This window comes from Gordonia aichiensis NBRC 108223 (assembly GCF_000332975.1).
Classification (GTDB): domain Bacteria; phylum Actinomycetota; class Actinomycetes; order Mycobacteriales; family Mycobacteriaceae; genus Gordonia; species Gordonia aichiensis.
In genome coordinates this window covers 230,686-461,371 of record NZ_BANR01000003.1, presented here as the reverse complement: position 1 = coordinate 461,371, position 230,686 = coordinate 230,686, and the positions used below count along the sequence as shown (strand labels likewise).

The 230,686-nt window shown below is 65.7% G+C and carries 184 protein-coding genes and 1 pseudogene (2 of these 185 running past the window's edge); 76 read left to right on the top strand and 109 right to left on the bottom strand.

What is annotated here, in order from left to right; translation table 11 throughout:
- A pseudogene (locus GOACH_RS03510) lies at nt 1-962 on the top strand (nucleobase:cation symporter-2 family protein); it begins 738 nt to the left of the window's first position.
- 35 nt (nt 963-997) lie between these two features.
- Here GOACH_RS03510 and GOACH_RS03505 read toward each other — a convergent pair.
- Complete coding sequence (locus GOACH_RS03505; RefSeq protein ID WP_040517551.1) at nt 998-1,336, bottom strand: DUF2200 domain-containing protein; 339 nt, start codon at nt 1,334-1,336, stop codon at nt 998-1,000.
- Between the two features lie 136 nt (nt 1,337-1,472).
- Here GOACH_RS03505 and GOACH_RS03500 point away from each other — a divergent pair, with 136 nt between their 5' ends.
- The 4 genes from GOACH_RS03500 to rsgA all read left to right on the top strand — a co-directional run bounded on the left by GOACH_RS03500 (nt 1,473) and on the right by rsgA (nt 4,563).
- Entirely contained in the window at nt 1,473-1,700 is a 228-nt protein-coding gene (locus tag GOACH_RS03500; RefSeq protein WP_005170614.1) for a hypothetical protein, read from the top strand.
- A gap of 61 nt (nt 1,701-1,761) precedes the next feature.
- Nucleotides 1,762-2,148 (top strand): VOC family protein, encoded by a 387-nt coding sequence (locus GOACH_RS03495; RefSeq protein WP_005170611.1) that lies wholly within the window; start codon nt 1,762-1,764, stop codon nt 2,146-2,148.
- Nucleotides 2,149-2,192: 44 nt separating this feature from the next.
- A complete protein-coding gene (aroA, locus tag GOACH_RS03490; protein WP_005170609.1) occupies nt 2,193-3,458 on the top strand; it encodes a 3-phosphoshikimate 1-carboxyvinyltransferase in 1,266 nt (421 codons plus the stop codon).
- A gap of 67 nt (nt 3,459-3,525) precedes the next feature.
- Entirely contained in the window at nt 3,526-4,563 is a 1,038-nt protein-coding gene (gene rsgA, locus GOACH_RS03485) for a ribosome small subunit-dependent GTPase A (RefSeq protein WP_005170607.1), read from the top strand.
- A 38-nt stretch (nt 4,564-4,601) separates the two neighbouring features.
- Here rsgA and GOACH_RS03480 read toward each other — a convergent pair whose 3' ends face one another.
- Nucleotides 4,602-4,817: a TOBE domain-containing protein gene (locus GOACH_RS03480; RefSeq protein WP_005202233.1), complete on the bottom strand. Its 216-nt coding sequence runs from the start codon at nt 4,815-4,817 to the stop codon at nt 4,602-4,604.
- 65 nt (nt 4,818-4,882) lie between these two features.
- Nucleotides 4,883-5,827 carry a LysR family transcriptional regulator gene (locus GOACH_RS03475; protein ID WP_245551794.1) on the bottom strand — a complete coding sequence of 315 codons (945 nt, stop codon included), beginning with the start codon at nt 5,825-5,827 and terminating at the stop codon, nt 4,883-4,885.
- Between the two features lie 69 nt (nt 5,828-5,896).
- On the opposite strand from GOACH_RS03475, the gene GOACH_RS03470 reads away from it, so the two are divergent.
- A complete protein-coding gene (locus tag GOACH_RS03470) occupies nt 5,897-7,195 on the top strand; it encodes an MFS transporter (protein ID WP_052003900.1) in 1,299 nt (432 codons plus the stop codon).
- Nucleotides 7,196-7,274: 79 nt separating this feature from the next.
- Complete coding sequence (locus GOACH_RS03465; protein ID WP_005170600.1) at nt 7,275-8,024, top strand: YoaK family protein; 750 nt, start codon at nt 7,275-7,277, stop codon at nt 8,022-8,024.
- A gap of 45 nt (nt 8,025-8,069) precedes the next feature.
- Here the strand turns inward: GOACH_RS03465 and GOACH_RS03460 are convergent, their stop codons facing one another.
- The 7 genes from GOACH_RS03460 to GOACH_RS03435 all read right to left on the bottom strand — a co-directional run bounded on the left by GOACH_RS03460 (nt 8,070) and on the right by GOACH_RS03435 (nt 16,110).
- Entirely contained in the window at nt 8,070-9,278 is a 1,209-nt protein-coding gene (locus tag GOACH_RS03460; protein ID WP_005170599.1) for a fatty acid desaturase family protein, read from the bottom strand.
- A 111-nt stretch (nt 9,279-9,389) separates the two neighbouring features.
- Nucleotides 9,390-10,724, bottom strand: coding sequence for a fatty acid desaturase family protein (locus tag GOACH_RS03455; protein WP_005170598.1), 1,335 nt, complete (start codon nt 10,722-10,724; stop codon nt 9,390-9,392).
- A 187-nt stretch (nt 10,725-10,911) separates the two neighbouring features.
- Complete coding sequence (locus GOACH_RS24475) at nt 10,912-11,037, bottom strand: hypothetical protein (RefSeq protein ID WP_281168875.1); 126 nt, start codon at nt 11,035-11,037, stop codon at nt 10,912-10,914.
- Nucleotides 11,038-11,442: 405 nt separating this feature from the next.
- Nucleotides 11,443-12,549, bottom strand: a complete 1,107-nt coding sequence (locus GOACH_RS03450) for a GNAT family N-acetyltransferase (protein WP_005170597.1) — start codon at nt 12,547-12,549, stop codon at nt 11,443-11,445.
- Nucleotides 12,550-12,682: 133 nt separating this feature from the next.
- Complete coding sequence (locus GOACH_RS03445; protein WP_005170596.1) at nt 12,683-13,807, bottom strand: ferredoxin reductase; 1,125 nt, start codon at nt 13,805-13,807, stop codon at nt 12,683-12,685.
- Between the two features lie 153 nt (nt 13,808-13,960).
- Entirely contained in the window at nt 13,961-14,527 is a 567-nt protein-coding gene (locus tag GOACH_RS03440) for a DUF6912 family protein (RefSeq protein WP_040517682.1), read from the bottom strand.
- A gap of 110 nt (nt 14,528-14,637) precedes the next feature.
- A complete protein-coding gene (locus GOACH_RS03435) occupies nt 14,638-16,110 on the bottom strand; it encodes a wax ester/triacylglycerol synthase domain-containing protein (protein ID WP_005170594.1) in 1,473 nt (490 codons plus the stop codon).
- A 214-nt stretch (nt 16,111-16,324) separates the two neighbouring features.
- Between GOACH_RS03435 and GOACH_RS03430 the strand changes: the two genes are divergently transcribed.
- Entirely contained in the window at nt 16,325-17,404 is a 1,080-nt protein-coding gene (locus GOACH_RS03430; RefSeq protein WP_005170593.1) for a 2,3-butanediol dehydrogenase, read from the top strand.
- 13 nt (nt 17,405-17,417) lie between these two features.
- Here GOACH_RS03430 and GOACH_RS03425 read toward each other — a convergent pair whose 3' ends face one another.
- From GOACH_RS03425 to hpf, 3 genes are all read right to left on the bottom strand, one after another.
- Nucleotides 17,418-18,107, bottom strand: a complete 690-nt coding sequence (locus tag GOACH_RS03425; protein ID WP_040517547.1) for an Rv3235 family protein — start codon at nt 18,105-18,107, stop codon at nt 17,418-17,420.
- A 113-nt stretch (nt 18,108-18,220) separates the two neighbouring features.
- A complete protein-coding gene (gene secA / locus GOACH_RS03420; RefSeq protein WP_005170587.1) occupies nt 18,221-21,097 on the bottom strand; it encodes a preprotein translocase subunit SecA in 2,877 nt (958 codons plus the stop codon).
- Nucleotides 21,098-21,268: 171 nt separating this feature from the next.
- Nucleotides 21,269-22,033: a ribosome hibernation-promoting factor, HPF/YfiA family gene (gene hpf / locus GOACH_RS03415; RefSeq protein ID WP_005170583.1), complete on the bottom strand. Its 765-nt coding sequence runs from the start codon at nt 22,031-22,033 to the stop codon at nt 21,269-21,271.
- 473 nt (nt 22,034-22,506) lie between these two features.
- On the opposite strand from hpf, the gene GOACH_RS03410 reads away from it, so the two are divergent.
- On the top strand, nt 22,507-23,202 hold the full coding sequence (locus tag GOACH_RS03410; protein WP_005170578.1) for a ComF family protein: 696 nt from the start codon (nt 22,507-22,509) through the stop codon (nt 23,200-23,202).
- A gap of 33 nt (nt 23,203-23,235) precedes the next feature.
- Here the strand turns inward: GOACH_RS03410 and lpqB are convergent, their stop codons facing one another.
- From lpqB to mtrA, 3 genes are read right to left on the bottom strand one after another with little or no spacing between them, the layout of a single operon-like run.
- Nucleotides 23,236-25,047, bottom strand: coding sequence for an MtrAB system accessory lipoprotein LpqB (gene lpqB, locus GOACH_RS03405; protein ID WP_040517544.1), 1,812 nt, complete (start codon nt 25,045-25,047; stop codon nt 23,236-23,238).
- Nucleotides 25,047-26,888, bottom strand: coding sequence for an MtrAB system histidine kinase MtrB (mtrB, locus tag GOACH_RS03400; protein WP_005170571.1), 1,842 nt, complete (start codon nt 26,886-26,888; stop codon nt 25,047-25,049). The genes lpqB and mtrB overlap by 1 nt, the downstream gene beginning before the upstream one ends.
- Nucleotides 26,885-27,562: an MtrAB system response regulator MtrA gene (gene mtrA / locus GOACH_RS03395; RefSeq protein ID WP_005170551.1), complete on the bottom strand. Its 678-nt coding sequence runs from the start codon at nt 27,560-27,562 to the stop codon at nt 26,885-26,887. The genes mtrB and mtrA overlap by 4 nt, the downstream gene beginning before the upstream one ends.
- A 95-nt stretch (nt 27,563-27,657) precedes the next feature.
- Between mtrA and GOACH_RS03390 the strand changes: the two genes are divergently transcribed.
- Both GOACH_RS03390 and GOACH_RS03385 read left to right on the top strand, forming a co-directional pair.
- Nucleotides 27,658-28,308, top strand: coding sequence for a dTMP kinase (locus GOACH_RS03390; protein ID WP_040517541.1), 651 nt, complete (start codon nt 27,658-27,660; stop codon nt 28,306-28,308).
- 91 nt (nt 28,309-28,399) lie between these two features.
- A complete protein-coding gene (locus tag GOACH_RS03385) occupies nt 28,400-29,365 on the top strand; it encodes a hypothetical protein (RefSeq protein ID WP_005170544.1) in 966 nt (321 codons plus the stop codon).
- 94 nt (nt 29,366-29,459) lie between these two features.
- On the opposite strand, the gene ahcY is transcribed toward GOACH_RS03385, so the two are convergent.
- The 13 genes from ahcY to GOACH_RS03320 form a co-directional block, all read right to left on the bottom strand.
- The gene (gene ahcY / locus GOACH_RS03380) at nt 29,460-30,932 is read right to left on the bottom strand and encodes an adenosylhomocysteinase (protein ID WP_005170542.1); all 1,473 of its coding nucleotides are present in this window, start codon (nt 30,930-30,932) and stop codon (nt 29,460-29,462) included.
- 266 nt (nt 30,933-31,198) lie between these two features.
- Nucleotides 31,199-32,779 carry an APC family permease gene (locus GOACH_RS03375; RefSeq protein ID WP_005170539.1) on the bottom strand — a complete coding sequence of 527 codons (1,581 nt, stop codon included), beginning with the start codon at nt 32,777-32,779 and terminating at the stop codon, nt 31,199-31,201.
- 199 nt (nt 32,780-32,978) lie between these two features.
- Nucleotides 32,979-33,935 carry a cation diffusion facilitator family transporter gene (locus GOACH_RS03370; protein WP_005170537.1) on the bottom strand — a complete coding sequence of 319 codons (957 nt, stop codon included), beginning with the start codon at nt 33,933-33,935 and terminating at the stop codon, nt 32,979-32,981.
- Nucleotides 33,936-34,117: 182 nt separating this feature from the next.
- Complete coding sequence (locus tag GOACH_RS03365) at nt 34,118-34,414, bottom strand: WXG100 family type VII secretion target (RefSeq protein WP_005170534.1); 297 nt, start codon at nt 34,412-34,414, stop codon at nt 34,118-34,120.
- Between the two features lie 154 nt (nt 34,415-34,568).
- Complete coding sequence (locus tag GOACH_RS03360) at nt 34,569-34,898, bottom strand: WXG100 family type VII secretion target (RefSeq protein WP_005170532.1); 330 nt, start codon at nt 34,896-34,898, stop codon at nt 34,569-34,571.
- Between the two features lie 126 nt (nt 34,899-35,024).
- On the bottom strand, nt 35,025-35,870 hold the full coding sequence (locus GOACH_RS03355; protein WP_005170530.1) for an ESX secretion-associated protein EspG: 846 nt from the start codon (nt 35,868-35,870) through the stop codon (nt 35,025-35,027).
- Entirely contained in the window at nt 35,867-36,916 is a 1,050-nt protein-coding gene (locus GOACH_RS03350) for a PPE domain-containing protein (RefSeq protein ID WP_005170528.1), read from the bottom strand. Before GOACH_RS03350 ends, GOACH_RS03355 begins: the two co-directional genes overlap by 4 nt.
- Before the next feature lie 97 nt (nt 36,917-37,013).
- The gene (locus tag GOACH_RS03345) at nt 37,014-37,319 is read right to left on the bottom strand and encodes a PE family protein (RefSeq protein ID WP_005170525.1); all 306 of its coding nucleotides are present in this window, start codon (nt 37,317-37,319) and stop codon (nt 37,014-37,016) included.
- 45 nt (nt 37,320-37,364) lie between these two features.
- The gene (locus tag GOACH_RS03340; RefSeq protein ID WP_005170521.1) at nt 37,365-38,762 is read right to left on the bottom strand and encodes a hypothetical protein; all 1,398 of its coding nucleotides are present in this window, start codon (nt 38,760-38,762) and stop codon (nt 37,365-37,367) included.
- On the bottom strand, nt 38,759-39,067 hold the full coding sequence (locus tag GOACH_RS03335) for a type VII secretion target (RefSeq protein WP_005170518.1): 309 nt from the start codon (nt 39,065-39,067) through the stop codon (nt 38,759-38,761). Before GOACH_RS03335 ends, GOACH_RS03340 begins: the two co-directional genes overlap by 4 nt.
- Before the next feature lie 118 nt (nt 39,068-39,185).
- Nucleotides 39,186-39,500, bottom strand: a complete 315-nt coding sequence (locus GOACH_RS03330) for a YbaB/EbfC family nucleoid-associated protein (RefSeq protein WP_005170517.1) — start codon at nt 39,498-39,500, stop codon at nt 39,186-39,188.
- Between the two features lie 104 nt (nt 39,501-39,604).
- Nucleotides 39,605-39,997 (bottom strand): hypothetical protein, encoded by a 393-nt coding sequence (locus tag GOACH_RS03325; RefSeq protein WP_005170515.1) that lies wholly within the window; start codon nt 39,995-39,997, stop codon nt 39,605-39,607.
- A gap of 204 nt (nt 39,998-40,201) precedes the next feature.
- Entirely contained in the window at nt 40,202-40,984 is a 783-nt protein-coding gene (locus GOACH_RS03320) for a DedA family protein (protein ID WP_040517535.1), read from the bottom strand.
- Nucleotides 40,985-41,173: 189 nt separating this feature from the next.
- On the opposite strand from GOACH_RS03320, the gene GOACH_RS03315 reads away from it, so the two are divergent.
- From GOACH_RS03315 to GOACH_RS03305, 3 genes are all read left to right on the top strand, one after another.
- On the top strand, nt 41,174-42,268 hold the full coding sequence (locus tag GOACH_RS03315; protein WP_005170511.1) for an alpha/beta fold hydrolase: 1,095 nt from the start codon (nt 41,174-41,176) through the stop codon (nt 42,266-42,268).
- 82 nt (nt 42,269-42,350) lie between these two features.
- Nucleotides 42,351-42,905 (top strand): TM2 domain-containing protein, encoded by a 555-nt coding sequence (locus tag GOACH_RS03310; RefSeq protein ID WP_005170509.1) that lies wholly within the window; start codon nt 42,351-42,353, stop codon nt 42,903-42,905.
- 46 nt (nt 42,906-42,951) lie between these two features.
- Nucleotides 42,952-43,443, top strand: coding sequence for a hypothetical protein (locus tag GOACH_RS03305; protein ID WP_005170507.1), 492 nt, complete (start codon nt 42,952-42,954; stop codon nt 43,441-43,443).
- Between the two features lie 73 nt (nt 43,444-43,516).
- Here GOACH_RS03305 and truA read toward each other — a convergent pair whose 3' ends face one another.
- The 8 genes from truA to infA form a co-directional block, all read right to left on the bottom strand.
- A complete protein-coding gene (gene truA, locus GOACH_RS03300; RefSeq protein WP_174320800.1) occupies nt 43,517-44,368 on the bottom strand; it encodes a tRNA pseudouridine(38-40) synthase TruA in 852 nt (283 codons plus the stop codon).
- 66 nt (nt 44,369-44,434) lie between these two features.
- On the bottom strand, nt 44,435-45,064 hold the full coding sequence (gene rplQ / locus GOACH_RS03295; protein WP_005170504.1) for a 50S ribosomal protein L17: 630 nt from the start codon (nt 45,062-45,064) through the stop codon (nt 44,435-44,437).
- Between the two features lie 61 nt (nt 45,065-45,125).
- Entirely contained in the window at nt 45,126-46,178 is a 1,053-nt protein-coding gene (locus GOACH_RS03290; RefSeq protein ID WP_005170501.1) for a DNA-directed RNA polymerase subunit alpha, read from the bottom strand.
- Nucleotides 46,179-46,333: 155 nt separating this feature from the next.
- Nucleotides 46,334-46,939 carry a 30S ribosomal protein S4 gene (gene rpsD, locus GOACH_RS03285; protein ID WP_005170499.1) on the bottom strand — a complete coding sequence of 202 codons (606 nt, stop codon included), beginning with the start codon at nt 46,937-46,939 and terminating at the stop codon, nt 46,334-46,336.
- Between the two features lie 24 nt (nt 46,940-46,963).
- Complete coding sequence (gene rpsK / locus GOACH_RS03280; RefSeq protein WP_005170497.1) at nt 46,964-47,371, bottom strand: 30S ribosomal protein S11; 408 nt, start codon at nt 47,369-47,371, stop codon at nt 46,964-46,966.
- Entirely contained in the window at nt 47,371-47,739 is a 369-nt protein-coding gene (gene rpsM / locus GOACH_RS03275; protein WP_005170495.1) for a 30S ribosomal protein S13, read from the bottom strand. Before rpsM ends, rpsK begins: the two co-directional genes overlap by 1 nt.
- A 287-nt stretch (nt 47,740-48,026) precedes the next feature.
- Nucleotides 48,027-48,140: a 50S ribosomal protein L36 gene (gene rpmJ / locus GOACH_RS03270; RefSeq protein WP_005207978.1), complete on the bottom strand. Its 114-nt coding sequence runs from the start codon at nt 48,138-48,140 to the stop codon at nt 48,027-48,029.
- An 89-nt stretch (nt 48,141-48,229) separates the two neighbouring features.
- Nucleotides 48,230-48,451 (bottom strand): translation initiation factor IF-1, encoded by a 222-nt coding sequence (infA, locus tag GOACH_RS03265; protein WP_005170487.1) that lies wholly within the window; start codon nt 48,449-48,451, stop codon nt 48,230-48,232.
- Between the two features lie 422 nt (nt 48,452-48,873).
- Here infA and GOACH_RS03260 point away from each other — a divergent pair, with 422 nt between their 5' ends.
- Together GOACH_RS03260 and GOACH_RS03255 are read left to right on the top strand one after the other, a co-directional pair.
- On the top strand, nt 48,874-50,211 hold the full coding sequence (locus GOACH_RS03260; RefSeq protein WP_005170470.1) for an inorganic phosphate transporter: 1,338 nt from the start codon (nt 48,874-48,876) through the stop codon (nt 50,209-50,211).
- Nucleotides 50,212-50,332: 121 nt separating this feature from the next.
- Entirely contained in the window at nt 50,333-50,728 is a 396-nt protein-coding gene (locus GOACH_RS03255; protein WP_040517677.1) for a phage holin family protein, read from the top strand.
- A 55-nt stretch (nt 50,729-50,783) separates the two neighbouring features.
- On the opposite strand, the gene GOACH_RS03250 is transcribed toward GOACH_RS03255, so the two are convergent.
- Nucleotides 50,784-51,641 (bottom strand): LLM class F420-dependent oxidoreductase, encoded by an 858-nt coding sequence (locus GOACH_RS03250; protein ID WP_040517675.1) that lies wholly within the window; start codon nt 51,639-51,641, stop codon nt 50,784-50,786.
- 130 nt (nt 51,642-51,771) lie between these two features.
- Between GOACH_RS03250 and dtd the strand changes: the two genes are divergently transcribed.
- The 6 genes from dtd (at nt 51,772) to GOACH_RS03220 (ending at nt 56,612) form a co-directional block, all read left to right on the top strand.
- Entirely contained in the window at nt 51,772-52,221 is a 450-nt protein-coding gene (dtd, locus tag GOACH_RS03245; protein ID WP_040517674.1) for a D-aminoacyl-tRNA deacylase, read from the top strand.
- Nucleotides 52,222-52,247: 26 nt separating this feature from the next.
- Nucleotides 52,248-53,144 (top strand): formate dehydrogenase accessory sulfurtransferase FdhD, encoded by an 897-nt coding sequence (gene fdhD, locus GOACH_RS03240; protein ID WP_005170460.1) that lies wholly within the window; start codon nt 52,248-52,250, stop codon nt 53,142-53,144.
- Nucleotides 53,141-53,323 (top strand): DUF1059 domain-containing protein, encoded by a 183-nt coding sequence (locus GOACH_RS03235; RefSeq protein WP_005170458.1) that lies wholly within the window; start codon nt 53,141-53,143, stop codon nt 53,321-53,323. The genes fdhD and GOACH_RS03235 overlap by 4 nt, the downstream gene beginning before the upstream one ends.
- The gene (locus GOACH_RS03230; protein WP_005170456.1) at nt 53,316-54,485 is read left to right on the top strand and encodes an EAL domain-containing protein; all 1,170 of its coding nucleotides are present in this window, start codon (nt 53,316-53,318) and stop codon (nt 54,483-54,485) included. Before GOACH_RS03235 ends, GOACH_RS03230 begins: the two co-directional genes overlap by 8 nt.
- A 73-nt stretch (nt 54,486-54,558) precedes the next feature.
- Nucleotides 54,559-55,131, top strand: a complete 573-nt coding sequence (locus GOACH_RS03225; protein ID WP_217999509.1) for a TetR/AcrR family transcriptional regulator — start codon at nt 54,559-54,561, stop codon at nt 55,129-55,131.
- Nucleotides 55,128-56,612, top strand: coding sequence for an MFS transporter (locus tag GOACH_RS03220; RefSeq protein ID WP_005170451.1), 1,485 nt, complete (start codon nt 55,128-55,130; stop codon nt 56,610-56,612). Before GOACH_RS03225 ends, GOACH_RS03220 begins: the two co-directional genes overlap by 4 nt.
- Here the strand turns inward: GOACH_RS03220 and GOACH_RS03215 are convergent.
- The 13 genes from GOACH_RS03215 to rpsH form a co-directional block, all read right to left on the bottom strand.
- Nucleotides 56,530-57,597 (bottom strand): ABC transporter ATP-binding protein, encoded by a 1,068-nt coding sequence (locus GOACH_RS03215; RefSeq protein ID WP_005170449.1) that lies wholly within the window; start codon nt 57,595-57,597, stop codon nt 56,530-56,532. The genes GOACH_RS03220 and GOACH_RS03215 overlap by 83 nt on opposite strands.
- A 40-nt stretch (nt 57,598-57,637) precedes the next feature.
- Complete coding sequence (locus tag GOACH_RS03210) at nt 57,638-58,951, bottom strand: ABC transporter substrate-binding protein (protein ID WP_005170447.1); 1,314 nt, start codon at nt 58,949-58,951, stop codon at nt 57,638-57,640.
- A gap of 79 nt (nt 58,952-59,030) precedes the next feature.
- The gene (locus GOACH_RS03205) at nt 59,031-59,837 is read right to left on the bottom strand and encodes a carbohydrate ABC transporter permease (protein WP_157227523.1); all 807 of its coding nucleotides are present in this window, start codon (nt 59,835-59,837) and stop codon (nt 59,031-59,033) included.
- Between the two features lie 107 nt (nt 59,838-59,944).
- Nucleotides 59,945-60,859: a carbohydrate ABC transporter permease gene (locus GOACH_RS03200; protein WP_005170442.1), complete on the bottom strand. Its 915-nt coding sequence runs from the start codon at nt 60,857-60,859 to the stop codon at nt 59,945-59,947.
- Nucleotides 60,860-61,087: 228 nt separating this feature from the next.
- Nucleotides 61,088-61,882, bottom strand: coding sequence for a type I methionyl aminopeptidase (gene map, locus GOACH_RS03195; protein WP_005170438.1), 795 nt, complete (start codon nt 61,880-61,882; stop codon nt 61,088-61,090).
- 13 nt (nt 61,883-61,895) lie between these two features.
- Entirely contained in the window at nt 61,896-62,450 is a 555-nt protein-coding gene (locus tag GOACH_RS03190; RefSeq protein ID WP_005170433.1) for an adenylate kinase, read from the bottom strand.
- Nucleotides 62,447-63,766 carry a preprotein translocase subunit SecY gene (gene secY / locus GOACH_RS03185; RefSeq protein WP_005170428.1) on the bottom strand — a complete coding sequence of 440 codons (1,320 nt, stop codon included), beginning with the start codon at nt 63,764-63,766 and terminating at the stop codon, nt 62,447-62,449. The genes GOACH_RS03190 and secY overlap by 4 nt, the downstream gene beginning before the upstream one ends.
- Nucleotides 63,767-64,086: 320 nt before the next feature.
- Nucleotides 64,087-64,527: a 50S ribosomal protein L15 gene (gene rplO / locus GOACH_RS03180; protein WP_005170425.1), complete on the bottom strand. Its 441-nt coding sequence runs from the start codon at nt 64,525-64,527 to the stop codon at nt 64,087-64,089.
- 5 nt (nt 64,528-64,532) lie between these two features.
- Nucleotides 64,533-64,712: a 50S ribosomal protein L30 gene (gene rpmD, locus GOACH_RS03175; protein ID WP_005170421.1), complete on the bottom strand. Its 180-nt coding sequence runs from the start codon at nt 64,710-64,712 to the stop codon at nt 64,533-64,535.
- Between the two features lie 5 nt (nt 64,713-64,717).
- On the bottom strand, nt 64,718-65,359 hold the full coding sequence (rpsE, locus tag GOACH_RS03170; RefSeq protein ID WP_005170418.1) for a 30S ribosomal protein S5: 642 nt from the start codon (nt 65,357-65,359) through the stop codon (nt 64,718-64,720).
- A gap of 46 nt (nt 65,360-65,405) precedes the next feature.
- Nucleotides 65,406-65,810, bottom strand: a complete 405-nt coding sequence (gene rplR, locus GOACH_RS03165) for a 50S ribosomal protein L18 (protein WP_005170415.1) — start codon at nt 65,808-65,810, stop codon at nt 65,406-65,408.
- A 3-nt stretch (nt 65,811-65,813) separates the two neighbouring features.
- Complete coding sequence (gene rplF / locus GOACH_RS03160) at nt 65,814-66,350, bottom strand: 50S ribosomal protein L6 (RefSeq protein WP_005170413.1); 537 nt, start codon at nt 66,348-66,350, stop codon at nt 65,814-65,816.
- Nucleotides 66,351-66,365: 15 nt separating this feature from the next.
- On the bottom strand, nt 66,366-66,764 hold the full coding sequence (rpsH, locus tag GOACH_RS03155) for a 30S ribosomal protein S8 (RefSeq protein ID WP_005170410.1): 399 nt from the start codon (nt 66,762-66,764) through the stop codon (nt 66,366-66,368).
- Between the two features lie 420 nt (nt 66,765-67,184).
- Here rpsH and GOACH_RS03150 point away from each other — a divergent pair, with 420 nt between their 5' ends.
- Together GOACH_RS03150 and GOACH_RS03145 are read left to right on the top strand one after the other, a co-directional pair.
- Entirely contained in the window at nt 67,185-67,934 is a 750-nt protein-coding gene (locus GOACH_RS03150) for a DUF2127 domain-containing protein (protein WP_040517526.1), read from the top strand.
- Nucleotides 67,935-68,062: 128 nt separating this feature from the next.
- Nucleotides 68,063-68,392: a cupin domain-containing protein gene (locus tag GOACH_RS03145; protein WP_005170404.1), complete on the top strand. Its 330-nt coding sequence runs from the start codon at nt 68,063-68,065 to the stop codon at nt 68,390-68,392.
- Here the strand turns inward: GOACH_RS03145 and GOACH_RS03140 are convergent.
- The gene (locus GOACH_RS03140) at nt 68,373-69,488 is read right to left on the bottom strand and encodes a tellurite resistance/C4-dicarboxylate transporter family protein (RefSeq protein WP_005170401.1); all 1,116 of its coding nucleotides are present in this window, start codon (nt 69,486-69,488) and stop codon (nt 68,373-68,375) included. The two genes, GOACH_RS03145 and GOACH_RS03140, sit on opposite strands and share 20 nt — an antisense overlap.
- 223 nt (nt 69,489-69,711) lie before the next feature.
- On the opposite strand from GOACH_RS03140, the gene GOACH_RS03135 reads away from it, so the two are divergent.
- From GOACH_RS03135 to GOACH_RS03115, 5 genes are all read left to right on the top strand, one after another.
- Complete coding sequence (locus tag GOACH_RS03135) at nt 69,712-73,437, top strand: nitrate reductase subunit alpha (RefSeq protein ID WP_005170398.1); 3,726 nt, start codon at nt 69,712-69,714, stop codon at nt 73,435-73,437.
- On the top strand, nt 73,437-75,176 hold the full coding sequence (gene narH / locus GOACH_RS03130) for a nitrate reductase subunit beta (protein ID WP_005170395.1): 1,740 nt from the start codon (nt 73,437-73,439) through the stop codon (nt 75,174-75,176). The genes GOACH_RS03135 and narH overlap by 1 nt, the downstream gene beginning before the upstream one ends.
- Nucleotides 75,173-75,877, top strand: a complete 705-nt coding sequence (narJ, locus tag GOACH_RS03125; RefSeq protein WP_040517523.1) for a nitrate reductase molybdenum cofactor assembly chaperone — start codon at nt 75,173-75,175, stop codon at nt 75,875-75,877. The genes narH and narJ overlap by 4 nt, the downstream gene beginning before the upstream one ends.
- Nucleotides 75,878-75,887: 10 nt before the next feature.
- A complete protein-coding gene (gene narI, locus GOACH_RS03120) occupies nt 75,888-76,637 on the top strand; it encodes a respiratory nitrate reductase subunit gamma (RefSeq protein WP_040517672.1) in 750 nt (249 codons plus the stop codon).
- Nucleotides 76,638-76,837: 200 nt separating this feature from the next.
- Complete coding sequence (locus tag GOACH_RS03115; RefSeq protein WP_040517671.1) at nt 76,838-77,923, top strand: esterase/lipase family protein; 1,086 nt, start codon at nt 76,838-76,840, stop codon at nt 77,921-77,923.
- Nucleotides 77,924-78,205: 282 nt separating this feature from the next.
- Here GOACH_RS03115 and GOACH_RS03110 read toward each other — a convergent pair whose 3' ends face one another.
- Genes GOACH_RS03110 through rplN form a run of 4 tightly spaced genes read right to left on the bottom strand, consistent with a single transcriptional unit; the run spans nt 78,206 to nt 79,682 of the window.
- Nucleotides 78,206-78,391, bottom strand: coding sequence for a type Z 30S ribosomal protein S14 (locus GOACH_RS03110; protein WP_005170384.1), 186 nt, complete (start codon nt 78,389-78,391; stop codon nt 78,206-78,208).
- On the bottom strand, nt 78,391-78,993 hold the full coding sequence (gene rplE / locus GOACH_RS03105; RefSeq protein ID WP_005170382.1) for a 50S ribosomal protein L5: 603 nt from the start codon (nt 78,991-78,993) through the stop codon (nt 78,391-78,393). The genes GOACH_RS03110 and rplE overlap by 1 nt, the downstream gene beginning before the upstream one ends.
- 1 nt (nt 78,994) lies before the next feature.
- Nucleotides 78,995-79,312 carry a 50S ribosomal protein L24 gene (gene rplX, locus GOACH_RS03100; protein ID WP_005170381.1) on the bottom strand — a complete coding sequence of 106 codons (318 nt, stop codon included), beginning with the start codon at nt 79,310-79,312 and terminating at the stop codon, nt 78,995-78,997.
- A gap of 1 nt (nt 79,313) precedes the next feature.
- Nucleotides 79,314-79,682 carry a 50S ribosomal protein L14 gene (gene rplN / locus GOACH_RS03095; RefSeq protein ID WP_005170372.1) on the bottom strand — a complete coding sequence of 123 codons (369 nt, stop codon included), beginning with the start codon at nt 79,680-79,682 and terminating at the stop codon, nt 79,314-79,316.
- A 441-nt stretch (nt 79,683-80,123) separates the two neighbouring features.
- On the opposite strand from rplN, the gene GOACH_RS03090 reads away from it, so the two are divergent.
- From GOACH_RS03090 to GOACH_RS03060, 7 genes are all read left to right on the top strand, one after another.
- The gene (locus GOACH_RS03090) at nt 80,124-93,953 is read left to right on the top strand and encodes a non-ribosomal peptide synthetase (protein ID WP_005170369.1); all 13,830 of its coding nucleotides are present in this window, start codon (nt 80,124-80,126) and stop codon (nt 93,951-93,953) included.
- Between the two features lie 3 nt (nt 93,954-93,956).
- Complete coding sequence (locus tag GOACH_RS03085) at nt 93,957-94,202, top strand: MbtH family protein (RefSeq protein WP_005170366.1); 246 nt, start codon at nt 93,957-93,959, stop codon at nt 94,200-94,202.
- Nucleotides 94,203-94,248: 46 nt separating this feature from the next.
- Nucleotides 94,249-95,307 carry an ABC transporter ATP-binding protein gene (locus tag GOACH_RS03080; RefSeq protein WP_083859017.1) on the top strand — a complete coding sequence of 353 codons (1,059 nt, stop codon included), beginning with the start codon at nt 94,249-94,251 and terminating at the stop codon, nt 95,305-95,307.
- Entirely contained in the window at nt 95,297-96,079 is a 783-nt protein-coding gene (locus tag GOACH_RS03075) for an ABC transporter permease (protein ID WP_005170359.1), read from the top strand. Before GOACH_RS03080 ends, GOACH_RS03075 begins: the two co-directional genes overlap by 11 nt.
- A 95-nt stretch (nt 96,080-96,174) precedes the next feature.
- Nucleotides 96,175-96,789 (top strand): sigma-70 family RNA polymerase sigma factor, encoded by a 615-nt coding sequence (locus GOACH_RS03070; protein ID WP_005170356.1) that lies wholly within the window; start codon nt 96,175-96,177, stop codon nt 96,787-96,789.
- Nucleotides 96,782-97,708: an anti-sigma factor gene (locus GOACH_RS03065; RefSeq protein ID WP_005170355.1), complete on the top strand. Its 927-nt coding sequence runs from the start codon at nt 96,782-96,784 to the stop codon at nt 97,706-97,708. The genes GOACH_RS03070 and GOACH_RS03065 overlap by 8 nt, the downstream gene beginning before the upstream one ends.
- Before the next feature lie 140 nt (nt 97,709-97,848).
- Nucleotides 97,849-98,841: an alpha/beta hydrolase gene (locus tag GOACH_RS03060; RefSeq protein ID WP_005170352.1), complete on the top strand. Its 993-nt coding sequence runs from the start codon at nt 97,849-97,851 to the stop codon at nt 98,839-98,841.
- A gap of 49 nt (nt 98,842-98,890) precedes the next feature.
- Here GOACH_RS03060 and GOACH_RS03055 read toward each other — a convergent pair whose 3' ends face one another.
- Nucleotides 98,891-99,277 (bottom strand): LuxR C-terminal-related transcriptional regulator, encoded by a 387-nt coding sequence (locus tag GOACH_RS03055; RefSeq protein ID WP_245551793.1) that lies wholly within the window; start codon nt 99,275-99,277, stop codon nt 98,891-98,893.
- A 251-nt stretch (nt 99,278-99,528) separates the two neighbouring features.
- Here GOACH_RS03055 and GOACH_RS03050 point away from each other — a divergent pair, with 251 nt between their 5' ends.
- Nucleotides 99,529-100,275, top strand: a complete 747-nt coding sequence (locus GOACH_RS03050) for an acetoacetate decarboxylase family protein (RefSeq protein ID WP_005170346.1) — start codon at nt 99,529-99,531, stop codon at nt 100,273-100,275.
- A 100-nt stretch (nt 100,276-100,375) separates the two neighbouring features.
- The gene (locus tag GOACH_RS03045; RefSeq protein WP_005170345.1) at nt 100,376-101,389 is read left to right on the top strand and encodes a pirin family protein; all 1,014 of its coding nucleotides are present in this window, start codon (nt 100,376-100,378) and stop codon (nt 101,387-101,389) included.
- Nucleotides 101,390-101,434: 45 nt separating this feature from the next.
- Here GOACH_RS03045 and GOACH_RS03040 read toward each other — a convergent pair whose 3' ends face one another.
- Entirely contained in the window at nt 101,435-102,100 is a 666-nt protein-coding gene (locus GOACH_RS03040) for a CE1759 family FMN reductase (RefSeq protein WP_005170344.1), read from the bottom strand.
- Complete coding sequence (locus GOACH_RS03035; RefSeq protein ID WP_005170343.1) at nt 102,097-103,200, bottom strand: LLM class flavin-dependent oxidoreductase; 1,104 nt, start codon at nt 103,198-103,200, stop codon at nt 102,097-102,099. Before GOACH_RS03035 ends, GOACH_RS03040 begins: the two co-directional genes overlap by 4 nt.
- Before the next feature lie 188 nt (nt 103,201-103,388).
- On the opposite strand from GOACH_RS03035, the gene GOACH_RS03030 reads away from it, so the two are divergent.
- Together GOACH_RS03030 and GOACH_RS03025 are read left to right on the top strand one after the other, a co-directional pair.
- Nucleotides 103,389-103,895 carry an MTB12 C-terminal domain-containing protein gene (locus GOACH_RS03030; RefSeq protein WP_005170342.1) on the top strand — a complete coding sequence of 169 codons (507 nt, stop codon included), beginning with the start codon at nt 103,389-103,391 and terminating at the stop codon, nt 103,893-103,895.
- A 178-nt stretch (nt 103,896-104,073) separates the two neighbouring features.
- On the top strand, nt 104,074-104,637 hold the full coding sequence (locus tag GOACH_RS03025; protein ID WP_005170341.1) for a DUF4190 domain-containing protein: 564 nt from the start codon (nt 104,074-104,076) through the stop codon (nt 104,635-104,637).
- 58 nt (nt 104,638-104,695) lie between these two features.
- Here GOACH_RS03025 and GOACH_RS03020 read toward each other — a convergent pair whose 3' ends face one another.
- The 4 genes from GOACH_RS03020 to GOACH_RS03005 form a co-directional block, all read right to left on the bottom strand.
- Nucleotides 104,696-105,001: a hypothetical protein gene (locus GOACH_RS03020; protein ID WP_005170339.1), complete on the bottom strand. Its 306-nt coding sequence runs from the start codon at nt 104,999-105,001 to the stop codon at nt 104,696-104,698.
- A 259-nt stretch (nt 105,002-105,260) separates the two neighbouring features.
- Entirely contained in the window at nt 105,261-105,518 is a 258-nt protein-coding gene (locus GOACH_RS03015) for an MbtH family protein (protein ID WP_005170337.1), read from the bottom strand.
- Between the two features lie 123 nt (nt 105,519-105,641).
- Nucleotides 105,642-138,392 (bottom strand): non-ribosomal peptide synthetase, encoded by a 32,751-nt coding sequence (locus GOACH_RS03010; RefSeq protein WP_217999508.1) that lies wholly within the window; start codon nt 138,390-138,392, stop codon nt 105,642-105,644.
- A gap of 122 nt (nt 138,393-138,514) precedes the next feature.
- The gene (locus GOACH_RS03005) at nt 138,515-146,509 is read right to left on the bottom strand and encodes a non-ribosomal peptide synthetase (protein ID WP_005170335.1); all 7,995 of its coding nucleotides are present in this window, start codon (nt 146,507-146,509) and stop codon (nt 138,515-138,517) included.
- 448 nt (nt 146,510-146,957) lie between these two features.
- On the opposite strand from GOACH_RS03005, the gene GOACH_RS24700 reads away from it, so the two are divergent.
- The 4 genes from GOACH_RS24700 to GOACH_RS02980 are packed head-to-tail and all read left to right on the top strand — an operon-like array spanning nt 146,958 to nt 150,964.
- Nucleotides 146,958-148,421: an ATP-binding cassette domain-containing protein gene (locus tag GOACH_RS24700; RefSeq protein ID WP_005170334.1), complete on the top strand. Its 1,464-nt coding sequence runs from the start codon at nt 146,958-146,960 to the stop codon at nt 148,419-148,421.
- Nucleotides 148,418-149,215, top strand: a complete 798-nt coding sequence (locus tag GOACH_RS02990; RefSeq protein ID WP_005170333.1) for an ABC transporter permease — start codon at nt 148,418-148,420, stop codon at nt 149,213-149,215. The genes GOACH_RS24700 and GOACH_RS02990 overlap by 4 nt, the downstream gene beginning before the upstream one ends.
- Entirely contained in the window at nt 149,215-150,063 is an 849-nt protein-coding gene (locus tag GOACH_RS02985; protein ID WP_005170332.1) for an ABC transporter permease, read from the top strand. The genes GOACH_RS02990 and GOACH_RS02985 overlap by 1 nt, the downstream gene beginning before the upstream one ends.
- A 46-nt stretch (nt 150,064-150,109) precedes the next feature.
- Nucleotides 150,110-150,964, top strand: coding sequence for a glycosyltransferase family 2 protein (locus GOACH_RS02980; RefSeq protein ID WP_005170330.1), 855 nt, complete (start codon nt 150,110-150,112; stop codon nt 150,962-150,964).
- 6 nt (nt 150,965-150,970) lie between these two features.
- Here the strand turns inward: GOACH_RS02980 and GOACH_RS02975 are convergent, their stop codons facing one another.
- Entirely contained in the window at nt 150,971-151,837 is an 867-nt protein-coding gene (locus GOACH_RS02975; protein WP_040517511.1) for a glycosyltransferase family 2 protein, read from the bottom strand.
- Nucleotides 151,838-151,970: 133 nt separating this feature from the next.
- Between GOACH_RS02975 and GOACH_RS02970 the strand changes: the two genes are divergently transcribed.
- Nucleotides 151,971-152,327, top strand: a complete 357-nt coding sequence (locus GOACH_RS02970; RefSeq protein ID WP_040517664.1) for a GNAT family N-acetyltransferase — start codon at nt 151,971-151,973, stop codon at nt 152,325-152,327.
- Nucleotides 152,328-152,709: 382 nt separating this feature from the next.
- Here GOACH_RS02970 and rpsQ read toward each other — a convergent pair whose 3' ends face one another.
- Genes rpsQ through rpsJ form a run of 11 tightly spaced genes read right to left on the bottom strand, consistent with a single transcriptional unit; the run spans nt 152,710 to nt 158,016 of the window.
- The gene (rpsQ, locus tag GOACH_RS02965; protein WP_005170322.1) at nt 152,710-153,000 is read right to left on the bottom strand and encodes a 30S ribosomal protein S17; all 291 of its coding nucleotides are present in this window, start codon (nt 152,998-153,000) and stop codon (nt 152,710-152,712) included.
- Nucleotides 152,997-153,230 carry a 50S ribosomal protein L29 gene (gene rpmC / locus GOACH_RS02960; protein WP_005170321.1) on the bottom strand — a complete coding sequence of 78 codons (234 nt, stop codon included), beginning with the start codon at nt 153,228-153,230 and terminating at the stop codon, nt 152,997-152,999. The genes rpsQ and rpmC overlap by 4 nt, the downstream gene beginning before the upstream one ends.
- The gene (gene rplP, locus GOACH_RS02955; RefSeq protein ID WP_005170319.1) at nt 153,230-153,646 is read right to left on the bottom strand and encodes a 50S ribosomal protein L16; all 417 of its coding nucleotides are present in this window, start codon (nt 153,644-153,646) and stop codon (nt 153,230-153,232) included. The genes rpmC and rplP overlap by 1 nt, the downstream gene beginning before the upstream one ends.
- Before the next feature lie 3 nt (nt 153,647-153,649).
- On the bottom strand, nt 153,650-154,462 hold the full coding sequence (rpsC, locus tag GOACH_RS02950; protein WP_005170317.1) for a 30S ribosomal protein S3: 813 nt from the start codon (nt 154,460-154,462) through the stop codon (nt 153,650-153,652).
- 2 nt (nt 154,463-154,464) lie between these two features.
- Nucleotides 154,465-154,875, bottom strand: coding sequence for a 50S ribosomal protein L22 (gene rplV / locus GOACH_RS02945; RefSeq protein WP_005170314.1), 411 nt, complete (start codon nt 154,873-154,875; stop codon nt 154,465-154,467).
- A complete protein-coding gene (gene rpsS, locus GOACH_RS02940; RefSeq protein WP_005170311.1) occupies nt 154,875-155,156 on the bottom strand; it encodes a 30S ribosomal protein S19 in 282 nt (93 codons plus the stop codon). The genes rplV and rpsS overlap by 1 nt, the downstream gene beginning before the upstream one ends.
- An 18-nt stretch (nt 155,157-155,174) precedes the next feature.
- On the bottom strand, nt 155,175-156,011 hold the full coding sequence (rplB, locus tag GOACH_RS02935) for a 50S ribosomal protein L2 (RefSeq protein WP_005170308.1): 837 nt from the start codon (nt 156,009-156,011) through the stop codon (nt 155,175-155,177).
- Nucleotides 156,012-156,040: 29 nt separating this feature from the next.
- On the bottom strand, nt 156,041-156,346 hold the full coding sequence (rplW, locus tag GOACH_RS02930) for a 50S ribosomal protein L23 (RefSeq protein ID WP_005170305.1): 306 nt from the start codon (nt 156,344-156,346) through the stop codon (nt 156,041-156,043).
- Between the two features lie 2 nt (nt 156,347-156,348).
- Nucleotides 156,349-157,035, bottom strand: coding sequence for a 50S ribosomal protein L4 (rplD, locus tag GOACH_RS02925; RefSeq protein ID WP_005170302.1), 687 nt, complete (start codon nt 157,033-157,035; stop codon nt 156,349-156,351).
- On the bottom strand, nt 157,032-157,691 hold the full coding sequence (gene rplC / locus GOACH_RS02920) for a 50S ribosomal protein L3 (protein WP_005170300.1): 660 nt from the start codon (nt 157,689-157,691) through the stop codon (nt 157,032-157,034). Before rplC ends, rplD begins: the two co-directional genes overlap by 4 nt.
- Before the next feature lie 19 nt (nt 157,692-157,710).
- The gene (rpsJ, locus tag GOACH_RS02915; protein WP_003938093.1) at nt 157,711-158,016 is read right to left on the bottom strand and encodes a 30S ribosomal protein S10; all 306 of its coding nucleotides are present in this window, start codon (nt 158,014-158,016) and stop codon (nt 157,711-157,713) included.
- Nucleotides 158,017-158,521: 505 nt separating this feature from the next.
- Between rpsJ and GOACH_RS02910 the strand changes: the two genes are divergently transcribed.
- Genes GOACH_RS02910 through GOACH_RS02900 form a run of 3 tightly spaced genes read left to right on the top strand, consistent with a single transcriptional unit; the run spans nt 158,522 to nt 162,074 of the window.
- The gene (locus tag GOACH_RS02910; protein ID WP_005170203.1) at nt 158,522-159,289 is read left to right on the top strand and encodes a succinate dehydrogenase cytochrome b subunit; all 768 of its coding nucleotides are present in this window, start codon (nt 158,522-158,524) and stop codon (nt 159,287-159,289) included.
- A gap of 1 nt (nt 159,290) precedes the next feature.
- A complete protein-coding gene (locus tag GOACH_RS02905; RefSeq protein ID WP_005170201.1) occupies nt 159,291-161,306 on the top strand; it encodes a fumarate reductase/succinate dehydrogenase flavoprotein subunit in 2,016 nt (671 codons plus the stop codon).
- Between the two features lie 18 nt (nt 161,307-161,324).
- Nucleotides 161,325-162,074, top strand: a complete 750-nt coding sequence (locus tag GOACH_RS02900; RefSeq protein WP_005170199.1) for a succinate dehydrogenase/fumarate reductase iron-sulfur subunit — start codon at nt 161,325-161,327, stop codon at nt 162,072-162,074.
- A 96-nt stretch (nt 162,075-162,170) separates the two neighbouring features.
- On the opposite strand, the gene GOACH_RS02895 is transcribed toward GOACH_RS02900, so the two are convergent.
- Nucleotides 162,171-163,706 carry an anion permease gene (locus GOACH_RS02895; RefSeq protein WP_005170196.1) on the bottom strand — a complete coding sequence of 512 codons (1,536 nt, stop codon included), beginning with the start codon at nt 163,704-163,706 and terminating at the stop codon, nt 162,171-162,173.
- 36 nt (nt 163,707-163,742) lie between these two features.
- Between GOACH_RS02895 and GOACH_RS02890 the strand changes: the two genes are divergently transcribed.
- The 13 genes from GOACH_RS02890 to GOACH_RS02830 all read left to right on the top strand — a co-directional run bounded on the left by GOACH_RS02890 (nt 163,743) and on the right by GOACH_RS02830 (nt 179,163).
- Nucleotides 163,743-164,252: a hotdog fold domain-containing protein gene (locus GOACH_RS02890; protein ID WP_005170194.1), complete on the top strand. Its 510-nt coding sequence runs from the start codon at nt 163,743-163,745 to the stop codon at nt 164,250-164,252.
- A gap of 81 nt (nt 164,253-164,333) precedes the next feature.
- Nucleotides 164,334-166,136 (top strand): N-acetylglutaminylglutamine amidotransferase, encoded by a 1,803-nt coding sequence (locus GOACH_RS02885; RefSeq protein ID WP_005170192.1) that lies wholly within the window; start codon nt 164,334-164,336, stop codon nt 166,134-166,136.
- Between the two features lie 11 nt (nt 166,137-166,147).
- Complete coding sequence (locus tag GOACH_RS02880; RefSeq protein WP_052003893.1) at nt 166,148-168,187, top strand: S9 family peptidase; 2,040 nt, start codon at nt 166,148-166,150, stop codon at nt 168,185-168,187.
- Between the two features lie 8 nt (nt 168,188-168,195).
- Nucleotides 168,196-168,894, top strand: coding sequence for a GntR family transcriptional regulator (locus tag GOACH_RS02875; protein ID WP_040517659.1), 699 nt, complete (start codon nt 168,196-168,198; stop codon nt 168,892-168,894).
- A gap of 152 nt (nt 168,895-169,046) precedes the next feature.
- The gene (locus GOACH_RS02870) at nt 169,047-169,718 is read left to right on the top strand and encodes a FadR/GntR family transcriptional regulator (RefSeq protein ID WP_005170189.1); all 672 of its coding nucleotides are present in this window, start codon (nt 169,047-169,049) and stop codon (nt 169,716-169,718) included.
- The gene (locus tag GOACH_RS02865) at nt 169,715-170,833 is read left to right on the top strand and encodes an acetamidase/formamidase family protein (RefSeq protein WP_005170188.1); all 1,119 of its coding nucleotides are present in this window, start codon (nt 169,715-169,717) and stop codon (nt 170,831-170,833) included. Before GOACH_RS02870 ends, GOACH_RS02865 begins: the two co-directional genes overlap by 4 nt.
- A complete protein-coding gene (locus GOACH_RS02860; RefSeq protein WP_005170187.1) occupies nt 170,833-171,585 on the top strand; it encodes a YoaK family protein in 753 nt (250 codons plus the stop codon). Before GOACH_RS02865 ends, GOACH_RS02860 begins: the two co-directional genes overlap by 1 nt.
- Before the next feature lie 141 nt (nt 171,586-171,726).
- Nucleotides 171,727-173,397, top strand: coding sequence for an NCS1 family nucleobase:cation symporter-1 (locus GOACH_RS02855; protein WP_005170177.1), 1,671 nt, complete (start codon nt 171,727-171,729; stop codon nt 173,395-173,397).
- Between the two features lie 91 nt (nt 173,398-173,488).
- The gene (locus tag GOACH_RS02850) at nt 173,489-174,217 is read left to right on the top strand and encodes an aspartate/glutamate racemase family protein (RefSeq protein WP_040517505.1); all 729 of its coding nucleotides are present in this window, start codon (nt 173,489-173,491) and stop codon (nt 174,215-174,217) included.
- A 135-nt stretch (nt 174,218-174,352) separates the two neighbouring features.
- Nucleotides 174,353-174,937 carry a sigma-70 family RNA polymerase sigma factor gene (locus tag GOACH_RS02845; RefSeq protein ID WP_005170173.1) on the top strand — a complete coding sequence of 195 codons (585 nt, stop codon included), beginning with the start codon at nt 174,353-174,355 and terminating at the stop codon, nt 174,935-174,937.
- A 209-nt stretch (nt 174,938-175,146) separates the two neighbouring features.
- Nucleotides 175,147-175,884: a DsbA family protein gene (locus GOACH_RS02840; protein WP_005170171.1), complete on the top strand. Its 738-nt coding sequence runs from the start codon at nt 175,147-175,149 to the stop codon at nt 175,882-175,884.
- A 55-nt stretch (nt 175,885-175,939) separates the two neighbouring features.
- Nucleotides 175,940-176,656, top strand: a complete 717-nt coding sequence (locus GOACH_RS02835) for a vitamin K epoxide reductase family protein (RefSeq protein ID WP_005170168.1) — start codon at nt 175,940-175,942, stop codon at nt 176,654-176,656.
- Between the two features lie 215 nt (nt 176,657-176,871).
- Nucleotides 176,872-179,163, top strand: coding sequence for a heavy metal translocating P-type ATPase (locus tag GOACH_RS02830; protein ID WP_085950578.1), 2,292 nt, complete (start codon nt 176,872-176,874; stop codon nt 179,161-179,163).
- Between the two features lie 56 nt (nt 179,164-179,219).
- On the opposite strand, the gene GOACH_RS02825 is transcribed toward GOACH_RS02830, so the two are convergent.
- The 7 genes from GOACH_RS02825 to mftE all read right to left on the bottom strand — a co-directional run bounded on the left by GOACH_RS02825 (nt 179,220) and on the right by mftE (nt 187,564).
- The gene (locus GOACH_RS02825) at nt 179,220-179,846 is read right to left on the bottom strand and encodes a zf-HC2 domain-containing protein (protein WP_005170163.1); all 627 of its coding nucleotides are present in this window, start codon (nt 179,844-179,846) and stop codon (nt 179,220-179,222) included.
- 60 nt (nt 179,847-179,906) lie between these two features.
- Nucleotides 179,907-181,907, bottom strand: coding sequence for a cytochrome c oxidase assembly protein (locus tag GOACH_RS02820; protein WP_005170161.1), 2,001 nt, complete (start codon nt 181,905-181,907; stop codon nt 179,907-179,909).
- Between the two features lie 139 nt (nt 181,908-182,046).
- A complete protein-coding gene (locus GOACH_RS02815; RefSeq protein WP_005170159.1) occupies nt 182,047-183,303 on the bottom strand; it encodes a CynX/NimT family MFS transporter in 1,257 nt (418 codons plus the stop codon).
- On the bottom strand, nt 183,300-183,977 hold the full coding sequence (locus GOACH_RS02810) for a FadR/GntR family transcriptional regulator (protein WP_005170157.1): 678 nt from the start codon (nt 183,975-183,977) through the stop codon (nt 183,300-183,302). The genes GOACH_RS02815 and GOACH_RS02810 overlap by 4 nt, the downstream gene beginning before the upstream one ends.
- A gap of 98 nt (nt 183,978-184,075) precedes the next feature.
- A complete protein-coding gene (gene mftG, locus GOACH_RS02805; RefSeq protein ID WP_005170155.1) occupies nt 184,076-185,386 on the bottom strand; it encodes a mycofactocin system GMC family oxidoreductase MftG in 1,311 nt (436 codons plus the stop codon).
- Nucleotides 185,387-185,408: 22 nt separating this feature from the next.
- Nucleotides 185,409-186,857, bottom strand: a complete 1,449-nt coding sequence (gene mftF, locus GOACH_RS02800; RefSeq protein WP_005170153.1) for a mycofactocin biosynthesis glycosyltransferase MftF — start codon at nt 186,855-186,857, stop codon at nt 185,409-185,411.
- On the bottom strand, nt 186,854-187,564 hold the full coding sequence (gene mftE, locus GOACH_RS02795) for a mycofactocin biosynthesis peptidyl-dipeptidase MftE (RefSeq protein WP_005170150.1): 711 nt from the start codon (nt 187,562-187,564) through the stop codon (nt 186,854-186,856). The genes mftF and mftE overlap by 4 nt, the downstream gene beginning before the upstream one ends.
- A 220-nt stretch (nt 187,565-187,784) precedes the next feature.
- Between mftE and GOACH_RS02790 the strand changes: the two genes are divergently transcribed.
- Nucleotides 187,785-188,936 (top strand): CaiB/BaiF CoA transferase family protein, encoded by a 1,152-nt coding sequence (locus GOACH_RS02790; protein ID WP_005170149.1) that lies wholly within the window; start codon nt 187,785-187,787, stop codon nt 188,934-188,936.
- 52 nt (nt 188,937-188,988) lie between these two features.
- Complete coding sequence (locus GOACH_RS02785) at nt 188,989-189,804, top strand: mycofactocin-coupled SDR family oxidoreductase (RefSeq protein WP_005170146.1); 816 nt, start codon at nt 188,989-188,991, stop codon at nt 189,802-189,804.
- Nucleotides 189,805-190,088: 284 nt separating this feature from the next.
- On the opposite strand, the gene mftD is transcribed toward GOACH_RS02785, so the two are convergent.
- The 4 genes from mftD to mftA all read right to left on the bottom strand — a co-directional run bounded on the left by mftD (nt 190,089) and on the right by mftA (nt 193,256).
- Entirely contained in the window at nt 190,089-191,291 is a 1,203-nt protein-coding gene (gene mftD / locus GOACH_RS02780; RefSeq protein WP_005170143.1) for a pre-mycofactocin synthase MftD, read from the bottom strand.
- Between the two features lie 91 nt (nt 191,292-191,382).
- Nucleotides 191,383-192,663, bottom strand: coding sequence for a mycofactocin radical SAM maturase (gene mftC / locus GOACH_RS02775; protein ID WP_005170141.1), 1,281 nt, complete (start codon nt 192,661-192,663; stop codon nt 191,383-191,385).
- Between the two features lie 90 nt (nt 192,664-192,753).
- Nucleotides 192,754-193,173 (bottom strand): mycofactocin biosynthesis chaperone MftB, encoded by a 420-nt coding sequence (gene mftB / locus GOACH_RS02770; RefSeq protein WP_005170140.1) that lies wholly within the window; start codon nt 193,171-193,173, stop codon nt 192,754-192,756.
- Nucleotides 193,173-193,256 (bottom strand): mycofactocin precursor MftA, encoded by an 84-nt coding sequence (gene mftA, locus GOACH_RS24155; protein ID WP_245551809.1) that lies wholly within the window; start codon nt 193,254-193,256, stop codon nt 193,173-193,175. The genes mftB and mftA overlap by 1 nt, the downstream gene beginning before the upstream one ends.
- Nucleotides 193,257-193,417: 161 nt before the next feature.
- On the opposite strand from mftA, the gene mftR reads away from it, so the two are divergent.
- The 5 genes from mftR (at nt 193,418) to GOACH_RS02745 (ending at nt 198,276) form a co-directional block, all read left to right on the top strand.
- The gene (mftR, locus tag GOACH_RS02765) at nt 193,418-194,044 is read left to right on the top strand and encodes a mycofactocin system transcriptional regulator MftR (protein WP_040517502.1); all 627 of its coding nucleotides are present in this window, start codon (nt 193,418-193,420) and stop codon (nt 194,042-194,044) included.
- A 143-nt stretch (nt 194,045-194,187) separates the two neighbouring features.
- The gene (locus GOACH_RS02760) at nt 194,188-195,357 is read left to right on the top strand and encodes an alpha/beta hydrolase family protein (protein WP_005170135.1); all 1,170 of its coding nucleotides are present in this window, start codon (nt 194,188-194,190) and stop codon (nt 195,355-195,357) included.
- A gap of 132 nt (nt 195,358-195,489) precedes the next feature.
- Nucleotides 195,490-196,545, top strand: coding sequence for a ferredoxin--NADP reductase (locus GOACH_RS02755; protein ID WP_005170134.1), 1,056 nt, complete (start codon nt 195,490-195,492; stop codon nt 196,543-196,545).
- A 1-nt stretch (nt 196,546) separates the two neighbouring features.
- Entirely contained in the window at nt 196,547-196,939 is a 393-nt protein-coding gene (locus GOACH_RS02750; protein ID WP_005170133.1) for a DoxX family protein, read from the top strand.
- A complete protein-coding gene (locus GOACH_RS02745) occupies nt 196,936-198,276 on the top strand; it encodes a ClC family H(+)/Cl(-) exchange transporter (protein ID WP_005170132.1) in 1,341 nt (446 codons plus the stop codon). Before GOACH_RS02750 ends, GOACH_RS02745 begins: the two co-directional genes overlap by 4 nt.
- An 8-nt stretch (nt 198,277-198,284) precedes the next feature.
- Here GOACH_RS02745 and GOACH_RS02740 read toward each other — a convergent pair whose 3' ends face one another.
- The 11 genes from GOACH_RS02740 to GOACH_RS02690 form a co-directional block, all read right to left on the bottom strand.
- The gene (locus GOACH_RS02740) at nt 198,285-199,028 is read right to left on the bottom strand and encodes a DNA alkylation repair protein (RefSeq protein ID WP_040517499.1); all 744 of its coding nucleotides are present in this window, start codon (nt 199,026-199,028) and stop codon (nt 198,285-198,287) included.
- Nucleotides 199,029-199,076: 48 nt separating this feature from the next.
- On the bottom strand, nt 199,077-200,291 hold the full coding sequence (locus GOACH_RS02735) for an NAD(P)/FAD-dependent oxidoreductase (RefSeq protein WP_005170126.1): 1,215 nt from the start codon (nt 200,289-200,291) through the stop codon (nt 199,077-199,079).
- Nucleotides 200,292-200,394: 103 nt separating this feature from the next.
- Nucleotides 200,395-200,940: a hypothetical protein gene (locus tag GOACH_RS02730; protein ID WP_005170123.1), complete on the bottom strand. Its 546-nt coding sequence runs from the start codon at nt 200,938-200,940 to the stop codon at nt 200,395-200,397.
- A complete protein-coding gene (locus GOACH_RS02725) occupies nt 200,937-201,566 on the bottom strand; it encodes a hypothetical protein (RefSeq protein ID WP_005170121.1) in 630 nt (209 codons plus the stop codon). Before GOACH_RS02725 ends, GOACH_RS02730 begins: the two co-directional genes overlap by 4 nt.
- Nucleotides 201,563-202,093 (bottom strand): hypothetical protein, encoded by a 531-nt coding sequence (locus GOACH_RS02720; protein ID WP_005170120.1) that lies wholly within the window; start codon nt 202,091-202,093, stop codon nt 201,563-201,565. Before GOACH_RS02720 ends, GOACH_RS02725 begins: the two co-directional genes overlap by 4 nt.
- A complete protein-coding gene (locus GOACH_RS02715) occupies nt 202,090-202,722 on the bottom strand; it encodes an Rv1363c family protein (RefSeq protein ID WP_005170119.1) in 633 nt (210 codons plus the stop codon). The genes GOACH_RS02720 and GOACH_RS02715 overlap by 4 nt, the downstream gene beginning before the upstream one ends.
- A gap of 98 nt (nt 202,723-202,820) precedes the next feature.
- Complete coding sequence (locus tag GOACH_RS02710) at nt 202,821-203,420, bottom strand: TetR/AcrR family transcriptional regulator (protein ID WP_040517650.1); 600 nt, start codon at nt 203,418-203,420, stop codon at nt 202,821-202,823.
- 50 nt (nt 203,421-203,470) lie between these two features.
- Nucleotides 203,471-204,805: a cytochrome P450 gene (locus GOACH_RS02705; protein ID WP_005170109.1), complete on the bottom strand. Its 1,335-nt coding sequence runs from the start codon at nt 204,803-204,805 to the stop codon at nt 203,471-203,473.
- An 85-nt stretch (nt 204,806-204,890) separates the two neighbouring features.
- Complete coding sequence (locus tag GOACH_RS02700; RefSeq protein ID WP_245551808.1) at nt 204,891-205,820, bottom strand: o-succinylbenzoate synthase; 930 nt, start codon at nt 205,818-205,820, stop codon at nt 204,891-204,893.
- A gap of 83 nt (nt 205,821-205,903) precedes the next feature.
- On the bottom strand, nt 205,904-206,674 hold the full coding sequence (locus GOACH_RS02695; RefSeq protein ID WP_005170104.1) for an alpha/beta fold hydrolase: 771 nt from the start codon (nt 206,672-206,674) through the stop codon (nt 205,904-205,906).
- Nucleotides 206,675-206,744: 70 nt separating this feature from the next.
- Nucleotides 206,745-210,530: an NACHT and WD repeat domain-containing protein gene (locus GOACH_RS02690; RefSeq protein ID WP_005170102.1), complete on the bottom strand. Its 3,786-nt coding sequence runs from the start codon at nt 210,528-210,530 to the stop codon at nt 206,745-206,747.
- Nucleotides 210,531-210,723: 193 nt separating this feature from the next.
- On the opposite strand from GOACH_RS02690, the gene GOACH_RS02685 reads away from it, so the two are divergent.
- Nucleotides 210,724-211,023, top strand: a complete 300-nt coding sequence (locus GOACH_RS02685; RefSeq protein ID WP_005170098.1) for a response regulator transcription factor — start codon at nt 210,724-210,726, stop codon at nt 211,021-211,023.
- A gap of 193 nt (nt 211,024-211,216) precedes the next feature.
- On the opposite strand, the gene GOACH_RS02680 is transcribed toward GOACH_RS02685, so the two are convergent.
- The 8 genes from GOACH_RS02680 to GOACH_RS02645 all read right to left on the bottom strand — a co-directional run bounded on the left by GOACH_RS02680 (nt 211,217) and on the right by GOACH_RS02645 (nt 220,559).
- Nucleotides 211,217-212,149, bottom strand: coding sequence for an alpha/beta hydrolase (locus tag GOACH_RS02680; RefSeq protein WP_005170090.1), 933 nt, complete (start codon nt 212,147-212,149; stop codon nt 211,217-211,219).
- Between the two features lie 345 nt (nt 212,150-212,494).
- Nucleotides 212,495-213,685 carry an elongation factor Tu gene (gene tuf, locus GOACH_RS02675; RefSeq protein WP_005170087.1) on the bottom strand — a complete coding sequence of 397 codons (1,191 nt, stop codon included), beginning with the start codon at nt 213,683-213,685 and terminating at the stop codon, nt 212,495-212,497.
- A gap of 150 nt (nt 213,686-213,835) precedes the next feature.
- On the bottom strand, nt 213,836-215,941 hold the full coding sequence (fusA, locus tag GOACH_RS02670; RefSeq protein ID WP_005170084.1) for an elongation factor G: 2,106 nt from the start codon (nt 215,939-215,941) through the stop codon (nt 213,836-213,838).
- A gap of 148 nt (nt 215,942-216,089) precedes the next feature.
- Entirely contained in the window at nt 216,090-216,560 is a 471-nt protein-coding gene (rpsG, locus tag GOACH_RS02665) for a 30S ribosomal protein S7 (protein WP_005170081.1), read from the bottom strand.
- A gap of 6 nt (nt 216,561-216,566) precedes the next feature.
- A complete protein-coding gene (rpsL, locus tag GOACH_RS02660) occupies nt 216,567-216,938 on the bottom strand; it encodes a 30S ribosomal protein S12 (RefSeq protein ID WP_005170078.1) in 372 nt (123 codons plus the stop codon).
- A gap of 491 nt (nt 216,939-217,429) precedes the next feature.
- Nucleotides 217,430-218,071, bottom strand: a complete 642-nt coding sequence (locus GOACH_RS02655) for a hypothetical protein (RefSeq protein ID WP_005170071.1) — start codon at nt 218,069-218,071, stop codon at nt 217,430-217,432.
- 149 nt (nt 218,072-218,220) lie between these two features.
- Complete coding sequence (locus GOACH_RS02650; RefSeq protein WP_040517494.1) at nt 218,221-219,111, bottom strand: exodeoxyribonuclease III; 891 nt, start codon at nt 219,109-219,111, stop codon at nt 218,221-218,223.
- Nucleotides 219,112-219,191: 80 nt separating this feature from the next.
- Nucleotides 219,192-220,559, bottom strand: a complete 1,368-nt coding sequence (locus tag GOACH_RS02645; protein ID WP_052003892.1) for a carboxylesterase family protein — start codon at nt 220,557-220,559, stop codon at nt 219,192-219,194.
- Nucleotides 220,560-220,659: 100 nt separating this feature from the next.
- Here GOACH_RS02645 and GOACH_RS02640 point away from each other — a divergent pair, with 100 nt between their 5' ends.
- From GOACH_RS02640 to GOACH_RS02625, 4 genes are all read left to right on the top strand, one after another.
- A complete protein-coding gene (locus GOACH_RS02640) occupies nt 220,660-222,300 on the top strand; it encodes a sigma-54-dependent Fis family transcriptional regulator (protein WP_005170064.1) in 1,641 nt (546 codons plus the stop codon).
- Nucleotides 222,301-222,524: 224 nt separating this feature from the next.
- A complete protein-coding gene (locus GOACH_RS02635; protein WP_005170063.1) occupies nt 222,525-224,021 on the top strand; it encodes an aldehyde dehydrogenase family protein in 1,497 nt (498 codons plus the stop codon).
- A 65-nt stretch (nt 224,022-224,086) separates the two neighbouring features.
- Nucleotides 224,087-225,199 (top strand): NDMA-dependent alcohol dehydrogenase, encoded by a 1,113-nt coding sequence (locus GOACH_RS02630; RefSeq protein ID WP_005170062.1) that lies wholly within the window; start codon nt 224,087-224,089, stop codon nt 225,197-225,199.
- A 109-nt stretch (nt 225,200-225,308) separates the two neighbouring features.
- On the top strand, nt 225,309-226,106 hold the full coding sequence (locus GOACH_RS02625) for a hypothetical protein (RefSeq protein WP_174320793.1): 798 nt from the start codon (nt 225,309-225,311) through the stop codon (nt 226,104-226,106).
- Nucleotides 226,107-226,111: 5 nt separating this feature from the next.
- Here GOACH_RS02625 and GOACH_RS02620 read toward each other — a convergent pair whose 3' ends face one another.
- On the bottom strand, nt 226,112-226,477 hold the full coding sequence (locus GOACH_RS02620) for a VOC family protein (protein WP_005170060.1): 366 nt from the start codon (nt 226,475-226,477) through the stop codon (nt 226,112-226,114).
- Nucleotides 226,478-226,573: 96 nt separating this feature from the next.
- Here GOACH_RS02620 and GOACH_RS02615 point away from each other — a divergent pair, with 96 nt between their 5' ends.
- A complete protein-coding gene (locus GOACH_RS02615) occupies nt 226,574-227,353 on the top strand; it encodes an alpha/beta fold hydrolase (RefSeq protein WP_005170059.1) in 780 nt (259 codons plus the stop codon).
- 22 nt (nt 227,354-227,375) lie between these two features.
- On the opposite strand, the gene GOACH_RS02610 is transcribed toward GOACH_RS02615, so the two are convergent.
- Nucleotides 227,376-228,782, bottom strand: coding sequence for an MFS transporter (locus tag GOACH_RS02610; protein ID WP_040517490.1), 1,407 nt, complete (start codon nt 228,780-228,782; stop codon nt 227,376-227,378).
- A 118-nt stretch (nt 228,783-228,900) separates the two neighbouring features.
- Here GOACH_RS02610 and GOACH_RS02605 point away from each other — a divergent pair, with 118 nt between their 5' ends.
- Complete coding sequence (locus GOACH_RS02605) at nt 228,901-229,545, top strand: TetR/AcrR family transcriptional regulator (RefSeq protein WP_005170054.1); 645 nt, start codon at nt 228,901-228,903, stop codon at nt 229,543-229,545.
- Between the two features lie 51 nt (nt 229,546-229,596).
- Nucleotides 229,597-230,229: a Pr6Pr family membrane protein gene (locus GOACH_RS02600; RefSeq protein WP_040517488.1), complete on the top strand. Its 633-nt coding sequence runs from the start codon at nt 229,597-229,599 to the stop codon at nt 230,227-230,229.
- Nucleotide 230,230: 1 nt separating this feature from the next.
- Here the strand turns inward: GOACH_RS02600 and GOACH_RS02595 are convergent, their stop codons facing one another.
- On the bottom strand, nt 230,231-230,686 hold the 3' portion of the coding sequence (locus GOACH_RS02595) for a TetR/AcrR family transcriptional regulator (protein ID WP_005170045.1). 174 nt of this gene lie beyond the right edge of the window; 456 of the gene's 630 nt are visible here — the last part of the coding sequence; its start codon lies beyond the right edge, outside the window; the stop codon is at nt 230,231-230,233.

Below are 230,686 nucleotides of genomic sequence, written 5' to 3'. Positions count from 1 at the left end.
TCCCCAGCTTCGACGTCAGCTCGATCATCGCGATGATCATCGTCGCACTGGTGATCATGACCGAGACCACCGGTGACATCGTGGCCGTCGGCGAGATCGTCGACGAGAAGATCACCCCACAGCGACTTGCCGACGGCATGCGTGCCGACGGTGTGGGCACCGTTCTCGGCGGCATCTTCAACACGTTCCCCTACACGGCCTTCGCCCAGAACGTCGGGCTCGTGGCCATCACGAACGTCAAGTCACGCCACGTCGCGACCTGCGCCGGCGTGATCCTCGTGATCCTGGGACTCGTCCCCAAGATGGCAGCGATCATCGAGGGCATCCCGCAGCCGGTCCTCGGCGGCGCAGGCGTCGCATTGTTCGGCATGGTTGCCGCCAGCGGTGTGCGAACACTGACCAAGGTGAAGTTCAACAACTCCAACATCCTGGTGGTCGCGATCTCGGTGGGCGTCGCGATGTTGACGGAGGCGAGCCTCTCGTACACCAACGACGCAGGTCAGGACATCGCTCTCGACCTGTACGGCAGGTTCCCCGACTGGTTCCAGACGATCTTCCACTCCGGTATCTCGGCAGGCGCGATCTGCGCGATCGTGCTGAACCTCGTCTTCAACTGGCGCAGCACGTCCCCCGATCCCGTCGACTACCACAACACCGGCGAAATCGACGTCGCGGGCGACAACGTCGGCATCTCGGGTTCCGACGCGCCACGCGGCGCTGCGTTCGACCCACGCGACGCACTCGCCGCCGCAGACCCCAACACGAGCCCGGAGACCCTGAAGATCCTGGCCGAGCACGACGCCGGGCTGCACCCGTTCATCGTCACCAATCCGTCGGCGCCGAAGGAACTCTGCGACTGGATCCGGGCACAGGGCGACCCGAAGGTGGAGCGGCTCTTCGACAAATGGGACGACGTCACCGACGGCAAGTTCTCCAGCCGCGGGCAGGACGCGCCCAGCTGAGACCCGCCCGGTCCCTTCACCGTCAGCCGAGGCGGCTACCGCAGTACCTTCTCCATCGCCTTGCCCTTGGCGAGTTCGTCGACGAGCTTGTCTAGGTATCGGATCCTGCGCATGAGCGGGTCGTCGATCTCGTGAACTCGTACGCCGCACACGACACCGGTGATCAGTTCGGCACGTGGGTTCAGGTGCGCGGCATCGAAGAAGTCGCGGAACGTGGTACCGGCGGCGAGGTGGCGCGCCAATGCCGCGTCGTCGAATCCGGTGAGCCATTCGATGACCTGGTCGAGTTCGGCCTTGGTCCGCCCCTTGCGCTCGAGCTTCGCGACGTAGAGCGGGTAGACGTCCGACACACTCATTCCGAATACGCGTTCCATGGCGGACACGGTAGCCGTAGTCGTCTCGGGGATCTCGTGTCGTCTCGGGGATCTCGTGTCGTCTCGGGGATCTCGTGTCGTCTCGGAGATCTCGTGGTTGCCCGCACGCCGGAGGGAACAGACCTATCGTTGATACATGTCAGACAGCCCTGAATTGGACGGTGTCGACCCGCAGGTCGACGACCCGGACATCCCACACGACCAACCACACGAATCGGCCTTCGCCTTCGGCGATGCCAAGGCCATCGGCGAGACCGACCGCATCGCCCGGGAGAAGGCCATCTACGAGGCAGGCCGCCACGGCAATACGGTCAACAGGGGCCACGCCCTCGGTGGAACCAGCGGCACCACCGAAGGCCAATAGCACCTCGACGCGCCGTCGCCGCTGATGTCCGACTCGCGGGTAACCGTGTAGACACGACGTCATGGAGGTTCTGAGCAGTCGCGTCCTGTTGCGTTCCCGCGACCCCGAGACACTTCAGCACTTCTACCGGCACAAGCTGCACCTCGCCGTCGCACGCGAGTACCCGGGCGGACTCGTCTTTCACGCGGGCAACGGCTTGATCGAGGTGCCCGGCCACATGAGCACAGATCTACCCGACGGCCACGCCAATGGCGCCGCACTCTGGATTCAGGTTCGTGACATCACCACCACCCAGCGCGAGCTGAGGGCCGTTGGCGTGGAGATCGTCCGGGAGGCGTTGACCGAACCGTGGGGCCTGATCGAGATGCACATCGCCGACCCTGACGGACGAACCCTCATTCTCGTCGAGGTGCCCGCCACTCATCCGTTGCGGCTGGACAACCGCTGACCTGGACGTCCGGGTGCGAGACAGCGACATGCGAGACTGAACGCATGAGTATCTGGACGGCTCCCGTCGCCGACGGTGTCCTCAGCGCCATCGTGGACCTGCCCGGCTCGAAGTCCATCACGAACCGTGCGCTCGTGCTGGCCGCGCTCGCCGACGGCCCGTCGACCGTCACCGGAACCCTGCGCAGCCGCGACACCAACCTCATGCTGTCGGCGCTCACCGAGCTCGGGATCGGTGTGCGCGTCGACCCGGCCGATCCGACGACCGTCTCCATCGAGCCGCGGCCCATGCACGCGGGCGAGGTGTTCTGCGGGCTGGCGGGCACAGTCATGCGGTTCCTTCCACCGGTGGCAGCGTTGGCCGGCGGCGACGTGGCATTCGACGGCGATCCGCAAGCCAGGCAGCGCCCGCTGGCCACCATTCTCGACGCCCTGCGCCATCTCGGAGTGGGCGTCGACGGTGACAGTCTGCCCTTCGTCGTGCACGGCGACGGGCATGCCGAGGGCGGCACGGTCACCATCGACGCCTCCGGATCGTCACAGTTCGTCTCGGGTCTCCTACTCGCCGCCGCCCGCTTCGACAACGGAATCACGGTGCGGCACGTGGGCCCACCGGTTCCGTCGTTACCGCACATCGACATGACCGTCGAGATGCTGGCCACCGCAGGGGTCGTCGTCGACACTTCAGTCCCCGATACCTGGCAGGTTCCCCCGAGCATCATCAAGGCCGTCGACGTCGCCGTCGAACCCGACTTGTCCAACGCGGCAGCGTTTCTCGCCGCTGCAGCCGTCTCCGGAGGAGAGGTAGGCATCCCCCGCTGGCCTGCCACGACCACGCAGCCGGGCGCACAGATCGCCGACATCCTCGCCGAGATGGGTTGCACCGTCGAGCTTCTCGACGGTGTGCTGACGGTCCGGGGACCCGAGCGGCTCTCGGGTATCAGTCGGGACCTGCGCGACGTCGGTGAACTGACACCGACAATCGCCGCGGTGTGCGCTCTCGCCGACGGCGAGTCGGTGTTGACGGGTATCGCACATCTGCGCGGCCACGAGACCGATCGGCTCGCAGCACTGGCCACTGAGCTCAACAAGCTCGGCGGTGACGTGACCGAGACCGACGACGGACTGATCATCAGGCCGGTGCCACTCCATGGCGGACAGTGGAATTCGTACGCAGACCATCGTATGGCGACTGCGGGCGCGATCATCGGATTGATGGTTCCGGGTGTCACCGTCGACGACATCGAGACCACGTCGAAGACACTGCCCGACTTTCCCGGAATGTGGCAGCAGATGGTCGGACACCCGTGACCGGCAGCGCGGCAATGCTTTCCGCTTCGATTTCGCTCCGCACAGCAGATTCGGAGCGAGGACGCAGATGAGTCGCCGCGCGAGCAGTTACGACGAATCCGACGTACGGATTCGTCCGGGTAAGGGGAGCCGGCCGCGCACGAAGACCCGACCGTCGCACGACGACGCGCAACAGGCGATGGTGGTCTCCGTCGACCGGGGTCGGTGGGGGTGCGTGATCGACGACGATCCCGCGCACCGCGTCGTTGCGATGCGCGCCCGCGAGCTAGGCCGAACACCCGTCGTGGTCGGCGATCAGGTCTCGCTGGTGGGCGACCTGACCGGAGACGCTGGGAGTCTTGCGCGAATCGTGAAGGTCGCGGAGCGTCGAACAGTGTTGCGGCGCACCGCAGATGACACCGATCCGTACGAGCGGATCGTCGTCGCGAACGCCGACCAACTACTGATCGTCACGGCGATGGCCGACCCTCCCCCACGCACCGGATTCGTCGAACGCGCGCTCGCTGCGGCATACGTCGGGGGGCTCTCGCCGATCCTCTGCCTCACCAAGACAGATCTGGCGTCGTCGGACGAGTTCGCTGCCGCCTTCGCCGATCTCGACCTGCCCGTCGTCCGCGCGGGCCGCGACGATCCGCTCGACGACGTGCTCGCGATTCTGGAGGGGCATCTCACCGCACTCATCGGGCATTCGGGCGTCGGGAAGTCGACGCTGGTGAATCGACTCGTGCCCGACGCGGAACGGGCGACCGGCGTGGTCAGCGGAGTCGGCAAGGGACGCCACACGTCGACGCAGTCGGTCGCCCTGCCACTGCCCGGCCCTGACGATAAGCCGCGGGGATGGGTGATCGACACCCCCGGCATCCGCTCGTTCGGCCTGGCCCACGTGAGCGCCGACGACATCGTCAACGCATTCGACGACCTTCACGAGGCGATCGAGAACTGTCCTCGCGGGTGTACCCACCTCGGACCACCGTCGGATCCGGAGTGCGCGCTCGACGCACTGACCGGACACTCGTACCGGCGCGCCATGGCCGTGCGGCACCTGCTGCGTGCGGTGTCAGGGGGCGACACCAGCGACCCGGGGACCGAGTCCGACACGACGTGAGTCCGGTGCCGGCGGCGTGAATCCGGGTGCCGTCGGCGCTAGTCGGGAACCCCGATGCTGACCTCGGATGCCTTCACGAGAGCGAATACCCGCGAGCCCTCGGCGAGGCCGAGCTCTTCGGCCGCCTCCTTCGTGATCGAGGACGTCACGATCTGATCGCCGCCGTCGAGGCGGACCTTGATCGTCGCGTTGACGGCGCCGAGCGTCACCGAGACCACCTCGCCTGCGAGCTGGTTGCGGATGGAGAGTTTCATCGCGGGTCCTTCCGATTCGATGTGCAGCGTGTCGTCGATGTGCCGTGTCCTCATGCGGCTGTCGTTCACGCTGTCACATCCGAGGGCGGCCCGCACACCTCTCGGACGATGTCGAGTACCGCGCTCGCAGCAGTCGTCAAACTCCTGCTGTCGGAGTGCGCCACGTAGATCACCCAGGTGAGATCGCGGTCGGCGCACGACGCGACCCCGGCGTCGGTCTGGACCGCAGCGACACTGGCGGGTACGGCGGTGACCCCGAACCCACTGCGCGCCAACTGGATACCGAATACCTGATCGGCAACCTCGATCACCGAGTCCCGCCGCGGGATCTGCCTGTCGATGATCGTGCGCGTCCCCCATCCCGGCGGGTAGTCGATGACGCGCTCATGTTCGAGGTCGTCGGCGACGAATCGTCCCGCGCGTGCGAGCGGATGGTCGGGGTGCGTGACCAGCACCAGCGGCTCGGCGGCAAGCGGATAAGCCGTGATACCCGACTGATCCTCGACGTCGCCACCGAGCAACGTCAGGTCGAGGCTTCCGTTCCGCAGGAGACGCACGTTGCCCGCGCTCCCCTGGGGGCTCTGCCGCATCGCGATCGAGATGCCCGGATGGCGCTGGTGGATGACCTCGAATGCGCCGGCCAGGTCGATCGTCGCGACGTTCACGAGCGCACCGAGCACAACGTCACCACGGACCTCACCACGCAGTCCGGCGATCGCGTCGCGCACCTCGTCTCGCGCACGCAGTGCCTCCCGGGCAGGAAGGATCGCGGCACGGCCTGCATCGGTGAGCACCAGCACAGTGCGCGTGCGGTCGAAAAGTCGCACGCCGAGTTCGCGTTCGAGTTTGGCCACGCCCGTAGAGACCGCAGACTGCACCACGTGCAGCGATCGGGCCGCCGCGGTGAACGTCCCCTGGTCGCAGCAGGCGAGGAAGTATTCGAGTTGACGCAGTTCCAAGCTGATTCTCCCGGCGCTATCGAGGACAACAGGATCGGACGTCGAGTTCATCAACAGACGAGATGTCCGTATCGAAATCCATCGCTTTTCATCATGCCGCACACCGCTCACCATGGACGTATGCCCTCTTCAGACTGTGCAGCCTCGTCGTCAGCGGAAGTGTCGAACACCGCCGCGCCGACGTCGTCGACCTCGCGACTGAGTCGGCTCGTCGTACTGCTCTTCGCGATCACCGCGGGGTCGTCGGCGGGCTGTCTCTACTACCTGCAGCCCCTGCTGCACGAGGTCTCGAACGACTTCCACATCTCCACTGCCGCAGCGGGTCTCGTCGTGTCGATCACACAGGTCGGCTATCTGATCGGACTCGCCCTGGTCGTGCCGCTCGGCGATTTCGTCAATCGCAGGGCTCTGGTCGGCGGGCTGCTCGTGGTCTCGTGTGCCGCATTGGCCGTGGCGGCGTTCTCGCCGTCGTACGCGGTCCTGATGATCACAGTCTTCGCGGTCGGCATCTCGGCGTCGGCTGCACAGATCGTCGTCCCGTGGGCGGCGGCAGTCGCCGCTCCGGGAGAGCGCGGAGCCATCGTCGGCACCGTGATGAGCGGTCTGCTCGTGGGCATCCTCCTCTCGCGGGTGTTCAGCGGATTGGTCGCACAGCTGGGCGGCTGGCGCACGGTGCTCGTCGTCGCCGCCGTCGTCCAGCTCGCGATGGCAGCTGCGGTCTGGTGGTTCGCGCCGCGCACACCGGTCACCGCGACGTCGACCGGTTACGCCCGTGTGTTGTGGTCCATCGTCACGCTGATCCGTACAGAGAATGTGCTGCGTCATCGCATGCTGCTCGGCGGACTCAACATGGCCGCGTTCAGCGGTATGTGGACGGCCATCGCATTCCTGCTCGCGGGGGCGCACGGCTCGGACTATCACTTCTCCGACGCCGCGATCGGACTCTTCGGCCTGGCGGGGGTAGCCGGCGCGCTGGCCGCTCCGCGCGTCGGAAAGCTCGCCGACCGCGGCTACCTGCGGCACACGCAATACGGCGTCTGGGCCGTCGAACTCGCCGGTTGGGCGCTGCTCTACTGGGGTGCACACCAGGTGATCGTCCTGATCGTCGCGCTGCTGGTGTTCGACTTCGGGGTGCAAGGGGTGCAGATAGCGAACCAGGCTGCCGTCTACTCACTCGACGACGAGGCACGATCCCGACTGACCACCGCGTATATGGTGGCCTACTTCGCGGGCGGCGTCCTCGGTTCGGCCTTCGGCGGGTGGGCCTACCAGACCGGCGGCTGGGCGCTGGTGTGCGCGACGGGCGCAGCCACGGCGATCGCAGGCATGGTCCTGTGGTCGGTGTTCGCCATCACCGAACGCGACCACCCGATCCAGGGCGTCGTCGCGCACAGCCGGTTGCGCGCGGGCACCTCGTAGAAGTCGCCCGAGAAGTACCCGTCTGACCGGTATACGACCGGCGGGTACACGAGCGGCAGGCACCAGGTAGGAGACGAGCATGACGACCACCATGAACATCCACGTCAGGGAAGCATGGGAAACGATCGCGCCACCCGCGGACGGCAAGCACGGACCGCTGCCCGCACTGCTGCTGGCGATGACATTCGTGACAGGCGTCGTCGACGCCTTCAGCTATCTCGCGCTGGGTCGCGTATTCGTGGCGAACATGACCGGAAACGTCGTCTTCCTGGCTTTCGGTCTGGCGGGTGCGGCCGGATTCGCGGCGTGGGCGTCGATCACCTCACTCCTGACCTTCGCCTGCGGCGCAGCGATCGGCGGACGAATACTACGCATCCACAACACCCATCGGGGCAAGCAATTGCGCACGGCACTCGTCGGGCAGTGCGCACTGATGGTGGCCGCCACCGTCGTCGCGTGGACGTGTCCGCATCCCTACGATCGCGCGGCTTCGGCCGCCCTGATCGCGCTGGTTTCGGCGGCGATGGGCTTGCAGAACGCGGTCGCTAGGGGGCTGGCCGTCCCCGACCTGACGACGACAGTGCTCACGTTGACCATCACCGGTGTCTTCGGCGACAGCCGCGCCGGCACGGGCGGCGGGAGCAAGGCGGGACGTCGAGGACTCTCTATCGCGGCGATGTTTCTCGGCGCGGTGGTGGGAGGTGTCCTCGTCATTCACGATCTCGCTCCGTGGGCGGTGACGATCGCCGCGGCCTGCATCGCGGGCCTTGCACTGGCGTCACGCCCGCTCGCCCGCGCGACCAGCGCGTGGACGGCCACTGGACGCTGAGCAAGAGGACTGGACTGGCAAGAGAACTGAACTGGGCAAGAAAACCTAGCGTCGGCTCCGACGCAGCCGTCGTTGACGACGCACCTCACCCAGGGCGGTCTTGAGACCCATCGCCTTGTCGAGACCGGCGAAGCGGCGTTCGGACGCGGTCTCCGGTGCGTCGTCGGCCGAATCACGCAGAAAGCGGTCGGGCAGAGCGAGCTTGTTGATCGTGCGCAACGTTTTCAAGTACTGCACCCACAGCGATCCGGTGGTGTACGGGAGGTCGTACTTGTCGCAGAGTTCGCGCACGCGCACCGAGATGTCGGCGAGCCTGTTGCTCGGCAGATCCGGGTACAGGTGATGCTCGATCTGATAGCAGAGATTGCCCGACATGAATGCCATCGCCGGCCCGGCGTTGAAGTTGGCCGAGCCGAGCATCTGCCGCAGGTACCACTGGCCAGGCGTCTCGTCGTCGAGGGTGTCGACCGTGAATTTCTCTGCGCCATCAGGGAAATGGCCGCAGAAGATCACGACGTATGCCCAGAGGTTACGGATCACGTTCGCAGTGGCGTTGGCAGTGAGCGTGTGCACGAAGTTGGGACCGGTCAACGCAGGAAAAAGAACGTAGTCCTTGCCCACCTGCTTGCCGATCTTGCGCAGAAATTCCTTGATCTGCGGTATCGCCACTTCCTTCGGCTTCTCGCCCGAGATGACCTCCTTGAGCGCGAGATCGTGCAAGCCGATCCCCCACTCGAAGGTGGCCGCCAGGAACACATTGGCCAGTGGTTGGAAAGCACGACGCGGCTCCCACGGCTCGTCGCGGGTGACACGCAGGATCTTGTAGCCGACGTCGTGATCCATGCCGACGACGTTGGTGTACTTGTGATGGATGTAGTTGTGCGAGTGCTTCCAGTGGGGAGACGCGCACACCATGTCCCATTCCCAGGTGGTGGAATGCACCTCGGGGTCGTTCATCCAATCCCACTGGCCGTGCATCACGTTGTGGCCGAGTTCCATGTTCTCGATGATCTTGGCCAACGCCAGCGAACCGGTACCGAGCAACCACAGCGACCGCCGATGGGAGCCGAACAGAGCGAGTCGGCCCGCCACCTCGAGCGCCCGTTGCGCGAGGATCGTGCGACGCAGATAGCGGACGTCTCGTTCGCCACGCTCGGCCTCGATCTCGCGTCGAAGCGCATCGAGTTCAGCGCCCAGGGCATCGACATCCGCGTCGGTGAGATGTGCGTATTCGTTGATGTCGGTGATAGCCATTGCACTCCATTATGTCGCACTCACCTGATGCGCGACAGTCACGCTACCGACGAGTATCCGCCGGTAGCGTGACTAGTCGCGCCCACGCCTCATGCGCAGGCAGGTTCACGATCAGGCAGCGCGCGATGTCGCTGCCACATCGCGTGAAGGCGCGGTGCGCCCACCACGACGCCGACGATCGCGCAGAGACCGGATCGCGGTACGCAACCCTCGCCGACGGCCGCTGGCAGGGTCGACCACGGCGTGCAGTCGCGTTCCCTCGGGCAGGTCCGACTTGAATCGACGCTCCGATGCCGTCTCGGGGGCGTCGTCGACGGTTGCCTTGAGGTACTTGTCCGGCAAGGACAGCTTGGCGATGGTCCGCCACGACTTGGCGTACTGCAGCGGGAACGATCCCGTCGTGTACGGCAGATCGTATTTGTCGCACAGAGCCTGCACACGGACGGCGATCTCGGCGAGCCGATTGCTCGGCAGATCCGGGAAGATGTGGTGTTCGATCTGGTACGAGAGATTTCCGCTCATGAACGCGAGGAGGAAGCCGCAGCGGAAGTTGGCCGATCCCAGCATCTGCCGCAGGTACCACTCGGCCTGCGTCTCACTGTCGACGTCCTGCTTGGTGAACTTCTCTGCGCCGTCCGGGAAATGGCCGCAGAAGATCACCGCGTTGCTCCACACGTTGCGGATGATGTTCCCCAGCGCGTTGGCGGTGGCGGCCTTGCCGAATGCGCGGGCCGACGCGCGGGCATCACCCTTGGTGGCGGCGGCGGTCGCTGCAGCAACGAGCCCCGGATAGATGACGTAGTCCTTGCCGACCTGGCGGCCGATCTTGTTACCGACGTCGGCGAGGTCGCGTCGGAACGCCTCCTTGGCCTCCGGCGTCCGACGCTTCTTGCCCAACTCGAGATGCTGTGCAGCAACACCCCATTGGAAGAACACCGCGAGCAACGTGTTGTAGACCAGGTTGCCGTAGTTGAACGGGCGCCACCGCTGATCGCGCGTGACGCGGAGCAGTCCGTAGCCCACGTCGTCGTCCATACCGAGGACGTTGGTGTACTTGTGGTGAATGTAGTTGTGGGTGTGCTTCCAATGCGCCGACGGCCCGGTGTTGTCCCACTCCCAGGTGGTCGAATGCACCTCGGGATCGTTCATCCAATCCCATTGCCCGTGCATGACGTTGTGACCGAGTTCCATGTTCTCGACGATCTTCGCGACGCCGAGTGCGGCGGCACCCGCCCACCAGCACGAACGGCGCGTCGAGCCGAAGATGAGTCCACGGCCGACGAGCTCGAGACCACGCTGGAAACGGATGGTGTTGCGCAGATAACGCGCGTCCCGTTCGCCGCGGTCGGCTTCGATGTCGGCACGGATCTTGTCGAGTTCACGGCCGAGTTCTTCGATATCGGCCTTGCTCAGGTGCGCGTACTCCGGAATGTCGGTGATGGCCATGGCGTCCTCACTAGTCGCGGATGGTCGGCTCGACGGGAGCGTCGGAAGGCGGTGGCTACGCCTACGTTCCCGTAACTTACGCCATCGTAGGTTAGTGGGATGGAAGTGTCCAGCGATAGTGCTCGCGCTTGCGCCGATGAGAAGCAAGGAATCGCGCTGAGGTCACGAACCGTCGCGGCGTCGGATATCACCGATTGAAGTCGACGCCGCACGAGGTGAACACACTCATCGGCAGTTCGTCGGCGAGCACCGCGAAGTCGTAGAGCGACAGCGCCGTTGGCGTCGCGCATCTGCACCAGGACGAAATCATCACTCTCGGAATGGTATTCGACTGTCGCCCTGTAGAACTCGTGAAGTCGCACGCGGTCGACCGTCACGTCCCGGCACTGCGTCAGGTGGTCGACGACCTCCTACCGGGCGGCAAGGTACTCAGGCTTCCGACGCAACTCCCACGCGATGTCCCTGGTGAACAGTTGGTACGTTTACTGAAGGCGCACAGAGGGATACGTGTCTCGCCACATACCACCGGACCCAGCGCGACACGGCACCGGTCGCACCGGCGACCGAACCATCTGATGTCGGAAAAGTCTAGATTCGCCGAGCAGCCAGGTCGATGAGGGTATGACAGGCAAACGGCGCCGTGTCCGTCAAACGACGGACACCACCACGACCGACACCACTACGAGAGACCCGGGCCTGAAGAGCGCGAGCCAACGCTCTACTGCGTGTCGGCCAGCAACTCGTATCCGACGAGATCCTCGATCTTCCCCGCCGAACTCGCGGCGAGCGGCTGGATACCGAACTCGTTGAACCCCGCTCGCAGCGCGAGGCGCTTGCTGCCCTCGTTGGAGTCGGCAGCGAACATCGTCAACCTGCGGAGGCCGAGAACGTCGAAACTGTGCTGCACCGACGCAGGAAACGTCTCCCCCAGCACGCCAGAACCGCGCGCGTCGGGATGCGTGTAGAAGCCGATCTCGGCGCCCACGACGGGGTCGATCTTGAACAGCGAGATGTCGGCCAGGTAGGTGTCGGTCTCGCGGTCGGCGACGGCCCAGGTGCAGGTCTCACCACGTGCAGCCGTCCACCACTTTCGGGTGCGTTCGGCCGCAGCATGTTCGACGGTCAGCGGATCAGGCCTTCCGAAGAGGTACTTGCGCGAGATCGGGTCGTCGAGTGTCTCTCGGATACGCTCGTCATCCTTGGCCTCGAGTGGCCGCAGCCGGAAGCGTTCGGTCTCGAAAGTCGTTGCATGCCATGTGGTTTTCGGCTCGAAACTGTCGCCGGCATGCCACTTTCCGCACCACGCGTCGACGACGCCACTATTCATCTCGAGCCAGTCGGGAAGCCTCCCGACGAGTGTGAAGCCTGCGGCGTGCGCGGCTCGAAGGCTCGTCAGGTTTCCTTCGGCGGCCTCCCAGCGCACCACCTCGACATCGCGCTGCTCGACGGCATAGCGCATCGCCAGCGCCATCGCGCGGCGGACGAGACCCTCCCCGCGGGCGTCAGGATGCAAGCCGAATCCGATGTCGACGATCCGACCGGGGCCACGGAGGTCGATACTGCCAACGAACCGGCCGTCGTGCTCGATCGCCCAGATCATCGACGTTCCGTTGCGCCATCCCTGCAGCGCGTTGATGATGAAGCGCTCCGCGTCGGATCGCCCGTAGGGCGAGGGCATCTTCGCCCATCGCATCGTCAGCGAGTCGGTGGCGTATCCGACGATCCGATCGACGTCGTCGGTCTGATGTGCCCGCAGTGTGATGGTGCCATCGGTCAGCACCGGCACATCACTCGTCGCGGTCAGTTCGATCAGTTCAGCTCGCACGCGGATTTCCCTCCGTGGTCGACAGCCTCACCACAGAGCCTAACGCGTCCACTCTGCCCACGACGGGCAACGCCCGCGCCGCGCCGTGTGGCATGCCGCGACCTCGACGAACACCGTCACCCGCTGCGGTGTGTCATACATCGAGCGTGCAGTCGCCTGCCGCGGCGCTCACGCATGTCTGTATGCGCTCACCCTCGACGTGCTCGTCTCCCGAGCGAAGATCGCGCACGCAGCCCTTGTCGAGCATGACGACGCAACTCTGACAGATGCCCATGCGGCAGCCGAACGGCATCAACACGCCCGCCTGTTCACCGGCCTCGAGCAACGTCGTCGCACCGTCGACCGTTGCGGTCTGTCCCGACCGCCCGAACGTGACCGTCCCGCCCTGAGCACCGACCACTCCGCGCTCGAGAGCGAAACGCTCGATGTGCAGTCGGTCGGCGACGTCCGCCTGGGTGAACGCAGCGTCGACCATCTCGAGGAAACCACCAGGACCGCACGCCCACGTCTCCCGGATACGCCAGTCGGGGCACAATTCGTCTAGCGATTGCTCGGTGACCTTGCCGTCGGTCCGCGTGTACTGCACGTGCAGATCGATCAGGCCGCTCTCGTCCATCTCGGCGAGCTCGTCGGCGAACATCAGGTCGTCGGGGGTCGGAGTCGAATGGATGACCCGCACATTCGTGGACTGACCGCGGTGACGCATCATGCGCAGCATCGAGATGATCGGGGTCAAGCCGCTGCCCGCGGTCAGGAACAGCACTGTCGCGGGCAGTGGTTCAGGTAGGACGAACTCACCCTTGGGTGCCGCCAGCCGTACCACGGTTCCCGGTTGCAGCCCTCTGACCAGATGAGATGAGAGAAACCCCTCGGGCATGGCCTTGACAGTGATCGCGATTGTGCCCTCGGCCCGCGTCAGGTCGGGCACTGAGGTCAACGAGTACGACCGCCACGTCCAGCGCCCCTCGATGAGCACCCCGATACCGATGTATTGCCCCGGCGCATAGTCGAGCGAGAATCCCCATCCGGGCTTGATGCGGATGGTCGCGGAGTCGTCGGTTTCGGGCGTCACCGAGACCACCTGCCCGCGCAGCTCGCGCGCCGACCACAGCGGATTGGCCAGATGCAGGTAGTCGTCCGGGAGCAGCGGCGTCGTGATCCGCGCCACAGCGGCGCGTGCCCACCGCGCCGCACTACTGCGGCTGGCGACACCCGACACCGGTTCCTCGAAACGTTCGCGCAACTCTCGCAGGTTCACTGGTGCGACTCCCTCGATCCGCGTGGCGGGGGTCCGATGTCGGACCCCCGTAGATCTCACGCGAACACTCTAACCTACGCAACCGTAGGTTAGAGACCCGGAACCATCCGACCAGTGCGGCCGGTGAAGGTCAGCTGCGAAGAGCGTTGGGTGTCAGAGGAGTTCGAGGAGAAAAGGAAGTTCCTGGGTCGCATACCACCCGAGATCGTGGTCTTCGACGTCGCCCACCGCGAGCTCGGCGTCCTGATCTCCCATGTCGGCTGCGTCGATGGCGACAACGGCCGACCGGACCGCGTTCTGCGCATCGGCGCCGTCGACGAGCACGGATGCGATCGCCGACGTCGGGACCGGACCGGAGACCTTCACGACGGCGTCGTCGAGGTCGGGGCGCAGAGTGGCGTCATCGACGTCGGCGGCCACCACGACACGGCGAGGCGGGAGCCGCGGGGTATCACCGGGTTTGGTCGTCGCCTCATCGGCCGCGAGGTCGGACTCGGCGTCGGAGTCGCCCGGCTCCGGCGCCTCACCGGCCAGCAGTCGCAGCGACGCACGTGCAGCCTCACGGATTGCAGCCTCTGCCAACTCCTCGTCGTCCCCGGAGACGTACGACTCGCGCAGGGCCGGGGTGAGTGCGAAACCGGTTCCGCCGACCGGACGGAACAGGCCCGCCTCATCGAGCTCGAGCAGCATGGTCAGCGTCGCGGGAAAGTAGACCCTCATCGTGCGCATGTCCTCCTACGCCATCGCGTGCACCCGGCTGTGAGCGCCCGTGCTGTGAGTACCCTCGGCATGGCGACCCACAGGGGCGACCATGCACTCCGTCGCCAACACTAGTGTGCGTCGGCGAGTTCCTCGTACGACTCGCGGACGTAGTCACGGATGAGCGTGGGGTCGTCGATCACGCCGCGGTCTGCGGTGAACCCGAACCCGATGGAGCCCGCGTACTCGCACACACCGACCGCAAGCGCACGCCCTGCGACCAGGGCGGGCACGACGAACAGCTCCGACACCTTGTGTCCCAGAACGAACTGGGGCGGGATCGGCACGGTGTTCATCGCGACGGGCACGTTGTAGGCGCGACGGTCGAGTGATCGGAATGCGCGGGAACTGAACTCCGCGAACGGCACGACGCCGAGTTCGCTCAACAACGGCTGCGACGCCGGTGATACACGTCGCGACGACTGCGCGTACCGATTGGCCAGCCCGGCGACCTGCGCGAGTCGCACCAGCGGATTGGCCTCTCCCACCGGAAGGTCGGTGACAAACCGCGGCTCGTCGGTGACGATCCACGTCTCGGGCGAGTCCTCTTGTGCGAGAACCCCGGACTGGCGCGCACCCAGTGGCAGCACTGCACGCACGGTGTCGCCGAAGGCTCCCTCTGCGTCGGTCGACAGCAGCCAGTGACGCATCGCGCCGGTGATGATCGCGAGTTCGACGTCGTTGACGGTGCACTCGTTGCGCTCGGCGATCTTGGCCACGTCTCGGCGGGGCACCGACGCCGAACTGAACGTGCGGGTCGACGACCCCGACGTGTTCAGCAGGCTCGGCGGCGCGGAATCGGTGAGCTGCTGCACGAGGCGGCCGGCACGGCGAAACGTACCCGCGACCAGTGATGTCGCCTCGCCGAGCAATCCGTTGCCGCCGATGACCGAGTCGATCAGCTCCCCCGGACGTGCCAACGCCTCGGCAAGCGCACCGATCGCCAGCGACGCCGACCCCGGTGGTGGTCCCGGCATCCACACGTCGGCGGGCAGTGTGGCGACGTCGGGCACGTCGTCGCAGATCACTTCGCTCATCTCAGCGCCGCCACCCTCGATCAGGCAGCGATGCGACTTGGTCAGGATCGCGAACCCGCCATCCTCGAGTCCCTCGATCAAATACATCTCCCACAGGGGCCTACTGCGGTCGAGTGGTCGCGACATCACCCTGGACACCAGATCTTCGAGATCGGCCATCGTCCCAGGGGACGGCAATCCGGAGCGTCGGATGTGGAAGTTGATGTCGAAGTCGGGATCGTCGGCCCAGACCGGTCGCGCCAGCCCCAGCGCGACCTCGACGACCACCTTCCGGTACCGCGGCACCAACTGGAGGCGATTCTCGACGAGTCGCACCAGCCCCGGGTAATCGAGAACCGGCGGATCCGGCTTCTTCGCACGTACGCGCGTTGTCGCCAGATCCTTTGCTGCAGAGCGTTTCTTGCCGGAGTTTCCGGGAAAGAGCAGAACGGCGCCGAGGTGGTTGGTGGCGCCCGCGCCATCGAGGAAATAGGACATCGCCTCGCGGGGAGACAGCCGGTTAGCCACGCACTGATCCTATCCCCGATCGTGTACGGTCCAGCGTCGGTCCTCATCCTGCACGGCCGACCCGACGTCGCCGATCGCCGGGGGTTCGACAGTTGTCGTCGCAACCCCTTGCAACCGTTGCCACGACCACCACGACGACGGTGGACTCGACACGGGCCGGAGTCGACTCGAGGAGGTCTCGGCGTCGCGCCGCCCCCATCCACGAGGAGACCACATGCGAGCAGCACGCTATTACGACCGCGGCGACATCAGGATCGAGGAGATCGACGCGCCGGTCGTCGAACCCGGCACGGTCGGTATCGATGTCGCATGGTGCGGGATCTGCGGAACCGATCTGCACGAGTACGCCGACGGACCGATCTTCATCCCGCCTGCAGGACATCCACATCCGCTCAGCGGCGAGAGCGCTCCGGTCACACTCGGGCATGAGATGTCGGGCGTCGTGTACGCACTCGGCGAGGGCGTCACCGATCTCGAGGTGGGCGACCACGTGGTGGTCGAGCCCTACATCATCGCCGACGACGTCGACACCGGACCGGACAGCCACGACTACCACCTCTCCCACGACATGAACTTCATCGGACTCGGAGGCTGTGGCGGTGGCCTCGCAGAGAAGATCGTGGTGCGCCGCCGCTGGGTCCACAAGGTGTCTGACTCGGTACCACTCGACCAGGCCGCTCTCATCGAACCACTGTCGGTCGGCGTTCACGCCGTCGAACGCAGCGGCGCCACCGCAGGCGCGGTGGCGCTGATCGCGGGCGCAGGGCCGATCGGCCTTCTCACGGCAGCGGTCTGCAAAGCACGGGAGATCACCACCATCATCAGCGAGCCGAGTCCGCTGCGTCGTTCAAAAGCGTTGGAGGCCAAGGTCGCAGACCACGTGATCGACCCGTCGACCGAGTCCGTGGCGGAACGCGTTCGCGAACTGACCGGCGGTGCGGGCGCCGACGTCGGATTCGAATGCACATCGGTCCAACCAGCGCTCGATGCACTGTTCGACGCACTCAAGCCGACCGGCGTGCTCGTCGTGGTATCGATCTGGGGCCACCCCGGAGCCGTGGAGATGCAGAAGCTCGTCCTCAAGGAGATCGACATGCGCGGCACCATCGCCTACGTGAACAATCATCCGGAGACGATCGAGTTGGTGGAGAGCGGACGAATCGACCTCAGCCCGTTCATCACCGGCCGCATCGGCTTGGACGATCTGATCGACGAGGGCTTCGATACCCTGATCAATCGCAACGAAACCGCGGTGAAGATTCTCGTCTCGCCGTCGGGGGCCGGCCTCGGCTGACCGCCCGACGCACTCACCCAAGCGTCAGCACGACAAGCTGCCAGCGGTACTCCACGCGGGTGGCCGCCGGGGCGTACCTGCCGCGAGGCGCCTGCCCGACGACGCGAACCCGGCACGGCACCCGCTCGATACGGCCCGCGAAGGCCCGCGACCTGCCCTGCCGCGAGTAGGTTCCGAATATCTCCGCGGTGCCCGCATCACACATCTGCACGTGGACGCGTCGGACCGTGGGTATGCAAGTGTCGTCGCCGCCCGCTGCCCTGGTGCGGGCGAGTGCGCCGATCTGGTCGTTCACCTGCGCCCCGACGCGATGCAGCAGATGGCCGGAGGGACGACGCCTGGCGATGACCTCGAAGATCATGGTGAGCGTGCCCACCGAGAATTCGCGTGCCGCGATGGCGGCAGCCGCACGCGTCTGGGTGCGAGCGCCACCGGCAGACGCGCCTGCGGGAGAAGGGGTGCCGGGCGAGGGCGCTGCGGGAGAAGGGACAACGGGCGTCGTCGCGGCCGCGGCGGTAGGAGTCGCGTGGGCACAGCGCTCATCCACCCGCGGACGAGCGGTGAACTCGGTCGGGGCCTCGTGACTGATGTCGGTGATGGTCGACCCGCAGGGTTCATAGCGAGGCGCGGGGACTATCCGGATACGCCTCGACGTCGGATCCGATTCGATGTGCGACGAGGAATCAATGCAGGTGTTGGTCATGGAAACTCGGACGCACCAGCGGTGCGTCCGGTTCCATGAATCTCAGATCTTTCTCGAATGCTGCCGAGCTCGAATGCTGTCGAGGTCTCCGACGATCACGTAACCGCGACCGGCTAGCGTCGACGCCGCTTGGACTTCGGAGGCTTCGCGCCCTCACGCTTTCCGCTGGCGCGTGCCGCCGCTCGCCGCTCCCGCCGCGAGGCCGACACCAGCGCCGGGTCATCGAGTTCCTCGTCCTGCGAGTGCACGGACGTGCCGCCGTCCTCATCAGGGCCGGAGTACGTCATCGGGACATCGGACCCGGACTCGACGCCGACCGCGCGCAACGCGGCCGGGGCCTCACTGCCGCCCGGGGCATTGTTCTCGGAGGCGTTGCTTCCCGAGGCGCCGGTCTGAGATGCTGTCGCGCCTGCCATCGCGGGTTGCCTGGCTGCAGCCGCGGCTGCGGTCGCCGCAGCCGACGCGGGCGTGACCGTTGGAGCGGGCTCGGCCTGCACCTGCACGTTGTACAGATACTGGAGTGTTTCCTCCTTGAGACCCTCGAGCATGCCGACAAACATGTCGTAACCCTCGCGCTGGTACTCCACCACCGGATCACGCTGGGCCATCGAGCGCAGATGAATACCCTCACGCAGGTAGTCCATCTCGTAGAGGTGATCGCGCCACTTCCGGTCGAGAACACTGAGCAGGATGGTCCGCTCGAGCTGCCGCATGGCGTCCTCACCGCCGATGGCAGTGATCTCCTCCTCGCGCTTCTCGTAGGCCTTCTGCGCGTCGTCGACGAGGATCTCTTTCAGTTCCTCTGCCGAGATGTCGTCGCGCTCGCCGAACTCGTTCTCGCCCATCACTTCTCGCGGATCGAGTTCGATCGGGTAGAGCGCGCGCAGTGCGGTCCACAGCTCGTCGATGTCCCAGTCCTCGGCGTAACCCTCCTCGGTCGCGCCGTCGACGTAGGCTCCGACGACCTCGGCGATCATCTGCATGATCTGCTCGCGGTGCTCGGTTCCCTCGAGAATGGTGCGGCGCTCGGCGTAGATGACCTTGCGCTGCTCGTTCATCACCTCGTCATACTTGAGGACGTTCTTGCGGACCTCGAAGTTCTGCTGCTCGACCTGTGTCTGCGCGCTGCGGATGGCCTTGGTGACCATCTTCGCCTCGATCGGTACATCGTCGGGCAGGTTGACGCGGTTCATGATGGTCTCGAGCGCAGCACCGTTGAAACGTCGCATGAGCTCGTCGCCGAGCGAGAGATAGAACCGCGACTCACCCGGGTCACCCTGACGACCGGATCGACCACGCAACTGATTGTCGATTCGACGGGATTCGTGGCGCTCGGTTCCGAGCACGTACAGCCCGCCCGCCTCGCGCACGGCGTCGGCCTCCTCCGCGGCCTCACGACGTGCGAGTGTGATCGCTTCCTCCCACGCCTCCTCGTACTCGTCGGGGGTGTTGACCGGGTCGAGCCCGGCCTTGCGCAAGCGCGTGTCGGCGATGATGTCGGGGTTGCCGCCGAGCACGACGTCGGTACCACGACCGGCCATGTTGGTGGCAACGGTGACGGCGCCGAGCCGCCCGGCCTCGGCCACGATCTGTGCTTCCTGCTCGTGGAACTTGGCGTTCAGCACGCTGTGCGGGATGTCGCGCTTGGCGAGCTGCCGGGACAGATACTCCGACCGTTCGACACTGGTCGTACCGATCAGAACCGGCTGACCGATCTCGTGGCGCTCGGTGATGTCGTCGACGACGGCAGCGAACTTCGCCTCTTCGGTCTTGTAGATCAGATCGCCCTGGTCCTTGCGGATCATCGGCTTGTTGGTCGGGATCGGGAGCACACCGAGCTTGTAGATCTGGTCGAACTCGGCGGCCTCGGTCTCAGCGGTGCCCGTCATGCCCGAGAGCTTGTCGTACATGCGGAAGTAGTTCTGCAGTGTGATCGTCGCGAGCGTCTGGTTCTCGGCTTTGATCTCGACGCCTTCTTTGGCCTCGATCGCCTGATGCAGACCCTCGTTGAAGCGTCGCCCGTCGAGTACACGACCGGTGAACTCGTCGACGATGAGCACGTCGCCGTTGCGGACGATGTAGTCCTTGTCGCGGTGGAAGAGTTCTTTGACCTTGATGGCGTTGTTGAGATAGCTGACGAGCGGCGAGTTGGCGGCCTCGTAGAGGTTGTCGATGCCGAGCTGATCCTCGACGAACTCGACACCCGCTTCGTGGACGCCGATGGTCTTCTTCTTGATGTCGACCTCGTAGTGGACGTCACGCTCGAGTAGCGGCGCGATGCGCGCGAACTCGGTGTACCACTTACTCGATCCCTCGGCAGGCCCCGAGATGATCAGCGGGGTGCGCGCCTCGTCGACCAGGATCGAGTCGACCTCGTCGACGACGGCGAAGTTGTGGCCGCGCTGCACGAGTTCGTCGAGCGAGTGCGCCATGTTGTCGCGCAGGTAGTCGAACCCGAACTCGTTGTTGGTGCCGTAGGTGATGTCGGCGGCGTAGGCCACCTTGCGCTGCTCGGGGGTCATGCCGGTCAGGATCACGGCGGTCTCGAGACCGAGGAACCGGTGCACACGGCCCATCCACTCGGAGTCACGCTTGGCGAGGTAGTCGTTGACGGTGACCACGTGCACGCCGTCGCCGGACAACGCGTTGAGGTACGCGGGAAGCACACAGGTCAGGGTTTTACCCTCACCGGTCTTCATCTCGGCGATGTTGCCGTAGTGCAGTGCGGCGCCGCCCATGATCTGCACGTGGAAGTGCTTCTGGTCGAGTACGCGCCACGCGGCTTCGCGAGCGACCGCGAACGCCTCAGGCAGCAACTCGTCAAGCGTCTCGCCCTCGGCGACGCGGTCCTTGAACTCGCCGGTCTTGGCCTGCAGTTCGTCATCGGAGAGCGATGCGATCTCGTCTTCCAACGTCTCGACGTGCGATGCGATCGCATCGAGTCGCTTGACCATGCGGCCTTCGCCGACGCGCAGCAGCTTGTTCAGCACCGTGGATCGAGTCCCTTACTCATGTCGACTACTCACGAAATACGGCCTGTGCATGCGAGTGCATGAACGCAGGCCGTATTCCATGGTAGCGACGTCGCCTGAAGGGAGGCTGATCGGTGCCCCGGCCACACCGACGACGCCGGGTCGAGGAACCCGATCAGACGAGCCCGATCAGACGAGGCGGATCAGTCCGTAGTCGAAGGCGTGGCGGCGGTAGACCACCGACGCCTGATCGGTCTCCTTGTCGTGGAACAGGAAGAAATCATGTCCCACCAACTCCATTTCGTAGAGCGCGTCGTCGACGGTCATCGGAACCGCCGGGTGCTCCTTGACCCGGACGATCTGGCCTGGCGTGTGGTCATCAACACCGTCATCCCAGGTCTGCGCACCGTCGAGGTTGTCCCGGTCGGGAATGCCGTCGCCGGTCAACTGATCGACGCGTAGTGGTGGCGCACCCACCTCGGTTGCCTCGGCCACCGACAGCGGCCTGCGGTTGCCGTGGTGCACTCGCTTGCGGTCCTTCACACGGCGCAACCGCGAGTCGAGCTTGTCCAGCGTGGCCTCGAGCGCGGCGTAGAAGTTCTCAGCGCACGCCTGTGCACGGACCACCGGGCCCTTGCCGGTAGCCGTGATCTCCACCTGCTGGCACGCCTTGGCCTGTCGGCGGTTGCGTTCATGATTGAGTTCTACGTCGAACCGGTAGACGTTGAGGTCGAACCGCTCGAGTCGCGCGAGCTTGTCGCGGACGTAGATCTGATAGTGCTCGGGGATTTCGACATTCCGCCCGGCGAAGACGACCGTGGCGTTGGGTTCGGCCGGCTCTTCGGACTCGACCGTTCCGGGGGGCCGCACAAAGGCGAACTCGGCGTCGTACTCGTCGGTGGTGGCACCGACCTTTGGTTCACGGCGACCCTTGCGATGGACGACTTGCGACATTCGACTACCTCCTGGGTGTGGTGCCACTGCCCGCCCGTCGAACGTCGTCCTCGTCGACAGTGGGACCCGGCGATACGACTACCCGTTCGGGAACCATGTCGAGACGATCTCGGAGATTCGAAAGCCGTTGTGCGCGAGGTGATGTGCTGTGACTCGCAACCACCTGACGATTTGCGGCGACAAAGGTCGGGGAATGGCTACTCATTCATGCCAACCGGCGGCTGACAACCACTGTCAGGGGCTTCACCTCCCGTACCGAGACTCGGCTACCTCCTGCACCCTTGACCGTAGTCGGAAGTTTGTCTGTTAGCCATCGTTCCGACGCCTTGTCGTCGCGATGTGTCGAACACGGGACGAAGGACCCACCGGTACTGTCGCGCCGACTGTGCACAGTCCGGCGACAGTCCACAGCCGAACGTCGGATCGGTGTCACACGGCAGTCGCAGCGGCGTAGGCGTGACAGGGTCGACGACATGCCGGGAGCCGCGCGACGCCACGTCTCGGCGATCGCACGCGCGGGCGTCGATCTGATGATCCCGATGACGTGCGGAGGATGCGACGCCCCCGGCTCACGTTGGTGTATGCGGTGCGCCGACTTGCTCGCCGACACACCGATCCCGCTCTCCCCCCGCGTCCGTGTGGGCGTCGGCGTGTGGGCGCTCGGGCGCTATCGAGGACCTCATCGCGCAGCGGTGATCGAACTGAAAGAACACGGGCGCCGCGATCTCGCGTCGCCACTCGGACATGCGCTTGCCGCAGCCCTGCGCACCCTCGGCCGCTGGGGTGAGATCCCATCCGCATCGCGACTGCTACTCATTCCCGCCCCGACGCGCCCGATCGCGGCGCGCCGCCGCGGCGGTGACACCGTCACTTCCATCGCCGAGCACGCCGCCGCCGAGCTGGGAGCTCGGATCTCGGTGCGCCCGATGCTGACCATCCGCCCGGGCGGACGCGATTCCGCGGGACTCGACGCCAGGGCACGACGACGCAACCTCGCACATCGAATCGCCGTCCGGTCTCCGCCGACGCGGACCGACCGCTCACCGCGCACGGCGACGGTGTTGGTCGACGATGTGCTCACCACCGGCGCCACCGCCGCCGAATCGGTGCGGGTACTCGCTGCACACGACGTACACGTCGATCTCGTCGTGGTCATCGCAGGCGCGTGAGTTGACGTAGTGCGAGTTCAGGCAGGACGCGGTTCAGGGCAGCACCGGGATCGCCGTCGGCGACATCGCGGGCTCGACCTCGGTCCAGTACTGGTCCGGCTGCCCGTTGGTGCTGCCCAGCCGCAGCACCCCGCGCTGGTCGCCGATGTACACGGTGCTCGCATCCGCGGTGACCGCACGCACCGGCGGCGCCACATTGCCGCTGATCAGCCCGGATGCCGGCGCGCCGTTGATGGGTAACTGCACCACCGGGGAGTCGGACGCCTCGCGGGCAACCATGAGCGTCGACGCGGTCGCCCACGCCAGCGACACCGCCTGGTTACCGACGTTGAACGCTGCGATCCGCGGATGGGACAGCGTCACCTGGCCGTCCTCATTAGTCGCGATGACGGCGAGCAGCACCTGTCCGCCGACGATCAGCGCGACGCGAACACCATCGGGCGACACCTGCAGTTCGGTGATCGGTCCGCGGGCCACCGACGCGATCGACACCGCGTCGACCGCCGAGACCACTTCGGTGGAGTTCTGTGAATCGCGCACCGCGCGGACCGGTTTCCCGTCGATCACAGCCCAGACGGTGTCGTTACCCTGACTGCCGGCGAACGACGGCCGGGTGATCGACGTACCCGACGCCAGTGCCGAAACGTTTCCGCCGTAGGCTCCCGACACCAGTTGCAGACCGGGTCCGCCACGCCCGGCGACAACGGCCGCAACGGCGTCGCCGTCGGACGAGATGGACGCCGAACGGACGTCGCGACCCGTTCCGAGCGCTCCGCCCGACGGAGTGGTGCCCGTGTCGGTGACCTTCAGCAGCGAGCCGTCGCGCACGATGTTGAGTCCGACGTCGGTGGTCGGCGTCGCGAGCGGATCGAACGCTTTGACGTCGGCGGGCTGCCAGCCTGCACTTCGCTCCGGGACGAGCGGAGCGCCGTCGGCGTTGATCACGTACGGACCCCCGATGTCGGCGGAGTTGAGAGTCCAGATGATCTGCGCGGCAAGCGATGTGCGGTCACGCACTCCGAGAGTTCCGAGTCCGGTCAGTTCGATGCGCACACCGCCGCCGGAGAGCTGTGCCGCCTGCCCGCGCAGTGACGAGCCGGACGGAAATCCGTTGTCGACCCCCGCCGCGAGATCCTCGGCCGGTCCTGCGATCAATCTGTTGAGCAGGACCGTCGGATCGGCATCCTGGTTGCCGTACAACCACCGCGGATCGGCCACGAGATGCTGATGGGTGCGATCGGTGAAGTACAACGACACCGATCGGTATGTCGCGACGAACCTACTCCGGTCGATCATCGCCCCATTCGGCAGCGGACCGTCGATCAACCATTGGTCGCCGTTGCGGACGAGGCTGATCGTGGTCTCCACGCGCCCGCTGGCCGGCAGGAGTTGCCCGTTGGACTTGAGCACCCCGACGTTGTCGCCGACGAGCCGCATACGCACCGAATTCTGACTGCGTTGATCGACGAACGTGTTGATCTCGTCGAGGATGATCGCGTCGCCTCGCTCATCCCATTGCTCCGATGACGGTGCGGTGAGGAATCGCCGCGCTGCGGCGTGTCCGTCTGATGGTGAGGCCGTGGCCTCGAGGAAGGCGCGCACCAATGCCTCAGGGTCCATGTCGGACTGCGGGACCGGCACCGCGTTGGTCGGCCCCTCCCTTTTGAAGGATTGGATGGGCTGCGGGGACGAATTGTCGGGAACTCCGCCGCAGGCAACGAGAACGACGGCCGTCACGAACAGTCCGATCAACGAGACGAGGCGTTGCCGGGTGCGCCTGCTCCGCGCTCTCGTCCGCCGGGTGCGTGCTACACCTTGTCGCGCAACCGCGTTCGCGCGCGCCATCACCGCGGCTCCCTGTCGTCGGCATCGGCCGGGTCCGACGATGCGCTCGCACCCGATGACGCCCCCGGCCCATTGCTTTTCCCGCTCGTCGCCGGATCGTGGACAACCGACGTGGAGTCGGAGTGCTCGGACTCGTCGAGTTGCTCGGGCTTGTCGAGTTGCTCGGGCTTGTCGAGTTGCTCAGACCGACCGATGCTCGGCTTGGCAGGCTTCGGTGGCAGACTGCGGACCGACTGGCCCACGGGTTTGAGCGGCAATGGACTACCGAGAACCTTGTGGCCACGAATCAGCGGGATGGTCAGCCGGAAGCACGCGCCTTTGCCTGGCTCCCCCCACGCATCGAGACGCCCCTGGTGAAGCCGGGCGTCCTCGATACTGATCGCAAGGCCGAGTCCGGTACCGCCCGAGCGTCGGAACCTCGACGGATCGGACCTCCAGAAACGGTTGAACACCAGCTTCTCCTCGCCTGGCCGCAGCCCGATCCCCTGGTCACGCACCGTGATCGCCACGGCGTCACCGTCGGATCGCATGGTGAGTGTGATCGGTTTGCGTTCGCCGTGGTCGATGGCGTTCGCGAGCAGATTGCGCAGAATACGTTCGACGCGCCGCGGATCGATCTCGGCGATGACCGGTTCGGCCGGGAGGTCGAGGATGATCTCGGTTCCCGTGTCCGAAGCCAGGTGCGAGACCGTCGCCAACGCGCCGTCGATGGGGATGGCCATGTCCATCCGCTCGGCGGCGAGTTCGGCCATGCCTGCGTCGTGTCGGGAGATCTCGAGGAGCTCGTTGAGCAAGGTCTCGAAGCGGTCGAGTTCTTTGTCGAGCAGTTCGACCGAGCGCTTGCGCACCGGGTCGAGTTCGTCGCGGCCTTCGTAGAGGACGTCACTGGCCATGCGGACAGTGGTCAGCGGCGTACGGAGCTCATGGCTGACGTCCGAGGTGAACTGTCGCTGCAGTCCGCCGAACTCCTCGAGGTGGGTGATCTGCTTGGACAGGCTCTCGGCCATGTCGTTGAACGACATCGCAAGCCGGGCCATGTCGTCCTCGCCGCGCACCGGCATCCGTTCCTTGAGGCGACCGTCGGCGAAGCGCACGGCGATCCTCGACGCCGAGCGAACCGGCATCACCGCCTGTCGTGAGACCAGCCACGCGATGGCCGCGAGCAGACCGAGCAGCACCACGCCGCCGGTGAGCAGCGTGCCGCGCACGAGGTCGACGGTGTTCTGTTCGGTGGTCAACGGGAAGACCAGATACAGCTCGAGCCCCGGTACCGAGGAGTTGGTGGGCGTTCCGACGACCAGCGCGGGGATCGATCCGCCTGCAGCGTCGGCGACGCGCGTGTACTGGTAGGCGACCTGCCCACCCTGCACCATGTCGCGCAGGTTGCGTGGGATCTCCGAGATCGGGCCGACGCCGAACTGTGAGCCGTCGCTGCCCGATCGCGGCACGATGAGCACGCTGTCGAAGGTGCCGACTGTTCCCGACGTCTGACTGGTGTCTACGTCACGGTCGGTCAGCAATGACCTCGTTTGGCGGAGCCTGTTCTGCACAGAGGTGTTGCCGTCGCCGCTCGCCAGATCTCGTTCGACGGCCACGCGTGCCCGCTCAACCTCTTCGGTTGCGGCACCTAACTTGACCTCGAGCAGGCGGTCGGTGATCTGACTCATCAGGACGAACCCGAGGATCAGCAGCACGACAAAAGACAGTGCAAGTGTCGAGACGACGACGCGCAACTGCAGAGAACGCCGCCACATACGTCCGAATGCCCGGCCGATGCCGCCCGCCGCGCGGGTGAACCGACCGAGAGTGCTGTTGACGCGACGTCGAGAACGACCGATCACGGCGGGCCGGCCTTGTAGCCGACCCCCCTCACCGTCAGCACGACCTCGGGGTTCTCCGGGTCGGTCTCGACCTTGGCGCGTAGACGCTGGACATGCACGTTGACGAGTCTAGTGTCCGCCGGATGCCGGTAGCCCCAGACCTGCTCGAGCAGCACGTCGCGCGTGAACACCTGCCGCGGTTTGCGGGCGAGTGCGACGAGCAGATCGAACTCGAGCGGCGTGAGCGAGATGGGCACCCCATCGCGGGTGACCTTGTGCGCGGGCACATCGATCTCGACCGGGCCGATCGACAGCAGCTCGGCGGGTTCCTCGTCGTTGCGACGCAGCCGCGCCCGCACCCGTGCGACGAGTTCCTTCGGCTTGAACGGTTTGACCATGTAGTCGTCGGCGCCCGACTCGAGTCCGAGCACGACGTCGACCGTGTCCGACTTCGCGGTCAGCATCACAATCGGCACACCCGAATCGGCCCGCAGCACCCGACACACGTCGATGCCGTTCATCCCGGGCAGCATGAGGTCGAGGAGCACGAGGTCGGGGCGCACCTCCCGAACCGCGGTCAGTGCCTGTGTTCCGTCGGAGACGACGAAGGGTTCGAAACCCTCGCCACGCAACACGATCGTCAGCATTTCGGCGAGCGCGGCGTCATCGTCCACCACGAGGATGCGAGGCTTCATGACTCAATGGTGACACTTCCGTGATCGAACGGTCGTGATTGACGCGCCGACGCGCGCTGGCGCGTTCTGAGCGCCCGGCCACCTACCATGCGAGCGTGGGTGTGCTCATCGCAGTCGAGGGCCTGGACGGCGCCGGAAAGAACACGCTGGTCGCCGGCGTGATGGACGAGTTGACGCGACGCGGTGCCGCGGTGTCGACCTTCACGTTTCCGCGATACGGCGCGTCGGTTGTCGCCGACATCGCGTCGGAGGCACTACATGGCGAGCACGGGGATCTGAGCGAGAGCGTCCATGCGATGGCACTGCTCTTCGCACTCGACCGCGCAGACGCAGCCACGCAGATCCGTTCGGCACTCGCCGAGAACGACGTGGTGATCCTCGACCGATACGTCGCGTCGAACGCCGCATACAGTGCAGGACGGCTGCGACAGGACGCATCCGGGGACGTCGTGACATGGGTTACCGACCTCGAGTTCGGCAGATTCGACGTCCCGGTGCCCGATCAGCACCTCCTGCTCGGGGTGCCCGCGACAGTCGCCATGCAGCGCGCACGCTCCCGCGAGGCAACCGATCCGACACGCGTGCGCGACGCGTACGAACGGGACGACGACCTGCAGATGCGTGTCGACGCCGTCTACCGCCAGCTGGCCAGCGTCGGCTGGGCTTCGCCGTGGATCGAGCTCGGCGCGGATTCTCCCGATTCGACGGAACCCACGCGCCTCGTCGAGCGTCTCATTCGCAAATGACTGCCTCCGGCAACACGCCACCCGTTCGATAACGTCGACGACGAGACCGCCATCGATGGTCGAGTCGAACGCAAAGCCCGCAAGGAGCCACATGACCTACCCGCCCGCACCGGGCCCCGGCACCACGCCGCGGGGGAAGTACCCCACCCCGCAGCCGCAGCCGGGTCACGTCGAGGACAGCGGCGATCCGCGGGCGGCAACCCCACCCCGCCTCTCGCCCTACCCTGGAGTGATGGCGTCGTCCAACCAGCCCGCGCAGGGGCCACAGCCCCACGCGGGAGCCCGACCCGCGCCGGGCGCATCGCCGCAACCAGGGGCTTTACCTCATCCACCTGCATCCCAGTACCCGGGAGCGCCCCCGTACCCCGGCGCACCGCTCTATCCCGGAGCACCTCACTATTCTGGAGCACCCCAATATCCTGGGGCACCCCCATATCCCGGGGCGCAGCAGTATCCCAGGGCGCAGCAGGTCGGGCCCCCGCCCGGCTGGGATTCGCCCTTCGCGCACATGCAGACGGCGAAGTCCAGGACGAATCGGGGCCTGATCGCGGGCATCGCAGCGGGCGTTGTGGTGATCCTCGCTCTCGGCGTGGTCCTCGTCGTAGCCATGGCGTCAAGCGGAGGTGACTCGACACCGACCGTCGCGACGCGCGCACCGGCGGCCCCCACCGAGTCTCCCGGACAGCCTGCCCCGGACGATTCGGCTCAGGGAGACGATTCGGCGGGCACGCCCGCCGATGCGACCCAGACGGCAGCGATTCGTGGGGCCATGCAGCGCTACATCGACGCCTACAACTCGGGGAACGTGGACCAGATCAAAGCAGCCACGTGCACCGGACTTCGTGACCAGGTCCGGACACCTCGAGCTCAGGGGACAGTGGTCCTCGACGATGTGTCCACAGTGCTGGTCAACGGCGACGTCGCACGTTCGCTTGTGGCAACCCACCTCACCGTCGGCGACCGCTCCTCACAGATCAAGACCGACAAAGCGTCCTTCAGCAACGAGCAGGGGACCTGGTACTTCTGCCCCAACGCGCAGCCCTCCTACAGCACCTAGGTTCTCCAGCACCCACGATTCGAGCCGGGCCCTGCACGACTGTGTCGTGCAGGGCCCGGCTCGTCTCGTGGTCCTCCCGAACGGGGCAGGGAACTCAGTAGCGGTAGTGCTCGGGCTTGTACGGACCCTCGACGTCGACGTTGATGTACTCCGCCTGCTCCTTGGTGAGCTTGGTCAGAGTGCCACCGAGTGCTTCGACGTGAATCTTGGCGACCTTCTCGTCGAGGTGCTTGGGCAGGCGGTAGACCTCGTTGTCGTACTCGTCGTTCTTGGTCCACAACTCGATCTGCGCGATCACCTGGTTCGAGAAGCTGTTGCTCATCACGAACGACGGGTGGCCTGTTGCATTGCCGAGGTTCAGCAGGCGGCCTTCGCTGAGGACGATGATCGACGACCCGTCGTCGAACACCCACTGGTCGACCTGCGGCTTGATGTTGATGCGCTTCGCACCGGAGTTCTCCAGGCCCGCCATGTCGATCTCGTTGTCGAAATGACCGATGTTGCCGAGGATGGCCTGGTTCTTCATCTTCTTCATGTGCTCGAGCAGGATGATGTCCTTGTTGCCCGTCGACGTGACGACGATGTCGGCGTCGCCGATCGCCTGCTCGACGGTGACGACGTCGAATCCGTCCATCAGCGCCTGCAGTGCGTTGATCGGGTCGATTTCGGTGACCTGCACGCGAGCACCCTGGCCCGCGAGCGATTCGGCGCATCCCTTGCCGACGTCGCCGTAGCCGCAGATCAGCACCTTCTTACCGCCGATGAGCACGTCGGTGCCGCGGTTGATGCCGTCGATCAGTGAGTGTCGCGTGCCGTACTTGTTGTCGAACTTGCTCTTGGTGACCGAGTCGTTGACGTTGATCGCCGGGAATGCGAGTTCGCCTGCCGCGGCGAACTGGTAGAGCCGCAGGACGCCCGTGGTGGTCTCCTCGGTGACGCCCTTGACCGACTCGGCGATCGTGGTCCACTTGGTCTTGTCCGCGGCGAAGCTCTTGCGCAGCAGTTCGAGGAAAACCTTGTACTCGGCGGGGTCATCGTCTTCTGCGGGAGGTACGACGCCTGCCTGCTCGAACTGCGCACCCCGTAGGACGAGCATGGTGGCGTCGCCACCGTCGTCGAGGATCATGTTGGCCGGCTCGTCCGGCCAGGTGAGCATCTGCTCGGCGGCCCACCAGTACTCCTCGAGCGTCTCGCCCTTCCACGCGAAGACCGGAACACCCTTGGGCTCGTCGACGGTGCCGTGCGGGCCGACGACGATCGCTGCCGCAGCGTGGTCCTGAGTGGAGAAGATGTTGCACGACGCCCAGCGCACCTGCGCGCCGAGCGCGACGAGGGTCTCGATCAGTACTGCGGTCTGCACCGTCATGTGCAGTGAACCGGAGATGCGCGCACCCTTGAGCGGCTGCACGTCGGCGTACTCGCGACGCAGCGACATCAGGCCGGGCATCTCGTGCTCGGCGAGCCCGATCTCCTTACGGCCGAACTCGGCGAGCGACAGGTCTGCGACCTTAAAGTCGATGCCGTTCTTCGTCTCTACCTGAGGTGCCTCGTTCTGCACCATGGTCATGTGTTCCCCTTGTCCGTGAAATCGCACGTCAGTCGATATACATCGCCGGTCCATGCGCATATATGAGGGTGGCGGTGTCGGCGGAGTGCCGACGGTCCGATTGCGCAGGCGCGCGGTGCGCGCCCACGGGTCACTCCCCTTCGAGGCTATCGAACACCGCTGATGAGGCGAAGGCTGGCCACGGTTGGCGGAGGCCGAACTCGAGCGGAGGCCGAACCCGTGCGGGGACCGACCGCGTCACGGCTCTGTGCGCACCGAGGTTTGGGTCAGGTACCGGACGGAGACTCCCCGCGCGCTGTCTCGGTTTCCTCACCCGGCCGGATCTGCTGGCCGCTTGGCCCGTCGCTGCTCCGGTCGGTCCCGACGCCCGGCGCCTCGCCGCGTTCACGACGCCCGACCATCGAATGCCGCATTCCGTACAACAGATAGAGCAGCACGCCGATGACCATCCAGACGACGAACCGAATCCAGGTCAGCGCAGACAGGTTCAGCATCAACCACAGGCACGCGAGGATCGCGAGCACCGGGATGATCGGACCGCCGGGCACGGTGAAACCTCGTTGCAAGTCGGGCCGCGTCCGGCGCAGGACGAGCACACCCGCTGCGACGACGATGAAAGCGAACAGCGTTCCGACGTTGACCATCTCTTCGAGCTTGTTGATCGGGAAGAAGCCTGCGACGACCGCAACGACCACACCGATCAGGACTGTCAGCCTCGCGGGCGTCCCGAACTGCGGATTGGTCTTCGCGAGGCCGCGCGGTAGCAGGCCGTCTCTGCACATGGCGAACGCGACTCGTGACTGCCCGAGCATCAGGACCATGACGACGGTCGTGAGACCGGCGAGGGCGCCGATGGCGATCACCTTCTCCGCCCACGTGACCCCGTTCAGCGCGAACACATCGGCGAGATTCTTCGAGTCGCCTCCGCTGCTCGCCAACTGCTTGTAGTTCGCCATTCCGGTGACGACGATCGTGACGAGCACATAGAGCACGGTGACGATGAGCAGCGAGCCGAGGATGCCACGCGGGACGTCCTTGCGAGGGTTGCGGGTCTCCTCAGCAGTGGTGGCGACGACGTCGAAGCCGATGAACGCGAAGAACACGATCGATGCCGCGGCGAGCACGCCATACCACCCGTATGACGAGTCACCGCCTCCGGTCATCAACGAGAACAGCGTCGAGTCGACAGAGGCTTTCTCTCCCGCCGCATGCTCGGCGGGCGGCACGAACGGGGTGTAGTTGGCGGACTTGATGTAGAAGAAGCCGACGACGATGACGAGTAGGACGACACCGACCTTGATGGCGGTGATCACCGCACTGACCCGTGACGACAGCTTGGTTCCGAGCGCGAGCAACGTGGTCACCACGGCGACGATCAGGATTGCGCCCCAGTCGATGGTGTGCGAGCCGACGTCGACGGTGCCGCCAGAGAAGCCGAACACACTGCCGAGGTAACTCGACCATCCCTTCGACACCACGGCAGCCCCCACCGCGAACTCCAGGATCAGATCCCAACCGAGAATCCAGGCCAGGAACTCACCGAATGTCGCATAGCCGAATGTGTATGCCGACCCGGCCACGGGCACCGTCGACGCGAACTCGGCGTAGCACAGCGCCGCCAGCGCGCAGGTGATGGCAGCCATGACGAAGGACAGGGAGATGGCGGGGCCCGCTTTGTCTCCCGCGGTGGACACGGTGATCGTGAAGATACCTGCACCGATCACCACCGAGACACCGAAGACGATGAGGTCACGCCACGTCAGATCCTTGCGGAGTCTGTGGCCTGGTTCGTCGGTGTCGGCCATCGACTGCTCGACGGACTTCGTACGTGTGAACGCGTTGGCCATCAGCGGTTCTCCCCTGCATATCTGGTCATCTGCATGTCTGGTCATCAGTGCCAGTCAGCCCGCCGACACGTCGCCCGTGTTCTCGATCGACGCGGAGCCGAAGTGACTTGTGATCCCCGACTCGACGGTGTGCTCGCGCAACCGGTTTTCCGATTATCGCGGATTCACACGCTACCGACTGTGCCGGTCGCGTGAGGGACTAACGCGAAGACCTGTCGGCTCGATCAGGCACGAAACCCGGGCCGCCCCGATCGATGTCCGGCTCGAGATAGATGATGCGGGCTTGTGGTACGACAGTACGGATTCGCGCTTCCGCATCGTCGATGATGTGCGCGACGGCGACGACGTCCGTGCCCGCCGGGATCGCGATCTTGGCGGCGACGAGGAGCTCGTCGGGACCGAGATACTGGGTCTTCATGTGGATGACGCGCTCGACGCCACCGGATTCGAGTGCCTCACGCAGTGCGATCGCTTCGTCGACGGTCGCGCCCTCGCCGATCAGCAGGCTCTTCATCTCGACGATCAGCACGATCGCGATCACGCCGAGCAGCACACCGATCGCCAACGTACCGACGCCGTCCCACACCGCATTGCCGGTGATCATGGTCAGCCCGACGCCGAGCAGCGCGAGTAGAAGGCCGACCAACGCCCCGCTGTCCTCGAGTAGCACAACAGGAAGCTCAGGGTTTCTCGAGTTACGGATGAATCGCCACCACGATGAACGCCCCTTGAGCGGTCGCGATTCTCGCATCGCGGTCGTGAAGCTGTACCCCTCGAGACAGATGGCCACGAGGAGGATCACGATCGCGACGATCGGCGATTCGAGCCCGTGATCATGCGCGTGCGTGATCTTCTCGATGCCCTCGTAGATCGCGAACATCGAGCCGAGCGTGAAGATCACGAGCGCGACCACGAACGAGTAGAAGTAGCGGGCGCGTCCGTAACCGAACGGATGGAGCTGGTCGGCGTCCTGGCGCGCACGCTTCTGCCCCAGCAACAACAGTCCCTGGTTGCTGGTGTCGGCAACGGAGTGCACGCCTTCGGCGAGCATCGACGACGATCCTGTGATCGCGAACCCGACGAACTTGGCGACAGCGATGCCTGCGTTGGCAGCGAGCGCCGCGAGAATCGCCTTCTTGGAGCCTTCAGCCGACACCGTGTTGTCCTTCCATCGACTGCACTGTCCTTCCCGACGACGAACGTCGTGGGCGAGCCTTGTCGCCTGAAGACTCTAACCGAGCACCCCAGAACGGACATGCCCACGATCACATCGCGCGCGGTGGCGGTGTGGGTGCATCCGGCCGACGCACAGCGGCACCCACACCGCGAGGCCCGCAGTCAGATCGAGCCGAACCCGCGGCCGATCGCACCGTCGAGTTCTGACATCGTGTTCGACGCGTTCTGCACGCCGCGGTGCAGGCCGGACAACTGGTCGCGCGACTGCAGGAAGATGCGATCCCAGTTCGCCTGCGCCTGTTCGTAGGCCGCCTTGGCAGTGGTCGACGTCCAGACCGAGTCGAGAGAGTGGACCTGCCGCTTGAGCTCGTCGGCGAGGTCGCTCAGTCGCCCGAACTCCGACTGGAGATTCCCACTGAGGTCGCCGAGACTAGCGAAGTTGTATTCGATTTGTGCCATTTCCGGTTTCCCTTCTGACCGCTCGACCATGTGCAACCGAGCGTGAATATGTTTGTGTTCGAAGTTGTTTCAGCGTGTGTGCGGCGGAAGCCGGAAGCCGTGGGCGCCACACGCGTGTCGTGGGAGGCGCACGGTCCCGCGACAGCTCGGCCGCTCAGAGCCGGACGCCACCGGGCTGGAAGCCCCCGGCGATCTGGGCATCGTTGTCGTCGTAGCCGGCGAAACCACTGCTGAGCTTGTTCCGGATGTCGTCGAGCGCGTTGTGCAGTGCCAGCGCAGAGGAGTTCCAGTCGGCGTGGGTGTCGGTGAACGCAGCCGATGCCCTCCCCTGCCACGACGCAGCGCCGTTCGACGACGCGCGTGCGATGCGTCCGATGGTCTCCTGCATGTCGGCCACCACGCCCGCCACTGATTTTGTTGTGGCCATGGCCGATTCGACGTCGACCTTGACCGCTCCCGAGCCGTTGTCACCGAGATTGAGCATCTTCAGATCCTCCTGTATCAAGCACCGAAACCCGGTGCCTTGCGGTATCCGGCAGTCAGATACCGGTGGTGCGCACGACAACCGGAATCGGTTCCGGTGTCGTTTTCCGAGCGGTCGGCCCCGACGTCACCGGGGCCACCATCCGTCGGGAAGGGTCTCGATCAGCAGACCTACCGCCTGACTGATGCGTTGACCCGAACCCGGCGACAGCGTGGTCCACACCCTGCCGTCGGGAGATCTACTGGGACCGGCCACGATCCGACCACGTGCGGTGTCCACGATGCCGAGCGCCCCGGGTGACTGCGTGAGCGAACCGTCGAGGCGGGAGACCGCGACGATCTCGGTTCGACGGCCGATGGTCGCGAGAGCGCTTGCCACGGTGCGGGAATCGCCCACCGGCATACCCAACCGGGCGAGCGTGCGCGCAACGTCGTCACCATGCCGGCAGCGCCCGAGCCGATCGGCGAGCTCATCGCAGGGACACGCCAGCGCAGCGAATTCGAGCGGCCGCACGTCCATCGCCTGGCCGGCAGCCCCGACGTCATCAGCACTATCGACGCAGTAGCGACGAACAAGCGTGGCGAGCGCGGCCGTGTCGGCAGGGTCGACCACCGTCACGTCGACGATGTCACCGCTGCGTATCGCCAGGACATGCTCGCCGTTGCGTCGCGCGAGACACGCACGGACAGAGCCGGATTCACTGAACGTTCGGATCTCCAACTCACGGTCGGGCCGGGCGAGTACCGTCGTCGCGGTCGCCAGCCACGGCACGGGATCGCCCAGATCGTCGACGAGGCCGAGCTCCTCGAGTCGCCCGTCGGCCGCCGAGAACGCAGCGCGCACACGCTCGGCGTCGTCCTCGGTACCCACCATGTCGAGGACCACCGGCCAGGTGAGGACACCACGCCTCGCACCCGCACGACGCAGCAGGGCGACATCTACTCGTCCGCCCCTGGTGGCAGTCCAGATCATCGTGTGTCCCCTTCCCCGAGCCGCAGCGTCTGCTCGAAATAGGCGGGGTCGAGCATCGGCGCACCCGCGTGCGCCTCGGCGTCGATCACCACGTGCGGCGTCGTGGCAACACTCGCTGCGGCCCAGGTTGCGGGTGACTCGTGGGCGATACTCGCACCGTCCACCGAACCGGCTCCGTCGGAACAGTGAACCGGGACCGCCGACCGCGCCATTCTGTGCTCGGTGGCAACGGCCGCCGCAGGAACCGGCGCCACGGGAGGCGGCATCGTCTCCGACGACGCGGGCCGCTGGACAGGTGTCGGTGCTGCCTGCGCGGCCTGCGCAACGGACGCAAGTGTCGTCGGGGCGTATCCCGCTCTGACAGGTGTCGCCACCGCCGTTGAGACAGTCGGCATGACGGCACCAGGTCGCGCCGCGGTTGTCGATGCCGCACCAGGTGCGGCATCGGCTCGAACGCGTGTGCTTCGCGCCGCACCCTGCTCGGCGTGCAGAGCCGCATCGGAAACCACCTGCGGCGCAGGACTGTGGACGTGCCAGGATTTTGCCGCGGGCGTCGCCGCCTGCTCATAGGTCTCCATCACTCGAGCTGCCCGCATGCGCTGATCGTGTCGGGCACGTTCGGCATATGCGGCGGCACCCGTGATCACCGGAGCGACTGCACTTACCGAACTCGCGAGGTCGCGAAGCCCATCGACCAACTCGACCTCCGGCGCAGCAGGCATTGCCAGCCGGGCAACCGCTGCCGCAGCGCCCTGTTCCAGCGCCAGCACCGCGTTCGACGATGCGGCTGCCGCGGCGTCGGCGAACCAGCGACCCAGCACATCGATGCGTTCAAGCGCCGCGCCGGCGTGTGCCGATTGCCAGGCGTCGGCCACACGCGACAGAATCGCACGGTATTCCATTGCCGCGTCGGCCATCTCCGCCGCGACGGAAGTCCAGGCGTGTCCCGCGTCGATCAGGTGCGCCGACCCGACACCGCAGGAGAGGTCGGAGACCAGCCGATCGGTGGTACGTGCGTCCCAGATGACGCCGGTGAAGCCGGTCATCTCATCCTCCCTTCTTGGTACGAGTGGCACTACTGCCGCGTCGGCCGCCGGCAGTTGTCACCTCGAGTTCCTTCGCGGATCGCGCTCGTGGCAGATCTCAGGTGCGCATCGAGCGTGCGATCTCTTCGTCGGCCCCGACGATGCGCGTCGACTGCGCCCGCAATGTGGCGGCGAGTTTGCGGAGCTCGAGGACTCCGGACGCCGCATCGTCGTCGAACCCCTGCGCGACGGCATCGAAGGAACTCGCCACCGCGACCGACACCTCGTCTCGTCCGGCCGCCGCGATGGTCTTCCGATCTGACGCACCGATGACCGAACGTTCGACCCGGTCCGCAAGTCGGTCGAGATCAGCAGCGGCGGTGAGGAGTTCGTCAGCTTCGACGCTGAGCTTGGGTTCTGGCACGGAGTACCTCCGGGTGTCTGGGATGTTGGTCGGCGAAAAGGGTGGTCAGCGCTGCGGTCCGGTGGATTCGTGTACCGACTCGTCCCATCGCAGGCGCAGTTCGATATCCGGCGTCGGCGCCGGTTCCGGCTCCACGGTGTGGGCGCCGATCACCGACGGAGCCACCGTGCGGGAATCGCCGACGACCTGCTGTCCGTGCTCCTCTGTGATCAGGTAGTCGGGGATCTCATGGTGCTCAGCCGCTTCGCCGGCGCCGCGGGCCGCGCCCGCCGCCATCATCGGCGCCATCGATGCGGGCACCGGTGTGGTCGTTGCAGCGGGCGTGCGGGTTGTCTGCGATGGAGTCAACGACGCCGGCTCGGTCGCACCTGGGGCAGGCATTCCAGGGCGCGCGGCACCCAGCGGCACCGACCCAGTACCCACGCCTACTCCCAGGCCCCCGGCACCCAGACCACCCGCGCTTGCTGCGGCGACCCTGGCATCACCCGATCCACCACCGGGGCCGGACGATTCGGGGCCGTCGCCGCCGACGAGGTGCTCGCCACGCACTGCCTCCCCATCGGTGATCGACTCCGTGCCGAGCATGTCACTGACCGGGTTCAGCAACGCGGACGGAAGTTGGGCCGCGGTGGACACCAGAGGTGACACGGCGCCGAGGATCGAGCTGGCCAGCGCGAAGGACGACTGTGCTGCCGACGTCGCGGCCGTCGGCGGACTTGTGACGTTGACCGGCGCACCATTGACGACCATCTGTGTTGTCGGACCCAGCAACTGGGCTCTGGTCACCGCTACCGCGGCAGTCGCCTCGGCCAAGCCCTCGGCCGCGAATCCGACTGCGACACTCTGCCCGATCGGTGTCACCAGGCCGGGACCCAGCACCGCGATCTTGCCGATCGTCGCCGCGATGATCCCCTGCACCGTTGCAAGGCCCGCCGCCACGATCCCGGCCGCCGCCTGGATGTCGATCGACATCACCCCTCCCTGCGTCGACAGTGCCGCGCTGTCGACGCTTGCCTGCGCCGTCTTCGTCGTCGCACCCGTCGACGCCTGGCCGGCCCACAGTGCGTCGAGCGCGCTGAGCGCCTCTGCGGCAGACGACATCGCGGTGTCGAGCACAGTCGACAATCCACTGAAGACCATCGATGGATCGATGGCAGCCCCGGAGAGATCTCCGGTCCCGAAACCGCCCAGCAGATCGGTGATCGGTTGTAGCAGCAGACCGACGTCGATCGTCGGCAAGGGCGGCAGTCCCGGCATCGGCGGCAGAGCAGGAAACTGCGGTATCTGGGGCAGCCCCAGTCCGGCGAGCACATCGCCGACCGGACGGTCGAGGATCGGGCCGAGCGGCGTGGCGTCGATCATGTCCTGGATCGACATGTTGGCCAGCGCGGGAACGTCCGGGGCCGGGTGCACGCCATCGGACGCAGGCGGCGGCGAACTCACAACACCGCCCGGATCGCAGCGGCATTCGCCGCGTCGCCGGCGTCGAACTCGGCGAGTGCGGCCATCGTCGCCGCAGCCGTGGAGGCATGTACCGCCGCGAGGTTGCCCACCGCGAACAGGTGGTTGGCCTGGGCGGTGATGAAGGCTGCGAGGAACTCTTGTCCGATGAGACCGAAGACGCCGATCATTGCAGCGGTGTTGGCTGCCGCGTCGATCGTGCCTGCCGCACCCACCGCCGTGCCGATCGCCGCGTTGGTGGCTGCAAAGCCCTGCAGCACTTCAGGTGTCACCCTCACGTCGTCCATGTGGTCCCCTTGTCGTTGATTCGCGTCTGCAGATCTGCGGTTGTCGGAGCTTCGGGATTCTGACGGGCGTGCAGCCGGAAAGGTTCCACCGACTTCGCAGCCGGTTCTTCCGCCGCCGTCATCGGCTCTGGAGTTGCTCGGTGAAGGCCGAGGTGAACTCTTCGGTGAGTGCAGCTCGCGCTGCGAACACCCGTTGGGCGCCGAGCAGTGCGGTCGCGACGATCTGTTCACCGAGCCGGGTCTCGCCCACTCGTGCGGCGTCGTCAGCCAGCCACAGGCCGGTCAGCGCTCCGCTGCCGTCAACCTCTGCGGTCACGATTCCGTCCGGCGAGCTCTCCCGCACGCGCAGCGCAGCCAACCGGTCACCGAAGTCGGCAAGGTGCCCCAACTGGGCCCGTGCGCGCGCTTCGAGTTCGTCCATGGCTCCCGTCATTCCCAATCCCCCGTCATTCCCAATCCCCCGTCATTCCCAATCCCCCGTCCGCATGCATCCCAACCGTGCTTCCGCTTTCGCCACCGGCCCGCTCTCGTGTGCCCTCACACCCGACGCAGCCACGACGCCGGAGTGTCGTCGTGCTCGTCGTCGAACTGCTCGGCACGGGAGAGGTCGTCGGTGGTCGGCAACCCGAGGGCGTCGACGACGTCCCGCGTCGCGCCTGCATCGAGAAGCTCGTCACGCCAACGGATTCCGGCCGCCATAGCGGATTGTCGGCACAGGCGCAGGATCTCGTCAGCGAGTACGTCAGGGCGCTTCTCGAGCTGTGATCGCTCGATACGAATGCGTGTGGGCAGCCCCTGGGGCGTGGTGACCACCGAGATCGCGCCGGATCGTGAACGCGCGGAGGACATCTGAAACGCAGCGGGAACCCGCTCTTGCTGGTCGTTACCCGGTTCGACATCGTCGTGTCGCACGTGCATCTGGTCGCGCATCCCCCGTGCCCTCCGTAGGTGACTCCACCGGCCGCGCTGTCGACCGATCGTCAGTCGCGTTGTGCGATGAGATATTGCCAGCCCGTGGGCCTCCCGGCGACACCTCGACGCGTGCTTGTGGATAAGTCATTCTGTCGGATTTTTACGGTTCACGACGTCCGAATGTGTAAACATCTCGCGACCACCCAGAATGCGGCGGTCGGCCTACCGGCGTGTCTCTTCCGAGCGATCGGCGCCCGGACCGTCAAGCGCGGCGCCCCGACCCTGCGCGCCGGCGCCTTCGACACTCTGCGCGCCAGCGCCTTCGACACCCTGCGCGCCAGCGCCTTCGACGCTGTCGCCGGGGATCCCGGCTGCCGGCACTGGCGCGTCGTCCCCCTTCATTCGACGCAGCGCCCGCCAGCGTCGAACACCCTCGATGAGTGTCGGCACCACAACCGTCAACACAGACGCGACGATGATCAGTTCGAGGTGGTCGCGGATGATCGGGACAGACCCCAGAAAGTATCCGAGCACGATGATCCCCGCTGCCCATACGATGCTCCCGAGGACACTGAAGAGAGTGAACACCGAGTGACGCATCCCGCTGAAGCCGGCGACGACGGGTGTCACGGTGCGGACGATCCCGATGAACCGCCCGAAGAACACGGTCAGCGGACCGAACCGATCGAAGAACCGGTGCGTCCGCTCGACGTAGGTGGGTCCGATCGTGCGCATCAAGCGTCCCTCGAGTACTCCGCGACCCAATCGCCGACCGATGAGGAATCCACATTGGTCACCCAACATCGCCGCGACCGGAACCACGACGCACAACACCCACAGCGGGGCGAACGGTTGAGGCTGGGCGGCGAACACGCCGGCAGTGAACAGGATCGAGTCACCGGGAAAGATGAAGCCGATGAGCAGCCCGGTTTCGACGAAAATCAGTACGCACAGCCCGACGAGTCCGCCCGTGGTGAGAAACGCGTCGATGTCGAACGGGTTCATTGTCCGCAAGCCTAGCCACTGTCGGATACCCGCGATGTGGTCGAGCACACTCGTTTGCGCTGACGTTAACTCGCTGCAACATGGTGGGCAGACTGCGCCCATCGGGTGTTAACTCGAAGGAGAAGGCGTTCTGGTCACATGCCGCGCCAACCGAGAATCACGCCGATGTGATCACGCGAGGAGTGAGACGTGTCAGAAGCCCCGACCCGAGTCGGCGGAGTCAAACGATCCGGCGGTGCGTCGTCTCCGAATCTACGCCCTGTCTCCGACACCGAGGTCCGCGTCGAGTACAAGGTCATCCACGGCTACCGGCGGGCATATCGCATCGCGGGCAGCGGACCGGCGCTGCTTCTCATCCACGGCATCGGCGACAACTCGTCGACCTGGAACGAGGTCATCCCGATGCTGGCCCAGCACTACACGGTGATCGCGCCCGATCTGCTGGGACACGGACGTTCCGATAAACCTCGCGCCGACTACTCGGTGCCCGCTTTTGCCAACGGTATGCGTGATCTACTCGTGGTGCTCGGGATCAGCAAGGTGACCGTCGTCGGGCATTCACTCGGTGGTGGCGTTGCGATGCAGTTCTGCTACCAGTTCCCGCGGTTCGTGGAGCGATTGGTGCTCGTCGCCGCGGGTGGTGTCAGTCGCGAGGTCAATCCTGCCCTGCGACTGGTGACCTTGCCGCTGGTCAACAGCGCGCTGGCGGCACTGCGCCTGCCCGGTGCGCTATCGGCACTCCGCCTCGGCGCCGCGGCGATCACCGCGACGCCCACACCGCCGGGGTTCGCCGACCTGCCGCAGGGGCTGTCACCCAAACGCATGCTCAACGATCACGAGGATCTCCTGCGCGTCCTCGGCGACCTTGCGGCCCCTACCGCATCGGCAGCCTTCCTCCGCACCCTGCGTGCGGTGGTCGACTGGCGCGGACAGTCCGTGACGATGCTCGACCGCTGTTATCTGACCGAATACCTGCCAGTGTTGATCGTCTGGGGTGACGACGACACGGTCATCCCGTACGAACACGCACTGATCGCGAATTCTGCGATCGGTCACAGCGAACTGTCGACATTCGAGGGATCGGGTCACTTTCCCTTCCACGACGACCCGGAACGCTTTGTGCAGGTCGTCATGGAGTTCCTCGAACGCAACGACCCCATGGAGTTCGATTCCCAGGTCTGGCGCAGGCTGATGACCGAAGGACGCACCGAGGACATCGTCGGCGACGAACAGACCGTCGAGGCGGTGTTCGACGCCATGGACGACGAGCGCAGCGCAACCTGACGTCGTCCGACCGGCTGACATCTGCCCCTTTCGTGCGCACTGCGCACGGTACGTGTCGGTAGCTCGTGCGAGGATGGGCGCCATGAGTTACCCCGACAGTTCGAACCCGGGCTCCCAAAGCGGGCATCCCTACGGTTCGGCGCCCTACGGCACGCCCTCCCCGTTCGGCCCGTCCGCGTCCAGCGACCAGTTCCTCCCGCTCCCCTACGAAGGCACCGGCTACCCCCAGTATTACGGCGGCGCCCAGTACTCTGGCCCGGCCTACGGCAGCGTGCCCGCTCAGCCTGTCGGCTACGGGTTCACGCCCGGGTATCCGGCTGCGGGCTTCGGCGCGGCCGATCCGATGGCACCCCATGGGCGCGATCCGTTTACCGGCGAGCCCCTGTCGAACAAGTCCAAGGTGGCAGCCGGTCTGCTCCAGCTCTTCCTCGGCGGGTTCGGCGCGGGTCGCTTCTATCTCGGGTACACGGGGATCGGTGTCGCGCAGCTCATGCTGACGATCGTCGGGTGGATCACCGCGTTCGTGTTCATCGGTTTTCTCATCCTGCCCGTGGTCGGAATCTGGGTTCTGATCGACGCCATCATGATGTTCACCGGGAGTGTTCGCGACTCCAACGGCTACAAGCTGCAGTCCTGACGCCGCAACGGGCCACCACGGTTGTGCGCTGTGCGACGATGGCACGGTGAGCTACCCGCACGCGCCGAACCCCGATCCGTCGAGACAGCACCGCGGGGCGGAGCCGGGCGTCCCAGGATGGAGCGACCTCGGATTGCCGCCGACGCCGACCCCTGGCAACTATGCTGCGCCGTCGCCGCAGGGCGACCCGATCCTCGTCTCGATCGGCGACATCTGTTGCACCCGCAACCAGTTCATCACCCCCGTGGGCAACGCACCGCTGAGCGGCTCGCGATTCAGCTTCGTCGACATGTCGCGGACCACCAAGGAGATTCCACAATGGGCTCTCATCGTGGCGATCGTGACCGCCGTGCTGTTCTGCGGTCTCGGGCTGCTGTTCTTGCTGGTGAAAGAAGAACGCACGATCGGTTTCGTACAGGTCACCGTGTCCGCCGGGCCCGTGGCGCACACTACGGCGATACCGGTCGCGTCCCGCGCCGCCGTCGCCGACCTCGCGGCACGCGTCAACTACGCGCAGTCACTCGCATATTCGGGGTAGCGGTCCGTATCGGCAGATCCGTTCACACCATGGATGCTCATCGCTCCTCGGAGCACCGACGCACCCACCCATGTCACCGCCACCCATCGCCACAGCACCCCTGCGCGCCATCGGTTGCCGCAACCCGCATGTCGCGGGTGATCGCATTGCGTGCCGCCAACTCGGCAGCCGCAGGATAGTCGACCCCGATGAGGCACAGGCCGCGCGCCTCCGCAACGGGCACTGCGGCGCTGCGTTCACGCTCATCCAGGAGCGCCCGGCACCACTCGACGTCGCGTCGACCATCACCGACCGATGCCACGGCACCGACCAGTGAGCGCACCATCGCCCAGCAGAACGCATCGGCACTGACCTCGCCGATCAGCACGCCGTCGACATCGCGAGTCCAGGTGAAGCGCTGCAGGTCACGAATCGTCGTTGCGCCCTCACGGCGTCGGCAGAATGCGGCAAAGTCGTTGAGTCCCACCAACACCGACGACGCCTGGTTGATGGCGTCGACGTCGATCGGGCGGCGCCAGGCAGCGGTGGTGCGTGCGACGACGGGTTCGGCACCGAACACCGCGTCGGTCAGCCGGTAACGGTAGTGACGACGAAGCGCCGAGAACCGGGCGTCGAAATGCGGGCTGACTGTCGAGACCTTCTTGATCCGCACATCGTCGGGCAGCATCTTGGCCACTCTGCCGACGAGGCGGGCCGGATCACCCCCGATCGACCGTGTATCGAGTGCCGACGCCGGAACGTCGGTGTGTGCGACCTGCCCGGAGGCGTGGACACCCGCATCGGTGCGGCCGGCGACGGTGAGCCGGACCGGCACCCGCAGGACCGTCGACAACGTCGTCTCGAGCGTCTCGCACACCGTGCGCTGCCCGACCTGTCGCGCCCACCCCGCGAAATCTGTTCCGTCGTAACCAATGTCGAAGCGCAGACGAACGGACCCGCCACCGGCTGGGGTGGCGGGTCCGTTCGTGTCTGGCGTGTTCAGCCGTCCGACCTACTTGTCGTCAGCCTTGTCGCCGTCGGCCTTGTCACCGTCGACGTCGGCGTCGGCGGCCTCGGCCTCCGGAGCGGTGGCTGCGGTCGACTCGTCGTCGACCGCCTCGGCCACTGCCTCGGCGTTCTCGACCTGTGCCGGCGTCGCCTCATCGGCAACGGCCTCGACGACGTTCTCGGCTGCCGGAGCGGCTGCCTTGTCGGCGTCGGCGGCCTGTGCGGCCTTCTTCGACGCGGCCGCACGCGTTGCGCGGGTGGCCTCTGTCGATGCGGTGTTCTCGCGCACCAGCTCGATCACGGCCATGGGGGCGTTGTCGCCCTTGCGCGGCAGCGTCTTGATGATGCGGGTGTATCCACCGTTACGGTCGGCGTAGAACGGACCGATCTCGGCGAACAGCGTGTGGACGACGTCCTTGTCGCGGATCACCTTCAGCACCTCACGGCGGTTGGCCAGCTTGCCGGCCTTGGCGTGAGTGATGATCTTCTCCGCATACGGACGCAGGCGCTTGGCCTTCGCTTCGGTTGTGGTGATCCGGCCGTGCTCGAAGAGCGAGGTGGCGAGATTCGCCAACATGGCCTTCTGGTGGCTGGCCGACCCGCCGAGGCGGGCACCCTTGGTGGGCTTGGGCATTGTCTTCTCCTAGGAGGACCCGACGATCGCTCGACGAGTCAGGGTTTGGCAGTCGCAGCGACTAGAGCTGCTCGGTCTCCGCGAAATCCTCACCGGAGTCGGCGTCGAAGGACGCCTCATCCGACCACGTTCCGGTAGCCGCGTCATAGCCGGCAACCTGCGACGGATCGAAGCTGGCCGGGCTGTCCTTGAGCGACAGACCCAGGTGGTGCAGCTTGACCTTCACCTCGTCAATCGACTTCTGACCGAAGTTGCGGATGTCGAGCAGATCGGACTCGGTGCGGGCAACCAGCTCGCCGACGGTGTGCACACCTTCGCGCTTGAGGCAGTTGTACGAACGGACGGTCAGATCCAGATCCTCGATCGGCAGGCTGAACGACGCGATGTGGTCAGCCTCCGCAGGCGACGGCCCGATCTCGATTCCTTCGGCCTCGACGTTGAGCTCCCGAGCCAGACCGAACAACTCGACCAGGGTCTTGCCCGCCGACGCCAGGGCGTCGCGTGCGCTGATCGAGTTCTTGGTCTCGACGTCGAGCACCAGACGGTCGAAGTCGGTGCGCTGCTCGACGCGGGTGGCTTCCACCTTGTAGGTGACCTTGAGCACCGGCGAGTAGATCGAGTCGACCGGGATGCGGCCGATCTCTGCTCCCGACGCCTTGTTCTGCACGGCAGGCACATAACCACGGCCCCGCTCGACGACGAGCTCGATCTCGAGCTTGCCCTTGTCGTTGAGGGTGGCGATGTGCAGATCCGGGTTGTGCACGGTGACGCCGGCAGGCGGCACGATGTCTGCACCGGTGACGGTGCCCGGGCCCTGCTTACGCACGTACATGGTGACCGGCTCGTCCTCTTCGGAGCTCACCACGAGGCCCTTGAGGTTCAAGATGATGTCGGTGACGTCTTCCTTGACACCCGGGACGGTGGTGAACTCGTGCAGAACCCCGTCGATGCGGATGCTGGTGATCGCAGCACCCGGGATCGAGCTGAGCAGGGTACGACGCAGCGAGTTGCCGAGGGTGTAGCCGAAGCCGGGTTCGAGCGGTTCGATGACGAACTTCGACCGGTCGTCGGCGATGATCTCCTCGGTGAGAGTGGGTCGCTGTGAGATGAGCATTTCTTGTTTTCTCCCTATGGCCGACCGCTATATGACGGCCTAGAAGTGGAACCGAACAGCCTCTGTGCTGCTTGGCTTCTTGATTTCGCGCGTGCCCCCGATCGCAACCACGCGGCTCCGGTCGGGGGTACGCAGGGGTACAAGCCCCCCGTGCGCTACTTCGAGTAGAACTCGACGATGAGCTGTTCCTGGAGCGGAACCTCGATCTGTGCGCGCTCGGGCACGTTGTGCACGAGGATGCGCAGCGTCGAGGGAACCACCTGCAGCCAGCCCGGAACCGGACGATCGCCGACGAGCTCCTTGGCGATCTGGAAAGGGGTGGTTGCCAGCGACTTCGGACGGACGTCGATGATGTCGTACTGGCTGACGCGGTAGCTGGGGACGTCCACGCGGACACCGTTGACGGTGAAGTGGCCGTGGGTCACCAGCTGGCGTGCCTGACGACGGGTACGTGCCAGTCCGGCGCGGTACACGACGTTGTCGAGACGGGTCTCCAGGATGCGCAGCAGCTCGTCGCCGGTCTTGCCGTTACGACGGTTGGCTTCCTCGTAGTAGCGACGGAACTGCTTTTCCATCACTCCGTAGGTGAAGCGTGCCTTCTGCTTCTCCTGCAGCTGCTGCAGGTATTCGCTCTCCTTGATCCGCGAACGACCGTGCTGGCCGGGCGGGTAGGGGCGACGCTCGAACGCCTGGTCTCCTCCGATGAGGTCGACGCGCAGACGACGGGACTTCTTTGTTGCGGGGCCGGTATAACGAGCCATGTTCTTTCGTTCCTCCCTTTCCCGCTAGACCCGACGCCGCTTGGGCGGACGGCAACCGTTGTGCGGCTGCGGGGTGACATCGGAAATGGTGCCGACCTCGAGGCCGGCTGCCTGCAGCGACCGGATGGCGGTCTCGCGACCCGAACCCGGTCCCTTGACGAATACGTCGACCTTCTTGACGCCGTGCTCCTGAGCCTTGCGCGCAGCGTTCTCGGCCGCGAGCTGAGCCGCGAACGGGGTGCTCTTGCGCGAGCCCTTGAAACCGACGTGACCCGACGACGCCCAGCTGATGACTGCGCCATTGGGGTCGGTGATCGACACGATGGTGTTGTTGAACGTCGACTTGATGTGTGCGTTGCCGTGCGGGACGTTCTTCTTATCGCGACGGCGTGTGCCCTTCTTGGGGCCTGCGCTACGTGACTTCGGAGGCATTACTTCTTCTTCCCGGCGATGGTCTTCTTCGGGCCCTTACGAGTGCGGGCATTGGTCTTGGTGCGCTGTCCACGGACGGGCAGGCCACGACGGTGGCGCAGACCCTGGTAGCAGCCGATCTCGATCTTGCGACGGATATCGGCCTGCACCTCGCGGCGCAGGTCACCCTCGACCTTCACCGATGCTTCGATGTACTCACGCAGTTTTGCGACGTCTGCGTCGGTGAGGTCCTTCGCGCGCAGATCGGGGCTGAGCCCGGTGCCCGCGAGGATCTCCTTGGAGGTGGTACGACCAACTCCGTAGATGTAGGTCAGTGCGATCTCGAGCCGCTTCTCGCGGGGAAGATCGACACCAGCAACACGTGCCATGTGGCGGATTTCCTTTTCTTTTCAGAGGTCTTCTCCCAGTCCGTCCCCCACTCGTCTGTACTACTTGCTCTGAGGGGCTCCGGCCTCTGCACGATGTGAGTTGCACTCGCTTCGTGGTGTCTGCGGTGGTCCGCGAGACACAGTCCGGAGGTGGGCGGTGACGCGTCTGTCGCCGCTGGTGCTGGGAGGGCTTCACAAATTCTGCTCAGCTCTGGTGTACGTATTCAGTTGTGTGTGTCACCAAGCGATCTGGTGGGGTGCCCCGCGGTCTGCGACCTCGGGTGTGATCAGCCCTGGCGCTGCTTGTGGCGCAGGTTCTCGCAGATCACCATGACCCGACCGTTGCGGCGGATCACTTTGCACTTTTCACAGATCGGCTTGACGCTCGGCTGAACCTTCACGTCAATCTCTCCTGTTGTCGCCCGTGGGCATGACCAGATGGCCATACCGCACGAGTGGGTTGTCCCGGACCGGTACCGGCCGGGAAGTCTTACTTGTATCGGTAAACGATGCGTCCGCGCCCGAGGTCGTACGGCGAGAGTTCCACGACGACCCGGTCCTCGGGCAGGATGCGGATGTAGTGCTGCCGCATCTTGCCGCTGATGTGGGCGAGAACCTTGTGACCGTTCTCCAGCTCAATGCGAAACATCGCATTGGGCAGGGGTTCGATGACCCGTCCCTCGACCTCGATGGCCCCGTCTTTCTTCGCCATGTCCTCCGCGATCCTCGGCGGTGTCGCGATCCGTTCGCCTGGCCACAAGCCTGGTCGACGAACGATTCACACCACTGCCCGGTTGAATCAGTGTTTATCCGTTAGTGTGTTGGCACCCGTTCTGCGAGCGGGGCCTGGTCACGATGCCTCCGACTACGCCCGCCGTATCAACGGCACGCGCATGCCGGCACGACAAGCGCACCGACGTTCAATCCTACGCGAACTGCACGAACAGTCCAAACCCGTGCCGTCGCCCCTCTGAACCATCACTGCGCGAGTGGGCCTGCTCTGAGAATGACGGCCACGATACGGATCGGACAATCACCCCGCTCGGATGACCACGCGGTGAACTCTGCCCGAAGGCTTCGCCACCGGCCCGGATACCGGCGGCGGTGCGCCCGCCGGACGCTCACCCTGGATACGTGGACCTCACGACACTGTCGGTGATCGGCATCATCGCACTCGCGGCGCTGTTCGACTTCACCAATGGCTTCCACGACTCCGCGAACTCGATCGCGACCGTGGTCGCGACGCATGTACTGAAGCCCAAGGTCGCGGTCCTGTGGGCTGCAGGCTGGAACTTCCTGGCCTTCTTCTTGATCGGGACCGCCGTGGCCGACACGGTCGGCGAGACCGTCAAGTCGCAGTACTACAGCGTGGCCGTGGTCTTCGCCGCACTCCTGGCGGCCGTCATCTGGAACTTCTTCTCGTGGCACTTCGGCATCCCGACCTCCTCGTCGCACGCACTCATAGGTGGACTGGTCGGCGCGGCACTCGTCAAGGGCGGCATCGACGCGATCAAAGCCTCGAGCGTCGAGAAGACCGCTGCGTTCATCGTGATCTCGCCGGTGGCGGGCCTGCTACTCGGCGGCACTCTCATGCTGGTCCTGCGCGCCGTGCTCTTCCGCGCACCCGTGCTGCGTACCGAGAAGCTCTTCCGCTGGTTCCAACTCGCGTCGTCGGGGGCCATCTCCTTGGCCCACGGCGGCAACGACGCGCAGAAGACGATGGGGGTCGTCGCGGGTCTACTCGTCTCGACCGGTCACCTCACCCGGACCGGCTCGTCGCTACCGGTGCCCGACTGGGTGGCACTGGGCTGTTACCTGTTCATCGCTCTCGGCACACTGTCGGGCGGGTGGCGCATCGTCCGCACGATGGGGACCGGCATCACCAAGCTCCGGCCGGTGAGCGGCTTCTGTGCCGAGACCGGCGCGGCGATCGCACTGTTCGGTTCGACGGCTCTCGGCGCACCCGTCTCGACAACCCACACGGTTGCTGGTTCGGTCGCCGGGGTGGGCACCACCAACCGCAACAGCACCGTCGACTGGGCGGTGTTCCGCAAGATGGCGGTGGCATGGGTCGTCACGATGCCCGCGGCCGCGATCATCGCCGCCGCGGTCTACGGGCTGACCCAGCTCCCCGAGGTCGCGGCGTCGACGATCGTGCTCGGTGTGCTGATCGCAGCGCTGCTCGTTCTGCTGTGGAGGTCGTTGCGCTCCGCGCCGAAGGCTGCCGACGTCGAAGCAGATCTGGACAAGGAGGCCGAGGAGGAGTTCCCGATGCTCGCCGGAGCAGGCTCGATCATTCCCGGCGGCAGGCGCACACACCCGCACATCCACAAGCCTCGCCATGCCGATACGGAGGAGACCGACGAGCAGACGGCCGACGAGCCCGACGGAGGAGACACCGCGGAACAGCGGAAGCAACTCGCCCGGCTCGACAAGGTGACCGCTGACCAGGTTCCCGAGATGTCGTGGTGAACACGACGCACCGTCCCACGACGCCATCCGCACCCTGGTCAGAGCCCGGCGCGAGCAGATCGGCTGAGGTGATGACACCGATAATCACGCGTGAGCGAGCGGATTTGGCAAGATCTTGGACATGCGTGCATTTCTGCTCCAGTCGGCGCTCTCGGGTGTCGCGCTCTGGATCGCGACCCTGATCGTGCCCGGCCTGAGTTTCCAGTTCCCCGACGCCGCGTCGGGCTGGGAGAAGTTCGGGATCGTCGTTCTCGTCGCCCTGATCTTCGGTGTGGTGAACGCGTTCATCAAGCCGACCGTGCAGCTCTTCTCGATCCCGCTCTACATCCTCACCCTCGGGCTGATCCACATCGTGATCAACGCGTTCATGCTCGAGATCACCTCATGGATCACCCACAACACGACTCATTGGGGGCTTCAGGTCGACAGCTTCTTCTGGGCCGCGATCCTCGGCGCACTGGTGATCTCGATCGTCAGCTGGCTCATCTCGATGGTGATGAAGGAACCAGTGCGATAGGGACCTCAGCGATAGGAGCCGGCGCGGCAGAGGGACTGGACAATCTCCCCCGCTGTCACGCAGAGATGATCGCCGCGAGCTGCTCGACTGGCGTCTGCGACCCCAGTACCTGCACCGCAACGTGATTGGCGCCGGCGGCGAGATGCTCGTCGAGCCGCGCCTTCACCTGGGCGGCCGTCCCGTGCGCGACAAGTGCGTCGATCAGCGCGTCGCTGCCTCCGTCGGCGATGTCCTCGTCGGTGTAGCCGAGTCGCTTGAGATTGTTGGTGTAGTTGCGCAGATGCAGATAGGGCTGGTCGACGGGCGGGCGCCCGACGGCACGCGCCTCGTCGGCGTCCTCGGTGAGCACCACTTTGTGCTCGGGCGCGAGCAGGGCGTCGGGTCCCAGAATCTCCCTGGCCTGTGCGGTGTGCTCCGGCGTCGTCAGATAGGGGTGCGCACCGAGTGACCGCTCGGCCGACATGCGCAGCATGCGCGGTCCGAGCGCGGCGAGCAGACGGCGGTTCGGCGGAACCTGCTTTCCGTCGAGAGCATCGAGGTAGCGCCCCACCGCCTTGAACGGTGTCGTGTACTCCGACGTCGCCTCGGGATGTCCCGCGCCGATACCGAGGTAGAAACGTCCGGGAAAGTCACGCTCGAGTGCGTGGAATTCACCTGCGATCACATACGGCACCGAGTTCCAGATGTTCACGATGCCGGTGGCGACCGTGATGTGCTCAGTCGCCTCGAGAATCGTCCGGATGGGATGCAGGTTCTTGGGTGATCCGCCCAGCCAGATCGTCCCGTAGCCGAGTTCCTCGATCGCGCGGGCCTCGTCGGGCGAGAACTGTTTGAACCACCCCCACGCGCCGTACGTCCCGAATCGTGCGATGTGTTCGGCCTTCGACTGGAGTGCTGCAGAGGAAGCGGTCATGTTCACAGCGAACCTCATCCACGCGCACGGGTATTCCGTCGCATCGAGTTCGTCACCAGATCTTCACCTTGCGCATCGATCCGCACCCGCAACCGGGAGAACCTCGTTGTTGTCTGTGATGCTTGTCGGCATGCGTGCGGTGATCCAGCGAGCAACTCGGGCAGAGGTGACGGTCGACGGCGAGACGGTCGGCGAACTCGACATCGCACCCGGCGGCTTCGGTCTCGTCGCGCTCGTCGGGATCACCCATGACGACACTCCGGCCAACGCGGCGAAGCTCGCCGACAAGATCTGGCGTCTGCGCATTCTCGACGGCCCCGACGGTCGCGAGCACTCCGCCGCCGACCTCGACGCGCCGATCCTCGTGATCAGCCAGTTCACCCTCTACGCCAACACCGCCAAGGGGCGACGCCCCTCGTGGAATGCCGCGGCCCCCGGCCACCTCGCCGAGCCGCTGGTCGACGCCGTGGTCGCAGAACTACGCGGCGCCGGAGCGAGGGTCGCCACCGGCAGATTCGGTGCGCACATGGAGGTCTCCCTGGTCAACGACGGCCCGGTGACGCTCGTACTCGACGTCTGATCGTGCGCGCGGGTTAGCGTGGTTCCATGGGACGTATCACCGCTCGACGGCGGGTCATCCGGGTCCGTCGCGGTGCGCAGGTGGCACCACGCGTCGACGTGCTGGCCGTCGAGGAACCGCTGGAGATGCGCGTCAACGGCGCACGGCTCGCGGTCACGATGCGCACTCCGGGCCACGACGTCGAGCTCGCCACCGGTTTCCTGGTCTCCGAGGGCGTACTGGGGCGTGCAGAAGATCTGAGCACTGCGCGCTATTGCGCGGGAACCGACGCCGACGGCCGCAACACCTACAACGTTCTCGACCTCGCGCTCGCGCCACACGTCGCAGAACCCACACGGACGTCCCCACGTGACTTCACCATCTCGAGTGCGTGCGGTGTCTGCGGCAAGGACAGCATCGAATCGGTCACGACGCGTTCGCGTTTCACCGTTTCCGACGACCCACTGACCGTCGACGTCGATGCACTGCTCGATCTCCCCGCCCGCCTGCGCGAACACCAGAAGATCTTTGCCACGACCGGCGGACTACACGCTGCCGCATTGTTCGACGGCCGGACCGGCGAGTTGCGCGTCGTGCGCGAGGACGTCGGTCGCCACAATGCCGTCGACAAGGTCGTGGGGTGGGCGCTTGCCCGCGATCTGCTCCCGCTCCGGGGCCATATCCTGCAGGTGTCCGGGCGGGCCAGCTTCGAACTCGTCCAGAAGGCCGTCATGGCGGGTATCCCGATGCTCTCCGCGGTCTCTGCTCCGTCGTCGCTTGCCGCCGAACTCGCCGCCGACCACGGACTGACCCTCGCGGGCTTCGTCCGCGGCGAGTCGATGGTCCTCTACAGTCGCGCCGACCGTGTCGTCCCCGACGACGACGTGCAGTCGAATTCAGGAGTACGCACGTACACTGAAGAACAGTCGAGAGGAGCGCGATGAAGGAGTTCTGGTGCGGTGCGGTCATTCCCGACTGCGATGCGAGATTTCTCGCCGCGTCAGAGTCAGAGTTGCTCGACCAGGTCACGGCGCACGCCGCCTCCGAGCATGGAGTGAGTCCGGTTCCGCCTGAGACTGTCGCACGGGTCCGCGAACTGATCACCGACCGTTCGGGTGAGTGAGGGCGGGCGCACCGACTCGGATCGCGCGGACTCGGATCGCGCGGACGACGACTTCAGCGACGACGAGCTTGAGCGTGCGGTCGACGCGCTGATCGACTCGGCCACCGCGCCCGGAGCGGTGTTCCAGCCGATCGCACACCTTCCCGTGGTGCGTGTCGTCGGCTATGAAATGCTGAGTCGCTTCACCGATCAGCCGAGCGTAGGACCGGATCGCTGGTTCGCTGCGGCGGCCCGCATCGGACGCGAGGCCGACCTGAGCGCACTGGTGGTCGAAAAAGCCCTGTCGTCGCGCGCAGTTCTGCCGCGACACTGTTTTCTCTCGGTGAACGTCTCGCCCGATGCCTTGCTCTCCGACCGTGTGCGTTCGCTGCTTGAGTGCGGCTCCCTGACGCGCATGGTGTTCGAACTCACCGAGCATGCCGTCGTCGCCGACTACGACAGGGTCGCCGCGACGGTTGCGCACGTTCGAGAACTCGGCGGCTTCGTCGCTGTCGACGACGCGGGCGCAGGCTATGCGAGCCTGCATCACATACTCACTCTCCACCCCGATTTCGTGAAACTCGACGGGTCGCTCGTGACCGATCTTCACCGGGACGCCGCCAAAGCGGCGCTCGTCGAGATGTTCGGCGAGTTCTGCAGTCGTATCGACGCCTGGCTGATCGCCGAGGGCATCGAGTCGCCGCGAGACCTCCAGCGTCTTCAACAGCTCGGCGTGCCTCTCGGCCAGGGATACCTTCTCGGACGTCCCACCGAATCGATGGGTGGGATCGACCCCGAGGTCAGTTGCCGGACAGCCGAGGTACCGACCTCCGCTGACACGGTTGAGCGATTCGTCGAGGCCGGGCGGACAGCTCCGGTCGGCGCGTCCGACTCGGCGCTGAGCGTCGAGTTCGGAAGCGACCCCGAGCTCGCGGCGATCGTATTGCTCGACGCCCGCGCGAGCCCGACGCACCTCGCCATCCGACACGGCGATCATGGCGTGGCGCGTCACCCGGCGATGCGGGTGCACCGGTCGGCGGATCGCCGAGAAGTATTGCGCCGTGCCATGACCCGCCCGCCATCGACGCGCTTCGACCCGCTCGTGTGCTGGGACGAGACCGGGCGGTACACCGGCCTGGTACCGATCGATCGGCTCGTGTCGAGTCTCGCCACGGCCGACTGACGCTCTCCCGCGACGTGAAGTCGAGACTGCATGACCATTGAAGTAAGTAGTTAGTAACTAGTAACCTTCGGGTATGGCCTCACGTATGACAGCGGCCGACCGACGCGCGCAAGTACTCTCGGTCGCCGCGGAAGAGTTCGCCGCACACGGCTTGCACGGCGCCTCTACCGACATCATCGCGCGCAACGCGGGCATCACTGCGCCCTACATCTTCCGGATGTTCGGGACCAAGAAGGCTCTGTTCCTCGAACTGGTCGAGACGTCGTTCGATCGCGTCACCGATGCGATGCTCGACGCCGCGGCCGGGGAGACCGGGCTCGACGCGCTCGCCCGAATGGGACGTCAGTACTACGAACTTCTCACCGACACAACGAATCTCCTGCTCCAACTGCAGGGTTTCGCCGCCTCCGGCGACATCGAGGTACGCGATGCGGTCCGTGCGCGGTTCGCCCGCATGTGGGACTCGGTCGCCGACGCCACGGGACTCGACCCGGTCACGATCAAATCATTTCTCGCCTTCGGCATGCTGCTCAACGCGGGTGCCGCGCTCGACGTCGCTGCGCTCGACGAGCCCTGGGCCGACGGCGTACAGACGCTGATCAACCCCGGTCTGTTCGAACACATCACCACAGAGACCAACCGATGAGAGCCGTTGCAACCGGTTCACGCCTGACCGGACGACGTGCCACCGCACTGAGCGCGGCACTGGTGGGGGTCGGCTTGGTCGTCGCCGTCGTCGGCAGCCTGGGCGCACCGCTGATCACCCCGGTCGCGAGCGGACTTCACGTATCACTCGACGCCGCGCAGTGGACGCTCACCGTCACACTCTTCGCGGGTGCCGTAGCGGGCCCGGTGCTCGGTCGCCTCGGCGGTGGGCCGTGGCGTCGACGAGTGATCCTCACCTGCATGGTGATCGTCGTGGTGGGCGGCGTCCTCACGACGATCGCATCGTCGTTTCCGGTCCTGCTCATCGGCCGCGTCCTTCAAGGAGTCGGCCTCGGCGGTGTTCCGCTGCTGATGAGCGTGGCGCGTAGCCACCTCGCCGAACGTCGTGCGGCGTCGACGATCGCCGCGCTGTCGGTGGCCTCGACCGTCGGCATCGGAGTCGGCTACCCGCTGGTGGGCCTTCTCGACCAGGTCGCCGGACTGCGCGCAGCCTACGGCTGCGGACTCGCATTGTCGCTCGCAGCCCTGCTCGTCGCGTGGGTCATGCTTCCCGCCGAGCCACCCGGCCCCCGCCCCCGCATCGACTGGCCCGGAGGGCTGCTCCTCGCGGTGGCGACACTCGGACTGCTGCTCATCGTCGCCGAACCCGCAGTCTGGCACTCCCTGTGGACCTCTCTGACCGTGCCGATCGTGACCATCGCCGCATTCGGCTGCTGGGTGTGTGTCGAACTGCGTAGTGCAACTCCATTGGTCGACGTCCGGCTGCTGAGCCGACCAACGGTGTTTCGCGCCAACGCGGCCATGGCGGTGGCCGGCATCGGCCTCTATCTGTTGTTCAGCGTGCTCACCCGCTACCTACAGACGCCCGACGACGCCGCATACGGATTCGCGCTCCCCGGAGTCGCCGCGGGCGCGGCACTCATCCCGTTCTCCGTACTCGGTTTCGTCGCAGGCAAGGCTTCTCCCACCCTCATCACGCACCTCACGGTTCGGTGGGCATACCTCATCTCGAGCCTGATAGCGATGCTCGCCGCACTGGTCTTCGCCAGCGGCAACCACTCTCTGGCCCTTGTGCTGATCGCCATGGCGCTGCTCGGCTACGGAGTCGGAGGGATCTCCGCGGCCATGCCCGCGCTCGTCCTCGCAGGTGTCCCCGAGACCGAGACCGCCAGCGTGCTGACGATCAATCAGATCGTCCGCAGCGTCGGGTTCGCGATCGGAAGCGCTCTCGCCGGGTTGATTCTGGCTACCTCCACCCCAGCGGACGCCCTCCTGCCGGAACACCACGGCTACGTGATCGCGGCACTGTGGTCCCTGTTGCCACTCGGTCTCGGCGCGCTCGCCGCCGGGGTATCCCGACCTCGTCGCCGACCGCGGCTCAGAGACGATTCCCCGAGTCGGCGTCGAACCAGTGCAACTCGTCTGGATCCGGGATCAGGCCGATGGAGTCCCCGACCCTGAACTCATTGCGGTGATCTGCCCGTACGACTATCCGGCCGTCGCGGACCGCGACGTCGGCGCAGCAGTACACGAACTGCTCGGAGCCGAGCTCTTCGACGAGTTCGATCCGGGCTGTCAGCGCTCCGAGCGTTCCGGGGCCGGTGATCTGCCACGACTCGGCACGCAACCCGACGACGACCCGGGGCGGGGCCGATCGCGGAACAGCGATCTCGGCGTCGCCGAGATGTGCACGGCCGGCGTCGATATCGACGTCGATCAGGCACATCTGCGGCGATCCCATGAATCCGGCCACGAAGATGTTCGCCGGGTGCGCATAGATCTCTCGCGGACTCCCCACCTGTTGGAGGATGCCGCTGCGCATCACGGCAACCCGGTCGCCCATTGTCATCGCCTCGACCTGATCGTGCGTGACGTAGAGCGTCGTCGTACCGAGATCGCGTTGCAGTGCACCGATCTGGGCACGAGTACTCACCCGCAGCTTGGCATCGAGGTTCGACAACGGCTCATCCATGCAGAACACCTTGGGCCTGCGCACTATCGCACGCCCCATCGCCACCCGTTGGCGTTGACCGCCGGACAGTTTTGACGGCTTGCGGTCGAGAAGCTCGTCGAGTTCGAGCATCGCCGCGACCTCGGCGACCCGCAGCGCGGTGTCGGACTTGCTCATCCCCGCATTGCGAAGCGCGAAGCCCATGTTTTGAGCAACCGTCATGTTCGGGTAGAGGGCGTAGTTCTGGAAAACCATCGCCACGTCACGGGATTTCGGCTCGAGGCCGACAACGTCGCGCCCGTCGATGCTGATCGACCCCGACTCCACCGATTCGAGTCCCGCCAGCATGCGCAGCGTCGTCGACTTGCCGCACCCCGACGGCCCAACGAGCACCATGAACTCGCCGTCGGCGATGTCGAGATCGAGGTGATCGACCGCGGGCGACGCGTCGGCACTGAACCGACGTGTGGCGCCGTCGAAGGTCACTGCTGCCACCGCAACGCTCCGCTCCGTGCCGATCCTTTTGTGTCACTCATCATTTCGGCAGCTTCGGCTTGATCTGTGTGTCATAGATCTGCTGGATCTGCTTGTCCATGTCGGCCATCGTGGAGTTGACGTCTGCGTTCTGCAGACCGATCTTCTCGTAACCGGTACCGATGATCTTGTCGCCGCCGGGCACGAACACGCGCGCGTAGTTCTGCGGTTTGGTGTGCGACAACTGGTTGATCGCGGTGGTGAAGTTCGGGTTCTTGTCGAGGAAGGCCGACATCGACGGATCACTCAGCGCCGACTTACGCACCGGCATGTAGCCGACGTTCTGGGAGAAGTACGCGGTGTTGGCGGTGTCGGTGATGAAGTTGATGAACTTCAGTGCATTGACCTTGCGGGCCTCGGAGATCCGCGCGGGAATCGCCAGCCCTGCGCCGCCCGTCGGGCAGCCGACCGTGCCATTCGGCGCAGGCAGGAACGCCGTGCCGAAACCGAACTTCGCGTTCTTCGTGATTCCCGACAGGTCGCCGGTCGACGCGATGGTCGACGCGATGATCCCGGCGCTGAAATCGCCTGCGATGTCGTTGGAGATCTTCGCGTAGCGCTTCGTGTTGATGGACCGGCTCAGATAGTCGGCGGCCTCGACTGTCGCGGGATCGGTGAACTTCAGATCCCACTCGTCGGAGTAGGCGCCACCGAATGTCCAGGTGGGCCCCTGGAACGTCCAGCCGAGGTAATCGACAGCGTTCCCCCAGCCGTGCGCCTGCTTGCCACCACCGATCACGCTCTGGATGCGCGGGCCCCAGTCGTCGAACTCCTGCCAACTCTCCGGCCCGCGCGCAGGCAGGCCGGCCTGCTTCCAGACGTCGGCGTTGTAGTAGAACAGCGGCGTCGACCTCGCATACGGAAGCGCCCACGTCTTGTTGTTCCACTTGTAGTCGCCCACAAGCGAATCCACGTAGTCGGAGGTGTTCACGCCTGCCTTGCCGAACAGGTCGTCCAGCGGCGCGATCGCTCCGATCAGTGCGAAGTTGAACCACCAGACGTCGGACAAGATCATGATGTCGGGCAACGAGCCGCCCGACAGCGCCGCGTTGAACTTCTGCGCGGCCTCCTCGTAGTTCTTTCCGGCGTCGACCAACTGGACCTTGATATCCGGGTTGGCCTTCTCGAAGCGCGAGATCAACTCGCGCTCAACGTCTGCCGACTTGCCCGGATGGTTGGACCAGAAGGTCAGACTGTTCGCATCGCCCCCGTCTGACCCGTCGGAACCGCCCGATCCGGCGCACGCCGATACGGCGAGACCTGCAGCCAATGTGACTCCTGCCGCGAGAAAGCCGCGGCGAGACAACTCGGTCATACCTTCACTCCTGTTCCCCACTGTTGGTCGTTCTCATTTCACTGGCGGATGTTGTCGATGCCGTTGCCGACAGGGGCGGTCACCCCTTCACCGCCCCGGATGTCAGGCCCTTGATCATGTGTCGCTGCAGAGCCAGAAACACGATCAGCATCGGCAGCATCGCGAGCACCGTCGCGGCCATGACGGGACCCCAGTTGGTCAGGCCGTCGTTGTTCTGCAGTTGCGTCAGCCCGACGGGTAGCGTCGCCACCGAATAGTCGTCGGCCATCAGGAACGGCCAGAGGTATTCGTTCCACTCGTTGACCAGGGTGATGAGAGCGAACGCCACCATCGTCGGAATCGACATCGGCAGCACCACGCGCGTCAACAACCTGACGTGACCCGCCCCGTCCATGCGTGCGGCTTCGATGATCTCGGGCGGTATGGACAGAAAGTGGTTGCGCATCAAGAACGTTCCGAATGCCACACCAGCGAGCGGCAGAATGATGCCGGTGAAGGTGTTCCGCAATCCGATCTGTGCAATGAACGCATAGTTGGTGATGGAGGTGATCTGATTGGGGACCATGAGAGCGGCGATGATCACGACAAACACGACGTTCTTGAACGGAAAGCGAAGGAACACAAGGCCGTAGGCACTCAGAACTCCGAGTGTGAACTTCACGACGCCGAGGATCGAGGTCACGATCAGCGAGTTGCGGAGAAAGTCCCAGAAGGGCACCGACGTCGTCGCCTCGCGGTAGTTCTCCGGATGCCAGACCGACGGCCACCACACCGCGGGCTGCACGTAGATCTCGGAGCGATCCTTGAAGGACGCCAGGACGATCCACACGAGGGGCAGCGCAACCAGCACCACCACGACAACCATCGCGAGATAGCCTGCCACCATCCCCACGCGTCGCCTGCGTCGATTCGAGGCCAGCGCGCGATCGTCGTCGGTCCCCCTGGGATTCGACGACGCGCTCACCTGCTCGGGTGTACCCACCGCCAGCTCGCTCATGACTGCGTCCGATCCATCAGCCGAACCTGAACGACGGTGACGACGAGCAACACGACGAACATGATCGTCGCCACCGTTGCGCCGTACCCGGCACGGAAGTTCCGGAAAGTCTCCTCGTACACCTGGTAGACCATCGTCGTGGTCCCATTGCCGAGCGGGCCGCCGCGAGTCATCACGTTGATGATGTCGAAGACCTGCAGGGAGTTCAGCAGCACGGTGATCGAGAGAAAGAACGTCGTCGGTCGCAGTTGGGGCAGCAGGACACGGCGAAAGTGGGTGAGCCGACTCGCACCGTCGATCGCGGCAGCCTCGTCGAGATCGACCCGCTTCCCCTGTAGCGCAGCAAGATAGATCACGAACGCGTAGCCGAGGTTCTTCCACACGTACGTCACCGTGATCATGAACAGCGCCCAGTGCGGTTGCTGGTAGAAATCCGGTGCCGACCCGAGGTGCAGTCGGTGCATCAGGTCATTGATCAGACCGAAGTTCGGGTCGAACACGAACTGAAAAGCGATACCCACTGCTGCACCCGACAACACGAACGGCGCGAAGACGATGGAGCGCACCAGATTTCGACCACGCAGCGTGCGGTCGAGCAGCAGCGCCAAGGCCAACCCGAGCACCATGCTTCCCGCCACCGCCACGACGGTGAAGATCACCGTGTTGGCGACGATGGTCCAGGTGTCTGAACGGGAGAACCATTCGCGGTAGTTGGCAACTCCGACGAAGTCTGCGCCCGGCGACGAGATGTTCCAGTCGTAGAACGACATTCGGATGTTCTCGATGAGCGGTCGATAGGTGAAGACGCCGAGGAGCACCAAGTTCGGCGCCAGGAGGGCAACGAACAGCACATAGGTGCGCCACGACCGGGCGCGCGACGACGGAAGCACCCGCTCGTTGGCTGACGACACCCGGGCAGTATTCAGCCCGGATCTTACCGGCGGCGAACGAGATGGTTGATCAACGACGACCGGTAGGTGTCACGTCGACACCGTCAGGTGAATGGCGCATGAACACGCCCCGATCCGAACTCACTTGCGGTTGCCCACAGCTGCGGAAACCGCGCGGCTGGGCAACCGCAACTTCGGGAGAACTCCCCAGAGACCGAGAGAAAATGGGACGACAGGGCAACCAGACGATCACACAGGACGCTGGGTCAGGATCCGCGGGCCGTCCGCGGTGACGGCGACCGTGTGCTCCCAGTGCGCCGCCCGCGAGCCGTCGTCCGTGACGACGGTCCAACCGTCGTCGAGTTCCGTGGTGTCTGTGGTGCCCAGTGTCAGCATGGGCTCGATGGCCAGCGTCGAACCGATGACCAGCAGCGGGCCGTGGCCGGCTTCGCCCTCGTTGGGCAGAAAGGGATCGAGATGCATTTCGCGCCCGATTCCGTGTCCGCCATACCCGTCGACGATGCCGAAGCTATGGCCGAAAGTCTTCTCCGCGTGGCGGGTTCCGACTTCAATGGCGTGTGAGATATCGGTGAGGCGCGCGCCGTCGACCATGGCGGCAATGCCCGCCTCCATCGACAACCGCGTGGCATCGGACAGTTCTTGATCGGCCTGCGAGAGTTCACCGACACCGAACGTCCATGCGGAGTCGCCGTGCCAGCCGTCGAGGATCGCGCCACAATCAATCGACACGAGATCACCCTCGGCGAGGACAACGTCATCCGACGGGATGCCGTGCACCACAACGTCGTTGACCGAGCTACAGATCGAGCCAGGGAAGCCGTGATAGCCCTTGAACGACGGGACAGCACCCGCGTCACGGATCACCGACTCGGCCACCGTGTCGAGTTCGAGAGTGCTCACCCCGGCCTTCGCGGCCTCACGGACCGCGACAAGCGCCTGCCCCACGATGGCTCCTGCCGCTGCCATGGCATCGAGCTCACCGGGGCTACGGAACGGAACTCGCTTTGTCTTACGGAGCCTCATCGCCGATCAGCGCTCAGGAGACCTTGACACCCAGCGCGGTCAGCACACGCTGGTGGACTTCATCGACCTCTCCGACGGCGTCGACGGTCTTGACCTGATCGCCGTAGTACTCCAGCAGCGGAGCCGTTTCCTTCTCGTAGACAGCCATCCGGTTCCGGATCACGTCCTCGGTGTCGTCGGCACGACCGCGGGCGAGCATGCGCTCGACGACGACGTCCGGGTCGACCACGAAGGAGACCACGGCGTCGAGGCGGGTGTCGAGGTCGGCGAGGATCGAATTGAGCGCTTCCGCCTGCTCGATCGAGCGCGGGAATCCGTCGAGGATGAACCCCTTCGATGCGTCGGGCTCGTTCAGACGGGCGCGAACCATGTCGACGGTGATCTCCGGCGGCACCAAATCACCTGCGTCGAGGTACTTCTTGGCCTCGATGCCGATGGCAGTGCCCTGGGAGATGTTGGCACGGAACAGGTCACCGGTCGAGATGTGTGGGATGCCGAGCGTTTCCGACAACAGTTCCGCCTGGGTTCCCTTACCAGCGCCGGGGGGGCCGAGAAAGACAAGTCTCACTTCAAGAATCCTTCGTACTTACGTTGCATCAATTGACTATTGACCTGCTTGACCGTGTCCAGACCCACGCCGACCATGATCAACACGGCCGTGCCCCCAAATGGCAGGTTCTGAACTCCCCCGCTGTTACCGATCTCGAGGAAGAGGTTGGGCAGTACAGCGATGATACCCAGATAGATCGAGCCCGGGAGTGTGATGCGGCTCAGTACGTAGCCGAGGTAATCAGCCGTCGGCTGGCCGGGACGGATACCCGGGATGAACCCGCCGTACTTCTTCATGTCGTCGGCACGCTCTTCGGGATTGAAGGTGACGGCGACGTAGAAGTACGTGAAGAAGATGATCATCGCGAAGTAGACGAGGATGTACACCCAGCTACTCGGGTCGGCGAGATACCGCGAGACCCACGACTGCCAGCCCGATTCTGTGCCGTCGGAGCTCTTGGTGAGCTGCACGATCAGCTGGGGCAGATACAACAGCGACGATGCGAAGATCACCGGGATGACGCCTGCCTGGTTGACCTTCAGCGGCAGATAGGTCGACGATCCGCCGTACATCTTCCTGCCGACCATGCGCTTGGCGTACTGGACCGGTATTCGCCGCTGGCCCTGCTCGATGAAGACCACCCCCGCGATGATGATCAACGCAGCGAGACAGACCAGCCCGAAGACCAGGCCGCCACGGCTGGTGAGGATCGCCCGCCCCTCGGCCGGGATGCGCGCTGCGATACCAGAGAAGATCAGGAGGGACATGCCGTTGCCGATGCCGCGTTCGGTGATCAGTTCACCGAACCACATCACGAGGCAGGCACCGGCGGTCATGACGAGAACGATGATCGAGAGTCCGAAGATCGACTGGTCGGTGAGGACGTTGCCGCACTCCTGCGGAAGCAGGGTGCCGCGGTCGGCGAGCGCGACGATGCCCGTCGACTGGAGCAGTGCGAGCGCAACCGTGAGGTAGCGCGTGTATTGCGTCATCTTGGCCTGGCCGGACTGGCCTTCCTTGCGGAGCTGTTCGAACCGCGGGATGACCACCGTCAGCAGCTGCACGATGATGCTTGCGGTGATGTAGGGCATGATGCCGATCGCGAACACCGAGAGCTGCAGTAGCGCTCCACCGGAGAACAGGTTGATCAGCGAGTAGACCTGGTTGCCGCCACCGCTGTTGATCCGATCGATGCAGGCGTGCACGGTCTTGTAGTCGACGCCCGGCGACGGAACCGTCGCGCCCAGGCGATACAGCACGATGATGCCGATGACGAAGAGGATCTTCTTCCTCAGATCGGGCGTCCGAAAGGCCGCGACGAGGGGGGAAAGCACTAACTCCTCCTAGGAACGACCACGCTCGGGTTGTTCGGGAGTCCGGACGGACCCCACCCCCACGTGCTCGGCAATCGACGTTGATCGGTGGTTGCGGCTTCGATAGTTCCGGTTGCGCGGCAACGTCAGAAACTCTACCGGCTGCCACGACCGGCGCTTCTGCGGGACCGCACCACACCGACTTGTCGGGCCCGTCCGCCCTGCCACCGGCTCGTGCAGATAGATGCACGCAGACCGATGAGCCCGGCGAACCGTCCCGGCTGGCACCACAGCGGACGGCAGAAACGTGCTGCCGTCCGCTGTGGTCAGAACGAACTTCTCTACAGTTCGGTGGTGCTGCCGCCGGCAGCGGCGATCTTGTCCTTGGCCGATGCCGTGAACTTGTTCGCGGTGACGTTGACCGCGACGCTCAGCTCACCGTCGCCGAGGACCTTGACCAGCTGGTTCTTGCGGACCGCACCGGCAGCGACGAGCTCGTCGACGCCGATGGTGCCGCCCTGCGGGAACAGCTTGGCGATGTCGCCCACATTGACGACCTGGTACTCGACCCGGTTGGGGTTGGTGAAGCCCTTGAGCTTCGGGAGCCGCATGTGGATCGGCATCTGGCCGCCCTCGAAGGCGGCAGGCACGTTCTTGCGCGCCTTGGTGCCCTTGGTGCCGCGACCGGCGGTCTTACCCTTGGACCCCTCACCGCGACCCACGCGGGTCTTCTCGGTCTTCGCGCCCGGAGCGGGGCGAAGGTGATGGAGTTTGATGGTCATTGCTCTTAAACCTCTTCGACTGTCACGAGGTGTGCAACCACGTTGATCAAACCGCGGTTGATCGGGGTGTCCTCGCGGGTGACGGTCTGGCGGATTCCCTTGAGTCCAAGGGTCCGCAGGCTGTCACGCTGGTTCTTCTTGGTACCGATGGTGCCCTTGACCTGGGTGATCTTCAGTTCGGCCATGGCTATCAGACTCCCTGTCCCGCGCGCGCCCGGAGCATGCCGGCCGGCGCCACGTCTTCGATCGGCAGACCGCGACGTGCGGCGACCTCTTCAGGACGCTGCAGCATCTTCAGTGCGGCGACGGTCGCGTGGACCACGTTGATCGCATTGTCGGAGCCGAGGCTCTTCGCGAGCACGTCGTGGACGCCTGCGCACTCGAGCACGGCGCGCACCGCGCCACCGGCGATCACACCGGTACCGGGGCTTGCCGGGCGCAGCATCACGACGCCGGCTGCGGCCTCACCCTGAACCGGGTGGGTCACGGTGCCTGCGATCAGCGGAACGCGGAAGAAGTTCTTGCGAGCCTCTTCAACGCCCTTCTGGATCGCGGCAGGAACTTCCTTGGCCTTGCCGTAGCCGACACCGACCATGCCCTGGCCGTCGCCGACGACCACGAGAGCGGTGAAGGAGAACCGACGTCCGCCCTTGACCACCTTGGAGACACGGTTGATGGTGACGACGCGCTCGAGCTGGTTGCGCTCCTGGTCGCGATCGCGCCCGCGGTCGTTACGACGATCGCGGCCACCGCGGCGGTCGTTGCCGCCCTGGTTGTTGTTGTTGTCGTTTCCGGCGGGTCCGTTTCCGCCGTCACGCTGACGTCCGGGCATCAGAGGTTCCCTCCGGTCATGTTGGTCAAGCTGTTGTTGCTGGTCATCAGAACTGCAGGCCTCCCTCGCGGGCGGCGTCGGCAAGCGCGGCGATGCGGCCGTGGTAGTCCTTGCCGCCACGGTCGAACACGACGGCCTCGACACCGGCGGCCTTGGCGCGAGCGGCGATCAACTCGCCGACGCGACGAGCCTGCGCCGACTTGTCGCCGCCGGAAGCACGCACATCGGCTTCGATGGTCGACGCCGCTGCGAGGGTCTTGCCCGCCAGGTCGTCGATCAGCTGCACGTGGATGTGACGGCTGCTGCGCTTGACGGCCAGACGCGGACGCTCGGGCGTGCCGTTGACCTTCTTGCGGAGGCGGAAGTGGCGATTGCCGGTCGCGGTGCGACGACGGGTCGACACATCCTTGCCGAGGGGCTTGCGGACAGTCTTGGTTGCTGTATCACTCATGGCTTACTTACCCGTCTTTCCGACCTTGCGACGGATCTGCTCACCCTCGTAGCGAATGCCCTTGCCCTTGTAAGGGTCCGGACGACGCAGGCGGCGGATGTTCGCCGAGATCTGGCCGACTTGCTGCTTGTCGATACCCGACACCGAGAACTTGGTGGGCGACTCGACGGCAAAGGTGATGCCCTCGGGAGCCTCGATCGGCACGGGGTGGCTGTAACCGAGCGCGAACTCGAGGTCGCGACCCTTCGCGGCGACGCGGTAGCCGACACCGAAGATCTCCATCTTCGTGGTGTAGCCCTGCGTGACACCGGTGACCAGGTTGGCGACCAGCGAGCGATTCAGGCCGTGCAGTGCACGGTTACGACGCTCGTCGTTGGGGCGGGTCACCACGATGGTGTTGTCTTCCTGCGCCACCTCGATGGGGCTGGTGACAACGTGGCTCAGTTCGCCCTTGGGGCCCTTCACGGACACGGTCTGGCCGTCGATGGAGACGGTGACGCCCGCGGGGATCTCGATCGGGTTCTTACCGATACGCGACATTGTGCTTACCTCCCCTTACCAGACGTAGGCGAGGACTTCGCCGCCCACGCCCTGGTTGGCTGCCTGGCGATCGGTGAGCAGACCGGACGACGTGGAGATGATGGCCACGCCGAGGCCGCCCAGGACCTTGGGCAGGTTGGTGGACTTGGCATACACCCGAAGGCCCGGCTTCGACACGCGGCGCAGTCCTGCGATGGAGCGCTCGCGGCTCGGGCCGTACTTCAGGGAGACGACGAGGTTCTTGCCGACCTCCGCATCTTCGGTGCGGTAATCGGTGATGTAGCCCTCGCGCTTCAAGATCTCGGCGATGTTCACCTTGAGCTTCGACGACGGGAGGGTCACCTCGTCGTGGAACGCCGAGTTGGCGTTACGCAGACGTGTCAAGAAGTCTGCGATCGGGTCAGTCATGGTCATGGTTGACCGTCAACCTTTCTCGTAGCGGTTCCCATACAGCGCCTTTCGCGGGATTTCTCCCGTGACCTGCGGTGGGCCTTCCACGAAGTGGATAGTTGTTAAGGTTCTCGCCGCCGATGCCCTTGGTTTTTCGCCGGCACCGGCGACTATTCAGTTGTGGCCGTGAACCCCGCGTGTGCACGCATTCTTGCGACTGCGGGCACACCAAGGCGCACAGGCAACCGTTCTAGTGTAGAGAATCTGCTGGCCAGACCCAAATCGATGGCCGCACTGACTCGGTGACGGCCGCAACTCGATGGCCGTGGCGACTCGATGGCCATGGCAACTGCGCATCACCGCGCACGGTAGGCGGGGTCGGTCAAGCAGGTGAGATCGCCGCTGCGTCGTGACCCGTCTTCCGCCGAGGGCTACTCTGCTCCGGTGAACTGGGAACTGTTCTCCTGCGGCCTACGCGGTCACGAGACCTATCGCCCCGACGAGGCCGATCTCGCCGAGCACTTGCGCTCCGATACTGCCGTCGGCGAGGCATGGCGGTGTCTGCGCTGCGGCGATTACGCCGTGGGCTCCCCACGCGGCAGCGGCCCTGCGGGCGAAGCACCCGAGGTTCCGCGCGGCAGACTGCTGCGCGATCTGATCATCATGCGGTTGCTCGCGGTCGAGCGCCTGATCCGCGGCATCTTCCTGGTGATCGCAGGGGCGTTCGTGATCGAGTTGCGCAACAGCCAACAAACGCTGCACGAGAAGTTCGACGCCGAGATGCCCCTGCTCAAACCGATCGCCGACCAGATCGGGTGGAACATCGACGATTCGAAGGTCGTGCAGTGGATAGAGAAGGCCACGACGCTGTCCACGGCGACCATCGTGCTGGTCGGCTGCGCACTGCTGGCCTATGGGCTCAGTCAGTTCGTCGAGGCGTACGGGCTCTGGTTCGCCAAACGCTGGGGTGAGTACTTCGCAGTGATCGTCACGAGCATCTTCATCCCCCTCGAGGTCTACGAACTCGTCGAGAAGGCGACCGTGTTCAAGGCGCTGTTGCTCGCCGTGAACGTCGCCGCGGTCGTGTGGTTGATCTGGAGCAAGCGGTTGTTCGGAGTGAGGGGCGGCGAGGCCGCCTACCACGCCGAGCACAGCGCCGAGAGCCTGCTCACCGTCGAGCGGGCTGCGGGGTGACGGAAGCCGCACCGCGGCGGGGGCGCGGATTTCTTCGGTCAACGTCACGGGGTGCGGCAGGTCGACTCGAGACGGCACGAACCCGCGAATGCCGCGCGGCCGTCGCGCACGACGTGCCATCGTGAGACATGGACTCCACCCGACTCCCAGCCCTCGTCGACGAACTCATCGCCACAGCGCGCACCGCTCACAGTCGCAGAGCCGGTCACACCCTGCACGGCAATTCGTCGCGTCACCTGCGTCAGACAGTGATCGCCCTTGCAGCCGCCACCGAACTCGGCGAACACGACAGTCCCGGTGAGGCAACCCTGCAGGTCCTCCGTGGCGACGTCACCCTGACCGCGGGCACCGACGACTGGCACGGGACGGCGGGTGACCTCGTTACCATTCCCGACGCCCGACACAACCTGAGGGCGAACGACGACTCCGCAGTGCTTCTCACCGTGCTGGCGCACTGATCCCTGACCGTCTCGCCCGCACCCATCGCCACCACCACCGCGCCATCCCGGCGAAGACGACAACCCAGACTGCGAGCGCAACCCACGCCTCCCAGGTGCCGAGATCCTTCAGCCACGACACGTGCCACGCGACGCCCAATTGCCGACTGGCCACTCCGTACATGCCGATCGGGAACACCAGCGACCACAGGGCGGTACGGAAGCCCGAATTGGTGCCCGGCCGACGGGCATGCCAGATCATCAGCACGATCAACAGGGGTATCAACCACGTGCCGAAGATCCAGGCCATCAGACACAACGTCCCGACCACGTCGTGCGTGACGAGTCGTTGCGCCGAGCCCGTCCCCATCACCTCGGCCCCCGCCAGCACGGAGATCGCGCCGGCGCCCATGAGCACCCAGTACGGCGCCACCTCGTCGTCATGTGAGAGTCCGACGATGATCAACCGGGCGACAACCAGTACCGCCATCACGATCAGGATCAGCACGCCCATCCCCCACCACAACGCAGCGACCTCGGCGTACCAGTTGACGTGTGTGGCCGCGGCCAGCGCACCGAAGGCAACCGCGACCGCCTGAGTTCCGACCACCATCAGAAACCAGGTCCCGTTGACGTGGGTCCACGGCAGCGGAGTCGTCGCAGAAGGAGTCGTCGCAGAAGGAGTCGTCGCAGAAGGGGATTGCACTCGCGAATGTGTGGCGCTGAAGAATGCCGCGATCACCGCCACGTAACCCAGAATGACCCAAGAGCCAAGGGCGATGTAGGCAAAGGTGAGCGCAGCCCAGTCGAATCCACTCGCGAGCGAGCGGGCGGCGAGTACTCCGCTCCCGGCGGTGAACGCCAGCACCGTGAAGCCGTCGGCGCGCACCTCGGCCATCAACTCGGTGGAGATGCCCGCGCCCGTGAACCAGCCCACGACGGTGAACACTGTCAGAGCAATGTATCCGACCACCGCCAGAGCGAAGAGAACTACTGAAATCACTTGGGCCACAGTGGCATACCCACCCGTGCCGAGAGTCTCAGCATTGTGCATCGCAGTCGAGATGATCCCGGTTGCCATGACGAAGGTGAACTGACCGAGCCTCGCACGTGGCACTCGTACTCGATGTCGAGCACCCGAATCGCTCACAGTCACCGACTGTTCCACACCGCGCATCGTCATTACGCGTATTGACGCGGGTCTATACGCAATCGAAATACACTGGTGGTCGAAACACGAGTCGGCATCAGGAAATTAGGTCACCCAAACTTCGTTAATGCTCAATGAATCCGCACCATGAAACCCCACACCTTCTCCACTTTGACCGTATGGTGAATCCATGGCCCGATCCACTGCAGTTCAGGGCGAGGCGGCCACGGCCCTGCTGAACATCGGCAAATTCTTCACCCGCTGGGACGAAACCTCCGACGGGAGAGTCGTTTTCCGCGAGGGCGGCCGTGCCGGAGACATCTTCTACCGCGATCGGTGGAACCACGACAAGATCGTGCGCTCGACCCACGGGGTCAACTGCACCGGGTCGTGCTCATGGAAGGTGTACGTCAAGGACGGCATCATCACCTGGGAAACCCAGGAAACCGACTACCCTACTGTCGGCCCAGACCGACCGGAGTACGAACCGCGCGGTTGCCCCAGGGGCGCCGCCTTCTCGTGGTACACCTACTCACCCACCCGGGTGCGATACCCGTACGCCCGCGGGGTGCTCGTCGAGATGTTCCGCGAGGCGAAGGCCAAGACCGGCGACCCGGTGCTGGCCTGGGCCGACATCGTCGGAGATCCGTTGCGCCGCAAGTCCTATCAACAGGCACGCGGCAAGGGCGGATTGGTCCGGGTGAGCTGGGAGGAGGCCATCGAAATGGCCGCCGCCGCGCACGTGCACACCATCAAGACCTACGGGCCGGACCGGTGTTCGGGCTTTTCGCCGATTCCCGCGATGTCGATGGTCTCGCACTGCGTCGGCACCCGCTTCATCCAGTTGATCGGCGGGGTGATGACCTCGTTCTACGACTGGTACGCCGACCTGCCCGTCGCCAGTCCGCAGGTGTTCGGCGATCAGACCGACGTCCCGGAGTCGGGCGACTGGTGGGATGCGTCGTATCTGATGATGTGGGGTTCGAACGTCCCGGTCACCCGCACCCCAGACGCCCACTGGATGGCGGAAGTTCGATATCGCGGGACGAAAGTGGTGGCGGTCAGCCCCGACTACGCCGACAACACCAAGTTCGCCGACGAATGGCTGCCCGCGCAGGCCGGTACCGACGCCGCGCTGGCCATGGCGATGGGCCACGTGATTCTGTCGGAGTTCTTCGTCGCCCGGTCCACCCCGTTCTTCGAGAAGTACGTGCGCTCCTACACAGACCTGCCATTCCTGATCCATCTCGACGAGCACGAACACGGCCTCGTTCCCGGCAAGTTCCTCACCGCAGACGAACTGACCCCGGTCGAACCGACCGCGAGCGACGTCGAACCCGATCCCGATGCTGTCTGGAAGACCGTCGTTCTCGACGAACACACCGGGCGCCCAACGGTCCCGAACGGCTCACTGGGCTTCCGTCGCTCGAGTGCGGGCGAAGGCAGATGGAATCTCGAACTCGACGGAATCGCACCCGCACTCAGCCTCTACGGGCGCCCCGAAGCGGGGCTAGCCGAGATCGCTCTACCCGCATTCGACAGCCCGGACGGGACTGGCTCGGTACTGCGTCGCGGGGTACCGACCGCTGTCGTCGACGGCCACCTCGTCACCACCGTCTACGACCTGATGCTCGCCCAATACGGCGTGCGCCGCGACGGCATGCCCGGCGAGTGGCCGTCGGGATACGACGATGCGACAACGCCCTACACACCTGCCTGGCAGGCTGAGATCACCAGCGTGCCCGCCGAGGCCGCGATCCGGATCGCACGGGAATTCGCCACCAATTCCGTCGATTCGGGTGGCCGGTCGATGATCATCATGGGCGCCGGGATCTGCCAGTGGTTCCACGGCGACGCGACCTACCGTGCGATCCTGTCACTACTGATCCTGACCGGCTGCATGGGCCGCAACGGCGGCGGCTGGGCCCACTACGTCGGGCAGGAGAAGTGCCGCCCCATCACCGGCTGGATGTCACTGGCCAACGGCCTCGATTGGAGCCGCCCACCGCGCACGATGACCGGGACGTCGTACTGGTACATGCACACCGACCAGTGGCGCAATGACGGCTATTCTGCTGCGTCACTGGCATCTCCACTCTCGCGCGGGACAATCGACCACCAACACACCGCGGACGCCATCGCCCAGTCGGCCCGACTCGGGTGGATGCCGTTCTATCCGCAGTTCGACCGCAATCCACTCGACGTCGCCGACGACGCCCGCGACGCGGTCGAGCGTGGCGACGCGGAATCCGCGTCGAACTATGTGGCGCAGCACCTTTCCGACGGTTCCCTGACACCGTCGATCAGCGATGTCGACGCACCGGAGAACTGGCCACGCACGCTGGTCCTGTGGCGATCGAACCTGATGGGGTCGTCGGCGAAGGGCAATGAGTACTTCCTGCGACACCTCCTCGGCACCCACAACAACGTGATGGGAACCGAATCACCGAATACCCCACGCCCCAACGATGTTCGGTGGCACGAGAATGCACCGGAGGGCAAACTCGATCTCCTCCTGTCGGCAGATTTCCGGATGACGTCGACGACCCTTCTCTCCGACATCGTCCTACCCGCAGCTACGTGGTACGAGAAGAACGACCTGTCGTCGACCGACATGCATCCCTTCGTCCATGCGTTCTCTCCCGCCATCGACCCGCCGTGGGAGGCCAAGACCGATTTCGATCTCTTCCACCTGCTCGCAGCCGAACTGTCCGAGCAGGCGAAGACCCACCTCGGTGTGCGCCACGATCTCGTCGCCACTCCGATGCAGCACGACACCCCGGGAGAAACCGCACAACCCAAGGGCACCGTCGACGACTGGGCGACGTCGACGTCGCCCGGTCGGCCGGGTGTCAACATGCCGTCGTTCACGGTGGTCGAACGCGACTACACCGCGATCGCCGAGAAACTTGCCTCCGTCGGGCCACTGGCCGACACACTCGGCTTCGCCAACAAGGGCGTCACCTTCGACATCGCAGAGCAGTCACGGCGCCTCGCGGATCGCAACGGGGTCATGCTCGGGGGTGCCGGCGACGGCAGGCCCGCAATCGACACGGATGCCAAGATGGCCGATGCGATCCTGATGTTCTCCGGTACCACCAACGGGGCTCTGGCCGTCAACGGCTTCGAGAAGCTGCAGAAGCGCGTCGGCACGACGCTCGTCGACCTGGCCGAGGGCAACGCCGACAAGCAGATCAGCTTCGCCGACACCCAGCAGGCACCGGTCCCGGTGTTCACCTCGTCGGAATGGTCGGGATCTGAGACGGGCGGCAGACGCTACGCCCCGTTCACGGTGAACATCGAGCGACTCAAGCCGTTTCACACATTGACCGGGCGTATGCACTTCTATCTCGACCACGACTGGATGATCGACCTCGGTGAGTCGCTACCCGTGTACCGCCCGCCCTTGGACATGCACCGATTGTTCGGTGAGCCCAGGCTCGGGCCCGACGGGTCTCAGCAGATCACCGTGAGATACCTGACGCCACACTCGAAATGGTCGATCCACTCCGAGTACCAGGACAACCTCCTGATGCTCTCGCTGTCACGGGGCGGTCCCACAGCGTGGCTGAGTCCGTCGGATGCCGCGGCCATCGACGTCCACGACAACGACTGGATCGAATGCGTCAACGCCAACGGCGTCGTGGTGTGCAGGGCGATCGTCAGCCATCGGATGCCCGCCGGTGTCGTCTACGTCCACCACGCACAGGAGCGCACGATCGACGTCCCGAAATCGGAGGCGACGGGCCGTCGCGGCGGAATGCACAACTCCGCCACCCGCCTTCTGGTCAAACCCACTCATCTGATCGGCGGCTACGCCCAATTGTCTTACGCATTCAACTATTTCGGCCCAGCGGGAAATCAGCGTGACATGGTGTCGACGATACGCAAGCGCAGCCAGGAGGTGACGTACTGATGCGGGTCATGGCACAGGTCGGCATGGTGATGAACCTCGACAAGTGCATCGGCTGCCACACCTGTTCGGTCACGTGCAAACAGGCGTGGACCAACCGGGCCGGCACCGAGTACGTCTGGTTCAACAACGTCGAAACGCGGCCGGGACAAGGCTATCCGCGACGCTACGAGGATCAGGAGAAGTGGCGCGGCGGCTGGCATCTGAACAACAAAGGAAAGCTGCGGCTGCGCACGGGCGGCCGGATGCAGAAATTGTTGACGCTCTTCGCGAGTCCGGTTCAACCGACCATCTACGACTACTACGAGCCCTGGACCTACGACTACCAGATGCTCATCGACGCCCCGCTCGGCGACGACTTCCCCGTCGCACGTCCGAAATCACTGCTCACCGGAGACGACACGAAGGTCACCTGGTCGGCGAACTGGGACGACGACCTCGGCGGTGCACCGGAATTGGGCGCGCTCGATCCGATCGTCGAGAAGCTGCGTCGTGAATCAGAAGACGCCGTCAAGTTCAGCTTCGAGCAGACGTTCATGTTCTATCTGCCCCGGATCTGCGAACACTGCCTCAACCCCTCCTGCATGGCGTCGTGCCCGTCCGGGGCGATCTACAAGCGCAGCGAGGACGGTATCGTCCTCGTCGACCAGGACCGCTGCCGCGGCTGGCGTCAATGCGTCACCGGGTGCCCGTACAAGAAGATCTACTTCAACCATCGCACCGGCAAGGCCGAGAAGTGCACACTCTGCTATCCGCGGATCGAGGTCGGTCAACCGACCGTGTGCTCGGAGACATGCGTCGGACGGCTGCGCTACCTCGGACTGTTCCTCTACGACGTCGACGCGGTCACCGCGGCAGCCTCCACACCGGACGAGACCGATCTCTACGAAGCCCAACTCGATCTCCTGCTCGACCCGAACGACCCCGAGGTGATCGCCGGAGCGCGGGCGGAGGGCATCCCCGAGGACTGGCTCGACGCTGCACGCCGTTCTCCGATCTACGCGCTGGCCAAGGAGTTCCGGGTGGCACTTCCCCTGCACCCGGAGTATCGGACGATGCCGATGGTCTGGTACGTCCCGCCACTGTCGCCCATCGTCGACCTGCTCAGCGGGCAGGGCCACGATGCGGAAGACGCCGGCACACTCTTCGGCGCGATCGACGCCTTGCGCATTCCGGTGGAGTATCTCGCCGAGTTGTTCAGTGCGGGCGACACAGCGGTCATCGAATCGGTGCTCCGCAAACTCGCAGCGATGCGTTCCTACATGCGCGACGTCACGCTCGGCCGGGAACCGAACGCCGACGTCCCCGCCTCCGTCGGAATGACAGAGGAGCAGGTCTACGAGATGTATCGGCTCATGGCGCTCGCGAAATACGAGGAGCGGTACGTGATTCCGACGGCCCATGTCGAACAGGCCGCGCAACTCGACGAGATGGCGTGCTCCCTCGACTACGAGGACGGCCCGGGCATGTACGAGTCCGGCGCCTTCGGCGAAGCGAGCGGAACACCCACGCCGGTCTCGGTCGAGACCTTCCACGCGCTCAAACAACGCCAGACCAGCGATACCGCAGCCAACTCGCACCGCCTGGCCAACCGGACGAATCTACTCAACTGGGACGGCAACGGATCACCTGTCGGGTTGTTCCCGGAGCGGGCGACACCGGACTCCACGCAGACGCAACGCACGCAGACAAGCCATCCGGCGGCAGCACCCACGTCGCCCGACCCGCAGGCGTCGTCGTGAAGTGGCCGCGCCGCTCGACGTCGGCAGATCATCGAGTCGCATGGTTGACGGCATCGTGGTGTCTCGAGTATCCCGACGAGACGCTCCTCGGCCGAATCCCACTGGTACGCAGTGCACTCGACGAACAAAACGATCACCCGTCGATTCAAGGACTCCTGCGCTTCCTCGAGCATCTCGGATCGTCGACACTGGGTGAACTGATCGACGACTACGTCGAGACCTTCGATCTCTCCCGGAAGCAGACTCTCTACCTGTCGTATTGGACCGATGGCGACACCCGACGGCGCGGCGGTGCGCTCGGCGAGTTCAAGACGCTCTACCGCGACAGCGGCCACGTCGTCGATCTGCACGGCGAGTTGCCCGACCACCTGCCGATCGTGCTGGAGTTCGCAGCACGCGTCGACCCCTCAGAGGGAGCGCGGGTACTTGAGAAGTACCGGCCGGCCCTCGAGTTGATCCGCTTCGCACTGCAGGACCGCCGTTCCCCGTACACCGATGTCCTCGCGGCGATCTGTTCGACGCTGCCGGGTGAGTCACCCGCCGATGAACGCGCCGCGCGCGCTCTCACCCCGGCGCTGGGCGTCGAGAGCGTCGGCCTCGAGCCGTTCGACCCACGGCTGCTCCCCCTGTCGACGACAGCCCAGACCCCGATGCCCCAGTCCCCCATGCCCCAGTCCCCGATGCCCCAGACCCCGAGATGAGGTGATGGAGATGGACATCTTCCTGTGGGGCGTACTGCCCTATCTCGTACTGCTCATACTCATCGGCGGCACGATCTGGCGCTACCGCTACGACAAGTTCGGCTGGACGACGCGCTCGTCGGAGCTCTACGAGTCGCGCCTGCTACGCATCGCGTCGCCGATGTTCCACTACGGGATCCTGGTGGTGATCATCGGGCACGCCATCGGACTGGTAATCCCCCAGTCATGGACCGATGCGCTGGGCGTGTCGGAAACGATGTACCACTGGGGCGCAGGCTTTTTCGGGGTCCTCGCTGCGGCGGCCACTCTGCTCGGCGTCGGCCTGCTCATCTACCGACGTCGCACCACGGGCCCGGTGTTCATGGCGACGACCCGCAACGACAAGCTGATGTATCTGGTGCTGGTGTGCGCGCTCGTCGCGGGCACCTACATCACCGTCATCGGAGCGGTCGACCCGCGCGGGCCCGGCGTCAACTACCGACAGACCGTCTCACCGTGGTTCCGTTCGATCTTCATACTGCAGCCGGACATTCGCGCGATGAACGCGGCCCCGCTGCGATTCCACGTCCACGTACTCATCGGCTTGACGTTGTTCGCGCTCGTGCCGTTCACACGCCTCGTCCACATGTTCACCGCGCCCGTGCACTATCTGTTCCGGCCATACATCGTCTACCGCAGCCGCGACCGCCTGCCCGCACCGGGCGACCGACCGACGCGACGCGGCTGGCAACCGGTCGGCGTCAAAGACCGCGACCGATAGACGACGCCCCGCGCAGCGGGCGTGGGCGCAGTGTTGGACGCTTTGCCGATTCCATCTCAACCACCCGGTGAACACTTGTAGCCCTACCCCGCGGTAAGTTACGGTTCCCGAAGCCCGTGGCGTAACTCACTCATCACTTCGAGCCACGGCGAGTTCACAGCTGAAGGGGACTGCACGTGTCTGCGAGCACACCGTTGAAGATGCCAGGGATCCGCCGCGGATGGGCCCGCCGATTGGCGGTCAGCGCTGCGGCGGCCGCACTCGGCGTCGGCCTCACAGCCGCACTGGCCGGCCCGGCGGCTGCCGCCGATCAGCAGCAACAACTCGCCGATGACATCGCCGCCGGCGCGAAGAAGCCCGTCGTCGCGGCGAACATCTACAAGGGCGCGAGCACGTCGTCGATCCCCACCGGCAACGGGCCCGCTCAACAGAGCTTTCTGGCCGCATTCGGCTATGGCGTCTTCTCTCCGAACACCGCTCCACCGGGCGCCAACGACTGGAACTGCAAGCCCGCAGAAGGCAAAGAGCCCGTGGTACTGGTTCATGGCACCTGGGAGAACTCCTACGACAACTGGGCGATGGTCTCCCCCGAACTCAAGAAGGCCGGCTACTGCGTCTATGCCATGAACTACGGAATCGCGACACCGCTGGCCGGCGGTGGCCTCGGCCCCGTCCTGCCCGGCCGCTTCGGCACCGGCGATATCACGAAGTCGGCCGCCCAGATCGGCGGATTCGTCGACAAGGTGCGTGCGGCAACAGGTTCCGAGAAGGTCAACATGGTGGGTCACTCGCAGGGCGGCGTCGTTGCGCGTCAGTTCATCCGCTACAACAACGGAGCGTCGAAGGTCGATCACCTGGTGACCCTTGGCGCGACCAACAACGGGACCACGCTGATCGGCATCGGCGCGCTCGGTAGGACCATCAACAACCTCGGAATCGACGTGCTCGGCCCTGTCGCACTACTCGTCGGATCGTCGGGCATCCAACAGGTCTACGACTCCGAGTTCATCAAGCACCTCAACGCAGGCGGCAAATACGCGATCGGCGACGTGAAGTACACCATCGTCGGCACCCGCTACGACGAGGTGACGACTCCCTTCGATTCGACCTTCTTCCCGCGTGGAACCAGGAACACCCGAAATGTCGTGCTGCAGAACGGTTGTGAACAGGATGCCTCCGACCACGTCTCGATGAGCTACTCACCGCGCACGGTGTCGATCATCAAGAACGCCCTCGATCCGTCGTCGAAGATCGTGTGCGCCCCCAACGCCTGGGCGATCGGCTGACCCCGAGCGCGTCGGCGATGTCGCCCACGCCCGCCGCAACCGCCACGGAGTTCGCTGGCTCCACCGGCCGAGAGAGCCGGAACCCGTCGATCGAGCGGATCGGGGCACTGCACCCGATCCGCTGCTGACTTCTTTCCCGATCCGTATGACGCACGAGCCGGAACACGGGCCCTTCCGTCATACGGATCAACGACGACGACCCCGCCTCCCACAGGGGAGACGGGGTCGTGAGCTCGGCGAGCTCGACCGGCGGTCGGAGCTCGTTCAGCGGTTAGAGCTGGGTCACCAGCTCGACTTCTGCACGCCCGGCAGCTCGCCGGCGTGTGCCATCTCGCGCAGGCACACACGGCACAGGCCGAACTTGCGGAACACCGAGTGCGGACGACCGCAGCGGTTGCACCGGGTGTAGGCCCGCACGGCGAACTTGGGCTTCTTGTTGGCCTTGTTGACCAGAGCCTTCTTTGCCATCAGTTGTCCTTCACGGAGTTGTCTTTGAACGGGAAGCCCAGGTGGCGCAGCAGCGCGCGGCCTTCCTCGTCGGTGGTGGCCGAGGTGACGACGGTGATGTCCATACCGCGCGGCCGGTCGATGTTGTCGATGTTGATCTCGTGGAACATCGACTGCTCGTTCAGGCCGAAGGTGTAGTTACCGTTGCCGTCGAACTGGCGGTCCGAGAGTCCGCGGAAGTCGCGGATACGGGGAAGAGCGATGGACACGAGGCGGTCCAGGAACTCCCACATACGGTCGCCACGCAGGGTGACGCGGGCGCCGATCGGCATGCCCTCACGCAGCTTGAACTGCGCGATCGACTTGCGTGCGCGACGGATCTCCGGCTTCTGACCGGTGATCAGGGCGAGGTCGGTGACCGCACCGTTGATCAGCTTCGAGTCGCGGGCGGCGTCGCCGACACCCATGTTCACGACGACCTTCACGACGCCCGGGATCTGCATCACGTTGGCGTAGTCGAACTCGGTGTTCAGTGCATCCTTGATCTCGGCGCGGTAGCGCTGCTTGAGACGCGGCCCGCTGCCGGCGGCGGCCTGGTTCTCGGTCTTTTCAGTGGTGGTCATATCAGATGTCCTTCCCGGTCTTGCGGGAAATCCGGACCTTCTTGCCGGTCTCCTCGTCGACGCGGTAGCCGACGCGGGTGGGATTGCCCTCGGAGTCGACGACCATCACGTTCGACACGTGGATCGGAGCCTCCTGGGTCACGATGCCGCCCGACGCCGCGCCACGCTCGTTGGCCGACGCAGCGGTGTGCTTCTTGATGCGGTTGACGCCCTCGACCAGAACACGCTCTTCCTTCGGGAAGGCCTGAATGACCTTGCCCTTGGCGCCCTTGTCCTTGCCCGAGATGACGATCACGGTGTCACCCTTGTGCACCTTCATGTCAGATCACCTCCGGTGCCAGCGACACGATCTTCATGAACTTCTTCTCACGCAGCTCGCGGCCGACCGGGCCGAAGATGCGGGTACCGCGGGGGTCGCTCTCACCCTTGAGGATGACGGCGGCGTTCTCGTCGAAACGGATGTAGCTTCCGTCCGGACGGCGGCGCTCCTTGGTGGTGCGCACGACGACCGCCTTGACAACCTCTCCCCGCTTGATGTTGCCGCCGGGAATGGCGTCCTTGACAGTGGCGACGATGACGTCACCAATGCCGGCGTAGCGCCGAGACGAGCCGCCCAGCACGCGGATGCACAAGATCTCCTTGGCACCGGTGTTGTCGGCGACCCGCAGGCGAGATTCCTGCTGAATCACTCGTTAGTCTCCTTGACCTGGATGTTCTCGACGCAGCGATCCACCTGGGTGGGCCACCGCATCTGTACGCCGGATTTCCGACCCGACGCACACGGTCTGTCACCACCGGACACACGCCTGCCTGGGGTTTTGCCGAGATCTTGCGATCCGGAGCAACCACCTGGTGGGTTCGCGAGCCGATTCGCGACGCGTGACGCGCCGCAGGCAACCCCACAAGTGTAGGCGAACCCGCAGGTCCGGGCCAAATCGTCCCCGAAGGCAACAGCAGTAACGGCGTCTCGATCGTTCTCCCGTGCCGACGCGCTTGTCATTTTTCTCGATCCGCACCCATCTGCCGCACGTGCTCGCCCGAAGCACGGCCAGATCAACCGGTCACAGGGGCCGCCACCACCCGACCGACCGGCGTGCACGTTCACGTCGGTCACGCCACGAGGAGGCACAGTGAGCACCGAGGCGAGCGCTACGCACGTCACCAGCACCCACGACACCGTCGACATCGACGCGGTTGCCGACGACCGAAGTCGCCCGCTCCCCCTCACCGCCGCCCAGCGGGGCATCTTCTTCGCGCAGCAACTCGACCCCGACATCCCCATGTCGGTAGCGGCATATGCCGAGTTCTTCGACGACGTCGACGCCGAGGTGATGGACACGTCGGTACGTCGCACGGTGGCCGAGACCGAGTCAGGTCTACTGCGCGTTGTCGACGACGAGGACGGGGAGCCGCACATCCTCGTCGATCACAGCAGGAACATCAGGCTGGGCCTTGTCGACTTCTCCGACGACGACGATCCGCGCGGGCGGGCGCTCGAGTGGATCGACGAGCACCGCTCGCGCAGCGTCGACGTGTACTCCGAGCCGCTCCTGGAGACCTATCTCCTGCGCCTCAGCCCCGCGCACGTGCTCTGGTACTGCTGGGGTCACCACATCGCCTTCGACGGCTACGCGGCAATGTTCATGATGGTCCGCGTCGCCGCGCACTACACCGCGATCACCGAAGGTCACGATGCGCCACCGTCGACGAGTGCCACCATGGCGCAGATTGCCGACATCGACCGCGAGTACCGCAACTCGCATGCCTTCGCCGACGCTCGAGCCCACTGGGAGCAACGTCTGCACCGCGCCGGAGACGATGCCGCCCAGCCGACCTCGTTGTCGACGTCCGGTGGGGCCGCGGCTCCAGTCGCGATCGTCGAGAGCACCGAACTCGACGCCGACCTCGTTGCTCGGATCCGTTCGCTGGCCGCCGATCACGGAGTGCGGGTTGCCTCGGTGATCACCGCTGCAGTGGCGATCTACCTGGCGCGGCTCAACAATCGCGACGACGCCCTGCTGAGTCTGCCTGTGGCATGCCGTGACACCGACCTCCTGCGTACCTCTGCAGGCCTCACATCCAATGTCGTACCCGTCGGCCTCGACGTCGACCCCGCCACCACCGTCGCCGACGCGCTGTGGACCATGAACTCCGACATCAAAACCGCGGTGCGACATCAGCGTTTCCGACATGAGGAGATCACCTCCGACATCCTCGGAGACTCCACCGGGAGGCGCGGATTCTTCGGCCCCATGGTCAACGTCATGCTGTTCTTCGAGCACATCGACTTCGGTCCACTGCGCGGCGAGTTGAACGTGTTGTCCACCGGACCTGTCGAAGACGCGTCGATCAACGTCTACGACGGATTCACCGGCGGCATGCGCCTCGATCTCGAGGCCAACCCGAACATCTACACCGCTGACGACGTCGCCGTGCACCACAGCCGTATCGTCGACTTCCTCACCCGAATTGTCGACGCATCGGCCGACGCCGCCGTCGTCGACATTCCCCTGGCGACCGCGGCCGAACTCTTCGCCATCGACGCCGCCGCGCACGGACGCACCGTGCCGCCTACTCACTCGACGCTCGTCTCACTCCTCGACGCCGCACTCGCACAGAGCCCCGCGACGCATACCGCCCTGATCGAACCGGGCGTCGCGGAACTGGACTCGGCGACGTTCGACGCGCGTACGCGCGCCGCAGCCCACACGCTGGCAGCCCACGGCATCGGCCCGGAATCGGTTGTCGGCGTTTCCCTTGCGCGCAGTGTCGACCAGGTGGTCGCGCTGCACGCAGTCATCCGCGCGGGCGCAGCGTTCCTGCCCATCGATCCCGCGGAGCCGCCGCAACGTCTCGCCCACATCCTCGACACAGCTCGTCCCGCGGCAGTCATCGCCGCGTCCGACTGGGCCGCCGCCGACGTACCCGTGCTGACCATCGACGAACTGACCGCCGCCTCCGCACCGCGCGCCGGGACGCTTCGTGCGCCTCGCGCACACAACCCCGCCTACGTCTTGTTCACCTCCGGCTCGACCGGCAAGCCCAAGGGTGTCGTGATCGACCATCGGGCCATCGTCAACCGACTCCTCTGGATGCAGGACCGCTACCGGCTCGAGACCGGCGACCGGGTACTGCAGAAGACGCCTGCGACCTTCGACGTCTCGGTGTGGGAGTTCTTCTGGCCCTTCGTCGCCGGGGCCGCACTGGTCGTCGCGCGACCGGATGGTCACCGGGACCCGTGGTATCTGCGGGATGTGATCGCCGAGGAGTCCGTCACCACACTGCATTTCGTGCCGTCGATGCTGTCGGTGTTCGCCGAGACCCTCGGCGACGACATCTCGTCGACGACGACCGCACTCGCATCTCTGCGGCGGGTCTTCACCAGCGGTGAAGCGCTGACACCCGCCACGGTCGGGGCCTTCGGCGATCTCACCGATGCGCCCGTCCACAACCTCTACGGACCGACCGAAGCCGCGATCGACGTGACCTATCACGACGAATGCCGCAGCGACTGCGGCGACATCCCCATCGGTCGCCCGGTCGACAACACTTCCGCCCAGATACTCGACCGTCACCTGATGCCTCAACCGGTCGGCGCGACGGGTGAGCTCTATCTCGGTGGCGTGCAACTCGCTCGCGGGTATGCCAACCGCCCCGACCTCACCGCCGCACGATTCGTCCCCGATCCGCGGGAGCCGGGCGCCCGCCTCTACCGCACGGGCGATCTCGCGCGTCGACGTGCCGATGGCGAGATCGAGTACCTCGGCCGGGCCGACTCGCAGATCAAGATCCGCGGACAGCGGGTCGAACTCGGAGAGGTCGAATCGGTGCTGGCGGCGATTCCCGGTGTTCGCGCGGCGGCCGTCATCGCCGTCGACGACGCCGCGGGGAGCACGCAACTGGTGGGGTACGTCGCGGGCTCGGCCGACCTGAAGACCCGTGACCTACGCGCAGAGCTCGCCGATCACCTTCTGGGCCACATGGTTCCGTCGACCATCGGCGTACTGCCTGCACTGCCGACGACGAGCAACGGCAAGCTCGACCGCTCGGCACTACCGACGCCTGACCGCTCGACACCCGCCGCCGACCGGGTTGATCCGGTCAGCGCACTCGAGGTCGCCGTCGTCGAGACGGTGGGCGCTGTTCTCGGTACGGGTGATCCGGCGACGGCCGAGACCTCCACGCACGCGGGAAGTGGAATATCACTGTCGGACAACCTGTTCACGCTCGGCGGCAACTCCCTGTCGGCAACCAGGATCAGCGCTCGCCTCGCACGCCGGACCGGACACCGACTCCCGCTGCGCACCGTCTTCGACGCCCCCGACCTCGCGGCACTCGTCGACGCTCTGCGCGCAGCCGGTGTCGACGACGACCTCACCAGCGCCACGCACGCCCCCGAACCCACCGCGGCGCCCGACGAGCAGGTGGCCTTGTCCCCGGCGCAACACCGCCTCTGGCTGACTGCCCGTCTCGATCCCGATTCTGCTGGCGCGTACCACATTCCGTTCAGCGTCCGCCTCGTCGGACACCTCGACGTCGATGCGCTGGGTGCGGCGGTCAACGATGTCGTCGCACGACACGAGCCCCTGCGCAGCACCGTGAGCGAGCGCGACGGGCACCCGTACCTCGCCGTCCACCCCGCCGGAGACGCCTCGATCGACATGCACATCGACGACGTCACCGACCTGCACGGGATCGACGAGGCCGAGGTGCGACGTCGCGCCGCAGACGTTGCGGCACAGCCTTTCGACCTCACACGCGACTTCCCGATCCGTACACGGCTCATCCGCGTCGGTGCTGACGACCACGCTCTTGTCGTGGTCATCCACCACCTCGCCGCCGACGGATGGTCGTTGGCCCCCTTCGCCGCCGATCTCGCCACCGCCTACCGGGCACGCATCGACAGACACACGCCGTCATGGGAGCCGTTGCCGGTCACCTATTCAGCCGTCGCCGCCGCGCAACACGCGGCACTTCGGCAGTCCGACACCGCCGACGTCGACTTCTGGCGTACCCGTCTCGCCGACGCACCGGCCGACACCGAACTGCCACTCGACCGCCCGCGTTCGGAGGGTTCCGACGTCTCTGGCGACATGGTGACGATACGCATCCCCCGGGAACGCCACCGTGCACTGACGACGGTGGCCGCCGACAACGACGCGTCGCTGTTCATGGTGATCCACGCCGCGGTCGCCACACTGCTCCGCGGATTCGCCCGTACCGACGACGTCATCGTCGGCACCCCTGTGTCGGGACGGGGGGATGCCGATGTCGACGCGCTGGTCGGCATGTTCGTCAACACTCTCGCGCTCCCCACGCGCGTCGACAAGAACTCGACGTTCCTGACCGTACTGCGCGACGTCCGGGACGCCGACCTCGAGGCTTTCGACCACGCCGAGGTGCCCTTCGATCATCTTGTGACGGAGCTGAATCCGCCGCGGTCGGCGCAAGTGCATCCGTTCTTTCAGGTGTCACTCGCGGTGGACAACCGTGACGACATCTCGATCGACCTCCCCGGCTTGAGGGCGACGGCGACGCCGATCGACATCGCGAAGACCAAGTTCGACCTGTCGTTCACCTTCGTCGAGCACACCGACGAGCACGGTCGAGGATCCGGTATCGACGTCGAGATCGCCTACGCCACCAGACTCTTCGACGCCGTCACGGTGCGCGGTCTCGGCTCGCGACTGGGCAGGATCATCACCGCGGTGACCGACGACCCGACGCGACCGGTTGGCGATATCGCAGTGCTGGACCCAAGCGAGCGGCTCGGTCTGGTGCCTGCCGTCGGCGCGGGGACCCGGCCCGTTGAGCACTTCTCCTCGATCCTCGCCGCGGCAGTGCGCTCGGAGCCCGACCGGATCGCCGTCACCGACGGCGAGAACGCACTCACCTACCGTGAACTGGACTCCGCTGCGGAACAACTCGCCCAGCGACTACGCGCGCACGGAATCGGCCCCGAGGACTTCGTCGCCATCGCTCTCGCCCGAGGCGTGGAGTGGGTACGTACCGTGTGGGCGGTCACCCGGTGCGGTGCCGCCTGGGTGCCTGTCGACCCTTCCTATCCACACGCCCGCATCGACTTCATGTTGACCGATTCGGCCGCCCGCCTTCTGATCACCGATACCGCGTCGCTTCCGAATCTCGGCGACTCCGCAGACCACATCACCACACTCACACTGGACGGAGATCGTGGCGATGAGGGCGTACCCGACACCGGTGCGCGCCCCCGTGACGATCTCTCGGTCGACCAACCCGCGTACATGATCTACACCTCCGGCACGACGGGCACACCGAAAGGTGTCGTCGTCAGCCATCGTGGTCTCGCCGACTTCGCCGCACAACAGGTGTCGCAGTTCGGGCTGACCGCCGACAGCCACACGATGCACATGGCGTCACCGAGCTTCGACGCCTCGGTCCTCGAACTCCTCATGGCGTTCTCGGGTGCCTCGACAATGCGGATCGTCGGGCCCGATCCCCTCGCAGGTGCACAGCTCACCGATCTGATGCGCTCGGCCGGTATCACCCACGCGTTTCTCACGCCGTCGCTGCTGACCACGATGGACCCCGCCGCGGTACCGGATTTGAAAGTTCTGGTCATCGGGGGCGAGCACCCGAATGCCGAAGCGGTCCGTCAGTGGGCACAGACCACCACCATCTTCAACGCCTACGGCCCGACGGAGACGACGGTCGTGGCGACCGTTTCGGACCCGATCGGCGATTCACCGACGATCGCGTCGTCGCCGCGCGTGACGATCGGCAGGCCGATTCGCGGCGTGTCCACAGTCGTTCTCGACGAGCGGTTGCACCCGGTGGCACCCGGGGCAACGGGCGAACTCTACGTCGCCGGAACACATCTGGCGCGGGGCTATCACGGGGTGCACGGGCTGACGTCGAAGCGCTTCGTCGCCAACCCGTTCGGCGATCCCGGCGAACGGATGTACCGCACCGGCGATCTGGTGCGCTGGACCCGCGACCACCGTCTCGAATTCCGTGGCCGTGCCGACCAGCAGGCCAAGGTCCGTGGGCACCGCATCGAACTCGGCGAGGTCGACGCCGCGCTGACCGCTCTCGACAACGTGCAGGCAGCGGTCAGTGTCGTCGACGGAGAGGGCGCCGCGGCGCGCCTGATCTCGTTCGTCGCGTTCGACGGTGTCGACGCCGAGCATGTCGGTCACCGTGAACGTGCAGGACTGTTGTCGGAGCTGCGGGAGCGGTTGCCACGACACATGATTCCTGCCGCGATCATCGCAGTGCCCGAGATTCCGACGACACCGGCAGGCAAGATCGACATGCGCGCGCTGCCGGCGCCCGATGAGGCCGAGGTGACCCGCGACGGCGAGATCACTATGCCCCGTACCGAGGCTGAGCGCCTGATCTGCTCGGTCTTCGCCGAAGTTCTCGAGCTCGAGTCCGGTGCGGTCGGCGTCGACGACGACTTCTTCGATCTCGGCGGTAACTCGCTTCTCGCCACGCGAGTGGCCGACGTTCTCGCCCAACGCACCGGTTCACAGCTGGCGGTTCGCGACATCTTCGAGCATCCGACCATCGCAGAACTCGCCTCGGTAGGCGGTGACGACACGTCGTCTGATCGGGTGCTCCTCCGCCACGATCCGACGGCCGACGTTCCATCGTGCGGGCCTGCGCAGCAACAACTCTGGTTCCTCAACACACTCGGAGCCGACGACGACGCGTCGGACGCCTCGTACTCGATCGCCTTTGCACTCGACCTGCGCGGCGACCTCGACGTCGATGCCCTGGCCGGCGCGCTCCGGTGGGTGATCGACCGCCACGAGCCCCTGCGCACCGTCTACCCGGAGCACGACGGACACCCCACGATGCGGGTCACAACCGGCAGTGACATCACACTGGTGGCGGAGGACGCGTCGCCTGCGCAATGGCGCGCCGACGCGGAGTCGTTGGCGCGACGCCGGTTCGACCTCACCCGAGATCTCCCGATCCGTGTCGCGTTGCACCGACTCACCGACTCGCCAGACCACCACAAACTGACCGTCGTCGTGCACCACATCGCCGCCGACGGCGCGTCGATGGCGCCACTCGCGCGTGACCTCGCGGGCGCCTACGCGGATCTGTCCGACGGTCGATCACCGTCGGCAGATCCGCTCCCACTCGACTATCGCGACTTCCTGCGCTGGCAGCGCGAGTCGCTCGAGCAACGGATGCCCGCGCTGACCGAGTGGTGGCGGGGCGAACTCGCCGCTCTCGACCCGGCGCCCGTGCTACTGACCGACGTCCCACCGTCGGAACGCCGCAACGCCGCACGCGGTGCCGACGTCGTCGACGTGGCCTTCGACCGTGGTGTCCGCGCACGCCTGACCGAACTCGGCAGTACCACCACGACCGAGTTCATGGCGATGCACGCGGTGCTCGCCGCGCTGCTGACACGACACAGCGCCGACAAGGACGTCCACACCGCCGGGGCGGATGCCGACATCGTGATCGGCACCCCCGTCGCGGGCCGGACGGACTCGCGGCTTGCTCACCTCGTCGGCATGTTCGTCAACTCGGTCGTCCTGCGCACCCGGGTCGACGGTGCGTGGTCGGCGACGGAATTGCTCGACGCGGTGCGCCGTGTGGATCTCGACGCCCTCTCGCACGCGGAGCTGCCCTTCGACGCGGTGGTGGCCGATCTGCGCCCGCCGCGCACCGGCAGGCACCCTGTCTTCACCATCTCGCTCACCGTCGACGACGATCCGCTCACCACGTCCGACGCCGCACTGCGTGGACTGCGCACCGAGATCGAGGAAGTCGACACCGGCGCAGCACGATTCGACCTCGAAGTGCAGTCGCGCGGGGACACGCTCCGCATGACGTACGCGACCGAACTGTTCAGTCGGACGCGTATAGAAGAACTGGCACACGGTTTCGTCGAGCTCGCACACGCGCTCGTCGAGCACCCACGACGCCGCATCGACGAACACCTCGTCCCGGCCTTCCCCGCATATCCGACGCCGAGTCCTGACCCGGTCCACCTCGCCGACCTCCTCGATCTCACCGCCACCAGGCATCGGGAACTGATCGCGGTCGAGGACGGCGATGTCGCGATGACATACGCACAGCTCGATGAGGTCACCGCGCGATGGTCGGCCACCCTGCGTGCCGAGGGCGTCGGACCCGAACACGTTGTCGCCGTAGCGCTCCCCCGATCCTGGCGATTCGTCGCCGCGCTCTGGGCCGTATTGCGCGCGGGCGGAGTCGTCCTCCCGATCGATGCACGGTATCCGAGCGACCGCGTCGAGCACATGCTGCGCGATTCCGACGCACGGATCGGGATCACCGACCCCGGGCTCGATCGCCATCTCGACGGGACGTCGACCATGCGCTGGATCGACACCGAGGCACTCGGTCACCCCGGCGATCGACTGCCCGACCCTGCGCCCCGCCTGCCCGACGCCGCCGCATACGTGATCTACACCTCCGGTTCGACGGGCACCCCGAAGGGAGTCACGGTGACCCACCGCGGCATCGGGGCCTTCAGCCAGAGCCAACGCGACCGCTACGACGTGCAGCCCGGTGACCGGACACTGCATTTCGCATCCCCGGGCTTCGATGCGACGTTCCTCGAGTTCATGCTCGCCTTCGACGCGGGTGCGACGATGGTCATCGCGCCGCCGACCATCTACGGTGGCGACGAGCTCGTCGAGTTCCTCGACGAGCACGGCGTCTCGCACGCCTTCATCACGCCCGCCGCGCTGATGGCCGCGACACCGCGACCTCTTCCGCGGTTGCGGACCCTCGGTGTCGGAGGCGAGGCCTCGCCTGCCGAACTCGTTGCCGCCTGGGCGCCGGGCAGACGATATGTGAACTGCTACGGCCCCACCGAGACGACGATCGTGGCGACGATGTCGCCGCCGCTGAGCCCCGGTGACGAGATCACGATCGGACATCCCGTGACCGGTTGTACCGCAATGGTCCTCGACCATCGCCTGCAGCCGGTCCAGGACACCGTGCCCGGCGAGCTCTACCTCGCAGGCCCCGGCGTCGCCCGCGGCTACCTCGGTCGCCCAGATCTCACCGCGGGCCGATTCGTCGCCGATCCACGGGCGCGCGGTGCGGTGATGTACCGAACCGGAGATGTGGTGCACCGCAACCGATCCGGTGCGCTGGTGTTCGACGGCCGCAGCGACAACCAGGTGAAGGTGCGCGGATTCCGCATCGAACCGGACGAGGTGAACAACGCGCTCACCTCCCACCCGGACGTCGACGGCGCGCTGACGCTCGTGCACGGCAACGGCGCCGACGCACGTCTGGTGGCCTACGTTGCCTCGGCCTCGGCAGACACCCTCGCCGACCAGACGCTCATCGCGCACGTCGCGGTCTCACTGCCCCGGCAGATGGTGCCGTCGGGCATTGTGGTCCTCGACCGGTTCCCGGTGACCCCCAACGGAAAGATCGATCGGCGTGCGTTGCCCGCCCCGACCATCGCCCCGACGACCACCGCACATGAACTGACGACGCCGGCTCAGCGCCGGGTGGCCGACGCGCTGGCCGACGTCCTCGGTGTCGGTGTCGAGTCCATCGGTGCAGCCACCGACTTCTTCGAGGCGGGCGGCACGTCGCTGCAGGCAACGGCACTCGCGGCGAGGTTGCGAACCCACGATGGAGCGAGACTTCGCGTACGCGAGATCTTCGACCACCCGACGGTCGCCGCGCTCGCAGAACTGGTCGACCCGGAACTCGCCCGCCCCGAATCCCTCAGCACAGCACCACTCACTGCGCAACCCCGCAACGCAGCACCGGTCACGTCAGAGCGCACGGCTTCGGACGCGGACGCAGCGACGACCGACGCGGCCCGCGACGCAGGCGCGCTCGACGGACCACGCGGTCGAGTTCGAATCCCTGTGCGTAGCAGTATGGTTCCTGTCGCTCCGATGCAGCGGCGACTGCTGTCGCTGGCGCGGCTGCATCCGACGTCGACCGACTACCTGATGCCCTTCATGCTGCGCCTGACCGGTCCTCTCGACCGGCACGCGCTGCGCGAGGCACTCATCGACCTCGTGTCGCGGCACGCAGGTCTGCGCACCGTCTATCCCGCTACATCGGGCGGTGCGCAGACCGGAGGCGTGCTCGTCGGCGCGGAATCGACGATCGGAAACCTGCAACCGCTCGGCTACCGGGACGACGCCGACGCGATGACACTGATCTCACGCCTGTGCGCCGCACCGATCGACGTCGCTGTGGCGCCCGGGATGCGCGCGCACCTGCTGACCCGGATCTCGGCGGACTCCACCGGCGAGCACATCCTGGTTCTGGTCATCCACCACGTGGCCGCGGACGGAGCGTCGTTGCCGATTCTGGTTGGCGATCTCGCGACGGCCTACTCCGAGAGACTCGCCGGTCGTCGAACAACCTGGGAGGAAGCGGCTTTCGGCTATCGCGACTACGCAGCGATCGTCGGTGCCGAGGAGCACCGGTCCGCGGTCAGCGACCACCTGGCCTACTGGACGACACTCCTCCGAGGCGCTCCCGCCGACTCCGCCCCGAGGCCGAGCCGTCCGCTCACCTCGATCCGCGCACACACGTCCGAGGGCACGCCATCAGCTGCCGGTACGGTGTCGATTCCGCTCGACGACGAACTCCGTAACGCGGTGATCGCCTGCGCCCGTAGTCAGTCGACCACGCCGTTCACCCTGCTCCACACAGCGCTGGCAACCCTGATGTACCGGCTCGGAGTCGGCAGCGATGTGGTGATCGGCACGCCGGTCGCCAACCGCGTCGTTCCCGACCTGCCCGATACCGATCTGTCCGGTGTCGTCGGGATGTTCGTCAACACTCTCGCCCTGCGAACGCAGATCGACGGAGACGAACCCGTTCGTGAGCTCCTCGCTCGGGTGCGTGACGACGATCTCGATGCACTCGACCACCGGGAGGTGCCCTTCGACGACGTCGTGGCCGCGGTGAATCCGGATCGCTCTGCCGGCGGGCATCCTCTCTTCGAGGTGGCACTGTCGGTCCACGACTACGGCTCGGATATCGCAGGCGGCGTGATCGAACCGGTTCCGGGACTACGCGGACAGATCAGCGAGGTTCGTTCCGCGCAGGCCAAGTTCGCACTCCAGTTCACCCTTTCGGGTCTGCACTCCGCGGATGCGTCGCTGGAGGTGACATTCGCCGTCGACCGCTACCGGGACCACGACGCCCACGAGCTCGGGGTCAGGTTCCTGCGGGTGGTACGCGCGATCACCACAGACGCCGCGCGCGCGGTCGGCGACATCCGCGTCACCGATCCCCTCGAGGTGGCCGACGTCGCACCGGCCCGCGGGCCGCGCGGCGCCGACCCGATGACCTTCGGAGCGATCCTCGACGATGCCGTGTCGCACAACCCCGACGGCATCGCGGCCACCGACGGCGATACCGAGATCACCTATCGCGAACTCGACGCCAGGGCGAACCGACTCGCTCGCCTGCTCCTCGGACGCGGCATCGGCGGCGCCCACGCGTCCGACGAGCCGGAGCCGGTGGTGGCCATGGCCATTCCCCGATCCATCGAGGCTCTCGTGGCGATCTGGGCGATCGTGCGGACGGGGGCGGCGTACGTCCCGGTCGACCCGACGTACCCGCCCGAGCGCATCGCCCACATGCTCGCCGACAGCGGTGCGCAACTGGTGGTGACCGACTCGGCGCACCGCGACAGCGCCCCGGCGGCGGCGCAGGTGATCGTCGTCGACGACCGGGCGGTACGCGACCGGCTCGCCCGACAGTCGGCGGCACCCCTCGCGGACACGGAGACGATCGGTGCTCGCGTCGACGGGCTGGCCTACATCATCTACACGTCCGGCTCGACGGGCCGCCCGAAAGGGGTTCTGGTGCCCCATTCCGGGCTTCGCGCGGTGCGGGACGAGTTGCGCGCGCGGATGACGCCGCGCCAGGACTCACGGGTGCTGCATTTCGCGTCACCGAGCTTCGATGCATCGGTCCTCGAATTCCTGCTCGCGGCAGCGGGTTCGGCGTGCCTGGTCATCGCTCCCACCGACGTGTACGGCGGAAAACCGTTGGCGCAGTTCCTCACCCGCAACCGCGTGACGCATGCATTCATCACGCCCGCTGCAGTGGCGAGCATGTCGCCGACCGACGCCCCCACCCTGCGCTGCCTGGCGATCGGCGGCGAGGCCTTCGGCGCCGACCTCGCGCGCCGCTGGTCTGCGGGACGTCGGATCCTGAACGTCTACGGACCCACCGAGACCACAGTCATCACCACCTCCAGTGACCCGTTGCGGGCACACGACGAGCTGACCATGGGCACACCGAACAACGGCGTGAGCGCGCTCGTCCTCGATTCACGACTCCATCCGGTGCCCGTCGGTGTCGTCGGTGAGCTGTATCTGATCGGCTCGCAGGTCACCCGCGGTTACCACCGGCGCCCGGGACTCACCGCATCGAGGTATCTACCGGTGCCAATGGTCGCCGGAGACGACTTCGCGGGCCACCGGATGTATCGCACAGGTGATCTCGTGCGATGGACGCCCGACGGACGACTGTCCTATGTGGCACGAAGTGACGGTCAGGTGCAGGTGCGCGGCTTCCGCGTCGAGCTCGGTGAGATCGACGACGCACTGACCGCCGACCCTCGCGTCGATTTCGCGGTCACCGTGATCGGCGGGACCAATCAGCACGGCAACGACGCACCACCGGCGCAGGCCGATGCCACATTGCACAGCTACGTGACACTCGTGCCTGACGCGACGGCGGTCGCTTCGACGGTCGGAGATGACCTCCGAGCAGCTCTGCCGCAACGACTTCCGCGTCACATGGTGCCAGCGACCGTCACCGTTCTCGACGAGATCCCGCTGACCCCGGTCGGCAAACTCGACCGCACCGCACTCCCCACTCCGCAGATCTCGCGGAGCGGCAGGGCTCCGCGACCGGGCACCGAGACCGCGATTGCGACGGTCTTCGTCGAGGTACTCGGACTGACAGACGACGAGATCGCCGCGGATACGAGCTTCTTCGATCTCGGCGGGAACTCGCTGCAGGCAACGACTCTCGCCGAGCGGCTCTCGTCGGTTCTCGGGGTCGACATCCGTGCCCACCAGGTGTTCGCGGCGCCGACGGTTTCCGAGCTCGCGGTGCAGGCCGATCCCGGGTCCGGCTCATCGGGCACGACCGAACAGACCGCGCGCTCGGCCTGGGATGTACTGATCGGGCGGCGGTCGACCCCGCAGCACTCCGATCCGGCCGTAGCGCCACCGCTGTTCGTCATACACCCGGCCATCGGTCTGTCCTGGGCATTCACGTCGCTACTGCCCCATCTCGAACCCAATCGTGCGGTGTACGGGCTACAGCACCCGACGCTGTCGGGGCTACCGGCACCGACGTCACTGGGCGAGCTCGCGGCCTACTACGCCGAGCAGATCCAGTCCGTGGCGCCACACGGTCCCTACCACCTGCTCGGCTGGTCACTCGGCGGGATCATCGCACAGGAGATCGCGGTGATCCTGCAGGGCAGCGGAGAGGTCGTCGGCGATCTCACGATCCTCGACTCCTACGTTCTCGCCGACCGCCCAGACCTGGTGACCGAGCCGTCCATCGGTGAGTTGCTCAGTGAGTTCGGCATCAGCACCACCGATCCCACCACGTCACCAAATGTCGACGACGCGTGGCATGCGGTGCGCGCGGCGGGCGGGTTGCTCGGAGGGCTGTCGAGGGACGAGTTCGGCACGGTGCACCAGGTGTTCGAGCAAGCGGGCGATCTCGCGAATCCGTGGCGTCCGCGGGTCTTCCACGGAGACATCACCTTCGTGTCCGCCACCCGCGCATCGCAACCGGGCGCGCGTGCGGTCGACGGGTGGCGTCCCTACGTCGACGGCACCATTCACAACATCGACGTCGACTGCACGCATGCACGGATGCTGTTGCCGCAGAACGTCGTCGACTACGCACATGTCCTGTCCCCACGACCGCGACGCTGGTCGCGGCATCGCATCACCGAGGAGGAATGACTCATGACCAATCCATTCGATGACGTCGACGGCGTGTTCTTGGTGCTCGTCAACCAGGAGAACCAGCACTCGCTGTGGCCGCAGTTCGCCCCGGTCCCCGCGGGCTGGCGCAGCGTATACGGGCCGTCCGGCCACGACGACTGCTTGAGCTACGTCGAGGAGAACTGGACCGATCTACGCCCCGCGAGCCTGATCGAAGCAATGGAAGGGAGTACCCGTGCCGACCACCGGACGACACAGGCTGACTGATCCCATCGACACCGGGCCCGCCACGGATCCGGCCGACACCGACACGATGCCCATCGACACCGCGGCGGGAGCCGTGCCCGGCAACGCACTCGAGATACGTGGTGTGCGAAAGGTGTTCACCTCTGGCCTCGCTCGTCGCGGGCGGGTCGTCACCGCCGTCGACAACCTCGATCTCACCATTCCCGCGGGCACCGTCCACGCGTTGCTCGGCCCCAACGGTGCCGGGAAGACCACCACCGTCCGAATGGTGGCCACGCTGTTGCGACCCGACGCGGGAACCGTGACCGTCGACGGGATCGACGCCGTGGGCGAACCCGACCGGGCTCGCGAGATCATCGGCGTCTCAGGTCAATACGCAGCCGTGGACGGAACACTGACCGGCTTCGAGAACCTGCGTATGGTGGCGCAACTCTACGGCCATCGACGGCGCGACGCGTCGAGGATGGCGCGCGAGATGATCGCCGACCTCGGACTCGACGACGCCGCCGACAGACCCATGCGCACCTATTCGGGAGGCATGCGGCGTCGACTCGATCTGGCGGGTGCGCTCATCAACCATCCGCGTCTGGTCATCCTCGACGAGCCGACGACCGGCCTCGACCCACGTGGTCGACGCCAGATCTGGGACCTGATCGCCGCACAGGTCGACTCCGGGACGACCGTGTTGTTGACGACGCAGTACCTCGAGGAGGCCGACACGTTGGCCGACGAGATCACCGTCATCGACCACGGACGCATCCGTGCTCAGGGCAGTGCCGACGAACTCAAGAATTCGATCACACCGCAGATCCTCACCGCCGAGTTCGACGGCGAGCCCACCCCCGCGCAATCCGCGGTGATCGCACGGACTCTGGCGGCGATCGGTGTCGGCACACCGAACCAATCGGACGCAACGACGTGGACGGTTCCCGTCGCCGACGGCGCCGCCGACATCCCCGACGCCGTCCGTGCGCTCGACGCAGGCGGAGCATCCGTGCGCAGCGTGTCGGTCGCGGGACCGACACTCGACGACGTCTTCCTGCACCTGACCGATCGCAGCGTCGACGCCGACCCGGCCGAGACGACGACGCACCTCGACACACGGGAGCCAGCCGATGTTCACTGACACCGCAGTCATCGTCGAGCGCAATCTGCTCACGGTGCGCCGCATCCCCACCCTGCTCGTGAGCGCGACCATCCAGCCGTTGATGTTCGTGTTTCTCTTCGCCTACGTCTTCGGGGCGACCTTCGGAGGACACTCCTACCGCGAGTACCTGATGGCCGGAATCTTCACGCAGACAGTGGTGTTCAACGCCGCATTCACCACCGTGGGTCTCGCCAACGACATGTCGGACGGCATCATCGACCGGCTCCGCTCGCTGCCCATGTCCCGGTTGGCGGTCATCGCCGGTCGAGTCGGCTCGGACATGTTGCTCGGCCTCGTCGGACTCGCGGTCATGGTGGTCAGCGGCCTGGTGATCGGGTGGCGCATCTATGGCTCGATCGCCGACGCCGCGGTGGCGTTCGGGGTGATCGTGCTGTTCGCTCTCGCCATGGCCTGGGTCGGCGCCGTGACCGGCTTGGCAGCGCCGAATGTCGAAGTGGCACAGAGTATCGGATTCCTGTGGATGTTCCCCGTGACATTTCTGTCGTCGGCATTCATCTCCGCGGCAAGCCTGCCGGGCCCGTTGCGAACCATCGCCGAGTGGAATCCGGTGACGGCCGTCGCCACGACGAGCCGTGAGCACCTCGGCAACGGCGCGCCGTCGAACTTCGTGCCGCCGACGGGCTGGGTCGCCGACCACGCACTCGGCTACTCGGTCGCCTGGAGCATCGCGATCCTCGCCGTGTGCATGCCGTTGTCGCTGCTGCTCTACCGTCGTGCGGCAAGCAGATGACTCGACGGCCCACTCATCGCGTCGCCGCCGATCCCGCGTGGGGGCGACCGGACCGTGCTGTGACACCCGGCACAGCGCCTGGCTACCGTAGTGGAGTGACATCCGGCGACAGACCAACGGGAGACGACGGCGGACGCGCAGCGGGACAGACGTCCGAAGCGAGCACACTCAGCGCGCTGTTGATGGCATCGGCAGGCGGCGACCGTGCCGCGTTCGGTCGGCTCTACGACCTGACCAGCGCACGTATCTACGGACTCGCCCTGCGGGTGATCCGCGACGTGCACTACGCCGAGGAGGTCGTGCAGGAGTCCTACCTGCAGTACTGGCAGAAGGCTGACCAGTATCACCCGGAGCGCGGTTCGGTGATCACGTGGATGATGACGATCGCCCACCGCCGCGCCGTCGACCGCGTCCGCACCGAAGAGCTGCAACAGCGCAAGGCCGCGGAGTACGGCGCAGGAAACGCGAGCACCCCGCACCCGATCCCGCTCGAGGTGGTCGTCGACCGCGAGGAGACCCGTGCCCTGCGCACCTGCCTCGACCGGCTGACCGAACTCCAGCGCGCGAGTATCGAGATGTCGTACTTCAGTGGCATGACCTATCCCGAGGTGGCCGCTGTCACCGCGACACCGCTGCCGACGATCAAATCCCGCATCCGCGACGGTCTTCGAAACCTCAAGAAATGCATGCACGGAGAGTCCGATGGCTGACACCGAGTGGCTCGACGACCACATCGAGCTCTATGCGATCGACGCGCTGACGCCCGCCGAAACCGACCGCGTGCGCCGCGAACTCGACGATCTCACCCCCGTCGAACGACGCATCTACCTCGGCCGTATCGCCGACATCGAGTCGACCATCACGGACCTCGCCAGCGGATTCGCGCTCAGCGCACCTGCAGAACTACGCGCGACGGTCCTCGATCGCGTGTTCAGCACCGACGATGGCGACGGGGCGCAGCACCATTCGGGCAACGGCGATCCGCCCCCAGACCGGTACGACCCAGACAGGCACGACCCAGACAGGCACGACCCCGAACGCTCCGCCGCTGACACCGGTACCGAACGCACAACCCCCGGACACGCTGCTCCCGAAGAGGCCTCCACGGTCGGCAGCGGTGGCGGGGCGTCGACCGTGGTACCGCTCGACCGTGCACGCAGAAGACGTGGACGGATCGCGGTCGCGGTCGGAGCGGCGGCGGTCGCGGTGGCCGTCGCGCTCGGTGCCGGCGTGCTGATCGGCCGGTCCACCGCGCCCGACACGACGCCGTCGACGACGACCGCCCAACAGGTGTCCGACATTCTCGCGGCGCCCGACGCACGGTCGACGGTCTCGTCACTGGCCGACAACCGGGGCACCATCACCGTCGTGAGTTCGAAGTCGGCGAATCGCGCTGTCGCGGTGGTCCGTGACCAGCGCAATCCGATTGCGGCCGACAAGACATTCCAGTTGTGGCTGATCGGCAAATCCGACAAGCCGGTCTCGGCGGGACTCGTCGCGGGCACCGGCTCCTCGGCACCCCACGTAATCGACGCACTCGACACCTCGACGGTGCTCGCGGTGACCATCGAGCCGCAGGGCGGATCGGCTGCACCGACAACCGATATCCTCACCCAGGTCGCACTGTAGAGTGCGCCCCTGGGGCGTTGGTCGTGCGCCATCAGCTGCTCCGGTCGGTCCAGACCACCTCGCGTTCGGCTGGTCGGGCGGCTGGTTCCGACGGCGGGAGACCACGGCCCACGTAGACATCGTGAGACCGCAGGAGAAGCATGCGTCGACAACACCTGATCTGGCTGACCCTCGGGCTCACCCTGGCAGCACTGCTCGGCGTGACGAGCCCGGCACAGGCCGCTCCGGCGTCGAGCATCGTCAGCTCCACCGACGACTCGCCCCAGCAGGTGACGCTGATGGTGCATTCGGCGGCGATGGACCGGACCATCCCGATCACGGTGCTGACCCCGAAGAACCGCTCGCGCCCCGCCCCGACGCTGTACCTGCTCAACGGCGCGGGCGGCGGTGAGGATTCGGCCACGTGGGACGCTCGTACCGACTACAAGAAGTTCTTCGCCGACAAGAACGCCTACGTCGTGACCCCGATCGGCGGAGCCTTCTCCTATTACACCGATTGGCAGCGCGACGACCCCGTCCTCGGCCGCAACAAGTGGCAGACGTTCCTCACCAAGGAGTTGCCACCGCTGATCGACAAGCGCTTCCCGACCACCGGCAAGGTCGCGGTCGCGGGCATCTCGATGGCGGGAACGACCGTCTTCAACCTCGCGCTCGCAGCCCCGGGCATGTACCGCTCGATCGCAGCGTTCAGCGGCTGCGCACGGACAAGCGACCCCGTCGGGCAGCAGTACATCCGTTTCGTCGTCGAAGACCGGGGCGGCGGCAACATGGTCAACATGTGGGGTCCTCTCGACGGCCCGGGATGGCGCGCCAACGACCCCTACCTCAACGCGGCGAAACTGCGCGGCACCAAGGTGTACATGACTGCGGGCACCGGCCTGCCCGGCTCACATGAGCGACTCTCGGACCCGGGAATCGACGGAGACGGATTCGCCCTGGGCAACCAGGTGTTACTCGGCGGAGCAATCGAGTTCGGCATCGATCAGTGCACGCGCCAGATGGCCGCGCGTCTCGCCGAACTCGGTATCCCGGCCAAGGTCACTCTCCGTCCCGGCGGCACCCATTCATGGGGCTACTGGCAGGACGACCTGCACCAGACCTGGCCGTCGATCGCCCGCGACATCGGAGCGTGAGACTGCCGGGAGGTGCTCGGCGCCGATGACGACGAGGCGCGCCGGAAGGTCACCAACGGTCGAGGCTGGTGTAACCGTCCTGGAGCGCACGAGCGAGTAGGTGGGTCTTCGTCGGTGCGGGGCGGCCCGCTGCGGTGTACTTCGCACGAATGCGGGCGAGATGGGTGCTCACCGTCGAGGCGGAAATGAACAGCTCAGCCGCGGCGTCCTCCTTCGACTCTGCACGTAGCCAGGTCAGGAGCACCTCGACCTCACGACGCGACAGCATCGGTCTGCGGCTCACCACTGCGTCGTGACCGCGGCGATAATCGTCCATCCGGGCGATCTCATTGGGGGCGTGTGTGCTCTCCGCAGCACCGCGACCGGCGACAACACCGTGCACAGCCACAGGTAGGGGCCCGCCGAGGGGAACCCCGGCCTCAGAAACTACGGTCACCAGTACGTCCTTACACATCATGTCTTCACGACAGCGATCCCCAACACTGAGCAAATGATAAGGATCCGGTCTGACATGTCGGTAGTCCCCATATAGGGGCCTTGATTGCATATGCAAGCAAACCGTGTTACCGCAGCTCTGAGCACTCGGCCGACGGAACGGTTTCCTCACCCGACATCTGAGAATGTGCAAAACTAGAACACGTTCTCATTCATCCGCTATGGCCGTCCGCTGATGTCGAAAGGCGCCCCATGCCATCCCCGTCCACCCACACCATCGCAGGCACCACTCTCACCATGCCCGTCGAGATCAGGGATGCGCGCTGCATCGTCGCAGGGTTCACTGCGGATGCCGACGCGATGGCGAGCGCGATCACGAGCTCGGGCGCCGCGCCTCTGCGTCCACTGCGGATACGGCCCGGACGCGGGATGGTGATGCTGGTTTTCGTCGACTACGTCGACGGAGACCTCGGCCCCTACAACGAGTTCGGGGTCTGCCTGCTTGTCGAGAATCCGTCGACACCCGCGTCGCCCCTGCGCGCCATCGGTTCGGTGCTGCGCGGCGACGCGCACGCCCTCGTCCACAGGCTCCCCGTCGACGGCGAGTTCACCCGCCAGGCGGGGCGCGGGATCTGGGGCTTTCCGAAGTTCCTCGCCGACTTCGACGTCGACCACGACCGCGCCCGCAAGCGCGGGTGTGTCTCCGAGCACGGCAACCTCATCGCCGCGCTCGAGACGGCACCGGGTCTCCCGGTCCCCGCGACATCCGGCGAGGCCGAGCTCACCGCCTACTCGTGCCTCGACGGACAACTGCGTTCGGTTCCATGGCGATTGGGATCACTGAGCGGTGTGCGTGCGCGGGTCGGCGGCGCCACCCTGACACTCGGCGGCCATCCGATAGCCGAGGAACTGCGCGGCCTGAAGCCGGCCCGACATGCGGCCATGACGATGTCTGTGGCACACCTCGCCATGACATTCGGCGACGCCACCGAGCTCTGACACGATGGCGACCCGCCTGTGAACACCATGACCGGACCTGCGCGGCTCAAGGGTTTCTAGACTGGCGTCATCAGCCCCCACAGCCGAAAGGCGCGACGCCATGAGCAATCTGGAAGCACACCCGGCAGAGATCGACTGCCAGACCGAGGTCGAGAACGCCGACCCCGACCACGACGGCTCGCTACGTGTCGAGGTGCTCACCGCCCGTGACGTCCCGCTCGGCGGGCCTCGCGCGATGACCGTGCACCGCACGCTGCCGCAGCGCGAGCGCTCACTGATCGGCGCCTGGTGCTTCGCCGACCACTACGGACCCGACGACGTATCGGCCACCGGCGGTATGGATGTCCCGCCGCATCCGCACATCGGATTGCAAACTGTCAGTTGGCTGTTCACCGGCGAGATCGAGCACCGCGACACGATGGGCAATCGCGCGATGGTCCGTCCCGGTGAGTTGAATCTGATGACCTCGGGGCACGGCATCGCCCACACCGAGGTGTCGACGCAGGACACCACGGTGTTGCACGGCGTGCAGTTGTGGGTCGCACTACCCGCCGGCGCCGCGAACACCGCGCGCGACTTCGCCCACTTCGTGCCGCAGCCGATCACCGTCGGCGATGTGAGCGCTCTCGTCTTTCTGGGATCGTTGCTCGGCAGCACGTCGCCGGTCGACACGTTCACACCACTCGTCGGTGCCGAACTGCGCATCCCATCGGGCGCCGACATCACACTCGACGTCGACCCGGGATTCGAGCACGGGTTCCTCGTCGACTCGGGTCGGGTGGAGATCGTCGATTCGACGGCTGCCACGCTCGAACGTACCGAACTCGGCTACGTCGGGATCGGCGCCGACTCGATCACCCTGGCCAACCGCGGAGACGACGACACCCGCGTCATCGTGCTCGGGGGCGCCCCGTTCGACGACGACATCATCATGTGGTGGAACTTCGTCGGCCGAAGCCACGAGGAGATCGTCGCCGCGCGCGAGGAGTGGATGGCGCACAGCGAGCGTTTCGGCCAGGTGCAGGGCTACACGGGCGAGATACAGCACCTGCCCGCCCCCACCCTCCCCGGCACACGACTGCGCGCCCGGGAGAACACTCCCGGGCGCGCATAGGTACTCGTCTCGTCGGATATCGGCAACGTCCGACGCGCCGATCGGTCAGTCGCCCGCCAGCAGGCGTGCGAAGTTGGCGATTCCCGCCTCTTCACCCGCATGCGCGCGCCGGTCACCATGATCGGAGTCCTGCGCCTGCGACGTGACCGCCGCCAGACCGGACCCATCCGGCAACAATGCCGCCAATTGTGTTGCAGCGCGGCGGATTCGGTCGGACAGTGATGTTGTATCGCCCGATGTCGACGCCCAGTCCTCCGACGCCGCGTACACGCCTGTCGGTACCACGACGGTGCGTAGGTAGCCGAACAGCGGGCGCAGCGCGTGGTCGAGAACCATCGAGTGCCGGGGGCTGCCGCCGGTCGCTGCGATGAGTACCGGCTTACCCTCCATCGCATCGACATCGACAAGATCGAAGAACGACTTGAACAGACCCGAATACGAGGCGTTGAACACCGGCGTCGCGACAATCAGCGCGTCGGCATCTTCTACCGACCTGATGGCATCTGCCGCCGATCCCGTCGCGAAACCCGTTGCCAGCGAACGACCTATGTCCACAGCGAGATCGCGCAGATCGATGACCAGGACATCGACGTCACGGTCGTGCGCCCGCACGATCGATGCGGTGTCGTCGACGAGCCGGTCGACGAGCATCCTTGTCGACGACGGCTCACTGAGCCCGGCGTTGACGGCGACCAGTTTCACCGCTGTCATGCGTTCACCTGAGCTTCCTGCTCGGTGTCGGCGAGCTTGCGCGCAACGAGCGACTCGTGCGTCGGGGCGTCGGGAACATCTGCCGGACGACCCTCCGCGAATCCCTTGCGAAGCTCGGGAAGCACCTCACCGAGTTCGTCGAGCTGTTCGAGGACGGTCTTCAGCGGCAGCCCGGCGTGGTCGACGAGGAACAGCTGGCGCTGGTAGTCACCGAACGTCTCGCGGAAGGAGAGCGTGCGGTCGACGAACTCCTGCGGGCTGCCCACAGTGAGCGGCGTCTCGCGGCTGAAGTCCTCCAACGACGGTCCGTGCCCGTACACGGGCGCGTTGTCGAAGTAGGGGCGGAACTCGTTGACGGCGTCCTGCGAGTTCTTCCGTATGAAGAACTGACCACCGAGTCCGACGATCGCCTGGCTTGCCTTTCCGTGACCGTAGTGCTCATAGCGCTGCCGGTAGAAATCGATCAGTCGCTTCGAGTGCTCTGCCGGCCAGAAGATGTGGTTGGCAAAGAAGCCGTCACCGTAGTACGCGGCTTGCTCGGCGATCTCCGGGCTGCGAATCGAGCCGTGCCACACGAACGGCGCGACGTCGTCAAGCGGACGCGGCGTCGAGGTGAACGACTGCAGCGGGGTACGGAACTTGCCCTCCCAGTCGACGACGTCCTCGGTCCACAGGCGATGCAGGAGGTGGTAGTTCTCGATGGCCAGCGGGATGCCCTGACGGATGTCCTTGCCGAACCACGGGTACACCGGGCCGGTGTTGCCGCGACCGAGCATCAGGTCGACGCGACCGTCGGCGAGGTGCTGCAGCATCGCGAAGTCCTCGGCGATCTTCACCGGATCGTTGGTGGTGATCAGGGTCGTCGCGGTCGACAGCTGCAACGTGCTGGTCTGAGCTGCGATGTAGGCGAGCGTTGTCGTCGGCGACGACGAGAAGAACGGCGGATTGTGATGCTCACCGAGCGCGAAGACGTCGAGGCCGATGTCCTCGGCCTTCTTGGCGATCGCCACCGATGCCTTGATGCGCTCGTGCTCGCTCGGCTCGACTCCCGTCGTCGGGTCGGCCGTGATGTCGCTGACGGAAAACAGTCCGAACTGCATTGTCATGCCTCCTGGGATGACGGACACGAAACCTTTCACTGGCCATAACCGGACCAAGGTCCGCTTAATTCCCTTCCCGACGGTACCGCACGAATCCTCTGGATGCAGACCGGAGACCGTGGGTTAGTGTGTCCTTACCACCACGGCAACAAGTACGTCGTCAACCACTCACGTCGTCAGGAGTAGCAATGAAGCTTCGGAAGTCTCTCGCATCAGCCATGATCGCGGGCGCTGCACTCGTCGCCGTCGCGGGCTGTTCGGATTCGGACAGCGCCGGCGACACCGTGGCCAGTGCCACGAGCAAGGTCACGGAGGCGACCAGCCAGGCAGCCGCAGCGATCGCGGGACTGACCAACTCCGACGCCCAGGACATCCTTCGCAAGGCAGTCGACTCGAACACCTCCTCGGAGGATCTCGAGAAGGTCGTGGACACCACCAACCCGGTCACCAAGACCGCGATCCAGGCGTACGCCAAGGGCGCGTCGGCTGCGGGATACGGACCCGACGTCTACACCGTCACAGAGGTCAAGAAGACCGGCGACGACAAGGCCGACGCCAGCGTCGAGGTGAAGAGCCCGCACTCCCCGAATCCGGCCAACATCACGCTCTCGTACGTGAAGGTCGACGGCGACTGGAAACTGTCCGGCGATGCGGTGACCCAGCTCAGCTCGATGATGGGCCAGCACGGGGGCTGATCCCCGCCGGCCGGGTTACACCCGGCCACACGCATGAAACTGCGCCGTCCCACGAGCCACCGGGGCGGCGCAGTTGGCGTCTGCGGGTCGGTGAGAGTCACCGACCGGCATCGCCGAGCGAATTCGAGCAGCAGGGATCACCGTTCTTACGTCGGTACACTCATCCCGAGGAGGGCCGATGCGTACCGAACACCAGACCGCGCCGATCGAACCGACACTCACACAGCGCTACGAGCGGTGGCCGTCGTCGAACGATCTCGAGTCGATGACGTTGCCTTCCACCGCCGACGCCACGGCATACGACGACGCGATCGCGGCAAGCACACCCGGACGCCCACACCGTTCTCCCGTGCCCATGGCGCGAGTGCGCGACACGCCCGGGGACTCGCCGCTTCCTGAGGTGGGCGACTACTGGGACCTCGCGCACCCCGACCACGTCGCACTCGCTCCCGTGCCCCTCACGCCGGCACGTCCACTACCGCAGCGGACCAGGCCTGCACCCCTGTCGACCGCGTCGCTGGTGACCGCGCTGGCCGCACTACCCCTCGTCCCGGTGCTCGGGATCGGCGGTGTTCTGGGGGTGTTGTCGGTCGCGCTCGGGGCCGCAGGCGTTCGCCAGATCAACCGGAAGCCCGGCTACCACGGCAGCGCACGGGCCATCACCGGCATCGTGCTCGGCACGATCGCCGCACTCATCGGTGTGCCTGTTCTCGCCATCGTGCTCCTCATAATCGGAGCCTGACACAACCGTGGTATGGGCAGAGCCGGCCGGTCGCGCGGCAACCGCCCGATAAACACACTCAGCCTGCGACGCGCAGACCCCCTGTCGGCGGCGGAAGATGGCGACCCACCCACTCGACCACCTGGTTCACAACCAGCCCCTGTTGGTTCGGGTTGTCCACCGCGCTCAGGGCGGGCACGGTATGCATGATCGCAGCGTAGAAGGCAGACTCGCGCGACATCTCATACTTGTCGAGCACGGCACCGTAGGACTCAATCGCCATGTCGAGCGCGCCATACGTCACCATGTCGCCCCCGACACGGACAGCAGGCATCCACGGCGTCGCTACCGCTCTCGCACGGATATCTCCGAGTAAGTCATCCATCGCTACTCCCCCGCGGAAGACATTTCTGCGTCATTGACACCACCGCCCTGTCGATCGTTACTCGACGGTCAATCCAGCATCCCTCGCCGATACAGATTTTGAAACCCGTCACCCCATCCTTGTGACGTAGAATACATGCGCTCAGTTGTCTATCGTTCGTTCAAGCTATTCGCTGAGATATATCTAACCGAGAGGCTTTTGTGAATCGGAATGGAGGTGAGGCATGGACGTGACCAATCAGTGCCTGATGCCCAACGTGTCAGGCCTCCGAGTCGGACCCTGCTGAGCTTCCGTCGGCGGCAGCGTTGTCGGCCTCCATTGCCTCGATCAAGCTCTTGGGACGAAGGTCCGTCCAGTTCTGCTCAACGTACTCCAGGCAGGCCGCCCGGCTGTCCTCGCCGAACACCTTCGTCCATCCGGCCGGGATGTCGGCGAAGGTCGGCCAGAGCGAGTGCTGGTTCTCGTCGTTGACAAGGACGAAGAAGCGCCCGTTTTCGTCGTCAAAGGGGTTCGTCATAATGAATCCTTCCAGTCGTCGGCGGTCGTTCCGCCCGTTCCTTAGTACAGCCTAATTATTGGCTCGCAGGCCCGTTCAGCTGCCCGATTCACTACCACCGAGCAGGTAGACGTCTCCGGCAACTCAGTTAGCCCCCGCACGTCGCAGGCCTTCGGCGAGACGCGGGCCCACGACAGCCAGAGCTTCCGCATCTGCCATGCCCAGGTGATGGGCGTCGACGTCGACGTTGTCGATTCGGCCCGTCGCGTACGGTCGCCATGACGCGGCGAGGTCTGCCTCCACCGGTCTGTCCCGAGTAGCTGTAAAAACCAGCAGATCGCCCTCGAACACCCCGGCGCGATGGCGTGGAACCATGTCGTCGGATCGCTCGAAGCTGTCCATCACCCGTCGAACCTGATCACCGGACAGCAGTCCGGTCTTCGTGATTGCGTTCTCGATGACGGTCGCGAGATCGTCCGACGATTCAGCGTGTACGTCATCGGGGATGTCGAACAGATCCCGCCAGCCGCCGAGGACGTCTCGCACGTTGTCTCCGAGATCGTGCTGTCCGAGATAGTCGTCCGCGCGACCTCCATGATCGGCGCCGGTCGTCTGTGGGTGCGGCGGTTCGTCGTCTACCGGCATCGCATCCATGATCGACAGGAATTCGACGCGCTCGCCGCTCTCCTGCAGGAGAACCGCCATCGCATGTGCGATGTATCCGCCGAGTGACCAGCCAAGCAGGTTGTAAGGGCCATGGGGACGAACCGCACGAATTTCGTCGACGTACCGGCGCGCAAGCTCCTGCACAGAGTCGAGACTGGGCTCGCCGTTGGCGACGTTCGGATCCTGTAGTCCGTAGATCGGCCGATCGGGCAGGTATGGCGCCAATCCTCCGTAGAACCAGGCCAGCCCACCTGCGGGATGAACGCAGAACAGCGGTGATAGCGCTCCGTCGATCTTGAGCGGAAGCAGCACCTGGTCGGACTTGCGATCCCCGTCGATGCGCGCGGCGAGACCGCGGACCGTCGGATCTTCGAAGACCCACGCCAACTCGATGTCTGGGCCCAGGCGTTCGCGTAGATGGGCAAGCACCTGCGTGGCCGTCAACGAGTTGCCACCGAGATCGAAGAATCCTGCTGTCGCCGACACTCGGTCGGACTCCAGCACCGCCGCATAGGCTTCGGCAACGATGCGCTCGGTTCCGTCCGCGGGAGCGACGTAGCGCTCATCACGGAACTCGGCGGCGGGGAGCGCGCGCCTGTCGAGCTTTCCGGCGGAGTTCAGCGCGATGTCATCGAGCATCATCCACACCGTCGGCCGCATGAACTCCGGAAGAACACCCGCCACATACTCTTTGACCGCGGCGAGCGAGAGATCCTCGCCCGCGAGGTAAGCAACGAGGTGATCGCCGCCCGACGGCGCGGTGGCGACCGTTGCCGCCGCGTGAACCACCCCCGGCGCCGCCGCGAGCACCGCCTCGATCTCGCCGAGTTCGATGCGCTGACCGCGCAGCTTCACTTGGAAGTCGGTGCGCCCCAGGTACTCCAACTCGCCCGCGGTATTCCACCGCACCAGATCTCCGGTCCGGTACATCCGCTCACCGCTCGAACCGTAGGGATCGGCGACGAACCTCTCCGCGGTCAGGTCAGGCCTCGCGGCGTATCCCCTGGCGAGCTGAACACCGCCGACGTACAGTTCGCCGGCCACCCCCGGCGGGACCGGGCGCAAACGCCCGTCGAGGACGCGAGCTGTCGAATTCCACACCGGCACACCGATCGACACGACCGGTCCGTGAACCGAATCGATCTCGGCGTAGGTGATCTCGACAGCGGCTTCGGTTGGTCCGTACAGATTGAACAACGCCGCGCCGGGCAACAGTTCACGTGTCGCGGTTGCGACGTTGGGCGGCAACGCTTCACCGGTCGTCGACACGAACCGCACCGTGGTGAGGCGGGCCAGTCGATCGGCACCGGCTATGTCGAGGAACACCGACAACATCGACGGAACGAAATGCACCATCGTGGTCGCGGTCTCTTCGATGAGCCGACACAGATAGACCGGGTCGAGATGACCGTCGGCGCGTGCGATCACCTGTTGTGCGCCCACCATCATCGGCGCGAAGAGCTCGGGCACCGAGCAGTCGAACGTGTACGGCGTCTTGAGCATCACCGCATCCGACGAGTCGATAGGAAGCTGGGCTAGGCCCCACCAGAGTCGGTTCGCGACGGCAGAGTGCGACAGCGTGACGCCTTTGGGCCGTCCGGTCGATCCGGACGTGAACAGGGTGTACATGGCGCTGTCCGGATGCAGCGGCGCCAGTCGCTCGGCGTCGGTGATGGGCGCGGTCTCCGGCGCCGACGAGGCCAGCGCCACCGGCACCACACGGGTGTGCGTGGCCAGTTCGACGATCGCGTCCGGCGTTCCGGCTGCATCGACGAGCACAATTGCGGCACCGGCTGTATCGAGCATGTAGCGCACTCGCTCGGCCGGAGCGGTGGTGTCGATCGGCACGTACTGACCACCTGCGGCGACGATGGCGTGCAGTGCCACGACCATCGCGGCGGAGCGAGGCATGCACACAGCGACCGCGACGTCGGGGCCGACTCCCATCGAGATGAGGCGACGCCCCAATGAGTTCACCTGGGAGGCGAATTGTGCGAACGAGATCTCGCTTCCCTCCCAGACCAACGCCGTCGCATTCGGACTGCGCCGGGTCTGTTCGGTGATGACGTCGGGAATGAGCCGGCGATCGACACTCACCGCTGCACCGACCGACAGCTCGTCGAGACGGCGTGTCTCCGTGGGCGTTCGCAGGTCGATATCGCCCACGCGGAGGTCAGCTGACGACCCGGCCGCGGTGAGGACTGCGACCATACGTTGTGCGAGCGTCTCGACCGTCGCCTCGTCGAACAAATCGGTGGCGTAGATGATCGATCCCTGCCATGGTTCGCCCTCTGGTCGGGTACTCACGCCGACGGTGAGGTCGACCTGCGCGGGCGGCTCACCGGGATCGATTGCACTCAGCGTCAATTCGTCGGTCGACACGATCACATCCCCCGACGGTCCCGCACTCTGATCGAGCGACAGCAGTACCTGCACGAGCGGTGCAAACGACTGTGAGCGTGTGGGATTGAGCTGTTCCACGAGTAGCTCGAAGGGTACGTCGGCGTGCGCGTATGCCTCGAGATCGACGCGTCGCACCTCATCGAGCAGGTCGGCGAAGGTGTCGGCCCCGGAAATCTCGGTGCGCAGCACGAGGGTGTTCACGAACATGCCGACAAGATCGTCGAGCACCCTCTGGCCGCGTCCCGCGATCGGCGTGCCGATCGCGATGTCAGACGTATTGGCCAGTCGCGCGAGCAGCGCGGCGAGCGCGGTGTGGATCACCATGAAAGTCGTCGCTCCGTGGGCTCGAGCGAGCTCGTCGAGAGTACGTGCGACAGCGGCAGGGATCTCGAACTCGCTCCGCCGACCCCGCATGCTCGCGACACTCGGACGCGGCCGGTCGGTGGGCAGCGCCAGCACATCGGGCATTCCCTCAAGAGTCCTGTCCCAGTACGCGAGTTGCCCACTGACAATCGACGTCGGATCGTCGACGGATCCGAGCACTCGCTGCTGCCACAGCGCGTAGTCGGCGAACTGGACCTCAAGCGGAGTGAAGCGGGGCTCATCTCCCGCGGTGCGTGCCGCGTAGGCGGTGAGCACGTCTGCCGTCAACGGGCGAAGCGACTGGCCGTCCGCGGCCACGTGATGCAGCGCGAAGAGCAGTATCGTCTCGTCGACGGACGGATCGTCGAGCACCCGAATCCTGATCGGGAGTTCTCGACTCACGTCGAATCCCGTTGCTGCAGCCGAGACCACGTCGTCGAACCCCGACACCACCGCCCAGTCGAGCATCGCGTTCGCGTCCTGCGGTGAATGAACGTACTGCGAGGCGACACCTTCGACCACCCGGTAGGTGGTCCGGAGGACCTCGTGACGCGACACCACGTCGCCGACCGCCGCACGCATCGCTGCGACGTCGAGGTCGCCATCGACACGGAAGGTGAGCGGAATGTTGTACGCGGGCGACGCCGGGTCGAGTTGATTGATGAACCACATCCGTTGCTGTGCGAAGGACAGCGGAACGATCCGTGGTCGCGGGTCGACAACCTCGATGGGGGCCTGCGCCGACGACGTCGAGTCCAGGCGGTTCGCCAGCTCGCGCACGGACGGTGCGTCGAACAGGTCTCGCACCGAGACATCGGTCTCGGTGGCCTCGCCGACCCTGCTCGCCACACGGGTGGCGCTCAGAGAATTGCCGCCGAGGTCGAAGAACGACTCGGTCACCGAGACCTCGCCGACGCCGAGGATGTCAGCAAAGACACCGGCGACGATCCGTTCGTTCGCTGTCTCAGGCGCAACGAATGAGGTCGAGCCCGCGCGGGCGGGGACGGGCAGCGCGGCCCTGTCCAGCTTGCCGTTTCCGGTCAGCGGCAACACATCGATCTGCATCACCACATCAGGCACCATGTAGGCCGGAACCCGTGCGCGTGCAACTTCTCTCACCGCGGCGGGGTCGAGATCGTCTGAGCCAACGATGTATCCGACCAGGAGATCGCCCGCGCCGTCGACCGAGACAACCCGCGCCGCCGCGGAGGTGACACCAGACGCAGATCTCAACGCTGCCTCGACCTCACCCAATTCGATTCGGAAGCCCCGCAACTGGATCTGGGCGTCACCACGTCCGAGGTACACGATCTCTGCACCGACTTGCCTGCCCAGGTCACCTGTGCGATACATGCGGGCACCGCTGCCCCCGAACGGATTCGCGACGAATCGTGTGGCACTGAGCCCTGCTCGTCTGTGGTAATACAACGCCGACTGCGTCCCGTGGACGTAGATCTCGCCCACGGTGCCGTCGGGTACCGGGCGCAACCTGTCGTCGAGGATCAGCATGGCCAACGATGACAGCGGCTCGCCGACAATGCTGCCACGGGCCTCCCGCACGATCGTCGGATCGAGTTCCCGGAACGTCACGTGGACGGTGGTCTCGGTGATGCCGTACATGTTCACCAGTCGCGCCTGGTCATTCGGGAAGGAAGCGAACCATCGGTCGACCTGATCGAATCGGAGCTCTTCGCCACCGAACACCAGGTAGCGTAGGTCGAGTTCGAGTCGCGGCTTTTGCTCCCGTGCGTCGATCAGTTGGTAGAACGCCGACGGCGTCTGGCTCAACACCGTCACCTGTTGTGCCGCAAGCAGGTCGAGGAACTCCGACGGGACCCGCGCGACGTCGCGATCGACGATCACCGCACGACCGCCGGTCGTGAGCGGTCCCCAGAGTTCCCAGACGGAGAAGTCGAACGCATACGAGTGGAAGACCGACCACACGTCGTTCTCGTCGACGTCGAAACGCTCGAAGGCACTGTCGAGCAACGCGACGACATTGCGATGTGAGACGACAACGCCCTTGGGAACGCCGGTCGATCCAGACGTGAAGATCATGTACGCCGGTGCACCCGGATCCCGGCGTGTTGTCGGCAGCGCGTGGGACTGATTCAGCAGCCCTGCGATGTCGCGTGCCCGTCCGTCGGCGGCGAACGTAGTCGCCGTCTCGTCGTCGACCAGAATACATGCGGGGTCGGAGTCGTCGACGATGTGCCGCAGACGCTCCGGCGGATTCGAGACGTCGAGCGGGACGTAGGCGCCTCCGGCCTTGAGTACGCCGAGCATGGCGACCACGAGTGTCGGGTTGCGCGACAGCGCTATCCCGACGACAGCGCCGGGCACCACACCCGCTGTCCGCAACGCCCCCGCGATACGCGTGGACATCTCGTCGAGTTCGCCGTAGGTCAACGACGAGACGCCGTCACTCACGGCCACCGAATCAGAATGTCTCTCGACGCTTCGCGCGAAGAGATCGACGAGTGTCGCACCGGCATTCGGGTTGTCGACGATGGGCGCGGGAGCCTGTGCGGCGTGGGCGATCTCAGCCCGCGTACGTACCGGGAGGTCACCGAGTGCCGTCGCGGTATCGGCGGTAGCCGCACCGAGCACACCCACTAGCCGGTCCGCGAGTGTCTCGACGGTCTCTGCGTCGAAAAGGTCGGTGGCATAGATGATCGACGCCTGCCAGTCGTGGCCACCCGGGGCCGTCGCGATCCCGACGGTCAGATCCACCTTCGCCGGAATCACTGCTGGAGCAACCGGCTCGACGACCAGACCGGCGACCTCGCCACCGCCGACCTCGCCACCCGCCAACTCGGGCAGTGCGCTCTGCTCGAAGGTCAACAGAACTTGCGTCAGAGGCGAGAATGACTGCGAGCGAACGGGCTTGATCCTGTCGACGAGGTACTCGAACGGGACGTCGGCGTTCGCGAACGCCGCCAGATCGTCGGAACGCACCTGCGCGAGAAATTCGGCGAACGTCTGCGCTGAGTCCAGTCTCGTACGCAGGACGAGCGTGTTGACGAACATGCCGACCATGTCGTCGAGCACCCTGCTGCCCCGACCCGCGACGGGAACACCGATGGCGATGTCGTCGGAGGCCGCCAACCGGCCGAGAGTCGCGGCAAGCGCCGCGTGGACGACCATGAACGGCGTCACGTCGTAGCGCGCCGCCACAGCGGTGATCGACGCCGCCGTCGCAGCCGGGATATCGAAGCGGACCAGCGCACCGCGCATCGATGCGACGGGGGGCCGCTCCCTATCTGTCGGCAGTTCGAGGACATCCGGGATGCCCCTCAACTGCGTTGTCCAGTAGTCGAGTTGACGTGCGACCACGGAGTCCGCGTCGTCGACAGAGCCGAGTTCCTCACGCTGCCACAGTGCGACGTCGGCGAACTGGACCTCGAGTGCGGTCAGCGGTGTCGTGTCGCCCGCCCGGCGCGCGGCGTATGCGGTCACGACATCGCGCACGAGCGGCCCCATCGACTCACCGTCCGCGGCGATGTGATGGACAACGAGCACGAACAACCAGTCATCGGCGGCGCTCTCGCACAGACGCGCCCGGATCGGCAGCTCGTGCGAGACGTCGAAGCCCGCGGCCGTGGTCGCGAGCGCAGCAGCCGGGTCGGCCCCCACCGCCCAATCCAGCATGCGCGCGGCGTCGTCGACGGGAAGAACCACCTGTTGCGGACCCGAATCATCAGCGGGGAATGTCGAGCGCAACACCTCGTGCCGCCCGATGACGTCGATGAGTGCCGCTCGGAGTGCGACCGGGTCGACATCTCCGCGCAGACGCAGCGCAACCGGAATGTTGTATGCGGGCGAGCTCGGATCGTAGCGGTTGATGAACCACATCCGCTGCTGGGCAAACGTCAACGGAATACGTTGCGGTCTCGGGTGATAGGCCGATATGACACGCCTGCGCACTCCTGCCGAGTCCCCGGATCCGAGCCGCACGCGTGCCGCCAGCGCCCGAACGCTCGGGGCATCGAAGATGTCTCGCACACCCATCTGGAGGCCGAACCGGTCACCGACTCTGGCCGCGACCCTGGTGGCACTCAACGAATGTCCGCCGATGTCGAAGAACGAGTCGATGACCGAGACCTCGTCGACTCCGAGCACGTCGGCAACAATGTCGGCGACCGCCTGCTCGGTGCTATCGGCGGGCGCCACCCGCTCCCCGACGGCGAACTCGGGTGCCGGGAGCGCTCTTCGGTCGAGTTTGCCCAGCGGCGTGACGGGCATCGTGTCGATCAACATGATGGCCGCGGGGACCATGTAGGTGGGCAACTGACGTGCCAGAGCTGCAGCGAGGTCGTCGAGCAGGTTGCCGTGCGCGTTGGCGTGAGTATCGCCCTTTGCGGCCACCACGTAGGCGACGACCCGAGTGGTGCCGTCGCTGTCCGCGACACCGATGGTGACCGAGGCGGCCACCGCGGGGTCGGTAGCGAGCAAGGCGTCGATCTCACCGAGTTCGACGCGCTGGCCGTTCACCTTGACCTGGAAATCGGCGCGGCCTGCGAACTCCAGATCGCCCATCGCACGCCAGCGCACCAGGTCGCCGGTGCGGTACAGACGACTTCCCGGCGCTCCGAAGGGATTGGCGACGAAGCGTTCGGCCGTCAGGCCCGGACGGTTCAGATATCCCAGAGCGATGGACTCCCCCGATAGGTAGAGTTCGCCGATCATTCCCACGGGCACGGGATGGAGGCGTTCGTCGAGAACGACGACATCAACACCTCGGATCGGGGCCCCGATGGTCACCGGTGCACCAGCCCGTAGCCGCGCCGACGTCGACCACACCGTGGCTTCCGACGGCCCATAGAGGTTGATCATGGTGTGTCCGGCCGAGATCCACCGCTGCACCAGATCAGAAGAGATGGCTTCACCAGCGGTCGTCACGTGCCGAACAGTGCGCAGCGCCTCCGGAGACAGCGTCGCCAATACCGACGGCGTCACGACGAGGTCAGTGACCCCGCCGTCGACGATCACACGTTCGAGCTCCGCTCCCGCGAACACATCGGCAGGCGAGACCACCAGCGGAACACCGAGTCCGATCGCCCACAGCATCTCGAAGAACGAGGCGTCGAAACTCGGGGACGCGACGTGGAGGATTCGCACGTCGTCTCCAGTTCCGGAGATATCCCGTTGAGCTGCGAGAAGATTGGCGATACCGCGCGCCGAGACGGCGACACCCTTCGGCTTGCCGGTCGAGCCCGAGGTGTAGATGACGTAGGCCGTGTCATCAGCGCGCGGAGTGCCAAGCAACTCGTCGTGCCCGAGCGGAGTAGAAGAGAGCCCGTCGAGACGTTCCACGATATGCGGGGCGTCGAGCTCTATCCAGGCGGAATCGGAGGCCGCAGCGAGTTCGGGAGCGTGTCTCGATTTCGTCAGACCGATCCGCACACCCGCATCGGAGAGCATGTGTGCGACACGCTCAGCGGGCAGCACCGGATCGACCGGCAGATACGCGGCGCCTGTCTTGAGAACAGACCAGACCGCGATCACCGAGTCGACGGACCGCGTGAGGGCAACGGCGACGACGTCCCCGGGGCCGACGTCGCGCGCGATCAACAGGCGGGCGAGTTCGTTTGTGCGAGCTTCGAACTCGCCGCGGTCGAGCTCGCGGTCACCACAGATGACCGCGACCGAATCCGGTTGCCCCGGGCGGGTCGCAAGGAGGTCGACCACAGGGATGCCCGCGGTGGCGACCCCTCCGCTGGCCGGGACGAGCCCTGTGCTCTCCTCGATGGAGAGCACATCGATGTCGCCGACCGCGGAGTCCGGATTCGCGGCGAACGCCGTCAGGATCGCGACGAGCATCTCGCCGAATCGGGACACCTCGGTATCGTCGAACACACCGCGCAGATACTTCACCGTCACGCGCAGTCCGTCGCCGATCGGCGACACCGCCAGATTCAGCGGGTAGTGCGTCGCATCATGTCCCTCGACGCCGAGCACACTCATTCCGGCCAGGTCTAGACCCGTTGCGGCACTGGTGTCCACCGGGTACGACTCGTAGACGGTGAGCGTGTCGAAAAGCTGTGTGGCGCCCGACTCCGCCATGATCTCCGCGAGCCCGACGTGCTGATGATCGAGTAGTCCCGACTTCACAGTCTGGAAATCGCGCAGCGCCGCCGAGACCTGCTGTCCCGGAGCTACGTTCGCGACCACGGGCAGCGTGTTGATGAACAGACCGACCATCGAGTCCACACCGTCGAGATCAGCCGGCCTGCCCGACACGGTCTCGCCGAAGGTGACCGTCGACCGTCCGGTCAACCTGGCGAGCAGTGCAGCCCACGCGTATTGGAAGATGCTGCTCATCGTCGCGCCGGTCGACCGTGACAGATCGGTGAGTGCACCGACGACGGCAGCGTCGAGATCGACGATGTGGTCGGCGGGTTCAGCGACTGCGGTGGCACGACCGCCCGCAACAAGGGTCGGTCCGTCGATGTCGGCGAGCAGATCGCGCCACGCCGAGATGCCGGCGCGGCGATCTGTGCGTGCCAGCCACTCGAGGAAGCTCTTGTAGTCGGGCGCGGAGTCCTCGGTCGCCAGCGGCGCGTCGGTGGCATACGCGGTGAACAGGTCGGCGATGACCAGCGGACCGGACCAACCGTCGAGAAGGAGATGGTGGTTGGTGATGAGGAGTCGATGATCACCGGAGGGCAGTGCGACAAGTGCGAACCTGATCAGCGGCGGCACCGAGAGATCGAAGGGACGCTCGAGCTCTTCCCGCGCGACGTCGGCAAGCGCGACATCCGCATCGTCGCGGTCCGCCAGCTCGACGACGCGCCACGGTGTCGGCACCGCCCGCGGCACCACTGTGAGTACCTCGCCGCTCGACGTCTCGGCGAACGCCGATCGCAGGACGCGATGCCGCCGCATCAGCGCCGCAACCGCACGTTCGAATCGCTCGGCATCGACATCGCCGCCGAGTTCAATCGCCGACTGCACCACGTAGACATCGCTCGCCCCGCGCTGCAGCGCCATGCCCGCCTCGAAGTACAGGCCGGCCTGCAGCGGCGACACCGCCCACACATCCGCCCCGGGGTACCTGGTGTCCACCGCATCGAGGTCACCCTGAGTCAGTTGCACCCCTGCGACATCGGATGGCGTGAGTCCGGGATCACCGACTGCCTGCGCATAGTCAGCAATCGCGCCGACCGCGCGCGCCCACGCCGACGAGATCTCGTCGACTGTGGCAGCGTCGACCGCACCGACGGGAAAAGCGAACTCGGCACGCAGTTCTCGGCCATCCGCACCGGGAACGGTCGACACGTTGATCGCGAGCGCCGCCGGCGCCACCATCGCGCCGGAGCCCGCTGCCATCAGTCGCGGTTGGTCGGCCACCGGGACGATCGCACTGCGCCCGACCTCATCGAGGTCGATGTCACCGGCACCCGCAGCGCCCGCACCCAGATAGTTGAAGGTGATCGACGGAAGCGCGGCGTCGGCCAGCGGAGCGTCGCCGAGATAGCGCAACGCACCGAAGGCGATTCCCTTGTCCGGCTGCGCCGCAAGCGCCTCCTTGACGGCCTTCACCGTTGCTCCGATAGCACCCGGTTCGAGTTCGGCAACCCCAGGACGGCTGGGGACCCTCGGCAGCACAACGGGTGCCAGCGCCGTGAACCAGCCGACTGTTCTCGAGAGATCGGCGCCCGCTGTCACGTGTTCCTCACGCCCGTGACCCTCGACGAGTACCCCGATACCCCTCGACTCGTCCTGCGCGTCGAGATGCCCCGACAGCGCGAGTGCCAAGGCGGCCAGGAAGATCTCCGACGGCCCGGTGCGGAATGCCGCTGCGGTCGAACCCAGGACGGTGCGCGTGATGTCCGACGGGACAGTCGCCGTCGTCACCCGCATTGTCGAGAGTCTGTCGCGTACGCGGTCGAGCGGACCGAAGACGTCGGCTCCGCGCAACGCTTCGCGCCACAGTGGCAGTTCCGATTCGCGCTCGGTGGTCAACTGCTCGAGGGCCGTCTCCCAACGACGGAACGACGTGCCCTGCGAACTCAATTCGATCGGTTCACCCGCGGCCATTCTTCCCCACGCGACGGCGAGGTCGGTAGCCAGGATCGACCACGACACGGCGTCGACGGCGAGATGATGAACGACGACGAGAAGCCTTCCAACGGAACCATCGGCAGGCCTCAGACCCACGAGTTGCAGCAGACGGCCGCGGGCCGGATCGAGGCGCGACAGGGCCGCCGCATGCTCTGCGTCGAGCGCATGCGCGAACGCCTGCGAGTCGATATCAGTGGTGCCGACCGACACTATGCGAACGGCATCGTCGTCGAATTCCGTTGCACCTGCGTGAAGTTCGGCGACTCCACGGTGCACGGTCAGTGTCGCGGTAAGCATCGGGTGCGCCGCGCTGATCGCGCGCCCGATATCGGCGAGCTGGGTCTCGTCGACCCCTTCCGGCAAGGTGAACACCAGCCATTGTGCGAAGTCCGCGAAATCCTCCGGACCGTCGGCATGTTCGAGCATCCATGCGATCATCGGGCCGATCGGCACCGGGCCGACCGCTCCGCCGGGTAGTTCCGACAGCGTCGGCGCCTGGGTTCGTGCCGAACGCGCGAGGGCGCGAGGCGAGCGCAGTTGGAAGATGTCGCGCGGCGTGACATGGACGTCGATGGCGCGCAACGCCTGGGTGAGCTGGATCGACAGGATGCTGTCACCGCCGAGTGCGAAGAACGAATCGGCGACGGAGACCTGCTCGACGCCGAGCACGTCGGCATACACCGCGGCGATGCGCGCCTCGATGGCATCAACGGGTGCGACATGCTCGCCACCACCGAACTCGGCTCGAGGCAACGCATGTCGGTCCAGTTTTCCAGTAGGCGTCAGCGGGAGTTCGTCGATCACGAGGACCCGAGCGGGCACCATGTAGGCGGCGAGCCGACCCGACAGTGCCTCGCGGACAGACTCCTCGACGAGTGTCGAACCCGGCGTAGCGACCACATAGGAGACAAGCCGCGTGGACGACCGCGGCCCGGGCACACCGATGGTGACGGCTGTCGCGACATCATCGAGATCGGTGAGTGCCGCGTCTATTTCGCCGATCTCCACACGCTGACCGTTGATCTTGACCTGGAAGTCAGCGCGCCCGGCGAATGACAAATTGCCCGCCTCGTCCCACCGCACCAGATCGCCGGTGCGATACATCCGAGAACCGGGCCCGCCCCAGGGGTTGGCGACGAACGTCGCCGCGGTCAGCGACGCGCGTCCGAGATAGCCGCGCGCGAGGCCGTCGGCCATGAGATACAACTCCCCCACCATGCCGACCGGGACCGGGTGCAGCCGCTCATCGAGCACACACACGCAGAAACCGGCTATCGGACGACCGATGGTCACCGGTTCGTCGGCTACGAGCACAGACGACGTCGCCCACACGGTCGATTCGGATGGACCGTAGAGGTTGACCATCGTTCGCGGTTCCCGTGCCCAACGGGCGACGAGCTCCGGCGGGCATGCCTCACCTGCCGTGGCGAGATGGCGCAGACTACTCACGTTGTCGGGATCGAGTGTTGCCAGCACCGACGGGGTGATCACCATGTCGGTCACCGCATGTTCGGCGATGACCGCCTCCAATCCGGTCCCGCCGTACGTGCCAGCCGGCGAGATCACCAGTGTCGCACCCGTTCCCAATGCCCATGCCATCTCGAAGAACGAGGCGTCGAAGCTCGGTGACGCCACGTGCAGGACGCGAACGTCGTCGCCACTGCCTGAGATCGCGGCCTGCGCCGCCACCATCGTGGTGATGCCGCGAGCCGTGACCGCCACCGCCTTGGGCACACCGGTCGACCCGGAGGTGTAGATCAGATAGGCGAGATCGTCGACTGTCGGTTGCCGGACCAATTCACCGCTGAGGATCGGCGTGTCGGGAAGCTCGACAAGTGTTGCGCGGACGTGCGCATCATCGATTGCGATCCACTCGATTCCAGGGATCCCGAGCGACGAGGCGGCGTCGGTCGTCGTCAACCCGACGGTCACACCGGAGTCGGCGAGCATGTAGGCGATGCGATCAGCCGGCAGCGTCGGATCGACGGGCACGTACGCAGCTCCCGCCGACAACACCGACCACATCGCGACAACGGAATCGATGGAACGTTCGATGCCGACGGCCACAACCGATCCCGGTCCGATTCCGCGTGCGATCAGGGCACGTGCCAGGCGGTTTCGGGCCGCGTCGAAGGATGCATAGGTGATCTGCTCTGCACCGCACACCAGTGCGAGACGCTGCGGATTCGACGGCCGCGAGGCCAGCCAACGGTGCACCGGCAGAGGCTCGCGGCCTCCGCCATCGCCACGGGCCGGAGCAAGCCGTTCGGCTTCCTCCGGCGTCATCAGTGCGATGTCGCCGACCGCGCGCTCCGGGCCGGTAGCCAGGCCATCGAGGACACGGAGCAGAAGACGGCCGAGCCTCTCGACTTCCCGCTCGCCGAACGCCGACGTGAGGTACTTGAGGGTCACGCGGAGCCCGCCGTCGATCGGCGCAGCCGCCATGTTCAGCGGGTAGTGAGTTGCATCGGATCCCGACACGTTCGTGATCGCGAGTGTGTCGTGGTCGGCGGTCGACTCTCCTTCCCCGACTGCCGGTCTGCCACGGGCAGGCGAGTTGTCGCCCGCAGGCGAGTCGGCCGGGCCCGAGTCTTCTGCGGACGTGTCGAGCGCCGAGGCATCCACCGGGTACGACTCGTACACGGTCAACGTGTCGAACAGCACCTGTTCGTCGGTGAGCGACAGGATCTCACCGAGGCCGAGGTACTGGTGATCGAGCAGAGATGCCTTACGCGACTGCAGGTCTGCGATCTCGTCAACCGGAGTGCGCGAGCCGTTGATATCCACGACAACCGGCAGGGTGTTGATGAACAGGCCGGTCATCGACTCCGCACCGTCGAGGTCCGCAGGCCTGCCAGACACTGTCTCGCCGAACACCACCGTGCGTTGCCCCGTCAGTCGTGACAGGACGAGAGCCCACGCGTACTCCAGAACGGAGGCGAGTGTCGCGCCGGCTCGTCTACCGAGGTCGGTGAGCTGTTCTGTCGCGTCCGGGGCCACTCGGAGCTCGAGATCTCGTGGCAGCGAATCGGTCTCCGCATCACGGCCCGCTGCGAGCAGCGTCGGCCCTTCGACCTCTGAGAGTAGTCTCGTCCACGCACCGCGGGCCGCGGCGCGGTCACGCGTGTCGAGCCAACGCAGGAAGTCCTCGAAGTCCCGGTCGGGCGGCGGAGGCGTCGCGCCGTGATACAGCGCAAAGAGGTCGGCGAGCACGATCGGTCCCGACCATCCGTCGAGGATGAGATGGTGATTGGTCACCAACAGGCGGGATCGGTTGTCGGGCAGACGGAGCACGACGAACCGGATCAGCGGCGGATCTGCAGGATCAAAAGGCTTGCGACGCTGCTCGTCTGCGATCTCGTCCGCGCTCGCGGCGGCCTGCTCCTTCGCATCCGTCGACAGGTCGACGACCTCGAACGGGGCGGACAGTCCGCCGGGGACGACGCTCACAACGCGGCCCGACACGGTCGTGGTGAAGCCTGCACGGAGTACGCGATGTCTCCGGAGCAGCTCATTCGCCGCGTCGTGGAGCCTCGTCTCGTCCAGCGGGCCGGTGAGATCGATCGCGGTCTGCACGACATAGACGTCGAGGTCGCCGTGCCCTGACGTCGTGGTCGTCGCAGACTCGAAGTAGAGCCCCGTTTGCAGCGCCGTCGTCGGCCACACCACTGCTCCCGGGTAGCGCACGGCGAGTTCGTCGAGGGCGGCTTGGGAGTGCTGTGGACCGATCACGTCGCTCGTACTGAGCCCGGGATCGCCGATCTCGGCCACGTGCGTGACGAGTCGGTCCAGAACCTCTTCCCATCGATCGGCGATATGCGCCACAGTCGCGTCGTCGACGCGGTGCGACGAGGAGTCGAACTGTGCGATCACGCGCCCGTCACCGGTCACCTCGGAGGTCACCGAGAGCGCGCCCTGTGCGCCGACACGGCCCGACGCCGATGGCGGCAAACTGTAGCGCTCCGGCGCCGGCGCCACATCATCGTCTCCCGCAGCGTCTTTCGCACCTCGACCGGTGATGCCGAGATGGTTGTAGACGATCTCAGGAAGCGCACGACCAGCGAGCGGCGAGTCGTCGACGAGGTAGCGCAACGGCCCGAATGCCACGCCGTCGTCGGGAAGCGCGCGAAGGGCGTCCTTGACGCCCTTGACGACGGCGGTGGGCGTTCCGGTCGCGATCAACTCGACCGGTACCACCGAGGTGAACCATCCGACAGTACCCGAGACGTCGGCACCGGGGATCGCCTCTTCGGTGCGACCGTGACCCTCGACAAGAACCGACACGCGGTCACGGCCGGTCGCATCGCCGAGCGCCGCGACCAACGCTGCGAGAAGCAGATCCGACGGCCCGGCGCGGAACGCCGACGCGGTATCGGCGAGCGCCTCGCCGATGTCGGGCCGCAACTCACGACGCAGCGACGACACTTGCGACATCCGATCGCGATCGGGATCGGCGGCAACACCGAATAGCGGTGTGCCCGTGGGTAATTGTCGCTCCCAGAACTCGACGTCGGCTCGTCGATCCGCAGCCAGGTCGGTCAGCGCCGCCAACCACCTACGTACCGACGTCCGCTCCGCAGACAGTGAGATCGCCTCGCCCGCACGCACTTGCGCAGCGCCCAGGGCCAGTTCGGTTGCCACGATCCCCCAGGAGACCGCATCGATACCGAGGTGATGAATCACGATCAACACTCGGCCTGCCGCCGGTGGGCGCGCGCGCACGACGGCCGCCTGTACGAGGATCCCCGACGAGGGGTCGAGACGTCCGGCGGCGTCGCGGTGGGCGCGTTCGATCGCGTCGGAGAACGCCACCTCCCCCGGCCGGGCGTCGACACGAACCTCGGTGACCTCCGCAACGGGTCGTCCTGCACCGATGTCCAACCAGAGTCCGGTGTCGTCAGCGCGCAACGCCGATGCGAGTGCCGGATGGTTCTCGATCATCGCGGTCAGGACTTCACGCACGTCGTCCGACGACAGCGACTCGGGCAGTGTGAACACGCCTGCCTGCGCGAAATCGTCGAGATCTGCCGGTTCCGAAGAGAGGTCGATCATCCACCGTGCGGCCGGCGGAACCGCCGCGCGGCCCTTCGCGCCGCCGGGAAGTTCGTTCAGAGATGCTGCGACGACATCTCCCGACACCTTCGCGAGCGCACGCGCAGACGGATGCTCGAAGATCTGTCTGGGAGTGACGGCAACTCCGGCGGCTCGCAGAAGCGACGACAGTTGGATCGACATGATCGAATCGCCACCGAGTGCGAAGAACGACTCGGTCACCGAGATCTGGGGCAGTCCGAGAACAACAGCCATCACCGACGCGACGACACGCTCGCTTTCGGAGGCGGGCTCCACCCACCCGGTTGTCTCGCCGAACTCCGGTGCGGGCAGGAGCTTTCGATCGATCTTGCCGGCCGAACTCCGCGGCATCGAGTCGAGCACTACCCAGTTGGTCGGGCGCATGTACTCGGGCAGACGTGCGCCGATCGAGTCGGCCACGAGGTCGATGTCGATGTCGATGGAGCCGGTACCGGACAGATAGCCAACGAGATGGTCGGCCCCTCCCGGTGCCCGCTTCACGGCGGCTGCCGCATGGATCACTCCCGGAGCGGCCTCGAGCACCGCTTCGATCTCGCCGAGCTCGAGGCGCTGTCCGCGCAACTTGACCTGGAAATCGCTGCGCCCCAGGTATTCGAGTCCCCCGTCGGCATTCCACCGCACGAGATCACCGGTCCGGTAGAGACGTCGACCGCTCCCCTCGCCTATCGGTGCCGCGACAAAGCGTTCAGCGGTGAGGTCCGGTCGGGATGCGTATCCGCGCGCCAACTGCACGCCACCGAGATACAGTTCTCCGCTGACACCGCGGGGAACCGGATGCAGACGGTTGTCCAGCACGTACACGTCGGTGTTCCATACCGGCGCGCCGATCGGCACCGTCACCATGCCCTCGGTGATCGACTGGGCGGTCACGTCGACGGCCGCTTCCGTCGGGCCGTAGAGGTTGTCGAGTTTGACACCGGGCATCCGCGCCAATGCGGCAGATGCCGTCGTCGGAGTGAGCGCCTCACCCGATGTGAAGATCTGACGCATCGAGCTCAGCGGATCGCTGGTCGCCGGTTCGGACGTCGAGAGACCAGTGGGCCGCGGGCGAGAGGGTTCGTTCGCGGCGACGAAGGCGGCGAGCATCGAGGGCACGAAATGCGCCACGGTGACCCGCTCTCGCGAAATGATGTCCGCCACATAGTCCGCGTCACCATGCGCTCGCGGCGCGGCAACCACCAGGGTCGCCCCGACCATGAACGGCCAGAACAACTCCCACACCGAGACGTCGAAGGTGTACGGGGTCTTCTGGAGCACCACATCGTCTGCCGTCAAACGGTAGGCGCCCTGCATCCACGCGATGCGGTTGGTGATGGCACGGTGCGAGACGGTGACGCCCTTGGGCCGACCGGTGGACCCGGACGTGAACAGCGTGTAGGCCGCATCGTCGGGCCGCAGTGGCCGGATGCGCTCGTCATCGGTGATCGTGCTCTGATGACCGGCCCCTGCGAGGTCTGCGCTGCAGTCGACCTCGAGGACGTCGACGTTCCCGAGGGCGGCGATCGGTACCGGAAGCCGCCCTGCGGCAACGAGCACCGCAGACACACCGGCCGTGGAAACCATGTACTGCGCGCGCTCGACCGGCGCATCGGTGTCGATCGGCACATAGTGTCCGCCCGCGGCGACCACGGCATGGACCGCCACCAGCATCTCCACGGATCGGTCTATGCAGACGGCGACCGCGACGTCCGGGCCGACGCCCGACGCGATCAGTCTCCGTGCGAGTACGGCGACATGAACGTCGAACTCGTCACGCGAGAGTGCTCGTTCACCCGCGCGCAGCGCGTCCGTCTTCGCACCCCGGCCACTGCCGACGACGTCGAGAAGTGTGCACGGCTCGACCGGGACCTGTGGACCTTTGCCGAGTGCGACGACCTCGTCGCGGTCTGCGTCGGCGAGCAGGGGGATGTCGCCGACCGGACGTGACGGATCATCGAGAACCTCACGAACGAGGCGCAGGAACATGTTTCGCAGACCGATGACAGTTGCCTCGTCGAACAGGTCGGTCGCGTAGACGAGGCTTGCGCGCCAACCAGACGGCGCCGCCACGATCCCCAACGTCAGATCGACTTGCGCGGGTACGAGGTCTGTGTCGACGCGGCGAACCGTCAGGTCATCAAGTCGTGCCAACTCCCGCGATGCCGCACCATGGTCGGCAGAGTAGGTCAACATGACCTGAAACAGCGGCGAGAATGCTTCCGACCTAGTCGGTTTCATCGCGTCGACCAACGACTCGAATGGCACGTCGGCGTGCGCGAATGCCTCGACGTCGTGCGTCTTGACGCTCTGCGCCAGATGGGCAAAGCTCGCCGCAGGATCCACACTGGTCCGAAGTACGAGAGTATTGACCAACATTCCGATCAGCGGATCGAGTTCGGCGCGGCCGCGGCCGGCCACCGGCGTTCCGATCACGACGTCGTCGGTTGCGGCGATGCGCGACAGCAGCAGAGCGAAGGCCGCGTGGGACACCATGAACTCGGTGACACCGAGGGTGCTGGCGAGCGAAGTGATTCCGGCAGAAAGCTCGTCTGGAATCTCGAAGTCGAGCATCGCACCATGATGAGAGGCGACCGCGGGCCGTGGTCGGTCCGTCGGTAGCTCGATAACTTCCGGAACACCGTCGAGTTGACGAGTCCAGAACGACATCTGTTGTGCGAGTGCGGATTCCTGGTCATCGAGATCGCCGAGCGTGCGTCGCTGCCACAGTGCAACGTCCACGAACTGCACCGGAAGTTGCGGCAGGCCAGCGTCGGGGGCTGAGGATCGGCGCGCGAGATAGGCAGCGATGACGTCGGATACCAATGGAGTCAATGATTCGCCATCGGCGGCGATGTGGTGCAGTGCGAGCACCAACAGGTGGTGATCGTCACCGTGCGAGCACAACAGCACCCGGATCGGCAGGTCGCGCGAGACATCGAACCCTTCGGCGACGAAGGCGCTGATGTCCTCCTCGCGTCGAGTGGTGCGCCAGTCCAGCAGGACCGCTGCTGTGTCGATATCCACGACGTTCTGGTAGGGCTCGCCGTCGGGGTCGATCGGGAACACTGTGCGCAGGATCTCATGTCGCTCGACCACGTCGAGCACCGCCCGTTCCAGCGCGATCGCATCGAGGCTGCCGGTGAGGTCAAGCGCGATCGGCACGGTGTACGTGGAAGCCGACGTATCGAACTGGTTGATGAACCACATCCGGCGCTGGGCAAACGACAACGGCGGGTATTCCGGACGCGGGCCACGGGTCAACGCAACACTTGGGCGCACGGCGCTCGCGCCGACTACGTCGGCGAGACCACGAGCCGATGGCGCCGAGAACAGCTCACGCACACCGAGCTCAATCCCGAGAGCGTCGCCGACCCGGGCAACAACACGGGTTGCCGACAGCGAGTCACCGCCGATATCGAAGAACGATGCCGTTACCGAAACCTCGGCAACGCCGAGTACGTCGGCGAACACCGAAGCGATGACACGCTCTGTCTCGGTGGCGGGTGAATCGCCATCCGTCATCGCTCGCCGTGGCTGCGGAAGCGCCCGCCGATCGATCTTCCCGACAGGAGTGAGCGGGAACCTGTCCAGGATGGTGAAGGTGGCTGGAACCATGAACTCGGGTAGCCGCTGCGCTGCGCTGGCGCGTACCGACCTGACTGTCGATTCGGGATCGGCGGCATCATCGAGCACGACGTATGCGGCCAACTCGGTGGCGACCGGAGCGCCTACCCCGACGACGATCGCGGCGTCAACTCCGGGATGACCGCCGATGGCCGACTCGATCTCGCCGAGTTCGATACGCAATCCGCGGAGTTTGATCTGATGATCAGAGCGACCTATGTACACCGCGGTTCGACGGCCACGTCCATCAGTCTCCACTCGAACGAGATCACCCGTGCGATAGAGGCGCTCACCGAAGGTGCCATCAGGGTCAGCGACGAACGATGCAGCGGTCAAGCCGGGACGATGAAGATACCCTCGGGCGAGCGAGTGACCACTGACATAGAGCTCGCCGACCATTCCCTCCTGCACCGGTCGCAGACGCCGATCAAGCACGCGAAGATCAATGCCTCGGGTGGCATTCCCCAACGGGACCAGGGGTTCACCTGTCTCCAGTTCACCCAGCATCACCGCGATCGTCGTCTCGGTTGGTCCGTACACCGAAATTAAGCGAGTGCGATCGGCCCACCGGTCGACCAATGCACGCGGTATCGCCTCGCCGCCGACGAGCACGACGCCCAGGTCCGGCACAGCTGCGGGATCGAGAGTCTCGAGCACCGCCGGAGTGAGGAATGTCGCGTCGATCCCGGCAGCAACAATCATCTCCGCCAGAGCACGTCCGCCAACGACATCGGCGTTCCGATAATGGATTTCGCCTCCGACAGTTACAGCAAGCAGCATCTCGAGGACCGAGGCATCGAAACTCGGTGACGCGAAGCCGAGCACGCGCGAGCCTGGTTCCAATTGCGCATTGTGCTGCTGCGACAGCGCGAAGTTGGCCAGGCCTCGATGAGTGACCGCAACGCCCTTGGGAGTACCCGTCGAACCGGACGTGTAGATCACGTAGGCGATCTCGTCGACAGAAGTGACCCGGTCCGAAAGGCGAGCATCCGCGACGTGATCCGACACCTCTTCGCTGGACAAGACGTCGTCGATATCGAACCAGTGCACGTTGTCGTGCGCCGCATCGATCGTCCGTTCGTCTGCAGTATGTTCATCTGCGAATGACTTGGCGGAGAATCCAATTCGGACGTCGGAGTCGGTGACCATGTGGTTCACACGGTCGGCAGGATAATTCGGATCGATCGGCACGAATCCCGCACCTGTCTTCGCGACCGCCCAGACTGCCGTAAGCAGTCGACGACCGCGCGGTATCGCCAGCGCGACGAGATCTCCGCGGGCGATACCGCGCCGCATCAACCAGACGGCCAACCGCTCCGACGTCGCATCGAGTTCTGCATACGTTGCACGGCCGTCCGGTCCGGACACAGCACCGGCGTCGGCGTGAGCGATCGCAGCCGTGCGTAAGAGTTCGGCAAGTGTGGCAGGCTCCGTGGCCTCCGAGCCGCGCGGTAGGAGCGCACTCGCTTGCGCGGACGTCACCACACGAATGTCGCCGCACCTGAGATCGGGAACCGACACCAGCTGTTCGAGCACGTAGTGCAGCGACTGGAGCAGTGCGGCCGCAAAGGGACCGGCCACCGCATCGGGCCGGTACTTCAAAGTCAGCCGTAGGCCGTCGGCGACCGGCGCTGCCACCACCGTCAGGGGATAGTGGCTAGCGTCGGAGACCTCGACCCCGTCGATCTGCAGACCTCCTGCTTCCGTGGACATTCCGATCGCCGCGGCGTCGACGGGATACGACTCGTACACCGTCAGCGTGTCGAAGAGGACCGGCGTGTCAACAGTCGCGGCGATCTCGGGCAACCCGATGTGCTGGTGGTCGAGGACGGAGATCTTCTGGTCGTGCAATTCGATCAGGCAATCCTGCACGGAGCGTTCGTTGTCGACGTCCACCGCAACGGGAAGAGTGTTGATCATGAGGCCGACGATCTGCTCGGCTCCGTCGAGATCGGCCGGCCTGCCCGACACCGTTTCGCCAAAAATGACGGCTTGCTGGCCAGTCGCCCGCGAGAGCAGCACGGCCCAGGCGAACTGGATGATCGTCGCGCCCGTGACGCCGGTACTGCGCGCAAGCTCCGAGATACCAGAAGCGATATCCTCATCGAGTTCCGTCGTGACCTCTCGAGGTGCAACGACAACGTCCCGCGATGCACCGGGCGCAATGAGCGTTGGCTCAGCGAACCCACTCAACGCTGCTTGCCACGCCGCAGCGTCGGCGTCGCGATCACGTGCCGACAACCATTCGAGGAAATCACTGAACCCTACTGCCGGAGTAGCGATGAGCCCCGGATCTGAGTAAGCGACGAACAGATCGTTGAGGACGATCGGCCCCGACCAGCCGTCGAGGATGATGTGGTGATTGGTGACGATGAACACCGATCGGCCGGCAGCGGTCCGCACCAACGTGAATCTGATCAGTCCCGGGCGGGCGAGATCAAACGGGTCCATCCGGTCGTCGGCGGCTATGGCAGCGACGTCGGAGTCAGGGGAGGCGATCTCACGCCACCCGAGTTCGATGTCTTCGACGACGACACCGACAGGTGTCCCCTCGTGCGTCCGTACATACGCCGTGCGCAAGACCTCATGCCGACGCACGACCGCCTGCGCCGCGGCACGCAACCTATGCGCATCCACCTCGCCTGACAACTCCAGAATCACCTGCGCGACATAGACGTCGGCCCCCGAATGTCCGTCTGCGACATCGTTCTGGAACAGCAGTCCGGCCTGCAGCGGTGCCAGCGGCACGAGGTCTGCGCCCGGGTGCGCGTCTTCTATGTTGTCGATCTCGGACTGGGTCAGACCGATGTCTGCCACGTCGGACGGAGTGCGTCCGACATCCCCGAGCGCGTCCACGAGGTCGGCGATCTTACTGAGTTCGTCCTCGAAGTCAGCTGCGATCTGCCCCACGGAGTCGGCATCCAGCATCGTGTCGAGATAGGCGAAATCGACGTCGAGTGAGCGCCCCCCAGCACCGGGGGTGCTTGCTACATTGACCGACAGCGCACCCGGCGCGACCATGCGGCCCGACAACGAACCGGGCAATGCCACGCTCTCGGTCGCAGGTACGAATGTCATCGACCCCGAGTCGTCGGTTGCCACGGCAGTCTCCGAGCCGAGCGACACTCGGTTGCCGAGATAGTTGAAGGTGATTAGCGGTGCAGGCCGCTCCCGGAGTGCACGGCCGTTCTCGGAGTAGTACAACGCGAGGTAGGCGGCGCCGCGATCGGGCTGTGATGCGAGTGCTTCCTTGACCTGCTTGACGAGAGCTCGCGGCTCCGCATTGGAAAAAGGATCCACGGCAAGTGGCGCAAGGCTCGTGAACCATCCTACGGTGCGCGCGAGGTCGGCACCCGGCGCGAGATCCTCTTCGCGCCCATGTCCTTCGACAAAGATCGACACCGGAGACGTTGACGTCACGCCCTGCCTGGCCCTCCATCGACCAATCGCCGCTCCGAGCGCGGCGAGCATCGCCGTCTGCGGCGTGGTCCGAAATGAGGTGGCCACCGAGGTGAGAATCCGCTCTCCGAGTTCGGCGGGCAAGACTCGACTCACCGTGTGCACGCGGGATTCACGATCGGTACCGCGATCAATGGGCCGCAGGCCAGGCTCGACCTCTACGGGCAGTGCATCAAGCCATCCCGCGACATCGTCTGACCGTCCTGCCGCGGTGTCGGCCAACGCTGCCGACCACCGTCGCACCGACGTGGCCTCAGCCGCGAGTTCGACGGGCGAACCGGCCGTTCGCTGCGCAATGCCGGTCACTGCTGCGGTGATGATGGTCTGCCACGACACGGCGTCGACGACGGCATGATGGATTGCCAGGATGCCGCGACCAGCACCTCCCGACGCCGGGAGCAGAGCGGCATAGGACACCATTCGTCCAGATGTCGGGTCGAGCCGACTCAACGCAGCGGCGTGCTCACGACCGAGTTCCTGTTCGAACTCCGTTGTGCCCGGGCTGCTCTCGGTACGCCGGATACTGACCATGTCGTCGTCGAAACGGCGTCCTGTCGCGGTCAGTCGCCACGCACCCGACGAGTCGACGACGAGGTCTGCCGACAGCATAGGGTGGGTATCGACGAGGGCCCCGAGCACCGCAGCGATATCGGAGACCGTGGTGTCCTCCCGGTGCACGACGATCGCGGCCTGCGAGAAGTCTGCGAGTTCCGACGGTGCGTCGACGCGGTCGACGAGCCACCTGAGGACAGGGGGAAGTGTGATCTCGCCGTATGCGCCGCCCGCAAGCTCGGGCAGTACGTCAACCGCGGCCTCGTCGACGGTGCGAGCCAACGCGCGGACGGTCTTGGCTTCGAAGATGTCTCGCGGGCGCAGGTCGAAGCCTGCAGCACGTAGCGCCGAGGAGAACTGGATCGACATGATCGAGTCGCCACCGAGAGCGAAGAACGAGGCGTCGATCGAGACCTTGTCAAGGCCAAGCGTCGCCGCCATGATGTCGGCCACCCGCGCCTCGACAACGCTCGTCGGCGCGCAGATCGCTGCGTCTGGGCCCGTCTGCGGCTCCCGTAGGGCGTCGCGATCGAGCTTTCCGACAGGGGTCAGCGGCAGAGCCGGCAGAGCGACGATGCTCACCGGCACCATGTAGTGCGGTAGTAGAGATTCGACGTGATGGATCAGCGCTGACTCACTCGGTACGTGCGAGGGATCAGCGGCCACGATGTACGACACGAGTCGGTCAATACCGGACCGATCGGACCGACCGATCGTGATTGCCTGCGCGACAAGCGGGTGCGAACCCAATGCCGCGTCGACCTCACCCAATTCGATTCTCTGCCCCCGGATCTTCACCTGATGATCCGACCGTCCTGCGAACTCCAGCTCACCCGTGGATGTCCAGCGGACCATGTCGCCGGTGCGATACAGACGTTCGCCGCGCCGTCCGTAGGGGTTCGCAACGAAACTCGAGGCCGTCAGCCCGGCACGATGCTGGTAGCCACGGGCCAGCCCGTCTCCGGCGAGGTACAACTCCCCCACCACGCCCGTGGGAACCGGACACAGCCACTCGTCGAGCACGACAACGGCCGATCCGGTAATCGGCCGTCCGATCGTGACCGGCTGCCCCGGAACCGATCTCGCCACCGTGGCCCAGACCGTCGACTCGCTCGGCCCGTACAGATTGAACATCTCAGAACCGGCGCCGAAGAGCTCGACCAGTTCGGGGGGGCACGCCTCACCTGCAGTCGCGAGGTGGCGGACACCGTCGAGTGCACCGGGCCCATCGAACTCGGCTCCCCTCGAACCAGATGCCAGGGTGGCCAGAACTGTCGGCGTCACGACCATGTCGGTGACGCGCCCCGCGGCGATGACAGTCCTCAGGTCGTCACCGCCGTAGATCTCTGCAGGCGAGATGACGAGCGTGTGACCACCAACGTATGCCCACATCATCTCGAAGAAGGCGGCGTCGAAGCTCGGAGATGCCACATGCAGAACGCGCGTGTCGTCGGCCTGATCGGATATCCGCTGTTGCGCCGCCGCCAACGCGGCGAGCCCACGCTGGCTGACCGCCACGGCTTTGGGCAACCCGGTCGAACCCGAGGTGTAGATCAAGTAGGCGAGGTCTTCGGTCGTCAGTGGTCCCACCAGCTCGTCATCGGCGAGAGGGGCACCGGCGTTCTCGATCGGCGAGTTGGACGCGGCGTCCAGACAGGTCCATCGAACGTCGCCAACCCGGACGTTGTCGACGAATTCTGTTGTGGTCAGCCCGATCCGCACTCCCGAATCGGTGAGCATGTGCTCGACGCGATGACGTGGATAGCGCGGATCGACAGGCAGATACGCGGCACCCGCCTTAAGGATCGACCACACCGCCGTCACGGACTCAACGGAACGTTCGACCGCGACGGCCACGACGCTTCCGGGTCCGATCCCTTCGGCGATGAGCCTGCGTGCGTTCGTATTGGTCGTCGATTCGAACTCCGCATACGAGATTTCGCGATCACCACAGATCACCGCTGGGCGACCGTCGACGATCGTCCTGCGCGACAACAACTCCCGTATCGTTACCGGTGGTGGCGACACATCACCGATGGCAGGTATCGCAACGCCGTCGACGTCCGGGTCGATGACGTCGATATCGCGAATCGTGCTCGCCGATCGCCGCGCCAACGCGGTCAGCACACGTAGGAACACCGACCGGATGCGGATCGCTGTCGACTCTTCGAACAGTGCCGTCGCGTACGACATCTCACCGCTCAGTCGTGCGCCCGCCCCGCGACCGACTTCGACGAACGAGAATGCGAGGTCGACCTTGGTCGTCGTCGTCGGAACCACGACAGGCTCAACGGTGACGTCGCCGACGTCGAACGACTCTCCGAGATCTGCGTCTCTCGACTGGTAGGTGAGGCCCACCTGGAACAACGGCGAGAACGCCGTGGACCGGGTCGGCGCGATCGCATCCACCAGTTCTTCGAACGGCAGATCGGAATTGGCCATGGCGTCGAGATCTACGTCGCGTACCTGCGCCAGGAACTCGCCGACACCGATCGTCGGGTCGACCGGCGTCCGCAGCACCAACGTATTGACGAACATGCCGACCATGTCGTCGAGTGCAGCGTTGCCGCGCCCGGCGATCGCAGCACCGATGGTGACGTCGGCGGATGTCGACACCCGCGCGACTGCAAGTGCGAGTGCGGCATGGACGACCATGAACGTCGTTGTGCCCGAGTCGTGTGCGAGGGCAACGACGCGATCGGCGACATCGTCGGGCACCTCGATGGGCGTGGTGGCGCCACGCTGATCGAAGACAGCGGGACGTCGGTGGTCCAGCGGCAGGCCGACAACGTCGGGAAGCCCCGCGAGATGCGACCGCCAATAGCTCAGCTGCCTACCGACCACCGAGTCATCGTCGAGGACGCTGCCGAGTTGTTCTCGTTGCCAGACCGTGAAGTCGGCGTACTGCACCGGGAGCGGCGTCCACCGCGGCGGCATCGCACCGGTACTACGCGCCGCGTAGGCAACCGCGAGGTCGCGGGCGAGTATCGGGGCGGATTCGCCGTCAAAGGCGATGTGGTGCGCGACGAGCATGACGAGGTGGTCGTCGCCGTCGCGCGCGACTCTCCCCCGCAGCGGCAGCTGAACCGTGACGTCGAATCCGAGCTCGGCGAATTCGCCGAGTTCGCCGACAGACGCCACCGACCAGTCGAGGGCGTCACGCGCGCTGTCCGAATCGAGTATGTGTTGCACCGCGACCGCGGAGCCGTTGCGGACCTGCGAGGGGAACACGGTGCGCAACACTTCGTGGCGATCGAGCAGATCACAGACCGCCTGGTGCAGCGCGACAAGATCGACGTCACCGCGCAGCCTCAGCGCGACCGGGATGTTGTAGGCACCGGAATCGACGTCGTATTGGTTGAGGAACCAGATCCGCTGCTGCGCAAAAGACAACGGCACGACGGCAGCGGTGTCCGCGCGCGGCGCAAGCGGCACGGTGTCGCTTGCGCCGTGATCGAGTCTGCGCGCCAACTCCGCCGCGGTGGGTGATTCGAAGAGTTCCCGCAGCGGAACATGTGTGCCGAGAGCTTCGGAGATACGTGCCACGATCCGGGTGGCCGACAACGAGTTGGCACCAAGGCTGAAGAAGTCGTCGGTCGCACCAACCCTGTCGAGTCCGAGAACCTCTGCGACCGCATCGGCGATGGCGATCTCGACGTCACCCTGTGGCGCGACGTACTCCTCGGACCCGAAATCGGGTGCCGGCAACGCTCGACGATCCAGCTTGCCCGCCTGATTGAGCGGCATGGCCTCAAGCACGGTCCAGATGGTCGGCCGCATGTACTCCGGCAACCGCGCCGCCAGCGCCGACCGCGCGGCGTCGATATCGAGGCCTTCACCCGATGGTATGACGTACACCGCCAGATGACTTCCGCCGTCCGGCGAATTGGCCACGGTAGCAGCCGCATTGCTCACCTGGTCCAGTTCGGTGAGCGCTGCCTCGATTTCGCCCAGCTCGATGCGCTGGCCACGCAACTTGACCTGAAAGTCGGTGCGGCCAAGGTACTCGATCGCTCCAGTACGGCCCCAGCGCACCAGATCGCCCGTCCGGTAGAGCCGACCGCCAGCTCGGAACGGGTCGGCGACGAAGCGTTCCGCGCTCAGTCCGGGCCTGTGCGCGTACCCGCGAGCAACCTGAACACCGCCGAGGTACAACTCACCGGGGATTCCGGGTGCTGTCGGGTGGAGTCGTGAGTCGAGAATGCGTAGCTCGGTGTTCCATACCGGGACCCCGATAGGCACGATATGCCCGACCGAATCCAGGTCCGCATGAGTGACCTCGATCGCCGCCTCCGTCGGGCCGAACAGGTTGTGTAATCCGGCGTGCGGGAGCACCTCGCGGACAGCGCGGGCCAGCGCCGGTGGGAGGGCCTCACCTGAAGCGAATACGTACCGCAGCCCGTCAAGTCCTCGAAATCGTTGGTGGTCGACGACGTCGAGAAATGCGGCGAGCATCGACGGAACGAAGTGCACGCTCGTCGCCCGCGTGCGCTCGAGAAGATCGATCAAATAGTCCGGGTCGGCGTGCCTGCCGTCGGCGGTGATCGCCATCCGTGCACCAGCGAGCGTGGGCGCGAACAGCTCGGGAACCGACACATCGAAAGTGAACGGCGTTTTGAGAACAACCGTGTCGTCGGGAGTGAGGGGGAATGTCGACAGGCCCCACCGAAGCCTGTTGAGGACCGAGCGGTGGGAGACGGTGACTCCCTTGGGAGTACCTGTCGATCCCGAGGTGAACAGCGTGTACAGCGCATTGTCTGGATGAAGATATCCGAGCCGTTCAACAGCTTCGATCGGCCGCGACGCCACCGTGCCGATAGTGCCGACAGCCTCGTCGAGACTCACGGCGACGAGTCCGAGATCTGTTGCACTGGAGAACTTCTCGACCAGCACCGGGGGAAGATCGCCATCGCGCACCATGATCAGACCCACCTGCGCCGTGGAGCACATGTGGTCGAGTCTCTCGATGGGAGCTGCCGGATCAATCGGCACATACTGTCCACCCGCTGCCACCACCGCGTGTACCGCGATGACCATCTCGGGCGATCGGGGGATACACACCCCAACCGCGACCTCGGGCCCGACACCAGATCGGATCAGTCGCCTCGCGGTTGAGTTAACCGCCGCATTGAACTGGTCGAAACCGAGTTCGCTTCCATCGAATTCGAGCGCCGTACCACCGAAACGGTGGGTTGCAGCGAGAAGATCAGCTAGAGTGGCTTCCTCGAGTTCGACAGTCGGCCCCGCTGAGCGTTCGTCGATCCGCGCGCGCTCGTAGTCGTCAGGCTGACCGAGGTCGCCGATCGCCTTACCTGGCTCGCTCACCACCTCGCCGAGCACTGCAACCAAAAGCTTCACGAACGAGGACGCGGCGTCTGCATCGAAGAGGTCTGTCGCGTATTCCAGAACACCGTCCAGTGTGCGGGGAGGCGGTGCCTCACCCGTTCGACGTTCTCCCGCAAACAGCCCGGCAGCGCCTTCGACGAAGGTGATGGACAGGTCGTTGTCGGTGAGGTCACGGTACTGCTCGACTAGCTCGGCGGTGACCCCGGAAAGGTCGAAGCGTGTGTTCTGCGAACCCTGTAGCACCAGCATCACCTGGAAGATCGGTGAATGCGCAGTGCTGCGGGGAGGATCGACCGCTTCGACGACGAGGTCGAAGGGGACGTCTGCGTTCGCGAACGCAGCGAGATCGTCTTCTCTGATCGCCGCGAGCAACTCGTCGAACGACATGCCGGTACCAAGCGCGGTACGCAGCGCGATGGTATTCACGAACATTCCGACGAGATCGTCGAGTCGACGCTCACCCCTGCCGGCGAATGGAGTTCCGACGACCAGATCACGTTCACCGGTTAACCGATGTAGTAGCACCACAGTTGCCGCGTGTAGGAACATGAACAGTGATACGTTGTGCGCTTTAGCAGTTGCGTCGATCGCGACAACCAGATCCGGATCGAGTGAGAAGGGCACCGACGACGCTCTGTGGGACTGCTCGGCGGGCCGTGAACCGTCGATGGGCAGCGAGATGGCGTCGGGTGCACCGCGCAGCGTATCCGTCCAGAAAGCAAGTTGTCTGAAGGCGGGCGACTCGGGGTCGGAGGGATCGCCGAGGACATCTCGGTGCCACAGCGTGTAGTCGGCGTACTGCACCGGAAGCGGAACAAGATCGGCTCTGCGATTCTCGCGTCGTCCGGCATAAGCAGCGAGCAGGTCACGTGCAAGCGGACCGAGCGAACCGCCGTCACCGATCACGTGGTGCACGACCAGCACAAACACGAAGTCGAGTTCGTCGACTTCGATCAGCGTCGCGCGTAGCGGTGGCCTCGTCGCGAGGTCGAAGGGGGCCGACACGACCGACTCTATCTCCGCGTCGAGCCGATCGGGAAGACCTCCGAGACGTACCGGCGGCGAGACGTGCAGCTGCGGACGGAATTCATCGAAGGCGAGAATCTGTTGCGAGGGCACCCCGTCCATCACGACGAATCTGGTGCGCAGAGTCTCGTGCCGTGCGATCACGTCGCGGATCGCGCGGTCGAGCGCAACTGAATCGAGGTCGCCACGAAAACGAAGCACCAGAGGCAGGTTGTACACCGTGCTCGCCGGATCGAGTTGGTTCAAGAACCAGATTCGGCGTTGGGCGAACGACAGCGGAATATGCTCGGGCCTCGTCCGTGCGGTGAGTGCGATCCTATTCTCATGCTCGCGGTCGCCGATGCGAGCCGCGAGCTCACGAACTGTCGGCGCCTCGAAGATGTCCCGAACGGTCACGCTGAGGTCGCGCTCCTCGGCACACCTCGCTGCGATCTGCGCAGCAGCAAGAGAATTGCCGCCGATGTCGAAGATCGATGTTGTCACTCCGATGTCCGGAGCCCCAAGGACCTCGGCAACGATCTCGAGCAGACCACGTTCGAGTTCGGTCTCGGGCTCAACGATCACGTCGTCTACCGCGAATACCGGATCTGGCAGAGCCCGGCGGTCGAGCTTGCCAGACGTGTTGAGCGGCAATCGGTCGAGCGCCATCACCACATCGGGCACCATGTAGCTCGGTAAAAGCTCGCCGATGGCCTGCCGCATCGACCCGACGTCAACCGCGCCGTCACCGCCGGGCGCGACGACATAACCAACCAGTAAGTCTTGGTCGCCGCGCTTGCGGACTGCCGCGGCTGCAGCACTCACCCCAGGCAACGCTGCCAGTGCGGCTCCGACTTCACCGAGTTCGATCCTGAACCCGCGCAGCTTGGTCTGACCGTCGACCCGCCCGACGTACTCGATGCCGTCTCCTCGACGAACACAGATGTCGCCGGTGCGATACATCCGTTTCCCGGACGCCGAAAAAGGGTCGGCGACAAACGCAGTCGATGTCAGCTCGAACCTATCCAGATAACCGCGCGCTAGCTGGTTCCCGCAGAGATACAGCTCGCCGGAAATCCCGTCGGGAACTGGGTTGAGCCGAGCGTCGAGAATCCGCGCATCGACCTCACCGATCGGGCCGCCGATGTCGGATGCTGTTGTCGATTGGACGAATTCGCGATCAAGCACACGTAGAGTCGCGTAGACGGTCGACTCCGTCGGGCCGTACATGTTGGTCACCACCGGGTCGCCGCCGTTGGCGTCCTCGAGGTCCGAATACCAGCGCCGCACCGCCGCCATATCGACAGCTTCGCCTGCGAGGACCACGTAACGCAGCGTGCCGGGGAGGTCTGCAGAGCTCGCCGCGAGTGCCGCTGCGAGTTGTGAGAAGGCCGACGGTGTCTGAGCCAGAATCGATACGTTTCGCGCGGCCAGTTCGCCAATCAGCTCGTCAGGCGACCGCGTAGTCATGTAGTCGGGGACGAAAAGCGTGCCCCCGAACGCCAGAGCTGCCCAGATCTCGAACACCGAGACATCGAAAGAGTAGGAATGGAACGCGACGACGGTATCGTCGCGAGTGAGGCGATAGATGTCGCCCACCGCCTGAAGCAGCGAAACCACCGACGCATGCGGCACCGCCACGCCCTTGGGCCGACCTGTCGAACCCGACGTGTAGATCGTGTACGCAAGCGACTGTGGCCGTGGCACAGGGAGTTCGAAGTCATCTTCAACGAGGTCGACGACTTCGTCCAGCACGACGACGTCAACCGGCAATGCCAACTGCGCGAGGTCAACTGACGATCCGACGAGCGCAAGGACCGCCCCGGAGTCCTCGACGATCGTGGACAATCGCTGCGCCGGATTAGTCAGATCGAGTGGCAGATAGCCCGCTCCGGATTTCAGAACGCCAACGAGGCCGATAAGCATACTGGCATCGCGCTCAAAGGCCAGCGCGACAATTCTCTCTGGTCCCACCCCATAATGTGCGATCAGGGCCCGCGCAACCGCGTCAGAGAGCCGGTCAAGCTCACTGTAGGTCAGTGACGTTCCAGACGAGTCGGTGACGGCGATGCCCGTGGGATTCCGATGCGCAGCCATCCGGAAGAGCCCCGCGAGGCTCGCAAAGTCGTCAGTTCCCACAAGGTCGACTGCCCGCCGACGAATCTCCGTCAATGCCTGCTGCGTGGCCAGGGCCGTGGCAGCAGCGTCGCCGTTGACTGTTCCGACATGCCCTGCGACAGTGGCCGTCACCGCGGCTTCAGTGTCGATCCCGCGCTCGGCGAGCATCCGCACCGTTCCGGCTAGTTGTCCGTTCAACTGCCCGAAAGTGACTGACACGCCACTGCGCGTGACAAACGCGCCGGCGGTTGGCGCCAAAGTCGCAGCGATCTCAACCAGAGTTGCCGTGGAGGGTGGCCCGCCCCACCCGCGTGAAATGTCCGTTGCCGAATCCACGGTCGTCACGGGCGGTGTGCCTCCTCAGTGGTTACCAACTGTATTGCGTTGTCGCGCAGCGCCTTCAATACTTCATCGAGAGCATCTGGACCACCGGCAGCCAAGGGCGCAACACCGGTCATCAATGCCATTGTCAGCGCGGAGTCGTCGCCCGAGTCGGGCATCAGACTAGCCATTGCGGTCATTGACGTCTTGATGTCGGCGAAGGTCAGCGAGACCCCACCGAAGTCGACCGCAATGGCCGCGGGCGATTCAGCCGCTGCGAGACGAACAAGGTCAGCGAGTGGCACGTCGCCGACGCTCACGTTCTCGACCGACGATTGCTGGAACTCATCCTCGAGACGGATGTCTATGTCACCAACAACACCGTTCGAGTCCGCGACGACGGCGTCGAGCACTCGCTCGAAACGCGCAGCCATTCTTGCGACCGTCGACTCATCAAAAAGATCTCGCGCATAAGTGAACTGACCAGCGATCGAGCTTGTGGAGGCACCACTGGGCGTCAGCGTCAGCTGGAGATCGACCTTGGCAGAGATATCAGGTTCGCTGAGCGGGGTCGCGCGTACCCCTGGTAGCTCGACGACGGGGAACTCGAAGTTCTGGAATGCGAACATCACCTGGAATAGCGGGTTGTAGGATACGGGCGGCTGTCGCAAGACCCGGGCCACAATGACGTCGAATGCGACGTCGGTGTGCGAGAAGTCCGAGAGGTCTTCGTGACGCACGCGCGAAAGCAAGTCGATGAACCGCTCGCCCGGGCGAACCGAGGTCCTCAGCGGCAACGTGTTCACGAACATGCCGACGACTTGTTCGAGTGCCTGTTCCCCACGTCCTGCGTACGGCGTCCCCACCACAACGTCGTCGACCCCGCTGATACGGCTGAGGAAGACGACGTACGCGGCATGCATCACCATGAAGAGCGTCGTGTTGTTAACTCTCGCAATCGACTCGAGCGCTGACACAGTGTCGGGAGCGATCTCGAATTCGACCGCGCCACCGGCGAAGCTCGGTGACTTCGGCCGGCCCCTGTCCGCCGGCAGCTCAAGCAGATCAGGAACACCGGACAAACGCTTACTCCAGTACGAAAGTTGACGTTCCTCCTCCGTGACACCGTCACTTGTATGCTCAAGCTTTTCCGCCTGCCACAGAGCGAAATCGGCGTACTGAATCGACAGCGGACGCCACCGCGGAGCATACCCACCCGATCGTGCGGCATAAGCCTCCATCAGGTCTCGTGCAAGCGGGGCCATCGATGCACCATCAGCGCTGATGTGATGCACGACGAAGCACAACACATGCTCGGTGTTGCTGACGCGTAGCAGCCTGAGTCGGGTCGGAGGTTGCTCGGTGATGTCGAACCCCGCGGCATTCACCTCCGCGACCGCCGATGCGGTGTCGCCCGAGACCTCGGCGACTCGCAGGTCGACTGCGTCAGCGGCGTCATCGGCAGGAGTGATCACCTGAACCGGACGACCGTTGACCATGGGATAGGTCGTCCGAAGCGACTCGTGGCGCCGGATTACATCTTGCACGGAAGCAGTCAGTGCAGCGATGTCGAGGTCACCCTCGAGCCGCAGCGCCATCGAGACGTTGTACGCAGCGGAGTCAGGGTCAGCACGGTTGAGCAACCACATGCCGCGCTGCACCATCGACACCGGCACCATTTCCGCACGATTGTGCGGCATCAACCGCGGAACGGTAGACCCACCAAACGAATTCGCTACATGGGTGGCCAGTTCCGAGGTCGAAGAAGCCTCAAAGAGCTCACGAACGCTGACCTGCCGGTCTAGCACGGTCGACAACCGCGCGGCGAGCTTTGCCGCCGCCAAGGAGTTTCCGCCGAGTTCGAAGAAGCCATCGTGCACACTTACCCGGTCGATTCCAAGGGTCTCTGAGAACAGCCCGGCGATTACGCCCTCAAGCTGGCTCCGCGGAGCTACGAAGTCGGCGGAGATCGTGAAATCGACTGCGGGAAGCGACTTTCGATCAATCTTGCCGACCGGCGTCAACGGCCACTCGTCAAGGATCACAACGGTCTGAGGAACCATGTACGCAGGAAGCTGCTCGCGCGCGAACGCGAGCAGGCCTTCCGGTTGTGGCTCGACACCTTCACTGGCCGTCACGTAGGTAACGAGCACAGCCTCGCCCGCGGGCCCGGTGACGCCGACACTCAGCGCCGCATCAACGTCGGGATGCGCGGCCAACGCTGCGTCGACTTCCCCTGGTTCGATCCGCAGCCCGCGGATCTTCAACTGGAAATCACTGCGTCCGTGATAGACGAGCTCGCCCGTGGTACGCCGGGTGACCCGGTCGCCGGTGCGGTACATGGTTCCATGTCCGAATGGGTCGGCAACGAAACGGGTGGCGGTGAGCCCCGGCCTACCTCGGTAGCCGAGTGCAACCTGATCGCCCGCCAAATACAACTCTCCGGCTACTCCGTCGGGCGTAGGACGCAGAGCCGAATCCAGAACGCGAGCAGTGACACCGGGCAGCGCCGCACCGATTGTGACTTCGGAGTCCGCGCGTAGCGGTCCAGCGAGCGTGGCCCACACGGTGCATTCCGTTGGACCGTAGAGATTGAACACTCGACGCTGCGACCAGCGACGGAGAAGGTCAGCGCTCAGTGCCTCGCCGCCGCTGAGGATCGTCGACAGCGACCCCGCTCGGTGTGGATCAAGCGTTGCAAGCACGGAGGGAGTCAGGAGCGCGTGCGTCACCCCATGCCGTTCGATGAAGTCACTGAGCTGCTCGCCCGCGTACGTGTCCGCAGACGCGACGACCAACTGCGCACCTGCGGAAAAGGCAAGGAGTAGTTCCAGAATCGATGCATCGAAGCTCGGCGACGATACGTGCAGGACCCGGGAGTAGCGGTCGACGCCGAAGCTCTCGACCAGATTGCGGGCAAACCCTGCCAGCCCGCGATGACTGACGGCGGTCGCCTTGGGGGTGCCCGTCGAGCCAGAGGTGAAGATCAGGTACGCGACGTCCGAGAGCGCAATCGGCATAGTGCGCTCGGCGTCGACGATGGGTCCTGCACCGTGTCCCGCGATCTGGATCTCGATTTCGGGTTCGTTCATGTCTATCCACGACACCGTCGGCTCGTCGCCCTCGACGCCAAGCACGGACTCGCCCTCGCCCGATGACGTCAGCCGGATGCCGACTCGCGCACCAGAATCGGCAAGCATCGCAGCACGCCGCGCGGCAGGCTGGGCCGGATCGAGAAGAACGAATCCCGCACCGCTCTTGATCACCGCGAGCGTCGCCATAACCGAATCGGGTGAGCGAGCAATGCTGATGGCGACTATGTCGCCCGGGCCGACACCGCGCGCGATCAATTCACGTCCGAACTGATTGGCGCGTGCGATCAGATCCGCGTAGCGGATGCGGTACTCACCGTCAATGGCCAGAGCGGTTGGTAACCCCCGCGCGGTCCCTGCGTCGATGAGCGCGGCAAAGGTCTGAGGCTCGACCGGGGACGGCTGCGGCGCGGAGTCGCGCTTCTCCGGACCGACGATGTCGAGTGAACCTACTGACCTGGTCGGATCTGCCAGCATTCCATCGATCACTTCGAGGAGGAAACCGGTCAATCGTTGGACAGACTCTTTGTCGAAAATGTCTGTCGCATAAGAGAACTCCGCATCGATGTGTTCAGCCCCACCGCGTGTCGACTGCACGAATGAGACGCTCAGATCACTTTTCGCAGCGGGCACGCGTACCGGCCGCACCTCCACAGGGTCATCGTCGGCCGACATAGCCGGAAGTCCACGTTGCCACGTCACGCCCACCTGGTAAATCGGTGTGTGTGAGAGGGATCGATGAGGAGCTAGCTCGTCGATCACAACGTCAAACGGTGTCTCGGCGTGCGCGATCGCAGAAGCGAATTCGTTACGTACCTCGTCGATCAGTGCACCAACCGAAAGCCCGGGTTGGGGTCGAACCCTCACTAGAACGGTATTCACGAACATACCGACCACGTCGTCGAGAACCTTGTCAGCACGACCCGCAACCGCCACTCCGATTGGCACGTCGTCGACCCCGGCCAGCCTGGAGAGCACGATACTGAGAGCTGCGTGCACGACCATGAACGGTGTGACACCACGAGAGTCGGCTAGTTCGAGTACGCGTCGAGTCCGCCTCTCCCCCAACGACACGTCGACGAAATCACCCACACCGGACGCTATCCGAGGGCGAGGACGATCAGTTGGAAGGTCCAGCAACTCGGGCAGATCCGCGAGGTAGTTGCGCCAGAATCTGAGCTCCTGGGCCACGAGGGATGTCTCATCACCCCGGTCGCCCAGTCTTTCACGCTGCCACAATGCGTAGTCGGCGTACTGCAGCGGCAAAGGCGCCCAGGCGGGTTCGGTGCCCGCTCGCCGTGCCGCGTAGGCGGTGGTGACATCTCGTATCAGAGGCATCAATGACGCACCGTCGCCCGCCACGTGGTGCAAAACAACCAGAACCGTCGCGTTACCGTCCGACACGAAGATGCGGACACGCAACGGCGTCTCGTTCGTGAGGTCAAATCCCCTACTGGCCTCTTGCAATACCCGAGCATCCAGGTCATCGCGCGATACGTACTCGGTGCCGCGCACCACATCCGTCGGGAGGTCCTCAATAGAACGGATCACCTGGATCGGCTCACCATCTACCGCGGTGAACACCGTTCTCAGCGACTCGTGGCGGGCAACCACATCCATGACAGCGCTACGCATGGCGTCGACATCGACATCGACAAGTGCGACGGTGCCGGCCATGTTGTAGGTGCCCGCGGACGGATCGAGCCTGTTGATGAACCACAGTCGTGTCTGCGCGGACGACAGCGGAAGCACATCGGGACGCGGCATCGGGCGGGGCCCCGAATCCGACTCATCGATGTCCGACAGTTGTCTTGCCATTTGACCGATGTCGTCGGAGCCGAAGATGTCGAGCACACGCAACTCTCGCCCGAGTTCGCTCCGCACCCGCGCCGTGAGTCGAGCAGCGGACAGCGAGTCGGCACCGAGACGGAAGAGGTTGTCGCGCATCCCCACCCCCGATACACCCAACAATTCTTCGACGATCCGCGCCAAACCGATCTCGTCGTCGGTACGCGGGGGGACGTAGTGCCCTTCGGGCTGACTTGCGGGGGGCGCAAGTGCTGTGCGGTCGAGCTTTCCATTGGCGCCGACAGGGAATTCGTCCACGAAGACGATGGCCGAGGGCACCATGTGCGATGGCAGACGTCGACGGCACCAACCAAGCAGAGTGTCTGCGGTGACATCGTCATCGGTGGTCGTATCGCTGGTGTCGCGGGATCTACGGATGTAGCCGACCACGGCCGTCCTCCCGCCATCGGATCGCGCGATCACCACCGCCTTGTCGACGCCTGGCAATTCCGCCATGACGCTTTCGATTTCACCCAGCTCGACGCGTTGTCCGCGGATCTTTACCTGGAAGTCCGCGCGCCCGATGTACAAAATCTCCCCGGCGCTCGACCACCTGACAAGGTCACCGGTGCGGTACATACGTGTTCCGCCGTCGTACGGATTGGCGACGAACCGATCCGCGGTGAGACCTGGCTGAGCTGTGTATCCGATGGCCAACTGGTCGCCTGAGAGATACAACTCGCCCGTCACGTTGACCGGAACCGGGCGCAGCAGCGAATCGAGCACATAGGCGGAGACATTCGGTACCGGTCGCCCGATAGGCACATCCGCGACGTGGGGTTCAACACGGTACTCGGTCACGTCGACGGCCGCCTCGGTCGGCCCATAGAGATTGACGAGATCGACAGCACTTCGGGACTGCACCGTCGAGGCGAGTTCTGCCGTGAGAGCCTCACCGGAAGTGAAGACCCGTCGCACGCTCGGGGGAAAGACCGCCGGAACGCACTTTGATTCGAGGACCTCGGTGAAGACGTCCAGCATCGACGGCACAAAGTGCGCAACAGTGATGGAACGTTGATTCATCAGCGAATGCAGGTAATCAGGGTCGCGGTGGCCACCAGGTCGGGCGATGACCATCCGTGCGCCGGTCCGTAACGGCCACAATAGTTCCCACACGGAAACGTCGAACGTGATCGGAGTTTTGTACAGCACGCGGTCGTCGGCGCCGAGCGGGTAGTGCTGCTGCATCCACTCGAGGCGGTTGATAACGGCTCGGTGGCCGACCTCCACTCCCTTCGGAGCTCCGGTCGACCCGGAAGTAAAGATGACGTAGGCTGCCGGCCCCGACGTTGAACGCAGTTCAGACTCTGCGTTCTGCCCGAACTGCGCTCCGCCGATACGGAGGTAGGCATCGTCGACAACCAATGCTGCACCGACTGTGTCGGTGATCTGTGTCCGACGTGCGGCGGGAGCCTGGGGGTCGACAGGCACGTAGGCGGCCCCGAGCGTCAACACGGCATAGACGGCACACACCTGATCCACGCCTCGCTCCAGGCTGACAACCACGGTGTCGCCGACGCCGACACCATCGGTCCGCAGCCGTCGAGCGAGGTCTGATCGCATCTGCGAGAACTCGCGATAAGTCCACGTCGCGTCATCGAACTCGATTGCGGCCGCGTCAGGTGTCGCACGGCATTGGGCGTCGAACGCTGCCAGTACGGACCCATCGGCCTCGAAGGCCACCGATTCGCCCGCGCCGAGGGCGAGCAGGTCCGCACGCTCTTCAGGGAGCAGTAACTCGACGTGCGTGATCCGGGAGTCGAGATTGGAGAGCAACGCGCGGGTGAACGCGATGAATCGCCTGACATGACGATCGAGTTCGTCTTCGGTGTACAGGTTGGGGTTGCCGTGCAGATCGACGGTCAGAGGCGCTCCAGGGCTGGCCTGGTAGAGATTGCAGCGCAAGTCCTCGAGAATTCCCGAGGACAGGATGTGGTAGCCGACGGTCGCCCCTGTCACCGTGATCGGCTTGTCGAAGAACATCATGTTCACGATCGGACCGAAGGAGGCGTAGACGGTGTCGGCGAGGCCGGCCTCGAGGCGGATATCTTCGAATCGGAATCGCTGATGGCGCAGGGCACCCGTCAACTCGAGATGCATCTGCGAGATCAGCTCACCCATCGTGGCGTCGGAGACTGCTGCGGCCCGAACCGGAAGCATGTTGGAGAGCATGCCGCCACCGTTGCGAACCTTCGCGGTTGCTCGGCCGGTCACGGGCAGGCTGAGAACAACCTCGTCTGTGCCAGTCATACGCGCCATGAAGGCCGAGAACGCAGCAGTAAGGACGACGGCGACCGACGAATTGAGACCGGACGCGACCGATTCGACGAGACGTTGCGTTTCAGCGTCGATGTCATAACCAGCGACCACGTTGTGCGCTGATAGAGGCGCCGTCGCCGACTGCGTCGACAACGTGACTCGTTCAGGGAGGTCGCGAACCTTCTCCGCCCAGTACTCGCGATCCCGTTCGCGGCGGGTACTCAACGCATATGACTGGTCGTACTCGACGATCTCCGCGAGACCTGCGCGCGCAGGATTTGCCTCGTCGGTGCCGTCGACTTGCGCGTTGTACCGATTCAGCGCCGTCATCAGACTCGTCAACGCCGAGTATCCATCGAGAACGATGTGGTGGCCATCCATGTACAAAAACGTTCGGTCGTCGGCGATGCGCAACAGGCACGTTGTCGCCAATGGACCGACGGTCAGGTCAATCGACCGCGCGTACCTAGCCCGCATCCACTCGATCGCACGTGCCTCGGGGTTTGACTGCCCACGGAAATCCAACTCGTCGACAACGAAGTTGACCATCCGATCAACTGCTTGAATCGGCACTCCGTCGACTTCGGAAATGCTGGTAAAAGGGGATTCGAATTCCCAAGCGACGTCACGAACACACTGTTTGAGCAGTTGAAGGTCGATTGTCCGACCATTGTCACGGATATCAATGTAGTGCGCGATCGTGATGGAGTAATCCGCGGCGAGGTTCTCAGCGAACCACATTCCGCGCTGCGCAGCCGTCAGCGGCAAGAACCCACTCGGGGTCGCCTCACCACCGGTCAACGCCCCATCATTCATCCCGACAATCCTCACTGACGTCTTGTGGCTGGCTGTGCACGAAACTCAATCACTCCAGACTAGGACATGCATCCCGCTCACGAATATCCGTCTTTCGAACCCTTTTGGCGACAACGTCCTCAAGAGATTCAGAGCACACCACCGCACAGGGAGTTCTGGGCGTCGGTCTCCCTGCTACTCCCCTAACACGTCGTTCAGCGCTTACCTCGCGTTACACGGAAGACGATTCTGTGAAATCGTGTCACCAGTCGCGAGACACGCCGCCCACATGTAACGGGTAGCTTTCGACCGGCGGTCAAATAGAGGAGGATAGTCGCACTCGGTCGGATCTCACGATTCGACCGGGCACTCCTGATCCGCGGTCATGCGATTGCGTAGGGTCATGAGCGCGGGCGAAGCCATACAGCGCCAGTCCCCCTGACGGCGTGCATTAGAGCTGAGGAGACCGATGCCAGAGCAGTCGCGCGGCCGTCACGCAGCGCCCGATCCGGTGACCGCGAACGACGGGTATCTGCTGCCATCGTTGCGCGCTGGCGGTGGCGATGGCTGGCCCGCGCGCGGCGACGCACGGGCCGAGAGTACCGAGGGAGCACTCGGCCGCCACGCAGCTGTTGATGGTAGTCCCGCATGGACTCCTCCAATTACCGCGAGCACCAGCACCGAAACCCCGAATGGCACTCAGCACCTGAACGGCACCGAGTGCGCTGGGTCGTTACATCCGCCCACGCCAACGTCTCAGTCGAGACACCCCCAGACAACAGCGGATCTGGCCGTTGTCGACACAGTCGGTCGCGGATGGCGCACCACGAGCCATTCCGATTGGCCCGCCCCGCCGGCATCGACAGGGTATGCAGAGAGCAGGCAGCCCACATCGTCCACACTGACGGTCGAGTCGGCTCCGCCAACGGTGTCCTCAGAGTCCACGATGGCCGCTCGGATACCCACTCTGACCTCTTCCGCTATCGAGGTGTGCAACCTCCGGAAGGTGTTCGGAGACAACGTCGCAGTCGATGACGTGAGCTTCTCGGTGCCCGCAGGCAAGGTTCTCGCGGTGCTCGGGCCGAACGGCGCGGGCAAGACGACCACGGTCAACATGTTGTGCACACTCCTCAAGCCCGACGGGGGCTCAGCGACCGTTGCCGGCCACGACATCAGCGCCGACCCCGCAGGTGTGCGCCGAGCGATCACGCTCACCGGACAATTCGCTGCGCTCGACGAGGCCCTCAGCGGTCGCGAGAACTTGGTGCTCTTCGGCCGGCTCCTTGGCCTCGGTAAGAAGCGAGCGACCAAACGCGCGGTGGAGCTCCTCGAGATGTTCGGGTTGACCGGAGCAGCCGACCGCAAGGTTCACGAGTACTCCGGGGGCATGCGACGTCGGATCGACATCGCATGCGGCCTGGTCACGTCTCCTCAAGTGGTGTTCCTCGATGAGCCGACCACCGGGCTCGACCCGCGCAGCCGACACGAGGTCTGGTCTCTGGTCTCGCGCCTGCGTGACTCGGGAGTGACGACGCTGCTCACCACGCAGTACTTGGAGGAGGCCGACGTGCTCAGTGACAGCATCGTCGTCATCGACCACGGTCGGGTCATCGCCGAAGGTACGTCGGACGAACTGAAGTCTCAGACCGGCGGGACCGTCTGCGAGGTGACGCCGACCTTCAGCGAGGACATCCCGCGGTTGACCGAGCTGCTCTCCGATCTCATCCGCAGGTCCAGAAACGCACTCCATGCCAACGGCGACGAAACCGACTCGATCGCTGTACCTGCCCCTGACGGCACGCATACCCTCGTGGAAGTGGTCCGCCGTTGCACTGTGGCCAAAATTGAACTCTCGGACGTCGTGATCCGCAAGCCCTCACTCGACGAGGTCTTCCTGGACCTCACCTCGCCTACGCAGGATGTGGACGGGTGACCGCTATCGAGCCAGGACTCGGAGCAGGCGTCGCCGCGTCGCCTCGCGCCGTCGAGCAATGGTGGGCGCTGACGTCTCGGGGCCTCATGGGGATCATCCGAACGGGTGAAATTGCCTTTTCGCTCATCGCACCCGCACTGTTCGCGCTGTGCTTCTACCTTCCGCTGCGCACCATCATGAACCAGTACCCAGGGATGAACTACGCGCAGTATCTCATGCCGATCATCGCACTTCAGTCGATGGGTTTCGCCGCTACTTCGGCGGCGATGCGGTCGGCCACCGACACCGATGCCGGCATCAACCGCCGCTTCCGTGCGATGCCGATTCCGTCAGCGATTCCGGTATTAGCGCGAACCTCAACGAACATCGTTTTACTCGTTGTGGCGCTGATATGTGCATGCATAGCTAGCCTGATCATCGGGTGGCGCCCCGTTGAGGGTGGCCAGGGCGTCGGGCTCGTCGTCCTATCGCTCGCGATCGGTTTGTTGTTCGTGTTGTTGGCAGACGCTGTTGGCGCCGTCGCGCCAAGCCCCGAGGCGACCAGTCAGATCCTTGGTCTACCTCTGCTCATCTTCGGAATGCTCTCCACGGGCTTCGTTCCGGAAACACAGTTCCCCGAATGGATACGCCCTTTCGTGCGTAACCAGCCCTTCTCGCAGCTCACAGGTGCCATGCGTAGCCTCAACGACGGGACGGCCACCTGGAGCACGTTGTTTCCGGCGTTCGCGTGGATGGCGGTTTTCGCCGCCCTGTGTGTAGTCCTGTATATGCTCGCCAGACGAAAGCTCGGATGATGACCACCGCCAAAGCGGTCAGCGCACACGGTTTCGTCGGGCCTTCTGTGCACGACGAGGACACAGAGCGCTCGGTACGCGCGTTCGTCGACCAGACCCGCGCACTCACAGGCCGCCAGTTGTCGGTGTGGTTTCGCGATCGCTCGACGATGCTCCAGAGCCTCATCGTCCCGGTCATCAGCATGGTGATGTTCAAAGTCGTCCTCGGCGACACGGTTGGCGCCGCGACCGGCCAGGACAGCGCCTTTGGCACCGTTCCACTGGTGATCCTGCTGGGTGCGATGTTTGGTTCCATGGCGGCAGGTGTCCGACTCAATCTCGAGTCGGGTACCGGTCTGCTCGCCCGGCTTTACGTACTTCCGATCCACCGCAGCGCCGACCTCGCCGCACGGGTGTGTGCCGAGTTGACCCGGATACTGCTGACGACGCTCATCCTGCTTGCTGCCGGCTATCTTATTGGTTTCCGCCTGAACCAAGGCGTGTTCCCTGCAATCGGCATTGTGCTGATCGCGCTGGTCTACGGGATCGCGTTCTCGACGATGGTCCTGGCGCTCGCGGTAAACTCACCCGCGAAAGCGCCACTGGTTCCGCTGCTTTCACTCATTTCAACGCTGCTCATGTTTTTCAACTCCGGCTTCGCACCTGCGGACACATACCCTGGGTGGCTCCAGCCGATAGTCAACAATCAGCCGATGTCACCCGCAATCGAGGTCATGCGTGCACTCGCAGCTGGGGGCCCCATCACGGAGAACCTGATCAAAACGCTCGTTTGGGCTGGGGTGATGGTCGGGGTGTTCTTGTACCCCGCGATTCGCGGATATCGAAAAGCGGCCACTCGCCGTGGGTAGCGTTCGTTAGCGTCGAACAGGTACGCACCGCGAGGCAGGAGCAGCTGTGACCATCTCACTAGTCATCCCAGCATTCAACGAGCAAGACAACATCGCCTCTTGTCTCGACCACGCGCTAGCTCAGTCGCCTCCGTTCGACGAGATCATCGTGGTCGACAACACGTCGACCGACGACACGCTCGTCATCGCGCAGCGCTACGCTGCCGACCATCCCGGAATTCGGGTCATCGAGGAACGACGCCGGGGTGTTGCCTTCGCCCGACGGACAGGATTCGACTCAGCACATGGCGACATCATCGGGAGAGTCGACGCCGATGTACGGATGAGTCCCGGTTGGACTCAGAGCGTGTCCGACTCACTCTCCGACGGACGTTGGGCGGCAGTCACCGGAGTCACGATGTTCTACGACGCCCCCGCTCAGGATGCGTTCACCGCGGCGTTTCTGTGGACCATGCGGATTCAAGGCAAAGGCAACGGTGGTCCGACCCCAGCGATCATCGGGGGCAGTATGGGAATCAGGGGTGACGCGTGGGCACGGGTTCGCGACTCTGTGGTCGCGCACGACCTGCCTGGCACCCACGAGGATCAGGTGATCAGCCAAGCACTCCGCGATGCCGGCCTCACGATGTACTTCAATCCGTCGATGCATGCACTCACCTCGCCGCGGCGCGCGCTGATTCCTCCTCCCAAAAATCTCCGATCGTTGGCCACCGGCATCGCAACGGCGGCCAAGAGCGGCCACTACGTCGATGCAACACTCAGAACGGTCGCCGCTCCCTTCAACTTCTTGTTCTTGACGATTCTCTGGCTCATCATCCGCCCCTGGGATCCGATTGCTGAGAAGTGGCGCCCCGCAAGACTCTTCACCACCTCGCACGATCGAGCCTCGCCTATTACCTAGCTCGCGTCACCGTTCTGCGGTCACGAGTGGCCTGCGCCGCTCCAGAGTCCGGAACAACCGCTGGGGCCGCCAGTTCTCTTGCACATCGTCCCACGGCCGAAAAACCAACCACATCGCCGTGAACGTCGCTATCCGAAACGGCAGTTCTGCTGTCATCATGAGTTCTACACGTCGATCGCCTCGCGCTCGCGCGGTCCGGATCCCCCCGAGTATGTAACTTCGATTTGCCCACGGGGAGTGCCGGAGTTGACGACACGATGCAGCGACCGCGACAGCTGGATCGAAATAGCGTCGCAGGCCCCGATCTCTCAGTGCGAGTGCGAGATCGAGGTCTTCCCAGATGTCCGCGCGATCGGTCAGGTCATCGCGAACCTGCAGCCAGGCCGCCGCGCGCAGTGCGTAATTTGGACCGTGTATGCCCTCGATATCACCGCCCTCAGCCAATTTGCCCATGCCTGCCGCACTCACCTTGCGTTGCAGCTCGTACGATGGGCCGTCCCACATGATGACCGGCCCGGTCACTGCGGCGTGGTCCCGACCACGCTCACTGTCGAAGAACCGGACGATCGACTCCGCCCATGTCGAACTCACGAGCGTATCGGCGTCAGTCTTGGCGATGATGTCCGACGATGCGGCGTCGAACCCACATCTGCGGGCCGCGACGACGCCCTTCGTCGGTTCGTTGATCAGCCGTACTCGGTCCCCGTACTCGGCGATGTACTCGCTGACGACGTCAGCGGTGCGATCCGTTGATGCGTTGTTGACCACGATGATCTCGCCGATCGGTTGAGTCTGCTCAAGCAGGTGATCAAGACACATCCCGATCGTCTCTTCCTCATTGAAAGCAGGAACTACGACGGACAGGGTGCTCATACAAGTCTCCATCCCACGACGATTCTTTTCCCCGCCCTTCCACCACACTAGTGGGACACTCACGGCCGTGAGCAACGGTGACGTGCGCGAGCAGACGGGTGCCGACATGACCCGACGGCCTACCCTCGAACCCATGACAACCGACAAGACCGGAGCCGAGACCAACGTCAGCCATCTCGCTGACGAGAACCGCTATCAGATCAGCGTCGACGGCCGCGTCGCCGGACTCACCGCCTACCGCGACCGCGATCACGACGGTACGGCCGAGCGCGTGTTCTACCACACTGAAGTCGGCCCGGACTTCGGCGGGCGCGGCCTGGCGACGATCCTGGTGCGCGAGGCACTCGACGACTCCATCGCCGCCGGGAAGCTGATCGTGCCCGTGTGCCCGATGGTGCGCCACTTCCTGACCGAGCACGCCGATTATGCGGCCAAGTCCCGCAAGGTCACCCCAGACGACATCAATTGGATCGAGTCGGTTACCTCGTAGCCGCAATCGGGTCGAAAGTCCCTGTTTCGACACCGGTCGTCGCCCATATTCTTGTCCTGTGAGCGGGGGTGGACGACCGCTCACTACGACGGTCGAGCAGCTCACCGGCCACCTCTCCGGGTGAGCAGCGGCGCACCGGTCACCGACCCGCTCGACTTTCCAGTCGGGCGGGTCGAGTCGTTTCCGGGGAGGCGTCGCATCTCTGTCGATGGGCAGCGCAGATCGCGCCGACAGCACGACAGGACCCTCAATGACATTGCGCTACACAACAGCCAGCGACTGCCGTTTACACAACCGCACTACATACGACAGCACTAGACACGGCTGTGGCCCGCCCCCTTTCCGGGGGCGGGCCACAGTCGTTGTCTGGCAGAGACGGCTCTTACTTGGCCTTCTCCAGCACCTCGACGAGACGCCAGTGCTTGGTCGCGGACAGCGGGCGGGTCTCCATGATCCGCACGCGGTCGCCGACGCCGGCATCGCCCTTCTCGTCGTGGGCCTTGACCTTGCTCGTGGTGCGGATGATCTTGCCGTACAGCGGGTGGCGCGTACGATCTTCCAGCTCGACCACGATGGTCTTCTGCATCTTGTCGCTGACGACGTAACCGATGCGCTCCTTGCGACGGTTACGCTCCTGCGTCTGGGTTTCGGTCACCTTCTGGTCCTCACTCATGCGTCATCACCATCCGGTCCCGACGCCAGACCCAGCTCACGCTCGCGCATCACGGTGTAGATGCGCGCGATCTCGCGACGCACGGTCCGCAGACGACGGTTGTTGTCGAGCTGGCCGGTGGCCATCTGGAACCGAAGGTTGAACAGCTCTTCCTTCGACTCTTTGAGCCGGTCGACCAGGTCGGTGTCGGTGAGCTCACGAAGCTCAGCCGCTGCAACTCCGAGTGCCATCAGAACTGCTCCTCTCTGGTCACGATCCGGGTCTTGATGGGCAGCTTGTGCTGCGCGCGGCGCAGGGCCTCGCGAGCGGTGTGCTCATCCGGGTAGGTCATCTCGAACAGCACGCGACCCGGCTTGACCGGGGCGACCCACCACTCGGGCGAACCCTTACCGGAACCCATGCGGGTCTCGGCGGGCTTCTTGGTCAGCGGACGGTCGGGGAAGATGTTGATCCACACCTTGCCGCCACGCTTGATGTGCCGGTTGATGGCGATACGAGCGGACTCGATCTGACGGTTGGTGATGTAGGCGCTCTCCAGAGCCTGGATGCCGTAGTCACCGAACGTCACCTTGGTGCCGCCCTTGGCCTGGCCCTTGAGGCTCGGGTGATGCTGCTTGCGGTGCTTGACCCGACGAGGGATCAACATGCCTCAGCCCTCCTGCTTTTCTGCTCCGGCGCCGGCGCCAGCAGTTGCCTCGGCAGGAGCCTCCGCTGCCCGACCTGCGTCGGTGCTGGTGGCCGTGGTGCCCGAGGCACCGCTGCGGCGAGGACGGCTGGGACGACGCGGACGACGATCCTCGGCTGCCGGCGCTGCTGCGGACAGCTCACGCTTGCCACCGACGATGTCACCCTTGTAGATCCAGACCTTCACGCCGATGCGGCCGAAGGTCGTCTTGGCTTCGTAGAGTCCGTAGTCGATGTCGGCGCGCAGCGTGTGCAGCGGCACGCGACCCTCGCGGTAGAACTCACTGCGGCTCATTTCTGCTCCGCCGAGGCGACCCGAGCACTGGACCCGGATGCCCTTCACGTTCGGCTGACGCATCGCCGACTGGATCGCCTTGCGCATCGCGCGACGGAACGCCACGCGGTTGCTCAACTGCTCGGCGACGCCCTGGGCGACGAGCTGTGCCTCCGACTCCGGGTTCTTCACCTCGAGGATGTTCAGCTGGACCTGCTTACCGGTCAGCTTCTCCAGGTCACCGCGGATGCGGTCGGCCTCGGCGCCACGGCGTCCGATGACGATGCCGGGACGAGCCGTGTGGATGTCGACGCGGACGCGGTCACGCGTACGCTCGATCTCCACCTTGGCGATGCCTGCGCGCTCGAGCCCCGTCGAGAGGAGCTTGCGGATGGCGACATCTTCTTTCACGTACTCCGCGTACTGCTTGTCGGCGTACCACCGCGAACTCCAGTCGGTGGTGATGCCCAGACGGAAGCCGTGCGGGTTGATTTTCTGGCCCACTGTCAGGCTCCCTTCTTCTTCGGCTGACGCGACCGGCCGCGTGCGGACGATGCCTTCTCGGGAAGACTCTCGACCACAACAGTGATGTGGCTGGTGCGCTTGCGGATTCGGAACGCGCGACCCTGAGCACGCGGCTGGAACCGCTTGAGCGTCGGGCCCTCGTCGGCGAACGCGGTCGCCACGACCAGGGTCCGGCGATCCAGATCCAGGTTGTTCTCGGCGTTCGCGACAGCGCTGGCGAGAACCTTGTAGACGGGCTCCGACGCCGACTGCGGTGCGAACCGCAGGATGTCGAGCGCCTCGTCGACGTTCTTGCCGCGGACCAGGTCGAGTACACGACGGGCCTTCATCGGCGTCACGCGAACGAACTTGGCGGTCGCTTTCGCGGTGGGATTATCGGTCTGCGTAGTCATTACCGGCGCTTCGCTTTCCGGTCATCCTTGATGTGACCCTTGAAGGTACGGGTGGGGGCGAACTCGCCCAGCTTGTGCCCGACCATCGACTCCGAGACGAACACCGGCACGTGCTTGCGACCGTCGTGGACGGCGAAGGTGTGACCGATGAAGTCGGGGATGATGGTCGAACGGCGCGACCAGGTCTTGATGACCTGCTTGGTGCCCTTTTCGTTCTGCGTGTCCACCTTGGCAAGCAGGTGGTCGTCGACGAACGGGCCCTTCTTGAGGCTGCGTGGCATTCTCTAACTCCTCCCTGCTTATCGCTTGTTCTTGCCGGTGCGACGGCGCCGGACGATCAGCTTGTCGCTGGCCTTGTTCTTACGGGTGCGGCCCTCGGGCTGACCCCACGGGCTGACCGGGTGGCGACCACCGGAGGTCTTGCCCTCGCCGCCACCGTGCGGGTGGTCGACCGGGTTCATCACGACACCGCGGACGGTCGGGCGCTTGCCCTTCCAGCGCATGCGGCCGGCCTTGCCCCAGTTGATGTTGCTCTGCTCGGCGTTACCGACCTCGCCGACGGTTGCGCGGCAGCGCACGTCGACGCGGCGGATCTCGCCGGACGGCATACGGAGGGTCGCGTAGGCGCCCTCCTTACCGAGGAGCTGGATCGACGCACCCGCGCTGCGGGCCATCTTCGCGCCGCCACCGGGGCGCAGCTCGACGGCGTGCACCTGGGTACCGGTCGGGATGTTGCGCAACGGCAGGTTGTTGCCGGGCTTGATGTCGGCGGCGGGGCCGCTCTCCACGACGTCGCCCTGCGACAGACCGCGCGGTGCGATGATGTAGCGCTTCTCGCCGTCCACGTAGTGCAGCAGTGCGATGCGTGCGGTGCGGTTCGGGTCGTACTCGATGTGAGCGACCTTGGCGTTGACGCCGTCCTTGTCATTGCGACGGAAGTCGATCAAGCGGTATGCGCGCTTGTGACCGCCGCCCTTGTGCCGGGTGGTGATCCGACCGTGTGCGTTACGTCCGCCGCGACCGTGCAGGGGACGAACCAGCGACTTCTCGGGGTGGTCGCGGGTGATCTCGGCGAAATCGGCGCCGCTCGATCCGCGACGACCCGGGGTCGTCGGCTTGTACTTACGAATAGCCATGAGTTCTCAGTCCTTCTCTGGAGTCCCGGTCAGCCGACCGGACCTCCGAAGATCTCGATGGGCTTGCTGTCAGCGGTCAACGTGACGATCGCGCGCTTGGTGGACTTGCGCTGGCCGTAGCCGAAGCGGGTGCGCTTGCGCTTGCCCTGGCGATTCGCGGTGTTGACGTTCGAGACGGTCACATCGAAGATCTGCTCGACGGCGATCTTGATCTGTGTCTTGTTCGAGTCCGGGTGCACCAGGAAGGTGTAGACGTTGTCCTCGATGAGTCCGTAGGACTTCTCCGAGATCACCGGCGCCAGGATGATGTCACGCGGGTCAGCCTGCGTAGCCATGCTCAGGCCTCCTCTGTCTCAGTGGCGACGGACTTGGCCGTCGACGTGTTCTGTGCGATGAACGCGTTGAGCGTCTCGACGCTGAACACCACTTCGTCCGACTCGAGGACGTCGTAGGTGTTGAGCTGATCGGGAGCGATCGGCAGAACGTTCTGCAGGTTCGCAACGCTCTTCCACGCGGTCAGGTCCTCACGGCCGAGCACGACGAGGAACTTCCGTCGGTCGCTCAGTGCCTCGAGGAACTGCCGAGCGCTCTTGGTCGACGGCGCCTGGCCTGCGACGAGCTCGGTGATGACGTGGATGCGCTCGTTGCGAGCACGATCACTCAGCGCGCCGCGCAGTGCGGCTGCCTTCATCTTCTTGGGGGTGCGCTGGCTGTAGTCGCGCGGCTGCGGGCCGTGCACGGTGCCACCACCGGTGAACTGAGGTGCGCGGGTCGAACCCTGGCGGGCGCGACCGGTGCCCTTCTGGCGGTACGGCTTGGCGCCGCCACCGCTGACCTGTCCACGGGTCTTGGTTGCGTGTGTGCCCTGGCGAGCGGCGGCCTGCTGGGCCACCACGACCTGGTGCATCAGCGCGATGTTCGCGGGTGCGTCGAAGATCTCGGCGGGCAGGTCAACGGTTCCGTTGGTCGTGCCGTCGGCGGTCTTGACGTCCAGCGTCAACTTCGTTGTGGTTTCGGTGCTCACTTGGTCGCACCACCCTTCACAGCGTCACGGACGACCACGATTCCGCCCTTGCGGCCGGGGATGGCGCCCTTGATCAACAGCAGACCGGCCTCGGCGTCCACCTTGTGGACGGTGAGGTTCTGCGTGGTCACGGTGTCGTTACCCATGCGACCGGCCATCCGCATGCCCTTGAAGACACGACCCGGGGTGGCGCAGCCACCGATCGAGCCGGGGGCACGGTGCACGCGGTGCGCGCCGTGGCTGGCCCCGAGGCCGGAGAAGCCGTGGCGCTTCATCGCGCCGGCAAATCCCTTGCCCTTGGAGGTACCGGTGACGTCGACCAGCGCGCCGTCGGCGAAGATCTCGGCGGTCAGTTCCTGACCGACCTCGAACTCACTGGTGTCGGCGACACGGATCTCTGCCAGGTGGCGACGCGGCGTGACGCCTGCCTTCGCGAACTGGCCTGCGACCGGCTTGGTCACCTTGCGGGGATCGATCGCACCGTAGGCGAGCTGCACGGCGGTGTAGCCGTCGCGGTCTGCGCTACGGAGCTGGGTGATGACGTTCGGACCCGCCTGGATGACGGTGACCGGAACGACACGGTTGTTCTCGTCGAAAACCTGGGTCATGCCGAGCTTGGTGCCCAGAATTCCCTTGGTTGCGCTCTGATTGCTCATGATTCTCTTCGCCCCCGCCCTACTGGATGTTGACGTCGACACTCGCCGGAAGGTCGATACGCATGAGCGCGTCGACGGTTTTCGGCGTCGGGTCGAGGATGTCGATGAGTCGCTTGTGAGTACGCATCTCGAAGTGCTCGCGGCTGTCCTTGTACTTGTGCGGCGAGCGGATGACGCAGTACACGTTCTTTTCGGTGGGCAACGGCACCGGGCCGACGACGCGTGCACCCGTACGGGTCACGGTCTCCACGATCTTGCGCGCCGAAGCGTCGATCGCCTCGTGGTCGTAGGCCTTGAGCCTGATGCGGATCTTCTGTCCCGCCACGCTGTGTCCTCTTCCGTCAGTTGTTCTCGACAGACAAACACCGCGCACCTGGGGCCGACACGGGTCGGCGGGCACATAGATCACCGCGTGAGAGTCGGGGATCGACGCTGTTCATCTGTCGTTGTACGTTGGCTCGTCGCTGGTACGAGCCGGTTTGCTCCGGCACCCGCGGTCGGGCGTGTCGAGGCCGTGGACCGGATTCGGCGCACGCGTTACACGCCCTCGGTCCGATGTACGGGGTCCGAACTCGGGGCCTTGGGAGTCATTCACCTGATCGGGGCCGCAGTGAAACCACGTCCACCGGTCAAGGCAACCCGACAAGTATGCACCAGGTCGGGTGCGAGATTCAAACTGCGCCTGCACGCGGTCGGAACCAGATCATCCAATCCCGGTTGCGCAACGATCGCCACATCGCCGAGCAGTGCGCGTCGCAACCTCTTACGCTCGGCGACAGGGACCCCGACATTCGGCCTGCCAGCCCCTTGGCCTACGACTAGGTCTGCCCATGAGCACACTCAATCCTCCACGTCCGGACAAGCCGGCGGCAGTCGGCACGCCCCGAGCGGTCACGCCGATGCCGACAACGCGTCGCCCGCGCCCGAGCAACGTCACACTCAAGGTCACGATGGCTCTGACGGGAACGGTGTTCGCGCTGTTCGTGCTGGTGCACATGATCGGCAACCTCAAGGTCTACACCGGCGCAACCCACTTCGACGACTACGCCCACTGGCTGCGCACGCTCCTCGAACCGCTACTCCCCTACGAGGGGATGCTCTGGATCTTCCGTGTGGTCCTGGTGGGGTGCCTCGTGCTTCACGTAGGTGCGTCGACCGTCTTGATCGGGCGTTCCCACCGGGCGAAGGGTCGCTTTCGGCGCAAGGGCATGAGCCTCAAGCGACTCCCCGCAACCCTGATACCCTACACGGGCCTGGTGCTGCTGGTGTTCATCGTCTTCCACATCCTCGACCTGACAACCGGTACGAGACCCGCGGCCACTGACCACTTCGTGAGGACGACCGAGACCAGCTCGCACGCCTATCACAATCTCGTCGAGAGTCTGCAGCGGTGGCCGGTCGCGACCTTCTACATCGTTGTGATGGTGCTGCTCGGCATCCATCTCGTGCACGGCCTGTGGAGTGTGGTCAACGATCTCGGTGCCACGGGCCACCGCACGCGACAGATCGGCGCGGTCATCGCGCTCGTGGTCGCCGGGGCGGTCATGGCCGGCAACATCTCGATCCCGATCGCGGTCCTCGCGGGTCTGGTGAGCTGACATGAGACGCACGGCACCCGACACCACAACACCCGACGTGAGGCCGGCCGAGTCCGCTGGACGCAGCTCGTCCCCCGACATCGACGCACTGCGCAGCATCGGTATCGACCTCACCTCCGGTGTGCCCGACGGCGATCCCGCGACGGCCTGGCAACGTCGGCGCGACGCCTACAAACTCGTCGGACCACTCAACCGGCGTAAGTTCACCGTGATCGTGGTCGGAACAGGACTGGCAGGCGCCGGGTGCGCCGCGGCACTCGGCGAGCTCGGCTACAACGTGTCGTCCTACACCTTTCACGACGCCCCGCGCCGCGCACACAGCGTCGCCGCGCAGGGCGGCATCAACGCGGCACGCGCACGCAAGGTCGACAACGATTCGCTGCACCGATTCGTCGTCGACACCGTCAAGGGTGGCGACTTCCGTGGCCGCGAGGCAGACGCATTCCGTCTCGCAGAGGAGTCGGTGCGCGTCATCGACCATCTCAATGCGATCGGTGCCCCGTTCGCCCGCGAGTACGGCGGGTCGCTGGCCACCCGTAGCTTCGGTGGCGTGCAGGTCTCGCGCACCTATTACACGCGCGGCCAGACGGGCCAGCAGTTGCAGGTCGCGGCGTCGCAGGCACTGCTGCGCCAGGTGTCCGCCGGGACCGTCACGCTGCACACGCGGCAGGAGATGCTCGACCTCATCGTCGCCGACGGTCGGGCGCAGGGCGTCGTCGTCCGCGACCTGATCACCGGGGAGATCACCGCGGAGACCGCCCACGCCGTCGTGCTCGCGACCGGCGGCTACGGGACCGTGTACTTCCAGTCGACGCTCGCGCGCAATTGCAACGCGACGGCGTCGTGGCGGGCACATCGTCGCGGAGCGCTCCTGGCCTCGCCGTCGTTCATCCAGTTCCACCCGACCGCGCTGCCGGTCAGTGCCGAGTGGCAGTCCAAGACGACGCTCATGAGTGAATCCCTGCGCAACGACGGCCGTATCTGGGTGCCGAAGAAAGGACACGACGACCGCGCTCCAGGCGACATCCCCGACGCCGAGCGCGACTATTACCTCGAGCGTCGCTACCCCGCCTACGGCAACCTCACCCCGCGCGACGTCGCCTCGCGGGCGGCCGTCACCGAGATCAACAGCGGGCATGGCGTCGGACCGCTGCACAACAGCGTCTATCTCGATTTCGCCGATGCCCTCGCCCGCCTTGGCAGAGCGACGATTGCCGAGCGCTACGGCAACCTGTTCTCGATGTACCACGACGCGACCGGCGAAGACCCGTACGAGGTTCCGATGCGCATCGCTCCCGCAGCGCACTTCACCATGGGCGGGTTGTGGTCGGATTTCGACCAGATGTCCTCGATCCCCGGACTGTTCGTCGGCGGAGAGGTCGGCTGGGGCTATCACGGCGCCAATCGTCTCGGCGCGAACTCGCTGTTGTCGGCCTGTGTCGACGGCTGGTTCACGCTCCCCTATTCGGTGCCGAATTACCTTGCGCCTCTCCTCGGTGAGGCACCGCTGCCGCTCGATCACGAGGCTGTCGGGGAGGCCGTGACATCGGTGCGCGACCGCATCTCCCGTCTGATCGCCGTCGACGGCACCACCGGACCCGACCGCTTCCACCGCAGACTCGGCGAGATCCTCTATCGCGGATGCGGGGTCATGCGCAGCGCGGAGTCGTTGACCACCGCGCTCGGCGAGGTCCGCGAACTGCGGGACGAATACTGGTCGGACGTGCGGGTCGTCGGAAGCGGCGCGCAGTTCAACCAGGAACTCGAACGCGCAGGCCGCGTCGCCGACTTCATGGAACTCGCCGAGGTGATGTGCCTCGACGCCCTCGACCGCGACGAATCGTGTGGCGCCCACTTCCGCGTCGAACACCAGACCGCGCAGGGCGAGGCCCTACGTGATGACGAACACTGGACGTTCGCATCGGCGTGGGAAACGACGCCGAGCGGCGAGCAGATACGTCACCGCGAGCCACTCACCTTCACCGCGGTGCCGTTGCAGACACGAAACTACAAGTGACAGTCGAGGAGTGACGCCATGAAGCTCACCATCGAAGCCTGGCGGCAGGCCGACGCCGACGCCGACGGTCGCTTCGAGACCTACGTGATCGACGACGCCACCGCCGAGATGTCGCTTCTCGACGTTCTCGATCGCCTCAACGACCACCTCGTCGACCAAGGCGAATCGCCGATTGCATTCGACTCCGACTGCCGCGAGGGTGTCTGCGGCGCGTGCGGGATGATGGTGAACGGCCGCCCGCACGGCCCGACACCGAACACGCCGTCGTGCAGACAACACCTGCGACACTTCGACGGAGTCTCACATCTCAAGCTCGAACCGTTGCGCGCCAACAGCTTTCCCGTGGTGCGCGATCTCGTCGTCGACCGTTCCGCGCTCGACAGGGTCATCGAGGCGGGCGGCCACGTCGCCGTCGCCGCAGGCCAGGCCCCCGACGCCGATGCCGAACTCGTCGACAAGGACACCAGCGAGAAAGCCCTCGACTACGCGGCGTGCATCGGGTGCGGGGCGTGCGTCGCCGCCTGCCCGAACGGCGCGGCCCACCTGTTCGCGGGCGCCAAGCTGCTCCACCTCGCGGCTCTGACGCAGAGCAAGAAGGAACGCGGTCGGCGCGCCCACGCCATCACCGGACAGATGGAGCAGGACTTCGGCCCGTGCTCCACCTATGGCGAATGCGCCGACGTCTGCCCGGCGGGCATCCCGCTCGACGCGGTGGCAGGCGTCAACCGCGAGGCCCTACGATTCGGCTTCCGCCGCAAGGCGGACTGAATATCCGAGCCGCAAGGCGGACTGAATATCCGAGCCGCAAGGCGGATTGAATACTCGAGCCGCAAGGCGGACTGAACAGCCCGCGTCGAATCCGCCTCACCAGATCCCGATCAGCTTCATCCACGGCGCGCCGATGGCGGTCCAGATGATGATGTTGACCACCGACATCAGGAAGCCGACCCGGAACCACTCGCTGGTCTTGATGTATCCCGACCCGTACATGACGCCCGCTGGTCCCGACGAGTAGTGGGCGAGGCCGCCGAAGAGGCTGCCGATGAAACCGAACACCAGCGCGCTGAACAGTGGTGGCGCACCAGTCGCCACGGCGGCACCGAGGAACACCGCGTACATCGCGACGATCTGCGCGGTGTTCGATGCGAACAGATAGTGCACGTAGAAGTACACGAGCGTGAGAATCGCGAACGCCACGATCCACGGCAGACCGTCGACACTGGAGGCCACCTTGTCGCCCACCCAGTCGATGACCTTGAGTTTGCGCAGTTCGTCGGCCATCGCGACGAGCACACCGAAGAAGATCAGCGTCTGCCACGCACCGGTGTCGGTGACGAGATCCTTCCACGTCAGCACCCCGGTGACGAGCAGTATCGCGATGCCTGCGAAGGCGGTGGTCGTCGCGTCGACGTTGAGCTGTTTGCCCAGACACCACAGGACGAGGAGCAGCACGAACGTCGCCGCCAGAATCCACTCGTTGCGCGTCATCGAACCGCTCTTCTTCAGTTCGTCGCGGGCGAGGGCAGGCGCCTCGGGAGTCTTCTTGAGTGTTGGCGCGTAGATCTTCGACATCACCCACGGAGTAGCGACGAGACTGACCAGACCGGGGACGATCGCCGCGAGTGCCCAGTTGCCCCAGGTGATCTCGATGCGCATCTTCTCCGCGGCCTCCTGCGCCAGCGGATTGCCTGCCATCGCGGTGAGGAACATGGCCGACGTGACGACGTTGACCTGCAGGGCGGTCAGCATCAGGTAGGCGCCCAGTTTGCGCCGCGAGGCGTCGGTTGTCGGTGTCGAGTCGACCAGTTCGGCGAGTGATCGCACGATCGGGTAGATCACACCGCCTGCGCGTGCGGTGTTCGACGGCGTCGCGGGCGCGAGGATGAGATCGGCGAGGCCCATCCCGTAGGCCAGGCCGAGACTCGATTTGCCGATGGCCCGCACGAAGATCAGCGCGACCCGGCGCCCGAGACCCGTCACGATGAACGCCTCGGCGATGAAGAACGATGCCACGATCAGCCAGATGGTCGTGTTCGAGAAGCCGGCGAGCGCCTCTTTGGGTGACATGGTTTTCGTGACCATCGCCAGCGCGACCCCGATGATCGCCACCGATCCCGTCGGCAGGGGCTGCAGGATCAACCCGAGGATCGTCGCGACGAAGATCCCCAGCATGTGCATGCCGTTGGGGTCGACGCCGTCGGGAGCCGGGATGACATAGATGATCACGCCGACGATCAGGGGGATACCTCCGCGCCACCACAACGGGCTGAAGTGGACATGGTGCGGGTGGTCGTGGTGATCGCTGTCGGTGCCGGTAGGCGAGGCGTCGGGCGTGTCGCTGTTGTCGGTGTGGGCCTGCGGGTCGGCGGGCTGTGGGTCCTTCTCCGAAGGAGGTGTCACCTCATCAAGGTTCCTCGTCCGGGTAGCATCCGGGCAATGTCCGACGCCGAATCGTCACCTTCGCCGACCCACTCGTCCTCACCGACGTACGCCCTGCGACGCAGGCTCCCCGACAACGTGCTGGGAAGAACACTGTTCTCGCTGGGTATGTCCGTGCGGGTGCCCTATTTCGGCACCATCCTCCCCTACGTCGAACAGATGCAGCCGGGCCTGTGTCGGGTGAGCGCCCCCAAGTGGTTCGGCGTGTACAACCACATCCACACCTTCCACGCGATCGCAGCCTGCAATCTCGCCGAGGTCGCGATGGGCATGCTGATGGAGGCGACGACACCGACGACACACCGCTGGATCCCCAAGGGCATGACGGCGTCGTATCTGACGAAGGCGACGACGCGACTGACCGCCGTTGCGACGCTTGCCGAACCCGTGGACTTCGCCGCCATCGACAGCGGCCGCGACGTCGTGGTCTCGATCGCCATCACCGACACGCGCGGTGTTGAAGTCGTGCACTGCGAGATCACGACGTGGGTGACGCTGACCTCGTGACCTGCACCACCGCTCGCCCTGCCGGGCCGTTGCGAAACTCATAGGCTTGGACACGTCAAGCAACCGAGAGGACTGACCTACATGTGTGGCATCTGCGGTGAAATCCGGTTCGATGGTTCGGCGCCCGACGCCTCGGCCGTCGACACCATGACCTGCTCGATGACCCGTCGTGGTCCCGACGGTTCCGGACTGTTCGTCAAGGGCTCCGTGGCCCTCGGCCATCGACGGCTCAAGATCATCGACCTCTCCGAACGCGGCGCGCAGCCGATGGTCGATTCCGAACTGGGCCTCGCAATGGTGTTCAACGGCTGCATCTACAACTACAAGGAATTGCGCAGCGAACTCGAGGGCCGGGGCTACCGCTTCTTCTCCCATGCCGACAGCGAGGTGATCATCAAGGCGTTCCATGCGTGGGGTACCGACTGCGTGGATCATCTGATCGGAATGTTCGCCTTCGCTGTCGTCGACACCGACTCGGGTGTGGTCACGCTCGCGCGCGACCGGCTCGGCATCAAACCGCTCTACCTGTCGGAGACTCCGGGACGTCTGCGCTTCGCGTCGTCGTTGCAGGCACTGCTGCGCGCCGGTGACGTCGACACCTCCCTCGATCGCGTTGCGCTGCACCACTACTTCAGCTTCCACGCGGTGGTCCCGGCGCCGCACACCATCTACAACGGTGTCCGCAAGCTGCCGCCGGCCACGGTCCGCGTGATCCATCCCGACGGCCGCAGCACCGAACGTCATTACTGGGAGCCGGTTTTCGCACCCGACCCCAGCCGCGCGGACTGGGATGCGGTGCGCTGGCAGGACGAATTGATGGACTCACTGCGCACCTCTGTCCGACGCCGCATGGTCGCCGACGTCCCGGTCGGCGTGCTGCTCTCAGGCGGTATCGACTCCTCGTTGGTCGTTGCGTTGCTCGCCGAGCAGGGTCAGCAGGATCTCGCCACCTTCAGCATCGGATTCGATTCCGCTGGTGGCGAATCGGGAGACGAGTACGCCTACTCGGACCTGATCGCCGACACCTTCGCCACCGACCATCACAAGATCCACATCGGCACCGATCGCCTCCTGCCCGCGGTGCCGGACACGATCGCGGCGATGAGTGAGCCGATGATCAGCCACGACTGCGTCGCGTTCTACCTGCTTTCTCAGGAGGTCAGCAAGTCCATCAAGGTCGTGCAATCCGGGCAGGGCGCCGACGAGATCCTCGGTGGCTATTCCTGGTATCCGCCGTTGCAGGGCATCGCGCGCGAGGAGACCACCAAGGCCTACCGCGAGGTCTTCTTCGACCGCTCGCATGCCGCCATCGGCGCACTCCTCAACGATCAGTACCTCCTCGGCGACAGTGACTACGACCCCAGTTGGGAATTCGCCCTCGCGCACCAGTCCGCACCGGGCGCCGACTCGGCGGTCGACGCCGCGCTGCGTCTCGACACCACGGTCATGCTCGTCGACGATCCGGTCAAGCGTGTCGACACCATGACGATGGCGTGGGGACTCGAAGCGCGTGTGCCGTTCCTTGACCATCAGTTCGTCGAACTCGCGGCCACGTGTCCGCCCGATCTGAAGCTGAACCCGAGCGGCAAGGGCGTGCTGAAAGAGGCATCCCGAAAGCTGTTGCCCGCGGCGGTGATCGACCGGACCAAGGGATACTTCCCTGTCCCTGGTATCCGGCACCTCGAGGGCGGAGTGCTCGATCTGGTCACCGATACCCTGCGCGCGCAGTCGGCGAAAGACCGTGCCCTGTACCGACCCGAGACCCTCGACCGCCTCTTCGCCGACCCCAATGGCACCCGCACCACCCTGGATTCCAACGAGTTGTGGCAGCTCGCAGTACTCGAGATGTGGTTGCAGACAATGGAAGACATCACGGCACGGTGAGCGCGGACGACATCACCGACACAGCCCTGTCGAGCAATGAGGTCACCGAGGAGACGCCGCTCGTCAATTTCGACGACCGCGGTTGGCACACGTATGGTCCGTCGGTCTCGCCGGACGGCAGGGCATTCGCCTACATCGTCGACGACGGCGCTGGTTATCCGCGAGCGGCTCAGCGCGTGTTGTCGCCGGAGGGAGTCGGCGAGCTGCGCTGGGTCAGTGTTCCCGCCACCGGACCCGTCCGCAAGCTCGTCCATTCCATGGACGGCGAGTGGCTCGCCGTGGAGCTGGCACCGAGTGGCGGTGAGCATCACCAGGTCTGGGTCGTCACCACGGATCCCGACGACAACCGATCACACCGCATCGGAAGCAATCGCCAGGAGACCGAGTCCGATTGGTCCAATCGGGCGACACTCGGCTCGCGACGCTCGTTCGGCACGGTCTCACTTGTCGGATGGGACACCGACTGGGTGCTCATCACTGCGACGACCCCCGACGGCACGGCGTATTCGGTTCGCGCACATCCCGGTACGGGAGCCACCGAGATCCTCGACGTCCGGGTCGGCGGCGCACTGATCGACTCGTGGAAGGGTGCGGCACTGCTGCGCGTCGGCCCGCGCGGCTACCGCGACATGCTGCTGCTACGGCGGCGAGACCCCGACACCGACGCCGACTCCGATGAGATGGAGATGTCGACGATCCTGCCCAACGACCCCGGCTCGGTGACCGACCAGGGCTACATCCTCGACCAGGGATTCGATCACCCGTCACTCGTGTTCGTCGGCCCCCCGCAGGATTCCCACCGCGACCTCGACAGCGTGCAGGCCCTGGTGACGAGTGACTTCGACGCCAAGTTCCCGCGTCTGCTCGGCGTCGAGGTCTCCAAGACAGGTAAGCGATTCCGGGTCCTCGCGCAGCGCGCGGGTGCCGGGCTCGACGAGTTCGCCGTCAGCAACGATCAATCGACGGTCGCGATGCTCTGGAATGTCGGTGGGCGCAGCGAACTGCAGATCCTCACACTGCCGGATCAGACTCTGCACGACCCCATCCCGCTGCCCGGCGACGTCGCGTCGGATCTGTCGATCAGCGCGGCGGGCACGATCGTGGCGCTGACGGTCTCATGTCCGCAGCACTCCCCGCTTGTACACCTCGTGCACACCCCGACGAGCACCGTGACGCCCATCCGCGACGACGTCATCACCGGCAGCGGACCGTCGTCGGCACTGCGGCCCGAATATCGTGAGTTCTCCGCGCGCGACGGGATGCCGTTGTCCGGCTGGCTGTATCGCGCCGCGAACTCCGACTCCGACGCCGGCCCGCCGCCGTGTCTGTTGTATTTCCACGGCGGCCCGGAGGCGCAAACACGCCCCGACTACCAGTTCCTGTTCGGGCCGCTGGTCGACGCCGGGATCTCGGTCTTCGCCCCCAACGTGCGCGGTTCGTCGGGTTACGGGCGTCTGTTCTCGCACGCCGACGACCGGTACGGGCGCTACGCGGGTATCGACGACGCCGCCGACTGCGCGGCGCACCTGGTGTCGTCGCAGATCGCCGACAAGGACCGCCTCTACGTGTCGGGCCGCTCCTACGGCGGCTATCTCACGTTGGCGGCGTTGACATTCCACCCCGAGGTGTTCGCGGCCGGTATCGCGATCTGCGGCATGAGCGACCTCGAGTCGTTCTTCCGCAACACCGAACCGTGGATCGCCGTAGCCGCATACACCAAGTACGGACACCCCGAATCCGATCGCGAACTCCTACGCGACCTCTCCCCCATCCACCGCATCGACGACATCACCGCACCGCTGCTCGTCGTCCACGGCGCCCACGACACCAATGTTCCGGTCAGCGAGTCGCAGCAGATGGTCGACGAGCTACGCGCCCGTGGGGGGATCGCCGAACTGTTGATGTTCCACGACGAGGGGCACGAGATCGTCAAGCGCCATAATCAGCAGCGACTCACCGAGGCTGTGGCGCAGTGGATCACGCGGCACCCCTCGGCATCGAGGGCACATCGAGAGGTTCGTGAACGCAAACAGGGGCACACGGCGCCGTGAGCGGCAACATGACCAACCGCCTGCTCGCCCAACTGGCCGAGACCCGCTCGGGCAACGACCGCGCCAACGTGCTCGAGGAGTTGCGTCGACTGATTCTGTCGGGCGGCGCACCTCCCGGTACGCAGATCATGCCCGCCGACATCGCCGACACCTTCGGCGTCAGCGCGATTCCGGTGAGGGAAGCGTTGAAAACACTCGTCGGCGAGGGACTCGTCGACCACCAGCGCAACTCGGGGTATCACGTCAGTCAACTCTCGCTCGACGAGCTCAAGGAGATCTACTTCGTGCGCGGAGTGCTCGAACAAGCGGCACTCGCCCGTTCGGTCGAGAAGATCACCGACGCCCAGATCGCGGCGGCCACCGAGTTCCATCACGAACTGCTCACCGCGACGAAGTTCAATGACGGCAAAGCGTTCCACGACGTGTCGCGGCGGTTCCACACCACGCTGACCGCCCCATGCGGCATGCCGCGTCTGCTCAACATGTTCGACGCGACGTGGAACCTCACCGAACCGTTCCAGGTGATGCGTTCTGTCGACGCGCTCACACAGGAGAAGCTGAACTCCGACCACGCCGACCTACTCGCAGCCTTCACCGCGCGCGATACCGCAGCCGTCCTCGACGCCGCCCGTGTGCACCACGGGCGGCTCGAGGAAGCGATCATCCAGACGAGCGCCTCACTCGGCGTGCGTCCGGAACTCGGCTGAACCCGCGCGCCCATCGGGATTCGCGCGAGTCGATTGCGATGTCCGCGAGCGTCGTGCCGTCCGCCACTCGGGCCCCGAGCGCATCGCATGGGTTACAGTTGGTCATACCAAGAGACCAGGTTTGAGAACTCACGCCCGGAACGGAGACCCCCATGCTGCGTCGCGGACACACCCTCAGCGCGAGTGCTGCGGCGTACCTGGAGGCGATGGTTGTCAACGACCTCTCGCCAGGAGACAAGCTCCCACCGGAACGGGTACTCGCCGAGAATCTCGAGGTGTCCCGGACGACGATCCGCGACGCGCTCAGCGACCTGGAGCAACGCCGTCTGGTGACCAGGACTCCGGGGCGGGGAACCATCGTCGCGCCACGCTCGGCGAACGCGACGGCGATGCTTGAGACGATGAGCACCGACGCCGAAGAAGAGCATGTGGCCGAACTGCGCAGGTTGATCGAACCGCAGGTCGCCGGCCTCGCCGCGGATCGGGCGACGTCGTCGGATCTCGTTGCGCTCGAGTCGATCCTGGCATCCACACACGCGGGGCTCGATCCCGCCGAATCGTTGGCGCAGGACGTCGCCTTTCACATGCAGCTGGCCAGAGCCGCGCGTAATCCGCTTCTTGTGTCGCTGTGCCAACTCAGTGCGGGGTGGGTACACACCGTCCGCGCACGCTCGCACGCCACCAGGGAGGGGCGGCGCAGCTCCTTCGAGGGGCACAAGGAGATCCTCGAGGCGGTACGCCTCCACGACCACGAAGAAGCAGTCGCCGCCATGACAGCGCACCTCGACGAGGTCAGGCGGCTCGTCGAACGGAGTACCTCGTGACGACCCGGCCATCAACACTTGCGCACCTGTCCAGCGCTGACCTGATCCTCGCCGCGGGCTCGGGTCCGATCAGCGGTGACGACTACCTACAGTGCAGGCCGGAGGACGTGTACTGGGGCGACCTGCCGTGTGCGGCAGACACTCCGGTGATGTCGGTGGCATCCGGCGCCACGGTCACCATCGACACCCTCAGCCACGAGGGCATTCTCGCCGACCAGGGTCGGGATCCGCTGGCCTTCTTCGGTTCACACGGCGTCGATCCCGACATGGTGCTCGACGAGGCCGTCGCCCTGTGCGCATCCGATCGGCCCCATCGCCAGGGCATCGACGGGCCGCACGTCGTCACGGGGCCGATCGAGATCAGAGGTGCCCGCCCGGGCGATCTACTCGCGATGACCGTCGTCGAAACCCGACGCCGAGTCCCCTACGGCGTCGTGTCCAACCGTCATGGCCGCGGTGCGCTGCCCGGCGAATACCCGATCGGAGGTGCCACCTACAGCGCATTCGTGACGGTGGAGGGAGACGGCGATGACGCACGCGGGGTCCTCCCATTGTCGCCGTCGAACCCTGAACCTGCCGCGCGATTCCCGCTTGCCCCTTTCCTCGGGATCATGGGCGTGGCGGCGCCGGGCGATGTCCGACCGAATTCGATCCAGCCGGGACCCCACGGCGGCAACCTCGACATCACACTGCTCACTGAGGGAGCGACCCTCTATCTGCCGGTGAACGTCGAGGGCGCACTCGCCTACGTCGGCGATCCCCACTTCGCGCAGGGCGACGGCGAGGTCGCCCTGACGGCTCTCGAAGCCTCACTGCGGGCGACGATCCGCTTCGATGTGATCCCGGCATCCGACATCGCGGCGCGGTTCGGCGAACTAATCGCGCCGGTTGCCGAGACACGGGAGTTCCTGATCCCAACCGGCCTCGACCCCGACCTGGATGTGGCCGTGCAGAATTGCGTGCGCTCGGCGATCTCGCTACTGGGTGTGCGATACGGCATGGAGGCGCCACAGGCCCTCGCCTACCTAAGTGCCGCAACGGATTTCAACATCTCCCAGGTCGTTGATCTGGTCAAGGGCGTGCACGCACGGATTCGACGATCGGATTTCGGGTGATGCCCGCCCCGCGCACCCGCGTTCCCGCGATGTCGCGTGTGTACGCGATCCCCACCGAGCGCATGCATCTGGCCCTGATGCTGGCGCTGACGTTCACCACCGGAATCAACGACGCCGTCGGCTACCTCGGACTGGACAAGGTGTTCACCGGCAACATGACAGGCAACGTCGTCATCCTCGGTATGGCGCTCGCGGGCGGTTCAGGGCTACCGATCCTCGGACCCGCGTTGGCGCTCGCAGGCTTCATGGCGGGTGCCGCAGTCGGTGGTCGGACGCTACGCCGTGCCGAGCGCAGGTGGACGCCAGGCACCACCGTTCTGTTCGCCGCGGTCTCTGCGACGATGGTCGCATTGGCCATCGCGCTGTTCATCGCCGGTGACCACCCAGAGCATGAGGTGATGCTCACGGTGACCACGATCGCGGCCGCCGCCATGGGAATTCAGGCTGCCGCGGCACGCACAGTCGCAGTCAAGGACGTGACGACCGTCGTGGTCACCTCGACCATCACCGGACTGGCCGCCGACTCCGTCTTCGGCTCTGGCCGCGGAGGGGGCACGGGCCGTCGGACCGCTGCGGTCATCTCGCTCATTGCGGGCGCAGCGATCGGCGTGGCGTTGATGCGCGTCCACATGGGCACCGCTCTCCTCGTCGCGGGCGTGGTCATCGCTGGCGTCGCCGTCGTCGGCGCCATACATGATTCCCCCGCCGGACGTCGATACCGCAGCTCCGCCGAGAAGTCCGCGTCCGACTGACACCTTCGTCGGTCACGCACGAATATATTCGGCGCGTCGTCGAATATATCTATGCGTTAATTGCCGGGTAACAAAGCGTTCTTACCTTCGACTCAGACACTTCGGGACCGCACCGATGTCACCATTGCCCTGAGGAGAACCATGAGCGCTTCACCCGACGCGCAGATCGCCACCGAACACCACAGTGCAGCAGGCGAAAGCGTCATCAAGGTCGGTTACGACCAACAGTTGACGAATGAAGACCTCGCTCCGCTCAAAGAACAGACCTGGACCTGGTACAACATCTTCGCGTTCTGGATGTCCGACGTGCACAGCGTCGGCGGCTACGTCTTCGCGGGAAGCCTTTTCGCGCTGGGTATTTCGTCATGGCAGGTGCTCGTCGCCCTACTCGTCGGCATCGTCGCGGTCAACCTGCTGTGCAACCTCGTCGCCAAGCCATCGCAGAAGGCAGGCGTTCCGTATCCGGTCACCACGCGAATCTGTTTCGGCGTCAAGGGCGCGAATATTCCGGCGATCATCCGCGGTGTCATCGCCGTGGTCTGGTACGGGATTCAGACATATCTGGCGTCAACGGCATTCGGGCTGCTCGCCCTCAAATTCTGGCCGTCGCTGGAGCCGTACGGCGAGAACGGTTCGCACGCGTTTCTGGGACTCTCCCTTCTCGGTTGGGCAGGATTCATCGTGATGTGGGTGCTGCAGGCGCTCGTGTTCTGGAACGGCATGGACACCATCCGGAAGTTCATCGACTTCTGCGGTCCCGCGGTCTACGTCGTGATGATCGCCCTGGCGGTCTACCTGATCGCCAAGGCCGGCTGGAGCAACGTGCACTTCGACCTATCCGAGGGCTCGGGTATCAGCGGCACCTGGCCGACCATCACCATGATGATCAGCGCGTTCGCCCTCGTGGTCTCCTACTTCTCAGGCCCGATGCTCAACTTCGGCGACTTCTCGCGCTACGGCAAGACCTTCGACGAGGTGAAGAAGGGCAACTTCCTGGGCCTTCCGGTCAACTTCCTGTTCTTCTCGATCCTAGTCGTATGCACCGTCTCCGCAGGCGTCACCGTGATCGGCCGCGACGACGACGGCAAGATCGTCACCGACCCGGTACACATCGTCGACAAGATCGACAACACCACCGCGGCAGTTCTCGGCGTCCTCACCTTCGCGATCGCCACGATCGGCATCAACATCGTGGCCAACTTCGTCTCGCCGGCATTCGACTTCTCCAACGTCGCTCCGACAAAGATCTCCTGGCGCATGGGCGGCATGATCGCAGCCATCGGCTCCGTCATCATCACGCCGTGGAATCTGTTCAACAACGCCAGCGCGATCCACTACACGATGGACACCCTCGGTGCCGTGATCGGACCACTGTTCGGCATCCTCATCGCCGACTTCTACCTCGTGAAGAAGCAACAGATCATCGTCGACGACCTGTTCACCCTGAGCCCCGAGGGCGCGTACCACTATCGCGGCGGATGGAATCCGGTTGCGGTCATCTCGGTGGTCCTCGCGTCGATCATCCCGATCTGCTTCGTCATCTGGGGCACCTCATACGAGGCCAGTTTCACCTGGTTCATGGGCGCGGGCGCCGGCCTGGTCTTCTACTACATCGGGATGCGCATGGCGTCCGACCGGTTCCTGCACGGGGCCCACGTCCCGCTCGCAACCATCACCACCGACATGGAGGTGGCCGACGACGGCACCATGCTGCCCGGTTCACCGACCGCCGATGGTGCAACCGATACGGTCGGAACCGATAGCGGCGCGACGATGAGCACGTCGAGGGCCGAAACGGAATCCACTTCCTGAGACAGCTGTCGTGGCGGCTGCCCCACGGCGCCGTCACGACACTGCCGTCACCACATCAGAAGCCGAAAGCGAGAGGGAGACAACCACACCGATGAAGTTGTGCGTGATCAACCCCAACACGACTGCAGCGATGACCGAGGTGATCGCCACTGCGGCACGGTCGGTCGCACGGTCTGACGCCGAGATCGTCGCGGTCACCTCCGCCTTCGGCCCCGCGTCGATCGAGAGCCATGTCGATGAGGCGATGGCCGTGCCGGGACTGCTCGGGGCGATCTCCGCCAACCCGGACGCCGACGGCTACCTGGTGGCATGTTTCGGCGACCCCGGCCTCGACGCCGCCCGTGAACTCGCCCACGCCCCGGTCCTCGGCATCGCCGAGGCCGCAATGCACCTCGCGGCCCCGCTCGGCCGGGGGTTCTCAGTGGTCACCACACTGCAGCGGACCATCGGCCGCGCGGCAGATCTGGTGTCGCACTACGGGTTCGACAGGCAATGTCGGGGTATCCACGCCTGCGAGATCCCCGTACTCGACCTCGACACCAACCCCGACACCGCCGACATCCTCGCCAAGGCCTGTCGAGAAGCACTCGCCACAGACCAGAGCGACGCGATCGTGCTCGGGTGCGCCGGGATGGCCGACCTCGCTGCCGAACTGTCGGCAGACCTCGGAGCGCCCGTCATCGACGGTGTGGCCGCAGGCGTCGGGATGTTGTCGGCGATGGCCGCGATGGGCCTGCACACGGGGACGGCGTCGGGCGAGTTCGCCACACCCCCGCCCAAGGAGTACCGCGGACTGCCGCCCGAACTCGACCCGCGGTGACGTCGGGCCTCCGGGCGTCCACGACACCGTGCCCCCTGAGGCGTCTACGACACCGCTACCCCTGAGGCGCCCACGACACCGCAACCCTCGAGGCGTCTACGACACCGTGTCGTCGGGGGGCTAGGGTTGGTGTCCATGACCGCCCCCGCCGACCGCTCCGCGTCCGACCGCGACGTCGAAGTCACCGAGCTGGCCTTCGCAGCCGCTCGCGGCGACCGCCGGGCGCTCGAACAGTTCGTGCGGGAGACCCAGCGTGACGTCTGGCGATTCGTCGCGCACCTCGCCGACCCACGCATCGCCGACGATCTGACGCAGGAAACCTACCTCCGGGCTATCCGGTCGTTACCGCGCTTCGCAGGCAACTCGACGGCCCGGACCTGGCTGCTCGCCATCGCACGTCGCGTCTGCGCCGACGACGTCCGCCGGGCGATGTCGCGTCCGCGTATCGCGGGCGGGGTCGACTGGGTCGACGCCGCCGACACCCGGCAGCCTCGCTCGACAGGCTGGGAGGACGTCGTCGACGTCAACCTCCTGCTCGACGATCTGCCTGCCGAACGGCGTGAAGCACTCGTGCTCACACAGGTCCTCGGCTTGTCGTATCAAGAAGCGGCAGAGGTCACAGGCTGCCCGGTCGGCACGGTGCGCTCACGCGTTGCCCGCGCCCGCGAAGCCCTGATCGGGGCGGCCAATGCACCCCAGCGCGGCGAACGCAGCAGCTGAGTCGCTCGGCCCCGGCGGGTGGGGACCTAAGCCTTATGCCTTTTCTCAGGCAGGTTTGCGTACCCTTGAGAACGGCGACGGGCCGTGATCCCGCCGTGTCATCGCACTCGTATCGTGATGGTCCGGTAGGTCCCTGTCACCGCAACCGACACGTCACCGCGAATGACGAGTCACCGTAGTTGACGAGCGAAGAGAGATGTGAGGGACCCGTGGCCGACAAGCGTCGCAAGCCGATCGTTGACCCGCGAGCGGCAGAGAAGCGCCGTTCCCTGCTGATGAAGATCGGTGCGGCCGCCGTGCTGGTCATCCTGGCAGTCGGAATCGGCGTCTGGGTGCTGGTGTCCCACGAGTCGGCAACCGGGTCGTCGAGCGACGTCACCGTCGCCACCGACGGGGCCTACCGCATCACCACGGCACCCAAGGGCACCACGCCACCCGTCACGGTGACAATTGTCGAGGACTTCCAGTGCCCCGCGTGCCGCGCGTTCGAGACACAGTTCTCCGGTGCCATGGAGCAGATCCGCAGCAACCCGAAGGTCGCCGTCGACTACATGCCGATCGCCTTCCTCGACCGGATGTCGACCACCAATTACTCATCGCGCTCGGCCAATGCGTCGGCGTGTGTCGCCCAGTCCACCGCGGGTGACGGCAACTTCGACACGTGGATGAAGTTCCACAATGCGCTCTACGCCCAGCAGCCCGAGGAGGGTGGCGCCGGCCTCACCAACGACCAGCTCAACTCGATCGCCAAGCAGGCCGGAGCGAACAACCTCAGGCAGTGCATCGACGACGAACAGTTCAGCGGGTTCGTCAAGGACACCACCCAGAAGGCGCTCAACTCGGGAGTCACCGCCACCCCGACCATCAAGATCAATGGCAACCCGGTGCAGCTGAGTACGCCCGACGCACTGATCGCCGCGGTCAACGACGCAGCCAACAAGCAGTAGCCACCCCGAGAACGCCGCAGCAGACCCGCGCGGAATCCGACACACGAGGCACACCATGAGCACGACACACGCCGACGACACCCCCCACGCGGAAAGCGACTCGGACACCACAACGGTCGATGCATCGACTACGGCCTCCGAGGGGCCGGACGGCGACGCGTCGCCGAGCACTGTGGCCGACACGGCATCGTCGGGCGGTCTGCGCGGTCTGGTCCGGGTGAGCCGCCCCACCGGACTGGTGCTGCTGATCCTCGGCGTGATCGGGTTCGTCGCGGCGTCGACCTTGGCGATCGAGAAGATCCACCTCCTGCAGAATCCGAACTACGTGCCGAGTTGTTCGATCAACCCGGTGATCTCGTGCGGTTCGGTGATGGAGAGTTGGCAGGCGGGCCTCTTCGGTTTCCCCAACCCGCTGATCGGAATTGCCGCGTTCTCGGTGGTGATCGTCACCGGCGTGCTGGCGGTCGCGGGCATCTCGCTACCCCGCTGGTACTGGCTGGGGTTGGCGCTCGGGAGTCTCGCCGGCTTCGTCTTCGTCAACTTCCTCGCGTACTCCGCGCTCTACAAGATTCATGCGCTGTGCCCGTACTGCCTGGTGGTGTGGGTGATCGTACCGATCATCCTCATCCTGAGCATCAATCGTGTGATCGGCGACGGTGACCGGGGGCGCGAGGTGCGCGGCTGGCTCTGGGTGCTGCTCCCGGTGTGGTACGCGATCGTGATCGTGGCCATCCTGGTCGAGTTCTGGGACTACTGGCAGACGCTCATCTGACCGCGATGACCCACGAGGAAATCCCGGGGAACCATTCGTCGCCTGCGGACGACATACTTCTAGGAGTACGTGCGCACTCACGGTGAACGCGTCCGACGCGCGGTCGACTGCACCACCGATCACCCAGACGGTAAGTCACGCGGAAAGCTCGCGCCGACCGTCGCCCGAACGGTGATGCGCACGCGGACGAAGAGATCGAGGACGATGTGACCACGCTGCAATCTCCCGCGAACGCCACGGCCGAGCAGCCGGCGCCGGGACTGGAATCGGGACCACAGCGCATCCAGCTCGACGTGACCGGCATGACCTGCGGCGCGTGCGCGGCGCGGGTCGAACGCAAGCTCAACAAGGTCGACGGGGTCAAGGCGTCGGTGAACTACGCGACGCGCGTCGCGACGATCGACGCCGTCGCCGACGTGAACGCCACGACATTGTGCGAGGTCGTCGACGCGAGCGGATACGGCGCGACCGTCCGCAGCGACACCCCGACACCCATCCCCGACACCGACGGCGCTGAGGCCAAGCGGCTGTTCCGACGGCTCGCCGTCGCACTGATCCTGTTCATCCCCCTTGCTGACCTCTCCATCGTGTTCGCCGTCGTGCCGTCGACCCGGTTCACCGGATGGCAGTGGCTGCTGCTCGCGCTGGCCGTGCCCATCCTGACGTGGTGCGCGTGGCCGTTCTATCGCGTCGCCGCCAAGAATCTGCGCACCGGCAATGCGACGATGGAAACGTTGGTCACGCTCGGGGTCCTCGCCGCGACCGGGTGGTCGATCTATTCGATGTTCTTCGCCACCGACACCGGCTCACCCGCCTCGCAGGGAGTCTGGGCGGCCATCTGGAGCGCCGACTCCATCTACCTCGAGGTCGCGACCGGAGTGACCGTCCTCGTCCTGGCGGGTCGCTACTTCGAGGCGCGCGCCCGCTCCCGCGCCGGTGGAGCACTACGCGCACTGGCCGCACTGGGCGCCAAGGACGTGTCGGTCCTGCTGCGCGACGGCACCGAGATGCGGATCCCGGCGGGCGAGCTGTCGGAAGGGCAGCGCTTCGTCGTCCGCCCGGGCGAGACGATCGGCACCGACGGTCTGGTCATCGAGGGGTCGGCCGCCGTCGACATGAGCGCGATGACCGGCGAGTCCAAACCGGTCGACGTCGAACCTGGCGAGCCGGTGATCGGCGGCACCACCGCACTCAACGGACGCCTGATCGTCGAGGCCGCGGCCGTCGGACCCGACACCGCATTCGCGGGCATGATGCGCCTGGTCGAGGAGGCTCAGACCGGGAAGGCCACCGCACAGCGTCTCGCCGACCGTGTTGCCGGTGTCTTCGTGCCCATCGTCGTCGCCATCGCGGTGATCACGGTCGGCGCATGGCTGCTCGCGGGCGGACCCGTCGATCGCGCGGTTGCCGCGGGTCTGGCGGTGCTCGTCATCGCCTGCCCGTGCGCACTGGGTCTCGCCACGCCGATCGCCGTCATGGTCGCGACCGGGCGGGGCGCTCAACTCGGCATCTTCCTCAAGGGCTACCAGGCACTCGACACGTCCCGGTACATCGACACCGTCGTCTTCGACAAGACCGGCACCGTCACCGAGGGCGCACTGTCGGTGACCCAGGTGTACAGCAACGACGACGCACAGCTCACCGAGGAGCGCCTGCTCGCCCTCGCCGCCGCGGTCGAATCCGCCTCCGAGCATGCGGTCGGTTCGGCGATCGTGGCGGCCGTCGATGAAGCGGCCCGCCTCGAGGTCACCGACTTTCGCGCCGAACCCGGGCGCGGTGTCAGTGGGACGGTCGACGGCCTACGCGTCAGCGTTGGGTCGCCCCGGTGGGTGTCGAGCACTGTCGACGACGCCGACGGTGCGGTGTCTGCAGCGACGGCGCGTCGTCGCCGAGACGCAGAAGCCAAGGGCGAGACCGTGATCTACGTGGCAGTCGACGGCCGGCCTGCCGGGCTGATCGCCGTCGCCGACACCGTCAAGTCCAGCGCCGCGCCCGCCATCGCCGCGCTGCAAGCCGCAGGCATGCGCACAGTGCTGTTGACCGGCGACAACTCCGGCGCCGCACGGACGGTGGCCGACGAGGTGGGCATCACCGACGTGATCGCCGAGGTTCTACCCGACGGCAAGGTCGACGCGATCCGTGAACTGCAGGAGTCCGGGAGATCGGTCGCGATGGTCGGCGACGGCATCAACGACGGTCCCGCCCTGGCCACAGCCGATCTCGGTATCGCGATCGGACGCGGTACCGACGTCGCGATCGGAGCCGCCGACGTCGTGTTGGTGCGCGACGACCTCCGCGCCGCCCCTGCGGCCATGAGCCTCGCGCGAGCCACGCAGCGCACGATCCGGACCAACCTGATCTGGGCGTTCGGGTACAACGTCGCCGCCATCCCGATCGCCGCGGCCGGTGTACTCAACCCGCTGATCGCCGGCGCCGCGATGGCACTGTCGTCGTTGTTCGTCGTCTCCAACAGCCTGCGGCTGCAGCACTTCGGCGACCGTCGCTGAGCCGAGCGAGATCAGACGTCCTACCGGACCACGCACATCCGGGTAGCTCGGTCTCGTCAGTGCCGGGTGTCGCCGGGCGCCGGACCGGAGTGTCGACGCGCCCGTAGCGCAGCGAGGTCGAAGACGAGAGGGGACGAAGTCTCGTCGACACCCCCGTCACCTGTGGTGACGGCACCGGCTGCATCGTCGGAAACTGTTGTGGGAGCAGGTGACTGTGCACCGCCGACGTTGTGCCGGTCGGTTCGCGAACGCCTTGAGACGACGGTGGCGGCAACGACCAGCCCGACGGCGCAGAGTGCGAGCACACCCTGGATCACCGGATACCACAGCGGAGCCGAGCCGGTCAGGTATCCGAAGCACAGCACGACGACCGCAACAGCACACGCCACCGATCCTGCGCGCAGCGCGGTCGCGACCCGGCTCACCCCATTGTCATGACCTCGCGGGCCGAAACGATGCGGGCCGGTATCGGGCCCCTGCGATGACCGCGAGGCTTCGAGGATCGTCGTGCTGAGATCGGGGGCGAGGTCGGCAGCGCTGAAGTTCATTCCCCGTGCGGTGGCGTACCAGCGCTCGCATCCCGGGCAGTGAGCAAGGTGTTCGTCGACGCGGGCGGCGGGCACCGACTCCCGCTCGCCGTCGATTCTTGCCGACAGCGACTCCCGCGCCACCTCACACCGCATGACGTCATTGTCCTCGCGCGGTCAAGCGGCGCGAGGACTCGATCCGACCACCGCGCCTGCTCATCGACGCGACTTCGACAACTCGTCGAGCATCGCGTTGTATGCGTCGAGCTCGGTGTCCTCGTAGGTGTCGGCGTGGCGGTCACCACGGTTGGCCTCGCGGCGGTCGACCTTGGCCCATTGGGCGACAATGGCCACCACGACCAGCACAACGGGTACCTCGCTGGCGCCCCAGGCGATGGCTCCGCCGAGCCACTGATCGTGCAGGCGGTCGGTGACCCACGGCAGCATCAGTTCGCTGTAGAACTTGTCGCCGACCACCGTCGACATCGTCATCAGTGCGATGCCGAAGAACGCGTGGAACGGCATGACAGCGAACAACAATCCGATGCGCGCGAGGAACGGGATTCGACGCGGGCCCGGGTCGATGCCGATGATGACCCAGTAGAACAGATAGCCGACGATGATGAAGTGCACCGTCAGCAGCACATGACCCCAGTGGTAGCGCGTCAGCGTGCCGAAGATGCCGGTGAAGTAGACGACGTAGAGCGAGAGCACGAACACCAGGAGCGCGACGATCGGATTCGACAACACCGCGGTCACCTTGGAGTGCAGCACTCGCAGTAGCCATTCGCGCGGTCCGGGGTGTGCGTCGCCGTGTGCCGCCGGGAGCGCGCGCAACGCCAGGGTCGCAGGCGCACCGAGAACCAGGAGGACGGGCGCGAACATGTTGAGTGCCATGTGTTCTGCCATGTGGACGCTGAACATCGCCGAGCCGTAGGCGCGCACGCCGGATCCGGTGACCACCACAACGACCAGGCAGCCGAGCACCCACGAGATGGTGCGCCCGAGCGGCCAGTCGTCGCCGCGGCGTCGTAGGCGACGGACGCCGATCACATACAGGGCGATCGCGACGACCGCTGCAACACCGATCAGCAGGTCGAAACGCCAGTAGGTGGCGAGCTTCCATGCCGTCGGCGCGCCGGGTAGTTCGTATCCGAGGAACACGTCCCACGCCGAGAACTTGTGCGCCAACAATCCCGGCGCCACACGGGTGTCCATGACGGTCCAGCAGGCGAGGGCCGCCGTCATCAGTACGGCGCCCGCCGTGACGATCCGACGCCCCGCCTCGTCGTCGACGTCTCCGCTCCGCGCCGCGCGATAGCCCCGCACGCTCGAGCCGAGCACTACCGCGAGGAGTACGAGCAGGATGATCGCCGCGACGCCGAAGGCTGTGTCGAACGCGTACCGCGCGGGCAGCAGGAACGCGATCAGGCCCAGTGCGTACACGAACGCCACGGCATCGCTGAGGACGAGGATGAGTGCGCTGCGTCGGGAGACCGCGGTGCGGGCGGTGTCGGACTCGATGCGCGGTGCGCTCGCCCACGCGGCCCGGAATCCGAGCGACACACCCGCGGCCAGCGCGAAGCCGATCCCCAGACTCGTGTTGTAGTCGTGGTTGGGCCCCTGGCCGGCGTTGCTCGCCATCGGCAGCGCAACCATCGCGATCACTGCCGGGATCAGGAGGACGACGTGCATCATCCATCCGAGCGAGCATCTGATGAGCACGGCGATCACGGTGGCGCAGACCGCCATGACGATCCAGGCGACGGCGGACTCGCTGACCCCGATCCCCTGCCCGAGATAGCCCTCGCCGACCAACCGCCACGGCGTCGTGCCCGAGGCGTCGGCCGCCGCGACCGCCACCATGAGCCACGACAGCACCGCCCACGCAACCGATAATCGACCGATCATCAGGTGGGACCGGTAGCCCGTCACGTCGATCGTGCCGTGGTCGTCGGGGTGTGACGCGGTGATGATGAAGACGAGCCCGCCCAGCGTCAGTGCCGCGGCGAGGAAGCCGAGGAAGTAGCCGACGACGTCGACGGTCGCGGTGAACGTGCCGGGGAAGGGGTCGCCGCTCTCGAGGTGTCGGGCGTCGCCACTGGCGAACGCGTACACCACGATGCACAGCAGAGCGATTCCGAAAGCCGCTCCGAGGAGCACACTCGGCCGACTGCGAGTCGCAGTGGCCAGGGGTGGGGTCTCCACGGCGGTCATCACTTCCTCCTAGCCCGCCGAGCACCAGCGAGTACGACATTTTGCCGGTCTGACGTCCTCGCCAGTCTACGGCTCACGCCCAGACTCCCCCTTCCCGGGCGAGCGCGGATGAGGCACCGGTCACGTCGACGGCGAGGGGTCAGCCGGGGTGAGCGGGCATCCGTACGTTCTTCGCAGCCAACAGCGTGGCGAGTCCCTGCGGGATCACGGCCAGCGCGAGGACGCCGAATGCGAGCGACCAGGAGCCCGTCGCGTCGTGAATCCATCCGATGGCGATCGGACCCACAGCGGCGAGGACGTACCCGACTGACTGCGACATTCCCGACACCTGCCCGGTCTGGGTCGCCGACGAACTGCGCAGCACCATGAAGAGCAGGGCGAGACTGATGGCCGCACCCGGTCCGAGCATCACCATGCACACCCAGAGCACCGTCGCATGGTCGGTGGAGACCAGGCCGACGAAGCCCGCGGCGCAGATGGCGAGGAACCCGAGCGTCACCAGACGCTGATCGGCGAACCGCCCCGCGAGGATCGGCGCCACCAGCGACATGATCAGTGCAACCACCTGCCCGATCGCCAGCACCGTACCCGCGCTCGCAGGGGAACTGCCGTGATCGATGAGGTACTGCGGGAGCCACGCACTGAACGTGTAGAAGATGAATGACTGCGCCGCCATGTACACGGTGATCGCCCAGGCGATCGGATTGCCCCAGAGGCCTGGCGCGCGCGGTCCCACGGCAACGGTGTGGACACGACGCAATTGCGGCAGCCACACCACCATCGCCACGACGGCCAACAGCGCCCACATCGCCAATGACAGGCGCCAGTTCTCGTTCAGCGCAGTGTCCATCGGCACCATCACCGCAGCGGTCACCGCCGCACCACCCGACAGGGTCATCGAGTACAGGCCCGTCATCAGACCCGAACGGTGCGCGAAATCGCGTTTGATGAGAGCGGGCAGTACCACGTTGCACACACCGATCGCGGCACCGAGCACAGCGGAACCGAGAAAGAGGGTCGCGACAGAGGGTATGAAGCGCAACAGGATTCCGACGACGAGCAGCGCCAACGACGCGAAGATGGTCCGCTCAATCCCCCACCGGGCCGCCAGCCGAGGCGCGATGGGGGCCGTGAGGCCGAAGAACAGCACGGGCAGCGTTGTCAACAGGCCCGCAATGGCGCCGGAGAATCCGAGATCAGCGCGGATGACATCGATCAGCGGCGCGACGGAGACGACCGGCGGACGGAGGTTGGCCGCCACCAGCATGATCCCGACAGCAGCGAGAACTGCTGCTGCACCGCGTAATTCACCGGGATTCTGCCGAAGAGAATGCTCGGTCGGGGTCTCTGCGATCGACGCCTGCGCCGACGATGTGGGTGGTGACGCCCCGCTCATCGGCGAACACCGCCTTCGGCTTCCGCGAGATAGTCGACGACGGCCGCCCGTGCCGCCTGCTCGTCGCCGGCGTCGATCGCGGCGACCACACCACGATGCCCTGCCGGGTGCGCGTTGGCAGCAACCGACAGCTCCGCGATGTCGGCGTGCGTGCGGTGCATGACCTCGAGAACACCCGAGTAGATCTCGATCAACAGCGGATTGCCCGACGCCGCAACGAGTTCGGTGTGAAAATCGATGTCGGCGCGCGCATACGCGGCGATGTCGCCGGTGGCGAGGATGCCCTCAGCGTGGTCGAGTGCCGCCCGCAGGGCCCGCTTCGCGTCGACCGTGGCATCACGTGCGGCACCTGCAGCCGCCTCGGACTCCAACGCACGACGCACCTGCAGCAGGTCGAGCATCTCCGACGTCGCCATCCGCGTCATCGCAGCGGCGAACGTGTTGGCGCTGCGCACATAGGTCCCGTCGCCGCGTCGCGGAACGAGCATGCCGGAGTGCTCGAGCGCGCGAACCGCCTCTCGAATAGTGTTGCGGCCCACGCCGAAAAGCTTCACCAGCTCGGGTTCGGGCGGGATGCAGCCACCCACCGGCCAGACGCCGTCACGGATGAGTCCCTCCATCCGCTCGACCACCAGTTCACTGGTGCGCCTCGGGTGCGCGATCACGTCGGACATGAAGACATCCTAACATCCCATGTTTGCTCGACTCATACGGACATCGTGCGCGCATCCGCGCATCCGCGCGACCGCACCAGCCCCGCAGAGACCAATCCTCAGGTCGTTGCGAGTGCGTGTGCGATCACCGCCGCCACCATCATCGTGGTGGCATGTGGCCCACTGCGACCAGCGGTCGGCAGGATGGAGCCGTCGACGATCCGCAGATTCTGTATGCCGAGCACTCCACCCAGCCAGTCGGTGCGCTCACCCATCGGCATGGATCCCCATGCGTGCTGCGACGTACGTAGCACGGGATCAATCCCGACCGATCCCGACTCCACCATGTCGGAGAACATCGGCGACCCCAGCATCTCGACCACCTCGTCCGCGGTACGCGACAGTCGGTCGCGCACCTCGTCGTCGGGGGGCTCGAGTCGAACGACGAGACCTCCGCTGCTGTCGAGGTACACCGAACCCGGCGCGGCCGGTCGCATCGCGGCAATCCCGACGGCGGGCCCCGACTGCCCCAGACCACGGATGTATCGCGCGAAATCATCCCGGTAGCAGCGGATCTCGAGGCCGTCGTCGGTGTGCACTACCGTCGGCAGCAAGGGACCGCGCGTGATCTGTTCGCGACGGCGATAGCCGACAAGCACTTCTCGATGCTCGTGCACCTCGATACGCCCGCCCGCGATCTGCGATCGCAGCAGCAACTCCGTGGTACCCAGCGTCCCAGCGCACAGGATCACCTCTCCTGCGCGGATCTTTTCGCCGTTGCACACCACGCCGTGAGCACGCCCGCCCGCCAGAACAACCTTCTCGACCCGCGCACCTGAGCGCACCCGCAGGTTGCGACGATCCAGATGAGAGCGCAGGTAGGCGTCGGCTGCTGTCCGTCGGCGCCCGTCGACGCTGTTCGACCGAACCCTGTTCACCCCGACCGTCGGCCACGGATCGTCGATATTCCTGGAGGAATAGACTGTGCCCCAATATTTCTCGAATGCGATAGCGGTGTCGGCGAGATCGAGGTCACGGTAGGGGGCCGCTTCCATCCGCTGCTCGATCTCCGCGTACGCCTTGTCGATCGCGCCGAGTGTCCATTGACCCCGCCAGGAATCGAAGTCGTCGCGATGCCATCGCATGAAGTAGGCGCCGTTCACCGTCGACGACCCGCCGAGCCCGCGCCCCCGCACTATCGACAATGCAGACGACCCGCGGTAGTGGGTGACGTAGGGTTCGCCGTCGGAGATCGGGAGCGTCCCCAGGTCGAGGGTGTGCGCGTCGGGCCGGTTACCGGAGCCTTGTTCGAGTAAGAGCACCGAGCGTTCATCGTCACGCGACAATCGCTCCGCGAGCACACACCCGGCGCTGCCCGCACCGACGATCACGGCGTCGATGACGTCTTCGCCTCCGATCGGTGTGGGCACGGCACAGACGATGTCGACGCCGTCACGGAGTCAGCACGGGGCGCAGTGCAGCGGCATCGCGATGCGCGAGCACGCCCTGCCACAGCCCCGCGCCATAGGCGAGATCGTCGAGTCGTCGACACAGCAGATAACCGAACGGACCGATGGTCGGGGCCACCGCCGGCTCGGCGACCACGGAACGAATCCACTCGACGATTCCTTCTGCGACGGCGATCTCGATGACGATTCGTCGAAACCTCGGCGAGATCAAAGCAAGCAGCAACGCCACGGGCCAGTAGTGGCGACAGACCGCACCCGCCGCCTGGAGTAGGCCGAAGAACGTTGCCCGCGAGGTCATCTGCGCCGAGACACGGGTGGCGTCTGGCAGGTCGCCGAGTCGACTACGAAGCCGGTGCCCGACGCGGAGCAGGATCACCACGGCAACCGCCAGTCCGATTCTGGTGTGCGTGAGCAACGCCGCCACTGCTGCAGCCATCGACATCGACATCACAACCGGCGCCACCGACTCGCCGTGCCGCTCGGCGAGGAACGCCGCACCGGTTCCGTAGAACCGTCTCCGACCGAGCACGGTGCGCATGGTGGTGCGGTGATCGTGCGCGACAGTCGCGATCGGGTCGTAGCGGATGCGCCAGCCACTCTCGTGCGTGCGCCAGCACAGGTCGACGTCCTCGGCCACCCGCAGCGATTCGTCGAAACCTTCGAACGCGCTGGCGCGCACCAACATCGCGGCGCTGGGTACGTAGGCGATCGGGGTCCCCGGTACGACGCCCGCCTCACTGGGGCCCATGTCGAGTGACGAGTGTCCGTTCTCGTACCGCTCGGCGAGTGACCGCTTGCGATGATCGTGTCGCGCGCCCGTGCGATCGAGTCCGACGATGCGCGGTGCCGCGATCGCCACCGTGGGATCGGAGAAGTGACCGAGCAGCATCATCAGCCAGTCGCTGTGTGGCACCACGTCAGAATCCACGAAGGCGATGAACTCGGTATCGGCGGCAGCGGCTCCGGCATTTCGTGCCGCGGCCGGCCCGCGGTTCTGCTCGAAACGCACCACGCGCACCATCGGCCCCTGCGCGACGATCGGGGTCAGCGACCCGTCGTCGACGACGATCACCTTGATCCCGCGCGTTGCACGCAGCAGACGGTCAATTCCGGATTGGTTGTCGCGCACAGGAACAACGATCGTGACGTCGTCGGTCGATGGCCCGTGCATAGGGCGTGGGTTGGCCATTCCGGCGTCGAGGAGGCGGCGGGCGAGCGCCCGTGTCGGACCGTCGCACACCTCGATCCGACCGTCCATCGATGTCATTCCCAGGGCCGTGTCTGACAATCTCATCATGCGGGTGGGCGAGCCGCCGACGAGGTAGCGCAGATCCCCGTGCCGGGCACATCGCAAGTCGATCTGGACCTGGAACCCGTTCGGCAGCTCACGGCTCGGTGTGACCGCGGGCGGCGTATCGGTGGGCGCGTTCATCGCAGCAGCCCGTTCTCGGCGACATTCCACCGTCGGATCGCTTCCCCCAGGCGGGTCACCAGCCCGTCGACCAGCGCTGCGCCGTCAGCGGCCGACGCGGTGGTCGGATCACCCAGTACGCCGTTGGCGCTCACCGACGCCACGCCGCCTTCGCGCATCGCCGACAACAGCGTCGCAATGGGTGCGCGGTTACCGACAACCATGTCGTCGGAGCGCACCGAGTCTGGTGAAATATGCAGCAGCACTGATGTTTCCGTAGACCCTGCGTGCGCGTCGGCACCGTCGAAGGCGCACGGGTACCACGCGACGTCGCGGCCCTCATAGCGGAGCAGACCGACTGCGTCGACCAGCGTGGTCGCGTTGCCGCCGTGGCCGTTGACGAACACGATGCGCCGCGCCCACCGACACGCGCTGCGCCCGTATTCGACGAGGACGTTGCGGAGGGCGTCGTGGCCGAGCGAGATGGTTCCCGGAAAGCCCTCGTGCTCGCCGCTGGCCCCATACCCCAGTGGCGGTGCGATGAGTGTCGACGCGTCGCCGAGGTCGGCGTGAACCCGGGCGACCACGGCGCTCGCGATGCGGGTGTCGGTATCCAGCGGCAGATGCGGTCCGTGTTGCTCGAGGGATCCGACCGCGACCAGGAGTGTTGCCGCAGAGTGGTCCAATTCCGGCCAAGTGCACGAACTCAAAGTCGCCGGACGCGTCATTGGGTCGACTTTACCGATGTGCAGCGCGTGAGGTAACCGCCGGGGAAAACTTTGTGTACCTATTTCTTCGCGTACCACGACGAGGTCGAATGATCGCCCCCGGCGGAGCCGAACGATCGCCCCCGGCGCAGCCGAACGATCGCTCGGTATGGCATGCTGATGCGTGGACGTGACGGCCGCCACACGGGTCGGCCGCACCACTTCGAGCGGGAGGAACTCCATGAGCGCATCGTCGACCTCCGACACGGCCGACGGGTCGGGCACTGGCGCATCGTCGAAAAGCGTTGGTACAGGTGGTCCGCTGAACGGGATACGGGTCGTCGAGTTCGCGGGCATCGGGCCGGGTCCGCACGCGGCGATGATGCTCGCCGATCTCGGTGCCGATGTGGTCAGAATCCAGCGTCCGGGACAGCTCCCCGATCCCGCCCGTAATGCCGATGCACTCCTTCGCGGACGGCGTGTCGTCGAGGCCAACCTCAAAGACCCTGCTGATCGAGAGCAGATCATGCGTCTCATCGGGAAGGCCGATGTACTTCTCGAGGGTTTTCGTCCCGGCGTCATGGAGCGCCTCGGGTTCGGCCCCTCCGACCTCGAGGCTGTCAACGAGCGACTGGTCTACGGGCGGATGACCGGCTGGGGCCAGACCGGTCCGCGCGCGCCGCAGGCGGGCCACGACATCAACTACATCTCACTCACCGGCATGCTGCATGCGATCGGTCGCGCAGGTGAACGCCCGGTTCCTCCGATGAATCTCGTCGGCGATTTCGGTGGCGGATCGATGTTCCTGGTCATGGGCGTGCTCTCGGCACTCGTCGAGCGAGCGTCGTCGGGACGCGGACAGGTGGTCGACGCCGCCATGGTCGACGGCGCATCCGTTCTGGGACAGATGATCTGGGCTTTCCGCGGAACCGGTTTGTGGAGCGACGAACGCGGCACCAACATGCTCGACACCGGTGCGCCCTATTACGAGGTCTACGAGACGTCGGACGGCAGGTACATGGCCGTCGGAGCCATCGAGCCGCAGTTCTACGCGGAGCTGCTGCGCGGCCTCGGCCTGACCGATGCCGATCTGCCCGGACAGAACGACGTCGCCGAGTGGCCTCGTCTGAGGGAGATCTTCACCGAGACGTTCGCCTCACGGACCCGCGACGAGTGGGCGAAGGTCTTCGAGGGCACCGATGCCTGTGTCTCGCCGGTCCTCACGTTCGCCGAGGCGCCCGACGATCCGCACATGTCCGCCCGCGCCAACCTCGTGGAGATCGACGGTGTGCGCCAGGCGCAGGCGGCCCCGCGCTTCTCTCGTACGGCTCCGTCCACTCCGCGGGGACCCGACCGCGAAGCCGTCGACGCCGCCGCGGTGTGGACGGACTGAACCCGACCGGACTGGCCGCGTGCAATAACTAGAACGTGTTACAGTTCTGCCCATGGGACAGTTCGACGGCACAGTCGTCTACATCACGGGTATCGCGCGCGGTCAGGGCCGCAACCACGCCATCCGTTTCGCGCGTGAGGGCGCGTCGATCATCGGCCTCGACATCGCCGATACCGTCGCCGACTACATCACCTACCCCGCGGCAACCGAGGCCGACCTCGCCGAGACCGTGCGGCTCGTCGAAGAAGTCGGCGGTAAAATCCTTGCCCGGCAGGGTGATACGCGTGATCTGGCCTTCCAGGAGCAACTCGTCGCCGACGGTGTCGAGCAGTTCGGCCGACTCGACCACGTCGTCGCCAACGCGGGCATCCTGTCATGGGGATTCACGTGGGAGCTGCCAGAGCAGCAGTTCACCGATGTTCTCGACGTCAACGTGACGGGTACGTGGAAGACGCTGCGCGCCACCATTCCCGCACTGCTGGCAACCGAGGCCGACAACCGGTCGATCGTGGTCATCTCGTCGGTCGCGGGCCTCAAGGCCATGCCGATGCAGGCCGCATACTCTGCGTCGAAGTACGCGCTGACCGGACTGGCGCAGACAACGTCGAAAGAGTTGGCGCCCAAGAACATTCGCGTCAATTCCGTGCATCCGTACGCGGTCGACACCCCGATGGGCGTCGCGGACACCTCAGCCATGCGGATCTTCGAGATGGGCGAGTACACGCGCTACTTCATCTCGATGATGGACCACTTCCCCGTCGCCTCCACCGACGACATCACCGACGCAGTGCTGTACCTGACGTCGCCCGCCGCCCGCGCCGTCACCGGCGCGCAGTTCCAGATCGACATGGGCAACTCGAAGGTCTGACGGCACCGGGATTCGCTCCCGCGGCAGTACCTATCCGCTAGTTTCGTACGTTTCCGCGCGCTACTTCTAGGCGAAGCGCCCAAAACCCGCGGAAGAATCCCTTCCCCTACTTTCGTACGTTTCCGCGCGCTACTTCCAGCGGGAGCGCCCAAAACCCGCGGAAGAGTCCTTTCCCCACTTTCTGCGCGCCACTCGACACCCCGAAACGTACGATCGACGCTGAGCGACGCACAGTCGACGCCGCAGAGCGCACGGTCGACATCGCGGCCGTGCGCTCTGCGGGTTCAGGCGTCGCCGAACGACCGCTCGAAGCCGTCGGGGATGATCAGATCATCACGCGACAGCTCGTGAACGCTCTTGTGGCCCAAGCCCATCACGACACCGTCGAGTCCCATGCGGAGCAGGTCGAGGACGTTCTCGACGCCCGCCTGGCCGTTCGCGGCGAGTCCCCAGAGGTATGCGCGGCCGATCATCACCGCACGGGCGCCCAGGGCGACGGCCTTGGCGACGTCGCTGCCGCGTCGGATGCCACCGTCGAGGAGCACCTCGATCTGGTCGCCGACGGCGTCGGCGATACCCGGCAGGAGTCGGATGGTGGCGGGGGTGCCGTCGAGGTTGTTGCCGCCGTGGTTGGACACCGAGAGCGCGGTTGCACCGATGTCGACAGCGCGCTTGGCGTCGTCGAGTCGCGTGACGCCCTTGACCATGAACGGTCCGCCCCACTGCTCGCGGAGCCACTGCAGATCGTCCCAGGTGGGCGGCGGGGTGTTCATCCACTCGCCGTAGGCACCGAAGAAGGTCGGGCCGGGCTGACCCTTGCCCTTGGAGACGTTGGGCGCGGTGAGGTCGGGGATGATGATCTTGCCGTCCTGGATCCAGTCGAGCGCGTATCGCGGCTTGACCGCGATCTCGGGTGCGAGACGCAGCAACGCCTTGAAGTCGACCTTCTCCGGGATCTCCGGGCTACCCCAGTCACGACCGATGTTGAACACCCAGTCGGTGGTCACGATGAGTCCCTTGGCGCCGGCCTCTTTCGCACGCATCGCACGGGCGAGGATGTCGTCGCGGGAACCGAGCCAGTAGATCTGGAAGAAGATCTTGTCGTTGACCGCGGTGACCTCTTCGATCGGATGAGAGGCGAAGCTGCTCAACCCCATTGCGGTGCCCCGAGCGGCGGCAGCCCGCGCCACCGCGACCTCGCCGTCGGGGTCGACGGCCTGCACGCCCGTCGGCGAGATCATCACCGGAAACGACAGGTCCTGCCCCATCACCGTCGTCGACAGTTCGCGATCGGGCTGCGCCCCCACGACGTGCGGCGTGTACTCGATCTCGTCGAACGCCTCGACGTTGTCGCGGGTGGTGTGGCCGCCCTGCGTGCCGGCGATCAACGACGAGTAGACCGACTTGGGCAGTCGCTTCTTCGCTCGACGCTGCGCCTCGTGGACGGTCTCGAACCAGGGGTTACGCGCCCAGGGATTGGTGACCATGGTGTCTGTTCCTACCTATTTCATTCTGCCGCGGGCACGTTCGGACAAGCCCGGTGTCTGACCGGGCGGTGCACGTGCTCGTGTTGGGTTGTCAGAGCGTGAACCCGGCGAGCGGGTTCTCGTCGCAGTTCTTCGACGGCGGGCCGCCGACCGGGGCGAGGTCCCCGTCGGGCTGTCTGGTCATCAGCGTGAGCGGGGTTCCGCGCGAATGATCCTTGTTCGCAGTCGGTGTGGTTCGTTCGCCTGCCAGCAACTCCTCACCGAAGCCCTGCACACATTCGGGGTCGGGTCCCGCGAGCGGTAGTCCGGTGAAGAACTTGGCTGCCATGCAACCGCCGCGGCAGGCGTCGAAGTGGGCGCACTTGGTACACGCTCCGGCGTTCTGCGGCTCACGCAGTTCGGTGAACAGCTCGGAGTTCTGCCAGATCTCAGAGAAGCCACCGTCGGACACGATGTTTCCCGCGAGGAAGTTCTCGTGGATCGCGAACGGGCACGCGTAGACGTCCCCGACCGGATCGATGAGACAGACGACGCGACCGGCACCGCACAGGTTGAGTCCGGGGAGTCCTCCGCCGTTTCCTGAACCGAACGCGGACAAATGGAAGAACGAGTCGCCGGTGAGCACGTTCTCGCCGTGTGCCACAAGCCATTCGTAGAGTTCACGCTGCTGCGACGGCAGCGGGTGCAGATCATCCCAGACGTCGGCGCCACGGCCGGAGGGACGCAGCCGGGTGATCCGCAGCGTGGCGCCGTAGCGATCGGCAAGTGCCTTGAACTCGTCGAGCTGTGCGACATTCTGGCGGGTCATCACGACGCTGATCTTCGCGTCACGGAACCCGGCCTCCGAGAGGTTCTCGAGCGCACGTACCGCCATGTCGAACGAGCCGGGACCGCGCACGGCGTCGTTGACCTCTGCGGTGGCGCCGTCGAGCGAGATCTGCACGTCGACGTAATCCGAAGCCGCCAGACGCTGCGCGACCGCCTTGTCGATCCGTAAACCATTGGTGGAGAACTTGACTCCCACCTGATGACTGGTGGCGTAGTCGACGAGTTCCCAGAAATCGGAGCGAACGGTCGGTTCGCCGCCGCCGATGTTCACGTAGAACACCTGCATGCGCTGCAACTCGTCGATGATCGCCTTGCACTGCTCGGTCGAGAGCTCACGCGGATCACGCTTGCCGGACGACGACAGGCAGTGCACACAGGCCAGGTTGCACGCGTACGTCAGCTCCCAGGTGAGGCAGATCGGTGCGTCGAGACCTTTCTCGAACTGGTCGACGAGGCGCCCGACCTTGGGCGGCGCGGCAGACGTCGCCACCGCGGACGTGGCTGCGAGTTCGGTTGCGGTTGGGGGCAACTCGAGTGTCGTCATGGGAACTCCTTGAAGCTTGCTGTGGACGAGGGAGCGTGCGCGGACGAACGGTCGCGAGGGGGCTGACTCCTACCGATGCCCGGCTCCTGCTCAGGCTGCGCGACGACAGATCATCTCCGACGCGGCGAGCGCGTCGAGCGCCTGTACATAGAGCGGACGCTGGGCGGTGTCGATACCCGCTGCCGCGAGCGCGTCGTCGGCGCTGTCATGATCGCGCAGGGATTCGACGATGCCGACCACCGTGAGATTCTTGAGGAACGAGAGCTTGCGCGTCCCGAAGTGGTACAGCAGCGCACCGAACGGCTCGGGACGCAGTGCGACCTTGGGATTGAGCTGCCACGCCTGCGTCGAATCGAAAGCCTCACGTATCGACGACGAGTCGGTGGCGGGCCCTGACCCGGTAGCGGACGCTGTGTCGGTGCTGGACGCTGGGGCGGTCTGGGAGGCGACCGGATCACCGGTGGCCGCGTCGCGACCACCGGTGACCGGAAGCGATGTCGGTGCGGACATCAGTAGACCCCGCACATCCCGTCGATCGAGACCTCTTCGACGAGCGATTCGCCCACGAGCTCAGCGTCGACATCCGCCGGAATCCCGGTGGTGGCCGACACGTCCTGAGCAGACTTGGCTGACTGATCTGCCATGATCCAAACCTCCTTGTGTTGGTGAAGTGAAGTGGATCACGCAACACTATAATGGCACCGGGTGCAGGAAAACACCCGAACGCGGAAACTAGCCAGATGGACAGGTGAGGATGAACCCTTCGGACCCCGTCACCTCGACGCAGCACAGATCCTCGGCATCGCCCGGCCGCAGGCCCATCACCACCCGAGATGAGATCAGCACCATCGCCATCGACATGTTCACCGAGGCGGGCTTCGAGAACACCAGCGTCGACGACATCGCCGACGCCGCAGGCATCGCGAGACGCACACTGTTCCGCTACTACCCGTCGAAGAATGCGATCTGCTGGGGCGATTTCGACGCCCACCTCGACGAGATGCGCACACTGCTCTCGGAGATCCCCGCAGACCTCCCTATTGCACAGGCGTTGACCGACGCCCTCGTGTCCTTCAACGCCGTCGACGACGACTATCTCGAACACCATCGTCGCCGCATGGCCCTGCTCCTCGGAGTACCCGCACTGCAGGCATATTCCATGTTGATGTACGCCGAGTGGCGTCAGGTGGTTGCCGAATTCTGCGCCCGCAGAATGGGACTCGACGTCGAAGAGCACGTGCCGCAGACCATCGGCTGGATGTGCCTGGGCACCACCCTCGCCGCGTACGAGCAGTGGCTCGCACACCCCGACTCCGACCTGAACGCGCTGATCGTGTCGGGCTGCGCGACTCTCGCCGACGGCCTGGGCGCGCTGCACTGAGCAACACCCTGCGCAAATACACGTGTTTCTGACGGACGCGACCAAAGCTTCGCGTGCATCTGTCAGAAACACGTGTTTCTGCGACACGGTCGACGTATTCTGCGCTGGCCTAACAATTCACCGTTCTTCCGGAGGTTGCAGTCGTGAGAGTCGCCGTATCCACCAGAGCGGCGCTCGCCGCGGCCACCGCTACGCTGAGCCTGGCGTTGACGGCGCCGCTCGCCGACGCCGCTCCCCCTGCTCAAGCACCCACCGCTGCAGCACCCGCCGCGACCGAATCCGGTACCGCCGGAACGATCATCGACACACAGCCCCGCCCGGACGGGTGGCGTGGCGCCGCCCACGGCGTCGCCATCGACTACTGGACGCGCGGCGCCGACGGCAAGGCCGTACCTGCCAGTGGCGGCCTGCTGCTGCCTGCAGGCACACCACCCGCGGGAGGCTGGCCCGTTGTGGCCTACACCCACGGCACCTCCGGTTACGGGCCGGGCTGCGGGGGCCAGAGCAATGCGGACGCCAAGCCGGACAGGTTCGTCTCCCGTCTGTTGTCCTCGGGCTACGCGGTCGTTGCGCCCGACTACGTGGGACTCGGACGCTTCCACACCGGCGTCCATCCCTACCTCGACATCAACAGCGAGGGCGCGGCCACCATCGACCTGCTGAACGCCGCGCGCAGCGTCGAACCACGTCTGGCGCAGAAGTGGGCCGTGGCGGGTCCGTCTCAGGGCGGGCACGCCGCTCTCGCCACTGCGCACCTGCAGAGCCGGTACGGCAAGCCTTCCGACTTCCGCGGCGCCATCGCGGTCGATCCCGAGTCCGATGTCGAGAAGGTGATGGCCTTCCTCGGCCCGTACGTGCCGCCGGCTCCCGCCGTGTTGGAGAAGGCATACGGTTACCTGCTCGGGGTTCTCGCGGGCAATCGCGTGGCCGACCCCGGCGTCGACGTCAACAGTTACCTGTCGCCGTACGGCCGCAGTCTCGTCGACAAGGTCGGCAACGGATGCCCGGCACCCGAGGTGCCCGCGGGGACGGCATTCGGCAGCCTGCTCGCCAAACCGCTGGGATCACCGGCGCTGCGCGCCTCTCTCAACCGATACATGGCTGTGCCGACGTCGGGTTACACCAGGCCGACGCTGTTGCTGTTCAACGCGCTCGACCTCACCGTCCCCTCTCCGCTGCACGCCAAACTCGAGGCCGATTTCACCGCCAACGGAGTCGATCATCGAACTGTCCTCGGTACCGGTTCTCATACGGAGATGAACGCCGCACAGTGGGCGGCGTGGGACGAGTTCCTGCGCACCGCGTTCTCCTAGGTCCTGCTCAGTGCGCCTCGCGGCAGACTCGTTACCCTTGGCCAATCGACTACGCTAGGCTCAACTAGAACGTGTTCTCGTTTTGGGCCGAGCCCGGCTTCGAGAACGACAGAACGCAGGAGAGTCCGCGAGATGGCAGAACTGACCCCGCACGGATCACGGAGCGTGATCCTGACCGTGGCCGACGTGATCGACGAGACCGCCGATGCACGCTCGATCGTGTTCGAGATCCCTGACGAGCACAAGGACGCCTTCACCGACTACAAACCCGGCCAGTTCCTCACACTGCGCATCCCCAGCGACCAGACCGGCTCCGTGGCGCGCTGCTACTCACTGGCTTCCTCGCCCGCAACGGACACTCTGCCGAAGGTCACGGTCAAGCGGACCGCCGACGGCTACGGGTCGAACTGGGTGTGCGACAACCTCGCTGCGGGCACGCAGATCGAGGTGCTGCCCCCGTCGGGTGTGTTCACGCCCCGCACCCTCGACGACCCCCTGCTGCTCATCGCGGCGGGCAGCGGTGTGACCCCGGTGATGTCGATCCTCAAGACCGCACTCGCCTCGTCGACCGTTCCGGTGGTCTTCTTCTATGCCAACCGCAGCGTCGACGACGTCATCTTCTCGAGCGAACTCGACGAACTCGCCCGCGCGAACGCCGATCGGCTCACCGTCGTCCACTGGCTCGAAACCGAGAAGGGCCTGCCGTCGGACTCCGCGCTCGCCGAGATCTTCGCGCCGTACGCCGGACACATCGCATACATGTGCGGTCCTGGACCGTTCATGGACGCGGTGCACCGCGCGCTCGACACCGCCGGGTTCGCCCACCATGACGTCCACACCGAGGTCTACAACTCCCTGTCGGGCGACCCCTTCGCCGACCACGAGCTCGCCGAGGTCTCGGCCGACGAGCAGGCCGCGGCCGCCGTCGTCGAGGTCGAACTCGACGGCGAGACACACGAACTGACCTGGCCGCGCAGCCGGTCGCTCATCGACATCATGCTCGACGCAGGGCTCGACGCCCCGTACTCCTGCCAGGAGGGCGAATGCGGCTCGTGCGCCTGCACGTTGACCGAGGGTAGCGTCGAGATGGACAACGACGGTGCGCTCGACCCCGAGGACATCGAGGACGGCTACATCCTGGGTTGTCAGGCACATCCCACATCCGACCGACTGCGAATCGAGTTCTGACATGACGCCAGACGTCCCCTCCAACCGTCTGGCGCGTGTGCTCGGCGGCATGCTGCTCGGTATGGGCGCGTTGCACTTCGCGGTCCCGAAACCCTTCGACGACATCGTGCCGCCCGAGATCAGCGGCGCGCTCGGGACCGACGCCCGCGCGCTGACCTACGCGTCGGGTGTCGCAGAACTCGGCATCGGAGCGGGACTGCTTGTGCCACAGACCCGTCGACTCGCCGCGGGGTCCGCCGCAGCACTGTTCGTCGCGGTCTACCCGGCCAACATCAACATGGTGCGCATGTGGTGGCACAAGCCCGTCGCTTATAGGGCCATCGCCATCGGTCGTCTGCCGCTACAGATCCCACTCATCGCCGCGGCGGTGAAGGTCTTCCGCAACGCTTCGTGAGTCACTCCGACCACGCGGGCTTCCACCGCGTCGAGCACGAACGGCTCGACGTGCGAGCACTGGTACTCCTGACCCTGATCGCGGCGGCAGCGGGTGCGGTCACGGGGTTCGTCGGCGGTGGCTTCCGGTGGCTCCTGCAACACATCGACACCTGGCGGACCGGTACGGTCCTGGGCTGGACCTCGTCACACGGGCCGTGGGGTTGGCTTGTGCCCGTGGCGGTCTCGGCTGCAGCGGCCGCGGGGGCCACCTGGGTCGCCGTTCGGGTCCCGCTCGCGGCGGGCAGCGGGATCCAGCACGTCGAGGCCGTCGAACGTCGCGAAGCCGATCCGCCGCCGCTGAAAGTGGTTCCCGCGCGTTTCGTGGGCGGGCTACTCTCGATCGGTCTCGCCGGAATGGTGCTCGGCCGTGAAGGGCCGACGGTGCATATCGGCGCGACCATCGGTGCGGCCGCGGGACGTCTGTGCCGAGCGACCCTCGACGAGGTCCGCGGACTGCAGACCGTCATGGCGGGCGCGGGTCTCGCCGTCGCCTTCAATGCACCGATCAGCGCGGCGATGTTCGTCTTCGAGGAGATCGCCAAGAACGTGCGTATCCGGCTCGTGGTCTGGACTCTGGCCTCGGTCGCGACCGCGGTGGGGTGCTCACGTCTTGTTCTCGGCGACCACCCCGACTTCATAGTGCCCGCGATCGCACGGCCGAGCTTCGCGCTACTCCCGTTGTTCGTCGTGTTCGGCGCATTCGTCGGGCTGGTGGGTGTTGCCTACAACTGGCTCATCCGGGCGACGCTGCGCTGGTTCGACGCGCTCTCTCGTCTTCCCGCCGTCGTGAAGGCCGCCGCCGTCGGTGCCGTCATCGGCGCGGTGATGCAGATCGACCCCGACCTCGTGGGTGGCGGAGACGCGCTGTCGCAGAAGATCTTCGACGGCCAGCGTTTCGCGTTACTCACCCTGATCGTCTTCCTCGCCGTGCGCTTCGTCGGCGGGCCGCTGTCGTACTCGGTGGGGACCCCGGGCGGCATTTTCGCGCCGATGCTCGCTCTCGGCGCTCTACTCGGTTTGTTGTTCGCACGCTGCATCGACGTGTTCTCCGCTGATCTGGGCCACCAACTGGTGCTGTCGCTCGTGCTCGTCGGGATGTCGAGCTTGTTCGCCTCCGTGGTCAGGGCACCGTTCACCGGCATCGTGCTGGTCATCGAGATGACGACCATCACGAGCGTTACTGTCTTACTCCTCGCGGCGGGCGCCGCCGCCGTGATCGTCGCGTCACTCCTGCGCAGTCCGCCGATCTACGACGCGCTTCGCGAGCGAATGCTCCGCGCAGGTCACCCTGCCTGAATCACTGCTCAGCGCAGCGATCGGTAGTGTGCACGGCGGTCGGCGTCGAGGTGCTCGACCGCGTAACCCAGTGCGGTACGGCCCATCTGCGCCGCGTGGTCGTCGAGGTAGGACACCAGCAATCCCGGGTCGACGCGCTTGCCCATCTCGCGCAGCATCCATCCGAAGGCCTTCTGGATCAGCGGGCGCGGATCGTCGATCACCAGCGGAGCGACGGCCAGAAGCGCCCGCGCGTCGTCGTGTTTGATCCAGGCGAACGTCCCGATGATGCCGATTCTGCGCTCCCACAACTTATCTCGTCGAGCGTAATCCACCAGCACATCACAGTCGCCGTTACGCCACGTCCACTCACCGAGTATCGGATCCGCCGACGAATCGACGAGGTCCCAGTTGTTCACCGACCCCATTGCGACCGCTGCGAGGTAGTCCGACACCCAGCCGTCACACTCCCCGGCGCCGGACCCCGTGCGCGCGGCGCGTTCGAATCCGTCACGGGCGCAGAACAGCCCGGCCAACCGCACCTCATGGAAACGCGAGGCGAGCAGGACGCGGACCTGCTCCCTGTCGATGCCACGGAACCGCTTGGCGATCCCGCGCAGTTGGGGCACCCGGACGCCGAGGAACTCGTCATCTCCTCCGTATCCGCCGGGCCGCGCCTGAAAGTAGGTCGCCATCGACGCCGCGCGCTGCGGATCGGCGAGTTCGACGATGGCGGCAACCACATCGTCAGCCGACGCTTCCGATCTACCCATGCCGACGCCGCGATGCCACGGTCTCGAGGTTCACGGGTCGTGCACGAGTCATGCGTCGGGCACGAGCTCCGAGATCGGGGTCGGTGTCTGTAATTTCGGCCGCGTCTTCATCACCGCACCGACCTTGCCCGCGCCGACGACGGCGGTGAGCACCCCGTCCCTGCTGTAGTAGGCGAGGAACTTCTTCCCGTCGTCGGAGACGATGTGCACGTCGTCGTCGGCCCGAGGATCGCCGAGAACCTGGATCTTCAGATCGAATTGATCGCTCCAGAAGTAGGGCACCGCAGCCGTGACCCCCTGCGCACCCGTGATATCTGCTGCGACGACGGCCGCCTGCTCGACCGTGTGGTTCCAGTGCTCGACGCGGCGCGTGACTCCGGTGGCGTCGAGCCAATTGGCCACGTCGCCGACGGCGTAGACACCCGGCGCCGATGTCCGCCCCCGTGCGTCGCAGGCGATTCCGCCGCCGGCTGATCGCGGCGCGATCTCGATGTCGGATCCGTCGAGGTAGTCGGTGACCGGCACCGACCCGATTCCGGCGACGACGAGGTCGGCGGGAAGAACGGACCCGTCGTCGAGCCTGATCTCTCGAACCGCGCCGCCCTCGCGTGCCACGATCTCGGCGACGCCGACCCCCGTACGCACGGTCACGCCGTTGGTCTCGTGCATCCGGGTGACGAGCGCCCCGATCCGGGGTCCGAGCGCAAGCGCGAGCGGTGTCGGCGCCGGTTCGACGATCGTGACCGACACTCCCTGCGAGGAGAGGCTCGCGGCGACCTCACAGCCGATGAAACCGGCGCCGATGACCACCGCGTTCTGCGCCGAATCGATGGCTGAGCGGACAGCAAGAGCGTCGGCGTACGTGCGGAGTGTGTGCACTCCAGACATCGCATCCGTACCCGGGAATGCGCGCGGTCGCAGACCGGTCGCCAAGACCAGCGTCTCGTAGGCGACCGTGCTCTGCTCGCCCCGCTCGTCGCGAACCGTCACCGTCCCGGCGTCGGTGTCGACGGCGGTCACGGTACTGCCCATACGAAGCGTGATGTCGGAGTCCGCGTAGAAATCCTCCGGTTTGAGGTCTACCCGATCCTCCTTGCCGAGCAGCACCGATTTCGACAGGGGCGGACGATCATACGGTGGATGCGGCTCGGCTCCGATCAGTGTGATCGCCTTGTCGTAGGAATCGGCACGTAGGTTCTCGGCCACCCGAACGGCTCCGAGTCCGGCCCCGACAATCACCACACCCGCTGCTGCTGCACCCATGAGATCCTCTCGCTCGGCACGACCACACACCCCTCGACGACACTGCGCCCGCCCGTCGACCGATCACCTCGCCTCGGTGCCAACGGATCTCGTCGGCTCCGAGTCAACGGGTGATGTCACCCACGGGTGTGAGGTCGGCCAGTAACCAGTTCTCGTCGACCTTACGCATGTGGGCCCACCGAGCAATAGGGGTTCTGGTGGGCGAATTCTCGCCGTTCGGGCCTGCTGAGTTCTGGAGCGTCTCGTCGACGAAGACCAGCACCCGCGCGTCCGACGGGGTGTAAGACGCCAGGCCGACATCGACGACGTCCGCGTGCACTGTCAGCCTCCCGGCACGCGCACCGGGCAGCACGGCGTCCTGGCCGTCGAGCGCGTACCGGGTGGCCAGTGGATCGGTCAGCCCGGCCGCCACGGTATCGCGCTGCGCCTGCGTCATGTCAGGGGTGATACTCAACGTCTCTGCGACGATGCGTTCTGTGGCCTGCAACAGCGCGGCGCGTGCCTCGGTGTCGGGAACTGGACGCTCGATGCGGGCACATGTCCACGACACCGCTGCGACCACCAGCGCGACGAGGACGATCAACGACGCCGCTCCCAGCACCCTGCGTGCACGACGCGGCACCGTGCGGCCGATGACGAACGATCTCACGTCAGTACCAACTCCGCGATCTTCCACGCCCCGCCGACACGTTCGAGAGCAAGCCGCACCGTGACGACGTCGGAGTCCTGCTCGGCACCCAACAGTGCGGGGTCGGACGCCTGGGCGGTGACGAGCGCGTCGGCACGCGCACCGTCGGACGTCGTCGTCGGGTCCCTCATGAGTCCCGCCGCGATCACGCGGCCCGACATCGCGGTCTCCGACGAGGTGATGGCCGCGATGAGCGCACCACGTGCCGCACTGAGCCGATCATGCTCGGCGCCTGTACTGTTCGCGATGATCCTGTCGGCGTAACCGGTCGCATCCTTCGGCGTCGCGGTGAGCATCGCGGTGACCGCACCGCGGGCTGCCGCCAATACTGCGTGCCGGTCATCTGCACGCTCGTCCTGCCTGCGGTCGACGACGACGAGCACGATGACCGCCACCAGCCCGCACACGATGAGTGCCGCGGCACCCGTCAGGCAGAGCCGGAGTGCACGCGTCCGGCTTCTGGCACGGGCACGCAGCGCATCTGCCGCGTCGATGCGCGCGCGCCGAGCCGTGCGGGTGGCCTCCTCGACCTTCTCTGCGGCGACACGAACTCGGTGTTCCTCCGGCGATTCGTCGACTGCATTCACGCGAGCACCTCGACTCCGGTCACCAGCCAACGACCGTCACTGTCGACGAATGACGCACTCACCGTTCGTTTCTCGGTTTCCGGTTCGGCGCCGGCGCGCAGTGTGGTGACCGTTGCGGTCATCAGCACCGTTGCGTTGTCGGCATCGCCACCGCTCACGGCTACGTCATTCGGCCGCCATTCGACCGCCGTGACTCCGTCGGTCGGCCCACGCTCGAGCTGAGCGGCAAAGCTCGTCGCGAAATCTCCCGCGACGAGTTCGCGGGCACGCGCTCGCTCGGATCTCCACGTCGCGGAGTGCACGGTGAAGATCGCCGCGACCGTCTGTCCCGCCTGCGCGCGAACCTCGCCACGCGCTCGGTCGACGGCGCTGTTGTGCACCACAGCCCGCGATGCCAGCACGACACCTGCCGCCACTGCGGCGAGCACGACAGCGGCGCAGACCAGGAGGACGAGAGCCCGTCGGATGCCGACGACCTGTTGCCCGCGAATCTCGTTCGCGCGCGTGCGCGTAGGTATCGAGCTCACGGCAGGTACCGCACGGCGCCCACCTTGAGCTCGCCGTCGTCGGGCACGACCAACATCTTCAACCGGAACTCACGCGTCGGCGCCTGCTGCTGACCGCGATAGTCGACCAGCGCCGACACCAGGACCGTTGCGTCGTCGCCGGAGCGCGCCGAGACGCCCGACCCGCCGACCGTGGCGTCCCCGACCGTCCCGGAGCGTCTGACGTAATCGGTGTAGCTGCGCGCCGACTGGGCGAATTCGTCGTGGAATCCGCCGGTGGCATGGTCGAGAATTCGGCGCGCACGGTCGGGATCGGCCGGGTCGGCAGACAACAGCAGTGACGCGACCTCGGTCGCGGTGTGCCGATAGTCGTCGTCGGTGTACGCATCTGCCGCCCGTACCCACGCGCTCACCCCAGTGGCTGCAGCCACGACGGCACCGATCGTCACGACTGCGACGACGAACCACCAGATCGGTCGGACTCCCGCTCGCAGACCGGCGGCGACCTCGGCGTCGAGAAGATCGTCACGGGCATTGCGCAACTGTGCGCGCGCGGCGCGATCCTGTGCGAGCAGGGTGCGATCGCTGGTGGACGGCTCCCGATCCGACGCACCCGCGGACGTCGAACCGGTTCCTGCGCGCCGCGTCATGACGCACGTCCTCCCTGTCATCTCGTGTGCTCGTGTGGCCGTGCGGTTACGACTCTGGACCACGTGGATCCACCCTAGTAGGGTGTCGCGGCGCACTCTCACCAGATCATCGGTGCGAGGAACGTCTCCGCGAACTGGCGCACACTGGCAGGTTCGCGCCGCTCGGCGTCAGACGAGGGCATCTCCAGATACGAGATCACCAGACGCACATGTATTTCCACGGCCTGGGTGAGATCGTCTGCGGGCATTCGGGCGCCCGCGGCACGCAGGACAGCCGCGATCCGCGCGGTCGCGACCTCGACGAACAGTGCCCCGAGTTCGGCAGTGAGACGTTTGAGTCCGTGGTCGGCGAGGATCAGCCGGTGCAGCAGCGGATCGTCGGAGACCATCCGGGCGCCCCTCCAGAATGCCTCGACCACGGCGTCGGACGGCCCGAGTCCGGCCACCGCGGCGTCGAGTTCACGCATTCCCCGCTCGTAGCGATCGGCGGCGACCGCGTGAAGCAGAGCGTCCTTGTTCGCGAACCTGCGGTAGAGCGTGCTCCTACTGACCCCCGCACGTGCGGCCACCGCATCGACGTTCGCCTGCGCGATCCCGGCGTGGGTGAACTCGTCTGCAGCAGCGGCGAGGATGGCAGCCTCCTGGTCTGCGGGGCTACGAGTGTTGCGTCGTTTGCGCCGTCGTACGTCCGGATCCATCGGCGCGGCACCTGCACTGACGCTGCCCGACGCCGCGCGCACCGAGCCGCTCATCGTCGCCGGAGCACGACCGGCAAACGGTCGGCGGGCACGGGAAGCGCGCTGTAATCCATGGGCATCACATAGTCGTCGGGCACCGACCACTCATAACCGCGCAGCAGTTGGTGCATGATCGTCTTGATCTCCATCTGACCGAAGTACAACCCGATGCACTTGTGCACCCCACCGCCGAACGGCGCCCAGCCCATGCGGTGTCGCTTGTCCTCGGCACGTTCGGGTGTGAACCGTTCGGGGTCGAACCGGTCGGGCTCCGAATAGATCTCGGGGTCGCGGTGATTGGCCAACTGAGGTACCGAGACCATCGTGCCCTCCGGGATGAAGAAGTCGCCGATGGATGTGTCGACGACAGCGGCACGCGGCTGGGAGGGCACAGGCGGACACAACCGCAGCGCTTCCCGCATGACGAGGTCGAGAGTGGAAAGGCTGCCGAGATCGTCATAGCCGAGTTCGGCTGGCAGATCGTCTGATTCGTCACGTGCGCGTTGCTGCCACTCACGGTTGCGAGCGAGGTGATATGCCATCTGCGTCATGGTGATGGTCGACGTGTCGTGCGCCGCCATCAACACGAAGATCATGTGGTTGACCACGTCGTCGTCGCTGAAGCGCTGTCCCTCTTCGGTTTCGGCGTGACACAGCACCGAAAACAGATCCGGGGTCTCACGTCGGCGTTTGTCGGCGATCGCGGAGTAGAAGAACTCCTCGAGGATGCGCCGCGACCGCAATCCCTTCCACCAACGGCCGCCGGGAACGGGCCTGCGGACCAACGCAACTCCCGCCCGCACCGTTTCGATGAAGGCCTTGTTCAGACGGTCGGCCTCGTCACGGGGTAGCTCGACACCGAGGAACACCTCGAGCGCGACGTCGAGCGTCAAGGCCTTGAACTCGTTGGCCAATCGCACCTTCCCAGTGGGAAATCGCCGCATGCGATCGACGATCATGGGCGACATCTCCTGCATGTAGCCCTTGAGTGCGGTGTTGGAGAAGACCTGTTGCATCAGCAGTCGGTGATGGCGGTGCTCATCGAAGTCGAGCAGCATCAGCCCTCGATTGAAGAACGGGCCGATCAGGTAGTCCCACGCCGGCCCGTTGGCGAAGGCACGGTTGCGATTGCGCAGGATGGTATCGGCGGCGTCGGGTCCGGAGGCGATCACCATCCGCATACCGAGCGCATTGATCCCGTAGATCGGGCCGAACTCCGCGCGGCGGGCCGCCGCGTAGGCGAACGGGCCGCGACGCATCGACAGCACCTCGAGCATTCCGTTGCGGTCGGCACACTGCACCGCGCGCAGTCCGCTTCCTGCAGGCGCGGGGGCGATGATCGTCATGACGCAACCTTTCCGTCGGCGCGACTCCGCGACTGTCGGTGTGATCCACTTCTCACACCATTGGAACAGATCGAGAATAATGTCTCTACGGTTTGACGAACTCCGCCGCGCCGCCACGTCTGCTCAGCACGTCGTGACAGCGGCGTAGACGGTCATGCCACCACGCCGTTCGCTCCGGCGCCGCGAGTGCTTCGGGCGCGAGATCGACAGTGCTACCGAACCATCGCGGGACGAGGACGCCACACTCGGGCACGAACGGTTCGGCGACGTCGGTGGTGAACAGTGAACCGGTGCCGAGTCCGCAGGCGAGGTCGAGGCTGTCGAGTCCGGCTGCTGCGGCGACCCCGGCAGCCACGCCGACCGCCGTATCGAGAGCGCTCGACACGACGACCGGAAGCCCGATCAGCTCGGACAGCCGTATCACGGCGCGCATGCCACCGAGCGGCGCGACCTTGAGCACCGCGATGTCGGCGGCGTCCGCGGAGACCACACGCATCGGGTCGGCGGCTTTGCGAATCGACTCGTCGGCCGCGATCGGCACATCGACTGCGCGGCGCACCAGGGCCAGCTCGTCGACGGTCGCACACGGCTGCTCGGCGTACTCGACATCACCGATGGCACGAATGGCCGAGATCGCCTGCGGTACGGTCCACTTTCCATTGGCATCGATCCGTACCCGCGGTATCACGGCGCGCGCCGCAGCCACCCGGTCGACGTCGTCGGACAGCGACTGGCCCGGCTCGGCCACCTTCACCTTGGCGGTCGTCGCGCCGGGATAGCGGGCAACGATCTCCGCCACCTGTTCGGCAGCGACGGCCGGCACCGTGGCATTGACCGGCACCGAATCTCGCTGCGCAGGAACATGTCCCAGGTACGCAGCCTCGATCCCCGCGGCAAGCCACGCCGCCGATTCCTCGTCGTCGTACTCGACGAACGGAGCGAACTCGCCCCAGCCCGCCGGTCCCCGAAAGATCATCGCCTCACGACGGGTGATTCCCCGGAATCGTGTCCTCATCGGCAGCGCGACGACTAGCGCGTTCTCGAGGATCTCCCGGACCGGTGGCAGCGCGGGCCGCCCGGGGGCGCTGTCGGGGGCGCTCACGCCGAGGCCGTGAGGAAATCGCCTGCGCGGCGCACGAACCGCGACCGCTGGTCACGGTGAACCGAGTGGCCTGCGTCGATGATCTCGAACGATCCGTCGGGCAGACGCTCGCTGAGCGTCCGAAGGTGCTGCGGCGGAAGGAAACTACGTCGGCCCCCGGAGATGACGAGGGTGCGCGCACCGACGTCGTCGAGTGCATCCCACCACTGCGGTGCAGCGACCGCGAACTCGGCGTTGACCTGATCGGTGACCGCTCTGTCGTAGCGGAGGAACGGCCGCGGGTCGGCGATCACCTGGCCCAATCCGCGCAGTCGCTCACCCAGCGTGGCGTCGACGACGATCTCCTCGTCGAGGTCGGCCCGGTCGCGCGGCATCGGCGGGATCTCTTCGAGCACCAGCCGCCGCACACGTTCGGGCTGATCCATCGCCACGCGCAGCGCGGTGTGTGCGCCCAGGGAGTGGCCGACGACGTCGACGGTGCGCAGGCCGAGTTCGTCGAGGACGAACCGCACGTCGGCGCGGAAGTCGTCGAGTCGGTAGTGCTTCTCGCGACTGCTCACGCCGTGGCCGCGCATGTCCATCGAGACCACCGAACGACCGCGTCGTCGAAGCGCTCGCGCGAACGCCCGCCAGGTGGTGTGGTCGGACGCCATGCCGTGCAGGAGAACGACCGGGACGCCGGTGTCGATGGGTCCCGACACGTCCACTGCGAGCGACTGCGCGACCGCGGGGTCGGCGTCGGTCCGCTGACGATGGAGAATACGCACGCCTTCCGAGGGTAGTCCCGACGAAGTGGGTCCTCGATGCCCCCGAGCGCATCGACCAGTTGTGGGCCGGTCACCGGCCGCAGGGCGACCGGTAGTCGATGCCGTGGACGTAGGTGCGCCACTCGTCGGGCGTGATGGGGTTGGCACCTCGTGAACACTGCTCGTCGATGATCCGATCGGCGCTGAGGTTCCAGGTTTCCATGAACCCTCCCTGACCTGCCGCGACGATACGGTCGTCGGGGAGGAAACGGACGTCGTAGACCCGGCCCGGATACGACCGCAGCACCACGTCGGCATCGCCGTCGGCGAGGTCCCACACCCACACTTCCGAATTGCTCCCGCCCGCGACCACGCGCTCACCGTCTGCGGAGAACCCCGCACTGTAGAGCTGCCCGGCAGGCCCGGAGAGTTCAGCGGTTGCGCGCGGGTGGTCCTTGTCGGAGATGTCGACCACCTCGACGTTGCGTTCCTCGGATGTCGCGACGAGCTTGTCACCCGACGGAGCGAAGCGTACCGAGAGCGCCGAGGCCTTGAACGTGATCGGATCAGGGTGCGCGCGCGGTGCCGCGGGGTTGGACAAATCGATGAGGCGGATGGGCCCGGTGACGGTCGCCACCGCTGCGGTGCGGCCGTCGGGACTCAACGACGCCCATGCGATCCCCCCGCCCGTGTCGAACCGAGAGACGACCCTGGGCGACGAGAGTGTCGATGCGTCGATCACGGTGAGGGCGTTACCGTCGGCGGCTCCGGTGATGGCGAGCCCTGAGCGTTCGCTGTAGTCCACGGTCTCGTTCAGCGTCGGCTGGGCCGCGACACTGCCGACCACGTGAGGCTTCTGCGGATCACTGTAGTCGGCGAATTGTACTGTGCCGGTAACCGTTCCGGTGGTGACGACGCGACCCGACGGCGTCATCACCACCGCACCCGAGTAGACCATCCCCGCTGGCGGAACGAGATCGGGACCGCTGCGCGTCAGCCCGTCACGCCCGACGCGCCACTGGGTGATGCGACCGTCGGTGCCGGAGTCGGCTGCGACGATCGTCGTCGCATCGCGGTTGGCGGGTATCTGGTAGACGCTGTTGGTTCCCACCGACGTCATGCCGTGCACCGGCGGCCAGTCCTGCACCCGACCGTCCTCGCTGGAGGCGACCACGTGGTCGCCGGCGAACACCACCGACACCGCGTTCGACGATCCGGTCATGACCTGCGGTGCTGCAGCAGGATTCGCGCGATCGAAGACCCTGATCGTGTTGTCCGCGCCGGCCCCGACGACCTTGGCTCCATCCTCGCTGAGCCCCACCGCGCTCACGTAGCTGTTGAACCCGGTGAACCGGGCGACCGACCGCGCCGCCGCAGGGTCGACGACGTCGAACTCATTGATCACACGACTGCGCAGTGCGGCCAGGAGACGCGAGCCGTCCGGACTGTAGACGAGCCCCTGTGCCAGCTCGTTGTCGCGCCACTGGTCGAGCGGGATCTCTCCCGTCGGAACCAGGGCGTCGCCCTCAACCCGCCACAGGTCGATCCGACGGTTCGCACTGCTGGTGGCCAACGACTTTCCGTCGGGGCTGAACGCGGCCGCCCCGGCCACCCCTGCGACTCTCGGCGGCAACGGGATTCGTCGCCACGAGCCGTCGACCGTCACCCACGCCACGACGCCGGTGGCGGGCACGGATGCGACCACCACCCGACCGTCAGGGCTGACGACGAGACGGTCGATATCCCCGCTGACTTCGGGGAAGTCGTACTGGCGCAACGGGTGCGCCGGATCGGCGATGTTCCACGCGGTGATCGTCCCGCGTCCGCCGAGCAGCAGGGTTCTGGCGTCGGGCATCAGTGCGACACCGGCCAGTCTGCCGCCGCCGCCGGGCGCCCGGAAGTCGGCGATCTGCGCCGTCACGCCGTTGTCGCCGACCCTGAACAGACGCACCTGGCCTGCTGCTCCCGCGGCGGCGACCAGCGAGCCCGCGCGCGACATCAGCACCGAACCCGGGTCGCCGAGGTAGCGGACCGGAACACCGCGGCCGGTGGCGTCGATGAGACGTGATCGCGCCTCGAGGGTCGGCGCAGCCTGGTAGGCGACCATCGCGAGTTGCGCCGACATGAACGGATCCCGGGTACCGAGGTCGGCCGACTGCACGGCGAGCTGTCGGCTCAGCGCCTCATTCCTCGCGTTCTCGGCATCCTTGCGCTGATCAACGGCATTCACACCGGCGACAACCGCGAACACGGCAGCCAGTAGGGCAACGACGCCGAACACTGCGGCGAACAGCGCGACCCGCCGCAACTGCGCGGAACGTCGTCGCTCACGCTCCACGATCGCTGCACGACGTGCGTTGGCGGAATCGAGGAAGTCGCGGCTGACCGGGTCGATCGGATCGTCGTCGGAACCCTGCGCCAACTGATCGAACACCTCGAGCCGCGACCCGCCGATCAGCATGTCGTCGGGCCTGCCGTCGGCATTCCATGGCTCGGAGAACGCGCGCAACCGACGACGCAGCAGAAGCTGCTCGCGATCGTCGTCGATCCATTCGCGCAGTCGCGGCCACGCGGTGAGCAGTGCCTCGTGGGTGACCTGCGCATGCGATGACGACACCGTGACCAGACGCGACGCCGCATAGTTCTCCAGGACACGTCCAGCGCCCGGATCCCCCTCGGCGGTCAACTCGTCGAGAGGGACGCGCCGCCTGGTCACCCCGTCCTCGTCGACGTTGACCATCGCGAGCAGCATGCGTCGCGCAATCTGCTGTTCGTGCGCGGACAGCTGTCCGTAGACCTTCTCAGCGGCCTGCTCGACCGCGCCGCCGATACGTCCGGTCGCCAGATAGTCGCGAACGGTCATGCGTCGACCATCGGATTGCTCCCAGGTGGCCAGCAGAGCATAGGACAGCAGCGGGAGATCGCCGGCTACCGTCGAGCCCGCCGCGGGCACGGAATCGTCGAGGAGCATCTCCACCAGTGCGGGCTCGACCTCGACGTCGGCGACTCGCGCGGGGCCGACAATGATCTCGCGCAACTGTTCGCGCTGCATCGGCGGAACCACCAACTGCGCGTTCTCCAGTGTCTTGGGCACCCACGGCACGACGCGTCCGTAGAAGTCGGCGCGGAGCACACCCACCGGCACGATGGTCGAGCCCGGCGCCGTGGCGACGTCGAGAATTCGGGTGAGCGCGTGCCCGCGTGCCTGCTCGGTGTTCTGCGTCCACATCTCCTCGGCTTGATCGATCACGAGCAGCGCTGGTCGATCCGGATGCTCGTCGGCGGCCAACTCCCCCAATGCGGTGTCGAGGGCTGCGGTCACGTCGTCCCCCGGCGTCATCACCGCGTGGCGCCACCCCGCCAGCGGGCCCTCGTGAGCGACCTCGGCGAGCAGACCCGCGCGCACGAGCGACGACTTCCCGACGCCCGACATCCCGACGACCATGACCCCCCTGGCCATGCCACTGGCCTCGCGGTCGGGTCCGCGGGTGGCGACGATGAGGTCGACCAGTCGGGCGACGAGGTCGTCGCGCCCGAAGAAGAACTGACTGTCGGCCGGACCGAAGGCCGCGAACCCGCGGTAGGGGGAATCCGGACGGGTGCGGCGCCGCCCCGTCCGGCGCGCACTGCGCTCGACGGCCTCCCACCAGGTGGCCACGTGGTCGGGCTCGGTGACGCCGCAGACTCCGAGCACCCTGGTGAACATGGCCCGGCTCGCACGGGTCGGGGCATGCTGTCCGGCGAACCAGCCCGCAACGGTCCCCAGTAGTGCGTCGGCGTCGGCGGCGACGTCACGCACACTCAGTCCCGCCTGAACGCGTAGTTCTGTGAGTGCACGCCCGAGTTCTTCACGCGTGCCCACCGACTCAGGCCTCATCAACTCTCCTGCCCTTTTGTGCAGGTCAGCGTATCGACAGTTGTATCGACTTGCTGTCCGAACGCGCCACACAGGGCACGTAGCGCATGGGGCCGTGAAGATAATTCCACCGATGAGACGACAAGCGGATCGCATGTCCACTGTCCGTCCGCGGGGTCCGTCCACAGTCGTCGGGGTGAGCCCAGGGAGCCCAATGCACCAGACACCGATAGTCCGGAATCGACCCGTATCTCTCCATCAGATCGAGACCATCGAGCATGAGCCGGTCCGAGCACGCCTGTCGGCACGTGAGATCGAGGTGCTCGTCGCGTGGCTCCATTCGGAGTCCAAGGAGCAAGCCGCACGCCGGTTGTTCCTCGGGACGACGACCGTCAGCACCCACATCTCGCGTATCCGTGCCAAGTACAACGCTGTCGGCAGGCCCGCTCCGTCGAAGGCCGCACTGTTCGTTCGCGCGATCCAGGACGGCTACGTCAGCCTCTCGGATTGGTGACGCGGCCGACCGGTGTCGATCGGTCACGCGCGTCGATCGTGTGATCGTCGATGTCACGCCCGCAGCCGCGTTGGTGTGACGGGCAACCGCTCCCCATCCTCGGTCACGGGCGTGACATCGGCGTCGCGAAGGAAGTCCACCAAGTTCACCGCTTCTCGCGCGTCGCATCCCCTGAAGACGCGCGAGCCCAGGCTCACCTGTCGTGGAACCACCTGCTGTTCTTGGCCCGCCACACCATGTCCTCCCAGTAGGCCCAGGTGTGGGTACCCGTGTTGGGGAAGTCGGTCGTGACGGGGATCTTCTGGAGGGCTGCCGCCACTTCGAAGGCGCGCGTCTGAGCCAGAGCCGCCACTTCGAGAGGAGTGCCCTTGATCGACGACACCGCGTCGGTGTTGTAGCGTCCCCACGTCGCCGAGCCGGAAGCGATACGGATCTTCATGCCACGCATCCGGGGCAGTTGCACAAGTGGATCGTTGCGCTCCCAGCGCGGGCTCCACGGAGGCCCCCACATCGCATCCGCGCTCAGTGGCCCGACGCCTGCCTCGACCCCGGCGTCGATCAACGCGACGCGGATCGCCTCGCGCATCGTCGGGGCCGACAGGTTCAGGTACCCCGACATCGAGAAGATGCTCGAGATGCGGTTGCGGTGGTAGGCGCCGTAGATCATGGCGGCGTTGCCGCCCATCGAGATGCCCATCAGGGCGTACTTCTGCTTCGGCCCCACCGCGAGACCGCGAGCGTCGAGCGCACGGATGATGGCGTCGAGGCGGCACGTCCACCGGTAGCGGTAGGCGATCTTGCTGCCGGGACTCTTCGTCTCCCAGTCGGAGTAGAAGCTCGCGAGACCGCCGACCGGTTCGACGACGTTGACCCCGGAATCGGCCATGCGTTGAATGCGCGTCTCGTGGCGCCAACCGCTGACATCACTGGTGGCACGCAGGCCGTCGAGCGCGATGACGGTCTTGTAATTGCCTGCGCGCGTCCACATGTCGACGGGGCTCGCAGGCATGCCGCATCCGCCTACCGAGAACCTCCCGAACGACGCCGCGTTCGCCGACCCCGCATTGACCAGCCCGACGCACAGTGCAGTCGCGACCAGAACCACCAGAACGATTGCGCGCCGCATGGGCACGACAGACCACCACGATCTCCTACGCACCGGTGAACCGTATTGCTGTCATCGACTCCCGGGCCAGCCGATCGGGGCGTCGTGACCACAGGTCTCCGACATTGAGACCCCGCAGTTACCAAAGTGGCGGATGTGACTTGAGTTAACTAGAGTTATTGGCCGTTTGCCCGGAAGAATCCAGCCATCTCACCTGTCGCAAGCCAGCTTCGACTCCGGCGAAGGTAGCTTGCCCACAGATCTGGTGGATTGCATCATGTGCACCACGCACAACAGCGCCCCAACCGCATACGCGGTTGGGGCGCTGTTGTCGACTCAGTGAGTCAGAACATCAGTGAAGCAACGTCACTTGATGATCTTGGTGACTCGACCCGCACCGACGGTGCGGCCACCCTCGCGGATGGCGAAGCGCAGGCCCTCATCCATGGCGACAGGCTGGATGAGCTTGACGCTCATCTCGGTGTTGTCGCCCGGCATGACCATCTCGGTGCCCTCGGGGAGGGTCACGACGCCGGTCACGTCGGTGGTACGGAAGTAGAACTGCGGACGGTAGTTGTTGAAGAACGGGGTGTGACGGCCGCCCTCGTCCTTGGACAGGATGTAGGCCTGGCCCTCGAACTCGGTGTGCGGGGTCGTGGTGCCCGGCTTCACGATGACCTGGCCACGCTCGACGTCCTCACGCTTGAGGCCGCGGAGCAGCAGGCCGGCGTTGTCGCCTGCCTGAGCGGAATCGAGGAGCTTGTGGAACATCTCGATACCGGTGACGGTGGTCTTGGTCGACTTGTCGCGGATGCCGACGATCTCGACTTCCTCGTTCACGTTGACCTCGCCGCGCTCCACACGACCGGTGACCACGGTGCCGCGGCCGGTGATGGTGAAGACGTCCTCGACGGGCATCAGGAACGGCTTGTCGGTCTCGCGGACCGGATCCGGGATCGACTCGTCGACAGCCTCCATGAGCTCCTCGACCGACTTGACCCACTTCTCGTCGCCCTCGAGCGCCTTGAGCGCCGAGACCTTCACGACCGGGGCGTCCTCGTCGAAGTCCTGGGCGGCCAGCAGTTCGCGGACCTCCATCTCGACGAGCTCGATGATCTCTTCGTCGTCGACCATGTCGGCCTTGTTCAGGGCGACCAGGATGTAGGGCACACCGACCTGGCGGGCCAGCAGCACGTGCTCACGGGTCTGCGGCATCGGGCCGTCAGTGGCGGCGACCACGAGGATCGCACCGTCCATCTGAGCAGCACCGGTGATCATGTTCTTGATGTAGTCGGCGTGACCCGGGGCATCGACGTGCGCGTAGTGGCGCTTGTCGGTCTCGTACTCGACGTGGGAGATGTTGATCGTGATACCACGAGCCTTCTCCTCCGGAGCCTTGTCGATCTCGTCGAAGGCCGACGCCTTGTTCAGCTCCGGATACTTGTCGTGCAGGACCTTGGTGATAGCCGCGGTCAGGGTGGTCTTGCCGTGGTCGACGTGACCGATGGTGCCGATGTTCACGTGCGGCTTGGTCCGCTCGAACTTCGCCTTCGCCACTTGTATGTCCTCCTGGACTGTGTTGCTCTACTGGGCGGATCCCAGCAGGGGTTTTCTCTTACGTTGTCCACGTCGTACGGGCACCTGATGCATGCCCGCACGACGCGTGCGCCGTTGGCGCGCGGTCAAAGCCGTTGACCGGCCGACGAATTACTCGCCGGTGGCCTTGGCGATGATCTCCTTCGACACGTTCGCCGGAACCTCGGCGTACGAGTCGAACACCATGGAGTAGTTAGCCCGGCCCTGGGTCCGCGACCGGAGGTCGCCGATGTAGCCGAACATCTCCGACAGCGGGACCTGTGCCTTGACGACACGGGCACCACTGCGCTCCTCCATGGCCTGGATCTGGCCACGGCGGGAGTTCAGGTCGCCGATCACGTCACCCATGTAGTCCTCCGGAGTCGTGACCTCGACGGCCATGATCGGCTCCAGGATGACCGGGCTCGCCATCTTCGCTGCTTCTTTCAGAGCCTGCGAACCGGCGATCTTGAAGGCCATTTCCGACGAGTCGACGTCATGGTACTGACCGTCGAGCAGCGTGACCTTCAGATTGACCAGCGGATAACCGGCGAGCACACCGTACTGCATGGCGTCCTGCGCACCGGCGTCCACCGACGGGATGTACTCGCGCGGGACGCGACCGCCGGTGACGGCGTTCTCGAACTCGTAGGTCGCACCGTCCTCGGCATCCGTGAGGGGCTCGAGCTTGATGATGACCTTCGCGAACTGGCCGGAACCGCCGGTCTGCTTCTTGTGCGTGTACTCGTGCTTGTCGACCGTCTTGCGGATGGTCTCGCGGTAGGCGACCTGCGGCTTGCCCACGTTGGCCTCGACCTTGAACTCGCGCTTCATACGGTCGACGAGGATGTCGAGGTGGAGCTCGCCCATACCGCCGATGACGGTCTGGCCGGTCTCGTCGTCGAGCTGCACGGAGAACGTCGGGTCCTCTTCGGCGAGCTTCTGGATCGCGGTGCCGAGCTTCTCCTGGTCGGACTTGGTCTTCGGCTCGATCGAGACGTTGATGACCGGGTCCGGGAAGCTCATCGACTCGAGCACGATCGGCGCGCTCGGATCGCACAGGGTGTCGCCGGTGGTGGTGTCCTTGAGGCCGATCATCGCGTAGATGTGGCCCGCGGTTGCCTCCTCGACCGGGTTCTCCTTGTTGGCATGCATCTGGAAGAGCTTGCCGATGCGCTCCTTCTTGCCCTTGGTCGCATTGAGCACCTGGGTGCCCGCCGCGATGTGGCCGGAGTAAACACGCACGAACGTCAGCTTGCCGAAGAACGGGTGAGCAGCGATCTTGAACGCCAGAGCCGAGAACGGCTCGTCACGGCTGGGCTTACGGGAGAGGATCTCCTCCTCGTTGCCCACCGCGTGGCCCTCGACGCTCGGCACGTCCAGCGGGGACGGCAGGTAATCGATGACCGCGTCCAGCATCGGCTGCACGCCTTTGTTCTTGAAGGCCGAGCCGCACAGCACCGGGTAGTACTCACGCGCAATGGTGAGCTTGCGGATCGCGCCCTTGATCTCGTCGATGGTGAGCTCTTCGCCGCCGAAGTACTTCTCGAGCAGTTCTTCGTCGCTCTCGGCGATGGTCTCGAGCAGCTTCTCGCGGTACTCGGCAGCCTTCTCCTTGAGATCCTCGGGGATCTCCTCGATGGTCGGCTCCGCGCCGATCTCGACCGTGCCGCGCCAGGTGATGGCCTTCTGCTCGATCAGATCGACGACACCGTCGAAGTTGTCTTCGGCGCCGATCGGCAGCTGCAGAACCAGCGGCTTGGCACCGAGGCGCTCCTCGATGGTGCGCACGGTGAAGTAGAAGTCGGCGCCCAGCTTGTCCATCTTGTTGACGAAGCAGATACGCGGGACGTCGTACTTCTCGGCCTGACGCCAGACCTGCTCGGACTGGGGCTCGACGCCCTCCTTGCCGTCGAAGACGGCAACGGCACCGTCGAGCACACGCAGGCTGCGCTCCACCTCGACGGTGAAGTCGACGTGCCCGGGGGTGTCGATGATGTTGATCTGGTTGCCGTTCCAGAAGCAGGTCACGGCAGCGGAGGTGATGGTGATACCCCGCTCTTTCTCCTGCTCCATCCAGTCGGTGGTCGAGGCACCGTCGTGGGTTTCACCGATCTTGTAGTTCACACCGGTGTAGAAGAGGATTCGCTCGGTAGTGGTGGTCTTGCCGGCATCGATGTGCGCCATGATGCCGATGTTGCGAACCTTTTTGAGGTCGTTGAGCACTTCCTGTGCCATCAAGTTCCCTTCGGGAAGTTTTCGGACTGAAGACTGTCTTCATTTGTCAGCCTGGGCTCGCCTGCGCTCGCCCACCACCCTCGCAAGCTCGGGTGGACTGGCCGGTCGTCGCCACGCTCCGAGCGGCCAGTGCCCGGGTGTGGTCATGTCACCAGCGGTAGTGTGCGAACGCCCGGTTGGCCTCGGCCATCTTGTGGGTGTCCTCGCGACGCTTGACCGACGCGCCGAGACCGTTAGAGGCGTCGAGCAGCTCGTTGGCCAGACGCTCGACCATCGTCTTCTCGCGACGCTGACGGCTGAAGGTCACCAGCCAACGCAGCGCGAGTGTGTTGGCGCGGTTGGGCTTGACCTCGACGGGCACCTGGTAGGTGGCACCACCGACGCGACGGCTCTTGACCTCGAGGGTCGGCTTCACGTTGTCGAGCGCACGCTTGAGGGTGACCACCGGATCGGTACCGGTCTTCTCGCGGGCCTGCTCGAGTGCCTGGTAGACGATGCGCTCGGCGGTCGACTTCTTACCGTCGAGCAGGATCTTGTTCACCAGCTGGGTGACCAGCGTCGAACCGTAGACCGGGTCATTGACGAGGGGGCGCTTGGGTGCGGGTCCTTTACGTGGCATCGCTTATCAGCTTCCCTTCTTGGCGCCGTAGCGGCTGCGAGCCTGCTTGCGGTCCTTGACACCCTGGGTGTCGAGCGAGCCGCGGATGATGCGGTAACGAACACCCGGGAGGTCCTTCACACGACCGCCGCGGACGAGCACCATCGAGTGCTCCTGCAGGTTGTGGCCCTCACCCGGGATGTAAGCGGTGACCTCGACGGAGCTCGTCAGGCGCACGCGGGCGACCTTACGGAGCGCGGAGTTCGGCTTCTTGGGGGTGGTGGTGTAGACGCGGGTGCACACGCCGCGACGCTGCGGGCTCCCTTTGAGGGCCGCCGTCTTCTTCTTGGCGGTCTTGTCGTGGCGGCCCTTGCGGACCAGTTGGTTAATCGTTGGCACTTGTGAGTTTCTTTCCTCGTTGTCGTCGTGTCGTGGTTTGTGCTCCGGGCAAACACACAGAGCCGAAAGTTACGATTCTGGTTGCTTCCACAACTCGCCCCACCGGCACTTCTGTGCTGGTCAGTACAGTTATTGCCACCCCGAGGTCGGGCGTGTCAAACACCCGACAGCGGACTCGCTTGGTGTGGTCCGGCGCGCCTGGGACGTGCCGAGACGTTCTCTGAAAAGAATGGTCTCGATCCGATCGCCACCGGTAGACCCGGCGAGGGCATGCGGACGTTGCCCGGGCAGCCGGGCACCGACGATCCACTCTACCGACCCGGTTTCCACAGGTCAAAAAACCGATCCACAGCCCGAACCGCAGGTCTCGGGAAGCTGAACACCCGGTGACCTCTGCGTACTCCCAACGCCCGTCGACGCCGCCGTGTTCCCTGCATCGTTGCTGATGAGCGGGCTCCCATGAGATGCCGTGGGAGCAACACGGGCCGGGATCAATGCGCGAGGAGAACCTTGAGCAGGACGACCACCGCGGCCAGTGCTGCGGTGAGTATGCCCGCGATGATCACCCGCAGGCTGACCTCGTTTCCACGCACTCGCTCGACGACGATCGGCACGCTCGCGATGCGCAGGACGACGACCGCACCCGCGATCCCGTGCGCCCAGGCCGTCGGCAACACATCGGCCCAGCCGAGCGCAAGCGCGATCGCGGGAAGGATCGCCGAGGAGATGATGGGCGTTGCGTCACGCAACTCGTGGCGAATGTGGGTGCGTACGTCGTCGTCCGCGGGCGAGTGCCCACTCCGGGGGTGTTCCTCGTCGTGCGCGCCGCCACCCTGGGCCGACGCACTTCGCACGTGCGCCTCCGGAATGCTGTTGCCTGCGACCAGGTCGGCGAAGACGTGCGCGATGTAGGTCGTCAGGCCCGTACCGAGGATCAGCCAGACCGCGTCGCCGTTCTCGACCGCATGCGCCGACGCCGTGACCAGCGCTGCGAGCACCAGGATGTTGCCGTAGACGTACGCGGACAACCGCGACGCCGCACGGTCGGGCGCCAACGGCCCGCCTCGACGTCGCGTGAGGATTCCGCGCCATTCGGCGCGCGGGGTTCGGGTGGGCGGGACCTGTGAGGTCATGGCCCGATGCTGTCACGTCTCGCCGCAGCGATGCTGTGTAACCCTCACCCGCCCGGGGATGACCCCCACGTTGCGGTTGCCCAGGAGTGCGGTTTCCGCACCTCTGGGCAACCGGAATCGCACCGGTGGCGTCGACGACCTACCGGTCCTCACTTCTCCTGCGGCAACCGCGCGGTGGCACCACGTCGTGCCGGATTCGACGGCGGCGGCACCATCGGCCCGATGTCGCCGTCAGGGGCGGCGTCGAGGTCGACGACGACCGGCGCGTGATCGCTGGGTTTGGTCCCCTTGCGCGCCGCACGGTCCACCCACGCCGCCTTCACCCGACCGTTCACGTCGCCGCCCGCGAGGATCAGGTCGATCCGCATGCCGAGGTCTTTGTGGAACATGCCCGCCCGGTAGTCCCAGTAGCTGAACACCCGGTCGTCGGGCCATCGGTCCCGGACCACGTCGTGCAGGCCGAGTCCCTCGATGTCTTGGAGCGCCGAGCGTTCGGCGACGGTCACGTGAGTGTGCCCGGCGAAGGCGGCGGGGTCGTAGACGTCGGCGTTGGCAGGCGCGATGTTCATGTCGCCGCACAGCATCGTGTTCGACGGGGCGTCGACTCCGGTTCCCGCACCGACGACCTCGCGCAGTCGCTCCAGCCATGACAGCTTGTAGCGGTAGTGATCCGAGTCGGGCTCACGACCGTTGGGTACGTACAGCGAATAGATGCGCACTCCCCCGCAGACCGCCGACACCGCACGGGCCTCGGGCGCCGCTGCCGGGTCGGGAAAGCCGGGCGCGCCGTCGAAGTTGTCGACGACGTCGTCGAGTCCCACCTTCGACAGGATCGCCACGCCGTTCCACTGTCCCTGCCCGACGTGCGCGAATTCGTAACCGCGCTCGGCGAATTCGGGGCCGAGGACGGTGTCGAAGACGTCGTCGGAGAGTTTGGTCTCCTGCAGACAGACGACGTCGGGTGACCGTTCGTCGAGCCACGGCAGCAGCCTCGGGATGCGTTGCTTGACAGAGTTCACGTTCCAGGTCGCCACGCGCATGCAGACCACGGTAGTCAGCGCACCGGCGCCGGAACCAGACGGCCGGGCCTCCGTCATCCACCAACCGGGCGATCAGGAGGTCACGCGGACACCTGCCGGTAACGCAGCACCGAACGCGCCTCAAGGGGCTCACACTCGCCGAGGTCCTCTCCCCGCAGAAACCGGCCCCAGATGGCACGTAGTACGCGTCCGGCCTCCTCGACCTGTTCCCACGTCGCACCCTCGAGCAATTGCGCTCCCTCCCACTGCTCTTCGACGCCGAACAGCAGTGGCAACTCGATGCAGTGCGCGGCGCCGAGGTTGTTGCCGGGGGCGTGCCAGTGCACCCGGTAGTCGACGACACGCCCGCCCGCTGCAGCATGTTTGCGGGCGAAGTCGGCGGTCGGTGCCGAGTACACCCTGCGGGTGATCAGTGAGGTCACCACACGTCGAATCGGTCTACCCAGGATCGGGACGTGCGACGCCGTTTCCGCGATCGGAACGCCGGGCACGAAGAACTCGATTTCGTCGCGGTTGCAGCCGACGAGCAGGTCGATGTCCGACGCCGATTCCGCCCACGCCTCCTCGACGTCGGATTCCGCGGGCAGCGGCTCGAGTCCGTACTGCACACCGAACGGCATCGCACCGGTCAGCCCGTATCGCGGTCCGTCGACGATGAGTTTCTGCTGGACCGACAGGATCTCGTCCAGGCCCGTAGAGTCGTCGAATTCCATTGTGCGCGAGAACAGGTCGCGCGCCATGTCACTCCGATTCCAGCGGATGCCGAACGGTGCGCTCTGCAGGATCGCACGGCGAAAGCGCCGTGTAGCCCGCGGTACCGTCATCAGATGTGCCACCGCGTCGGCACCGGCAGACTGCCCGACGCAGGTGATCTGATCGGGATCACCACCGAACGCCGCGATGTTGTCGTGTACCCAGTCGAGTGCGGCGATGAGGTCGAGCAGGCCGAGATTGGCTGGCCGTTCCGACGAACCGTCGCCCAGGAAACCGAGCACACCGAGCCGGTACGTGACGGCGACGACGATCACGTTCTGCTCGACCACCAGCGTCGTCGGATCGTGGTGCGCCTCGTCGCCCGCGCCGAGCACATACGAGCCGCCGTGCACCCACACCATCACCGGCAGCGGGGTGTCGATCTCGCCTGCCGGGCGGGTGATCGTGAGTCGCTGACAGTCCTCGTCGGCGACGAGGGCCGTCGGCGGGCCCCCGAACATGGCTGTCACGAGAGGGCTGGGAAGCTGCGGGCAGGCGGGAGCCGGTTGCTCGCAGTGGTGCGCAACCGTCCATACAGCGCACGGCTCGGGAGCCGCGAAACGATCCGCACGGGCGTACGGAATCGCCGACGAGCGAACCACTGCGCCGTCGACGATTCCCGCCACCGGTCCGCACGGCGGGTCGAATAGATGGAGGTCCGTGGACTCGACGTCGTCTCGTGCCGGTTGTGCCATTCCCTCACGATAGTGAATGGCCCGGCGCCGGGGCCCCTCGTGGGCCTGCACCTGCCTGCGCACCGCAACCTTTTCTTCGCATCGATTCTGTGCCATCTTTGTGACCATCGACACACGTTTCGCCTCACCGGAGAGTGCGCCGCAACGCGCAGTGATCGCGCAGTCGTGGCGTCGATCGGCGCTGTCCGGATTGCAGCCGGACAGCCCACTCCCCGAACTCGTCGACGACACAGGGCGCTCCGACACGCTGCTCGACGCCGCTCGCCCGGTACTCGACGACGCGGCCAGGCGGCTTGCCGACACCGGAACATCACTGCTGCTCGTCGACCACGAGTGTCGGATGGTCTCGCGGGTGAGCCTCGGCCCCACCGTGCAACAGGCACTCGACAAAGCGGGCGCGGCACCGGGGGCCGACCTCGGCGAGGAGACCGTCGGCACCACCGCCCTGGGCACCCCCGCCGAGATCCGTCGTGGATTGGCGGTCAACGGGCGCGAACACTACCTCGAGCAATTCAAATCGCTCAGTTGCTTCGGCGCGCCGATCATCCACCCCGCCACCCGTCGACTCGCGGGCATCCTGTGCATGACCGAGATCGCCGACCGCATGAACCCGCTCGCCGTACCGCTGGTGACCGGCATCGTCGGCGACATCGCCGACCGGCTGCTCGACCGTTCGCGCGCCCAGCAGCGTCGGGTCCTCGACGCCTTCCAGCGCGCCGCACCTCGCCGAGACGTGGCCGTCGCCGCGATCAGCGAGGACCTGCAACTCACCAATTCCCGTGCCGCAGAGCTCCTCTCACCGACGGATATCGCAGCGTTACGGGCGGTCGCCGCCGATCCCGCACTACGTGAGCGCACGCTCGCGCTCACACTGGCATCCGGCGTCGACGTCGAGGTGCTCGCCACCCCGGTCGTCGGCGCACGCGGTGCAGCGCTGTTCGGCCTGCGGCCGACGGCGTCCGCGTCACGCAAAACCTTCTGCTCCGACCCTGCGTCGACGACGCGCTCGACTTCCGCGGCGATCACCGGCGAACCCGGCACCGGCCGCAGCACCAGAGCCCGGGCCATCGCAGGCGCGGACGCCATACTCGTCGACGTCGCCGACCGCTTGATCACCGGCGATCAACCCGACGTCGGCGCGCTGCTCGGCCGATCACGACGGCAGTCACTCGCACTGATCGTCGACGGCGTCGACCTACTCGACGAGCGGTCGCTCACCCTGCTGGCCGCCGCGTGCCGCAGCGCCGACGCGTCCGCTCCGCTCGTGCTCGTCGCCGGCCCGCCCGACCAGGCCCGCTCGGGCGTCGCGGCGCTCCTGGCCCGGTGCGCGACACATGTCGATGTCGCCCCGCTGCGCAATCGAACCACCGAATTGGCAGACCTGATCGCAGAGATGCTCGCGGGCACCGGCTCAGGCACAGTCCGTTCTGTCAGTGCATCGACTCTGGATGCGCTCGTCTGCCAGGAGTGGCCGGGGAATCTCGTCGAACTGTCGTCCGTGTTGCACCGAGCCGTCCACTCGTGTGAGGCACGTGGCGCACGCACGATCACCCCCGCCGACCTCCCGCCCGACTATCGCACCACCAGCCGCGCCGCGCACCTGTCCGGACGTGAACAGGCCGAGCGTGCTGCCGTTCTCGAGGCGCTCGAGCGACACGCGGGCAACAAGGTGCATGCGGCTCGCGACCTCGGGATCAGTCGCACCACCCTCTACGCCCGCATTCGCGCGCTCGGGATCTGACCCTCGGGATCTGATCGGGCCTAGGCAGGCCGACAGACAGGGCGCAGCGGACATCGCCGTCCTCGCACCGACGCGTGCGACGTGCGGCTACGGGCGCTTTCATCATTGTTCACCGCGGGTGTCCAGTTTCTGGACACTTCGCCGCGCTCGCGCAGTGGCAGAACTGTATGCAGGTCCGCGGCTATGACGCAGATCACGATGTGCACGCTCGAGCAGGAGGAAGCATGACCGCTGTCGCACCCGAACTGGCAACAAGAGTCCGGGATTTCATCTCGACCGACCGCCCGATGCTGATCGGGGGTGAGTGGGTCACGGCAGCGTCCGGCCAGACGTTCGAGACCATCGACCCCGCCAACGGACGCACTCTGACGTCGGTCGCCCGGGGCGACGCCACCGACATCGACCGCGCGGTGCGAGCGGCACGCGAGGCATTCGACGACGGTCCGTGGGCGCGCATGAAGCCCAACGAGCGCGAACGCCTGCTCTGGCGCGTGGGCGACATCCTCACCGAGCGCGCCGAGGAGTTCGGTCAGCTCGAAGCACTCGACAACGGCAAGGCCGCCACCATCGCATCCGCCGTCGACACCGCGTGGTCGGCCGACATCTTCCGCTACAACGCGGGTCTGGCCACCAAGATCACCGGCAGCACCGTCGACGTGTCGATGCCCTTCGTCCCCGGCGGCGAGTTCCACGCCTACACCTTGCGCGAGCCCGTCGGTGTGTGCGGGCTGATCGTGCCGTGGAACTTCCCGCTTCTGATGGCCTCGTTCAAGCTTGCGCCAGCACTGGCCGCGGGCAACACCGTGATCCTCAAGCCGGCAGAGCAGACACCGCTGACCGCACTGCTGCTCGGTGAGGTCTTCTGCGAGGCGGGCTTCCCAGCCGGCGTGGTCAACATCGTCACCGGCTTCGGCGACGCCGGTGCGGCACTCGCGGCACATGACGACGTCGACAAGATCGCCTTCACCGGTTCGACCGAGGTGGGCAAGAAGATCGTCGAGGCGTCGAAGGGCAATCTCAAGAAGGTCTCGCTCGAACTCGGCGGCAAGAGCCCCAACATCGTGTTCGCCGACGCCGACTTCGAGCAGGCCGTTGCAGGTTCGGTTGCCGCATGGATGTTCAACCACGGTCAGTGCTGCGTCGCGGGCACCCGGCTCTTCGTCGAGCGACCGATCTTCGACGACTTCACCGCCGCCGTCGCAGAGGCGGCGTCGAAGGCCAAGATCGGACCGGGCCTCGACCCCACAACGGAACTGGGCCCACTGGTCAGCCAGGAGCAGTTCGACCGGGTGTCGGGCTATCTCGCGGCCGGCCTCGCCGACGGCGCTCGCGCACTCACCGGCGGAAAGCGCTGGGGCGACGAGGGATTCTTCATCGAACCCACGGTGTTCGTCGACGTCGAACCGGACTTCTCCATCGTGCGCGAAGAGATCTTCGGCCCGGTCGTCGCCGCGCTGCCGTTCGACGCCGACTCCGGAGTTGCTGCCGCAGCGAATGATTCGATCTACGGCTTGGCCGCAGGCATCTGGACCAAGGACCTGTCGAAGGCGCACAAGACCGCACGTCAACTCAAGGCGGGTTCGGTCTGGGTCAACCAGTACAACGGCTTCGACACAGCCATGCCGTTCGGCGGCTACAAGCAGTCGGGCTGGGGACGTGAACTCGGCCAGTCGGCCATCGAGCTCTACACGCAGACCAAAGCCGTCAACGTCGCCCTGTAATCCGGATCGCTGTAATCCGGATCGCCGTCACGCACTTCACCACACACCAACAGAAGGAGACACCTGTGAAAACCAAAGCAGCCGTATTGATGGGCGAGGGCAAGCCGTTCGAGATCATGGAACTCGACCTCGACGGCCCCAAGGAAGGCGAGGTACTGATCAAGTACACCGCGGCGGGCCTGTGCCACTCCGACCTGCACCTCACCGATGGCGACCTGCCGCCGCGCTATCCGATGGTCGGTGGCCATGAGGGGTCGGGAGTCATCGAGGAGGTCGGCCCCGGCGTCACGAAGGTCAGGCCAGGCGACCACGTGGTCTGTTCCTTCATCCCCAACTGCGGAACCTGCCGCTACTGCTCGACGGGCCGACAGTCGCTGTGCGACATGGGCGCAACCATCCTCGAGGGCATGCTTCCCGACGGGACCTTCCGTTTCCACGGCAACGGACAGGACTTCGGCGGGATGTGCATGCTCGGCACGTTCAGCGAGCGCGCGACCATCAGCCAGCACTCCGTGGTCAAGGTCGACGACTGGCTACCGCTGGAGAAGGCGGTGCTCGTCGGGTGCGGCGTGCCGACCGGCTGGGGATCGGCGGTCTACTCGGGCAACGTCCGCGCGGGCGACATCGTGGTCATCTACGGCATCGGCGGAATCGGCATCAACGCCGTTCAGGGCGCCGTGCACGCCGGGGCCAAGTACGTCGTCGTCGTCGACCCGGTGGCGTTCAAGCGCGATACCGCGGTGAAATTCGGCGCGACACACGCCTTCGCATCGGCAGCAGAGGCGCAAGAGAAGATCACCGAGCTCTCGTGGGGCCAGGGCGCCGACGCCGCGATCGTCACCGTCGGCACGGTCGAAGAGGACGTGGTGTCCGCGGCGATCGGGTCCGTCGGCAAGGGCGGTCAGGTGGTGATCGTCGGACTGTCGAGTCCGGCGAAGTTCACCGTCCACTGGCCGGGCATCGACCTGACCCTCAATGAGAAGACCATCAAGGGCTCGCTGTTCGGGTCGGCCAACCCGCAGTACGACATCGTCCGTCTGCTGCGCCTGTACGACGCAGGCCAGCTCAAGCTCGACGAACTCGTCACCCAGACCTACACCCTCGAACAGGTCAACGAGGGCTACCAGGATCTGCGCGACGGCAAGAACATCCGCGGTGTGATCATCCACGACTCCTGATCACTCCTGTCCCCCACGACTCGGCCCGGATGCGATGGAACTCCTCGCATCCGGGCCGTTCCATGTCGCAGTGGCCTCACTCCCGGCGCATACCGTTTATCCTCACCGCATGCAGGTGGTCAGCCCCACCACGACCGCCGCGGTGCGCGCCGAACTCGTCCGCATCGTGCGGCATCCCGCGGACACACTCGGTGTGCTCGCGTTCAATGCCGTGCTGGTACTTGCGCTCTGGTATCTGGTCCCACGATCGTGGTTCTTCACCTTCACCGGCCCTGAAGGGCTGCCGTACGCGCTCGCCGGATGGATGTACGCCGACGTCTGCGCCACCAACATCCTGACGCCCGACCGTGACCGGGCGCTGGCAGCACTCGATGACCCGAGAGCATTGACGAGTCTGTTACGCGCTAAGACGCTCGGTGTCTGGTTGCTCGTCGGACCCGCGTGCACGTTGATCGCGGTCGCGATCGCGCTCACCACACACACGCACTGGCGCTTCGTGACCGAGGTGATCGTCGCAGTCGCGGTGGTCCCGTTCGGCGCACTCGCGATGAGCAGTCTCATCGGCATCGTGTTCCCCTACCACCAGCGGTCACTGCGCTGGCGGTGGCAGAACCGGCACCGATTCCGGCAGGTGGTGGTGCGCTGGATCGTCCTGCTGGTCGTGCCGTACGCGGCATATCCGGTGGCGTTCGGCCTGATCGTGCTCGCACCCCTCGGCCTCTGGCGTCTGCTCCGCAGGCAGGCGTGGAACGCCACCCTGTCCGACGGCGAGTTCGTCCTCTGCGTCGGTCTCGCGGTACTCATCACGACTGCACTCTGGTACTTCTCACACCGCATCGGGGTGCGTTGGGTCGCCTCACATCGAGAACGCCTGCGCGAGTACCTGCTCGACGTCGACCGTGGCTGAGCGGATCAGTGATCCGCAGGCGCCACGCGAATGCGGTTACCGTCGAGATCCTGCGCGACGAACGTCAGCCCGAAGACATCTTCACGCGGGGGTTCGACGATCTCAACACCCTTGTCCACCCACTCTTCGTGCAGTGCGCGTGTCTGCGCGTCGTCGTCGACGAGGATTCCGATCTCGAAGCGCGGCAACCCATCTCGAGACAATTCGCTCGCCTTCTCGCTCCACAGGGCCAGCACCACGCCGTTCCCGAGTTCGAAGATCGCGTACCGGTCGCTGAGCATCGTGGCCTCGGCGCCGAAGAGTTCCCGGTAGAACGCGACGGCCATGGCGGTGTCGGAGACTCGGACCAGGAATTGGTGGGGCAGCGGCATCGGCGCACACCTTTCTCTCGTTGTCGGTCGTAGCGAGGCTAGGACTTCAAGTCGACTTCAGGTCAAGAAGGCCACCGTGGTGCTTGAATGTGCGATATGAACCAGGCGACATCGGCAGACGGGACTCCGATCGCGTACGACACCACGGGCGCCGGGCCCGTGGTCGTCGTCGTGAACGGAGCGATGTCGACGGCGGCGGATGCCCGTGGCATCGGCGAAGCCCTCGCCGACCGGGGATACACCGGCGTGATCTACGACCGGCGGGCCCGTGGCGAGAGTGGCGACACCCGTCCGTATGACCCCGAGCGCGAGGTCGAGGATCTCGCGGCGGTCATCGACGCCGTGGGCGGCGGCGCCGCCGTGCTCGGTCACTCGTCGGGCGCGATGGTGGCCCTGTTCGCGGCATCGCGCGGGGTGCCGATCGCGCATCTCTTCCTGTCCGAACCGCCCTTTCGATTCGGAATGGGCGAACCCGATCCCAGCCTGCCCGAACGACTCCAGCAGCTCGTCGACGACGGACACAGTGGCGAGGCCGTCACGACTTTCCAACTCGAGGGCGTCGGGTTGCCCAAGGAGATCGTCGAGCAGATCCGGTCCAGCCCGATGTTCGACGGATTGGTCGCCATCGCGCAATCGGTCGTCTACGACGCCACGATCGCGCGGGACCTGTCGGATCCGACCGCACAGATGCGTGCCGTGCAGACACCGACGACGGTCCTGTTAGGAGCGGAGACGTTCCCGCTGCTGGAGGCCGCTGCGCCGCGTATCGCCGACGCACTGGATTCGGCAGAACTCGTCCGGGTCCCCGAATCCGTCGGGCATCGCGTCGATCCGGTTGCCACGACGCGCGTGATCGCCGAACGATGGCCGGCCTGACCGCGCCCCGTTCGCCGCTTCATCAGCCGATCTCCCTCGGCGTCGTCGGTAGGGCGTCACGGACACGCCTCGGCAGGATGAGCCAGGCCGCAGCGCTCCCGACGACCAGAAAGACTGCGCCGATCGCGAACCCCATCAGTAAGCCATCGCGCGGGACCTCATAGCCGCTCGCGATGGTCACCAGCACTGCCAGGCCGATCGTGCCGCCCAGCTGGCGCGAGCTGTTCACCACCCCGGAGGCGATTCCGATATCCGCTCCGGCGACGCCGTCGGTGGCGACCGCGCCGACAAGGACCATCGCGCCGCCGATCCCGACCGCGGTGAGAGCCGACGGCGCCACGATGCCGAGCCAGAAGTCGAAGTGGGCGGGCATCATCGCGAACAACCCGAGACCGATAGCAGCGAGCAGCCCCAGGATCACCATCGCGATTCGAGCGCCCATCTGCGCGGAGAGTCGTTGCGCCACCACGATTCCGACCACGACGAATATGCAGAACGGTAGGAACAGCACACCGGTCATGGCGCTGTCGACGCCCCACATCGTCTGGATGTACAACGAACAGAAGTAGAAGGCCGCCAACTGGCCGGCGGCGACCATGAAACCGAAGGCGTTCGCGCCCAGCACACTTCGACGGCTGACCAACGAGGGTGGCATCAGCGGATGATCAACCGACCGCTCGATCACCACGAAGGCCGCCAACAGTACAGCTGCGCCGACGAAGCCCGCGATCGCCTGCCACGAACCCCACCCCCGATCGCCTCCGGAGCTAACCGCGAACACGAGCGCGGCCACTCCGGCCGTCACCGTCACCGCCCCGGGAACGTCGAGGCGCCCGGTACGTGAGCGTTCAGCGCGCGGCACACCGCACAGCGCCGTCATCACAGCGACCGCGATGATGGGCACGTTGACCAACAAGACGGCTCGCCACGACCACCACTCGGTCAGGACTCCACTGAGCACGACGCCCAGCGCACCACCTGCAGCACCCGCGCCGCCCCACAACCCCATGGCGCGCTTGCGGACGGCGGGGTCGTCGATGGCGGTGACCAGCGCCAGCGATGCGGGAGCGAGCAGGGCTCCGGCGACGCCCTGTACCGCGCGTGCCGCAACCAGAACCCCCGCATCCACTGCACACCCGCCGGCGATACTCGCAACCGCGAAGACGACGAGTCCGACCAGCACAGTCCTGCGCCTGCCCCACAGGTCGCCGATTCTGCCGCCGAGCAGCATGAATCCGGCGAAGGTCACCAGGTACGCGGTAACCACCCACTGCAACCCCGCAGCGGTGAAGCCCAGATCGGCACGAATAGCGGGCAATGCGATGTTGACCAGCGAGATATCCAGCGCCACAAGGAATTGGAGCAAGAACACCGTCGCGATCAACGCCCCGCGATGCTCCACGCCGTGACTTGTCGTCGACTGCGTCATCTGCACCCTGCCTTCTCATTCGTATCAATCACGTACGCGTACGTTTTCGCACACGTACGTGATCCTAGCCCGCGAGTGCTTACTCGCCAAGGGCCAATCAGTGCGGGAGGATGACAGGATGCCCGCAGCCCGGTCCCTTCATCTCGACGAGATCGTCGAGGCAGCTATCCGGATCCTCGAACGTGAGGGCCCGGACGCACTGAGCATGCGACGGCTGGCCGTCGACCTCGGCACCAAACCGATGACGCTCTACAACTACGTACCCAACAAATCGGCACTCCTCGGACTGGCGTTGAGTGAGGTGGCGGCACGCATCCCGTGGGCCGTGCCCACCGGAGCACCGCGTGATCGCATGATCTCGGTAGCCGTCGACATGTACGAGAAGATGCGCGGCATCGGATGGCTGGTCCCGATCCTGCGCGCGGGGACGACAGTGGGTACGCCCGCACTCGCGCTCGCCGACACCTTCCTCGCCGCGGCACTCGAACTCGGGATGACTCCGACCGCAGCACTGAGTACCTGGCGCTCGGTCTGGTATCTCGTCGCGTCAGAACTCCAGTGGCAGGACTCGTTGTCCCGACGCTCCGTCGACGAGGCGTCATGGTTCGAGCGCATCGACGGCGCCGAACTCGACGCCTATCCGACGGTCCGTCGACTACTGCCCGCGTGGCCTCAGTACTCCGCGGGATTCGATCTCCGGGACGCTATCGCCGCACAGGTCGACGGCATGCTCGCCCGGCACGCGACGGGTGTTGGCGGCTGAGCCGCTCCGCGGTGCGGTGGGTCTCGACGGGTCGCTTGGCACAATGCGAGAGTGTCCAGAGGTGATCGTCAGTGGTGGGTCCGCGTCCTTCGAGTGGTGTTCGCCGCGCTCGGCGCGGCAGCGATCGTCTACGTGCCGGCCACGGCGTCCGACGGCTTCGGCTTTGCCAACTACTTCAGCTACTTCACCATCCTGTCCAACATCGGAGCGGTGATCGTGCTCGTCGTCGGTGCGTTGTTCGCCCCCGCGGCAGCGTGGTGGCAGTGGTGCCGCGGCGCGGTCACGACCGCGATGCTGATCACGGCGATCGTCTACGCGCTGCTGCTGGCGGGTATCGACGTGAATCTGAACGACGAGTGGACCAACACCGTGCTCCACAGGCTGATCCCGCTGGTGCTGCTGATCGACTGGGCGGTCTTCCGACCCCGGGCATTACCCGCGCGTTCGTGGCTGACGTGGCTGCTGCTTCCGCTGCTGTACGGCGTCTACACGCTGTCGAGGGGCCCGTTCGTCGACTGGTACCCCTACCCGTTCATCGATCCGCGCGATCAGGGATATCTGTCGATGACCATCGCGGTGATCGTGGTCGTCGTCGGCATGGCGGCGATGTCGGCGGGGGTCTACTGGTTGGGCACTCGCGGGTCGGGACATCGCGACAACCAGACGTCCTCTCCCCGCCGGTGAGTCAGTCGCTCTCGGAACCGGCGGCGAGCGCGTCGGACACCATCTCGACCCAGGTGTCGAGAACCTGTGCGCGACGGCGGGAATCGTCCGACAACGTGTCGGCGAGTCCGAGACCGCGCGCGAGGTCGAGCGTCACCTGTGCGACCCGGTGGGCGCGCGGGTTGGTGCCGTCGGGGTCGAGCGCTGCCACCGTCACCCGGTGCGCGGCTCGCGCGAATCTGGCCTCCATCGGCAGGATGAGTTCCCGCAGTGCCGGATCCGACGCCGCCGCCGCCCAGACCTGTAGTGACGCTTTGAACTCGGTGCCGGTGTAGATACTCACCGCGCGCTCGACCGCCATGCGCACACGTCGTGGGTCGTTGGCGTCGGGCTGAACCAGCGTGTCGGCGTTGAGCGTGAGATCGTCGAAGATCTGCTCCAGCGTCGACGAGATGAGCGCCTCCCGGGTCGGGAAGTG

Bases quoted from the DNA above. Each gene is read 5' to 3' on its own strand.
- GOACH_RS03210 (WP_005170447.1), bottom strand. From the start codon at position 58,951: ATGACCGAGTTGTCTCGCCGCGGCTTTCTCGCGGCAGGAGTCACATTG.
- mftC (WP_005170141.1), bottom strand. From the start codon at position 192,663: ATGACGACACTCGAGTTGCCCCCAACCGCAACCGAACTCGCAGCCACG.
- rsgA (WP_005170607.1), top strand. From the start codon at position 3,526: ATGAGTCGCCGCGCGAGCAGTTACGACGAATCCGACGTACGGATTCGT.
- GOACH_RS03235 (WP_005170458.1), top strand. From the start codon at position 53,141: ATGAAGGAGTTCTGGTGCGGTGCGGTCATTCCCGACTGCGATGCGAGA.
- GOACH_RS02690 (WP_005170102.1), bottom strand. From the start codon at position 210,530: ATGAGGCCTGAGTCGGTGGGCACGCGTGAAGAACTCGGGCGTGCACTC.
- rpsH (WP_005170410.1), bottom strand. From the start codon at position 66,764: ATGACCATGACTGACCCGATCGCAGACTTCTTGACACGTCTGCGTAAC.
- GOACH_RS02975 (WP_040517511.1), bottom strand. From the start codon at position 151,837: ATGAGCACCCTGTCCGTCGTAGTTCCTGCTTTCAATGAGGAAGAGACG.
- GOACH_RS03425 (WP_040517547.1), bottom strand. From the start codon at position 18,107: ATGACCAACACCTGCATTGATTCCTCGTCGCACATCGAATCGGATCCG.
- rpmD (WP_005170421.1), bottom strand. From the start codon at position 64,712: ATGGCCGAACTGAAGATCACCCAGGTCAAGGGCACCATCGGTACCAAG.
- ahcY (WP_005170542.1), bottom strand. From the start codon at position 30,932: ATGACCATGGTGCAGAACGAGGCACCTCAGGTAGAGACGAAGAACGGC.
- GOACH_RS02680 (WP_005170090.1), bottom strand. From the start codon at position 212,149: ATGCGGCGCGCAATCGTTCTGGTGGTTCTGGTCGCGACTGCACTGTGC.
- dtd (WP_040517674.1), top strand. From the start codon at position 51,772: ATGCGTGCGGTGATCCAGCGAGCAACTCGGGCAGAGGTGACGGTCGAC.
- GOACH_RS03360 (WP_005170532.1), bottom strand. From the start codon at position 34,898: ATGCTCAATCTCGGTGACAACGGCTCGGGAGCGGTCAAGGTCGACGTC.
- GOACH_RS02985 (WP_005170332.1), top strand. From the start codon at position 149,215: ATGACCACCGCCAAAGCGGTCAGCGCACACGGTTTCGTCGGGCCTTCT.
- GOACH_RS02715 (WP_005170119.1), bottom strand. From the start codon at position 202,722: ATGACGCGGCGCGCAGGAACCGGTTCGACGTCCGCGGGTGCGTCGGAT.
- rplX (WP_005170381.1), bottom strand. From the start codon at position 79,312: ATGAAGGTGCACAAGGGTGACACCGTGATCGTCATCTCGGGCAAGGAC.
- GOACH_RS03465 (WP_005170600.1), top strand. From the start codon at position 7,275: ATGACGACCACCATGAACATCCACGTCAGGGAAGCATGGGAAACGATC.
- GOACH_RS03110 (WP_005170384.1), bottom strand. From the start codon at position 78,391: ATGGCAAAGAAGGCTCTGGTCAACAAGGCCAACAAGAAGCCCAAGTTC.
- narI (WP_040517672.1), top strand. From the start codon at position 75,888: ATGGACATCTTCCTGTGGGGCGTACTGCCCTATCTCGTACTGCTCATA.
- GOACH_RS02835 (WP_005170168.1), top strand. From the start codon at position 175,940: ATGAGCACGACACACGCCGACGACACCCCCCACGCGGAAAGCGACTCG.
- GOACH_RS02750 (WP_005170133.1), top strand. From the start codon at position 196,547: ATGACGCCAGACGTCCCCTCCAACCGTCTGGCGCGTGTGCTCGGCGGC.
- GOACH_RS03505 (WP_040517551.1), bottom strand. From the start codon at position 1,336: ATGGAACGCGTATTCGGAATGAGTGTGTCGGACGTCTACCCGCTCTAC.
- GOACH_RS03205 (WP_157227523.1), bottom strand. From the start codon at position 59,837: ATGGTGGCAGGCTATCTCGCGATGGTTGTCGTGGTGGTGCTGGTTGCG.
- GOACH_RS03040 (WP_005170344.1), bottom strand. From the start codon at position 102,100: ATGACAGCGGTGAAACTGGTCGCCGTCAACGCCGGGCTCAGTGAGCCG.
- GOACH_RS02825 (WP_005170163.1), bottom strand. From the start codon at position 179,846: ATGCGGTGTGAGGTGGCGCGGGAGTCGCTGTCGGCAAGAATCGACGGC.
- GOACH_RS03355 (WP_005170530.1), bottom strand. From the start codon at position 35,870: ATGATCTGGACTGCCACCAGGGGCGGACGAGTAGATGTCGCCCTGCTG.
- GOACH_RS02645 (WP_052003892.1), bottom strand. From the start codon at position 220,559: ATGGCACAACCGGCACGAGACGACGTCGAGTCCACGGACCTCCATCTA.
- GOACH_RS03365 (WP_005170534.1), bottom strand. From the start codon at position 34,414: ATGGCACAAATCGAATACAACTTCGCTAGTCTCGGCGACCTCAGTGGG.
- GOACH_RS03060 (WP_005170352.1), top strand. From the start codon at position 97,849: ATGCGTCGACAACACCTGATCTGGCTGACCCTCGGGCTCACCCTGGCA.
- GOACH_RS02685 (WP_005170098.1), top strand. From the start codon at position 210,724: ATGCACCAGACACCGATAGTCCGGAATCGACCCGTATCTCTCCATCAG.
- mftB (WP_005170140.1), bottom strand. From the start codon at position 193,173: ATGTCCGCACCGACATCGCTTCCGGTCACCGGTGGTCGCGACGCGGCC.
- rpsS (WP_005170311.1), bottom strand. From the start codon at position 155,156: ATGCCACGCAGCCTCAAGAAGGGCCCGTTCGTCGACGACCACCTGCTT.
- GOACH_RS02625 (WP_174320793.1), top strand. From the start codon at position 225,309: ATGCAGGTGGTCAGCCCCACCACGACCGCCGCGGTGCGCGCCGAACTC.
- GOACH_RS02885 (WP_005170192.1), top strand. From the start codon at position 164,334: ATGTGTGGCATCTGCGGTGAAATCCGGTTCGATGGTTCGGCGCCCGAC.
- GOACH_RS03035 (WP_005170343.1), bottom strand. From the start codon at position 103,200: ATGCAGTTCGGACTGTTTTCCGTCAGCGACATCACGGCCGACCCGACG.
- lpqB (WP_040517544.1), bottom strand. From the start codon at position 25,047: ATGGCGCGCGCGAACGCGGTTGCGCGACAAGGTGTAGCACGCACCCGG.
- rplF (WP_005170413.1), bottom strand. From the start codon at position 66,350: ATGTCGCGTATCGGTAAGAACCCGATCGAGATCCCCGCGGGCGTCACC.
- GOACH_RS03025 (WP_005170341.1), top strand. From the start codon at position 104,074: ATGCGTACCGAACACCAGACCGCGCCGATCGAACCGACACTCACACAG.
- GOACH_RS02910 (WP_005170203.1), top strand. From the start codon at position 158,522: ATGAGCACACTCAATCCTCCACGTCCGGACAAGCCGGCGGCAGTCGGC.
- rplW (WP_005170305.1), bottom strand. From the start codon at position 156,346: ATGGCTACGCAGGCTGACCCGCGTGACATCATCCTGGCGCCGGTGATC.
- mftD (WP_005170143.1), bottom strand. From the start codon at position 191,291: ATGGTCACCAATCCCTGGGCGCGTAACCCCTGGTTCGAGACCGTCCAC.
- GOACH_RS02890 (WP_005170194.1), top strand. From the start codon at position 163,743: ATGTCCGACGCCGAATCGTCACCTTCGCCGACCCACTCGTCCTCACCG.
- GOACH_RS02740 (WP_040517499.1), bottom strand. From the start codon at position 199,028: ATGGGTAGATCGGAAGCGTCGGCTGACGATGTGGTTGCCGCCATCGTC.
- GOACH_RS03015 (WP_005170337.1), bottom strand. From the start codon at position 105,518: ATGACGAACCCCTTTGACGACGAAAACGGGCGCTTCTTCGTCCTTGTC.
- rpsE (WP_005170418.1), bottom strand. From the start codon at position 65,359: ATGCCCGGACGTCAGCGTGACGGCGGAAACGGACCCGCCGGAAACGAC.
- GOACH_RS03460 (WP_005170599.1), bottom strand. From the start codon at position 9,278: ATGGCTATCACCGACATCAACGAATACGCACATCTCACCGACGCGGAT.
- GOACH_RS03220 (WP_005170451.1), top strand. From the start codon at position 55,128: ATGAGAGCCGTTGCAACCGGTTCACGCCTGACCGGACGACGTGCCACC.
- GOACH_RS03475 (WP_245551794.1), bottom strand. From the start codon at position 5,827: ATGAACTCGACGTCCGATCCTGTTGTCCTCGATAGCGCCGGGAGAATC.
- GOACH_RS02970 (WP_040517664.1), top strand. From the start codon at position 151,971: ATGACAACCGACAAGACCGGAGCCGAGACCAACGTCAGCCATCTCGCT.
- rplO (WP_005170425.1), bottom strand. From the start codon at position 64,527: ATGACCATCAAACTCCATCACCTTCGCCCCGCTCCGGGCGCGAAGACC.
- GOACH_RS02635 (WP_005170063.1), top strand. From the start codon at position 222,525: ATGACCGCTGTCGCACCCGAACTGGCAACAAGAGTCCGGGATTTCATC.
- GOACH_RS03375 (WP_005170539.1), bottom strand. From the start codon at position 32,779: ATGGCCAACGCGTTCACACGTACGAAGTCCGTCGAGCAGTCGATGGCC.
- GOACH_RS03075 (WP_005170359.1), top strand. From the start codon at position 95,297: ATGTTCACTGACACCGCAGTCATCGTCGAGCGCAATCTGCTCACGGTG.
- GOACH_RS02605 (WP_005170054.1), top strand. From the start codon at position 228,901: ATGCCCGCAGCCCGGTCCCTTCATCTCGACGAGATCGTCGAGGCAGCT.
- GOACH_RS03310 (WP_005170509.1), top strand. From the start codon at position 42,351: ATGAGTTACCCCGACAGTTCGAACCCGGGCTCCCAAAGCGGGCATCCC.
- GOACH_RS03440 (WP_040517682.1), bottom strand. From the start codon at position 14,527: ATGAGGGTCTACTTTCCCGCGACGCTGACCATGCTGCTCGAGCTCGAT.
- rplC (WP_005170300.1), bottom strand. From the start codon at position 157,691: ATGAGCAATCAGAGCGCAACCAAGGGAATTCTGGGCACCAAGCTCGGC.
- GOACH_RS02870 (WP_005170189.1), top strand. From the start codon at position 169,047: ATGCTGCGTCGCGGACACACCCTCAGCGCGAGTGCTGCGGCGTACCTG.
- GOACH_RS03050 (WP_005170346.1), top strand. From the start codon at position 99,529: ATGCCATCCCCGTCCACCCACACCATCGCAGGCACCACTCTCACCATG.
- GOACH_RS03250 (WP_040517675.1), bottom strand. From the start codon at position 51,641: ATGACCGCTTCCTCTGCAGCACTCCAGTCGAAGGCCGAACACATCGCA.
- mftR (WP_040517502.1), top strand. From the start codon at position 193,418: ATGAACCCTTCGGACCCCGTCACCTCGACGCAGCACAGATCCTCGGCA.
- GOACH_RS02785 (WP_005170146.1), top strand. From the start codon at position 188,989: ATGGGACAGTTCGACGGCACAGTCGTCTACATCACGGGTATCGCGCGC.
- rpsG (WP_005170081.1), bottom strand. From the start codon at position 216,560: ATGCCACGTAAAGGACCCGCACCCAAGCGCCCCCTCGTCAATGACCCG.
- GOACH_RS02710 (WP_040517650.1), bottom strand. From the start codon at position 203,420: ATGGATCCGGACGTACGACGGCGCAAACGACGCAACACTCGTAGCCCC.
- GOACH_RS02700 (WP_245551808.1), bottom strand. From the start codon at position 205,820: ATGAGGACACGATTCCGGGGAATCACCCGTCGTGAGGCGATGATCTTT.
- GOACH_RS03135 (WP_005170398.1), top strand. From the start codon at position 69,712: ATGGCCCGATCCACTGCAGTTCAGGGCGAGGCGGCCACGGCCCTGCTG.
- GOACH_RS03495 (WP_005170611.1), top strand. From the start codon at position 1,762: ATGGAGGTTCTGAGCAGTCGCGTCCTGTTGCGTTCCCGCGACCCCGAG.
- GOACH_RS03290 (WP_005170501.1), bottom strand. From the start codon at position 46,178: ATGCTCATCTCACAGCGACCCACTCTCACCGAGGAGATCATCGCCGAC.
- fdhD (WP_005170460.1), top strand. From the start codon at position 52,248: ATGGGACGTATCACCGCTCGACGGCGGGTCATCCGGGTCCGTCGCGGT.
- GOACH_RS02705 (WP_005170109.1), bottom strand. From the start codon at position 204,805: ATGACGATCATCGCCCCCGCGCCTGCAGGAAGCGGACTGCGCGCGGTG.
- GOACH_RS02615 (WP_005170059.1), top strand. From the start codon at position 226,574: ATGAACCAGGCGACATCGGCAGACGGGACTCCGATCGCGTACGACACC.
- map (WP_005170438.1), bottom strand. From the start codon at position 61,882: ATGAGGCTCCGTAAGACAAAGCGAGTTCCGTTCCGTAGCCCCGGTGAG.
- GOACH_RS03065 (WP_005170355.1), top strand. From the start codon at position 96,782: ATGGCTGACACCGAGTGGCTCGACGACCACATCGAGCTCTATGCGATC.
- GOACH_RS03005 (WP_005170335.1), bottom strand. From the start codon at position 146,509: ATGAATGATGGGGCGTTGACCGGTGGTGAGGCGACCCCGAGTGGGTTC.
- fusA (WP_005170084.1), bottom strand. From the start codon at position 215,941: ATGGCACAGGAAGTGCTCAACGACCTCAAAAAGGTTCGCAACATCGGC.
- GOACH_RS02860 (WP_005170187.1), top strand. From the start codon at position 170,833: ATGCCCGCCCCGCGCACCCGCGTTCCCGCGATGTCGCGTGTGTACGCG.
- rplV (WP_005170314.1), bottom strand. From the start codon at position 154,875: ATGACTACGCAGACCGATAATCCCACCGCGAAAGCGACCGCCAAGTTC.
- rplB (WP_005170308.1), bottom strand. From the start codon at position 156,011: ATGGCTATTCGTAAGTACAAGCCGACGACCCCGGGTCGTCGCGGATCG.
- GOACH_RS03030 (WP_005170342.1), top strand. From the start codon at position 103,389: ATGAAGCTTCGGAAGTCTCTCGCATCAGCCATGATCGCGGGCGCTGCA.
- GOACH_RS02875 (WP_040517659.1), top strand. From the start codon at position 168,196: ATGACCAACCGCCTGCTCGCCCAACTGGCCGAGACCCGCTCGGGCAAC.
- GOACH_RS03255 (WP_040517677.1), top strand. From the start codon at position 50,333: ATGCGTGCATTTCTGCTCCAGTCGGCGCTCTCGGGTGTCGCGCTCTGG.
- hpf (WP_005170583.1), bottom strand. From the start codon at position 22,033: ATGTCGCAAGTCGTCCATCGCAAGGGTCGCCGTGAACCAAAGGTCGGT.
- GOACH_RS02655 (WP_005170071.1), bottom strand. From the start codon at position 218,071: ATGACCTCACAGGTCCCGCCCACCCGAACCCCGCGCGCCGAATGGCGC.
- rpsD (WP_005170499.1), bottom strand. From the start codon at position 46,939: ATGGCTCGTTATACCGGCCCCGCAACAAAGAAGTCCCGTCGTCTGCGC.
- GOACH_RS02815 (WP_005170159.1), bottom strand. From the start codon at position 183,303: ATGAGCGGGGCGTCACCACCCACATCGTCGGCGCAGGCGTCGATCGCA.
- GOACH_RS02850 (WP_040517505.1), top strand. From the start codon at position 173,489: ATGAAGTTGTGCGTGATCAACCCCAACACGACTGCAGCGATGACCGAG.
- rpsQ (WP_005170322.1), bottom strand. From the start codon at position 153,000: ATGAGTGAGGACCAGAAGGTGACCGAAACCCAGACGCAGGAGCGTAAC.
- GOACH_RS02620 (WP_005170060.1), bottom strand. From the start codon at position 226,477: ATGCCGCTGCCCCACCAATTCCTGGTCCGAGTCTCCGACACCGCCATG.
- GOACH_RS03080 (WP_083859017.1), top strand. From the start codon at position 94,249: ATGCCCATCGACACCGCGGCGGGAGCCGTGCCCGGCAACGCACTCGAG.
- GOACH_RS03320 (WP_040517535.1), bottom strand. From the start codon at position 40,984: ATGAACCCGTTCGACATCGACGCGTTTCTCACCACGGGCGGACTCGTC.
- mftF (WP_005170153.1), bottom strand. From the start codon at position 186,857: ATGAACGCGCCCACCGATACGCCGCCCGCGGTCACACCGAGCCGTGAG.
- GOACH_RS02855 (WP_005170177.1), top strand. From the start codon at position 171,727: ATGAGCGCTTCACCCGACGCGCAGATCGCCACCGAACACCACAGTGCA.
- rplE (WP_005170382.1), bottom strand. From the start codon at position 78,993: ATGACCACCACTGAAAAGACCGAGAACCAGGCCGCCGCCGGCAGCGGG.
- GOACH_RS02735 (WP_005170126.1), bottom strand. From the start codon at position 200,291: ATGGGTGCAGCAGCAGCGGGTGTGGTGATTGTCGGGGCCGGACTCGGA.
- GOACH_RS02820 (WP_005170161.1), bottom strand. From the start codon at position 181,907: ATGACCGCCGTGGAGACCCCACCCCTGGCCACTGCGACTCGCAGTCGG.
- GOACH_RS02610 (WP_040517490.1), bottom strand. From the start codon at position 228,782: ATGACGCAGTCGACGACAAGTCACGGCGTGGAGCATCGCGGGGCGTTG.
- GOACH_RS24700 (WP_005170334.1), top strand. From the start codon at position 146,958: ATGCCAGAGCAGTCGCGCGGCCGTCACGCAGCGCCCGATCCGGTGACC.
- GOACH_RS03480 (WP_005202233.1), bottom strand. From the start codon at position 4,817: ATGAAACTCTCCATCCGCAACCAGCTCGCAGGCGAGGTGGTCTCGGTG.
- GOACH_RS02845 (WP_005170173.1), top strand. From the start codon at position 174,353: ATGACCGCCCCCGCCGACCGCTCCGCGTCCGACCGCGACGTCGAAGTC.
- rplR (WP_005170415.1), bottom strand. From the start codon at position 65,810: ATGAGTGATACAGCAACCAAGACTGTCCGCAAGCCCCTCGGCAAGGAT.
- GOACH_RS02650 (WP_040517494.1), bottom strand. From the start codon at position 219,111: ATGCGCGTGGCGACCTGGAACGTGAACTCTGTCAAGCAACGCATCCCG.
- GOACH_RS03045 (WP_005170345.1), top strand. From the start codon at position 100,376: ATGAGCAATCTGGAAGCACACCCGGCAGAGATCGACTGCCAGACCGAG.
- GOACH_RS03115 (WP_040517671.1), top strand. From the start codon at position 76,838: ATGCCAGGGATCCGCCGCGGATGGGCCCGCCGATTGGCGGTCAGCGCT.
- GOACH_RS03085 (WP_005170366.1), top strand. From the start codon at position 93,957: ATGACCAATCCATTCGATGACGTCGACGGCGTGTTCTTGGTGCTCGTC.
- GOACH_RS03470 (WP_052003900.1), top strand. From the start codon at position 5,897: ATGCCCTCTTCAGACTGTGCAGCCTCGTCGTCAGCGGAAGTGTCGAAC.
- GOACH_RS03430 (WP_005170593.1), top strand. From the start codon at position 16,325: ATGCGAGCAGCACGCTATTACGACCGCGGCGACATCAGGATCGAGGAG.
- mtrA (WP_005170551.1), bottom strand. From the start codon at position 27,562: ATGAAGCCTCGCATCCTCGTGGTGGACGATGACGCCGCGCTCGCCGAA.
- GOACH_RS03335 (WP_005170518.1), bottom strand. From the start codon at position 39,067: ATGGACGACGTGAGGGTGACACCTGAAGTGCTGCAGGGCTTTGCAGCC.
- GOACH_RS03410 (WP_005170578.1), top strand. From the start codon at position 22,507: ATGCCGGGAGCCGCGCGACGCCACGTCTCGGCGATCGCACGCGCGGGC.
- GOACH_RS03020 (WP_005170339.1), bottom strand. From the start codon at position 105,001: ATGGATGACTTACTCGGAGATATCCGTGCGAGAGCGGTAGCGACGCCG.
- GOACH_RS03330 (WP_005170517.1), bottom strand. From the start codon at position 39,500: ATGACGGGAGCCATGGACGAACTCGAAGCGCGCGCACGGGCCCAGTTG.
- infA (WP_005170487.1), bottom strand. From the start codon at position 48,451: ATGGCGAAGAAAGACGGGGCCATCGAGGTCGAGGGACGGGTCATCGAA.
- GOACH_RS02755 (WP_005170134.1), top strand. From the start codon at position 195,490: ATGGCAGAACTGACCCCGCACGGATCACGGAGCGTGATCCTGACCGTG.
- rplP (WP_005170319.1), bottom strand. From the start codon at position 153,646: ATGTTGATCCCTCGTCGGGTCAAGCACCGCAAGCAGCATCACCCGAGC.
- mftE (WP_005170150.1), bottom strand. From the start codon at position 187,564: ATGACGCGTCCGGCGACTTTGAGTTCGTGCACTTGGCCGGAATTGGAC.
- rpsK (WP_005170497.1), bottom strand. From the start codon at position 47,371: ATGCCTCCGAAGTCACGTAGCGCAGGCCCCAAGAAGGGCACACGCCGT.
- GOACH_RS03325 (WP_005170515.1), bottom strand. From the start codon at position 39,997: ATGCGCGACCAGATGCACGTGCGACACGACGATGTCGAACCGGGTAAC.
- narH (WP_005170395.1), top strand. From the start codon at position 73,437: ATGCGGGTCATGGCACAGGTCGGCATGGTGATGAACCTCGACAAGTGC.
- GOACH_RS02810 (WP_005170157.1), bottom strand. From the start codon at position 183,977: ATGTCCGACGTGATCGCGCACCCGAGGCGCACCAGTGAACTGGTGGTC.
- GOACH_RS02905 (WP_005170201.1), top strand. From the start codon at position 159,291: ATGAGACGCACGGCACCCGACACCACAACACCCGACGTGAGGCCGGCC.
- rpmC (WP_005170321.1), bottom strand. From the start codon at position 153,230: ATGGCACTCGGAGTTGCAGCGGCTGAGCTTCGTGAGCTCACCGACACC.
- rpsM (WP_005170495.1), bottom strand. From the start codon at position 47,739: ATGGCACGTGTTGCTGGTGTCGATCTTCCCCGCGAGAAGCGGCTCGAG.
- GOACH_RS02900 (WP_005170199.1), top strand. From the start codon at position 161,325: ATGAAGCTCACCATCGAAGCCTGGCGGCAGGCCGACGCCGACGCCGAC.
- GOACH_RS03385 (WP_005170544.1), top strand. From the start codon at position 28,400: ATGACCTACCCGCCCGCACCGGGCCCCGGCACCACGCCGCGGGGGAAG.
- rplQ (WP_005170504.1), bottom strand. From the start codon at position 45,064: ATGCCCAAGCCCACCAAGGGTGCCCGCCTCGGCGGGTCGGCCAGCCAC.
- aroA (WP_005170609.1), top strand. From the start codon at position 2,193: ATGAGTATCTGGACGGCTCCCGTCGCCGACGGTGTCCTCAGCGCCATC.
- GOACH_RS03350 (WP_005170528.1), bottom strand. From the start codon at position 36,916: ATGACCGGCTTCACCGGCGTCATCTGGGACGCACGTACCACCGATCGG.
- GOACH_RS02790 (WP_005170149.1), top strand. From the start codon at position 187,785: ATGAGCGCATCGTCGACCTCCGACACGGCCGACGGGTCGGGCACTGGC.
- GOACH_RS03455 (WP_005170598.1), bottom strand. From the start codon at position 10,724: ATGGCCATCACCGACATTCCGGAGTACGCGCACCTGAGCAAGGCCGAT.
- GOACH_RS03500 (WP_005170614.1), top strand. From the start codon at position 1,473: ATGTCAGACAGCCCTGAATTGGACGGTGTCGACCCGCAGGTCGACGAC.
- GOACH_RS03145 (WP_005170404.1), top strand. From the start codon at position 68,063: ATGGACTCCACCCGACTCCCAGCCCTCGTCGACGAACTCATCGCCACA.
- GOACH_RS03225 (WP_217999509.1), top strand. From the start codon at position 54,559: ATGGCCTCACGTATGACAGCGGCCGACCGACGCGCGCAAGTACTCTCG.